The sequence below is a fragment of the Marinobacterium aestuarii genome, from assembly GCF_001651805.1.
GTDB classification, from domain to species: Bacteria; Pseudomonadota; Gammaproteobacteria; order Pseudomonadales; family Balneatricaceae; genus Marinobacterium_A; species Marinobacterium_A aestuarii.
In genome coordinates this window covers 2,533,077-2,763,762 of sequence record NZ_CP015839.1, presented here as the reverse complement: position 1 = coordinate 2,763,762, position 230,686 = coordinate 2,533,077, and the positions used below count along the sequence as shown (strand labels likewise).

The 230,686-nt window shown below is 57.1% G+C and carries 193 protein-coding genes, 10 tRNA genes and 5 pseudogenes (1 of these 208 running past the window's edge); 90 read left to right on the top strand and 118 right to left on the bottom strand.

The window, feature by feature from the left end:
- The first annotated feature begins 26 nt into the window (after positions 1-26).
- The 12 genes from A8C75_RS12095 (at position 27) to A8C75_RS23075 (ending at position 16,623) form a co-directional block, all read left to right on the top strand.
- Positions 27-2,243 carry a sensor histidine kinase gene (locus A8C75_RS12095; protein ID WP_067382561.1) on the top strand — a complete coding sequence of 739 codons (2,217 nt, stop codon included), beginning with the start codon at positions 27-29 and terminating at the stop codon, positions 2,241-2,243.
- Between the two features lie 213 nt (positions 2,244-2,456).
- Complete coding sequence (locus tag A8C75_RS12090; RefSeq protein WP_067382557.1) at positions 2,457-3,884, top strand: sigma-54-dependent transcriptional regulator; 1,428 nt, start codon at positions 2,457-2,459, stop codon at positions 3,882-3,884.
- A 462-nt stretch (positions 3,885-4,346) separates the two neighbouring features.
- On the top strand, positions 4,347-5,375 hold the full coding sequence (locus tag A8C75_RS12085; protein WP_120785195.1) for a TAXI family TRAP transporter solute-binding subunit: 1,029 nt from the start codon (positions 4,347-4,349) through the stop codon (positions 5,373-5,375).
- A gap of 160 nt (positions 5,376-5,535) precedes the next feature.
- A complete protein-coding gene (locus A8C75_RS12080) occupies positions 5,536-7,674 on the top strand; it encodes a TRAP transporter permease (protein ID WP_067382554.1) in 2,139 nt (712 codons plus the stop codon).
- A gap of 70 nt (positions 7,675-7,744) precedes the next feature.
- The gene (lhgO, locus tag A8C75_RS12075; RefSeq protein WP_067382551.1) at positions 7,745-8,950 is read left to right on the top strand and encodes an L-2-hydroxyglutarate oxidase; all 1,206 of its coding nucleotides are present in this window, start codon (positions 7,745-7,747) and stop codon (positions 8,948-8,950) included.
- Between the two features lie 123 nt (positions 8,951-9,073).
- A complete protein-coding gene (locus A8C75_RS12070) occupies positions 9,074-11,290 on the top strand; it encodes an acyl-CoA dehydrogenase (RefSeq protein WP_067382548.1) in 2,217 nt (738 codons plus the stop codon).
- Between the two features lie 1,572 nt (positions 11,291-12,862).
- Entirely contained in the window at positions 12,863-13,357 is a 495-nt protein-coding gene (locus tag A8C75_RS12065) for a hypothetical protein (protein WP_157890281.1), read from the top strand.
- An 81-nt stretch (positions 13,358-13,438) separates the two neighbouring features.
- Positions 13,439-13,972, top strand: a complete 534-nt coding sequence (locus A8C75_RS23630) for a hypothetical protein (protein WP_067382542.1) — start codon at positions 13,439-13,441, stop codon at positions 13,970-13,972.
- A 72-nt stretch (positions 13,973-14,044) separates the two neighbouring features.
- Complete coding sequence (locus A8C75_RS12055) at positions 14,045-14,674, top strand: VRR-NUC domain-containing protein (RefSeq protein WP_084784032.1); 630 nt, start codon at positions 14,045-14,047, stop codon at positions 14,672-14,674.
- A 17-nt stretch (positions 14,675-14,691) separates the two neighbouring features.
- Positions 14,692-15,147: a hypothetical protein gene (locus A8C75_RS23625; RefSeq protein ID WP_157890280.1), complete on the top strand. Its 456-nt coding sequence runs from the start codon at positions 14,692-14,694 to the stop codon at positions 15,145-15,147.
- Between the two features lie 70 nt (positions 15,148-15,217).
- Positions 15,218-15,571 (top strand): nuclear transport factor 2 family protein, encoded by a 354-nt coding sequence (locus A8C75_RS23080; RefSeq protein WP_084784031.1) that lies wholly within the window; start codon positions 15,218-15,220, stop codon positions 15,569-15,571.
- Positions 15,572-15,669: 98 nt separating this feature from the next.
- Positions 15,670-16,623, top strand: a complete 954-nt coding sequence (locus tag A8C75_RS23075) for a DUF2971 domain-containing protein (RefSeq protein ID WP_084784030.1) — start codon at positions 15,670-15,672, stop codon at positions 16,621-16,623.
- A gap of 606 nt (positions 16,624-17,229) precedes the next feature.
- Here the strand turns inward: A8C75_RS23075 and A8C75_RS23065 are convergent.
- A protein-coding gene (locus A8C75_RS23065; RefSeq protein WP_120785161.1) for an IS3 family transposase occupies positions 17,230-18,782 on the bottom strand; the annotation gives its coding sequence in 2 pieces (ribosomal slippage) (positions 17,230-18,320 and positions 18,320-18,782; 1,554 coding nt in all).
- A 74-nt stretch (positions 18,783-18,856) separates the two neighbouring features.
- Between A8C75_RS23065 and A8C75_RS12040 the strand changes: the two genes are divergently transcribed.
- The 5 genes from A8C75_RS12040 to A8C75_RS23785 all read left to right on the top strand — a co-directional run bounded on the left by A8C75_RS12040 (position 18,857) and on the right by A8C75_RS23785 (position 20,513).
- Positions 18,857-19,123 (top strand): VOC family protein, encoded by a 267-nt coding sequence (locus A8C75_RS12040; protein ID WP_227819902.1) that lies wholly within the window; start codon positions 18,857-18,859, stop codon positions 19,121-19,123.
- Positions 19,124-19,235: 112 nt separating this feature from the next.
- Positions 19,236-19,661, top strand: coding sequence for a hypothetical protein (locus tag A8C75_RS12035; protein ID WP_067382532.1), 426 nt, complete (start codon positions 19,236-19,238; stop codon positions 19,659-19,661).
- A 188-nt stretch (positions 19,662-19,849) separates the two neighbouring features.
- Complete coding sequence (locus A8C75_RS23060) at positions 19,850-19,981, top strand: type II toxin-antitoxin system Phd/YefM family antitoxin (protein WP_472387578.1); 132 nt, start codon at positions 19,850-19,852, stop codon at positions 19,979-19,981.
- Complete coding sequence (locus tag A8C75_RS12030; protein WP_067382529.1) at positions 19,978-20,241, top strand: Txe/YoeB family addiction module toxin; 264 nt, start codon at positions 19,978-19,980, stop codon at positions 20,239-20,241. Before A8C75_RS23060 ends, A8C75_RS12030 begins: the two co-directional genes overlap by 4 nt.
- Positions 20,242-20,342: 101 nt before the next feature.
- On the top strand, positions 20,343-20,513 hold the full coding sequence (locus A8C75_RS23785) for a hypothetical protein (protein ID WP_169822847.1): 171 nt from the start codon (positions 20,343-20,345) through the stop codon (positions 20,511-20,513).
- Between the two features lie 280 nt (positions 20,514-20,793).
- Here the strand turns inward: A8C75_RS23785 and metH are convergent, their stop codons facing one another.
- Positions 20,794-24,504, bottom strand: coding sequence for a methionine synthase (gene metH / locus A8C75_RS12025; protein WP_120785249.1), 3,711 nt, complete (start codon positions 24,502-24,504; stop codon positions 20,794-20,796).
- Positions 24,505-24,816: 312 nt separating this feature from the next.
- Here metH and panP point away from each other — a divergent pair, with 312 nt between their 5' ends.
- From panP to A8C75_RS12010, 3 genes are all read left to right on the top strand, one after another.
- On the top strand, positions 24,817-26,466 hold the full coding sequence (gene panP / locus A8C75_RS12020) for a pyridoxal-dependent aspartate 1-decarboxylase PanP (protein ID WP_067382523.1): 1,650 nt from the start codon (positions 24,817-24,819) through the stop codon (positions 26,464-26,466).
- 309 nt (positions 26,467-26,775) lie between these two features.
- A complete protein-coding gene (locus tag A8C75_RS12015; protein ID WP_067382520.1) occupies positions 26,776-28,671 on the top strand; it encodes a propionyl-CoA synthetase in 1,896 nt (631 codons plus the stop codon).
- A 263-nt stretch (positions 28,672-28,934) separates the two neighbouring features.
- Positions 28,935-31,295: an Ig-like domain-containing protein gene (locus A8C75_RS12010; RefSeq protein ID WP_084784029.1), complete on the top strand. Its 2,361-nt coding sequence runs from the start codon at positions 28,935-28,937 to the stop codon at positions 31,293-31,295.
- 117 nt (positions 31,296-31,412) lie between these two features.
- Here the strand turns inward: A8C75_RS12010 and A8C75_RS12005 are convergent, their stop codons facing one another.
- The 9 genes from A8C75_RS12005 to A8C75_RS11965 all read right to left on the bottom strand — a co-directional run bounded on the left by A8C75_RS12005 (position 31,413) and on the right by A8C75_RS11965 (position 41,773).
- Positions 31,413-32,264, bottom strand: a complete 852-nt coding sequence (locus A8C75_RS12005) for an SDR family NAD(P)-dependent oxidoreductase (protein ID WP_067382514.1) — start codon at positions 32,262-32,264, stop codon at positions 31,413-31,415.
- A 67-nt stretch (positions 32,265-32,331) separates the two neighbouring features.
- The gene (locus A8C75_RS12000) at positions 32,332-33,216 is read right to left on the bottom strand and encodes an AEC family transporter (RefSeq protein ID WP_067382511.1); all 885 of its coding nucleotides are present in this window, start codon (positions 33,214-33,216) and stop codon (positions 32,332-32,334) included.
- Positions 33,217-33,342: 126 nt separating this feature from the next.
- Positions 33,343-35,136: a BatD family protein gene (locus A8C75_RS11995; RefSeq protein ID WP_067382508.1), complete on the bottom strand. Its 1,794-nt coding sequence runs from the start codon at positions 35,134-35,136 to the stop codon at positions 33,343-33,345.
- Positions 35,130-37,142 (bottom strand): VWA domain-containing protein, encoded by a 2,013-nt coding sequence (locus tag A8C75_RS11990; RefSeq protein ID WP_067382505.1) that lies wholly within the window; start codon positions 37,140-37,142, stop codon positions 35,130-35,132. The genes A8C75_RS11995 and A8C75_RS11990 overlap by 7 nt, the downstream gene beginning before the upstream one ends.
- Positions 37,139-38,155 (bottom strand): vWA domain-containing protein, encoded by a 1,017-nt coding sequence (locus tag A8C75_RS11985; RefSeq protein ID WP_067382502.1) that lies wholly within the window; start codon positions 38,153-38,155, stop codon positions 37,139-37,141. The genes A8C75_RS11990 and A8C75_RS11985 overlap by 4 nt, the downstream gene beginning before the upstream one ends.
- A complete protein-coding gene (locus A8C75_RS11980; protein WP_084784028.1) occupies positions 38,149-38,676 on the bottom strand; it encodes a DUF4381 domain-containing protein in 528 nt (175 codons plus the stop codon). Before A8C75_RS11980 ends, A8C75_RS11985 begins: the two co-directional genes overlap by 7 nt.
- Positions 38,673-39,629 carry a DUF58 domain-containing protein gene (locus tag A8C75_RS11975; protein ID WP_067382499.1) on the bottom strand — a complete coding sequence of 319 codons (957 nt, stop codon included), beginning with the start codon at positions 39,627-39,629 and terminating at the stop codon, positions 38,673-38,675. The genes A8C75_RS11980 and A8C75_RS11975 overlap by 4 nt, the downstream gene beginning before the upstream one ends.
- 13 nt (positions 39,630-39,642) lie before the next feature.
- The gene (locus tag A8C75_RS11970; RefSeq protein ID WP_067382496.1) at positions 39,643-40,602 is read right to left on the bottom strand and encodes an AAA family ATPase; all 960 of its coding nucleotides are present in this window, start codon (positions 40,600-40,602) and stop codon (positions 39,643-39,645) included.
- Positions 40,603-40,846: 244 nt separating this feature from the next.
- On the bottom strand, positions 40,847-41,773 hold the full coding sequence (locus tag A8C75_RS11965; protein WP_067382493.1) for a LysR family transcriptional regulator: 927 nt from the start codon (positions 41,771-41,773) through the stop codon (positions 40,847-40,849).
- 141 nt (positions 41,774-41,914) lie between these two features.
- Here A8C75_RS11965 and A8C75_RS11960 point away from each other — a divergent pair, with 141 nt between their 5' ends.
- Both A8C75_RS11960 and A8C75_RS11955 read left to right on the top strand, forming a co-directional pair.
- Positions 41,915-43,366 (top strand): MFS transporter, encoded by a 1,452-nt coding sequence (locus A8C75_RS11960; RefSeq protein ID WP_084784026.1) that lies wholly within the window; start codon positions 41,915-41,917, stop codon positions 43,364-43,366.
- Between the two features lie 678 nt (positions 43,367-44,044).
- Entirely contained in the window at positions 44,045-44,653 is a 609-nt protein-coding gene (locus A8C75_RS11955; protein WP_067382490.1) for a sulfotransferase family protein, read from the top strand.
- Positions 44,654-44,767: 114 nt separating this feature from the next.
- Here A8C75_RS11955 and A8C75_RS11950 read toward each other — a convergent pair whose 3' ends face one another.
- Both A8C75_RS11950 and A8C75_RS11945 read right to left on the bottom strand, forming a co-directional pair.
- Positions 44,768-45,046 (bottom strand): MoaD/ThiS family protein, encoded by a 279-nt coding sequence (locus tag A8C75_RS11950; RefSeq protein ID WP_067382487.1) that lies wholly within the window; start codon positions 45,044-45,046, stop codon positions 44,768-44,770.
- Between the two features lie 5 nt (positions 45,047-45,051).
- A complete protein-coding gene (locus A8C75_RS11945; RefSeq protein ID WP_067382484.1) occupies positions 45,052-46,236 on the bottom strand; it encodes a WD40/YVTN/BNR-like repeat-containing protein in 1,185 nt (394 codons plus the stop codon).
- Positions 46,237-46,999: 763 nt separating this feature from the next.
- Here A8C75_RS11945 and A8C75_RS11940 point away from each other — a divergent pair.
- Together A8C75_RS11940 and A8C75_RS11935 are read left to right on the top strand one after the other, a co-directional pair.
- The gene (locus A8C75_RS11940) at positions 47,000-47,332 is read left to right on the top strand and encodes a YnfA family protein (protein WP_067382481.1); all 333 of its coding nucleotides are present in this window, start codon (positions 47,000-47,002) and stop codon (positions 47,330-47,332) included.
- A gap of 78 nt (positions 47,333-47,410) precedes the next feature.
- Entirely contained in the window at positions 47,411-48,211 is an 801-nt protein-coding gene (locus A8C75_RS11935) for a metallophosphoesterase (RefSeq protein ID WP_067382478.1), read from the top strand.
- A gap of 1,106 nt (positions 48,212-49,317) precedes the next feature.
- On the opposite strand, the gene A8C75_RS24275 is transcribed toward A8C75_RS11935, so the two are convergent.
- Together A8C75_RS24275 and A8C75_RS24100 are read right to left on the bottom strand one after the other, a co-directional pair.
- Positions 49,318-49,683: a tyrosine-type recombinase/integrase gene (locus A8C75_RS24275; protein ID WP_120785193.1), complete on the bottom strand. Its 366-nt coding sequence runs from the start codon at positions 49,681-49,683 to the stop codon at positions 49,318-49,320.
- Positions 49,596-50,309: a phage integrase N-terminal SAM-like domain-containing protein gene (locus A8C75_RS24100; RefSeq protein WP_157890279.1), complete on the bottom strand. Its 714-nt coding sequence runs from the start codon at positions 50,307-50,309 to the stop codon at positions 49,596-49,598. The genes A8C75_RS24275 and A8C75_RS24100 overlap by 88 nt, the downstream gene beginning before the upstream one ends.
- 794 nt (positions 50,310-51,103) lie before the next feature.
- Here A8C75_RS24100 and A8C75_RS23620 point away from each other — a divergent pair.
- The 4 genes from A8C75_RS23620 to A8C75_RS23360 all read left to right on the top strand — a co-directional run bounded on the left by A8C75_RS23620 (position 51,104) and on the right by A8C75_RS23360 (position 54,080).
- Positions 51,104-51,643, top strand: a complete 540-nt coding sequence (locus A8C75_RS23620; protein WP_157890278.1) for a hypothetical protein — start codon at positions 51,104-51,106, stop codon at positions 51,641-51,643.
- Between the two features lie 88 nt (positions 51,644-51,731).
- Entirely contained in the window at positions 51,732-52,385 is a 654-nt protein-coding gene (locus tag A8C75_RS11925; protein WP_067382475.1) for a hypothetical protein, read from the top strand.
- 106 nt (positions 52,386-52,491) lie between these two features.
- Positions 52,492-53,235 (top strand): hypothetical protein, encoded by a 744-nt coding sequence (locus A8C75_RS11920; RefSeq protein ID WP_067382472.1) that lies wholly within the window; start codon positions 52,492-52,494, stop codon positions 53,233-53,235.
- Between the two features lie 80 nt (positions 53,236-53,315).
- Entirely contained in the window at positions 53,316-54,080 is a 765-nt protein-coding gene (locus A8C75_RS23360) for a toll-Interleukin receptor (RefSeq protein WP_157890277.1), read from the top strand.
- 179 nt (positions 54,081-54,259) lie between these two features.
- On the opposite strand, the pseudogene A8C75_RS11915 reads toward A8C75_RS23360, so the two are convergent.
- Positions 54,260-55,018: pseudogene (locus tag A8C75_RS11915) on the bottom strand (IS5 family transposase); the annotation flags it as partial.
- Positions 55,019-55,261: 243 nt separating this feature from the next.
- Between A8C75_RS11915 and istA the strand changes: the two are divergent.
- Positions 55,262-56,803: an IS21 family transposase gene (istA, locus tag A8C75_RS11910; RefSeq protein WP_067382466.1), complete on the top strand. Its 1,542-nt coding sequence runs from the start codon at positions 55,262-55,264 to the stop codon at positions 56,801-56,803.
- A 26-nt stretch (positions 56,804-56,829) separates the two neighbouring features.
- On the top strand, positions 56,830-57,585 hold the full coding sequence (istB, locus tag A8C75_RS11905; protein ID WP_067382463.1) for an IS21-like element helper ATPase IstB: 756 nt from the start codon (positions 56,830-56,832) through the stop codon (positions 57,583-57,585).
- Between the two features lie 79 nt (positions 57,586-57,664).
- On the opposite strand, the pseudogene A8C75_RS11900 reads toward istB, so the two are convergent.
- Positions 57,665-57,952, bottom strand: a pseudogene (locus A8C75_RS11900) (transposase); the annotation flags it as partial.
- A gap of 701 nt (positions 57,953-58,653) precedes the next feature.
- Between A8C75_RS11900 and A8C75_RS23960 the strand changes: the two are divergent.
- Complete coding sequence (locus A8C75_RS23960; RefSeq protein WP_067382458.1) at positions 58,654-59,187, top strand: reverse transcriptase family protein; 534 nt, start codon at positions 58,654-58,656, stop codon at positions 59,185-59,187.
- 99 nt (positions 59,188-59,286) lie between these two features.
- Here A8C75_RS23960 and A8C75_RS11890 read toward each other — a convergent pair whose 3' ends face one another.
- The 5 genes from A8C75_RS11890 to A8C75_RS11870 form a co-directional block, all read right to left on the bottom strand.
- On the bottom strand, positions 59,287-60,069 hold the full coding sequence (locus A8C75_RS11890) for a GntR family transcriptional regulator (protein ID WP_067382453.1): 783 nt from the start codon (positions 60,067-60,069) through the stop codon (positions 59,287-59,289).
- A 60-nt stretch (positions 60,070-60,129) separates the two neighbouring features.
- Complete coding sequence (locus A8C75_RS11885; protein ID WP_067382447.1) at positions 60,130-61,284, bottom strand: ABC transporter ATP-binding protein; 1,155 nt, start codon at positions 61,282-61,284, stop codon at positions 60,130-60,132.
- A gap of 40 nt (positions 61,285-61,324) precedes the next feature.
- On the bottom strand, positions 61,325-62,173 hold the full coding sequence (locus A8C75_RS11880) for a carbohydrate ABC transporter permease (RefSeq protein WP_067382443.1): 849 nt from the start codon (positions 62,171-62,173) through the stop codon (positions 61,325-61,327).
- A gap of 12 nt (positions 62,174-62,185) precedes the next feature.
- Positions 62,186-63,118 (bottom strand): carbohydrate ABC transporter permease, encoded by a 933-nt coding sequence (locus A8C75_RS11875; protein WP_067382439.1) that lies wholly within the window; start codon positions 63,116-63,118, stop codon positions 62,186-62,188.
- 103 nt (positions 63,119-63,221) lie between these two features.
- Positions 63,222-64,496, bottom strand: a complete 1,275-nt coding sequence (locus A8C75_RS11870; RefSeq protein ID WP_067382437.1) for an ABC transporter substrate-binding protein — start codon at positions 64,494-64,496, stop codon at positions 63,222-63,224.
- Between the two features lie 378 nt (positions 64,497-64,874).
- Here A8C75_RS11870 and nagB point away from each other — a divergent pair, with 378 nt between their 5' ends.
- The 3 genes from nagB (at position 64,875) to nagA (ending at position 67,891) form a co-directional block, all read left to right on the top strand.
- Complete coding sequence (gene nagB / locus A8C75_RS11865; RefSeq protein WP_067382434.1) at positions 64,875-65,654, top strand: glucosamine-6-phosphate deaminase; 780 nt, start codon at positions 64,875-64,877, stop codon at positions 65,652-65,654.
- A 210-nt stretch (positions 65,655-65,864) separates the two neighbouring features.
- Positions 65,865-66,752, top strand: a complete 888-nt coding sequence (locus A8C75_RS11860) for a glucosamine kinase nucleotide-binding domain-containing protein (protein WP_067382431.1) — start codon at positions 65,865-65,867, stop codon at positions 66,750-66,752.
- Complete coding sequence (gene nagA / locus A8C75_RS11855) at positions 66,752-67,891, top strand: N-acetylglucosamine-6-phosphate deacetylase (protein ID WP_067382427.1); 1,140 nt, start codon at positions 66,752-66,754, stop codon at positions 67,889-67,891. The genes A8C75_RS11860 and nagA overlap by 1 nt, the downstream gene beginning before the upstream one ends.
- 280 nt (positions 67,892-68,171) lie before the next feature.
- On the opposite strand, the gene A8C75_RS11850 is transcribed toward nagA, so the two are convergent.
- Positions 68,172-68,411: a hypothetical protein gene (locus tag A8C75_RS11850; protein WP_067382424.1), complete on the bottom strand. Its 240-nt coding sequence runs from the start codon at positions 68,409-68,411 to the stop codon at positions 68,172-68,174.
- A gap of 478 nt (positions 68,412-68,889) precedes the next feature.
- On the opposite strand from A8C75_RS11850, the gene A8C75_RS11845 reads away from it, so the two are divergent.
- The 3 genes from A8C75_RS11845 to A8C75_RS11835 all read left to right on the top strand — a co-directional run bounded on the left by A8C75_RS11845 (position 68,890) and on the right by A8C75_RS11835 (position 71,594).
- Positions 68,890-69,267, top strand: a complete 378-nt coding sequence (locus A8C75_RS11845; protein ID WP_067382421.1) for a hypothetical protein — start codon at positions 68,890-68,892, stop codon at positions 69,265-69,267.
- 124 nt (positions 69,268-69,391) lie between these two features.
- The gene (locus A8C75_RS11840) at positions 69,392-70,465 is read left to right on the top strand and encodes an AraC family transcriptional regulator (protein ID WP_067387243.1); all 1,074 of its coding nucleotides are present in this window, start codon (positions 69,392-69,394) and stop codon (positions 70,463-70,465) included.
- 178 nt (positions 70,466-70,643) lie between these two features.
- Positions 70,644-71,594, top strand: a complete 951-nt coding sequence (locus A8C75_RS11835; protein WP_067382418.1) for a hypothetical protein — start codon at positions 70,644-70,646, stop codon at positions 71,592-71,594.
- Between the two features lie 41 nt (positions 71,595-71,635).
- Here the strand turns inward: A8C75_RS11835 and A8C75_RS23050 are convergent, their stop codons facing one another.
- Positions 71,636-71,755, bottom strand: coding sequence for a helix-turn-helix domain-containing protein (locus tag A8C75_RS23050; RefSeq protein ID WP_227819900.1), 120 nt, complete (start codon positions 71,753-71,755; stop codon positions 71,636-71,638).
- A gap of 8 nt (positions 71,756-71,763) precedes the next feature.
- Between A8C75_RS23050 and A8C75_RS23355 the strand changes: the two are divergent.
- The 3 genes and pseudogenes from A8C75_RS23355 to A8C75_RS11825 form a co-directional block, all read left to right on the top strand.
- Positions 71,764-71,891 (top strand): annotated as a pseudogene (locus tag A8C75_RS23355) (TRAP transporter large permease subunit); the annotation flags it as partial.
- A gap of 141 nt (positions 71,892-72,032) precedes the next feature.
- The gene (locus tag A8C75_RS11830; protein WP_067382414.1) at positions 72,033-72,644 is read left to right on the top strand and encodes a 3'-5' exonuclease; all 612 of its coding nucleotides are present in this window, start codon (positions 72,033-72,035) and stop codon (positions 72,642-72,644) included.
- Between the two features lie 272 nt (positions 72,645-72,916).
- Entirely contained in the window at positions 72,917-73,387 is a 471-nt protein-coding gene (locus tag A8C75_RS11825) for an aminoacyl-tRNA deacylase (protein ID WP_067382411.1), read from the top strand.
- Between the two features lie 60 nt (positions 73,388-73,447).
- Here A8C75_RS11825 and A8C75_RS11820 read toward each other — a convergent pair whose 3' ends face one another.
- The 3 genes from A8C75_RS11820 to A8C75_RS11810 form a co-directional block, all read right to left on the bottom strand.
- Positions 73,448-73,849, bottom strand: a complete 402-nt coding sequence (locus A8C75_RS11820) for a DoxX family protein (RefSeq protein ID WP_067382408.1) — start codon at positions 73,847-73,849, stop codon at positions 73,448-73,450.
- 173 nt (positions 73,850-74,022) lie between these two features.
- Entirely contained in the window at positions 74,023-74,475 is a 453-nt protein-coding gene (locus tag A8C75_RS11815) for an NUDIX hydrolase (protein ID WP_067382405.1), read from the bottom strand.
- Between the two features lie 90 nt (positions 74,476-74,565).
- On the bottom strand, positions 74,566-75,519 hold the full coding sequence (locus A8C75_RS11810) for a LysR family transcriptional regulator (RefSeq protein ID WP_084784025.1): 954 nt from the start codon (positions 75,517-75,519) through the stop codon (positions 74,566-74,568).
- A 120-nt stretch (positions 75,520-75,639) separates the two neighbouring features.
- Between A8C75_RS11810 and A8C75_RS11805 the strand changes: the two genes are divergently transcribed.
- Positions 75,640-76,620, top strand: a complete 981-nt coding sequence (locus A8C75_RS11805; RefSeq protein WP_067382399.1) for an aldo/keto reductase — start codon at positions 75,640-75,642, stop codon at positions 76,618-76,620.
- A gap of 47 nt (positions 76,621-76,667) precedes the next feature.
- Here the strand turns inward: A8C75_RS11805 and A8C75_RS11800 are convergent, their stop codons facing one another.
- Entirely contained in the window at positions 76,668-77,570 is a 903-nt protein-coding gene (locus A8C75_RS11800; RefSeq protein ID WP_067382396.1) for a choline sulfate utilization transcriptional regulator, read from the bottom strand.
- Between the two features lie 142 nt (positions 77,571-77,712).
- Here A8C75_RS11800 and betC point away from each other — a divergent pair, with 142 nt between their 5' ends.
- Together betC and choX are read left to right on the top strand one after the other, a co-directional pair.
- On the top strand, positions 77,713-79,233 hold the full coding sequence (gene betC / locus A8C75_RS11795) for a choline-sulfatase (protein WP_067382391.1): 1,521 nt from the start codon (positions 77,713-77,715) through the stop codon (positions 79,231-79,233).
- An 83-nt stretch (positions 79,234-79,316) separates the two neighbouring features.
- Positions 79,317-80,279 (top strand): choline ABC transporter substrate-binding protein, encoded by a 963-nt coding sequence (choX, locus tag A8C75_RS11790; RefSeq protein ID WP_084784024.1) that lies wholly within the window; start codon positions 79,317-79,319, stop codon positions 80,277-80,279.
- A gap of 303 nt (positions 80,280-80,582) precedes the next feature.
- On the opposite strand, the gene pyk is transcribed toward choX, so the two are convergent.
- Positions 80,583-82,031 (bottom strand): pyruvate kinase, encoded by a 1,449-nt coding sequence (pyk, locus tag A8C75_RS11785; protein ID WP_067382388.1) that lies wholly within the window; start codon positions 82,029-82,031, stop codon positions 80,583-80,585.
- Between the two features lie 16 nt (positions 82,032-82,047).
- On the bottom strand, positions 82,048-83,052 hold the full coding sequence (gene gap / locus A8C75_RS11780) for a type I glyceraldehyde-3-phosphate dehydrogenase (protein WP_067382384.1): 1,005 nt from the start codon (positions 83,050-83,052) through the stop codon (positions 82,048-82,050).
- A gap of 216 nt (positions 83,053-83,268) precedes the next feature.
- On the opposite strand from gap, the gene edd reads away from it, so the two are divergent.
- Genes edd through A8C75_RS11760 form a run of 4 tightly spaced genes read left to right on the top strand, consistent with a single transcriptional unit; the run spans position 83,269 to position 87,854 of the window.
- Complete coding sequence (edd, locus tag A8C75_RS11775) at positions 83,269-85,098, top strand: phosphogluconate dehydratase (RefSeq protein ID WP_067382381.1); 1,830 nt, start codon at positions 83,269-83,271, stop codon at positions 85,096-85,098.
- A complete protein-coding gene (locus tag A8C75_RS11770) occupies positions 85,095-86,057 on the top strand; it encodes a glucokinase (protein ID WP_067382378.1) in 963 nt (320 codons plus the stop codon). The genes edd and A8C75_RS11770 overlap by 4 nt, the downstream gene beginning before the upstream one ends.
- 45 nt (positions 86,058-86,102) lie before the next feature.
- The gene (locus A8C75_RS11765) at positions 86,103-86,972 is read left to right on the top strand and encodes a D-hexose-6-phosphate mutarotase (protein ID WP_067382375.1); all 870 of its coding nucleotides are present in this window, start codon (positions 86,103-86,105) and stop codon (positions 86,970-86,972) included.
- A gap of 3 nt (positions 86,973-86,975) precedes the next feature.
- On the top strand, positions 86,976-87,854 hold the full coding sequence (locus A8C75_RS11760) for an aldo/keto reductase (RefSeq protein WP_067382372.1): 879 nt from the start codon (positions 86,976-86,978) through the stop codon (positions 87,852-87,854).
- Between the two features lie 186 nt (positions 87,855-88,040).
- Here A8C75_RS11760 and A8C75_RS11755 read toward each other — a convergent pair whose 3' ends face one another.
- Both A8C75_RS11755 and A8C75_RS11750 read right to left on the bottom strand, forming a co-directional pair.
- The gene (locus tag A8C75_RS11755) at positions 88,041-88,742 is read right to left on the bottom strand and encodes a DUF3047 domain-containing protein (RefSeq protein WP_120785190.1); all 702 of its coding nucleotides are present in this window, start codon (positions 88,740-88,742) and stop codon (positions 88,041-88,043) included.
- A gap of 130 nt (positions 88,743-88,872) precedes the next feature.
- Positions 88,873-90,309 (bottom strand): hypothetical protein, encoded by a 1,437-nt coding sequence (locus tag A8C75_RS11750; protein WP_067382368.1) that lies wholly within the window; start codon positions 90,307-90,309, stop codon positions 88,873-88,875.
- Positions 90,310-90,675: 366 nt separating this feature from the next.
- Here A8C75_RS11750 and A8C75_RS11745 point away from each other — a divergent pair, with 366 nt between their 5' ends.
- Positions 90,676-91,110: a VOC family protein gene (locus A8C75_RS11745; protein ID WP_067382366.1), complete on the top strand. Its 435-nt coding sequence runs from the start codon at positions 90,676-90,678 to the stop codon at positions 91,108-91,110.
- Between the two features lie 157 nt (positions 91,111-91,267).
- Here A8C75_RS11745 and A8C75_RS11740 read toward each other — a convergent pair whose 3' ends face one another.
- A complete protein-coding gene (locus A8C75_RS11740; protein ID WP_067382363.1) occupies positions 91,268-91,726 on the bottom strand; it encodes a YHS domain-containing (seleno)protein in 459 nt (152 codons plus the stop codon).
- Positions 91,727-91,978: 252 nt separating this feature from the next.
- Here A8C75_RS11740 and A8C75_RS11735 point away from each other — a divergent pair, with 252 nt between their 5' ends.
- Both A8C75_RS11735 and A8C75_RS11730 read left to right on the top strand, forming a co-directional pair.
- The gene (locus A8C75_RS11735; RefSeq protein WP_120785189.1) at positions 91,979-93,268 is read left to right on the top strand and encodes a tyrosine-type recombinase/integrase; all 1,290 of its coding nucleotides are present in this window, start codon (positions 91,979-91,981) and stop codon (positions 93,266-93,268) included.
- A gap of 133 nt (positions 93,269-93,401) precedes the next feature.
- Entirely contained in the window at positions 93,402-93,902 is a 501-nt protein-coding gene (locus A8C75_RS11730) for a hypothetical protein (RefSeq protein WP_067382360.1), read from the top strand.
- 350 nt (positions 93,903-94,252) lie between these two features.
- Here the strand turns inward: A8C75_RS11730 and A8C75_RS11725 are convergent, their stop codons facing one another.
- From A8C75_RS11725 to A8C75_RS11640, 20 genes and pseudogenes are all read right to left on the bottom strand, one after another.
- Complete coding sequence (locus A8C75_RS11725) at positions 94,253-96,040, bottom strand: pentapeptide repeat-containing protein (RefSeq protein ID WP_067382357.1); 1,788 nt, start codon at positions 96,038-96,040, stop codon at positions 94,253-94,255.
- A gap of 182 nt (positions 96,041-96,222) precedes the next feature.
- A complete protein-coding gene (locus A8C75_RS23955) occupies positions 96,223-96,474 on the bottom strand; it encodes a cation:proton antiporter regulatory subunit (protein WP_257737054.1) in 252 nt (83 codons plus the stop codon).
- A 54-nt stretch (positions 96,475-96,528) separates the two neighbouring features.
- A pseudogene (locus A8C75_RS11720) lies at positions 96,529-97,407 on the bottom strand (ATP-grasp domain-containing protein); the annotation flags it as partial.
- Positions 97,408-99,007: 1,600 nt separating this feature from the next.
- Positions 99,008-99,181, bottom strand: coding sequence for a hypothetical protein (locus A8C75_RS23950; protein WP_227819898.1), 174 nt, complete (start codon positions 99,179-99,181; stop codon positions 99,008-99,010).
- A gap of 225 nt (positions 99,182-99,406) precedes the next feature.
- Complete coding sequence (locus tag A8C75_RS11715) at positions 99,407-99,949, bottom strand: HEPN domain-containing protein (RefSeq protein WP_067382351.1); 543 nt, start codon at positions 99,947-99,949, stop codon at positions 99,407-99,409.
- Positions 99,950-99,984: 35 nt separating this feature from the next.
- Positions 99,985-101,541, bottom strand: coding sequence for a VWA domain-containing protein (locus A8C75_RS11710; RefSeq protein ID WP_067382348.1), 1,557 nt, complete (start codon positions 101,539-101,541; stop codon positions 99,985-99,987).
- Positions 101,534-103,051: an AAA family ATPase gene (locus A8C75_RS11705; protein WP_120785188.1), complete on the bottom strand. Its 1,518-nt coding sequence runs from the start codon at positions 103,049-103,051 to the stop codon at positions 101,534-101,536. The genes A8C75_RS11710 and A8C75_RS11705 overlap by 8 nt, the downstream gene beginning before the upstream one ends.
- Positions 103,052-103,412: 361 nt before the next feature.
- Entirely contained in the window at positions 103,413-109,646 is a 6,234-nt protein-coding gene (locus A8C75_RS11700) for a DEAD/DEAH box helicase (protein WP_067382345.1), read from the bottom strand.
- Positions 109,646-112,978 (bottom strand): STY4851/ECs_5259 family protein, encoded by a 3,333-nt coding sequence (locus A8C75_RS11695; RefSeq protein WP_227819897.1) that lies wholly within the window; start codon positions 112,976-112,978, stop codon positions 109,646-109,648. The genes A8C75_RS11700 and A8C75_RS11695 overlap by 1 nt, the downstream gene beginning before the upstream one ends.
- Positions 112,979-113,180: 202 nt before the next feature.
- On the bottom strand, positions 113,181-114,911 hold the full coding sequence (locus A8C75_RS11690; RefSeq protein WP_067382339.1) for an EH signature domain-containing protein: 1,731 nt from the start codon (positions 114,909-114,911) through the stop codon (positions 113,181-113,183).
- 2 nt (positions 114,912-114,913) lie between these two features.
- Positions 114,914-115,567 carry an OmpA family protein gene (locus tag A8C75_RS11685; RefSeq protein WP_067382336.1) on the bottom strand — a complete coding sequence of 218 codons (654 nt, stop codon included), beginning with the start codon at positions 115,565-115,567 and terminating at the stop codon, positions 114,914-114,916.
- Positions 115,567-117,861: a MotA/TolQ/ExbB proton channel family protein gene (locus A8C75_RS11680; RefSeq protein ID WP_067382333.1), complete on the bottom strand. Its 2,295-nt coding sequence runs from the start codon at positions 117,859-117,861 to the stop codon at positions 115,567-115,569. Before A8C75_RS11680 ends, A8C75_RS11685 begins: the two co-directional genes overlap by 1 nt.
- 11 nt (positions 117,862-117,872) lie before the next feature.
- Positions 117,873-118,205 (bottom strand): hypothetical protein, encoded by a 333-nt coding sequence (locus A8C75_RS11675; RefSeq protein WP_084784022.1) that lies wholly within the window; start codon positions 118,203-118,205, stop codon positions 117,873-117,875.
- Between the two features lie 73 nt (positions 118,206-118,278).
- Complete coding sequence (locus A8C75_RS11670; RefSeq protein ID WP_067382330.1) at positions 118,279-119,463, bottom strand: restriction endonuclease subunit S; 1,185 nt, start codon at positions 119,461-119,463, stop codon at positions 118,279-118,281.
- The gene (locus A8C75_RS11665) at positions 119,463-121,004 is read right to left on the bottom strand and encodes a type I restriction-modification system subunit M (protein ID WP_067382327.1); all 1,542 of its coding nucleotides are present in this window, start codon (positions 121,002-121,004) and stop codon (positions 119,463-119,465) included. The genes A8C75_RS11670 and A8C75_RS11665 overlap by 1 nt, the downstream gene beginning before the upstream one ends.
- A gap of 15 nt (positions 121,005-121,019) precedes the next feature.
- A complete protein-coding gene (locus A8C75_RS11660; protein WP_067382324.1) occupies positions 121,020-121,313 on the bottom strand; it encodes a hypothetical protein in 294 nt (97 codons plus the stop codon).
- Between the two features lie 31 nt (positions 121,314-121,344).
- Complete coding sequence (locus A8C75_RS11655; RefSeq protein ID WP_067382321.1) at positions 121,345-124,797, bottom strand: DEAD/DEAH box helicase family protein; 3,453 nt, start codon at positions 124,795-124,797, stop codon at positions 121,345-121,347.
- 64 nt (positions 124,798-124,861) lie between these two features.
- Positions 124,862-126,364: a sigma-54 interaction domain-containing protein gene (locus tag A8C75_RS11650; RefSeq protein ID WP_067382318.1), complete on the bottom strand. Its 1,503-nt coding sequence runs from the start codon at positions 126,362-126,364 to the stop codon at positions 124,862-124,864.
- Between the two features lie 228 nt (positions 126,365-126,592).
- Positions 126,593-127,612, bottom strand: a complete 1,020-nt coding sequence (locus tag A8C75_RS11645; RefSeq protein ID WP_084784021.1) for a 5'-nucleotidase — start codon at positions 127,610-127,612, stop codon at positions 126,593-126,595.
- A gap of 96 nt (positions 127,613-127,708) precedes the next feature.
- Complete coding sequence (locus tag A8C75_RS11640; protein ID WP_157890275.1) at positions 127,709-128,809, bottom strand: hypothetical protein; 1,101 nt, start codon at positions 128,807-128,809, stop codon at positions 127,709-127,711.
- A gap of 141 nt (positions 128,810-128,950) precedes the next feature.
- Here A8C75_RS11640 and A8C75_RS11635 point away from each other — a divergent pair, with 141 nt between their 5' ends.
- The gene (locus tag A8C75_RS11635) at positions 128,951-130,738 is read left to right on the top strand and encodes a hypothetical protein (protein ID WP_157890274.1); all 1,788 of its coding nucleotides are present in this window, start codon (positions 128,951-128,953) and stop codon (positions 130,736-130,738) included.
- Positions 130,739-130,902: 164 nt separating this feature from the next.
- Here A8C75_RS11635 and A8C75_RS11630 read toward each other — a convergent pair whose 3' ends face one another.
- Complete coding sequence (locus A8C75_RS11630) at positions 130,903-131,535, bottom strand: hypothetical protein (RefSeq protein WP_157890273.1); 633 nt, start codon at positions 131,533-131,535, stop codon at positions 130,903-130,905.
- A 174-nt stretch (positions 131,536-131,709) separates the two neighbouring features.
- Between A8C75_RS11630 and A8C75_RS11625 the strand changes: the two genes are divergently transcribed.
- The 7 genes and pseudogenes from A8C75_RS11625 to umuC all read left to right on the top strand — a co-directional run bounded on the left by A8C75_RS11625 (position 131,710) and on the right by umuC (position 138,473).
- Positions 131,710-132,291 carry a TnsA endonuclease N-terminal domain-containing protein gene (locus A8C75_RS11625; protein ID WP_084784020.1) on the top strand — a complete coding sequence of 194 codons (582 nt, stop codon included), beginning with the start codon at positions 131,710-131,712 and terminating at the stop codon, positions 132,289-132,291.
- Entirely contained in the window at positions 132,288-134,240 is a 1,953-nt protein-coding gene (locus tag A8C75_RS11620; protein WP_067382300.1) for a Mu transposase C-terminal domain-containing protein, read from the top strand. The genes A8C75_RS11625 and A8C75_RS11620 overlap by 4 nt, the downstream gene beginning before the upstream one ends.
- Positions 134,233-135,165: a TniB family NTP-binding protein gene (locus A8C75_RS11615; RefSeq protein ID WP_067382297.1), complete on the top strand. Its 933-nt coding sequence runs from the start codon at positions 134,233-134,235 to the stop codon at positions 135,163-135,165. The genes A8C75_RS11620 and A8C75_RS11615 overlap by 8 nt, the downstream gene beginning before the upstream one ends.
- Positions 135,162-135,548: pseudogene (locus A8C75_RS24270) on the top strand (TniQ family protein); the annotation flags it as partial. The gene A8C75_RS11615 and the pseudogene A8C75_RS24270, both read left to right, overlap by 4 nt.
- Before the next feature lie 102 nt (positions 135,549-135,650).
- Positions 135,651-136,709, top strand: a complete 1,059-nt coding sequence (locus A8C75_RS23040; RefSeq protein WP_227820039.1) for a hypothetical protein — start codon at positions 135,651-135,653, stop codon at positions 136,707-136,709.
- Between the two features lie 58 nt (positions 136,710-136,767).
- Complete coding sequence (gene umuD, locus A8C75_RS11610; protein ID WP_067382294.1) at positions 136,768-137,193, top strand: translesion error-prone DNA polymerase V autoproteolytic subunit; 426 nt, start codon at positions 136,768-136,770, stop codon at positions 137,191-137,193.
- A gap of 11 nt (positions 137,194-137,204) precedes the next feature.
- A complete protein-coding gene (umuC, locus tag A8C75_RS11605) occupies positions 137,205-138,473 on the top strand; it encodes a translesion error-prone DNA polymerase V subunit UmuC (protein WP_067382288.1) in 1,269 nt (422 codons plus the stop codon).
- Between the two features lie 873 nt (positions 138,474-139,346).
- On the opposite strand, the gene tnpA is transcribed toward umuC, so the two are convergent.
- A complete protein-coding gene (tnpA, locus tag A8C75_RS11600; RefSeq protein ID WP_067387232.1) occupies positions 139,347-139,781 on the bottom strand; it encodes an IS200/IS605 family transposase in 435 nt (144 codons plus the stop codon).
- Between the two features lie 51 nt (positions 139,782-139,832).
- On the opposite strand from tnpA, the gene A8C75_RS11595 reads away from it, so the two are divergent.
- On the top strand, positions 139,833-140,492 hold the full coding sequence (locus tag A8C75_RS11595; protein WP_067382284.1) for a helix-turn-helix transcriptional regulator: 660 nt from the start codon (positions 139,833-139,835) through the stop codon (positions 140,490-140,492).
- Between the two features lie 396 nt (positions 140,493-140,888).
- Here the strand turns inward: A8C75_RS11595 and A8C75_RS23940 are convergent, their stop codons facing one another.
- The 7 genes from A8C75_RS23940 to A8C75_RS11565 form a co-directional block, all read right to left on the bottom strand.
- Positions 140,889-141,149 (bottom strand): hypothetical protein, encoded by a 261-nt coding sequence (locus A8C75_RS23940; protein WP_227819896.1) that lies wholly within the window; start codon positions 141,147-141,149, stop codon positions 140,889-140,891.
- 76 nt (positions 141,150-141,225) lie between these two features.
- Positions 141,226-141,741, bottom strand: a complete 516-nt coding sequence (locus tag A8C75_RS23935; protein WP_227819895.1) for a DEAD/DEAH box helicase — start codon at positions 141,739-141,741, stop codon at positions 141,226-141,228.
- Between the two features lie 21 nt (positions 141,742-141,762).
- The gene (locus tag A8C75_RS11585) at positions 141,763-142,134 is read right to left on the bottom strand and encodes a helix-turn-helix domain-containing protein (RefSeq protein ID WP_020681303.1); all 372 of its coding nucleotides are present in this window, start codon (positions 142,132-142,134) and stop codon (positions 141,763-141,765) included.
- An 18-nt stretch (positions 142,135-142,152) separates the two neighbouring features.
- The gene (locus A8C75_RS11580) at positions 142,153-142,356 is read right to left on the bottom strand and encodes a type II toxin-antitoxin system HigB family toxin (RefSeq protein ID WP_472387577.1); all 204 of its coding nucleotides are present in this window, start codon (positions 142,354-142,356) and stop codon (positions 142,153-142,155) included.
- Positions 142,357-142,692: 336 nt separating this feature from the next.
- On the bottom strand, positions 142,693-143,376 hold the full coding sequence (locus A8C75_RS11575; protein WP_067382278.1) for an RES family NAD+ phosphorylase: 684 nt from the start codon (positions 143,374-143,376) through the stop codon (positions 142,693-142,695).
- Between the two features lie 32 nt (positions 143,377-143,408).
- On the bottom strand, positions 143,409-143,795 hold the full coding sequence (locus A8C75_RS11570; RefSeq protein WP_067382276.1) for an antitoxin Xre-like helix-turn-helix domain-containing protein: 387 nt from the start codon (positions 143,793-143,795) through the stop codon (positions 143,409-143,411).
- A gap of 85 nt (positions 143,796-143,880) precedes the next feature.
- Positions 143,881-144,447 carry a gamma-glutamylcyclotransferase gene (locus A8C75_RS11565; protein ID WP_067382274.1) on the bottom strand — a complete coding sequence of 189 codons (567 nt, stop codon included), beginning with the start codon at positions 144,445-144,447 and terminating at the stop codon, positions 143,881-143,883.
- 116 nt (positions 144,448-144,563) lie between these two features.
- Here A8C75_RS11565 and A8C75_RS11560 point away from each other — a divergent pair, with 116 nt between their 5' ends.
- Positions 144,564-146,798 carry a dehydrogenase E1 component subunit alpha/beta gene (locus tag A8C75_RS11560; protein ID WP_067382272.1) on the top strand — a complete coding sequence of 745 codons (2,235 nt, stop codon included), beginning with the start codon at positions 144,564-144,566 and terminating at the stop codon, positions 146,796-146,798.
- 19 nt (positions 146,799-146,817) lie between these two features.
- Here the strand turns inward: A8C75_RS11560 and A8C75_RS11555 are convergent, their stop codons facing one another.
- Both A8C75_RS11555 and A8C75_RS11550 read right to left on the bottom strand, forming a co-directional pair.
- Positions 146,818-147,744: a histone deacetylase family protein gene (locus tag A8C75_RS11555; protein WP_067382270.1), complete on the bottom strand. Its 927-nt coding sequence runs from the start codon at positions 147,742-147,744 to the stop codon at positions 146,818-146,820.
- A 64-nt stretch (positions 147,745-147,808) separates the two neighbouring features.
- Positions 147,809-149,623 carry an adenylate/guanylate cyclase domain-containing protein gene (locus tag A8C75_RS11550; protein ID WP_067382267.1) on the bottom strand — a complete coding sequence of 605 codons (1,815 nt, stop codon included), beginning with the start codon at positions 149,621-149,623 and terminating at the stop codon, positions 147,809-147,811.
- A 209-nt stretch (positions 149,624-149,832) separates the two neighbouring features.
- Here A8C75_RS11550 and A8C75_RS11545 point away from each other — a divergent pair, with 209 nt between their 5' ends.
- Positions 149,833-151,149 (top strand): ABC transporter substrate-binding protein, encoded by a 1,317-nt coding sequence (locus tag A8C75_RS11545; RefSeq protein WP_067382264.1) that lies wholly within the window; start codon positions 149,833-149,835, stop codon positions 151,147-151,149.
- Positions 151,150-151,784: 635 nt separating this feature from the next.
- On the opposite strand, the gene A8C75_RS11540 is transcribed toward A8C75_RS11545, so the two are convergent.
- From A8C75_RS11540 to A8C75_RS11525, 3 genes are all read right to left on the bottom strand, one after another.
- On the bottom strand, positions 151,785-152,159 hold the full coding sequence (locus tag A8C75_RS11540) for a hypothetical protein (RefSeq protein ID WP_067382259.1): 375 nt from the start codon (positions 152,157-152,159) through the stop codon (positions 151,785-151,787).
- A gap of 291 nt (positions 152,160-152,450) precedes the next feature.
- Positions 152,451-152,993 carry a cupin domain-containing protein gene (locus A8C75_RS11530; RefSeq protein ID WP_067382239.1) on the bottom strand — a complete coding sequence of 181 codons (543 nt, stop codon included), beginning with the start codon at positions 152,991-152,993 and terminating at the stop codon, positions 152,451-152,453.
- A 137-nt stretch (positions 152,994-153,130) separates the two neighbouring features.
- Positions 153,131-153,910 carry a gamma-glutamyl-gamma-aminobutyrate hydrolase family protein gene (locus A8C75_RS11525; protein ID WP_067382224.1) on the bottom strand — a complete coding sequence of 260 codons (780 nt, stop codon included), beginning with the start codon at positions 153,908-153,910 and terminating at the stop codon, positions 153,131-153,133.
- 289 nt (positions 153,911-154,199) lie between these two features.
- On the opposite strand from A8C75_RS11525, the gene A8C75_RS11520 reads away from it, so the two are divergent.
- The 4 genes from A8C75_RS11520 (at position 154,200) to A8C75_RS11505 (ending at position 160,033) form a co-directional block, all read left to right on the top strand.
- Entirely contained in the window at positions 154,200-155,558 is a 1,359-nt protein-coding gene (locus A8C75_RS11520) for a glutamine synthetase family protein (RefSeq protein WP_067382221.1), read from the top strand.
- A 119-nt stretch (positions 155,559-155,677) separates the two neighbouring features.
- Entirely contained in the window at positions 155,678-157,099 is a 1,422-nt protein-coding gene (locus A8C75_RS11515) for an aldehyde dehydrogenase family protein (protein WP_067382219.1), read from the top strand.
- A gap of 76 nt (positions 157,100-157,175) precedes the next feature.
- Positions 157,176-158,648, top strand: coding sequence for a Na+/H+ antiporter NhaC family protein (locus tag A8C75_RS11510; protein ID WP_067382216.1), 1,473 nt, complete (start codon positions 157,176-157,178; stop codon positions 158,646-158,648).
- A 101-nt stretch (positions 158,649-158,749) separates the two neighbouring features.
- On the top strand, positions 158,750-160,033 hold the full coding sequence (locus A8C75_RS11505) for an NAD(P)/FAD-dependent oxidoreductase (RefSeq protein ID WP_067382213.1): 1,284 nt from the start codon (positions 158,750-158,752) through the stop codon (positions 160,031-160,033).
- Positions 160,034-160,294: 261 nt separating this feature from the next.
- Here A8C75_RS11505 and A8C75_RS11500 read toward each other — a convergent pair whose 3' ends face one another.
- The 8 genes from A8C75_RS11500 to A8C75_RS11465 form a co-directional block, all read right to left on the bottom strand.
- Positions 160,295-161,206, bottom strand: coding sequence for a hypothetical protein (locus A8C75_RS11500; RefSeq protein WP_067382210.1), 912 nt, complete (start codon positions 161,204-161,206; stop codon positions 160,295-160,297).
- A 193-nt stretch (positions 161,207-161,399) separates the two neighbouring features.
- Positions 161,400-163,916 carry a UvrD-helicase domain-containing protein gene (locus tag A8C75_RS11495; RefSeq protein WP_162272100.1) on the bottom strand — a complete coding sequence of 839 codons (2,517 nt, stop codon included), beginning with the start codon at positions 163,914-163,916 and terminating at the stop codon, positions 161,400-161,402.
- Between the two features lie 182 nt (positions 163,917-164,098).
- Entirely contained in the window at positions 164,099-164,512 is a 414-nt protein-coding gene (locus A8C75_RS11490) for a ketosteroid isomerase-related protein (protein ID WP_067382204.1), read from the bottom strand.
- Positions 164,513-164,724: 212 nt separating this feature from the next.
- The gene (locus A8C75_RS11485; RefSeq protein ID WP_157890271.1) at positions 164,725-165,003 is read right to left on the bottom strand and encodes a hypothetical protein; all 279 of its coding nucleotides are present in this window, start codon (positions 165,001-165,003) and stop codon (positions 164,725-164,727) included.
- A gap of 128 nt (positions 165,004-165,131) precedes the next feature.
- Positions 165,132-165,794: a response regulator gene (locus A8C75_RS11480; protein WP_067382198.1), complete on the bottom strand. Its 663-nt coding sequence runs from the start codon at positions 165,792-165,794 to the stop codon at positions 165,132-165,134.
- 37 nt (positions 165,795-165,831) lie between these two features.
- Entirely contained in the window at positions 165,832-166,305 is a 474-nt protein-coding gene (locus tag A8C75_RS11475; protein WP_067382196.1) for a response regulator, read from the bottom strand.
- An 83-nt stretch (positions 166,306-166,388) separates the two neighbouring features.
- A complete protein-coding gene (locus A8C75_RS11470) occupies positions 166,389-167,141 on the bottom strand; it encodes a DNA-binding protein (RefSeq protein ID WP_067382193.1) in 753 nt (250 codons plus the stop codon).
- A gap of 156 nt (positions 167,142-167,297) precedes the next feature.
- Positions 167,298-167,371, bottom strand: a tRNA-Cys gene (locus A8C75_RS11465).
- A gap of 205 nt (positions 167,372-167,576) precedes the next feature.
- Between A8C75_RS11465 and ada the strand changes: the two genes are divergently transcribed.
- Positions 167,577-168,647, top strand: coding sequence for a bifunctional DNA-binding transcriptional regulator/O6-methylguanine-DNA methyltransferase Ada (gene ada, locus A8C75_RS11460; RefSeq protein WP_067382190.1), 1,071 nt, complete (start codon positions 167,577-167,579; stop codon positions 168,645-168,647).
- Positions 168,647-169,600 carry a DNA-3-methyladenine glycosylase family protein gene (locus A8C75_RS11455; protein WP_067382187.1) on the top strand — a complete coding sequence of 318 codons (954 nt, stop codon included), beginning with the start codon at positions 168,647-168,649 and terminating at the stop codon, positions 169,598-169,600. Before ada ends, A8C75_RS11455 begins: the two co-directional genes overlap by 1 nt.
- On the opposite strand, the gene A8C75_RS11450 is transcribed toward A8C75_RS11455, so the two are convergent.
- The 7 genes from A8C75_RS11450 to A8C75_RS11420 form a co-directional block, all read right to left on the bottom strand.
- The gene (locus A8C75_RS11450; protein ID WP_067382184.1) at positions 169,597-170,019 is read right to left on the bottom strand and encodes a hypothetical protein; all 423 of its coding nucleotides are present in this window, start codon (positions 170,017-170,019) and stop codon (positions 169,597-169,599) included. The genes A8C75_RS11455 and A8C75_RS11450 overlap by 4 nt on opposite strands.
- Positions 170,020-170,475: 456 nt before the next feature.
- Positions 170,476-170,562, bottom strand: a tRNA-Leu gene (locus tag A8C75_RS11445).
- A gap of 6 nt (positions 170,563-170,568) precedes the next feature.
- Positions 170,569-170,642 (bottom strand) — tRNA-Cys (locus A8C75_RS11440).
- A gap of 55 nt (positions 170,643-170,697) precedes the next feature.
- Positions 170,698-170,773: transfer RNA gene (locus A8C75_RS11435), tRNA-Gly, on the bottom strand.
- An 86-nt stretch (positions 170,774-170,859) separates the two neighbouring features.
- A complete protein-coding gene (pgsA, locus tag A8C75_RS11430; protein ID WP_067387230.1) occupies positions 170,860-171,408 on the bottom strand; it encodes a CDP-diacylglycerol--glycerol-3-phosphate 3-phosphatidyltransferase in 549 nt (182 codons plus the stop codon).
- A gap of 36 nt (positions 171,409-171,444) precedes the next feature.
- The gene (gene uvrC / locus A8C75_RS11425) at positions 171,445-173,241 is read right to left on the bottom strand and encodes an excinuclease ABC subunit UvrC (protein ID WP_067387229.1); all 1,797 of its coding nucleotides are present in this window, start codon (positions 173,239-173,241) and stop codon (positions 171,445-171,447) included.
- A gap of 94 nt (positions 173,242-173,335) precedes the next feature.
- Complete coding sequence (locus tag A8C75_RS11420) at positions 173,336-173,653, bottom strand: excinuclease ABC subunit C (RefSeq protein ID WP_067295523.1); 318 nt, start codon at positions 173,651-173,653, stop codon at positions 173,336-173,338.
- A 54-nt stretch (positions 173,654-173,707) separates the two neighbouring features.
- On the opposite strand from A8C75_RS11420, the gene A8C75_RS11415 reads away from it, so the two are divergent.
- Positions 173,708-174,667, top strand: a complete 960-nt coding sequence (locus A8C75_RS11415; RefSeq protein WP_084784009.1) for a DUF1853 family protein — start codon at positions 173,708-173,710, stop codon at positions 174,665-174,667.
- Positions 174,668-174,942: 275 nt separating this feature from the next.
- Here A8C75_RS11415 and clpX read toward each other — a convergent pair whose 3' ends face one another.
- The 9 genes from clpX to A8C75_RS11370 form a co-directional block, all read right to left on the bottom strand.
- Complete coding sequence (gene clpX / locus A8C75_RS11410; protein ID WP_067382179.1) at positions 174,943-176,226, bottom strand: ATP-dependent Clp protease ATP-binding subunit ClpX; 1,284 nt, start codon at positions 176,224-176,226, stop codon at positions 174,943-174,945.
- Between the two features lie 99 nt (positions 176,227-176,325).
- Entirely contained in the window at positions 176,326-176,961 is a 636-nt protein-coding gene (gene clpP / locus A8C75_RS11405; protein WP_067382176.1) for an ATP-dependent Clp endopeptidase proteolytic subunit ClpP, read from the bottom strand.
- Between the two features lie 97 nt (positions 176,962-177,058).
- Positions 177,059-178,399, bottom strand: a complete 1,341-nt coding sequence (gene tig / locus A8C75_RS11400) for a trigger factor (RefSeq protein ID WP_067382173.1) — start codon at positions 178,397-178,399, stop codon at positions 177,059-177,061.
- 281 nt (positions 178,400-178,680) lie between these two features.
- Positions 178,681-178,756: transfer RNA gene (locus tag A8C75_RS11395), tRNA-His, on the bottom strand.
- Between the two features lie 105 nt (positions 178,757-178,861).
- Positions 178,862-178,937: transfer RNA gene (locus A8C75_RS11390), tRNA-His, on the bottom strand.
- A 134-nt stretch (positions 178,938-179,071) separates the two neighbouring features.
- Positions 179,072-179,147: transfer RNA gene (locus A8C75_RS11385), tRNA-His, on the bottom strand.
- A gap of 20 nt (positions 179,148-179,167) precedes the next feature.
- Positions 179,168-179,252, bottom strand: a tRNA-Leu gene (locus tag A8C75_RS11380).
- Positions 179,253-179,266: 14 nt separating this feature from the next.
- Positions 179,267-179,342: transfer RNA gene (locus tag A8C75_RS11375), tRNA-His, on the bottom strand.
- A gap of 45 nt (positions 179,343-179,387) precedes the next feature.
- Positions 179,388-179,464, bottom strand: a tRNA-Arg gene (locus A8C75_RS11370).
- Positions 179,465-179,786: 322 nt separating this feature from the next.
- On the opposite strand from A8C75_RS11370, the gene folD reads away from it, so the two are divergent.
- Complete coding sequence (gene folD / locus A8C75_RS11365) at positions 179,787-180,644, top strand: bifunctional methylenetetrahydrofolate dehydrogenase/methenyltetrahydrofolate cyclohydrolase FolD (protein WP_067382170.1); 858 nt, start codon at positions 179,787-179,789, stop codon at positions 180,642-180,644.
- 82 nt (positions 180,645-180,726) lie between these two features.
- Here the strand turns inward: folD and A8C75_RS24265 are convergent, their stop codons facing one another.
- From A8C75_RS24265 to A8C75_RS11335, 6 genes are all read right to left on the bottom strand, one after another.
- Positions 180,727-181,041, bottom strand: a complete 315-nt coding sequence (locus A8C75_RS24265; protein WP_418287457.1) for an ion channel — start codon at positions 181,039-181,041, stop codon at positions 180,727-180,729.
- 233 nt (positions 181,042-181,274) lie between these two features.
- Positions 181,275-181,919, bottom strand: coding sequence for a glycosyl transferase family 2 (locus tag A8C75_RS11355; protein ID WP_157890269.1), 645 nt, complete (start codon positions 181,917-181,919; stop codon positions 181,275-181,277).
- 64 nt (positions 181,920-181,983) lie between these two features.
- Complete coding sequence (locus A8C75_RS11350; protein ID WP_067382164.1) at positions 181,984-182,895, bottom strand: radical SAM protein; 912 nt, start codon at positions 182,893-182,895, stop codon at positions 181,984-181,986.
- Positions 182,895-183,542, bottom strand: coding sequence for a TIGR04282 family arsenosugar biosynthesis glycosyltransferase (locus A8C75_RS11345; RefSeq protein WP_067382161.1), 648 nt, complete (start codon positions 183,540-183,542; stop codon positions 182,895-182,897). Before A8C75_RS11345 ends, A8C75_RS11350 begins: the two co-directional genes overlap by 1 nt.
- A gap of 117 nt (positions 183,543-183,659) precedes the next feature.
- Entirely contained in the window at positions 183,660-185,045 is a 1,386-nt protein-coding gene (gene cysS, locus A8C75_RS11340; protein ID WP_067382158.1) for a cysteine--tRNA ligase, read from the bottom strand.
- Positions 185,046-185,167: 122 nt separating this feature from the next.
- Positions 185,168-186,037, bottom strand: a complete 870-nt coding sequence (locus A8C75_RS11335; RefSeq protein WP_067382155.1) for a hypothetical protein — start codon at positions 186,035-186,037, stop codon at positions 185,168-185,170.
- A 556-nt stretch (positions 186,038-186,593) separates the two neighbouring features.
- Between A8C75_RS11335 and A8C75_RS11330 the strand changes: the two genes are divergently transcribed.
- On the top strand, positions 186,594-187,655 hold the full coding sequence (locus A8C75_RS11330) for a M14 family zinc carboxypeptidase (protein ID WP_067382152.1): 1,062 nt from the start codon (positions 186,594-186,596) through the stop codon (positions 187,653-187,655).
- Positions 187,652-188,458: an alpha/beta fold hydrolase gene (locus tag A8C75_RS11325; RefSeq protein WP_084784005.1), complete on the top strand. Its 807-nt coding sequence runs from the start codon at positions 187,652-187,654 to the stop codon at positions 188,456-188,458. The genes A8C75_RS11330 and A8C75_RS11325 overlap by 4 nt, the downstream gene beginning before the upstream one ends.
- A 192-nt stretch (positions 188,459-188,650) precedes the next feature.
- On the opposite strand, the gene A8C75_RS11320 is transcribed toward A8C75_RS11325, so the two are convergent.
- Positions 188,651-190,333 (bottom strand): glutamine--tRNA ligase/YqeY domain fusion protein, encoded by a 1,683-nt coding sequence (locus A8C75_RS11320; RefSeq protein ID WP_067382146.1) that lies wholly within the window; start codon positions 190,331-190,333, stop codon positions 188,651-188,653.
- 331 nt (positions 190,334-190,664) lie between these two features.
- Between A8C75_RS11320 and A8C75_RS11315 the strand changes: the two genes are divergently transcribed.
- Together A8C75_RS11315 and A8C75_RS11310 are read left to right on the top strand one after the other, a co-directional pair.
- Positions 190,665-191,159 (top strand): peptidylprolyl isomerase, encoded by a 495-nt coding sequence (locus tag A8C75_RS11315; protein WP_067382143.1) that lies wholly within the window; start codon positions 190,665-190,667, stop codon positions 191,157-191,159.
- A 9-nt stretch (positions 191,160-191,168) separates the two neighbouring features.
- Positions 191,169-191,930, top strand: a complete 762-nt coding sequence (locus A8C75_RS11310; protein WP_067382140.1) for a UDP-2,3-diacylglucosamine diphosphatase — start codon at positions 191,169-191,171, stop codon at positions 191,928-191,930.
- A 150-nt stretch (positions 191,931-192,080) separates the two neighbouring features.
- Here the strand turns inward: A8C75_RS11310 and A8C75_RS11305 are convergent, their stop codons facing one another.
- From A8C75_RS11305 to A8C75_RS23035, 3 genes are all read right to left on the bottom strand, one after another.
- A complete protein-coding gene (locus tag A8C75_RS11305; protein WP_193788196.1) occupies positions 192,081-192,710 on the bottom strand; it encodes a MiaE family protein in 630 nt (209 codons plus the stop codon).
- A gap of 101 nt (positions 192,711-192,811) precedes the next feature.
- A complete protein-coding gene (locus tag A8C75_RS11300) occupies positions 192,812-193,006 on the bottom strand; it encodes a putative holin (protein ID WP_067382135.1) in 195 nt (64 codons plus the stop codon).
- Positions 193,007-193,042: 36 nt separating this feature from the next.
- A complete protein-coding gene (locus A8C75_RS23035) occupies positions 193,043-193,273 on the bottom strand; it encodes a Mor transcription activator family protein (RefSeq protein ID WP_157890267.1) in 231 nt (76 codons plus the stop codon).
- A gap of 561 nt (positions 193,274-193,834) precedes the next feature.
- Here A8C75_RS23035 and A8C75_RS11295 point away from each other — a divergent pair.
- The 3 genes from A8C75_RS11295 to A8C75_RS11285 all read left to right on the top strand — a co-directional run bounded on the left by A8C75_RS11295 (position 193,835) and on the right by A8C75_RS11285 (position 197,413).
- Positions 193,835-194,512: an SOS response-associated peptidase gene (locus tag A8C75_RS11295; RefSeq protein ID WP_067382133.1), complete on the top strand. Its 678-nt coding sequence runs from the start codon at positions 193,835-193,837 to the stop codon at positions 194,510-194,512.
- A gap of 267 nt (positions 194,513-194,779) precedes the next feature.
- Positions 194,780-196,135: an autotransporter outer membrane beta-barrel domain-containing protein gene (locus A8C75_RS11290; RefSeq protein WP_157890266.1), complete on the top strand. Its 1,356-nt coding sequence runs from the start codon at positions 194,780-194,782 to the stop codon at positions 196,133-196,135.
- 441 nt (positions 196,136-196,576) lie between these two features.
- Positions 196,577-197,413 carry a bifunctional allantoicase/(S)-ureidoglycine aminohydrolase gene (locus tag A8C75_RS11285; protein WP_067382130.1) on the top strand — a complete coding sequence of 279 codons (837 nt, stop codon included), beginning with the start codon at positions 196,577-196,579 and terminating at the stop codon, positions 197,411-197,413.
- 209 nt (positions 197,414-197,622) lie between these two features.
- Here the strand turns inward: A8C75_RS11285 and A8C75_RS11280 are convergent, their stop codons facing one another.
- The 4 genes from A8C75_RS11280 to A8C75_RS11265 form a co-directional block, all read right to left on the bottom strand.
- On the bottom strand, positions 197,623-198,702 hold the full coding sequence (locus A8C75_RS11280; protein ID WP_067382127.1) for a Fic family protein: 1,080 nt from the start codon (positions 198,700-198,702) through the stop codon (positions 197,623-197,625).
- A 243-nt stretch (positions 198,703-198,945) separates the two neighbouring features.
- Positions 198,946-200,430: an aldehyde dehydrogenase gene (locus tag A8C75_RS11275; protein ID WP_067382124.1), complete on the bottom strand. Its 1,485-nt coding sequence runs from the start codon at positions 200,428-200,430 to the stop codon at positions 198,946-198,948.
- 16 nt (positions 200,431-200,446) lie between these two features.
- Positions 200,447-202,051 carry an aspartate ammonia-lyase gene (gene aspA, locus A8C75_RS11270; protein ID WP_084783998.1) on the bottom strand — a complete coding sequence of 535 codons (1,605 nt, stop codon included), beginning with the start codon at positions 202,049-202,051 and terminating at the stop codon, positions 200,447-200,449.
- A 186-nt stretch (positions 202,052-202,237) separates the two neighbouring features.
- Positions 202,238-203,185: a LysR family transcriptional regulator gene (locus tag A8C75_RS11265; protein WP_067382121.1), complete on the bottom strand. Its 948-nt coding sequence runs from the start codon at positions 203,183-203,185 to the stop codon at positions 202,238-202,240.
- Positions 203,186-203,426: 241 nt separating this feature from the next.
- Here A8C75_RS11265 and A8C75_RS11260 point away from each other — a divergent pair, with 241 nt between their 5' ends.
- The 7 genes from A8C75_RS11260 to A8C75_RS11230 all read left to right on the top strand — a co-directional run bounded on the left by A8C75_RS11260 (position 203,427) and on the right by A8C75_RS11230 (position 211,908).
- A complete protein-coding gene (locus A8C75_RS11260) occupies positions 203,427-204,698 on the top strand; it encodes a flavin-containing monooxygenase (protein WP_067387223.1) in 1,272 nt (423 codons plus the stop codon).
- Positions 204,699-204,785: 87 nt separating this feature from the next.
- Positions 204,786-205,208 carry a RidA family protein gene (locus A8C75_RS11255; protein WP_067382118.1) on the top strand — a complete coding sequence of 141 codons (423 nt, stop codon included), beginning with the start codon at positions 204,786-204,788 and terminating at the stop codon, positions 205,206-205,208.
- Positions 205,205-205,876 (top strand): DUF1028 domain-containing protein, encoded by a 672-nt coding sequence (locus A8C75_RS11250; protein WP_067382115.1) that lies wholly within the window; start codon positions 205,205-205,207, stop codon positions 205,874-205,876. The genes A8C75_RS11255 and A8C75_RS11250 overlap by 4 nt, the downstream gene beginning before the upstream one ends.
- A gap of 198 nt (positions 205,877-206,074) precedes the next feature.
- Positions 206,075-207,253 carry an acetylornithine deacetylase gene (argE, locus tag A8C75_RS11245; RefSeq protein ID WP_227819892.1) on the top strand — a complete coding sequence of 393 codons (1,179 nt, stop codon included), beginning with the start codon at positions 206,075-206,077 and terminating at the stop codon, positions 207,251-207,253.
- A gap of 146 nt (positions 207,254-207,399) precedes the next feature.
- On the top strand, positions 207,400-208,827 hold the full coding sequence (locus A8C75_RS11240; protein WP_084783996.1) for an APC family permease: 1,428 nt from the start codon (positions 207,400-207,402) through the stop codon (positions 208,825-208,827).
- Between the two features lie 226 nt (positions 208,828-209,053).
- Complete coding sequence (locus tag A8C75_RS11235) at positions 209,054-210,448, top strand: aminotransferase (protein ID WP_067382112.1); 1,395 nt, start codon at positions 209,054-209,056, stop codon at positions 210,446-210,448.
- A 377-nt stretch (positions 210,449-210,825) separates the two neighbouring features.
- Positions 210,826-211,908 carry a type I restriction endonuclease gene (locus A8C75_RS11230; protein ID WP_067382109.1) on the top strand — a complete coding sequence of 361 codons (1,083 nt, stop codon included), beginning with the start codon at positions 210,826-210,828 and terminating at the stop codon, positions 211,906-211,908.
- Between the two features lie 68 nt (positions 211,909-211,976).
- On the opposite strand, the gene A8C75_RS11225 is transcribed toward A8C75_RS11230, so the two are convergent.
- Positions 211,977-212,831 carry a phosphotransferase family protein gene (locus tag A8C75_RS11225; RefSeq protein WP_157890265.1) on the bottom strand — a complete coding sequence of 285 codons (855 nt, stop codon included), beginning with the start codon at positions 212,829-212,831 and terminating at the stop codon, positions 211,977-211,979.
- Between the two features lie 168 nt (positions 212,832-212,999).
- Here A8C75_RS11225 and thiB point away from each other — a divergent pair, with 168 nt between their 5' ends.
- The 3 genes from thiB to A8C75_RS11210 are packed head-to-tail and all read left to right on the top strand — an operon-like array spanning position 213,000 to position 216,173.
- On the top strand, positions 213,000-213,983 hold the full coding sequence (gene thiB / locus A8C75_RS11220) for a thiamine ABC transporter substrate binding subunit (protein ID WP_067382104.1): 984 nt from the start codon (positions 213,000-213,002) through the stop codon (positions 213,981-213,983).
- Positions 213,984-213,991: 8 nt separating this feature from the next.
- Positions 213,992-215,560, top strand: a complete 1,569-nt coding sequence (locus tag A8C75_RS11215) for an ABC transporter permease subunit (protein WP_067382101.1) — start codon at positions 213,992-213,994, stop codon at positions 215,558-215,560.
- The gene (locus tag A8C75_RS11210; RefSeq protein WP_067382098.1) at positions 215,553-216,173 is read left to right on the top strand and encodes an ATP-binding cassette domain-containing protein; all 621 of its coding nucleotides are present in this window, start codon (positions 215,553-215,555) and stop codon (positions 216,171-216,173) included. The genes A8C75_RS11215 and A8C75_RS11210 overlap by 8 nt, the downstream gene beginning before the upstream one ends.
- Here the strand turns inward: A8C75_RS11210 and arfB are convergent.
- Entirely contained in the window at positions 216,170-216,583 is a 414-nt protein-coding gene (gene arfB, locus A8C75_RS11205; RefSeq protein ID WP_067382095.1) for an alternative ribosome rescue aminoacyl-tRNA hydrolase ArfB, read from the bottom strand. The genes A8C75_RS11210 and arfB overlap by 4 nt on opposite strands.
- 232 nt (positions 216,584-216,815) lie before the next feature.
- On the opposite strand from arfB, the gene A8C75_RS11200 reads away from it, so the two are divergent.
- Complete coding sequence (locus A8C75_RS11200; RefSeq protein WP_067387217.1) at positions 216,816-217,322, top strand: CHRD domain-containing protein; 507 nt, start codon at positions 216,816-216,818, stop codon at positions 217,320-217,322.
- A 192-nt stretch (positions 217,323-217,514) separates the two neighbouring features.
- Here A8C75_RS11200 and A8C75_RS23615 read toward each other — a convergent pair whose 3' ends face one another.
- The 3 genes from A8C75_RS23615 to A8C75_RS11185 all read right to left on the bottom strand — a co-directional run bounded on the left by A8C75_RS23615 (position 217,515) and on the right by A8C75_RS11185 (position 219,833).
- The gene (locus A8C75_RS23615; protein WP_067382091.1) at positions 217,515-217,955 is read right to left on the bottom strand and encodes an HAD-IC family P-type ATPase; all 441 of its coding nucleotides are present in this window, start codon (positions 217,953-217,955) and stop codon (positions 217,515-217,517) included.
- Between the two features lie 110 nt (positions 217,956-218,065).
- A complete protein-coding gene (locus A8C75_RS23340) occupies positions 218,066-218,698 on the bottom strand; it encodes a DUF502 domain-containing protein (protein WP_120785186.1) in 633 nt (210 codons plus the stop codon).
- Between the two features lie 73 nt (positions 218,699-218,771).
- On the bottom strand, positions 218,772-219,833 hold the full coding sequence (locus A8C75_RS11185) for a hypothetical protein (RefSeq protein WP_067382088.1): 1,062 nt from the start codon (positions 219,831-219,833) through the stop codon (positions 218,772-218,774).
- Positions 219,834-220,000: 167 nt separating this feature from the next.
- Here A8C75_RS11185 and A8C75_RS11180 point away from each other — a divergent pair, with 167 nt between their 5' ends.
- Positions 220,001-220,966, top strand: a complete 966-nt coding sequence (locus A8C75_RS11180) for a Gfo/Idh/MocA family protein (RefSeq protein WP_157890264.1) — start codon at positions 220,001-220,003, stop codon at positions 220,964-220,966.
- A gap of 64 nt (positions 220,967-221,030) precedes the next feature.
- Here A8C75_RS11180 and gloA2 read toward each other — a convergent pair whose 3' ends face one another.
- From gloA2 to A8C75_RS11165, 3 genes are read right to left on the bottom strand one after another with little or no spacing between them, the layout of a single operon-like run.
- Positions 221,031-221,480 (bottom strand): SMU1112c/YaeR family gloxylase I-like metalloprotein, encoded by a 450-nt coding sequence (gene gloA2, locus A8C75_RS11175; protein WP_193788195.1) that lies wholly within the window; start codon positions 221,478-221,480, stop codon positions 221,031-221,033.
- Positions 221,481-221,522: 42 nt separating this feature from the next.
- A complete protein-coding gene (locus A8C75_RS11170) occupies positions 221,523-222,272 on the bottom strand; it encodes a metal-dependent hydrolase (protein ID WP_084783992.1) in 750 nt (249 codons plus the stop codon).
- 57 nt (positions 222,273-222,329) lie between these two features.
- On the bottom strand, positions 222,330-222,677 hold the full coding sequence (locus A8C75_RS11165) for a DUF4144 family protein (RefSeq protein ID WP_067382082.1): 348 nt from the start codon (positions 222,675-222,677) through the stop codon (positions 222,330-222,332).
- A gap of 160 nt (positions 222,678-222,837) precedes the next feature.
- Here A8C75_RS11165 and fucP point away from each other — a divergent pair, with 160 nt between their 5' ends.
- Together fucP and A8C75_RS11155 are read left to right on the top strand one after the other, a co-directional pair.
- Positions 222,838-224,196 (top strand): L-fucose:H+ symporter permease, encoded by a 1,359-nt coding sequence (gene fucP, locus A8C75_RS11160; RefSeq protein WP_227819891.1) that lies wholly within the window; start codon positions 222,838-222,840, stop codon positions 224,194-224,196.
- 589 nt (positions 224,197-224,785) lie between these two features.
- The gene (locus tag A8C75_RS11155; RefSeq protein ID WP_084783990.1) at positions 224,786-225,397 is read left to right on the top strand and encodes a PRC-barrel domain-containing protein; all 612 of its coding nucleotides are present in this window, start codon (positions 224,786-224,788) and stop codon (positions 225,395-225,397) included.
- A 151-nt stretch (positions 225,398-225,548) separates the two neighbouring features.
- On the opposite strand, the gene mgrA is transcribed toward A8C75_RS11155, so the two are convergent.
- From mgrA to A8C75_RS11130, 5 genes are all read right to left on the bottom strand, one after another.
- Positions 225,549-226,577, bottom strand: coding sequence for an L-glyceraldehyde 3-phosphate reductase (gene mgrA, locus A8C75_RS11150; protein WP_067382075.1), 1,029 nt, complete (start codon positions 226,575-226,577; stop codon positions 225,549-225,551).
- Positions 226,578-226,964: 387 nt separating this feature from the next.
- Complete coding sequence (locus A8C75_RS11145; protein ID WP_067382071.1) at positions 226,965-228,083, bottom strand: ABC transporter ATP-binding protein; 1,119 nt, start codon at positions 228,081-228,083, stop codon at positions 226,965-226,967.
- Between the two features lie 21 nt (positions 228,084-228,104).
- A complete protein-coding gene (locus A8C75_RS11140; RefSeq protein WP_067382068.1) occupies positions 228,105-228,977 on the bottom strand; it encodes a carbohydrate ABC transporter permease in 873 nt (290 codons plus the stop codon).
- Positions 228,970-229,905, bottom strand: coding sequence for a carbohydrate ABC transporter permease (locus A8C75_RS11135; RefSeq protein WP_067382065.1), 936 nt, complete (start codon positions 229,903-229,905; stop codon positions 228,970-228,972). The genes A8C75_RS11140 and A8C75_RS11135 overlap by 8 nt, the downstream gene beginning before the upstream one ends.
- A gap of 68 nt (positions 229,906-229,973) precedes the next feature.
- A protein-coding gene (locus A8C75_RS11130) for an ABC transporter substrate-binding protein (protein ID WP_067382062.1) crosses the window boundary here: on the bottom strand, positions 229,974-230,686 show its 3' portion. 535 nt of this gene lie beyond the right edge of the window; the window shows 713 of its 1,248 coding nt (coding positions 536-1,248); its start codon lies beyond the right edge, outside the window; the stop codon is at positions 229,974-229,976.

Below are 230,686 nucleotides of genomic sequence, written 5' to 3'. Positions count from 1 at the left end.
CGCTGGCATTGGGTGACGGAGTACGTATGCAATTGACACTCAGCGCCCGCAGCAAACGCCGTCTGGTGTTCTGGCTCGCAGGGCTCACGCTCACGGCCGCGCTGGTTACCCTGGCGGCGGACCGGGCGCGTGACTGGACACTGCAGGCGCTGCAGCGCGGTGGCAGTGAAGTGTTGCTGAGCCGTATCGGCGAAATCCGCAGCTGGCTCGACAGTTACGACTATCTGCCGTTTCTGCTCACCCAAAACCGCGATGTGCGGGCACTGCTGCTGTACCCCAATCAGGAAATGGGGGTTAGGGTCAGCCGCTATCTGGAGCAGACCAGCCTGGTGGCCGGGTCCACCGCGCTCTTTATTCTGGATGGCAGCGGTCGTGCCGTGGCATACAGTCGCTGGCGTGATCAGCAGGATTTCTATCTGCGTTCCCATCGCTCAAGGGACTATTTCACCGATGCCCGAGAGGGGAACCAGGGGCGGCGTTTTCGGATAGATTCCGATCAACAGCAGCCGGCGTTTTACCTCTCGGCGCCTATCTATGACGAGCAGCGCTTTATCGGCGCCTCAGTGGTGCGCTTGAGTCTCGAGTTGTTGCAGGCAAGGCTGGGGGCAACAGTGCCCTGGATGCTCAGCAGCAGTGAGGGAATTGTCTTTGCGTCCTCGGAAAACGACTGGCTGCACCGCGCCTTCGGTGAGCTGTCCGGCGATGCGCGCCTGAGTCATCTGGACAACGGCACTGCGGTTCAGCTCTGGCCGTCCGGGTCTGGCGCTGAGTCCATGGCACAGTCGGTGCGACTGGACGATCTGGGCTGGACCCTTACCGTGCTGCAGGATACCGCAGTGGCACAGCGCAATATGCGTTCGGCCATGCTGGTAACCCTGGGTGGCTGCATTGCTTTTGGGTTGCTGCTGCTGTTTTTGCGTGAGCGGCGTCTCAAGCAGCGCTCGCAGCAGCAGGCGCAGCAGACGCTGGCCAGCAGCGAGCAACAGCAGCGCGATATTATCGACACGGCCCAGGTGGGGCTGATCACCGTGGACGAGCAGGGCCGCATGCTGTTTCTCAACGGCATGGCGCTGAAGCAATTTGGTCTGTCGGCATCCCTGGCACTGGCGCAGCCTCTGCGCCGATTACTGGCGCCGGCGGCGGAATTCGGTGTGCTGGAACGTGCCCTGGGGCGCCTTGGCAAGCGGGGCTTTGCATCACTGATTGGCCAGGAGGCCGTCGGGGTGCGCGGTGATGGCAGTGAATTCCCGCTGCTGTTCTCGATTCGTTCCATGCAGGGGGCGCGCAAGGTGGAAGAGGGGGCGCAGTATCTGGTGACGGTGATTGATATCTCCAGACGCAAACGGCTGGAGCAGGCGCTGCAGGAAGCCAACGAAACCCTTGAAGCCAAGGTGGTGGATCGCACCCTGGAGCTGCAAAACATGCAGCAGGAGCTGCTGCAGGCTGAAAAGCTGGCGGCGCTCGGGCGCATGGCCAGCGCCGTGGTGCATGAGCTGAATCAGCCGTTGACCGCCATGCGCACCTATGTGGCTATCTGTCGCAAAATGCTGCAGCAACCACAGATGCTGGATGAAAGCCTGGTTGAGGTGGATGGTCTGGTGGATCGCATGGCGGTGATTACCAGCCAGCTGAAAACCTTTGCCTATCGCAAACCCGAACGCATGGAGGCGGTGTCCCTGCTGAGCGCCATCGAACAGGCGCTGGCGCTGTTTCGTGGCCGCTTTGCCGAGGAGCAGGTGCAGGTCGATTTCAGCCCCGATATACCGGACGATCGCGTGGCCGGCGACAGCGCCAGGCTTGAGCAAGTGCTGGTGAATCTGATCAAGAATGGCTGCGATGCCATGCTGGACTCCCCTGAACCACGCCAACTGTCGCTGCGATTGTCCGCCGAGGATGGCTGGCTGGAACTGCAGGTCGCGGACCGTGGCACCGGTATCGCCGATGAAGCGCTCGGCAAACTGTTCGAACCCTTTTTTACCACCAAGCATATAGGCAGCGGCCTAGGGCTGGGTCTGTCCATAGTGCGCAGCATAGTACGGGATCTGGGGGGGAGATTAGCGCCGAGAATCCGTCCCAGGGCGGCGCCTGCTTTACCCTGCGTCTGCCGCAGTATAGGGACAGGGACGAGGTTCAAGGGGCGAGGTGAAAGGGGCAAGGGAGAAGAGCAGGTTCAAGGGGCAAGGTTCAAGGTTCAAGGGGCAAGGGAGAGAAGAGCACGCTGCCGATGTTGGAGAGCAGCGTAGCCTGAATGACCGCCATGGAGGGCGGAAATCCTGAAAACGCAGGAGCTGTTTTCAGGGGAGCCTGCGAATTCCGGGAAATGAGCCCCGGGCGAATTTCGAGGATATGCCTGCGAATTCCGGAAACCGGAGTAAAACCTGCGGCGTTCGAGCAGGCGATCTGAGTATGTGTCTACCTTTGTGGAGGCACATCGGTTTTTATACAGGATTTTTTTGATGCTTCAGCAGGGTACGGTTTTACTGGTTGATGACGAAATCATGGTGCGTAAAGCCACCGAGCAGTGGCTGCGTCTATCGGGCTTTGAGGTAATAAGCTGCAGCGCTGCAGAGGCTGCGCTGGTACAGCTGCAGCCGGGTTTTGCGGGCGTGCTCGTCACCGATGTGCGCATGCCGGGCATGGATGGCATGGCGCTGATGCAGGAGGCACTGGCGCGGGTGCCGGGTATGCCGGTGGTGCTGGTGACCGGTCATGGCGATATCGATATGGCGACCCAGGCCATGCGCGAGGGGGCCTACGACTTTATCGAAAAGCCCTTTGTTCCCGAACGCCTGGTGGCCACGGTGCAGCGTGCCTGTGACAAGCGTCGGCTGATGCTGGAAAACGACCGCCTGCAGCACAACCTGGCATCCCAGTCGGGTATAGATGCGCGCCTTATCGGCCTGTCGCCGGCCATTGCGCGGCTCAAGCAGGAAATCCTGCTGCTGGCCTCCATCGATACCAACGTCATCATCTACGGTGAAACCGGCACCGGCAAGGAGCTGGTGGCCCAGTGTCTGCATGAGTTCAGCAACAGGCGCAGCCATCATTTTGTACCCGTTAACTGCGGTGCCATTCCGGAATCCCTGATCGAGAGCGAACTCTTCGGCCATGAGGCGGGCGCTTTTACCGGGGCTATGAAAAAGCGCATCGGCAAGTTCGAATATGCCGACGGCGGTACCTTCTTTTTCGATGAAATCGAAAGCATGCCGCCGCATCTGCAAATCAAGCTGCTGCGCACCCTGCAGGAAGGGGTTATCGAGCGCCTGGGGGGGAACAGCCCCATCGCCGTTAACCTGCGCGTGGTTGCGGCCTCCAAGGCGGACCTGCGGGTGGAGGAAGGCTTTCGTGAAGACCTGTATTACCGCCTCAATGTCTCCCAGCTGCATATACCGGCGCTGCGTGATCGCGCGGACGATATACCGCTGCTGTTCGAATACTATGTCGAGCGCTGCGCCGCTCAGCACGAGCGCGACCCGCGCAGGATAACGGATCTGGAGCGTCGTACCCTGCTGAGCTACAGCTGGCCTGGCAATGTGCGTGAGCTGAAAAACATAGCGCTGCGCTTTGCGCTGGATGCGCGGGTGCAGCTGGCAGGCCTGCTGTTCCCGGCCATCACGCCGATGCAGGCGTCGCGGCCGGTGAACTCAAGCTCAGGCGTGCAGCAGGCCGGCAGCGGTGCGAATGGTCACCTGAGTACGCAGCCGCTTGGCGTGCAGGTCGGGGTCTTCGAGGCCGACGTTATCCGCCAGTCGCTGCAGCGCCATGGCGGTTCTATCAAGGCGGTGATGGACGAGCTGGATTTGCCACGGCGGACCCTGAATCAGAAGATGACGCGCTACGGCATCAACCGCAGCGATTATGTGCAGGGGGGCTGCGAAGACTGAGGGCTGCGCTGGCTGCTGTGTCTCTCTGCCTCTGTACCTGCTTGACGGCCCTGCGCTATTTTTAGTGGTTGCCCCGCGCATGGGGCAAGACGCACCTGCATATATCAAGCATAAATAAACGCGTTATAACTCGCTGATTTTCCTCTTGTCGTGGGAAGTCGGCGGTTTTTTGCCTATACCTGTTGTACCCGTGGCCAAACAGGCCGCTGCAGAGGGTTGTGGAGTGGCTTTTGTGCGCTTTTCGTTGGCCGTTGTTGGGTTTTTCGTTAGCAGTAGGCCATTTTTGGCCGACGATCGCCGCTCTGGATAAGCAAAAAACTGCCGATTGAGATTTATGTGAACTGATGTTTTCTGAAAAATCGTTTTATAACAAATAGTTAAAATATTTTTCAGTGTTGGTATCAGCTTTGCATTAAATAGTCCGGAACAGTTTTTCCTATAACGACAAGAGAAAACACCAATATGAGTCTGACAAAACGCACGCTTCTGAAAGGTTTTGGCATGGCGCTGGTTGCCAGCACCCTGGGCACTGTCGCGACCCTGGGTCAGGCGGCCGAGAACCGCTCCTATATCTTGGCAACGGCCTCCACCGGCGGTACTTACTACCCCGTGGGTGTGGCGCTCGCCACCCTGGCCAAGGTCAAGCTTGAGCCGTCCATCGGCATGGCCATGTCGGCGATCAACTCGGCCGGTTCCGGCGAGAACATCAAGCTGATGCGCGAAAATGAAGCTCAGTTTGCCATTCTGCAGGGCCTCTATGGCGCCTGGGCCTGGGAAGGTGAAGGTGATCTGAAGAATTCCGGCCCGCAAAAAGGCCTGCGTTCGGTCACCATGCTGTGGCAGAACGTTGAACAGTTCGTGGTGAAGAACGAATTTGCCCCCAAGGGCACCATCATGGATCTGAAAAACATGGAGGGTAACAAGTTCTCCATCGGGCCCAAGAACTCCGGTACCGAAGGCTCGGGTCTGACCATCATTGGCAACCTGGGGCTGGATGCGGACAAGATCGATATGGCCTACATGGGGTACGGACCTTCGGCGGATGCGCTGCAGAACGGCACCGTGGATGGCATGAACATTCCGTCCGGTGTACCGACCTCGGCCATTACCCGTGCCTTTGCCGCGCTGGGCAGTGATATCCGCATCCTGGATTTCACCGATGAGGAAATCACCAAGGCCAACGGTCGTTACAAGCTGTGGACGCGCTTCACCATTCCTGCCAATACCTATCCTGGCCAGACGCAGGATGTGCAGACCATGGCACAGCCCAACTTCCTGGCGGTGCGCGACGACATTCCCGAAGAAGATGTCTACCAGCTGACTAAAACCGTGTACGAGAACCTGGCGTTCCTGAACGGCATTCACAAGGCGACCAAGGACATGGCACTGGAAAAAGCCATCGCCGGCCTGCCGGTGCCGCTGCACCCCGGTGCTGCTCGCTACTACAAGGAAGTGGGCGTCGAAATCCCTGAGCACCTGATCGCCAACTAATGGCGGTCGCATCGAGCCTGGCAGCCTGTCGGGCTTGGCCGGTCCTGGATCCGCGTTAAGTTCGACAGGCTGCTAAACCCGGTGCGCTTACATGACCTCTGTCGCGGGCTCAGGCCTGCGGCAGACCCTCTTTTTTGTTGATAGCCCACGGATACTTCCTATGAGTACAGCAATCCCGGATACCGATCAGGAAACCGCGGACAAACTCAAGAGCCTCGAGCTGGCTCAGCGTCCTGCGGAGTCGTCAGTCGGCCGCGTCGTGTACTGGATCGGCGTACTCTTTTCGCTGACCCACATCTATTTCAATACCCTGGGTACCTGGTCCGAACTCTATGTGTCGGCAATCCATTTCGGCGGTTTTGCGCTGATCTGCGCCCTGATGGTACCTGGGTTTAAAAGTCAGACCCGCGCCGGTCAGCGTAGCGTGCTGCTGCTGGACATTCTGGTGGGGCTGGCGGCGATCGCCTGTGCGCTTTACCTGATCCGCTTTGAAGATGCCCTCTATGATCGCGGCGTTGAGTTTGTCACGCTCGACTGGGTGTTCTCACTGCTGGCGATCGGTATAGCGCTGGAAATGGCGCGTCGCACCACCGGCTGGTTTATTCCCAGCCTGATTGTGGTGGCGCTGACCTATGTATTCTGGTGGGGCCCCTTTATCGGCGGCATGTTTGGTTTTGCCGGTCTGAGTCTTGAAACCCTGCTGTACCGTTCCTATTTCGGTTCCGATGGCATGTTCGGCTCCATTGCCCGCATCTCATGGACCTTTGTCTTCATGTTCATTCTGTTCGGCGCCTTCCTGGTGCGCTCCGGCGCCGGCGATTTCATTATCGAGCTGTCGCGCTGCGCGGCCGGGCGCTTTGTCGGTGGCCCCGGTTTTGTTGCCGTGCTCGGTTCGGGCCTGATGGGCTCGGTATCCGGCTCATCTGTAGCCAATACGGTGTCCACCGGCGTTATCACCATTCCGCTGATGCGCCGTGCAGGTTTCCCTGCACGTTTTGCCGCAGGCGTTGAAGCCGCCGCATCCACCGGCGGGCAGCTGATGCCACCGGTGATGGGGGCGGGTGCCTTTATCATGGCGTCCTACACCCAGATTCCCTATGTCGACATTGTCGCCATGGCGGCTCTGCCGGCGCTGTTGTACTTCATGTCGGTGGGTTTCTATGTGCGCGTGGAAGCCATGCGCAGCCATGCCCAGTCCGTTGAGCTGGATACCCGCCCGCTGAAAGAAGTCATGAAAGAAGGCTGGCATTTCCTGCTGCCACTGGCTGTATTGGTGGGGCTGCTGATCTACGGCTTTACACCCACCTATGCCGCCGGTATCTCAATTATCTCGGTGGTGGTGGCATCCTGGCTGTCGAAGAACCCCATGGGCCCTACAGCGGTGTTTGATGCCCTGGCCCAGGGGGCACGCAACATGGCCACGACGGCCATGCTGCTGGTGGCTGTGGGTCTGGTGGTGAACGTGGTGGCCATGACCGGCATCGGCAATACCTTTTCGCTGATGATTTCCGACTGGGCCGGTGGCAGCCTGCTGATTACCATACTGCTGGTGGGTCTGGCGTCCCTGGTGCTGGGTATGGGCCTGCCGGTGACTGCGGCCTATATAGTGCTCGCGACCCTGTCGGCGCCGGCGCTCTATAACCTGATCGCTGAAACCAAGCTGATCGAGCTGATGGTCAGCGGTGGGCTGCCGGAAGCCGCACGCATGATCTTTATGCTGGTGGATCCGGAGAAGGTGGCGCTGCTGGCATCCCCCATGTCCGAGATCGATGCCAAGGCGCTGCTGGCGCTGGTACCGCCGGACTTTATGGGGCAGCTGATGACCCAGGCGGTGGATCCGGTGGTGCTGTCCATGGCGCTGCTGTCGGCCCACATGATTATCTTCTGGCTGTCGCAGGATTCCAACGTTACGCCGCCGGTGTGCCTTACGGCCTTTGCCGCGGCAGCGATTGCCAAGACGCCTCCCATGGCGACGGGCTTTACCGCCTGGAAGATCGCCAAGGGCCTCTATGTAGTGCCGCTGCTGTTTGGCTATACCAACCTGATTGGCGGCTCGGCGGAAGAAGTGATGCGGGTGTTCGTGTTCGCGCTCTTCGGTCTCTATGCCTTCGTGGGCTTTATGGAAGGGCACCTGGAGAGCAAGCTGAACCTACCCTTGCGGCTGATCTGCGGTGCGGCCGGTACGGCCATGCTCTGGCCCCACGACATGTGGTCGGTGGATCTGGCGGGCCTGGCGGTCTTTATCGCGCTCTTTATGTACAGCCGTCGCGGTATTGGCGCGGTCGCGACCGCTCGTTAAGACACTTAGCCGAACGATCAAGGCCGGGTTCATTGAACCCGGCCTTTTTTACCCAGACACAGGGCAATGCATGAACAATAACTATGATTTTATCGTCATCGGCGGCGGCATCCTCGGCATGTCTACCGCATGGCAGCTGCAGCAGGCCTATCCCGGCCAGTCGGTACTGGTACTCGAAAAGGAGCTTGGGCCGGCGCAGCATCAGACCGGGCATAACTCCGGTGTAATTCACGCCGGGGTTTACTACAAGCCTGGCAGCCTCAAGGCGCGCTTCTGTCGCGAGGGCAATATCGCCACCCGTGCCTTCTGTGATCAGTACGGCATCAAGTACGACAGCTGCGGCAAGCTGCTGGTGGCCACCAATGAGGCCGAATACCGCCGCATGCAGGCACTGATTACTCGATGTGAAGAGAACGGTATCGAGATCGAGGTGCTGTCCGAGACGCAGCTCAAAGCGCGCGAGCCCAACATCAGCGGCGTAGGAGCCATCCTTGTGCCCTCAACCGGCATTGTGAGCTTCACGGAGATCACCGTGCAGATGGGCAAACTGGTGGAAGCGGCCGGCGGCACGGTTAAATTTGCCACCGAAGTCACCGCCATTGATGAAAGCAGCGATGGCGTAGAGGTGAATACCAGCGGCGGTACTTTCAGGGGACGCTATCTGGTGGCCTGCGCCGGCCTTATGGCGGATCGCGTGGTGCGGCTGCTGGGGCTTGAACCGAGCTTCAAGATACTGCCGTTTCGCGGCGAGTATTTTTTGCTGCCCCCTGAACATAACCGCATCGTCAATCATCTGATCTACCCGATTCCGGACCCGGACCTGCCGTTTCTGGGGGTGCATCTGACCCGCATGATCGATGGCACTGTGACCGTGGGCCCCAATGCGGTGCTGGCGTTCAAGCGCGAAGGCTATCGCAAGACCGATATCAGCCTTAGGGATAGTCTGGAGATGCTGTGCTATTCGGGCCTGCGCCGGGTGTTGCTGAAAAACTTTCGCGCCAGCCTGTCCGAGTTCAGAAACTCCCTGTTCAAGCGCGGTTATCTGAAACTGGTGCAAAAATACTGCCCACAGCTGCGACTGGAAGATCTGACACCGTACCCCGCCGGCATCCGTGCCCAGGCCGTAACGCCCGATGGCGCTCTGGTGGACGACTTCCTGTTCGTCAACACCCAGCGCGCGCTGGTGGTATGTAACGCGCCGTCGCCGGCAGCCACTTCCGCGATACCCATAGGGGCCCACATCGTCACGCAGCTTAAGGGGCTGGTAGAGGCTTGAGCTGATAGCTGATAGCTGACAGCTGTAAGTTGTGATGCCGCTCCTGTATACCGTCAAAGCCCCCTGACTGCAGTGGAATGCGTCTATGCTTAGCTGAACATTTGGCAGCAGGGGAACGAGCTCATGCAGCAGACGCAAGGCGTTATCGGGCGCTGGCGCAGGCGTTATATCAGCGGGCCTGTGCTGCGACGCATCAAGGCGCTATTGCCACCCATTTCGGATACCGAACGCGAGGCACTGGAGGCGGGCGGGCTCTGGTGGGATGCACAGCTGTTGTCCGGCAAGCCCGACTGGGCGCAGTTGCTGGCCTCGGGTACGCCGCGCCTGAGTGACGAAGAGCAGGCCTTTCTGGATGGCCCGGTCACGCAGTTGTGCAGCCTGATCGATGACTGGGATCTTACGGTGCAGCAGCGGGCTGTGCCCCAGCCCATCTGGGACTTTCTGCGTCAGCAGCGTTTTTTCGGTATGATTCTGCCTAAGGAATTCGGTGGCCTGGGCTTTTCGGCCTCCGCCCATTCTGCGGTGGTGATGCGACTCTCGTCCCGCAGCATCGCCGTGGCCGTTACCGTGATGGTGCCCAACTCCCTGGGGCCCGGCGAACTGCTGCTGCACCACGGTACCGATGCACAAAAAGACTATTACCTGCCGCGCCTGGCCGATGGCCGGGAGATTCCCTGTTTTGCCCTTACCAGCCCTGAAGCCGGCTCTGATGCCGCCTCCATGACGGATCGGGGCATTGTCTGTTATGGCGACTACCAGGGCGAGCAGGTGCTGGGCATGCGCGTCAGCTGGGGCAAACGCTATATCACCCTGGGGCCGGTGGCGACCCTGATGGGTCTGGCCTTTAAACTCTATGATCCCGATCACCTGCTGGGGGATGTCGAATCCATTGGCATTACAGTCGCGCTGGTGCCCACCAATACCCCCGGCATCAATATTGGCGAGCGGCATTACCCTGCGCTCCAGGCCTTTCTTAATGGTCCCAACGAAGGCGAGGATGTCTTCATGCCCATGGACTGGGTGCTGGGGGGCCAGGACTGCGTCGGCCAGGGCTGGAAAATGCTGATGAGCGCGCTGGCTGCCGGGCGCAGCATATCGCTGCCATCCTTGAGCGTAGGTGCCGGCAAATTGGCGGCCCGCACCACCGGTGCCTATGCCCGTATTCGCTATCAGTTCGGCCTGCCGGTGGGACGCTTTGAAGGCGTGCAGGAAGCCTTGGGCCGCATGGCCAGCAGCCTGTACCTGATCGATGCGGCGCGCCTGGCCACGACTCAGGCGCTGGATCAGGGCAAGGTGCCAGCGGTGGTGTCCGCCATCCTCAAGGTGCAGGCCACCGCCCGCATGCGCGAGATCGTCAACGATGCCATGGATATTCACGGCGGCAAGGCCGTGTGCGACGGGCCGCGCAATTACCTGGGCAATATTTACCGGGCCATTCCGGTGGCCATTACGGTGGAGGGCGCCAATATTCTGACCCGCAGCCTGATCGTGTTTGGTCAGGGTGCGGTGCGCTGTCACCCCTATCTGCTGGATGAAATGGAGGCTGCGGCTGAGCCTGATGAAGCGGCGGCCGTTGCGGCCTTTGATCCGCTGTTGCTCAGGCACGCCGCTTTTGCCGCCAAGACACTGCTGCGCAGCGTCTTTCATGGCGCAACGTTTGGGTATCTGGCGGCAGCACCGCTGGATGCCGCCGAGCTGGCGCCGCACTACCGCAGGCTCAGTCGTTTTTCCGCAGCCCTCACCTGGGTAACGGAAGTGAGCCTGCTGACGCTGGGGGGCGATCTCAAGCGCCGCGAAATGCTGTCGGGCCGCCTGGGCGATGTACTGGGGGAGCTGTTCCTGCTTAGCTGTGCGCTCAAACGCTTTGAAGACGACGGCCGAGCCCGGGATGACCGCGTACTGCTGGATGCCTGCATGCAGCGTGGCCTGGTGCGCATCGAGCAATCGCTGCATGAGGTGATCGACAATTTTCCCTCCAGGCCAATCTCCTGGCTGCTGCGCCTGAGTGTATTTCCGCTTGGGCGCTGGGCATCAGGCCCATCGGATGCGTTAACCTCGGCCTGCGCCGAGCGTCTGCTGACACCGGGCCCGGTGCGTGACCGCCTTACCCTGGGGGTTTATCCCGGCAATCCGGGGGAGGGGGTGGATCTGGTGGAGCAGGCCTTTGTGCAGGTAGTGGCAACAGAACCCCTGCGGGTGCGGCTGCACCGGGCGGATATTGAGTCTATTGATGCGGCGCTGGAGCAGAAGCTGCTTACGCAGGAAGAGGCCGAGGCATTGCGCAGTGCTGATAAGGCTATTGCGGAGGCGGTGGCGGTGGATAGGTTTGCGGAGTTGTAGTGTCGTTACAGTTCACCCACATGGGTAACAGTTCAGTCCAATGACATGGGTAACATTTTACTGGAGATTTTTCCGATCTCAGCCTCGAAACTGCCGTAGTTACGGATGCTTCGAGGCGGTTGGATGGTTTGAATTTCGCCTGTTGGCGACATACTTTCTTTGCTCGTGCAAAGAAAGTATGCAAAGAAAGCACAGCCCCAATGAAGCCTTTGCGCTGCGCTCTGGCATCATTGTACGGGCGACGCTAACGGAACATCCTGTTCCTAATCGTCGGCTCGACAGTCCCTGTCTTCGCCCCTGCGGGCCTAATCGCACAATGACGCCAGTGCTCGCCGGCTTCATAAGGGGGGGATCGAAACCGTTCTGTTATCCCGGTGGTGCTGAATTACACCGTGCGGCGGTACGCTGCCATGATGAATCATGAATCATGAATCACGAATCACGAATCACGAATCACGGTTACTGTGCAGTTCACCCACATCGGTAACAGTTCTGCTCAATGACATGGGTAACATTTTACTGGAGATTTTTCCGATCTCAGCCTCGGAAATGCCGTGGTTACGGATGCTTCGAGGCGGTTTGATGGTTTGAATTTCGCCTGTTGGCGACATACTTTCTTTGCACGCGCAAAGAAAGTAACCAAAGAAAGGCGCCCCCAATGAAGCCTTCTTGCTGCGCTCTGACGCCATTGCGCGGGCGCAGCTAACGGCACATCCTGTGCCTAATCTGCGGCTCGACAGTCCCTGTCTTCGCCCCTGCGGGCCTGATCGCACAATAACGCCAGTGCTCGCCGGCTTCATAAGGGGGAATTGGAGCCGTTCTGATGTTTCGGTAGTGTGGATGGAATGGGACCTTGGACGTCGATCCGATAGTGCTGGACGGGCAGGGCTGTAGGCACAACGGTGAATCACCAATCACCAATCACCAATCACCAATCACCAATCACCAATCACCAATCACCAATCACCCACCAATCACCAACTGGTGCTGTTGCTTTTTTAACCTTTCAACTTTCTCCTTGAGCCTTGCTCCTGCTTTCGGCATCATGTTCAGGCACTCGAGGAAGCGGGTGCCTGATTTTGATCAAAAATAAAGCAAATCGTCAGCTGAGCAACGGAAGCCAGGCTGGGTGAATCCTTCCCCAATCTCAATCCCTCCGTTCTCCCTGGCTCTGCCTGTATTGCAGGCCTGTATTTCGTTATCGTTAGGGCGGTAGCGTGGTTTTTAGACACCTGCGCCGTTTTGGTGAGCGGGCGAGCAGTGCTCATTTCCAATGGGTTTCAAGCAGGATAAATGGCCCTGCAGGCCAGTATCCTGGCGTGTGGCTGAAAATTTACTGATACTTATTTGAAATCATGAAGTTACAAGGCATAGTCAAAAGTAGATATGAGGCTTGGTGATCGTTTTCTCGGATTCAGTGCGATTAAGCAGATGACCTGAACGGCTCATGCTACCTGGCTTTGCGCCCGTTTTTAACGAAAATTCATCAGGAAATACTGGCCTCAGGCAAGTCGGCCTCCGAGGCTACGATACAAATGTTAAGCTAATCAGGAAGCAAAACAAAACATGGTCATGGATTCAGAAATTGCAATCTCCATAATAGCCGGCGCATCTGCTATAGGAGGCGCATTTATATCATCCATATTTTCGTATTTTAAAGAGCTATCGAATAAGTCACATCACAGAAAAGTTCTACTTAGGGAAAAGTTTGAAGAAATGTCATATATGATAATTTCTGCTCAAGAATGGATTGGTAATGTCATAAATGCCAAAGATATATCTGAATTGAATACTATGCCACCAGTCGACTCGCGCAGAGCCGTAGTGTTGGCGCATATTTATTTTCCTAAAATGCGGGAGCCAACACAGAATCTTCTGAACGCTGCGGTTGAATTTCAGCACATGCTTATTGATAATCACGAATTTGTACACGGGAAAAGTGTTGGAGTACAGGCCGCTCATAAAAACGCCGCAGCGTACAAATCAGCAGCAGAAAGCTATTTTAATGCTATTGCTATGATTGATAAGGCGACAATTAAATATGCTAGTAGATACTCAAAAGCTTAACAAACGTAAGCACTTGACCCTAAAAAGCTACGCTTTTTCGGTCAAGTGTTACAAGCGTTATGCATCAAAGGGAGTGTAAACATGGCTAAGCACGAGGAGGAGCTTAAACTTGTCACCCAAAGAAGGGGAAAGTGGTCTCAGTCAGGAGTTCCTCATAAGGGATGGTCGTGTGAATATATAGAAGACCTTGGAAGTCCTAGCGAAGTATGCCATATGTGCGAGTCTCAGAATATTCGGTACGTTCACTATATGTCTCACCATGAATATCCTGAAGTTCTTGCGGTTGGGTGTGTTTGTGCGGGTCATATGGAAGATGACTTGAATGCGGCTAAAGAAAGGGATGTTCAAATGCATAGTCGCGCACGGAAACGTAAACAATGGCTGAGTCGTGTTTGGAAGGTATCCCAAAAGGGGTATGACTATATAAAGTCTGATGGCTATATTGTTACTGTATATCCAAAAGAAAAGTCTTGGGGTGCGACAATAGCGGCTGAGAAATTTGATTTCGTAAAGCATAGTTATCTATTCTATAAAACTCAGGAAAAGGCGAAATTGGCCGCATTTGACGTTATAACAAAACTACTGGCTCGGAAAAAAAACGAATACAAGCCTTAAAAATTATTTGAGGCTCTCATTGGGACGGCTTTTAACGCGACTTTATATACCAAGTAGGGAGAGGTAGGCTTAATGAAACGAATGTCTTTAGAGAAACAATGTGAAGAACTCTCCCTTCCGCTAGAAGAGATTCAGTTAGACTACAAAGGAAAGCCTGAGCCTGCTTTACTCAAGCATTTCGAGAACCTAGGTTACGTTGGCTCATTTATTGAGGGTTATACTTTTCTTACGGTTTTAAAAGCATTGATGCTAGATAAACTGGTCGAGCTAAATGCTTTTCATGATAGAAATGATGCTTGTACAAGATATCTTGAAGCTCAGCTTACCATTCATCAGGATAAACTGAGTGAGATTATTAATTCAATTCGCAGTACTTCTAAGAAAAAATACCTGAGTAACCTAAGAGATATATTCGAGCAATCGTTTATAAAAAGGGAATATCCTTGTCTTTCTTTTGAATGCTGCGAAGCTTTATTTGATGCTATCGAAACAGAAACTTTTATAGCAGTAGCAAAGAAATTTGCTGAAGATCCATACTCATATAGAAGTGGTTGGCCTGATTTGATAATCGTAAAAGGCAGAGAAGTTAGATTCATCGAAGTAAAAACGACAGATAAGTTTCACAAAAGCCAACTGCTAACGATTCCCACTTTCAAAGAAATTCTACCATATGATTTTAGCGTCTGCAGGGTGCGTAAATAACTGAATATAAAAAGTAAATGCAGTTGGCCGCTAAGGCGTCGGCTGATTTAAATGTTATACTTCGCTACTGGGCTTTCACGCTGGTCAGAAATGGAAATATTATTGCGATGATTAAAAAGTTACTAAAACCTATTATGGTTGTAGTTATATTTATTATATCTGTCTGGTGTTCTCTATGGTTAAAGTCATACGCAGATCTATCAGAGATTTCCTTTATGGGTTTAATTACTATTTCGTCCATATATAGCATTCTGCTGCCAAATCTAAACAAGCTAAAATCATTCTCTCTCGCTAGAGGTGAGGTAATACTACAAGAAGTTAAAGATAGTGAGGCAGCAGTGAAGGAACTTGCTCTTGCAACACTAAATTTGGTTGAAGCAAGTAATGATGGTTCTATAGTCGCAGAGGATTTCGACCAAGGTCGTTACAATCAATCTGTCGAAAGAATCAAATCTTTAACAAGCAAAGCATAACAAGGCTATGAAATTGACCTCAATAAGCTACGCTTCTTTCGGCAATTTATAACGGCGTTAGAGATCAACTATGGATATGAATCAAGCAAGGGAGTTTGCGGAAGAGTGGGTTGAATCATGGAACGCCCATGATTTAGATAAAATTCTTTCCCACTACGAAGGCGACTTTGAAATGTCTTCTCCAATGATCAGAAAGCATGAAAATGTCCATTCTGGGAAATTAAAGGGGAAAGCGGATATGTCATCGTATTGGGCAAGGGCCTTGGAACGAAGTCCAAATCTACACTTCACCCTTATAAACGTTTTACTTGGGGCAAATAGTGTGACCGTTATTTATGAAGGTGTTCGTGGCCTATCAGCTGAGGTATTCCATTTTTCTGAATCTGGTAAGGTTGAAGCAGCATATGCGCACTATAATCTCTAACAGAACGTTCAAAATCGTTCGCTGCGCTCACTGGGACCTCGCTTCGCTCGGCCCTTTAACGCAGCGTTATATTTTTACACCCTAGGTAGAGGCATCATTTGAAGCAGCTCTTTAAATACATGAGTAAGCCGCGAAACTTTTTCGAAGAGGGGTTTATTCGTCTTTCACAACCTAGCGCACTAAATGACCCTTTTGAGGCTGCTTTTTGCCGAAAAAGTTTGGATGAATTGGCTAGCCATTTTGATGATTCAACTTCTTGGGATCCAGAATTAGGGGAGTTGAAATTTTCGCAGTACGTCGATTTTAGAATGCACCATATAGGCGTTATAAGCTTTACCGAAAACAAAGAAAACCTTCTTATGTGGGCGCACTACGCAAATGAGCATAAGGGTATTGTCGCAGGTGTTGCACATTTCCCACAACACGGTTCAATTTTTGAAAAGTTATTTAGAGCTGACTCTTTGATAAACTCCGCTTGGGGTGAAGAATGGTCACAGTTTGATGGTGTACCGAAACCTGTTTCTTATAGAAAAGGGTTACGATATCGGAATGATAAATTTGACTATGACTATTCAAATATATCGGTTGAAGGCGCTGACAGGGTTCTTTACGAGGTATTTTTACAAAAGAGTGATGAGTGGATTTATGAACAAGAACATCGCGTTGTTCTTAGGTTAGAACAATCTGATAGGGTAATAATTCCCGATCTTAATGCCATCAGCAATGAACATATCAAGAATAGAATAGAGATTGCGTCATACTCAGTGGTAAATTCTGAGAATGGTTCATGTACTGTAAATCTTTATGAAATTACTGATGATGCCGAGAGAACATCTGTTGCAATGGCGCTGGCTAAGCTTAGCCAAAATCCCCAGGTTATATATCAGATGAAATTATCATCGAGTGCAATAAACAATTGTTTAATCGGCTTAAAATCAGAAACAACTAAAGCTGATGTTCAAGGTAGTCATGCGCTTTCTACTGGATATTTAGATATCTGGGAAGCCACAAAAAATATGGATTATTACAGCATTGAATTCAAACAAATATAACAAGGCTAGGCAACCTCGTTCGCTGCGCTCTCTGGACAGTCTTGTCGTCGCGCCTTTTGTGCAGGCCAGGGTCTTGCCTTTTGCCCCAGAATTTCGGATAGAAGCTCTATGTTTTCGTATGGAGCCTATAGTCTTTAATCGATACTGGGTAAGGCGCCAAAGGTGGCCAGGTCGCTACGATTAGAGTTCTCACCTGCGGCCTCGCCAGGGCGCAGGCACGATTCGATCTACGAGACCGGTGATGACAGGCGACTGTTCTTTGGTATGCTAGGCGCCGCCGGTGAGGGTCCAACGGTGTATGCCATGCCTACAGCCATAATTGGTTAATCATTGCCCTCTTTTCGCTGGCGCAGATGGGATTATAGAAGGGAAAAAGCAAGATCAGAGCCTGATAGCCTCTCTGAAAGCCTCTCATAACTAGCAAGGAACATAATGTAATGCTGAATCACGTCATGATTGGTTCAAATGATATCGAAAAATCGAAGCGGTTTTACAATGCCGTCCTCAGCGTGCTTGGTGCTGAAGCGCCGGTGGAGCACAAGAATGCCACTGGGCAGACTCGCCTGTTCGGTGTTTGTCAACGTAGTTGTCGCGCAGACCATTCTGTTATGCAGCCTTATTCTGAGTCGTTTCCTGCTTCTCCGGGTTGAGCATCACCATCCCAACCGGCTGCCAGTTACGCGTGTTGCCTGACCAGCGTTCCGGTCGTTCAGAACGGGCTTGCTGGTACAGCGCATCTCGCCGAGCCAACACTTCATGATCCTGTCCACGATGCCGTTCGGCCGGCGTGACGAAGCGGATGCGACTATGACGATGTTCGTGGTTGTACCAGCGTATGAAGTCTCTCACCCAGGCCCGTGCCTCATCTAGGCTGGTGAAGCCATTATGTGGCCACTGCGGGCAGTATTTCAGCGTTCTGAACAACGACTCCGAGAAGGCGTTGTCATTGCTGACCCGCGGTCGCCCACGCGACGGTGTGATCCCCAGGTCGTACATTTTGCTTAGCAGTGTGACGGACTTCATCGGCGCGCCGTTATCCGAGTGCAGTACCAGCGGCTGATGCAGGCACTGCTCGCTGAGCACGCTGCGTTGCAGCAGAGCTGCGGCCTTATCGCCGCATTCCTGTTCATGCACCTCCCAACCCACGCCCTTGCGACTGTAAAGGTCCTCGATCAGATACAGATAGTAATACTGGCCCCGCACCGGCGAGGGTAAATACGTGATGTCCCAAGACCAAAGCTGGTTCGGCCCGTTCGCAGCGTGCGTCGTGGGTGCCGGATGCCTTTTCGGGCGCTGAACGCGGCCCCGGCGATGCTGCTGATCGGCGGCATGCAGCACCCGATAAAAGCTGCTTTCAGATGCGAGATAACGGCCCTGATCGGCCAGCCGGGGCACGATCTGGCTCGGTGGAAGATGCGCGTATTCCGTGCTGTTGCAGAGCTGCAAGATCGTCTCGCGTTCAGCATCAGTCAGGGCATTCGCCGGCGTGGGCCGCGGCGTGGTCGTGCGACCATCGGCTTTCGGCGCGCCTTCCTGTGTCCAGCGTTGCAGCGAGCGCAGACTAATCGCCAGTTCCTTGCAGGCGACTTGTTTTCGGGCGCCGGCGGCCATGGCTTCAGCAATCCAAGCGACATAGTCCTGCCGGACCGACAGCGCCGTTAGCTGTCCTCGCTGTCGTCCCCCCAGTAGGCATTGAGCTTTTTTCGCAGCACCAGGATCGCGGCCGCCTCGGCCAGTGCCTTGTCCTTGCGTCTGAGTTCACGCTCCAGTTCGCGGATACGTTTCTTGTCGGCCTTGGCCTGTTCGCGATCGAGCTGACGTTGGGCCTTGGCCGTCTGCTGACCCGACAGACAGGCGTCACGCCACGCTTTGACCTGTTGGGGATACAACCCTTTACTGCGGCAGTATTCGCTCAGCTCGATTTCAGACAGCGCGGCGGTCTCAATCACCACCGCCAGCTTGGATTCAGCTGACCAGTTATCCGTTAACTTTTGATCTCCGGGCACCGCAGCACCTCCCGCTTTGGCCTGTTTTCGCCAAGCATACAGGGTTACATCGGAGATGCCTTCCTGGCGGGCGAGCTCGGCCACAGACATATTGTGGGGCGGCAAAAGCTTCTTCAGCAGCGCTTCTTTACGCTCGGGTGAATAACGTCGCATCGCATGACTCTTTCCGTCCCCGGTGCTTTGATTTAGGTGAAACTGATCAGGCGACAACTACCCTGACACCGGGGGTGTTCTACATCCATGATGGCTCCACCTTCAGCGTAAGCGAGCCGATTAATGGCGAACCGGTGACCACTGCAAATGGTTCAACCATAGGCTTTGTCTGCAATTCGCCTGAACAGCTCAAGGAGTTTCACGACGTCGCTGTGGCTAATGGCGGTATCACTGCGGAAGACCCGCCCGGTCCGCGTGAAAGCACGATGGGCGTGATACATCTGTGCTATTTCCTGGACCCTGATGGCCACAAGATCTGTGGCATCCACCGTCCAGACTAAGGGGGCGAATAGGGTCCCGAACGGGTTCAGGTTTTGTCTTTTCCCCTCGGGCTCTATGCTTTTTCATAAAACCTATACTCTTTAATCAATACCCGGTAAGGAGTTCAGGCATATGAAAGAAATACTCAGGCAGAACTCAAAGATTATTGGTGCATTGCTTGGGTTAGCCCAGGGAGTACCGCAAGGGCTTGATATTGAGAGCCAAAGTGTTTTATCTAGCCCCTTTCAAAACCAAGCGCTATTTGTCATTGCATTTGGCTTGTTTTCACCTCCGCTTATGGTTGCACTTAATTCAATGTCTAAAGGCGGCTTCGGTGCAGGGTTGATGAAAAAGGTTAACGATTATATAAATCTTTACGCGATGATAATTGTTGGCTGCTTGTCATTTGGCATTACTGGTTTAATCATGCTGGATAATGTAGGCATTAGCGATGGAAGGACCGTGGTTTGTTTGTTTTTTGTCGCCGGTGGCATCGGATTCTTTGCTGCATATTTTACTGACAAGCATCTCGGGAAGAAGGCTGAGAAAGATATTTAATAAACTTATCAATTTAGTTCGCTGTTGCACCTGTTTTGCCCAGCATGGATGTAGTGCGTTAGGTGACGCTTGATGCAGCTTGCAGGCTAAAAGTCCCGGTCGAGTAGGGTTTAACCAGTCACCTGTATCGGCTCAATGGCCGTTGAGGCCGAGTCCCACCAGCCAATTGTCATCGGAACAAGGCGGTTCTGATCTCGGAGGAAGACTGGGCTGCGGTTCAGGAAACGCTTTACCTGCTTTCGGTTCCAGGTATGCGTGAGTCTATTCGCGAGGGCATGGATACCCCTGTCGATGAGTGCGATGAGGAGTTGGACTGGTGACATGGAAGCTGGTTTTCACCAGGCAAGCCCAGAAGGATGCAAAGAAGCTGGCCTCCAGTGGCCTGAAACCAAAAGCCCAGGAGTTGCTGGCCCTGATCGCAGAAGATGCGTACTGCAAGCCGCCCCCGTTTGAAAAGCTTGCTGGTGATCTTGCCGGGGCCTGTTCGCGCCGAATCAATATTCAACGCCGTTTGGTGTGCCAGGTGCTCGAAGGCGAGCGGGTGGTTAAAGTTCTCCGCCTCTGGAGTCACTACGAATAATGCAGTCTTCGGTCAGCCGGTATTGAATAGTATCCATGGCCTAGCATTAATAATGTATTATCCACTGTTTAGTCAAAAAAATAGCTTGGCGGTAAAATCCTATGTCAAAGAAAGTAGTAAAGTTTGAATTCGAGAAAGATACCAAAAACAGTGTGCGCTTTAAGGAAGTTCCTGATGAAGGAGCGGCTCCGATCCTGGGTTCTGTGTATGTTCAGAAGTGGTTTGCTGGTAATAGCAAAACTATTGAAATAACCATTGAAAAAAAGGACTAGTTGCCAATAATTTTCTGGGCGTAGGGTGTTTTCAATTCGCAAAATACCCAAGCTCGTTCGCTGTCCGGGCACTCCTGTCGGTGAATGCGATGAAGAGCTGAACTGGTGGCGTGAAAGCTAGCTTTGAGTGCTCCTATCTCGCCCATACAAAAAAAGCCTCGGCATTGCTGCCGGGGCTTTTTTGTCTTTCAGCTTAAAGCTCAGAGCTTAAAGCTGACGGCTTAAAGCTATAATTCTTTCACCTTTCACCTTTCACCTTTCACCTTTTTACAGCCTTCAATCAATTCTCATCCGGTTCATACCCCAGGTTCGGTGACAGCCAGCGTTCGGCGACGGTCTGCTCCATGCCGGTTCTGTGGGCGTAGTCCGATACCTGGTCTTCACCGATCTTGGCTACGCCGAAGTACTGCGCCTGGGGGTGGCTGAAGTACCAGCCGCTGACCGCCGCCGTGGGCAGCATGGCGTAGGACTCGGTGATGATGATACCGGTGTTCTTTTCTACGTCCAGCAGCTCCCACATCAGGCCTTTCTCGGTGTGGTCAGGGCAAGCGGGGTAGCCCGGTGCCGGGCGTATGCCCTGGTATTTCTCGCGGATCAGGGCTTCGTTATCCAGCGCTTCGTCCGGCGCATAGCCCCAGAATTCCTGGCGCACGCGCTTGTGCAGGCGCTCGGCGAAGGCTTCGGCCAGACGGTCGGCCAGGGCCTTGACCATGATGCTGTTGTAGTCATCGTGATCGGCTTCATAGTGCGCCACCAGCTCATCGACACCAAAGCCGGTGCTCACGGCGAAGGCACCGTAGTAGTCCTTCTTGCCGCTGGATTTGGGCGCGACAAAGTCGGTCAGACACATATGCGCCTTGCCGGCGACCTTTTCGGTCTGCTGGCGCAGGTGGTGCAGTGTTGTCAGCACTTGGGTGCGGCTGTCATCGGTGTAGAGTTCGATATCGTCGTCACCGACGCTGTTGGCCGGGAAGAGGCCAAACACGGCCCGCGCCTGCAGGCGTTTCTCGTCCACCAGGCGCTTGAGCATGGCCTGGGCATCGCCGAACAGACGTGTGGCTTCTTCGCCCACCACGTCATCATTCAGAATGCGGGGGAAGCGGCCGGCCAGCTCCCAGGCCTGGAAGAAGGGCGTCCAGTCGATGTAATCCACCAGTTCCGTCAGGTCGTAGTCCTCGAACACCTGGATACCCAGCTGTTTGGGGACCGGCGGCGTGTAGGCGTCCCAGTCGATGGCAAACTTGTTGGCTCTTGCTGCGGGCAGGGAGACGCGGCGCTTGTCGTTCTGGCGGGCGGCGTGGCGCTCGCGAATGGCCTCGTACTCTTCCTGCACTTCCTTCACGTAGTCGGCCTTGCGGCTGTCAGACAGCAGGGCAGAGGCCACGCCCACGGCGCGGGAGGCGTTGGTGACATGTACCACCTGATCGCGCTTGTAGCCTTTCTCGATTTTCACCGCTGTATGGGCCTTGGAGGTGGTGGCGCCGCCGATCAGCAACGGAATGGAAAAGCCCTGGCGTTCCATTTCCTTGGCCACGTGTACCATCTCGTCGAGCGAAGGGGTGATCAGGCCGGACAGACCGATAAGGTCGGCGTTCTCGTCCCGCGCGGTTTGCAGGATTTTCTCGGAAGACACCATGACGCCAAGATCGATAATCTCGAAGTTGTTGCACTGCAGCACCACACCGACAATGTTCTTGCCGATGTCGTGCACGTCGCCCTTCACGGTCGCCATCACCACCTTGCCGGCGGAGCTGCTGACGTTATCCGCCTTGCTGGCCTCGATAAAGGGCATCAGATAGGCCACGGCCTTTTTCATCACGCGGGCGGATTTCACCACCTGGGGCAGGAACATCTTGCCGGCACCGAACAGATCGCCGACGATGCCCATGCCATCCATCAGCGGACCTTCGATGACTTCGATGGGCCTTTCATGATTCAGACGGGCTTCTTCAACGTCCTCATCAATAAATTCGGTGATGCCTTTTACCAGCGAATGGCTGAGGCGGCGATTCACATCCCAGGAGCGCCATTCGGCAGCTTCAGGCGCTTCGGCGGCGGCACCGTCACCGCGGTATTTCTCGGCGATGTCCAGCATGCGCTCAGTGCCGTCCTCGCGGCGATTGAGGACGACATCCTCCACGCGCTCGCGCAGCTCTTCTGGCAGGTCATCATAGATCGCCAGCTGACCGGCGTTGACGATACCCATGTCCATGCCTTGCTGGATGGCGTGGTACAGGAAGACGCAGTGAATGGCTTCGCGCACCGGGTTGTTGCCACGGAAGGAGAAAGACACGTTCGACACGCCGCCGGAAATCTTGGCGTGGGGCAGGTTCTGCTTGATCCAGCCGGTGGCCTCGATAAAGTCCACGGCGTAGTTGTTGTGTTCGTCGATGCCGGTGGCGATGGCGAAAATGTTGGGGTCGAAAATGATGTCTTCGGGGTCGAAGCCGACCTTGTCGACCAGAATGCGGTAGGAGCGCTCGCAGATTTCCGTCTTGCGCGCGAAGGTGTCGGCCTGGCCGTCTTCATCGAAGGCCATCACGATAACAGCGGCGCCGTAGCGGCGGACCAGACGGGCCTGGGCGATAAAGTTTTCTTCGCCTTCTTTCATCGAGATGGAGTTGACCACGCCCTTGCCCTGCAGGCACTTGAGGCCGGCTTCCAGCACTTCCCACTTGGAGGAGTCGATCATGATCGGCACGCGGGAAATATCCGGCTCCGAGGCGATCAGCTTGAGGAAGCGCTCCATGGCGGCCACCGCATCCAGCATGCCCTCATCCATGTTGATATCGATGATCTGGGCGCCGTTCTCCACCTGCTGGCGGGCCACGTCCAGGGCGGTTTCATAATCGCCTTCCTTGATCAGGCGCTTGAATACCGCGGAACCCGTGACGTTGGTACGTTCACCGACGTTGACGAACAGAGATTCGGCGCCGATGTTCATGGGCTCCAGACCTGCCAGGCGACATTCTGGCTTGATGTCCGGAATCACGCGGGGGTCTTCGTGTTCGACTGCCTCGCGGATGGCGCGAATGTGCTCAGGCGTGGTGCCGCAGCAGCCGCCCACCAGGTTAAGGAAGCCTGACTGAGCCCACTCGCCGATTTCCTCGGCCATTTCTTCAGGGGTTTCGTCGTATTCACCAAAGGCGTTGGGCAGGCCGGCGTTGGGGTGTACCGAGACGAAGGTGTCGGCGATACGGGAGAGTTCCTCCACGTACTGACGCAGTTCCTTGGGCCCCAGGGCGCAGTTCAGGCCCACGGAAATAGGCCGTGCATGACGCACGGAGTTCCAGAAGGCTTCGGTGGTCTGGCCCGACAGGGTGCGGCCCGAGGCATCGGTAATGGTGCCGGAGATCATCACCGGCAGGCGCACGCCGTTGTCATCGAAATATTTTTCCACCGCGAAGATTGCAGCTTTCGCATTCAGGGTATCGAAAATGGTTTCGATCAGAATGATATCGGCACCGCCCTGTACCAGGGCATCGGTAGACTCGATATAGGCATCCACCAGCTCATCGAAGCTGACATTGCGAAAGCCCGGATCATTGACATCCGGTGAGATGGAGCAGGTGCGGTTGGTCGGGCCCAGCACGCCTGCGACATAGCGCGGGCGGTGCGGTGTCTTCAACTGAATTTCGTCGCACAGCTTGCGGGCAAGGGCTGCACCGGCGCGGTTGATCTCGTAGCTGAGCGACTCCATGTCGTAGTCGGCCATGGCGATGGTGGTGGCGTTGAAGGTGTTGGTTTCCAGAATATCGGCGCCGGCCTCCAGGTAGCCGCGGTAGATATCGGCGATAAGGTCTGGCTGCGTCAGGGTCAGCAGGTCGTTGTTGCCCTTGACGTCCGTATGCCAGTCGGCAAAGCGGCTGCCGCGATAATCCTGCTCTTCAAGCTTGTACTGCTGGATCATGGTGCCCATGCCGCCATCAATGATCATGATGCGTTTTTTGAGCGTGTCCTGCAGTGTCTTGAAAGTGTTCACGTCTGTCACCTGTTCGGCCCCGATACTCTGTCGATCCATTACGAAGATCGCTATTGTAAATCAAAAGCTTGCCACTTTTCCTGAGGGCTGCTCATGCGCAGTTGAAAAAAACTGATATGAGGTCGCACGGGTGCAATTAAGAGTCGCTTGTGGCATGGCTTTGTTTCGGATTTCTTTCCTGGCGGCGAGTCGAGTATTATGTGCACCGCACAAAAGGCCGGGTACTTGCTCATCCGGCCCTTGGGCGCAGTTCGGAAACAGTGTGCAGGCGGTACGCGAGGACCGCAGCCGATCAGGTTTGGCAAAGGTAGCGAATAATCCATGAATAAGAATTCGAAGGCAGCCGCGGTCAGCATGGAAAACCTGTTGCGGATTTTCACGGTTCCCGAAGCCCCTGGCTCAACCCTGAGCCGGCTGGAGAACGATATTTCCGCCAACCTTGCCGGTTTTCTGCAGGATCATATCGTTGCAGAAGAGACGGACCTGGTCAAAATCGAGCGGGATTTCAGCGACAGCCTGATCCCCGAACAGCCGGTGTATGTTTCCGAGCAGGCACAGTTCCTGCTCGACAAGGTGGTGGCGCAGTCGGTGCATACCTCATCGCCCAGCTTTGTCGGCCACATGACCTCGGCCTTGCCGTATTTCATGATCCCGCTGTCCAAGATCATGATCGCGCTGAACCAGAACCTGGTTAAAACCGAAACCTCCAAGGCCTTTACGCCGCTGGAGCGTCAGGTGCTGGGCATGCTGCACCGTCTGGTGTACGAACAGCCGGATGAATTCTACGACCGCTGGCTGCATGACAGCCACCATCACCTGGGCGCCATTTGTTCCGGGGGCACCGTCGCCAACATCACCGCGCTCTGGGCGGCGCGCAACCGTGCCTTTGGGCCCGATGGCGACTTCCCCGGCATCACCCGCAGTGGTGTCTTCGCCGCCATGCGCCACTACGGCTGTGAAGGCATGGCGGTGCTGGTGTCCGAGCGCGGCCACTATTCGCTGTCCAAGGCGGCCGATGTGCTGGGGATAGGCCGTGATCAGATTGTGGCCGTGGAAACGGACGGCCAGAACCGGATTCGCCCGGATGCGCTGCGGGCCAAGCTCAAGCAGCTGCAGCAGCAGAATATCCGCCCCTTTGCGCTGGTCGGTGTGGCCGGTACCACCGAGACCGGCAATATAGATCCGCTGGACCAACTCGCCGATATCGCCGAAGAACATGGCATTCACTTCCATGTGGACGGTGCCTGGGGTGCACCCACGCTGTTTTCCGAGCGTTATCGCGGGCGTCTCAAGGGCATTGAGCGGGCAGACTCCGTGACCATCGATGCCCACAAGCAGCTGTATGTGCCCATGGGCGTTGGTCTGGTGTTGTTCCGCGATCCTTCGGCGCTGAGCAGTATCGAGCATCATGCCCAGTACATTATTCGCAAGGGCTCCAAGGACCTTGGCAGCGCGACCCTTGAGGGCTCGCGCCCGGGCATGGCGATGCTGGTGCATTCGGCGCTGAAGATTATCGGCCGCCGCGGCTATGCGATGCTGATCGACAATGGCATCGAGCTGGCACAGCGCTTTGCCGATCGCATCGAGTCGCTGGATGATTTCGAGCTGGTCTCGGCGCCTGAGCTGAACATCCTGACCTATCGCTGGGTGCCGGCCCAGGTGCAGGCGGCACTGCGGGATGCCGATGTCGCGCGCAGCATCGAGATCAATGAGGTGCTCAGCCGCATTACCCGCATCATTCAAAAGACCCAGCGTGAACTGGGCAAGGCCTTCGTCTCCCGGACCCGGCTGACGCCGGACCGCTACGCCCACCATGCCATCACTGTGTTTCGGGTGGTGCTGGCCAATCCGCTGACCACCGATGAAGTGCTGTGCTATGTGATCGACGAGCAGCGCGAGATTGTCAGCACCCTGGCTGACAGCGAAGATTTTGTCGAGCTTGCGCGCCTGACCTCTGCTTCCACTGACTGACACCCCCCTCTTTTTCATAAGCTAGTGTTCTGTTGCACCGCGTGTGGGCCCAGGCCTGCACGCTGTCGTGTTTTGGCGTCCTGTATTTTTCCCCGATAGAGATAAACTGTCGACACTTCGTCGCCTCTTTTTACTGTTTACTAGAGCGATTGCATGGGTCGAAGTACAGAAAATGCGCGGGTATAGCCTTTTGTCTAGGTTCTTAAAGCCGCGTTATTGATTAAGCTGTGAGCCAGGCTTGAGGATGATTGTCGACACTTCGGCATTTTCCTCTCACAGTGCAGGCTGATAACAATAAAGGGGTGCAGCATGACTTATCAGGCGGAGTACGCAAGATCCATCGAGGACCCGCAGGCGTTCTGGGGCGACAAGGCCGCAGCGCTCAAGTGGTTCAGGGTGCCGCAACAGATACTGTCCAGGGATGAAAACGGGGTGGAGCGCTGGTTTGCCGATGGCGAGCTGAATACCTGCTACCTGGCGCTGGACGTTCATATCGAGCAGGGACGGGGTGAGCAGGCGGCACTGATCTTCGACTCACCCGTCACCAGTACCCAGAAGCGCTACAGCTATACAGAGCTGCGTGATCAGGTGGCGCGTTTTGCCGGCGTACTCAGTGCCCAGGGGGTGGTCAAGGGTGATCGGGTGCTGATCTACATGCCGATGATCGCCGAAGCCGTGATCGCCATGCTGGCGGTGGCCCGCCTGGGCGCCGTGCATTCGGTGGTGTTTGGCGGCTTTGCTGCGCCTGAGCTCGCCGTGCGCATCGATGATGCCCGTCCGCGGGTGGTTGTGTCTGCATCCTGCGGCATCGAGATCGCCAAAGTCATTCCCTACAAACCGCTGCTGGATGATGCCCTGGCGCGGGCTGCCCATAAGCCCGACGCCTGCGTAGTGCTGCAGCGGCCCGAAGTCAAGGCCGAGCTGCTGCCGGGGCGGGACCTCGACTGGCAGGCCGCCATGGCGCAGGCGACGCCAGCGGACTGCGTGCCGGTCAAGGCCACGGATCCGCTCTATATCCTTTACACCTCCGGCACCACCGGCAGACCTAAGGGCGTGGTGCGGGACAATGGCGGTCATGCGGTGGCACTGAAGTACTCCATGCAGGCCATTTACAACATGAACCCCGGTGATGTCTTCTGGGCCGCCTCGGATGTCGGCTGGGTGGTGGGGCATTCCTATATTGTGTACGGCCCCTTGCTGGCCGGCTGCACCACCCTGGTGTACGAAGGCAAGCCGGTGCGTACCCCCGATGCCGGCGCCTTCTGGCGTGTCTGTGCCGAACATGGCGTCAAGGCGCTCTTTGCTGCGCCCACGGCGTTTCGGGCCATCAAGAAGGAAGATCCAGAGGGTCAGCTGTTGCAGCAGTATGATCTGTCGAAACTCCAAACCATCTTTATGGCCGGCGAGCGGCTGGACCCGCCGACCTATGAGTGGACGCGGGACATTAGCGGTAAACCGGTGGTGGATCACTGGTGGCAGACCGAATCGGGCTGGGCGATCTGCGCCAACCCTGTGGGTATCGAAATGCTGCCAGCCAAGCCCGGCTCCTCCACCGTGCCGGTACCGGGCTATAACGTGCAAATTCTGGGCCCTGGGGGAGATGAACTGCCGGCCGGCGAGCAGGGCATACTGGCGCTCAAGCTGCCGTTGCCGCCAGGCTGCCTGCCTACCATCTGGGGCGATTTCGAGCGCTTCAAGTCGGGTTATCTGTCGGATTTTCCGGGCTATTACTCGTCCGGGGATGGTGGCTACAAGGATGCAGACGGTTATGTGTTCATCATGGGTCGCACTGATGATGTGATAAACGTTGCGGGCCACCGTCTTTCCACCGGCGAGATGGAGGAGATCATCGCCGCCCATCCTGCGGTGGCAGAATGCGCCGTGATTGGCGTGCATGATGACCTCAAGGGGCAGCAGCCGGTGGGGCTGGTGCTGCTGAAAGACGGCGTAGAGCTGGATGAAGCCCGGCTTGAAGCGGAGCTGGTGGCCAGTGTGCGCCAGGTGATCGGCGCCGTTGCCTGCTTCAAGCGCGCGGTGGTGGTGCAGCGTCTGCCCAAAACCCGCTCCGGCAAAATTCTGCGCAAATTGCTGCGCCAGATCGCCGATGGTAATGAATACAGTATTCCATCCACCATCGATGATCCCGCCAGCCTGGCCGAGATCGAAGCCATTCTGAACCGCCGCGGACTGCTGGGCAAAAGCTGAGAAACGCTTTGATCAGCAAATGAGTCGCGCCGGTATCCAGTTTCAGTGGCGTGCTGGATGCTGTCGAATAGATAACACCGATGCGCAGTTGTAACACCGTTTTGAAACCGGGCCTGGCCCGGTTTTGTGTGTTTTTCTTACTGCAGGAGGCTTGGGGTTATACTTAGCAGCCGGATTGTTATTTGAGACACGGAGAATCCGGTTCGGTCTTTTGCAGAATGCACGGCTCCCAGGAAGGAGGTTGATGCGCAAGGAGTTACCATATGAAAATAAATAGAACAGCTCCCGTAACCGGAATACTGATTTCGGTTTTCGCCTGTGGGTCTCTGTTGGCCGCGCCCGGCAATCAGCCAGATGACACTGCAGGATTCCTGGCTCAGGGTGGCAACTTGCCGCCGGGCCGCCTTAAAACCCAGATCGATAAATTGCCGCCGGCGGCACAGCAGCGGGCGCTCGAGTGGCTCGAGCGCTTCGACATCCCGGCGCAGGACTTCGATTTTCTTCGGGTTGATCCACAGGGGGGCATCTTCTATGAAGATACCATCCTGCCCGACGCCGCCAGCGGCGATCCGGAGGCACCGGTCGGTGACCCACAAGCGGTGGCACCGCAAGATACCTTCCTGCTCCACAGCCGTCCCGGCGCCAGCAAGCAGGTGTTTCTCGATTTCGATGGCGCCCAGATCAGCGGCACCGCCTGGAACAGCGGTGGCAACAGCCTCTACGCCAAAGCCTTCGATACCGACGGCAACCCGAACAGCTTCAGTGACAGCGAGCGCAACAGCATCGCCGAAATCTGGCATCGGGTATCCGAGGACATGGCGCCCTTCGATATCGATGTCACCACCGAAGACCCCGGCAGTTTCGGCCCGACTACCGGCCATGTGCTGATCACCGATTCGACCGATGAAACCGGTGCTGCCATGCCGTCGCAGAATGCCGGCGGCGTTGCCTATGTCGGTGTCTGGGGCGAATCCTATTACAGCAGCTATCAACCAGCGCTGGTCTATGCCGATAACCTGGGCCCTGACTTTGCGCCTTACATTGCCGAGGCCGCCAGTCACGAGTTTGGGCATAACCTGGGGCTGAGCCATGACGGTACCTCGAGTGCCGGCTACTACACAGGGCATGGCCCGGGGTACGTGTCCTGGGCACCAATCATGGGGGTGGGGTACTACAGCAACGTCACCCAGTGGAGCCAGGGCGAATACGCCGATGCCAGCAACAGCCAGGATGATGTTGCGATTATCAGCGGCCAGCTCGAGTACCGGCCAGATGATCACGGCAACGGCATGACCGCGGCCACGCCACTGGCTGTCGACCCCAACGGCACCCTCTACGTGACCTTCCCGGAGATCGATCCGCATAATAGTGACCCGGCCAACAAGGGCGTGATTGAAACCCGCAACGATGTCGATGTCTTCTGGTTCGATAGCGCCGCGGGGCAGGTTACATTCAACGTGCTGCCGGCCTGGGAAGCGTTCTACCGCAGCAGCCTCAGGGGCGCGAACCTCGACATTCAGGCGAGCCTGTACGATGGCCAGGGCAACCTGGTGGCCAGCAGCGATCCGCTGAACGACACCATGGCGCAGCTCGATGAGTATCTGCCCGCCGGGCGTTACTACCTGCAGGTCGCGGGTGTCGGCAATGCCCTCAGCCCATACAGCGATTATGGCAGCCTGGGGATGTATTTCATTTCCGGTACCCTGCAGCCTGTCAGTGCCGATACGACGCCGCCAACGCCGAGCCCAGCGGGCTGGTGGGCATCCTTGCCGGCCGCGGTTAGCGCCAGTCGGATTGACATGGCCGCCAACGCGGCGACGGATGATTCGGGCGTGGTGCAGTACTGGTTCCAGTGTACGGCGGGCACCGGTAGCGGTTGCAGCAACAGCGGCTGGCAGGGCGGAACCCAGTACAGTGCTGCCGGTCTGACGCCGGGGGCGACCTACAGCTTCCAGGTCAAGGCACGGGATGGGGCCGGCAACGAGACTGGCTGGTCTGCAGGGGCCAGTGCCACCACCTTGGCCAACCAGGTGCCCGTTGCAGTCAACGATGGCACCCAGACCCCTGAAGATGTGGCGGTGTCCATTGCAGTGCTCGGCAACGATACCGATGGTGACGGCGATGCCCTCTCGATTGCCAGCTACGGGCAGGGCAGCAGCGGCGCGGTTTCCCAGGCGGGCAGCGCGCTGGTCTACACGCCGGCGGAAAATTTCAACGGCAGTGACAGCTTTTCCTATAGCGTCACCGACGGTAACGGCGGCTCCGCGAGCGCCAGGGTAACCGTCAGCGTCAATCCGGTGAACGATGCGCCTGTGGCACTCAGTGACAGCGCGGAAGTGGATCTCAACAGCAGTGTGGAAATCGATGTGCTGGCCAATGACGGTGATGTCGATGGCGATACGCTGAGCATCTCTGACTTCAGTCAGGGCAGCAAGGGCGCCGTTTCGTTGTCCGGTAACCGCCTGATCTATACGAGAGACAACAAGCGCGGTGGCGACAGCTTCACCTATACCCTTATCGACGGTAACGGCGGTTCCGCTACTACCAGCGTATCGATCAGCATAGGGTCTAGCGCTGGAGGAGATGGTGGCGGCGGCAAATGCCATCCCAAAAAGGGCTGCTGATCTCTATGTTTAGTCTCTATGTTTAGAGCCTGTTTTTAGAGCTTATGGCATAGCAGAAGACGGATATAAAAAAGGCAGCCCTGAGCTGCCTTTTTTATTGTTTGGGCTAATGTACGGCTAGCGATTTTCACGGTCGGCAACGGCGCGCAGGATCCAGTCCAGCGCCCGGGTCGACAGCAGGCGGCGCAGGGTGCCAAAGATATGCGTCGGCGTGGTGACGTAATAACGCGGCCGCGCCTGTTTGGCTTCCAGTGCGTGCAGTACCTTGAGCAGCACCGCTTCCGGGCGCAGCGTGAAAGGATCCTTCTTGCCACTGTTACCCTGGGCCGCCAGACGCTGCTCAACGGCGGCGTAGGTGGCGCTATGGGGGCTGTTGCTGCGGTCGATGTTCTGCTTGAATTTGGCGTAGGCGTTTTCACGAAAGTGGCTGATGACAGGCCCGGTTTCGATCAGTGATACCTGAATGCCACTGCCATGCAGCTCCTGACGCAGGGTGTCGCTGAGGCCTTCGAGGGCAAACTTGGACGCATTGTAAGCACCGCGGTATTTCAGCGTAATCAGACCCAGCACCGAACTGTGCTGAATGATGCGGCCGTGGCCCTGGCGGCGCATGGCGGGAAGCACCCGGCAGGCCAGTTCATGGGCGCCGAAGAGGTTGGTCTCAAACTGTTCGCGCAGCACCTGGCGGCTCAGGTCTTCCACGGCGCCGGGCTGGCCGAAACCCGCATTGTTGAACAGGGCATCGAGGCTGCCGCCGGTCTGCTCAAGCACCCAGCGCACGGCACTGTCGATGGAGTCTGAATCATCCACATCCAGCTGGCAGCTTTCCAGGCCCTGTTCCCGCAAGTGTTCCACGTCTTCTGGTTTGCGCGCCGTGGCAAAGACGCGATAGCCGCGCTGGCGCAATCCCAGTGCCACATGGTGGCCGATACCGCTGGAGCAGCCGGTGATCAATATGCTTTTTTCCATGGCCGCTTTGTCCTTTGTACGCGGTTACTGACTTGGCTGGCATGCTAACAGATTTTATCGGCTGAGCTTAAAGATAGAACGCTGACAGCAGCATGATGGCCAGCAACGACAGGGGCGTTGACAGCATGATGATCGCCGCCACCTGATCCTTGGGGCCCTGATACTGGGTGGTCATCATGTAGCTCAGTACGGCCACCGGCATGCAGGACTGAATCAGCAGGGTTTTCTGCAGTATCTCCGGCAGGGGGAGCAGTTGTATGGCAGCAAAGGCGGCGATGAAGCCGATGAGCACGCGGCCGGCACTCATGCAGCCGACCAGCTTCAGGTCGCTCAGCGTGCGGATGCTGATGGAGCCCAGAGAGCGCCCCAGCAACAGCAGCATGATAGGCACCGTAATGCCGGCCAGCATGTCGAGGGTATTGAGCAGCGGTACTGGTACCTGGGTGTCGGTGAGCAGCAGCACAATACCTACCAGCAGTGCCATGATGGAGCCATTGGTCAGGAGCGCACGGGGATTCAGGGTGCCCGACATCAGCCAGGCGCCGAAGGTGAAATTGCTCAGCCCCACGGTGGTGGAAATCAGCACTGCATAGGGCAGGGCGTCCGGGCCGAGCAGCGCAAAGACCACCGGAATGCCGAGGTTGCCGGTATTGGGATTCACCAGCACCGGCAGCAGAAACCGCATGGGTTGGCCGCAGATGCGCAGTGCCAGCGCGGCCAGCAGTGCCGCGATCACCAGCATGGCCCCGGCCGCCAGAATAATCTGCGACAGCGCGGCTATGTCGGCATCCATCTTCAGCAGTGAATTAAGCAGCAGACTCGGCAGACCTATGACCATAACCAGCTGGCCAAGGTCCGGGCTGTCCAGCAGCCGGGTACGTTTGCTCAGGATCCAGCCAAGGCTGGTACAGACCAGCACAGGCGTGAGGCTGGAAAAAAACTCGATCAGCATGGGCCTTGCCTCATAAATATTACGTGCAGAGCCGGGACTGGGCCTTGCTGCGGCTTTGTATGATAGCGCTATCAGTTTCTATGGCAAGGTAACAGCGTTACTGCAGGTCTGGGTGCTAAGGGCCCGCTATTGCGGATAGAGTTCGGCCAGGGCTGAGGGGGTTTGTGTTCGAGCACTGCTGCCATGAAGTGCCTTTAATCCCGCTAGCAGCCGTTCAGCATTGATCGTAGTCGTGGCTTTTGATGCTGTATCAGGCGCGATATCCGGTGCCTTGTTTGCTGCGTTTTCGGGTGCAAAAAGAGCGCGGTCGAGCGCCGCCAGTTCGGCTTGCAGGCTGGCATCGCCCAGCACTGCGATGCGCGCAAGACTCGGTGGCAGCTTACCGGTGAGCTGGCAGGCGTCTGCCCAGTCGAGGATTGCCTGGCGGATCTGTGCCGGATTGCCGTGCCGGCAGGCGTGCTGCAGTTGCCGTTCGGCAAGCTGTTGGTTGGGAGTGTCATTAGTGCTAACGGCGGGCAATGCTGGCATGACGGGGCGCTGGCGGGCGCGCCACCATGCCAGGGCCAGCAGGCCACTGAGACCGGCCCAGGCCAGATTGCTCCACAGCAGCCAGGGAGATGTATCTGCGCTGCCCACAATTCCGGCGTTAATGGGCGCTTGCAAGGGGCTTGTTTCGTTCGTGGGTGTGGCATTGGTCGCAGTGCTCTGTACCGGCACGGAGGCCTGAGCCGCGGGTGAGGGGCTGCCCTGGCGTGCTGGCAATACGGTGAGGGTAATGGGCTCACTGCGCGCTTCGCTAAACTCGCCGCTACGGCTGTTCCACCAGCGTATCCGGGTGCCCGGCAGGGTCAGGGTGCCGGCTTGGGTGGGCACCAGGCCGACGCGCTGGGTCCGGCTGATCTGTATGCCATCGGCGCCGACCTGCTGCTGATCATTCACCGGCTCCGGATACAGCCGCACGCCATCCAGCGCTGGCGGCGTCAGGCCCGGCAGGCGTGCAGGATCAGCGCCTTCGGCTTCCAGGCTCAGATTAAGGGTGACAGGCTCACCGGCGTAGACAGAGGTAGTGCCGGTTTCTAACCACTGTTTCAGCCTGAGACTGTCGGCGGCGAGCCAGTCAGCACCAGCACTGGCCGGTGGCGCTGTGACCTCGATCTGTTGGGCTTGGGTACGCAGGCGCACTGTCTGGCCGCGGTTGCGGTCGAACACGGAGCGCGAGGCGCCCTCGATGGCGGTGAGCATCTGGGCTGGCAGATCCAGGGTGCCGGGTTGCTGGGCAAACAGGGCATAGTTCTTCTCGTACACCAGATAGGGGCGGCCGTTGAGGCTGCGCTGATACTGGCGATCCTCCAGCTCTATGAGCCTGGCACCCTCGACGGTGAGCGGGGTGATCTGGAGTTCAGACAAGCCGACTGCGCTATTGAGTCTTAGCCGTATCCGCAGTTGCTGACCTGGATAGAGAGTTTCGGGTTGCAGGTCGCGCTCCAGAAAATAGTCAGCATCCTGGGTATTGGCACTGAGCTGGGGCTCGATCACTTGCACCAGTAGCGCCTCGCTGTGTGCCCCTTGCAATTCAAAGGCGGGAATCTGAATCTGGCCCAGCTGTTTGGGTGCCAGGCTGTATTGCCACAGGGTAAAGGCGCTGGTCTTGCCGTTGATGGAGCGCAGTTGGCGACTCTGGCTGCGGCCCAGCACTTCGAAGAAGGGCTCCAGGGCACTGATATCCGGCTCGGCGCGGGTGTCGCGGGAATCAAAGCGCAGGCTCAGGGTGAGGGTTTCATCCAGCGCCAACTGGGTGCGATCAACGCTGGCACTGAGGCTTTCGGCGTGCAGCAAGGCGCTGCTCAGCGCCAGCACCAGGCCGAAGCACAGGCTAATGAATGTGGTCACCGTGCGTGACAGCGGGGTGATGCTTACCATCGGCTTTCCTCAGGTGGTGTCCAGCGGCCCTGGCGATAGGCCTCCAGCTTTTGCTGATATTCATATTCAAACTTGCGCCTTAACAATCCGCCGGGATCATCCGGCAGCTGGCGCAGCCAGCGTTCAAGTTCCTGCGAGCGTTGGGGTGATGGCTCTGTGCCCGTCGCTACCTCGTTCTGGTCATCGCCCGGCGCTTGCTTGGCGTCTTTGTTGGCTTCGCTGCCGGTTGCCTTGTCGGCGTTTGCCTCCGGCTGATCGGTGCTGTTCTGGTCTTGCTTGGACGAGCCCTTGTCTGTCGGGTTATCTGCTTCTGATTCCGGCGTTGATTCAGAGCCGCCATCCTGCGTCTGGCTTTCGGCCTGCGGGTCGCTGTCACCTTGCTGCGACTCGTTGCCCGGCTGCTGGGCGCCACTCTGGTTATCTTGTTGTTCCTGGCCTTGCTGCGGATTCTGGCTCTGATCCTGATTGTCGTCCTGGTTCTGGTCGTCCTGGGAGCTTTGTTGTTGCTCCTGCTGCTGTTGCTTTTGAAGCAGCTGCTCCACCAAATCGCGATTGGCCTGAGCATCGGCCAGCTGCGGATTACGTTGCAGCGCCTGCTCATAGGCGTCGAGCGCTTCCTTGAGTTGACCGCCCTGGGCCAGGGCATTGCCGAGGTTATAGTGATTGGCGGCGCTGTCCTGCTGCGCTATAGCATCACGGAAACTGTCGCTGGCACCACTGAAATCGCCGCTGCGATAACGAGCGCTGCCTAGCCAGGCAGGGTCGCGGAAGTGACCTGCGGCCTGATCGAACTGCTGCGCCTGGAATTGGGCGGCACCTTGCTGATCCGCAGTGTTCCAGAGACCACGCCATAGATCGCGTGAAAGTTCGGCAATACCTGCGTCCGTTGCTTGCGCAGCGCCGGTGGTATTGGCCGTGGAATTCTCTGTTGAGTGAGACGTTTCGGCGGCAACTGCAGGCAGAGGCGCCAGGCTGGGGGTGATCAGGCAAACCAGCAGCAGGCTCAGCAGCCAACCGCGACGAAAGGCGAGGGCGGCCACCGGCAGCAAGAGCAACACCAGCCAGGGGCCGGCCTCACGCCATTGATCGAAGGACTGCCCCTGGGGTAGCTGCCCCTGCTGTGCACTGACGATGCGGGGCTGGGCAAACTGGGCCGAGAAGTCGTCGCGCTCGCTGGCGCTGCTGCTTAGTGCACGGTAGATGCCGCCACTGTCGCGGGCCAGTCGAATCAATGGCTGGGCGTCGAGTTTGGCCAGAATCATGCGCCCTGCGCTATCGCGGGCGAAGCTGCCATCATCACTAGGAATCGGCGCCCCCTCCGGGGTACCAACACCCAGTATCGACAGGCGCTGGCCGCTGGCCTGCAGCTGGGCTGCTACCGCATCGGCGGCCGCAGGAGTAACTCCGTCTGTAATCAGTAATAACTGACCATCGCCGTGGCCGCTTTCGTTGAGCAACGCAAGGGCCCGTTCCACTGCGGCTTCGACCTGGCTGCCGCGTATCGGCATGATGTCCGGTGACAGCGTGGGGGCCAGTGCCAGCAATGTCTGGCGGTCCTGGCTCAGGGGGCTGACCAGATGGGCATCGCCGGCGTAGACCACCAGTGCGGTGAGTCCTTCCTGGCGGGCGCGCAGCAGATCGATCATTCGCAGGCGTGCCTGCATCAGACGCGAGGGCTTTAGATCCTGGGCCAGCATTGAGGGCGAGAGGTCGAGAATCACCACCAGTGAGGCCTGGGGCTGGTACACCGGCTGCGGCAGCTGTTCCCAGCTAGGACCCGCCAGCGCAACGGTGGCTGTGAACCAGGCGGCGCCCAGAGCCAGCAATGGAGCACGGCGCTGCTGGCCGGGTTGCTGTTCCAGCAGCGGTTGCAACAGGCTGGCGGGGATCAGCCGTTGCCAGCCGCTGCCCAGGGTCTGCTGTTGCCACAACCGATAGCCAAGCAGAGCGAGGGGAACAAGTAACAGCAACCATAGCGGGCGCAGGAAGTGGAAGGCCTCGATCATGATTGTGCCTCACGCACACTGGCCGTTTTCGACTGCCGAAGGCGTTGCAGTGCCCACAGCAGCGAGAGTGCCAGTGCCAACCCCAGGGGCCAGTGAAACAGCGCCTGCTGGGGGCGTACCAGTTGTTCTTCCTGCTGGCTCGGTTCCAGCCGGTCGAGCTCGGCGTACACCTGGGCCAGCTGTTCGGGGTCCCTGGCGCGGAAGTATTGCCCGCCTGTAGTCTCGGCCACCTGGGTCAGCAGCCTTTCATCAAGATCGGCGGAGGGATTGACCCGTCGGGTGCCGAAGAAACTCTGCACCAGCATTTCATCGGCGCCTATGCCCAGGGTGTGAATGCGAATGCCCTCTTTGGCCGCCACCTGGGCGGCTTCCAGCGGTTGCACCTGGCCCGCGGTGTTGGCACCGTCGGTGAGCAGAATCAGTACCCGGCTTTGTTGCGCACGGTCGGTCAGGCGTTTGATCGCCAGGCCAATGGCATCGCCGATGGCGGTTTTCTCACCGGCAAAACCAATGCGCGATTCATCCAGTAGCTGTACCAGGGCCTGGCTGTCGAAGGTCAGGGGTACCTGTATATAGGCGCGGGTGCCAAACAGAATCAGCCCCAGGCGATCACCCTGACGCCGCTCCACGAACTGGGCCAGTACCTGCTTTACCACCGTCAGGCGATCGAGCAGCTGACCGTCCTGTGGCATGTCCTGGGTGCCCATGCTGCCGGAGATATCCACCGCCAGTAGCAGATCGCGACCACTGGGGGCGACCGGCAGAGGATCGCCGAGCCACTGTGGGCGTGCGGCGGACAGCAGCAGCGCCAGCCAGATCAGGCTCAACAGCGCCAGGCGTAGACGCAGGGAGCCTGGGATGCGGGCGGAGTTTGCGCCATCGCTGCGCTGCAACTGGTCGAAAAAGGGCACCTGCAGGGCCGCCTGCTGATGCCGCACTGGGCGGGCAAAACGGTAGATCAGCCAGGGCAGCGGGGCCAGCAACAGCAGCCAGGGCCAGTCGAGGCTCAGCATGACCACCTCCGTTTGTGTTTTCGGATCCAGTCGCGTGCCAACTGACCAACCGCATCAGGGTCGAACTCGATTGCGGCCTGGTAGGGGCCGCGCACCAGGGCGTCGCCGGCGCTGCCGTTAAAGGCATCCAGACCGCTGCTGTCAATCAGGCACTGGCGCCAGGCATTATCGGTCAACCCGGCCAGGGCCTGCTGCGGATAGGCGCTAAGGGCAGTGCGGCGCAGCAACTGGGCGACCAGGGTTAGATAGCGCTGGCGGTTGTCGTCCTGCTGCAGCTGCTGCCGGTAGGCGTTGAGCAGCTTGAGCGCGGCGCGTCTGTAAGCGTTGTGTTGCCAGCGTCGCCATAGCCACAGGCCGGCCCATACCAGCCCGCCCAGCAGCAGGGCTGCGAGCAGCCACCAGCCCGGCGCCGGTGGCCAGAAGCCAACCTCGGCCGGCAGCTGCAGATCGCGCAACTGTTCCAGCGACGGCGTGCCGTGTATGGGTGCAGCAGCGGGGCTGACCTGGGGCGTAGTGTTCATGCGCGCCCCCGTGCGCCGCTGCGCTGGCCGTAGAGTTGTTGCAGCAGGGTCAGCGGTGAGGTTTCGGTGCTGAGATGATGCAGCGGGATGGCCAGCCGGGTGCAGAGCGCGCGCAGGCGCTGATCTCGTTGGGCCAATTGTTCGCCCGCTTGGTTGAGATCGCGCACCGCAGCGCGCTGCTGGCCGTTGCCAATCCAGAGGTCATCGTTGTCAGGCAGCCCATACTCCAGCGGGTCGCTAATCAGAAACAGGGTCAGGTCGCTGTGGCGGGCTAGCTGGTAGAAACGCTGTTCGCTGGCGTCGTCCAGGTCGTGGAAGTCACTGGCGATATAGACGGCGGTGCCGGGGTGGCTGGTGTGCAGCAGTTTGTCGAGCAGCTGGCTCAGGGGCGCAGGTATTTCTGCGGGACAGGGCGTGGTCAGGCGATGGCTGAAGGCATCCAGTTGTTGCAGCAGCTCCAGCACGCTGTGGCGGCTGCGGCGCGGCCGTACATCGCGGTGTTCCTGATCGCCAAATACCAGTCCGCCGACGCGGTCGCGCCCGGCCAGAGCGATCCAGCCAAGGGTGCCGATCAGGGCGCTGGCCAGCACCGCCTTGTAGCAATGGCGGCTGCCGAAGAACATCGGCGAGCGCAGGTCGGCGGCCAGCAGCACCGGCCGTTCGCGCTCTTCGCGGTAGACCCGGGTGTGGGGCGCCTGGCGCCTGGCGGTGACACGCCAGTCGATGCTGCGGATATCATCACCGGCCTGATAGGCGCGCACCTGATCAAAATCGATGCCGCGCCCGCGCTGGTGAGTGCGCCATTCGCCAGCCAGGGTGCTGCTGCTGTGGCGTCGGGCACTGAGGCTCAGACGGGCGGCGAAGCGGTGCAGCGCCACCAGTTGATCGAGCCGGGTGTAGGCGCCCTCGAGTGGAAACTGATCGCTGGCGGTTATATCGGTTGGATGACTCATGCTGCAGCTCCGCTCAGGCCACCGGTACTCGCTCCAGCAAACGGGAAATGACCGCGTCGCTGCTCTGGCCGTTGGCTTCGGCCTCGAAACTGAGCAGCAGGCGGTGGCGCAATACATCGTGGGCGATTGCCTGGACATTGTCGGGGCTGACGTAATCCTGCCCCTGCAGCCAGGCATGGGCGCGGGCACAGCGTTCCAGCGCTATGGTGGCGCGCGGGCTGGCGCCATAGTCGATCCAGCGCGCCAGGTCAGGCGCATGCTGTTGCGGGTCACGGCTGGCCATCACCAGCTCGACCATGTAGTGCTCCACGGCTTCAGACAGGTGCAGACTCTGAGCCTCGGCGCGGGCGGCGAACAGACTTGCCTGAGTCAGGCGGGCGGGAGGCTCTGCCACCTCGGCGCTGATTTCCTGGCGCGCCAGCCGCAGTATCGCAAGCTCTGCTTCACGATCCGGGTAGCCCACGTTTACCTGCATCAGAAAGCGGTCGAGCTGAGCTTCGGGCAACGGGTAAGTGCCTTCCTGTTCGATGGGGTTCTGGGTTGCCATCACCAGGAACAGATCGGGCAGCGGATAGCTTTGCTGACCTATGCTGATTTGGCGTTCCGCCATGGCCTCCAGCAGTGCCGACTGTACCTTGGCCGGGGCACGGTTGATCTCATCCGCCAGCACCAGATTATGGAACAGCGGCCCCGGCTGGAATTCGAAGCTATGGGTCTCGGGTCTATAGATATCACTGCCGGTGATATCGGCGGGCAGCAGGTCGGGGGTGAACTGCACCCGGTGAAAGTCCGCTTGCAGCGCCAGAGAAAGTGTTTTGATGGCCTTGGTCTTGGCTAGCCCAGGTGCGCCCTCTACCAACAGGTGGCCATCGGCCAGCAGGGCGATCAGCAGCCGCTCAATCAGGCTATGCTGGCCGATGATCTGGGATTGCAGCCATTGTTGCAGGCTCTGAAACTGAAGAAGTGGTGTCATGGTCTTGGCGATTCCCTGCACAGCGCAATGGTAAGGCTCTATCTGGTGTTAAATCAGCAAATTTCAAGAGCTTGGGACTCTGTCGCACAGTCCTGGTTCCGTCGCTGAGAGGAGAAATTCAAGGGCAGACGGGTCATCGGCCTGTGGTGAACGCATGAACAAACCCAGGGCGCTATGACGATGGGGGGTAAGAATCAACCCGGTTGGTCAGGGGTCGTTTATTCAGCAGCTTTAATCAAGAACCTTAATCAAGAGCCCCATTCGTCGAAGGATTCGCAAGGTGTTGCGCGCAGGCCTCGCGGACGCATTCACGCAGCCAGCGATGGGCCGGGTCCGCATGCATGCGCGGGTGCCAGAGCAGTGACACCGTGATTTCTGGTGGCGGGAAGGGCAGCGCAAAGCTATGCATGTCTGCTCGCAAGGAGCGGGTGCTTGTGTCGGGCACTGTCGCAATCAGTTCCGAGCTGCGGGCCAGCGCGAGCGCCGCCGAAAAGCCGCCCACCATGGTCACGATTCTGCGTTCCAGCCCCAGTAATTCAAGGGCTTCATCCACAGGCCCCCGGTCGATACCCCGCCGTGAAACGGCGATATGGCTGCAGGCGGCATAACGGGCGGCGGTGAGCTTGCCTGTGCTGAGTGGGTGGCCCGCTTGTACGACACCGATAAAGCGATCCCGGTAGAGGCCCAGGGTACGGATCTCCGGGCCCAGAGCCTTGCCCACAACGCCCGTTTCCAAATCCACGGCCCCGTCGCGCAGCGGCGCACTCTCCCTGTCGGGTTTGGACACAAAGCGCAGCCGTACGCCTGGCGCCTGCGAGCTGACGCGGGCAATAAGGCTGGGCCCGAAGGTCTCGACAAAGCCTTCGCCGGTTCTCAGGGTGAATGTTCGCACCAGCTGTTTGAGATCGAGCGCCGCCTGGGGGCGCAGAACGGCCTCTGCCTCGTCAACCAGCTGGCTTACCTGAGCGCGCAGTTCCAGCGCCCGGGGGGTTGGTACGAGCCCGCGTCCGGCCCGGACCAGCAGCGGGTCTCCCGTTGCCTGGCGCAACCGCGCCAGTGCACGGCTCATGGCCGACGGGCTGAGCCCTAAGCGTTGTGCGGCGCGGACTACACTGCCTTCACAAAGCAGTGCATTAAGAGTGACAAGCAAATTGAAATCGGGGGTCTGCATGCGCCAACCATAGCACGGGCCCTGCGATCTGACATGGCGTTGGATGCACTTATTAAGTGTTAATGGTGCCTGTACCGCCCTATAAGGCGAGGGGATATATTGGTGGCAGGTGAATGTAGCAGCCAGAAGACGGAAAACCCCATGAAGCGAAACATCACAGATGCAGCCCCGGACCTGACTGAAACCCCTGAACAGACAGTGCAGGGCCGCTGGGCGCTCGCCAGTCTTGCGCTCTCGATGCTGCTGGCCTCCCTGGGCGTAAGCATCGCCAATATTGCCTTGCCCACCCTGGCCGAAGCATTTACCGCCTCATTCCAGCAGGTGCAATGGGTCATCATCGCCTATCTGCTTGCCATCACTGTCATGATCGTCAGTGTCGGGCGCCTGGGCGATATCCTGGGTCATCGTCGGGTGCTGCTGGCCGGTATCCTCCTGTTCACGCTGGCCTCAATCCTGTGCGGTGTTGCGCCCACACTCTGGCTGCTCATTGTTGCCCGAGCGCTGCAGGGCCTGGGTGCGGCCATTCTGATGGCGCTGACCCTAGCCCTTGTGCGCGAGATCACGCTCAAGGCCAGAACCGGCAGCGCCATGGGGCTGCTCGGCACTATGTCGGCCATTGGCACCGCGCTTGGGCCTTCGCTGGGCGGCTTCCTGCTTGCAGGCCCAGGCTGGCGTGCCATCTTTCTGATATTGGTGCCGCTGGGCATGCTGAATATCCTGTTGGCGTATCGTTACCTGCCGGCTTCCAGGCGCAAGGGCGAGCCAGGGCGCTCGGGCTTCGATGCGCTGGGTACGCTGCTGCTTGGTCTTACGCTTGGGGCCTATGCGCTGGCCGTGACGGTGGGGGGTGGTGATTTCGATGCGCTTAATCTGGCCCTGTTGCTGGCCGCGGCCCTGGGAGCTGGTCTCTTCGTGCTGGCGCAGGCGAGGGTGGCATGCCCCCTGATTCCGGTGGCGGCGCTGCGCAATCTGCTGTTGAGTGCAAGCCTTGCGCTTAATGCTCTGGTCGCAACTGTGATGATGGCAACTCTGGTGGTCGGGCCTTTTTACCTGTCGCGGGCGCTCGGGCTCAGTGACGTACTTGTGGGTCTGGTGATGTCGACCGGCCCCGTCATCTCCGCACTGAGCGGTGTCCCTGCCGGCCTTCTGGTCGACCGCTTGGGTGCACCTTTTATGGCCATAGCAGGGCTGGTCGCCATGGCGGCGGGTGCCTTTGCGCTATCCGGACTGCCAGCGATTTTCGGCGTTGCGGGCTATCTGGCTGCCATTGCCATTCTGACCCCCGGTTATCAGCTGTTTCAGGCCGCCAACAACACCGCCGTTATGCTGGATGTGAGTGCAGATCAGCGCGGCGTTATCTCCGGTCTGCTCAGCCTGTCGCGCAATGTCGGGCTTATCACCGGTGCCGCCGTTATGGGCGCGCTGTTCGCATTCGCCGCCATGACGACTGACATTACCACCGCCTCGGCGCAGGCCATTGCGGGTGGCATGCAGGTCACTTTCGTTGTTGCAGGCCTGCTGATGGTTGTGGCCCTGGGTATCGCGGCCATCAGTCGGATGCTGGTTAAGCGGGCTTCGGTGCCGGTGGCATGATATTTGGCTAGCGGCAGGGGGCATGGGTAGTCGCGGAATTCATCCGCGATGGCTTTGACAGGGTGCTAATGAGCCTGAAATTTGCACCATGTGGGGGGTATGACGAAGGAAAACAATTGTTGGGTCGCTACTGCCCGGTAGAGCGGTTCATGCATATGGGAAAGAGTTTAATGACATGGGTAACACTTTGTCAGATGTGGATGTTACCTGGGTCTTGAAGCTGCAGAGCTGGCGGAGGCTGCGAGGCGATTTGATGGTTTGTGTTGCGCCTTGCTGGCGCGTTACTTGCCAAGAAAGTAATCAAAGCTCTTCACCTTGAAGAATACGCCCCGATGAAGCCTTTGCGCTGCGCTCTGACATCATTGTGCGGGCGCCGGCCTTCAAGGTGGGGAGTTGGAACATCCTGTTCCTAATCTGCAGCTCGACAGTCCCTGTCTCGCCCCTACGGGCCTGATCGCACACTGACGCCAGTGCTCGCCGGCTTCAAAAGGGGGGATCGAAGCCGCTCTGATATCTCGGTGGTACTGAATTGTATCGTGCGGCAGTACGGTGCCATGATTAATCACGAATCACGAATCACGAATCACGAATCACGAATCACGAATCACGAATCACGAATCCAATTCGGGCGGCCGCCATCCACGGACGCTGACAGGGTTCTTCCACTAAGGTGTTTGAATGATGCTTAAAGTGATGGGTGCAGGTTTTGGGCGCACGGGCACGGACTCGATGCGCGAGGCGCTCGACATCCTTGGGGTTGGGCCTTGCCACCATATGTATGAGGTGAACGCGCACGAGGAGCAAAAATTGATGTGGCGTGCATTGGTGCAGGGTGTCCGGCCAGGGTGGGATCAGTTGTTCGCAGGGTATGGCTGCTGCGTTGACTGGCCATCGGCGTACTACTGGAGGGAACTGGCTGCGTTTTACCCGCAGGCCAAAGTCGTGCTGACGCACCGGACAGCCGAGAGTTGGTGGCAGAGCTTTGAGCAAACGATCCTGCGGGGTATCCAGATGAGCACGGAGCCGGAGTCACTTGGGCTTGCGCTGGTACGTGACAAGGTCTTCGGCGGCCGGCCTGGTGATCGTGATCATGCGATTGCGACCTACGAGGAAAACATCAAGGCCGTGAAGGCGACCATAGCGCCGGAGCGACTGCTCGTCCATAACCTGGGGGACGGTTGGGAGCCGCTCTGTACGTTCCTGCGTTTGCCCGTGCCTGCGCAGCCGTATCCGAACCGCAACAACACCAGGGATTTCCAGGATGCGGGTTTGAAAAGCAAGCCATAGGAGGCTGTCCGACGATACTCAACCTTCCCAGCTTGTAGGGGCGATCGAAAACGAAAACGCTGTATCCGGTGATCCAGCCGGTTGATCTGGTATGCAGTGGATCTGCCTGGGTTATTAACCGCCGGTCAGCGATTGGAAGATATAGACAGTCCCGCCATCAGCGACCTGATCCGACAGTGTCTTTCTATCGATGACGACAGTGTCGTTGACGCTGATCAAGACGTGTCGGCGCAGCGCGCCCCGTTCATCCAGTACGTAGTCGCAGAAGCCGGGGGCGATGTTGTCGATCGCCTGCACAACCTCGGCAACGGAGCCCGCCGGCACCTCGATCTCCAACTTCTCAAGCGCGGGGAAAAACCGGTACAGGTGCGGTGTCATCTCAACTCTGACCATGGCGGCTACCCAAAACGTACCGAATAGACCGGCGGAAAGTTGTGACCCAGGCAGTGCCAGGTTTCGCCGCGGTCTTCTGACAGGTAGACATTGCCGGTGGTGGTGCCGAAACAGAGACAGTCACCGGCTATATCCATGCCGTGCCTCAACACCAGATCGTAGGCGTGCTCCTGGGGCAGGCCGGTGCGGAAGGTCTGCCAGCTCTGGCCGCCATCCTGGGTGCGCGCCACGCACAGGCCGCCGTTGATCGCCATACGTGCCATATCCGCCTGCGCCGGGATTACCCAGGCCGTGCGCCCGTTCTGTGCATCCACCGCGACCGGGAAGCCGAAGTGCACCCCGCGTTCTGGAATACTGACCTTGTTCCAGGTCTGGGCGCCATCTTCACTGTAAAACACACCGCAGTGGTTCTGTTGCCAGAGATGATCCGGCTGGGCCGGGCAGCCGGCGATAAAGTGCGGATCGTGTCCCCAGTCGGCGTTGGGGTCGGGCATATAGTCATTCAACATGCCCCGGTTGCGCCCCGCCCAGCTACGGCCGCCATCGGTGGTTTCGAGCACGCCGGCGGAGGAGACGGCAACGTGGATGTGATCCGGGTCGCGTGGATCCACAACGATTGAATGGATACCCGGTTCGAACACGCCATAGTCGACGCTTGCCGGCGTGCCGCCCCAGCGGGTTTCGCTCGTCGCATCACCGCTGAACAGGTCGCCGCCGCGACTCTCGTGGTTCCAGAGCGGGCGGTTGAGCGTCCAGCTATCGCCGCCATCGTCACTGACAAAGAGACCGCCCGGGATGGTACCGGCGTATAGCCTGCCGGGTTGTTCGGCGGCGCCAAAGGCAATATTCCAGATCTTCAGCAGCGTGGCATCCCGGTATTCGGGTTGCCCGGCGGGGGCCTGTGGATCGAAATCCGGGGTTGGCAGGTATTGCACGATATGGCGTGCCCCCGGCGGGTATTTGAGCGCCACCAGGTCCTCCCAGGTGACGCCAGCATCACGGGAGCGCGACAGCTTGGGCCCCCAATGACCATGGTCCAGGGACGCCCACAGGGTACCGTCACGCGGATCGCAGGCGGCGTAACACACGGGAATACCCGCGTGCAGTATGGGGCGGGGCTGCCAGGTGGCATCCCGACGATCAAAAATCACCGTACCCTTGCGAGTACCGAGCAAGATGACGTCCGACATTGCATGGCCCTTCTGGAAATACCGGTGCAGTTAAATATAGAAGGTCTTCGCTAATCCAGGGGGCTGTTGGAGAATACTGGCCGCAGGGAGGGGCGGCTTAGGGTTATCGCTGGCCGCTAGCCGGATTTCCTGCTGCCGTTGGCGGTGCTCGCCGGGCGTGCGTCCTTGTCGTGGTTCTGAGGGGAGGGCAGTTCATCCACCTCGGTAACAGTTCAATTCAATAACGTGGGTAACACTTTGCTGGGGACTAATCCGGTATCAGCCTCGGAAACGCTGTGCTTACGGACGCCGCGAGGCCATCTGATAGTTTGAGTTTCGCCTGTTGGCGACATACTTTCTTTGCTCGCGCCAAAGAAAGTAACCAAGGCTTTTTGCCTTGAAGAATGCGCCCCAATCAGCCGGCCTACGGCTGCATTGTGCGCCGGCATGATGTTCCGGACGTCGCTCAGGGGGACATCCATGTCCCCAATCGACGGCTCGGCAGTCCCTGCCTTACCCCTTCAGGTCTGATCGGAACATAATCCCGGTGCTCGTCGGCTGCTGAGGGGAATCGAAGCCGCTCTGCTATCCCGGTGGTGCGAATTGCACCCTTGGCCGGTACGCAGTCATGACGAATCACCAATCACCAATCACCAATCACCAATGTCGCTTTATTCACCTTTCAGCTAGCCCCTTGTCCCTAACTTTCCTTCCAACCGGAGCCGGGAGTGGGCATGATGCCTTGGACACTCATGGAGTATCGATCACTAAGAGGTAGCGTCTATTGCCGGAACTAAAAACAGTCAGTCTTTTTTTCCTGACGGCCCTGGCCGAGATAGTTGGGTGTTACTTGCCGTATCTCTGGTTGCGTGAAGGTAAATCAATCTGGTTATTGGTGCCCGCTGTGCTGAGCCTGGCGGCGTTTGCCTGGTTGCTTTCGCTGCACCCGCAAGCTGCCGGTCGTGTTTATGCCGCCTATGGTGGCGTCTATGTTTGTATGGCCATTTTGTGGTTGTGGGCGGTTGATGGTATTCGGCCAACGGTCTGGGATTTTATGGGCTCGGGTGTGGCGCTTTTGGGGATGGCCATCATCATGTTTGCCCCGCGCGGTGCATAGCATGACCACAAACTTCCGTCCACCGACAGTCCAAGGCCTTGCCGGCGGAGCTTAACGTGATTATCCAAGAGCATATCTATGACTGACTCCCTGGCTATTGCGCTACACAGCGACCTTCACCTGGAACTGCAGGGCTGGCCCAAGGGCATGATGGCGGGCCATATACCGGGTACCAGGCAGTATCCGGATGTGGTTGTGCTGGCCGGTGACATTGCCAGCTTCCTGGAGGTCGGAGATTATCTGCAGGACCTGTCCGAGGGTTTTCCAGCCGCGCATGTTCTGTATGTTCCTGGCAACCACGAAGGCTACGGCATTGCCGATGTCCAGGCTGCGGAATCCGCATTGAAGTTAAGGTTCGTCAACCACCCACGCATTCATGTGCTGCAGATGGGCTCGGTCGTGATCGGAGACGTTCGTTTCCTGGGCTGCACCCTATGGAGCAGCTTCCTGGGCAATGGCTCTGGGCGTCAGGCTGATGCGCGTTTGCGGGCGCAGAAAACGATTGAAGACTTCCGTGTGATTGGCTACCAAAAGCGGGTGTTTACGGCTGATGATTGCCAGGCACTGAGTGAACAGCATCAGGCCTGGCTGGCGCAGGAGCTGGCGACCCCATTCAATGGCAAGACCGTGATTGTGACCCATTTTGCGCCCAGCATGTCGCTGGCCAACCGGCGTTTTGACCCCAGTGACCTGACACCCTATTTCAACCTGGACCTGGACCACCTGATTCACCAATTTGCGCCCGATCTCTGGTGTTATGGCCATACCCACGACAATTTCGATCTCGAGATAGGCGCAACACGGGTGCTTAGCAATCAGCGCGGTTACGGGAACGAGTGTGCCCACAGCTATAACGCGAATCTGCTGGTTTATATCTGAGGGGAAAGGCAGGTTATAAGCCGTAAGCCGTAAGCCGTAAGCCGTAAGCCGTAAGCCGTAAGCCGTAAGCCGTACGAGAGCGTGCTGGTGGTGGGGTGAGGTACTGGTTTGCGTAGGGTGCCAATGAGCCTGCGAATTGCACCAGTTGGTGGTATGCCACCTCTCGGTACAGTTCAACTACATAGGTAACAGTTCAATTCAATAACATGGGTAACACTTTGCTGGGCGCTGAGACTTCCTGGACCTTTGGTCTGCAGTGCTGGTGGACGCTTCGAGGCGGTTTGATGGTTTGTGTTGCGCCTTGCTGGCGCGTTACTTTCTTTGCATGCGCAAAGAAAGTAATCAAAGAAAGGCGCCCGGTACGGTTAACCCACATAGGTAACAGTTCAGTTCAATGACATGGGTAACACTTTCTGATCCTCGGTGAGGAGGGATAGCCTTCTAAATACTCAGCGGTACAACTGGCCACGGTGACTTTCTGATAATCCCTGTTACGACCTCCTGGTCGTGTTACTTTCTTTGCACGCGCAAAGAAAGTAACCAAAGAAACGCGCCCCAATGAAGCCTTTCCGCTGCGCTCTGACGCCATTGCGCGGGCGCAGCTAACGGCACATCCTGTGCCTAATCTGCGGCTCGACAGTCCCTGTCTTCGCCCCTGCGGGCCTGATCGCACAATAACGCCAGTGCTCGCCGGCTTCATAAGGGGGAATTGGAGCCGTTCTGATGTTTCGGTAGTGTGGATGGAATGGGACCTTGGACGTCGATCCGATAGTGCTGGACGGGCAGGGCTGTAGGCACAACGGTGAATCACCAATCACCAATCACCAATCACCAATCACCAACTGGTGCTGTCGCTTTTTTCACCTTTCACCTTTCACTTTTATCCTTGAGCCTTGCCCCTGCTTTCGGCATCATGTTCAGGCGCTCAAGGAAGTGGGTGCGTAAATTAGATCGTCAACATAGCAAATCGTCAGCTGAGCAACGGAAGCCAGGCTGGGTGAATCCTCTCCCCAATCTCAACTCCTCTGTTCTTGCTGGCCCCGCCTGTGATCGCAAGGGCATACCGTCGTCGGTGGGGCGGTAGCGTGGTTTTTTGGCCGTGTATTTCAGAGAGAAAGACTATCCAGTGGACTCGTTACACCCCGCTCATGCACGCCAATTACGTGGGTGTAAATCATGGTAGTGCTGATGTCGTTGTGCCCCATCAGCTCCTGAATATTGCGGATATCCGTACCGGAACGCAGCAAGTTGGTCGCGAATGAATGGCGAAACGTATGACAACTCGCCTTCTTGCGTATCCTGGCTTTCGCCAGCGCGCGGGCTACTGAGCGACGCACCTGTTGTTCACCGACATGATGACGCCGAACGACTTGGCTGCGTGGGTCTAGCGCACGATTCGGTGCTGGAAATACATACTGCCAAGCAGGGCTGGTCGCTGCGGCGGGATACTTTTTTGAAAGCGCATATGGCAATAAACCTCGCCAAAACCTTCGCTAAGATCTTGCTGGTGCAGTGTCAGGGCGAAATCGATCTGAAGCTGCAAGGGCGCGACCAGTGAACGTGGCAAAAGGGTACGTCGCCATTTATCGCCTTTGGTTTCGCGAATGAACAGGCACTGCTGGCCGAAATCGACATCCTGTACTCGTAATCGAACAGCCTCCATTACCCGGAGGCCTGATCCGTACATCAGGCTCGCCGCCAGTTTATGGTTGCCCTCCATGAATGAAAGGACTTGCATAGCTTCTTCATGGCTGAATACAGTCGGTAGTCGGCGTCCCTTGCTGGCCTTGTTAAACTGGAGCTGGCCAAGATCGCGCCCTAGAAATTGCCTGTACAGAAATACGACTGCATTGAGTGCTGTTTTTTGCGTATTAATGGCGACAGAACGGTCATTGGCCAGATGACTCAGCCAGGCATCAACCTCTGTCGTACCCATTGACTCTGGGTGGCGCTTATTGTGGTAGCGAATGAAGTCGCGAACCCATATGCAATAGGTCTTTTCCGTGCGATATGCCATTTGGCGGGCTCGGATAAAGGCCCGAAATCGATCCATGAACCGAACGGGCTGAGCAGGCAGTAGCCTTGGGATATCATCCATTGGCAGTTCCATAGAACCTTTAGCTGTATGTTTGTACAGTATTGTTCGGGATCATGGGTATCGCAAGCTGGACAAACGGCCTTGGAGGCCAGTATCTAGGTATGCGGCTAAATATGTACTAATATTTCTTTACGATCAAAAGGTTACGGACTGATGTGAAAATGTGGATATGAGGCTTGGTGATCATTTTGTCAGATTCAGTTCGATTGAACAGATGACCTGGAAGGCTGATGGTGTCTGGCTTTGAGCCCGTTTTTGACGAAAAATCATCAGGAAATACTAGCCTCGGGTAAATCGGCCTCCGAGGCTACGATACAAATGTTAGAGTTGAAAAGTTCGTGCGATGGGGGTTTTAGCCAATGTCGCTTTCAGCCAGCTTTACAACGTTTACAGTGTGCAATGAACTTGAGCGGTTTGGCGATCGAGTATGGCTTAAAGTGGCGAGTCCGCACTTCGTTGAAAGAGGTGCCGGTAGAAGCAACGAGGTTAGATACGAGTATCGCAGTTTCGTTCGTTACCGGAGAGCAAGGGGTCTAAGGGAAAAAAGTGTGTGCCTGGCAATCCTGTGGTACCGTTACTGGGGCAGCTTGGCATTGCCCAGCGGTGTTAACTCACACGCTTCAAGAAAGGGAGTTTCTGAAAATCATGTACGCATTTCAAGTCTACTCTAACAATGCCGTAAACTGGACGCAAAATACTACGCAGTTTTTTGCGCACTCGTTTCGCTCATTATTTTACAAAAAACCGCTCCGTATTTTCCGCCAGTTACGGCGGCGTTAAAACGTGAGGAAACTATGAGCTCCGAAAAGAAAGAGGCCATATCACTGGCAAGCATCATGTCTATCGCTTTTGCAGTAGTACTGAGCTTCGACACTTTGGTTTTTAATAAGGTTCCAATAATACTGATGCTTTGGGGCCTCGTGGCAGGTCTAGTAATCGGTCACCAAGAAGTACGATCTTTTTGGGTGAACTATAAGCTTGCTATATTACCCTCGCTAATTCTATGTATTTCTCCTCCGATAGCTGCATTGTTTAGAGCACTTCTCGCGGTCGCTGCTGGCGTTGTACCAAATGTCCAGTCATTTTTTGGTTATTCAATATTTAATCCTGGTTGGTTGCAATACAAGCCATTTTTAGTCTTAGCCGTAGTCGTATGTGCATACATAATCACCTCTATCATATTAACAGTAGGAAGCATGGCAAGTGGGCTTTTACTACGATATCTTTCATCTGCCTACGCAGCCGGTCCGGCAGCATTTGAGAGAGTAGAAAAAATTGCAAAGCGTGTAATATCAATACTAACCATACTGGGCATATTCGCTCTGTTGTCATAAAATTTTTAACAAGGCGCTGCTGACGGACAATTTTTTCGCTGCGCTCCAAAATAGCCGCAGAGCGCAACGTTAGCTGTCTGAGGTATCAATGAAACTCAAATGGAAAATTGGTATCGGAGTAGTGATGGTTCTTGTCGTTCTGTCATCTATGTCTTTATTTTATCTTACAGCTCGAATGGAACCGGCCGAAATGGCGCCGCCAGACCCTGAACCACCAAGCAACGTTGACGAGTTGCTAAATGAAATGGAATTTGGAGTGATTGCGTTCAACGCACCAACCGATATCAATATAGATGATTCCCCACAGATTCAGCTTATCTTGAGCCTTGCTGAGACTATAGAAAAACTGAAACAGTCTATTACTGAGGAAGGTGAAAAGGTGGGTGCCAGAATTAGAGTAAGTGACAGAATGGAAGCTCAACTTTCCGGTTATATGTTTCAAATCACTGCGATAACCCCCGAAATACAAGCGGTCTCTAAATTACAGCAAACAAAATGGAAATGGGAGATTCATCCAAAAGAAGAAGGAGAGCACAAATTGCACCTCACTTTGACAGCTCTTTTGGAGATTGACGGACGCAGCACCCCAAGAGCTATCAGAACCTTTGACAAAATTATCGAAGTAAATGTCACAACGACACAAAAGATCAGTCTCTTTTTCAAAAACAATTGGCAATGGCTATGGGCTGCCATTTTGGTTCCAATTGCAGGGTGGCTATGGAAACGAAGGAAAAACAGCTAACAATCACATCCAGCTGACAGAAAAAAGCGGCGCTCCTCGTCCCTCGTCGCTCTGCTTTTTGCTGCCGCTGATGTGAGGCGTTAGGCTCTCAAGGAGTACATACATCATGGATGCATCATTATTAGAGACGCTTGGCAAAGTTGCTGGGGTTGGCGGGATTTCGCTTGGTGTCGTCACCTTAATTTTTAGAGACGTAATACGGAAAAATATTTTCCCAAGTCTGACAAAAGTGCAGGCTTATAAGGTAATTCAGCAAATTGTGTGGTTAACATTTCTTGTTGCTGCTATCGGACTGGCTTCTTGGGTATATATTGAAACACGAACCGTTAAACCTGTAATCACCGAAGAAGCAAAGCCCAAGATCGGTCAATTTGCTCTTAACATGAGTAAATCCTCTTTTAGAGAAACTTTGTCTGCTAAATTTGCAGCCAGTGAGATTAAGCTTCCAACTTATGGTGTTGACCCAGCATTCTTTGGAGTAATCAACAATTTTAGGGCAATATTTTCTGTATCAATTGAAAATGTTAATGAAAGAGATTTGCTGGTAACAGATGTCATATATGACGTTAGCGAAATTGGCCAAGTGATGAGCGGCGGAGCAGGTCCATTAAACTCTAATCAAACTTACTTCCATGAAATTAAATATGAAGTAGGCCAACAGAAGAAACAGTTGGTCCCACCTTATCGTATTCCTGCTAAGTCAGTTGGAGCATTTGAATTAGAATTGTATTCCACTGACCCTCGGCCTGGCCTAACTTGGATTATGAACGTCACATTCGTCACTAATATGGGGGAAGTAAGTACAGATACATTTCAGTTGATTTTAACTGGAAAGAATACAGATGGTTAGCCTAACAAGTGCGTCAATAAGGACGCTCGCAAGCTCGCGCCTATTACGCAGGCGTTATAACTTATGGAGAGTGCATCAAATTGAAGACATTTTTAAGTTGGTCTGGAAATAAAAGTCACTCAGCTGCTTTAGCTTTTTCGGATTGGATACCATGTGTTATACAAGCAGTTGAGCCATGGGTATCTTCGAAGGATATTGACCGAGGTTCAATTTGGTTTAATGAGATCTTTGAGCAATTAAAAGATACTAATTTTGGTGTTGTTTTCGTTACAAAGGAAAATCAAGACAAACCTTGGCTTCTTTTTGAATCGGGAGCTTTGTCAAAAGGGTTGTCGGAAAATCGAATTTGTACGGTTTTAATAGATTTGGATGTTAGAGATATTGATGCTGGCTCACCTCTTAGACATTTAAATCATACCGTACTAGAAAAGGATAGCGTTCTTGCTTTAGTGAAAACTATTAATAAAAATATAAAGGAAAGTACAATTCAAGAAAAACACCTAGAGACATCATTTAATGCGCTTTGGCCAAGTTTAGATTCTAAGTTACAAGAAATACTGCTCAATGAGCCTGTTTCAGAGGAACCACGTCGAGATGATGCAGATGTTTTAAATGATATTCTAGATAATGTATTAAATATTAATAAAAAAATATCTCGACCCGGTTCGATGCGCCATGGTCATTACATATCCCCAAGTCACGCGAAAGCATTGGTCAAGAATTTAGTGAAAATGGCGCTAGATTACGGTGATATTGTCGAAGCTGTTGGCGATGTTATTCCTGATGGCTGGTTAAAGAAAGAGCTTGGATCTTACGGAATGTATGATGAAGATGATGAAAGTTAAGTTATAACAAACACGGGCACCTCGATTAACCGATGATTTTCGCTGAATTGAGCAACAGCTCTACGGCGACGACAAAAACAGGGTGATTTCCCCGGCAAATGAAGGTTTATTTCATCAGTTTGATGCCTATCCGTGGTTCGAATCACGCCTGCTGGGCGCCATTCGACCCACGGCGGCCATCAGAAAGCCTCGATTCGGGCTCGGCGTAAATACACCAACCGCTTCAGGTTGTAGCAGGTCGCCATCATCGTCATTTTTACGTTCGCCCGTGCCTGACCGATGGTGCGTATCAGCATGCCTCCCATCTGCTCGATGGCCCCGAACACATGCTCTACCCGGGCGCGGATCTTGGCGATGCGGTGGTTGCGCCGTTTCTGGCAGTCGGACAGTGGACGGTTACGCGCCCCTTTGCGTTGAATTTCAGGGCGATTGCCACGCTGCCTGAGATCCGCCTCCCGCGCCTGGCTGGCATAGCCGCGATCGGCGTAGACATTCTGGCTGGTGTTATAGGGGTCAAGTACCTGCTCGAAGTGGCGGCTGTCATGCACCGAGGCGGTGCTGGTCTCAATAGCGCGGATCACCTTATAGCGCTTGTCGACATTGATCGACAGCTTGTAACCGAAGTGACTCTTGCCATGCTTCTTGGTCCAGGTGGCATCCACATCCTTCTGGCGGCGCTGGGCCGGCTTCCAGTCGGCGGGCGTAGCCTGTTGCTCAATGATGTCTTTTTCATGACTGCGAATACGCTGTTTGGGCGCAGGGACCAGGGTCGCATCGATAATTTGACCGCCGCGCGCAATATAGCCCCGGCGCATCAGTTGATCCGCTACACCGTCAAACAGGGCTCTGGCGCCGGCTTCACCGATCCGGTTCTCAAATGTCCAGATCGTGGTGCGGTCCGGAATATTACTGATCTGCGTGAGTCCGCAAAAGCGCTGTGCATATTCCGACCCATCGTGAACAGCCATTCCGGCGGAACGTGAACACCCATTCTGGTTCAACGTGAACACCTGTTCCGGCCCAAGGTGAACATTTTTGCCGGATTTCCGGAATCGCCGTTCACGGCACCGGAATCACTGTTCATCTTCCCGGAATCAGTGTTCACGTTTGTCCGGAATATTTCTTAACGCGTTGATATTTAAACTTATTTGGTAACCTTTCCGCATTTTCAGGGAGAGGCTATGCCGGCTAAGAGGATCACAATGCGTAAAATCCGAGACGTTCTCCGCTTGCGGCTTGCCGCCGGGCTGTCGATCCGACAGATCAAGGACAGCACCAAAATCAGTGTCGGGGCCATCCAGAAGCTGCTGCACAAAGCCGATGAGCTCGGGCTTGCCTGGCCCTTGCCCGACGAGCTGGACGACAGCCAGTTGGCGCGGCTGTTCTATCCCAGTGCCGACACAGCTCCCTCGACCCGTTACCAGGTCCCCGACTGGTCTGCCCTCCATCAGGAACTCAAGCGCAAGGGCATGACCAAGCAGCTGCTGTGGGAGGAGTACACCCAGCAGTATCCCAACCGCTGTTACAGCTACTCCCAGTTCTGCGACCGTTACCGCCATTGGTGCGGTCAGCAGAAGCGGTCGATGCGCCAGACGCACCGGGCCGGCGAGAAGTGCTTCGTCGACTACTGCGGGCCGACGGTGCCCATCATCTGCGCCAGCACCGGCGAGGTGCACCAGGCGCAGGTGTTTGTGGCGGTGCTCGGGGCCTCCAACTACACCTATGCCGAAGCGACCCTGAGCCAGTCACTGCCGGACTGGCTGGGCAGTCATGTGCGGATGCTGGAGTACTTTGGCGGAGCCACCGAGATCGTGGTGCCCGACAACCTCCGCAGCGGTGTCAGCCGGGCCTGTCGCTACGACCCGGACCTGAACCCGAGTTACCAGCACTGGGCCGAGCATTACCAGGTCGCGGTGGTGCCGGCGCGCCCGTACCGGCCGAAAGACAAAGCCAAGGCCGAAGTTGGTGTGCAGATCGTCGAGCGCTGGATCCTGGCCCGCCTGCGCCACCACAGCTTCTTCTCGCTGGCCGAGGTCAACCAGTGTATCCGCGCCTTGCTGGAGGAGCTGAACCAGAAACCGTTCAAGCAACTGCCGGGCAATCGTCGGCAGGCCTTCGAACAGCTGGACCGGTCGGCGCTGCGGCCGCTACCCAGTCATCCCTACCGCTATGTGGCGATCAAGCCGGTCAAGGTCAACATCGACTACCACGTCCAGTACCAGCAACATCACTACTCGGTACCGCACCAATACGTGGGCGAGACCCTGGAACTGCATGCCAGCGACACCTTGATCACCCTGTACTTCCGGCAACGGCCGGTCGCCTCCCACCCGCGCAAGCACCGGCCCGGCACCACGACTGAGGCCAGTCACATGCCCAAACGCCACCAGAAACAGCAGCAGTGGACGCCCGGCCGACTCAAAAACTGGGCCAAGGACATGGGCCCCGAGGTGCTGGTCTGGGTGGCCGAGCAGCTGGCAGCCAAGGCCCATCCCGAGCAGGCCTACCGGGTCTGCCTGGGGCTGCTCAACCTCAGCCGGGACTATCCGGCCACACGGCTGGACGCCGCCTGCGGCATCGCCAACCGGGAAGGCCTGATCCGTCTGAAGCAGATCAAATCGATCCTGCACAGCAACCGTGACCGGGTGCCGGAGCCGGTCAACCTCCAGACCGAGCTGTCCCAGCAGCACGAAAACATCCGTGGCCCCCACAGCTTCCACTAACGCCTTCACGCACCCAAGGAAAAACCATGAGCACTCAGACTCTGGCGCAGCTGCGCCACCTCAAACTCGGCGGCATGGCCCGCGCCCTGCAAACCCAGCTGGAACAGGTCGGCACCTATGAGGGACTGCCGTTTATCGAGCGGCTCGGCCTGCTGGTCGAGCAGGAAAGCCTGAGCCGGGACCACCGCAAGCAGGAGCGCCTGGTACGGCAGGCACGCTTCAAGCTCAGCGCCACCGTGCAGGACATCGACTACCAGCATCCGCGTAACGTCAGTCAGGCCCAAGTCGCCCGGTTGGCGCAGGGGGACTGGATCGAGCGGGCCCAGAACCTGCTGATCACCGGACCCTGCGGCAGCGGCAAGACCTACCTGGCCTGTGCGTTGGGCCACAGCGCCTGCCTGCGGGGCTACAGTGTCCGCTATTACCGGCTCTCGCGCCTGCTGCTGGAACTGACTCAGGCCAAGGCGGACGGCAGCTACCACGCGCTTCTCAAGCAGCTGGCGAAGGTCCAGCTGCTACAGATCGACGACTGGGGACTGGAGCCACTGAAGCCGGCCCACCGCAACGATCTGATGGAGATCATGGACGACCGCCACGGTCAGACCTCGACGCTGGTGATCAGCCAGTTGCCGACCGATCAGTGGTACGCCAGCATCGGCGACAACACCCTGGCGGATGCTATCCTGGACCGGCTGATGCACAACGCGCACCGCCTTCAGTTGAAGGGCGAGTCGATGCGAAAAATCCTCGGGCAGTTGACCGAAGATGAACACCTGAGCTAATAATCCCAAGGCGTGATGCGTTGAGAAATCAGGTGTTCACGTTCGTCCGGAATCGGTGTTCATCTTCGCCGGAATACGCACGCTGGTAACTCATGCGGTCCAGCAGTTGGTATTCCATCTGCTCGTCGGACAGGTTGTATAGCCGTTTGAGTACCAGAATTCGCACCATCGTCTCCGTCGGGAAGGGAGGCCTGCCACCCTGCGAGCTGACCGGACGCGGCGCAACTTGATCAACGGCCGCCGCCAGGGCAGAAAAGTCGATGTGCAGATTGATCTCCGCCAGCGGATCGCCCAGGCGGTCGATCTTCTCCCGGTGCTGATCGGCGGCAAACAAATCGGTCTTGAGGGCGCTGCGTGGCTTCTTCATCGGTATCAGTCCGTGGCTGTATCAGACGCTGTGAATTTTACCCAAGGGTACAGCTGGTCGGCGAGGTTTTTCGAGGCGCCCACACATTAAGACGGAACTCCAACAGTTGGCTGAGTTTCGCTTCGCTACACATCTTAGCCAACTGTTTCCGTCCGCTTATGTGGGCGTTAGTGCGTCAAGCGAAGCTTGATGCATCTTGCAGGGTGAAAGTCCCTGTCGGGTAAGGTTTAACCAGCCACCCGTATCGAGTGTTGCGCCTGTGGCGGAGCAGTTTTTTTTTGAGGCTGCGAACAAGACAGGTGAAGCGTACACAGAGAATCATGTAGGCCACAGGGGATACCGTGTCCCTGAAGTGCTGGCATCGCTCCGATAATAAAGAAAGCTCTGGTTGACGAGGCTTGTAACGCAGTCGAAGTCCATGCAAAACAACCGTATCAGGTGAGGTTGTGGCGAACCAGCGGGGTTCTCAAGCCGTGGCATGCATGAAGAGATGGATCAGGAACTTGAGAGATCCACGCTTGCTCCCCAGGGACGGGGTAGGGAAGTAAAGCCTGATGGCGAAACCAACGATGGCAACGTGGAAGTCGGATCAGCTCATAGTAGTCCGAGGTCAGGAAAGCTGGCCACATGGCGAAGGGGCTGACAGTTATATCCGCTGTGCAACAGACACATAGGCCGGACAAAGTAGGGCTGGAACCACTATGACAACCGCATTGCACAGCATCGCATTTAAAGCACAGAGCCACCCTCGGCACAGGTTTCAGAATTTATACGGATTACTGAATTCTGATCTCCTGTATCAAAGCTGGGGGCAGCTAAACAAACAAGCGGCGGCCGGCATCGACGGCATAACCATGCCTGAATACCGGTCGAACTTGGTTGGAAATATCCAGCGTGTCAGTCGCCAGCTCCAGCAGAAATGCTACCGGGCATCGGCGATCAAACGCATCTTCATACCGAAGGCCAATGGCAAACGACCCGTTAGAAGCCGACGAGCACTGGACCTATTTTTCGATCAGGCCCGGCAGGGGCGAGGCATGGATGCCGAGCCGCCGATGCGGCATAGGGACGTGCCGTCAGCGGTGCCCGGAAAATTGGTCCAGCGCGTAGTGTTAAGGCTTCTTCGGGCGGCCTTCTTTTGCTTACTTTTCTTCGGCCGTTGGAAGAAAAGTGAGTCGCCCAGGAGGGCGAAACCAGGGCTATCCGACACCGGCAAAACTCCAACACCCCGATAACTTCGACAGAAATCAGTGTAACCCCGCACGAACCTTCGAATCTTCACCCAACCTTCAAATGCACAGATCGGCTTTGTCGAAACCGATGCCCTTTGGCTATTAAATGCTTTCCACCGGCACCCCATCCGGATTACGAATCTCCGCAACAAAATCATAGGCATCGCCTGGGAACCAGGAGCGGGTGAATTCCACTGGGGTATCGTCGGCCAGCAGGCCCAGGCGCTCGATATAGAGCACGGCGCTGTTGACGGGGATGCCGAGGTGGGCGGCGCGGGTTTCGTCGATGGAAATGGCGCGCAGGCGTTGCAGCGCCTTGACCGGGCGCAGGCCCAGTTCCGACATCACCTGATAGAGCGAATCCTTGATGGCGAAGGGGTTGTCGAGAAAGCGGCGCGGAATGGCGGCCATTTCCAGCCCCATGGGTTGATCGTCCACGGTGCGCAGGCGATGAAAGCGTACCACCTCGTCATCGGGACCCAGCTTCAGGGCGCGCTGTTCCTCTGCGCTGGCCAGGCCCAGGGAACGGTCGAGCCATTTGGAGCCCGGGTTGCGGCCGCGGTCGCGCATGACTTCGGAGAAGCTTTTGAGAAAGTTCAGCGGCTGTTCCACGCGATCGCTGACAAAGGTGCCCACGCCCTGGCGTTGCACCAGCAGGCCCTCGGTCACCAGGTCATCAATGGCGCGGCGCACCGTCACGCGGGATACCTTCATGCTGCTGGCGATTTCCCGCTCCGGCGGTATGGCCTCGCCGTATTGCAGCTGGCCGTTGTGGATGGCATCGCGGATGCGTTGCTGCAGTTGCAGGTACAAGGGCTTGGCGACCCGCGAGCTTTCCACGGGGGCGTCGAAGATGCTGTGAATGAGGCTGTCTGTCTTGTCCATGGCTGATCCTGTACCGCAACAATGCCCGCGCCTGTCTGCAGATAGGCGCGGGCGGATTCCTTAAAGTGTTTCCTGGCCCACGGCCTTGAGCTGTGCCAGCTGTGCGGTTGAATGCACATTGCCGGGCTTGAGCCTGCGCAGCGCACGGTCGTTGCTGTCGAACACGTGGGCATTGTGGGGGGCGAAGGATACCTCGATACGCTCGCAAGTGGTAACGGTGCTCTCGCCGCTGCCGCGTACGACCATCTCGGTGCCATCGCCCAGGGTCATGTAGATAAAGCTGGCCTCGCCCAGGCGCTCCACCAGGCTGACATCACCGCTGAGCAGGGTGCCGGCATCGCTGCGCTCTTCGATGTGTTCGGGTCGCACCCCCAGGGTGACGCTGTCGCCGATCTTGAGATCGCCGGCTTCAACACAGGCGCGGCTGCGACAGCCATTGCTGAGCTGAATTTCGATATGGTCGCTGCCAATGGCGGCGACCTTGCCATCGATAAAGTTCATCTTCGGTGAGCCGATAAAGCCGCCGACAAAACGGGTGCTCGGATGCTGGTAGAGCTCCAGCGGTGTGCCGCACTGTTCGACCCGGCCCTGGTTCATGACGACTATCTTGTCGCCCAGCGTCATGGCTTCGACCTGATCGTGGGTCACATAGATGATGGTGGCGCCGAGCTCCTGATGCAGTTTGCCGATCTCGACCCGGGTTTTTACGCGCAGCGCAGCATCGAGGTTCGACAGTGGCTCATCGAACAGGAATACATTGGGATCACGCACTATGGCGCGGCCAATGGCGACACGCTGGCGCTGACCACCGGAGAGCTCGCGGGGCAGGCGCTCCAGCAGGTGATCGATATGCAGTATCCTGGCGGCGTCGCGCACCTTGGCCTCGATAAAGGCCTTGTCCTTGCCGGCGATCTTGAGGCCGTAGGACATGTTCTTGAACACGCTCATGTGGGGGTAGAGCGCGTAGGACTGGAACACCATGGCGATGCCGCGCTGCGCCGGGGGCAGGCTGTTCACCTGCTGCTCGCCGATGCACAGCTCGCCGCTGCTGATATCCTCAAGGCCTGCAATCAGGCGCAGCAGGGTCGACTTGCCGCAGCCGGAGGCGCCCACCAGTACCACGAACTCGCCGTGCTTGATGTCCAGGTCGATACCGTGCAGAACCGGGGTCTCGCCGTAGCTTTTCTTGATGTTGCTCAGTTTGACGTCAGCCATGATTAACCTCGTTTATTCTTGTGTGTCTGTATTGCCCGACTCATTTCACAGCCCCGGAGGTGAGGCCGCGAATCAGCTGACGGGAGAAAATCACGTAGAGCACCAGTACCGGCACTATGGCGAGCGTCAGGGAGGACAGCACCGCGTTCCAGTCGGTCACGTACTGGCCGATAAACTGCTGCACGCCAAGGGTGATGGTCTGGGTGCTTTCACCGGGTGCCAGAATCAGCGGGAACCAGAGATCGTTCCAGATCGGGATCATGGTGAACACGGCCACCGTGGCCATGGCCGGGCGTATCAGCGGCAGGATAATGGTGAAGAAAATCTTGTACTCGCTGACATTGTCGCAGCGCGCCGCTTCCTTCAGCTCCTTGGGCACCTGGCGGATAAACTCCGACAGGATGAACACCGCCAGCGGCAGCCCCTGGGCGATGTACACCAGCACCAGGGCGGTGAGGGTGTTGACCAGGTCCAGGCTCGCCATCAGGTTGAGGATGCTCACTGTGCCCAGGCGAATGGGAATCATGATGCCCATGGCGATCAGCACCGCCAGGAAGAGGTTGCCGCGAAACTTGTACTCCGTCAGGGCCCAGGCCGCCATGGCGCCGAACAGCAGCACGAAGAACAGCGAGACCAGGGTCACGATCAGGCTGTTGCCGAAATAGAGGCCAAAGTCGGCGCGCCCCAGCACCTGCTCGAAGCCCTCCAGGCTGAACGAGTCCAGCGTCGGCAGGGCCAGCGGGTCCTTGAAGATGGCCTTGCGGCTCTTGAAGGCGTTGATGATGATCACCAGAATCGGGAAGAGCGCGATAACGGTGTAGGTCAGCAGAACCGCATGGGTCATGAGGGTCTTGCCGGTGTTGTGTTTGAGGCCGGGCAGGCTAAGCATGGTTGTGTCCCCTCAGAGCTGAAAACGTTTCATGCGGCGCTGAATAACGAACAGGTACAGCATCACACCCACCAGGATGATCAGGAACATCAGTGTTGCCACCGCAGCGCCCATGGTGATGCTGCCCGATTGCAGCTGGAAGCCAAAGAAGGTGCGGTAAAACAGCGTGCCCATGATATCGCTGGAGAAGTTGGGCCCCGCTAGGGCGCCCTTCACGGCGTAGACCAGCTCAAAGGCATTGAAGTTGGCCACAAAGGTCAGGATCGACACCATGCCAATGGTGGGCAGTATCAGTGGCAGCTTGATGTTCCAGAAGGTCTGCCAGGCGCTGGAGCCGTCGACCACGCTGGCATCGATCAGGTCATCCGGAATGCTCAGCATGGCGGCGTAGATCAGCATCATGGGGATGCCGACGAACTGCCATACCGAAATCAGCGCCAGCGTAATGAGCGAGCTGGATTCCTTGCCCAGCCAGGCATCGAAATACTGCCCCAGGCCGATGCTGTACAGAAAGCCTTCACTGATGCCCCAGATCGGGCTCAGCAGCAGCTGCCAGACGAAGCCGATAATCACCACCGACAGCATGGTGGGCATGAAGATCAGGGTGCGATAGGTATTGCTCAGGCGCAGTCGTGGCGAGCTGAGCAGGGCGGCCAGAAAGAGCCCAATGGGGTTTTGTACCAGCATGTGAATGATAAAGAATTTGGTGTTGTTCCAGAGCGCGTTCCAGAACGGCTCGGACCAGGCGGCATCCAGCAGCAGGGTCTGATAGTTGCTGATACCGGCGAAGAAACGCTGTCCGGTTGCGTCTTCCTGAAACAGGCCGAGCCAGAGGGTGTCGAGCAGCGGATAAACGCTGAAGGTCACGTAGATCAGCAGGCCCGGGGCCAGAAAGAACAGAATGTGCCACGGAAAGCGGCGCTGGATGGAACTGGGGTGAGACATGGTTCAGTACCCGCCTTGAGGATTCGCTTTTTGTCGATAGCCGGTCGCCAGGGTGCAGCCTGCTGTGCGGGACTCGCCGTTGCCGGCAAGCCCCGAGGCATCGTTACTGGTGCGGCTTGTACCACTGGGCCAAGCCGGCCTCGACCTGCTTGGCGGCATCCTCTGGGCTCAGGGTGCCGTTAAGCACCTGGGTGCTGACGTTCCAGAGCTCGTTCTCCATGCTGGGCGTACCGCGAGACAGGATCTGGTAGGAATTGCGGATGGTCTGTTCGCACCCCTGGCGCCAGCTGAGGAACTGCTGCGCCACCGGATCCTTGATCTCGATCTGGTGGTTGGACAGCGAGAAGAAGCCCGGCAGCTGGTTGGAATAGAGCTCGGCAAAGTCCTTGCTTGCCATCCAGCTCAGGAAGGTGCGGGCCGCGGCCTTGTTGGGGCTGGCTGCATTGATGCCCATGGCGATGTCGGTGTGATCGCTGATGTAGCAGCTATCCTGACCGTCCGGTACCGGGGGGGCGAAGGCGGCGAACTCGAAATCGGCCTGGTCGTTAAAGGTTGGAATATCCCAGGAACCGGCGGGATAGATAACGCCACGGCCCAGGGTAAACAGATTCTGGGAATCGGCATATTTCTGTGCCTCATAGCCGCGGCCCATGTAGGGGCCCCACTTGGCCATCTGCTCCCAAACCTGCACGTACTGCGGGTCGGTCAGCTTTTCGCTGCCATCAATAAGGCCGCGGCGTCCGGCTTCGCCTTTCCAGTAGTTGGGGCCGATATTCTGAAAGCCCATGGTGGCCGATTCCCACTGATCCGAGGTGCCCATAACCAGCGGTATATAGCGGCTCTCGTTCTTGATGGTGTCGAGTACCTTGAAAAATTCGCTTTCGGTTTTGGGCACTTCAAGGTTCAGCTCGGCGAACAGCTCCTTGTTATAGATGAAGCCGTGAATCACTGAGGCCATGGGCAGGCAGAAGGTGTCCTTGCCGTCATCGGTCACCCAGGCGCTGCGGGCAAATTCGGAGAAATTGTCCATGCCGGCAAGGCTGCTGAGATTCTCAAGGTTGCCCTTGGTATAGAGGCTGAGCGACACATCAAAGGGGCGGCAGGTGATCAGGTCACCGGCGGTGCCGCCCTGCAGCTTGGCCTGCAGCGCCGAGTTGTAGTCGCTCGGGGGCGTGGGGGAGAACACCAGTTCTATATCCGGGTGCTGCTGGTTGAAGGCCGGAATGATGATGTCGTTCCAGATCTTGCTGTCATCGTTGCGCCAGCTTTCGATCACCAGCTTTTCAGCCGACCAGGCACCGACCGAGCCGGTGGCCAGCATCAGACCAAGGGACAGGCTGCCAAGCCGTGTTGCGATACCTTTGACGGGCGTGCTCATTGTTATTGTTCTCCGGGTTTAGTGTTGCAGGATCGTCGCAATGGGGTGGTCAGTACCTCTACGGAGGTGCTGGCCACTCAGGTGATACCAATGTAGACCATAGGCAATGCCAATGGCAATACCACTGCGCAAAATAAATACTTGATCTGGTCATTTGGTGATCACTATCGGCCATTTAAGGTGATGACTGGTCTTTCTGGTTGCGCCTTTTAAAAATACTGGTATTGTTGTGGTATTGCTTTCGTTGCCGGCGATTGGTTATTGGTCATGGCAGGCACGAGGCGCACGTTGCTCCGCAAACAGGCAGCGTGCAACGCATCTCAACGAATAGCTCTAACAACAAAGCCAACAAGGGCCCTGCGGGGCTGGAGGAATGCTATGCAGGTAATCATTGCTGATTCAGCGCAGGAGGTGGCGCGTCTGGGGGCCGATCAGCTGAGTAGCTTGATGCGCACCAGGCCCAATGCGGTGCTGGGGCTTGCCACCGGTAATACACCCATAGCGCTCTATGCAGAGCTGGTGCGGCGCTACCGCAGCGGCAACCTGAGCTTTGCCGGCGCCCGTTCGTTCAATCTGGATGAGTACGTCGGCCTGGCGCCGGAGCATCCGCAGAGCTATCGCTATTTCATGAATCAGTACCTGTTCAGCCAGATCGATATTGCGCTGGAACATACCTGGGTGCCCGATGGCATGGCGGACCCGCAGACCGCCGGCGAGGCTTACGAAGCCCAGATAGCCGCGGCGGGCGGTATTGATCTGCAGGTGCTGGGTATAGGCCGCAATGGCCATATTGGCTTTAACGAGCCGAGTTCAAGCCTGGGCTCCGGCACCCGGATCAAGACCCTGGCGCCCCAGACTCTGGTGGATAACAGTCGCTTCTTTGGCGCCGATGAGTTTCAGCCCAGTCTGGCAATCACCATGGGCATAGGTACAATTCTGCGCTCACGCAAAACCCTGCTGCTGGCAACGGGGGACGCCAAGGCCGATGCCGTTAAGGCGATGGTGGAAGGCCCGGTCACGGCCAGCTGTCCTGCGTCTGCGTTGCAGCTGCACCCTTGCGCGGTAGTGATTGTGGATCGCGCTGCTGGCGGGCGACTGGAACACTGCGAGTATTACCAGCGTGTACGTGAAGAAACCGACCAGCTCAAAAGCCGCTAGCGGTATGTGCTGTACCCGCTGGCAGTGAGTGGTGAGTAGTGAGTGGTAAATAGTGATTAGTGATTAGTGATTAGTGAAAGGGAAAAGAGAAAAGAGAAAAGAGAAAAGAGAAAAGAGAAAAGAGAAAAGAGATTAAGGGCGGTATGGGCAGCAGCGCCCGGGTTGGATGCATCAACGGCTTTTAACGGATCAGAGGGCAAGGCAAAGAGCATGAACGATAACGCGGTTTACCTGCTCGGTGCAGACGGCGGCGGTACCTCCTGCCGGGTGCGCCTGAGCACTATAGAGGGCCAGATCCTGGGCGAAGGGCGTTCGGGCAGTGCCAATGTGCGCCTGGGCGTGGACAATGCCTATGCAGAGATCCTCAAGGCGACCGACGCTGCCCTCCATCAGGCCGGGCTCGACAGGTCCGTGCTGTCGCGCACCTATGCAGGCTTTGGTCTGGCGGGTGCCGTGGATGAAGCGCGCCGAGCCTCGGTGCGCGACTTCCCCCATCCTTTCGCCAGCGTGGCCATCGAAACCGATGCCCACACCGCCTGTCTGGGGGCCCACGGCGGTAAGCCCGGCGGCATACTGATTCTGGGCACGGGCTCCTGCGGGGTCTATCAGAATGCAGGCCAGTTCGACGTTATTGGCGGCTGGGGTTTCATGATCTCGGATCAGGGCAGCGGTGCCTGGCTGGGGCTGAACCTGGTGCGCCAGGCGATGCTGGCACTGGACGGTGTTATCGAGCAGACGCCGCTGAGTCAGGCCGTGCTGGCGCGCTTCGATAACAGCCACAGCCAGGTGCTGGACTGGTCCGAACAGGCGCGGCCACGGGACTACGGTGCCTTTGCACCCCTGGTACTGCAGTTTGCCGCGGAGCAGGATTCGCTGGCGCTGCGCCTGTTGCAGCAGTGCGGTGAAGATGCCGGCGAACTGCTGGCGCGATTGCAGCGCCTCGGCGCCCGGCGGGTCTGCCTGATGGGAGGCTTGAGTGAGCCACTGCGGCCCTGGTTGCCGGCGGCCTTGCTGCCGTTGCTCTGTGCGCCTGTTGGCGATGCGATGGATGGCGCCCTGTTGCTGGCCCTTGGCCTGTTAAATGTGAGGGAATCCTGATGCAGTATGCGTTAATCAATGGCCGCATCTTTGACGGCGAACAGATGCTTGAAGGCCGTGCTCTGTGGGTGCGAGACGGGCGTATCGAAGCGCTTGCAAGCCCCGAACAACTGCCCTCGGGCATCAGCACTGCCGATCTGGGTGGCCAGTTGCTGGCACCGGGTTTTATCGATACCCAGGTGAATGGCGGCGGCGGTGTGCTCTTTAACGACAGTCCGGATGTCGATGGTATTAGGGCCATCGGCCGTGCCCACAGGCGCTTTGGCACCACCGGCTTCCTGCCGACCCTGATCAGTGACAGGCGCGAAGTCATGACAGCTGCACTGGGTGCAACCCGGGAGGCGCTTGTCAGCGTGCCGGGTGTGCTGGGTATTCATCTGGAAGGACCTTTTCTGAATCTGCAGCGCAAGGGCATTCATCCCGCCAGCATGATTCGCTCGCCAGAAGACGATGCCCTGGCGCTGCTGAGCAGTTTGAACTGCGAAGGAGTCACGCTGGTGACGCTGGCGCCGGAGCAGGTGAGCCCCGGGTTTATTCAGCATCTGGTGGAGGCCGGTATTGTGGTTGCCGCAGGGCATACGCAGTCGAGCTATGCCCAGATGACCGAAGCGCTGAGCCTGGGGGTGAGCGGTTTTACCCATCTGTTCAATGCCATGACGCCACTCAGCAGTCGCGAGCCTGGCGTTGTAGGGGCGGCGCTGGATGATGCCAATAGCTGGTGTGGCCTGATTGTTGATAATCACCATGTGCATGCCGCAACACTGCGTATCGCCCTGCGGGCGAAAGCGGCGGGCAAGATGATGCTGGTCACCGATGCGGTTCAGACCGTAGGGGTAGGGGGGCGCGAATTCGAACTGCTGGGCCAGGCGATCCTGCGCGAAAACGGCCGCGTCTGCTCGCCTGAAGGGACGCTGGCGGGATCGGATCTGGACATGGCCACGGCGGTACGCAACAGCGTGAAGCTGCTGGGGCTGTCGCTGGAGGAGAGCCTTCGCATGGCGTCGCTTTATCCGGCCGAGTTCTTGCGCCTGGGGGACAGGTACGGCCGTATCCGCGAAGGCTACCAGGCGAATCTGGTACTGCTGAATGAACAGCTGGAAGTACAGCAGACCTGGATTGATGGCAGGGCCGAAAGTTAATGGAAAATGGATGGCAATGAGGTTGAGGCAAGGCGAAAACTGGGGCAAAGGTGGGCTTTAAATCATCTTAGGTTTAGCGTCTAAGCATTTGATATTAAAAAGTAATAGATTCCTTAAAATAGTTTATACCGTTATCTTATAATTTGTTTCTAGCCATTAAAGATAGTTACGCAGGGTAGGGAGCTGTCCGATCAGAGCCTGCTATACGCCTGTACAGACGCAACAGTGCAGGCCTGGCCTGGCTTTCGCTCTAGCTGCGGCAGGCCTATGACTGTGCCGTCTAATGGCGCTGCTTCAGTTGCTGAAAGTAGGCCTTGAGCTCAGTCTCTGTCGGTTGATGCTGAAATGCCAATTCGCCGTCGATCAGTATGTTGGGTGAGTGGCGAAGATTGTGCCGGCTGACCAGTTCGGGATGATCTTCCAGGTAATTAACCTGATAGCCAATACCCAGATCGCGGAATTCTCGTTCTATATTGGCCACTGTAAAGTCCGTTTTGGTGACGAGCAGTTGAACTCTCATGATGCTGTTCCCCCGGTTGTTAAGCTCTAAGCTGCTTCCTTGCAAAGTAGTGATACTGACCACGGACAAATCATGTCCGTACAGTTATAGAGCCCTGCGGCGCCTGAACGTGCACAAAAATTTAACTTATTAATCGGGCAAACAGGCAGGTTTCCTGCCTGTTTGCCCGCCTGGTGAATAATTAAAACGGTATCAATAGAGGTGAGTCCCGCCAGTCGGCCTGGGGTGGCCGGTCGCTCGGGCGTGGCGAGGGGCTGATAGAGGACCAATAGTCATGATGATTCTGCCCTTATCCCATCAAACTCCATGCTCGATTAGCGCAGGGGCCAGTGCTTCATTGGCTACACTTAAGCCACCTGTGCCCGTGGTTGCATGATGATCAATGCCAATGCTCGCCTTCGAGCGGCCGTGCTGCGGATAAACAGGACGCCCTGCAGGATTAAATTACACAGCTGAAATGCTTTGAGGGAGATTTTTTATGTATCTGAAATACGTCCGCATGCTTGTGTTGCTGGTCATTACCGCCCTGGTGGCGCCGGTGAGCCTGGCGGATTCGCCTGGAACCAAAACGATTGCGAATATTCTCTACAGCTTCAATCATTTTCCCGCCGAGGCCGCACAGAAATCGTTGCTAAGAATTGCACAGGATCCCGGCAGCAGTGAAGGGGAGAAGGTTGTCGCCCTGGCCCTGGCCAGAACGGAGCACAAGGTTAAAAGTGAAGATGCGGCCGCGCTGGAGCAGCTACTCGAAAGCGACAATGTCAGCGACCAGATACGTGCTCTGGCGCGCATACTGCTGCATCTCAATCACAAGCCTTCGGATGAGGATATGGCAACGATCAAGGTGATGCTCTGAACCATGTTGAATCCCGTTGCGGGCGCCGCTTAAACGGCGTTCTTTAGAAACACCCGGGGCTGTACCGGCGCCTGCTTCGCCTGTAATATTTTCAACCAGTTACAAGATTATGGTCACCTTGTTTATGTCAAAGTCTGACGCCGTTGCGATTGATTATGTTGATAGCTTGCTGGTTCATGCCGAACAAAAAGGCTATGACGTTAGCTCGTTGCTGCGCTCTATCGGGCTGTCCCGTGCCGATCTGGAAGGGCGGGAGGATTTTCCGGCCGAGCAGTTCGGGCAGCTCTATCAGCGCATGATGTGGCTGGTGCAGGATGAATCTTTTGGCATGCTCAGTGGCGGGCGCATGCCCAATGGCACCTTTCGCATGATGTGCTTCAGTATGATTACCTGCGCCACTCTGGGCGAGGCTGTACGCCGCTGCAGTCAGTTTTACGAGATCTGCAAGGGGCCTACGGTCAAGCCCCATATTGATATCGAGGGCAGCAACGCCGTGTTCCGCTACGTGGCGCTCAGCTCAATGCCCGCCGATACGGTCAAACGGCTGGTATCCAACGAAACCCCTGGGCTGATTCGCTCCTCGCTGTCAATCTGGCATCACTTTATGAGCTGGATGCTGGGGTATCGGCTGCCGTTGGCAAAGGTGGGTTTTACTTTCGCCGCCCAACCCAACCTCAATGATTACCAGAACCTGTTTCAATGTCCGCTGGAGTTTAACGCGCCGGAAAATTGCCTGGTGTTTTCGGCGCAGCAGCTCGACATGCCCATGATGCAAAATGCGGAAACCCTGCGCAGTTTCCTGCGCACGGCGCCTTATCAGTTAATGGTCATGGTGAACGGTGATCGCTCGGTCAGTGCCCAGGTGCGGGGTCTTATCGGGCGGGATTTCAGCCGGACACCGCCCACCATTATTGCGGCGGCGAGCGCGCTGAACATGTCCTCACGCACCCTGCGGCGCCAGCTCGAGCGCGAGGGCACTACCTACCAGGCGCTGAAGGATCAAAGCCGCTTCGCCGCGGCGCAGGAATACCTCAATTACCCCGATATCAGCGTCCAGGACGTCGCGTCTATGCTCGGCTTTACCGAGCCCAGTGCTTTTGTGCGCGCCTTTCGCAAATGGAGCGGCATGACACCGGCCGTCTATCGCCAGAGTCACCGCACAGAGGCCGGCGAGCCCAGCCCGGTTGCGGGCCTATAGCCCATTAAGTGCTCTCATACTTGATGCGTACTTCGACTTAAATAGCCTCCAACACTCTATCGCTGGGCGGGCGACGCTCATTTTCGGTAACAAGGGGGGAGAGCGGACACGGCTATACTGCAGGCCGGAGCCTGGGCTGCCGTATTGCAGCGCAACAGGCTCTGCACGCGGGGTCGCCATGCCATTTCTAAGGGTTCTGTTTGTACTGCTGATTCAGCTTTGGGTACCCCGGGCCGAGGCGGGCTCGCGCGTGGCGATCGTGGATCGTTTCTTTCCCGCATCAGGCCCTCTGGCGACGGTGCAGGAGCAGGAGATGCAGCGCTGGATGTACGGCATGCTGGATCTGGATGATGACCAGATCAAGGAGCCCTATTACCACGGCGACCTGGTGCGCCTGATTGCGGCCCATCCCCGGCTGACATTTTTCCTTTATCCCATCAGCAGTGACCGGCCACCACTGGACTCCATTGCGCTTAACCTGCGTGAAATAAGGGCCCGGCTGGGACGTCAGCCGGTGGATGCGGTGCTGTTGTCCTGGGAGTCATCCACCCTGATCAGTGCCTTCGAGGTGCCGCTGCACCGGTCCCGGGCCGGGCACTACCTGGCGCAGCTGGAGAAATGGAGTGAAACCGACGGCAGCTGGGCGCCAACCCTGGCGATTATCCGGGAGCTGGAAGCCCTGGTCGATGCCGGTGTCACAGTGGTAACCATTGCCGGCAATGGCGGTCGCGGTATGGTGAACACCTTTTCGTTTGCCCGCGGCGTGATCACTGTCGGTGCTATCGAGCCCGAACTGGCCCATTTCGTCAGCGACAATGCGCTGGTAGATAGGCGCGAACAGGCGGCGTACTTTGCCAGGCTTCTGAGCGCAGCAGACGGAGAACTGCTGGGGTATGACCTGAGCGGCGATCTGTGCGCGGACATTCCGCTGGCGAGGTTGAGCAGTTACAGTCAGGGCGCGCGCGATCTGCCCCTCAGACCCTGGCCTCCGCTGAAAGGCTCGTCCTTTGCCGCCCCGGCGGCGGTGAAGAAAATCCTGCTGGCAGGCTTAGACCCAGACTCCGACTCCGGCGTTAAGCGCTCTGGCGAATCGACCGGGGATCACTGTGGGCGCCATGCTGCACCCTGATGCTGCGCTCTGTAGCCTCAGTCAGCGTTGACTGATCGCGCTCAGCTGATTTTTTTCAGTTTGTCGTAGAGGTTGGCGCAGGATATGCCGAGTATTTTTGCCGCTTGAGTCTTGCTGCCGTGGCAGTAGGCCAGGGCAGCAACAATGGCGCTGGCCGGCATGGATGTGGTTTATCGCCTCAGCCGGCACCCTCGGCATCCTGATTCCGCCCAGCATCATGCTGGTGATCATGGCGGATCAGTTGGCGCTATCCGTGGGGGACCTGTTCATGGGGCGGTGGTTCCGGGTCTGATGCTCTGGCTGCCGGCCAATGCTTACGACTAACAGGGCGGTATATGGCAGCTGAGGTTGTCCGGCAATACAGGCCGCGCGACTCAGGCCCGGACCGGCGTTATAATGCGCGCCGGTCTGGGTTTAAGAAGTGAGTAGGCGGTACTGATGTTCAATGCTGACACTGTGGTGATACTGGATTTCGAGACCACGGGGCTGTCGCCCGACGGCGGGGATCGGGCCATCGAAATTGGTGCCGTGCGACTCGAAAACGGCCAGGTTACCGGGCGTTTCCAGGAGCTGATGAACCCTGGTCGGCGCGTTAGCGGCTTTATCGAAAGCTATACCGGCATCAGTAATGCCATGCTGGCCGAGGCCGCCGGCAACGCCGAGGTCATGGCGCGATTCGCCGATTTCATCGGCGATTTCAATCTGGTGGCGCACAATGCTTCTTTCGACAAGCGCTTTCTGGATGCGGAACTGGCCCGTATCGGCAGGCGTTACCCGGGGCAGTTTGCCTGCTCCATGCTGCTGGCCCGCAGGCTGTTTCAGGCAGCCCCCGACTACAAGCTGGGCACTTTGGTGCGTTATGCCAATATTCCTGTCGAGGGTGTATTTCACCGTGCCCTCTACGATTCCGAGATGACCGCCAAGCTCTGGCTGGCGATGCTGTCCGAGCTGTCGGGCCGCTGTCGTCTGGGCGAGATTCCGTTTGAACTGCTGTACAGGATCAGCAAAATGCCGAAAAAGTCCGTCCCTGGATTTGTAGCGACGCTCTGACCTCTCTGTACGGCCTGGTGTTGCGAGCCTGTTTTCCGTTCTGTGCCGATTGTCGCGTTTGCCAAGCCTCGGGGCGCCCTGCAGCGCGGACACCGGACGATACCCGTCTTGATCTTTTTCGTGATGCTTTTTGTCGCGGCGGCACCCACTGCCAGATTGGCTTTGATGGCTTAGAATTAACAGGCAGGCGGGGCTCTGGCCGCGGGAGCTGCGTCGCTGTCACCGTATTTCCACAACGGGAATGTCTGCGGCTTTCAACCGGAGATCAGGCCATGGCAATTGCAGCCAACGTAAAAAGCTATCTCGACGCTCAGGGTGTCCAGTACGAACTGATAGGTCACTATCTGACCGGGTCCAGTCATGAAAGCGCTGAAGCTGCCCATATTGATGAGGGGCATATTGCAAAGGCCGTCATTCTGACAGGACAGCAGGGCCCTGTGATGGCCGTTGTGCCGGGTGATACTTGGGTCAGTCTGTCGGCCGTGCAACGGATGCTGGATCGCGAGCTGGTGCTGGCGCAGGAAAATGAAACCGCCAGCCTGTTTGCGGACTGTGATCAAGGGGCGATACCCCCGCTGGGGCCGGCGTATGGCATCGAAACCCTGCTGGATAGTGCGCTGGAGAGTCTGGCGTTTCACTACTTTGAAAGCGGCGATCATCAAACCCTGTTAAAGGTCAGGGGGGAGGACTTTTTCAAGCTGCTTGGGGGTGCCCGCCGCGGTCATTTCTCCAGCGCGGACTGAGGTCTAGATGCTCCTGAGCACCTGTGCTGACAGAGCACGGGTGCTCGGGGAGCACCAGGTTCAGCGCCCGCCAAACAGCCGGTCCAGGCTCAGCGGCCCTGGGCCGGCAAAGGCCAGATACAGGAAGACGAAACTGTACATTGCCGCCAGTTCACCGCCGTTGAGCATCGGCCAGAAGCCCTGCGGGGCATGGACCATAAAGTAGGCCACAGCCATCATGCCACTGAGCAGGAAGGCGATCGGGCGACTGAACAGCCCTACCAGTAACAGGGCACCCCCAAAGAGCTCCAGCACGCCGGCCAGGCCTATCAGGGACATGATTTCCGTCGGATTGTTGGGCGGCGCCGGGAAGGCCAGCAGTTTTTGCCCGCCGTGCTGCATGAACAGAAAAGCGGACACTATTCGCACCAGGCTGAGAAGCCAGGGGGTAACGCGGGTGTTAAATGATTCTACGCCAGACATGGGGCTCTCCTTCAGGGACATCCTGTTGCTTGCCTTTGGTTTTAACGGGTGCAGGATCAAGCTGTTACACCGCTCAGTATAGATAACAGTCTCGAAGGGCAAGGCAAGCGAATGCCTGAAGCCGTTAGGTGGGGCTGCAGGCACGGTCTGCGCCTTATGTTGGGCGTTATGTTTTAGGTGACGCGGGCGTGGGAGAGCGCCAGATCCAGCACCGGCAGCACGCTGTCGGTCAGAGGGTAGTCACCGCGGCGCAGCTGCTCGATGGGAATCCAGCGGGCATCGGCGGCATCGTCCGCAGCGCGGGGCTCGCCTGCGCGCCAGTGGCAGTAAATCACCACCAGCAGGTAGTGGTAATCCAGGCTCGCGCCACTGCGGCCCATAACATCAAGTGCCGTGAGGATGCTGCCTGCGCTTGCCTGTACGCCGGTTTCTTCCTGGAGTTCGCGCAGCGCCGCCTGCTGCACGGTTTCGCCGGCCTGAATCTTGCCGCCGGGGAAGCTCCAGCAGCCGGCATTGGGGGCCTGGCCACGCTGCACCAGCAATGCACAGCCGTTTTGCAGCAGCACGGCGCTGGCGGCGGGAATGGGCCCTGGCTGTAACTCAGTGGCGCTGGCGTCAGTCGTCATGGAGGCTCGGTAGGCTTTGGCAATGCGGGGCTCGCAGTATAGCAGTCGGGCAGTGCCGGTTGCGCGTCGACCAGGCCTGCGTTGTTGCCACTAGTGGTCCTGTTGCCGTGGCAACCGAATGGGTTTTCGCAGTTCCTCGGTGAGAAAATCCACCAGCAATTCCACCCGCCGCAGGCGATAGCGGTGCTGCGGATACACCAGCGACAGAATCGCGGGTTTCAACACCCAGCCAGGCAGAAGCTGCACCAGAGTGCCGCGTTCAAGGGCGGCCTGCAGGTAGATGCGCGGCAGGATGGTGAAGGCCGTTCCCTGCAATGCCGCCTGTTTCATGACATGGCCATTACGACAGCGCAGACGGCTGTTTGCATGCCATTCGATACTGTCCTGCTGCGGGACCAGGGCATCACTGGAGCCTGAGTGGCTGAAATGGTAACGGGTCAAAGAACCCAGGGCTGCGGGCCGTTGCGACAGCCCGTCGGGGTGCAGCGGCATGCCATGGCGGGCAATAAAATCCGGGCTGGCGCAGACAATGGATTCAAGCTGCTGCAGCGGGCGGGCAATCAGGCTGGAATCCGGCAGCTCGCCCATGCGCACCACCAGATCGAACTGGTCGCTGATCAGATCCACCCGATGGCTGCTGAAATCCAGATCAATCGTAATCTGCGGATAGAGCGCCATAAAGCGCAGCAGTATCGGGCTGAGCCATTGTTCACCGAGGATACCGCCCACGGAGTTGATGCGAATGCTACCGCTTATCTGCTGTTGCTGTGTCTGGGCGTCATCCACCGCCAGGCGCAGCAGATCCAGCCCCTGGCGGCATTGCTGGTAAAAGGCGTCACCGACGTCGGTCAGGCTGATGCGCCTTGTTGTGCGCTGCAGCAGAGTAACGCCCAGTTCCTGCTCCAGCCTGCTGACGGCCTGGGACAGGCGCGATTTGGATGTATCCAGGGCATGGGCAGCAGCGGTGAAGCTGCCCGCCTGTGCCACGGCAACAAACTCGGTAATGCCGGCCTGCATGGCGTTGCTCCTGTTGGGCTTTTTCATAGGGTACTTATTGTATCCATATATTAAACAGTTCGTTAATTAATAGGGTATTTATTAACAATAGAACGGACCCTAAGCTAGGCCTCTGTTTGAGACAGGTTAATAAAGGGGTATAGCTACATGCATACACGGATCTTGGGCAAGACGGGGTTGCTGGTCAGCGAGGTAGGCCTGGGGTGCTGGCAACTGGGCGGGGATTTCGGGCCTGTGCCTGAGACCCGGGCGACGCAAATTCTGGATGCCGCCTGGGAGCAGGGCCTAAGCCTGTGGGACACCGCCGATGTCTATGGGGCCGGGGAGAGCGAGCAGCGCATCGGTGACTGGCGGGGCAGAACGGGCCATCCGGCCACGGTGATTACCAAGCTGGGGCGCGATGCAGCCCTCTATCCGTCGGGTTACACCAAGGCCGGTGTTCGCGCCAGTCTGCAGGCGTCAGCACGGCGCCTGGGTGTGGAGACTCTGACGCTGGCGCAGCTGCATTGCGTGCCCTTTGAGGTACTGCGCGATGGCGAGATCTTTAGCTGGCTGGATGAGCTGTGCAGCGAAGGCCTGATTCAGCATTATGGCGCCAGTGTTGAAACCCTGGAGGAGGGGCTGCACTGCCTGGCCCAGCCCAATCTTGCCAGCCTGCAGATCATCTTTAACCTGTTTCGCCAGGATGCCATCACCGAATTGCTGCCCGCCGCCCAAAAAGCCAATGTGGGTGTGATTGTGCGCCTGCCACTGGCCAGCGGCTTGCTGTCGGGGAAATTCGGGCTCGATCATCGCTTTGCCGAACAGGATCACCGCAATTTCAACCGCGATGGCCAGGCGTTCAATGTGGGTGAAACCTTCTCTGGTTTGCCATTTGAAACTGCCGTGACTCTGGTCGCAAGATTGCAAACCTATGTGCCGCAGAACATAACGCTGGCGCAGTTGGCACTGCGCTGGATACTGGATCAGCCGGCGGTATCGACGGTGATTGCCGGTGCCAGCAAGCCTGGGCAGGTGGCGGCGAATGGGGCGGCCAGTGCTTTGGCTCCACTGTCGCCCGAGCTGCATAAGCAGCTGTTTGCATTCTACCAGCGCGAGGTCAGAGCCCAGGTGCGTGGCCGTATCTGATCAAAAAAAATCGGCGATCTGGCGCCCGTTCCCTTGGTGACAGACGCTTAGTCTGGGCTGGCTTGAACCCGCAGCCAATCGGCGAAATGCTGCACTATGGGTGACAGTTTTCGCGCCCGGGGCAATATCAGGTAATAACCGTAGTGCGAGCTGACAGGCTCGTCCAGCAGCGATAGCAGCAGGCCGCTGTCGAGCATGGAGTCCACCAGCGGGCGCCAGCCGATGGCAACCCCCTGGCCGGCGATGGCGGCCTGCAGCAGCAGGGTGTAGTTGTTGAACACCAGATCAGGCTCGCGCGGCGTTTCTTGAATATCGAGCGCCGCAAACAGCCGTGACCAGTTAAACCAGCGTGCATTATGATCCGCTTCCAGTTGCAGCAAGGGCATCCGGGTCAGTGTTGGCCCGCTATGCTCCCAGCGTTCTCGCAGTGCCGGGCTGCAGACGGGCACCACCCGTTCATCGAATAACTGCACGCTGCGCCCGGGTGCTTCGCTGCCATCGCCGAAGTTGATGGCGATATCAATATCGGCCTGGTCCGGTGTGATCTGGTGCTGCGCGGTGATAACCCGGACTTCGGTGCCGGGGTGGAGGGCTCTGAAGTCTGCCAGGCGCGGTACCAGCCAGAAGGCCGCCAGGGCAAAGTCCGTGGCGACATTGATAATCTCCTTGGCCTGTTTCTGCTGTACCGCGGCAATGCCTTTGTGCAGGCGTTGCAGGCTCTCGCTCACGGCGTCAAACAGCAGCTCGCCGCCGGCGGTCAGACGCACGCCCCGGTGCAGGCGCTGGAACAGCTGCACTCCCAGGGCCTCTTCAAGCCGGCTGATATGCTGACTGATGGCCGACTGGGTGCTGTCGAGTTCCCGCGCCGCCGCGGTAAAGTTGTGCAGTCGTGCGGCGGCCTCGAAGGCCTGCAGGCTCGCAGTGGGCGGCAGAAAACCGGGCTTTGACATTAGTGTAACTAATCTCTTGTATTAGTTTTGACCCAGTTTACAGCAATGCTGCGGGCGCGCAGTATCTTCTCTAACACTTATATCGCGGCCTCTCTGTGCGGGGCCTGAGTATTCACAAGGGTTAGAGGAGTACCTAGTTGCCATGAGTAAAACCAAACCCAATATTCTGTTCATTATGGCCGACCAGCTGGCTGCATCGGCGTTGCCGGTATACGGTCACCCACTGGTGAAGACACCCAATCTCAGTGCGCTGGCCGAGCAGGGCGTGGTGTTCGATTCTGCCTATTGCAACAGCCCGCTCTGTGCACCGTCCCGTTTCGTACTGATGTCCGGCCGCCTGCCATCCAAAATCGGCGCCTACGACAACGCGGCCGAGCTGCCGGCCGATGTGCCGACCTTTGCCCATTATCTGCGCCATCTGGGCTATCGCACGGCGCTGTCGGGCAAGATGCATTTCTGCGGCCCGGATCAGCTTCACGGCTTTGAAGAGCGCCTGACCAGCGATATCTATCCGGCGGACTTTGGCTGGGCGGTGAACTGGGACGAATTTGAAGCCCGCCCGACCTGGTATCACAATATGTCGTCGGTGACCCAGGCCGGTCCCTGTGTGCGCACCAACCAGCTGGATTTTGACGATGAGGTGGTGTTTAACGCCCGCCGTTATCTGTATGACCATGCCCGCAGCAGCGATGATCGTCCGTTCTGCCTGACCGTCTCCATGACCCACCCCCACGACCCCTATGCGATTCCGCAGGAGTACTGGGACCGCTACGACAATGACGATATCGACCTGCCGGACGTCCATATAGCGCCTGAAGATCAGGACCCGCACTCGGCGCGCCTGCGTTTCGTTTACGAAATGGACAAGACCGAAATCACCGAGCAGCAGATTCGCAACGCACGCCGGGCCTATTACGGTGCCATCAGCTATGTCGACGATCAGATCGGCACTCTGCTGAAAACCCTGAAGGAAACCGGGCTGGATGAAAACACCATCATCGTGTTCTCCGGCGATCATGGCGACATGCTCGGTGAGCGTGGTCTCTGGTACAAGATGAGCTGGTTCGAAAATTCCGCCCGCGTACCGATGATCGTGCATGCGCCGGCCCATTTCGATGCCGCGCGCATCAGCGCCAGCGTCTCGACCCTCGATCTGCTGCCCACCTTTGTCGACATGGCCAGCAACGGCGAATTCAGCGGCTATGCCACCCCGATCGAGGGGCGCAGCCTGGTGCCTCATCTGCAGGGCGCCAAGGGGCATGATGAAGTAATCGGCGAGTATATGGCCGAGGGCACTATCGCCCCTGTGCTGATGATCAGGCGTGACAACTACAAGTTCATTTACTGCTCCACGGACCCGGCCCAGCTGTATGACCTAGACGCTGACCCGAAGGAACTGAACAATCTGGCGCAGGATGCCGTCCAGGCGGGTCTGGTGGCGGCGCTTATGCAGGAAGTCAGTGCGCGCTGGGATATGGATGCGCTGCATCAGGATGTGCTCTGGAGCCAGCGCCGCCGTCGCCTGGTGGCCGATGCGCTGAGCAAAGGCAAGGTCACGTCCTGGGATCATCAGCCTTTCGTCGATGCCAGTGTCCAGTACATGCGCAATACCATCGACCTGGATGATCTGGAGCGCCGCTCGCGCTTCCCCCATCTCGACTGAAGAACGGGATTGAGCCAGCTCACTAGAAGGTGGCCTGGTTTTTACGCTTGATTTTGAATACTCACAGACGCAGGGCAATAACAATGAATGTGAAATATGAAATGACCTTTAAACGCTGTGCGCTGGCCGGCGCCATGGCGCTTGGGCTGGCTGCAACGGCACAGGCTGCCGCAGCCGCCGAGGCCCCGCAGTGCGAGCAGGTTCGCCTGACCGATCCCGGCTGGACCGATATCAGCGTCACCAACGCACTCGCCGGCACAGTGCTCAGGGGGCTGGGCTACAGGCCCTCAGTGGATTTGCTGGCGGTCCCGATTGGTTTTGAAAGCCTGAAGAAAGGCGAGATCGATGTATTTCTGGGCAACTGGATGCCGGCGCAGCAGGGCTTTATCGACAAGTACGGCCCTGAGCTGGATCTGGTACGCAGCAATCTTGAAGGCGCAAAGTTCACCCTCGCGGTGCCGACCTATGTGTATGACAGCGGTATCACCACCTTTGCGGATCTTGGCAGCCGGGGCGATGATTTTCGCCAGCGCATCTATGGTATAGACCCGGGTGCGCCGGCCAATAGCCTGTTGCAGGGCATGATCGACAAGGGGGACTTTGGTCTTGAGGGCTGGAAACTGATTGAATCCGGCGAGCAGGCCATGCTGAGTCAGGTGAGCCGGGCGGTACGCAAGAATGAGTCCATTGTCTTTCTGGGTTGGGCGCCGCACCCGATGAATCTGCGGGTCGACATGCGCTACCTGGCAGGTGGCGATGAATACTTCGGCCCCAACTATGGCGGTGCCAGTATCCATACGGTTACGCGCAAGGGTTACAGCGCCGAATGTCCCAATGTGGGCACGCTGCTGAGCAATCTGGAATTCAGCCTGGACATGGAAAGCGCCATCATGGGTGCCATTCTGGAAGACGGCAAGAAGGCGGATCTGGCTGCGAGCGAATGGCTCAAGGCGAATCCTGAGGTGCTGGCAGGCTGGCTGGAAAACGTCACTACCCGTGACGGTCAGCCGGGACTGGCGGCAGTGCAAAACCATCTTGGGCTTTGATGCGGGCAGTATGAGGCAGGTAAAAGAGGAAGCGTAAATACAAAGCAAACGCGCGGGCATAAAAAAGCAGGCAACCGAGGGAATCCGTTCGGTGCCTGCCAAGACCGTTATCGATACATCATACCTGCAACCAATATGAGCCTGTGAGCCAACAGACGATAACGGGAGCCACTCCAAGAAGCCTGTCGGGTTTATCCGACCGTAGATCAGTGTTAAGCCCGGCAGACTGCAATGAGTGAGGTGCAGAAGCTGAGGCCAGGCCCCAGCTTCTGTGTAACTCCTGGAACTTTTAAAGCTTAAGGCTTAAGCAATAGCCTGACCCACCTTGACCACTTTCATGGTGTTGGTGCCACCCTGAGCGTTCATGTAATCACCCTTGGTGATGACAACCAGGTCACCGTCGACAACCACGCCGCGTTCGATCAGTTCGTTGATGGCGTTCTGATTGATCTGGCTCGGTTCCATGGCTTCGCTGTAGAAGGGAATGGTCTGGACGCCACGGTACAGCGATACCCGGTGCTGGGTATCTTCACGGCGCGACAGCGCAAAGATTGGCAGGGGCGAGCGAATGCGGGACATGAGCAGGGGAGTAAGGCCCGACTCGGTCATGCAGATGATCGCCTTGACGCCACGCAGGTGGTTGGCCGCATAGATGGCCGACAATGCGATGCTTTCGTCTATAGCTTCAAAATTTTCGTGGATGCGGTGCTTGGAGCGGTGCGTGATGGGGTGGCGTTCAGCCCCCATGCACACCCGCGACATGGCTTCCACGGTTTCCACCGGAAAGTCGCCGGCGGCGGTTTCGGCCGACAGCATGACTGCATCGGTGTAATCCATCACGGCATTGGCCACATCGGACACTTCGGCACGGGTCGGCATCGGGCTGTTGATCATCGACTCCATCATCTGGGTCGCGGTGATCACTACCTTGTTGAGGGCACGGGCACGGGCGATGATGTGCTTCTGCACCGCCACCAGTTCCGCATCACCAATTTCCACCGCCAGATCGCCACGGGCAACCATGACGGCTTCGGAGGCGCGAATAATGCCATCCAGAATGGCGTCGTCGGCGACGGTTTCAGCACGCTCGATCTTGGCGATCAGGCCGGCGTTGGAGCCGGCGGCGCGCAGCAGTACGCGGGCTTCTTCCATATCGGCCGCATCCCGGGGGAAAGACACGGCAACATAGTCGACGCCAATGGCGGCGGCTGTCTTGATGTCTTCGCGATCCTTGTCGGTCAGCGCCTTGGCAGACAAACCACCGCCCAGGCGGTTGATGCCCTTGTTGTTCGACAGGACGCCGCCCACCAGCACGATGGAATCGATGCGGGTATCGGATACCGCGGTTACCTTGAGCTCAACGCGGCCATCATCCAGCAACAGGACATCGTCGATGCGGGCATCGCGGATCAGGTCTTCAAAGTCGATGCCGACCTGATGTTCGTCGCCCGCATCCTTGTCCAGCGTCGAATCCAGCGCAAAGGCCTGGCCCTTGGTCAGGCTAACCTTGTGGTTCTTGAAGCGCGAGATGCGAATCTTCGGCCCCTGCAGGTCGCCCAGAATGGCAACGAAGCGACCCTGTTTGCGGCTGATTTCACGTACTAGGGTGGCACGGGCCTGGTGGTCTGCAGCTTCTCCGTGGGAGAAGTTCAGGCGCACCACATCGGTACCCGCGGCGATCAGTTTCTCAAGCATTTCCGGGCTGCTGGTAGCAGGTCCGAGCGTAGCGACGATCTTTGTTCGGCGTAACATTATTAATGCTGCTCCATTAGGCCGGGGCGTTAACCAGGGCAAGAGTGTTATCAAGCATGCGGTTCGAGAAGCCCCACTCGTTGTCGTACCAGGCCATGACCTTGACGAGACGGCCGGAGACTTTGGTCTGAGTGGCGTCGAAGGTCGACGACAGGGGGCAATGGTTGAAATCGACGGACACCAGCGGCAGGGTATTGAAGCCCAGTACCGGGGATTTTTCCGCCGCGGCCTGCAAGAGTGCGTTGACTTCGTCTACCGTGGTGGTGCGTTCGGCAATGAAGGCAAGATCGACCAGGGAAACGTTGATGGTCGGTACACGCACCGCCATGCCGTCGAACTTGCCAGCCAGTTCCGGCAGTACCAGACCTACCGCAGCCGCGGCGCCGGTTTTGGTCGGTATCATGGACTGGGTCGCAGAGCGGGCACGGTACAGATCGGTGTGGTAAACGTCCGACAGGTTCTGATCATTGGTGTAGGCATGAATCGTGGTCATCAGGCCGCTTTCGATGCCGATTTCGCGCTGCAGAACCTGCGCCACCGGTGCCAGGCAGTTAGTGGTGCAGGATGCGTTGGAAATAATCTCGTCGCTCTGGCGCAGAGTGCTATCGTTAACACCATAAACCACGGTGGCATCGACGCCGGTACCGGGCGCCGAGATGATGACTTTGCGTGCGCCGGCGCTCAGGTGAGCTGCCGCTTTTTCACGGCTGGTGAACAGACCTGTGCACTCGTACACAACATCAACGTCCAGGTGCGCCCAGGGCAGTTCCGCCGGGTTACGTAAAGAGGTGATGCTGATGCGGTCGTTGTTGACGGTCATGGACTCGCTATCATGGCTTACGCTGCCGTTGAAGCGGCCGTGCACGCTGTCGAACTGGAACAGGTGGGAATTGATAGCGGCATCGCCGAGGTCGTTGATAGCGACAACGTGGATGCGATCACGGTAATTGTTTTCGTAAAGTGCCCGCAGGACATTGCGGCCAATGCGCCCAAAACCATTAATAGCAACGCGTATTGTCATGTCAAAAACCTCTGCTACATCTATATGCTGTTTTAATTTTGTAAAACTTACGCTTTTGATGGAAATAAATCAAACATTAAAATAAAAAATTGGTAAACTTACCAAACTTAGTCGAATCATTGCCTTTATATGGCCGCAAGCTACCGACTCGGCGTCGCAGTTTGCATTTTATACGTAATATTCCGAGTACAAGAACACTTACCTCCAGGAGTTGCCATGCATTCCACCGTCGAGCAAGTCACCGCACGGATCATCGCCCGCAGCAAAGACAGCCGTGATGCCTACATCAGTCGCATGAAGGCGGCCGAGGAAAAGGGCGTACATCGCTCAGCCCTGTCCTGTGGCAACCAGGCCCATGGCTTTGCCGCTTGTGGCGCGAGCGACAAGCAGGCGCTGAAGATGACCAACGCTGTCAATGTTGGCATCGTTACCGCCTACAACGACATGCTGTCGGCGCACCAGCCCTATGAAGACTACCCCAACAAGATCCGTGCCGCGGTACGCGAACTGGGATCTGTCGCCCAGGTAGCGGGCGGTGTTCCGGCCATGTGCGACGGTGTCACCCAGGGCCAGCCCGGCATGGAGCTGAGCCTGTTCAGCCGTGATGTCATCGCCATGTCGACCGCCATCTCGCTGTCCCACAACATGTTCGATGCCGCACTCTATCTTGGCATCTGCGACAAGATAGTGCCGGGGCTGCTGATGGGCGCCCTGAGCTTTGGACATCTGCCGACCCTGCTGGTGCCGGCAGGCCCCATGCCCAGCGGCCTGCCCAACAAGGAAAAGGCCCGTATTCGTCAGCTCTATGCCGAGGGCAAGGTTGGTCGTGATGCGTTGCTCGACTGTGAGTCCAGCTCCTACCACAGCGCCGGCACCTGCACCTTTTACGGTACCGCCAATACCAACCAGCTGGTTGTCGAGCTGATGGGCCTGCACCTGCCGGGTTCGTCCTTCGTCAATCCGGGTACAGAGCTGCGCGATGCCCTGACCCGCGAATCCGCCCGTCAGGCGATACGCATTACCGAACAGAATGGCCGCTTTACGCCGCTGTACGAAGTGGTGAATGAAAAAACCATCGTCAACGGTCTGGTGGCACTGCTGGCCACCGGCGGCTCGACCAACCACACCATGCACATGATTGCCATCGCCCGCGCTGCCGGCATCATTATCAACTGGGACGACTTCTCCGACCTGTCCGATGTAGTGCCCTTGCTCGCGCGTATCTACCCCAACGGCGAAGCGGACATCAACCACTTCCAGGCCGCCGGCGGCACCTCCTTCCTGGTGCGCGAACTGCTGGCGGCGGGCTTTATGCACGAAGATGTCGTCACCATCATGGGCGAGGGCATGTCGCACTACACCCAGGAGCCTTTCCTGGAAGATGGCAAACTGGTGTGGCGCCAGGGCGCGACCGAGTCGCTGGATCCCGCCGTACTGCGTGGCGCGGCTGAGCCCTTCAGCGCCAACGGTGGTCTCAAGCTGCTCAAGGGCAACCTGGGCCGCGGTGTCATCAAAATCTCTGCGGTCGCCGCCGAGCATCAGGTGGTTGAAGCACCGGCGCTGGTGTTTGATGACCAGGAGCAGGTGGCAGACGCCTTCAAGCGCGGCGAGCTGGAAAAAGACTTTATCGCTGTCGTGCGCTACCAGGGCCCCAAAGCCATCGGCATGCCCGAGCTGCACAAGCTGACACCCTACCTGGGCACGCTGCAGGACCGAGGCTTCAAGGTGGCGCTGGTCACCGACGGCCGTATGTCCGGCGCTTCCGGCAAAGTGCCGGCCGCCATTCATGTCTGGCCGGAAGCCGCCAATGGTGGCCCGCTGGCGCGGGTGCGCAACGGTGATCGGGTGCGTCTGGATGCCCTTAACGGCAGCCTGGAACTGCTCATTGACGCCGCCGAATTTGCGGCCCGTGAAGCGGCGCCGGCCAGCGAAATGCTCGGTCATCATCAGGGCATGGGACGTGAACTTTTCGCACCGCTGCGCAAGCAGGTCAGTGGCGCTGAAGAGGGCGCCAGCATCTTCTTCCAAGAGGAGAGCCGTGCATGAGTGAGTATGCACTGGTTGGCGATATCGGCGGCACCAATGCGCGCCTGGCGCTGGTGAAGCCGGGCCACGTCGAGCTGGAGCATATACGCACGCTGCCCTGTGCGGAATTCGACAACCTGGATGCGGCCTGCAACGCCTATCTTGCCGATGCCGGCCTGAGTGGCGTCACGCGGGCCTGTCTGGCCTTTGCCTGCCCGGTGCAGGACGAGCAAATCCGCATGACCAACAATCACTGGGCCTTCAGTCGCTCAGCGATGCAGCACACCCTGGGGCTGGATCAGTTCCGGCTACTGAACGACTTCACCGCCATGGCACTGGGCATGCTGCATGTCCAGCCCCATGAGCTGGTTGCCATTGGCGGCGGCGAAAGTCTGGCCGGCAGTACGCGACTGGTGATTGGCCCCGGTACCGGGCTTGGCGTGTCAGCGCTGGTGCCGGCCGGGGATGAGTGGGTGCCGCTGTCGACCGAGGGTGGTCATGTCAGCTTCGCCCCGACAGATGAGCTTGAAATCGCCATCTGGCGCAGCCTCAGGGATCAGTTTGGGCGCGTATCGGTTGAGCGGATACTCTGCGGCCAGGGCCTGGTGAATCTGTACCAGGCCATCGCCCATTACCGCTCGCTGCCGGCCAGGCTGACGCGCCCGGCCGAGGTAACAGCGGCGGGATTGGCGGGCGACCCTCTGGCCGAAGAGGCGCTGGCGCGCTTCTGTCGCATTCTGGGCGAGCAGGCCGGCGACGCGGTGCTCACCGTTGGCGCTCGTGGCGGGGTTTACCTCTGCGGTGGTATTCTGCCGCGCATGCAGGAATTTCTACTCTCCAGCGCCTTTCGCGAAGGCTTTGAGGCCAAGGGCCGCTTTAACGGTTATATGACCAAGGTGCCGGTGTGGCTCTGTACCGCAGAGTACCCGGGCTTGCTGGGTGCCGCTGCCGGGCTCGATAATTCGCGGGTACAGGGTTAACACCGATATAACGCCGCTAAAGCACGCCAGGAATGAGGACATAAGATGAATCAGGAACTCACAGCTCTGCTGGAGGCTATGCCGGACGGCGTGCAGGATGCCAATCTGCAGGGCTTCTCGCTGCTGCTGATTCGCAAGCCCTGGGGTGAGCTGGTGCTGTCGCGCCAGGGCGCCCAGGTAGTGCATTTTCGCCCCAGTGGGCAGTCGCCCGTACTCTGGCTGAGCGACAGTCTGCTGCCGGCGCCGGCGCCGATTCGCGGCGGTATTCCGCTGTGCTGGCCCTGGTTTGCCGCCCATCCGGACGATGCTTCCAAACCCTTCCATGGCCTGGCGCGCACCGCACTCTGGGATATAAATCTGCAGCAGTGCAGCGATACCGGCGTCAGCCTGGCCCTGCAACCTGTGACCGCGCTGGAGTCTGGTCTGGTGCCGCGGGTGCTGGTTGAGGTCAGGGAGCGGGCGCTGCACGTCAGCATTGATACGCTTAACACAACCGATGGACCTATACTGCTGACCCAGGCGTTGCACAGCTATCTGGCAGTATCTGATGTGCATCAGGTGGAGCTTGAAGGCTTGCAGGGCTGCGAATACCGCGACAAGCTGCAACAGGGCGCGTGCGTTCTGCAGAGCGAACCGCTGTTTATCCGCGCCACCACGGATCGCATCTATAGTCATGATACGGTCACACAGGTGCAGGACACTGGCGCGCAGCGCAGCCTCAGGATTGGCAAGTTTGGCAGTGGCTCAACCGTGGTGTGGAATCCAGGTGCAGCGGCCGAGGCTATGGTCGATGTAGGGATGGCGCAGCAGGCGGCCTTTGTCTGTGTTGAGGCTGCGAATACCTACATTGATCCCGTTCAGCTGTTGCCTGGTCAGCACCACCGTATTGGGACCCTCATATCGATTGTGGAGTAGAGCATGGCAGAGTTGAACAGTGCGGTAGACACACCGCTGGTGCTGGGGATGATGCGTCTGCATGAGCGCAAGCCGCTGCACGATCCGGCGGCGCTGGCAGGCTGGATCGAGCGGCGTGTCGAGCAGGGGCTGCACTGGTTCGACCATGCCGACATCTATGGTGATGGCCGTTGCGAAACACTGTTTGGTGCGGCGCTTGCGCAGTCGGCAGAACTCAAGTCCAGGGTTCGCCTGATCAGCAAGGCGGACATTATCAAGGTGCCGCGAGACGAGTCACCCTGGAATGTTACCCATTACGACAGTTCACCTGACTACCTCGAAGCTTCGGTCAATGGCAGCCTGCGTCGCCTGGGGGTTGAGCGGCTGGATATGTTTCTGCTGCACCGTCCCGACCCGCTGATGGATGTCGGGCCTACGGCGCGGGCGCTGGAGCGCCTGCTGCAAACAGGCAAGGTCGGCCAGATTGGCGTCTCCAACTTCAACCCGCCACAGTGGCGCCTGTTACAGCAGGCCCTGGGCAGTCGCCTCAGTTGTAACCAGCTCGAATTGTCCCTGCGTGTAAGTGCGCCCCTGTTTAACGGCACCAGCGAAGCCATGCAGCACGACGGTTTGCAAATGCTGGCCTGGTCGCCGCTGGCTGGCGGTCGACTGGAGGAAGAAGGGCTTGGCGTGCTACTTAATGAACTGGCGGAGAAGGCAGGTTGTGGCCCGGTCGGGCTGGCCGCAGCCTGGTTGCGTCGCATTCCCGGCGTGCCTATCCCCGTGATCGGCAGTCTGAATGAAGACCGTATTGCCGATGCGCTGGCCGGATGTCGCTATGAAATGCAGCGCTCGGACTGGTTCGCATTGCTGGAAATGACGCGCGGGCAGCGCGTTCCCTGAGTCTCAGAGCGGGGCCTGTTCGGTTGTTTTCACCGACATCAAATATGCCAATTGACCTTCGATTGCTCGTGTAAGCTTTTGTTTTTATTTATTAATTCCTTCCCCCGTCTTGTTTTTCAAACCGCCATCAAGCGCGGTCGGGCACAGCGTCGCGCGGTGCTGCCTAATCCTAGCCACCTCTTACCTCTATTTAGAAACGGTCTCGGTCGATGACTCACTGAACCAGATATCGCCATACCAGGCCTTGGCCGACTGACCCGTATTGTCGGTGTCGGTCATGATAGCGACCGCCGCCACTGGGCCAGGCTCCTCTCCAAACAATCGACGGTAGTCGGCACGCACATCCCGAACCTCACTACGCCATTGTCCCGCCGGTGTCTCGGCGGATTGAACCGCAATCATGCGGGCATTGCCGGTATAGGCATTGGGCCACTCGCTGCCGGTTGCCTGATGGCTGGACCACACATAATTCAGTGCCCGGGTTTTCCAGAAAAAGACACCGCCAGAAAAGACCACATAGATACGTGCCGGGTAGTCATCGCCGGCCTTGGTGCGCTCATCGACCCCCTGTAACAGGTTGTCGACCTTCCAGGACCAGTGCAGCCAGGGTGTGGCATTGAGGTCTAGGTCGACCTTGCGAAACAACCCCGATGCGCTGCCCTGGCTGCGTGCCCCGAGCACAGTGCCGCGCTCATGGTCGGTTTCGAGCTGATAGTCGGTGGCGCCGGAGAACTCTTTTGCCTCCCAGTGCTTCAGCACGCCTTGGGAGAACTGTCCCACGTCCAGACGTTCGGCGGCGACGGTGACTGCGGCTGATACCAGCAGAGCAGCGACCAGTATCCGTGGCAGCAGGGGGGCTGATGGGTGATGTAGCAACAGGGTGATCATGGGTTATGGGACTCGTTAAACCAGTGAGGGTATCAGATAGGGGCCGTCGAATCGGGGTGGTTGAACCGACAGGGCAGCCCCCGGCAGTGTGGTAGCCAGGTTCTTAAATAGCTGCGCAAGGGCGGCGTGATTATCGCTCAGGGGCCCGTTCAAACAGTGAGGGTATCAGATCAGGGTCGTCGAAATGCCGACGGCCGACAAAGGCTACCGCATGGCGACCCCACTGGCGCATGGCGCCGGGGGAGCGAATTCCCATGGGCCAGAGGATAAAGCGCTCCGGCCTTTCGCTACCGGCCACCAGGCCGTGGTCACCGAAGAAACTATGGTGACCCTCGGCACTTGGCAGTGTAAGCAGGCTGGCATAGTCCGCGACGACAAGCGGGTGACCGCGATGGGTATCCTCCAGCGGATAGACGCGCTGGATGAAATGCCGTTGATGCTCAAGGCGCACCACCAGAGGCCCCGGTGGTGCGGGTTGCGGTACCAGTGGCGGTTCAAATCCAGTTTCCGGAAGGTCGGTGCGCAGTTGCAGTGACGCGGTAGGAAAAAAACTGTGGTAACAGCCACAATTGTGAATGCTGTCGTACAGCAGGGGCTGCAAATCGGGCCCCAGGGTAACGCGCCAGGTCAACCCATCGAAACGCCCGGCATAGATATCTTCGCCCGGGCGGGCCTGAAACCAGATGACATAATTCAGCTGCAGCAGCACCTCGTCGCCAAAACGGGTGTAGGACGGCTGTTGATACTGGGTCGCTGTGCCGGTATCGAAAGCAGGGCCTTCATCCCAGGCCGGGGTGCCGATGAGGTCGTTGGTATCCGCCACGTCCAGCTCCCAAACCGGGGAATACCGGGCAAACAACTGTCCCAGACGCTCAGGGGCAAGCCTGGGAATGCCCAGGTCATCGCGAGTCAATGCGTGCGGACTATCGGTTTGCACTGAGGTCTCTTCCCGGGCGCGCGGGGGCGAGGCGCTCCAGCGCCTCAGTTGTCCGGCAACGGTTAACTGGCTCAAGGGCTGGCCAAAGGTGTTCCTGGCGTCGTCGTGCCAGCGCCGGACGCGATGCAGCACCAGCGCAGCACTCAGCGGATAGAGCCCCGCGACGCGCCAGGCGCTGCGGTAGTCATCGGGTACCGAAGCACCCTTGCGTAAATGTTGGAGTTGCCCGGGATGGTGCAGCAAGCCTGCCACCAGACGGGTGCGACACTTATCAAGCCGCGCATTTAACAGTGCAGGCTTGATCTCTCGCCCGGCGCCTGCAAGGTTGGACAGCTCCGGCCGCCTGGCCTGTGCATCCAGCTGTGCCAGGTGTTGTATCCAGGTTTCGATTTGTGCAGGGGAGTCCAGCTGCGGGCCAAAGGATGCCAGAAAGCGATTGATGCGCAGATAGGGGAAGCCGCTAATCCGGGCCAGACCCTGATGGCGCACGCCGGCCTGATCGATATGGGCGTCTGTCTGTTCAAACAGCCACTGGCACTGCGCCAGTGGACCGGCATCGAGTCCGGGTGGGGGCGGAGCTGTTACCGGCACCAGAGTACAGCCACTGAGGGCCAGCAGTAACAGCAACATTGCCAGCGCCGGCGAGCGCCGCTGTGGCGCAAGACGCGGGAGGGCTTCAGCAGAAAACCCAGAGCAACCGAAGCCTGCAGAGCGGGTCACTGCGGTGGGTGTAATGGTTTTGGGAGTAAAGCATTTCACGGTTAAGCCCGATAGCCTGCTGGGTAAATTTTAGCTCCTTTGCGCGTCCGTCGTCTGTACGCCCGGACGCTCCATAGCGGGTCAGTAACTGGTGTTTAGGTGTCGTATTCTAGGCACTGGTATGAAACGGCCAGAACAACTATTGTATGTGGGCGAAAACTGGAACTCGCGCGACACGGATAGCTGATCTGAACCTGAGTACGAAAACAATAAATATCGCAGCCAGGCAGGACCAACATGAACAGACAGAGTTATATCAATCTGCCCGTGAAACATCTGGAACGGGCCGTCGACTTCTTTACCCACCTGGGGTTTGGCTTCAACCCCCAGTTCAGCGACGCGTCGGCGACCTGCATGGTGGTTTCGTCACAGATGAGCGTAATGCTGCTCAGTGAAGCGCGCTTTCAGGCCTTTTCCCCCAAAAATATCTGTGACAGTTCCACCTTTTCCGAGGTGCTGATTTGCCTCACCTGTGAAAGCCGTAACGAGGTGGACGACCTCGTAAAACGTGCATTGCAGGCGGGGGGCCGTACCTATAATGAACCCCAGGATCACGGCTTCATGTACGGTCACGGTTTTCAGGATCTGGATGGACACGTCTGGGAGCTGATCTATATGGCACAGGAACATATGCAGGACGCCCAGGTGGAGCTGCAGCAGCAGACCGGCTAGCGTCAGGCGCGCAGCTTCCAACCTCAAAGCAGCTCCGAGCCGCATCAGCGGCTCGGAGTCATTTCAGTGAGCCCGGCCCCATCAAGACGCCGGCCAGCAGAGGCGGGTGTAATCTTGCTACACCAGGTCTTCGCGGTACAAAATCCTGCAGGCAGTATCAGCGTATTTTGAGGGCGTCCCAGACGCTGTCGGCTTCAGTCTTGTAGCGCTGCCAGTTACCGCTGAGCCAGCGTTGGCGCCCGCGTTCGGCATAAAACAGAAACAGCTGATCACCGAAAAACTCCCATACAGTGCCATTGGTTGAAATCAGGCCTTCACCCAGACTCAGGGCGTTGGCGCAGTGACCGTTGTATTCAGGCCGGTAGCGCTCTGGATCAGCGGCAAAGCGGTCGGCCGACGCCTGGGAAGCAAAGCGCCAGAGGGCGCCTTTCCATTGCACCTCGAAGCGCTCTTCACCTGCGACCTGGCGGTGACTTTGCTGTGTGGCTTCGTCATGGTAAGCCACGGTATCGTGGCCGCCGATGGCAGTTGCATCCCAGCGGCTGGTGCTGACCGCCTCACTTGCTGGCACGCTGGCAGCGAAGAGTAACAATACGGCTGCAATGAGTTGGCGCATGATCGACCTGCCTGTTGTTATGGGCTCTGCTGTTATGGATTCTGTGGTGATGCACTGCTGACTATCGCCCCCTGGGCCTGTCCAATATATCAGCTCAGCCTGGCTTTATGTGCGAGCTGGCCCTTCGCCGTATCAGGCGCCAGGACCTGGTGGTTCTGAATGACGCGAAGTTCTTAGCAAGGTAATATCTTAGAACTATTATTTAACTATATGATTTAATAGTTTTCTTATCTGCTCTCTACGGAATTTTCGATGATCGAGATGCCGCCGGCCATGCCGCTGTTTGACGGGATTGCGCATGTGGAAGATGCCAACGCCCATGTAAATCAGTATCTGACCCGCGTGATGCTGGAGTCGGTGCCGGATGCGGGCTTCGTCTACGAGCTGGCGCTGGAGTGGTTGCTGGAGCAACGCCACAGCGAGAACAACTACAAAACCTACCGCAGCGAACTGACGACCTTCCTGCAGTGGTGTTTTGATGTGGCAAAGATCTCCCTGGCGGACCTGCGCCGTCAGCACATGAATCGCTATGTCGAGTACTGCATGCACCCGCCGGCCGAGTTGATTGCCTACCGTAACGTGGCGCAGTTTGTGGTGTCGAAAATTCTGGATGAGCGTGTACCCAACCCGCTGTGGCGGCCCTTCCTGGGCAAACGGGAGCAGGGCGAAGTCTTGCCCTATCGCATTACCGAGAAGGCCCTGAAAACCAAGCTGGCAATTCTGTCGTCCTTCTTTGGCTACCTGATCCAGGAAGAGTATACCGAGCGCAATCCGGCCCTGATGCTGATTAAAAATGGTCGCTACAAGGCGGGCCCGGCAAACTCGATGAGCGATGCCGAGGAAATGAAGGCCTTCACCGAACTGCAATGGTCTTACGTGATGGAAACTGCCGAACAGTTGGCCCATGCAGACCCTGAGCAGCATCAACGCACACGATTTCTGATCAGCCTGATGTATGCCTGCTACTTGCGCATATCTGAAGTCGCCGCGCGCCCAGGCTTTGCACCTGTAATGGGGCAGTTTCGCCGCGACAGCAAAACCTCGGTCTGGCTGTACTTCATACCCCACAGCAAGGGTGGCAAGAAACGCACGGTGGCGGTCTCCAGAAAACTGCTGAGCGCACTCAGGCATTACCGCCGCTACCTGGGGCTTGATGACCTGCCGTCACCCGCTGACAATACGCCGCTGTTCATTCGTCACCGGGCCGCGGGGCGAGGGCGGGATGTTGGCCTGCTGAACGCCAATCTGGGTATCCGCCAGCTGCGCGAGGAAATCAATCATGTGATTGAACTGGCCGCGGACAGGGCAGAGAAGGATGGCTTCTCCCAGGATGCCCGCGAGATGCGTACCATGACGCCCCACAGCATTCGCCACACCGGCATTTCCCACGATATCAATCTCAATGGCAGGCCTTTGTCCCACGTTCAGGCGGACGCCGGGCATGACAGTATTGAAACCACGTCGCAATATCTGCACACCAGCCGGGCCGAACGCCATGAATCGGCCGAGAACAAGTCGCTCAACCGGTTGCTGGGGGATTAGCAGTCGTCGATGCCATCGAAGAATTCGTTGTGCCAAAGCGGTAAAGTCACACAGCGGCACAGCACGGCAATCTCCTGCCTGGTGTATGGGCGCTGCATCGCCTGTATAGCCGAAAATACAAGGAGTTCGAAAAATGAAAACGATCTTCTGGGCCGTATCAGTGACGCTTGCCACTGTTGCGATAGTCGCCTCGTTGTACCTGAACACCATTCTCGGCCTGTTCGGGCTGGCGACAACATCTATTAACGCGCTTCAAGAGCTTCGCAGTTCAAAGCAGGTGGTTGAGCAAATGAAACAAAGGCACCAGGGGAAGAAGGTGTCGGCCTCAAAGAGGTTAGTGAAACGATCAACCAAACGCATTGGTAGCACACTATTGGCGGCCGCTACAGTCGGAACGGTTGCGGTAACCGCTGTCATGGTCGGTCTCGAAGTCGAAGATTATTGCGATGAGAAACAATCGCTGCATGAAGATGCATCGATTCTGTACGGCACCGGCAGTGCATTCGATAGTGAGCAATGCTTCGACGAAGGAAGGGAAGAGCTGGTCCGCCTGGTGCTCGATGCAAAAAATGCTTCCGTTGACAGGGTGTTAAGTACTTTCAGGGCCAAAGCGGATGATCGTTCTGACCCGTAATTCGTGATTCGCGAAATCGAAAGGCAATGCTGCCGTACCGATCGCTAATACGGAAAACAGCCTTGCGGCCTGCAAGCAGGAAAAGGATGGGCCCGAGATCCCCAAAAAGGATCTCGGCAGCTTTACGCGATACTATGAGTTGTTGCTTCGTGAAAGCGATGGCGGAAACGACGATAACCTTGATCTCTGCATTGAACTCTCTCTGGGCAGACAATCCAGCGTACGCTGATGCGACGGAAGCACACTAAAGGCTGACTGGGGTTCGCCCGCTGAGGTCAAACAGGACTTTCGCAACGCCAGCATACTTCAGCCAGCACCGCTGATTAGCTTGCAGCCCCGGAAAAAGGCGCTTATTCGGGCGCTATGGCTTCGAAGCGAGCGAGCCTTTCAAACGCCTTGCCTGGTGGTGGCCAGGGCAGGCCCTGGGCCTCCCGCCAATAGCGCCAACGGCCATAGAATGCTTCGCCCAAATTTTCGCGAGGCCAGTGCCTGGGCCAGTCCCAGCCGTCTGGCAGCGTGACCGAGCCATCGCCAAAGGCTGAGATTATCTGGTCAGGCACAAGGTTTGACATCTCTATACAATTCACAGAGCTGAAGGCCGCGCCGCTGAACGTTGCAGCTTTCACATCAGTGGATGCGAACTTTGCCCGGCTGATGTACGCCCCCGCCAGCTGTGCCGCGCGGAGATCCGCGCCCGCCAGTCCTGCCTCGAAGAGATCCGCCCCGTCCAGTTTTGCCGCCTGAAGGTTCGCCCTCATCAGCGCTGCCCCGCGGAGGTTCGTCCCCTCCAGCTCTGCCCAGGTGAGGGCCGCTCCCGTCAACTGTGCCGAGCGAAGATCCGCGCCCGCCAGTCGTGCCGCGCGGAGGTCTGCCCCGTTCAGCTTTGCGGCTCGTAGGTTCGCCCCCTCCAGCTCTGCCTCGAAGAGATGCGCCCCCTCAAGGTCTGCCTCCCGGAGGTTCGCGCCTTCCAGCTTTGCTCCGCTGAGTATCGCCCCCGTCAGCTGTGCTGCGTGCAGATCCGCTCCCTCCAGCTCAGCCCAACTCAGGTCCGCCCCGGCCAGTCGTGCCCTGCGCAGATCCGCCCCGACGAGCGATGCAAGGACCAACATGGCGTTTCTTAAGTCGGCTTTCCTGAGGTTTCTGGACTCGAGGGCGTTGATGGCAGCGCGGCGCTCGATACTCCACGCGTTGTCGAAATTTCTATCAAGTGTGTGCACGTAAGTTTTGCAATCGCCAGGCAACTCCCACTTAAAACACCATTTCTTGCGGGCATCGACCACATGGAGTGGCGTTGCAGTGTCCCACTCAACATAGGGCCCACAGACCTCCATTGACAACCCCTGTTGACGGCACCACTGGACGCGGAACTGGCTGCGGTGGACGTCGTATTCAAGGAAGCCAGGGGGGCGGAGCACGATTTCCACTTCCGTCAGATCGGCGGGCCAAAGTGTAAAGCTATCGCGGATAGCTGCCATCCATGCGGGCGCCACCCGATCGAACACGCTGATCGGCCAAACCTCCCTGCTATCCTCGGTAGCAATCCAGGAGATGGTACCGATTGGAAGTGCCAGGGCGGTGATCAATATGACCTCTACGAGATGCCAGCTGCCGCCACCATAGGCCCGGTGCAGTCGCAGATACGAAAAAGCCGAGAGAATGCTCTGAAAGAGGGCTGTAAGCGCGATTACCAGAGCTGTACCTATGACGAGTGTCGTGCGCTCGTCGTGCGCAGGGAAGGAGCGAAACCAGAAGACGATCAGCGTCGCGGGCCATGCCACGAAGACCAATGTGAAGACAACGATGTTTGAAAGCCAGCTGAGCGCACGGTCAGCTGTGCTGTCATCGGTTCGCAACCACAATCCGAAGTCGTTGATGAGCCAGGGCGCCACGTGCTCCGCCAGCGGCTTGCCATCAATCCTGGCGGCAGGCACTGAGAGCGCTTCCCAAAGCTTTAAAAGCTGGAAGTGGAAATAGACAAAGAGAGCGGTACCCAGAGCAGGTGCGAACAGGAAGAAGCTGGACGTGGGAATGGAGGCGTTGACGATTGGCAGCTGCGTATGTCGGCTATCGATAAAGAAGTCCGCGTCCTCGACCCCGAGAAGCGTGATTATGGCAAAGGCAAAGTAACCGAGCAGCATGAACCACGCAGGGCGTGCTGCGTGGGAGAGCTCATTGATGCGAGCAATAGCGGCCGCCCCTGTGTCGTTTCGCGGGGGCGTCGAGTTCGCTCTACGGCGACGTGATGCAATGTGCTGTTCGTGACGGCGCCGAAACGGGCTGGGCATCTGAGCATCCTGCCTTTTTCATAGGCCAAAGATGATTAGATGTCAGTATCCAGCGGCTTGACCTTCGGTTTTCTTTTGCGTCTGGTGTTTGCCGGCACAAGCGTTCGCATGGAATCCAGTTTACCGAAACAAAGCAGTTTGTCGCCTGGCTCCAGTACGCGGGAATATTTTGGATTCGGGATGGCCTTGGCATCCCGGTACAGCGTCAGTACGTTAATATCCTGCTCTAATAACCCCGAATCCGTAATGGTTTTTCCTATGAATTGAGACTCCGGCGGCACATATATTTCGGCGACACCGTAGCCACGGCTTACGGTCAGGCGCTGGCGGACATCGATTTCGGGGAAGTCTACCTGAGCGGCGATGTAATCAATGATAGCTCCGGCAATATCCAGCTGAGTGCAGCTTTCGATGCCTTCCAGGCCCGGCGAGGAGTTTACCTCCATAATCTGGGGGCCATCTTTGCCTTCGAGCATGTCAACGCCGGCCACCTGCAGCCCCAGGATCTGCGCTGCTTTAACGGCCGTATTTTTATACTCTTCGCTTAGCTCAACAGCTTCAGCCACGCCGCCTCTGTGTACGTTGCTTCGAAACTCCTGTCCTTGCGCCACACGACGCATAGCAGCGACCACCCGGTCACCGACAACCAGTGCGCGAATGTCTTTGCCTTTACTTTCGGCGACAAATTTTTGTACCAGCACGTTTTGTTTCTGGCTTTGCAGTAATTCAATAATCGCCTCAGCAGACTTGGTCGATTCGGCCAGCAGGACGCCAATACCCTGGGTGCCTTCAATGAGCTTGATAATAACCGGCGCATTACCCACACGCTCTATGGCGGGGAGGACATCCTTTTTATCGCGTACGAAGTTGGTTTTCGGAATGCCAAGGTGATGGCGACTCAAAATCTGCAAGCTTCTCAGCTTGTCCCGGGAGTTCAGAATGCCGTGCGCCGTGTTGGCGCAATAAACATCCATTTCCTGAAACTGGCGAACGACAGCCGTTCCATAGTAGGTGATAGAGGCACCAATGCGGGGCAATACCGCATCATAATGGCTAAGCTGCTGCTGTCGGTAATAGAGATCAGGAGAGCCACGATCAAGATCGATCGCAAATTTTAAGGTGTTAAGTACTTTTACCTGATGCCCACGGGACTCGGCAGCTTCTTTTAATCTGCGGGTGCTATAGGAGTTTGGTCCACAGGAGAGGATAGCGAGCTTCATAACATGGCCTAATCATTCACCTGATAGGGCCTTTAAGCATAGCAAACATCGATAAAATCGTGGCTGATGAGCAACAATCACGGCAAGCTTGGGGCTCAGGGCATTTTCGATGCCTGCAAGCAGGCGAGGGCGGGCCAAAATCTTCAAACAGGATATTGGAATCTTTACACGATACTACGAGTTCATGTGACAACTCATTGATTGTGAATATGAAAATCTGGAAAGGCTGAGTCTCTACGGGCGTCATTTGCGGCCGTTGTTACGGATGACGTTGATCTCAGCAGCGTCATCGACATGCTGATACAGTCAGCAAAATCCTAGTGCGGTGACCAAGGGCGGCAGGGCAAATTACCCACGATACGTATTCTGTATTTTTTGACTATACCTCGCCTTATACATGTAGCTATGCCGATAAACTACGTTATCGGCATAGCCATGCATCTATTTGTTTTTATTAGAGAAAGTAACCAGGGAGTACTCCCGTGCGCAGGGTCGTGAAGATTTCTATTTCATGGACCCAGCACCAGGTAGCCACTACTTATGATGGGCTCATTTGCCTGCAACAGGCTCCATACCTGAAGTCGCATCATTTCTGCTTGAGACATCATGGGGCTCCACTGGCTGGCAGTGCAGCTTCGAGCAAATGACTCCGACGCAGCAGAAAGGCCTGAGGATCTCCAATGCGGGTGCCTGGGCTCAGGTAATCGCTGCGAAAACGGCAAGTCGAATCCTGGGAGCTATATAGAACATCAGCGTGCCAGCTAGCAGCGCTGCCAGTGGCGACATCGTAACGCTAATCAGCGGAATGCCTTCGTGCGCTGAGCCGCGCTGAACGGGACTTGGTCCGCAAAGAAGTATTCTTGGCGACTCTCCGCACGGTGCCGAGCGAAGCTGTCGAGCTTCATCCTGACTGCTCGCAAATTCAGCTGGGCAGTCAGGATGCAGCGCTGACTGAGAAATGATGTAGCGCCATATCCGGAAACTGAAGTAAGCACTGACCTTACAAATTGAGCCTTATATATAACCAATATTAACTACGCATAATGTATATTATGTTAAATAGACTAACATACCGGTATCCTGCTCGGCCATTGCCTTGTGTAGTTTCCAGTACAGATCTGAATTAATTCAGCCCTACTGGAAACTTTCCGCATAGGCCGCAGGCCCCACCACATATAGGTTTCAGCTGATTCTAGCGTTACCGATTATCTTGCAGTTTCCAGTTCAAGGCTGAACTTCGCGGAAGATTTGGTGCGACCCTGTGGTGCAATCCACCAGGCAACAACTGTCGTAAATCAATGGATGTCGGCGTCGTTTTCGCCTGCCTTGTGTAACATCTGTGTTTTCGATTTTTTGCTTACAGCTCCAGTCACACGCAACCTCCCAAGCCGTGCGGAGAGTCGCGAAGATTGAAGTATTGAAGGCTCAGTGCCATATCGGGCAACGTAGCTGGCGAACCTTGCACTGAGTTGATGTTGCTAGCCACCAGGCCTTACCTTCGCAGCAAGTAGGCTTTCGCCAAGATCCTCACTCAAGCTAGCAGCCTGTCGGACTTACCACTGATCTACTGCGGAAAAGCCGACTTTGGTCATTTTTCGTCCTATTTTTTGTTAAATAGAACCACTAGTACCGGCGCGACACTGCCGCCCAGGCTCATGTCACCCAGAACAACCATCTGGCCCGAGGCGAATGCGACCAGACTGGCCAGCGCCATATGATTCAGGGGGCCTGAGTTTTGCAGTTCGACCACATGCAGATGGAAGTCGTGGTCCATCACTTTTGGCCAGTTTTCCGGATCCTTTGGTCACCTGTAGCTCCAGGCGGTACAGCCCAGGCATGCCTTTGTTGCTCAAACCAATGGTATGGATAAAGCCGGGCTTGCCAGGCCCTTCAGGAATCAGGGCACCACCGCCCTGCTCTTTTATGACGAAATACTCTACAGGCTATCTGAAGAGGCGTGAAATTGCTCATACGGTGTTTGAGCTGGGTCTTATGGTACTTAATCCGCCAATGCTTGGTCCGTAGCCTCGACAAGATCTTTGAAAAACCGGATGCATTTTTCCATATCATCCCGTTTGACGAGATGATTGCTTTGCTTGTCGGTTACGGAGCGATGGACGGCATCACCGCGCTTACTGATCCAGCTATTCAAGGTCGCACGCACCTTTTCTTGATCATAATTCAACCATGACCAATGTTCAGTCACATCGATATCAACAAAATTCTCAAATAGATGTTTTGTTTTTTGAGAGTTCGGGTTGTGAAAAAAGCGTAAATCTTCGTCAAGTTTTTTCTGGATATAGTTCCCAATATGGCTGCCCTTCAGAAACTTTAAGCGAATACTCATTTCCTCTGTTACACGATCCTCAACGTAAGTTTCCCACGCCGTCAGTGTCATTATTAGGGCTGCCCGCTTGAGTACTTCCGGGTCTCGTTCTGAGGGTCTGCTTTGCACACGATCATTGTTCAAAAAATCATAGTGACGCAGGATATCCTCCGCGTCTGAAATCGATACTGAAAATGTTTCCTTTGCCTTAGACATGCTGTCCCTATCCATACGTGGGTTTACTTAAAAAATCACTGACAGGCCAGGTTTAACCACTCACAGAAGTGGTGCAGAGGGTCACACATGCGCTCCATGGCGCCTCCTCCCTCTCCGATCAGAATACCTTGTACCGCCAAACCATGGCTTTTCTTGCGTCTTTTTATACGGTTCAATAGACTATTCGGGTAGCAGAATTCGCCATCACTCACCACTAGGATATCGGCATTTCGCCATTCCGATTGCTTGCACCGATCCAATGCCAGTTGAAGCGGGCCATTTACATCCGTGCCACCGCCAAAAGACATGCAGAGAAAGCTGATCAGGCGATTCAACCCGTTCTCGTCAGGCTTGAGTTCAAGCTCTTTAACTTCACCGCTGCTGCCAAACAGGTAGACATAACAGCCACGGCGTTCGCTGGCTGCCACGCTCAGAGTTTCGAGTACCAGTGCCTTGGCAATGGTTTCAGGCGTGCCCCGCATGGAGCCCGATGTATCGAGGCAGACGATCATAGGACCGCGTTCTTCGCTGCTGGATTTACCGGCCCGCTTCACCTCGACCTGCTCATCGACTTGAGCTTCGACAGTTTCCAGCTCCGTCCCCTCAACGGCATAGCTCAGCAGCGCATGCTCGGCTCGCTTGGCGTGCCAGAGCTTTTTCAATACAGGATGTCCGAACAGCGCAGCTTCTTGGGGCAACATACGGCTGACCGAGTCCGAGCGCGTGATACCTCGCGTTTCCATCGGGACGAATGGCGTTCTGACTTCCCGCTGCTCTTGCCGGGTACGCAGCATAGACTCCATGATTATCTCAATGATGGGTGGCGCTTCGCTGCTCTTCATTCTGCCCAGTGTTCTGATGACGTCCTGCAATTGCGGCAGTTGACTGAGAACCTTCTTGAGCCTGACCATATCCAGCCAGCCATGGCTCTGAAAAAAACCTCTGGAGAGATCGAAACCAAGCCGGACAACCATCCCCAGATCGACAAAGATCGCCTCCAGTTCAGACCAGATCACCAGTCGCTCCTGCCAGACTCCAGGCAACCATACTCCCAGACTTGAAGCTTCAATCCAGCTATCGTCAAATGCTCTTCGTGACAGACCCGCCAACTGATTTTGCGTCAACACGGGTTGTCGCTGGGCCGCCGCTCGCCGTTTTTGTGCCTTTCGCTCCTGCCCGAGTTGCTCAAGTGCCTCCTGCTGGTACTGTTGCAACAACACACTGTGCAGTCGGCGCTGTTCAACCGATTTATGTTCCAGCGCCTCCAGCAAGTCCCCCAACAGCGCATCGACAACCTCCGTGTTATCGCGGCAATACCGCAGCACTCCTTGGGACTCCAGCGACTGAAACAGTGCGGATTGCGCCGCAGGGGCAGGCCAGGGCAGCAACGCTGCCGGCGTTTCGCCCTTGAGCAGGGTCCGGCGCAACTGCACGACACCACTCACTCTCGGCTGCAATTCGCCAACGGGATGGGTCACCACCGTCGGCAGCAGAGACTCCGGCAGTTTATCGAGCAACACGTAGGCATCATCCAGATCAGATAGACGCAGTAGATCCGGTGGCGCAGAAGTGACAACCGGATATTCAGTCACTGAGCTCACCCTCAAGGGCTGAAGCCTCTACGCCCAGCGCCCCCTCATCGCTGTCTTCAAGCGGTAAAGACCTGAAGCCTTTAGTCACTTTCTCCGCGCGTGCCAGCAGCTTCTCGGTCTGTTCGATCGCGTTGCTCAAACTCTGGCTAAGCTCCGGCCAGATGGACTCATCAACCCAGAGGTGCTCAATCAGCGTTTGCTCCGCTGAACGGTTTTGCTGTTGCAGCTTTAATAGTGAAGCATGCAGTGCCTTCTTAAAGCCTTCGATTTGTTTGACACGACTATTAATATGGGCAAAAGAATATGCGACTGTTTGCATAACGGGGGCGTTGGCAACCGCCTCGTACAGCGCCTCATTGTCTCTGCCATACGAGTTCTGTTTGGTCGTTGTTTCATTCCCGCTAGAGTCCAGATACAGCGGCCGCCCCTTAGCATCTTTCTTCTGATCTTTACGAGAGTTAGATGTAGTAGTTCCACCTTTTTGATTGTAAAAAAGAGGTTTTCCATGCTCATCCGAGCTCTGAAACTTATTCTCCCAGTCGCTGGCTAATTTGTTTTCCCACGCCAATATTACTTCAGTTTGTCGCCTTGGCTGGTAATCGCCATCGATCGCTATGTTCTCTTTGTAAAAACCAAGCAAGCCATCGAGCTGCTCCGGTTTCTGCCACAGGCAGTGGGGCATAAGCCAGGCATCGAAAATACTGACTTCATTTTCTTTGTTCGTGAAAGCGGAAACCTTAAGCAAATTGATAATCTTGCGCCAGCGGCGATCCGAAACATAGATCTGCTGTTCGGCCAGATAACCACGAAAGGCTTCACAAAGTTTAAGCACTTCAGGACTGAGCCTGACTTTCTCTGCCAGTGCTCGAACCTCTTCGAGGTCCTCGATCCGCAGCCTCAGCTCCAACGCCGGATCACACACGTCACCCTCCAGTCGGAGCAGCTGTCTAAACGCCTCGTCCGACACTGGCTGCACAAAGCTTCTCAGCATAAATCGGTCGTAAAGCGCGTCCAGCTCCTCCCCTTCCGGCAGCTCATTACTGGCGGCAATGACCGAAATCAGCGGGACGTCGCTACGGCGGTTGCCGTTATCGAACTGGCGCTCGTTCAGCAGCGTCAGCAGGCTGTTCAGAATGGCGCTGTTAGCCTTGAAGATCTCATCGATAAAGGCGATTGACGCTTCCGGCAAGTAACCACTGGTCAATCGCTGGTACCTGTCCTGCTCAAGCGCCTGGATCGAGAGCGGCCCGAACAACTCCTCAGGGACGCTGAACCGCGTTAGCAGGCGCTCGAAGTAACCCGCCTCTACGAATACATTTTTCAAGCGCTTGGCAAGCTCGCTTTTGGCCGTGCCGGGGGGGCCCAACAGTAACACGTGCTCGCCGGCCAATGCCGCCAAGAGTATCAGTTTTGCGTGGGATTCACGCTCCAGAAGGCCGTTCTGCATCTCTTTTAAAAGCTGGGCGATCTTGTCCTTGCGATCAAGCGATTTAACGGGTGCCATATCCATATCGGTCGATATCCTTTCGTTAAGTTCTGGATGGTTAGGATCTTTCCGAGAGAAGGTGAATTTAACATGACCTCATACTCTCCCTGGTAGCAATCAATCAACTAGAGTTGATCGCGCAACACCTTGCAAACAGCTGCTCATAATTCGAACAGAAAATTTACTACAGGGGCATGAATTTGGCGGTCATGGATTGCATCCTCACGAAAACAAGATTAACACCCATACCGGTACAACCTTCATGCCAAACCCTAGAGCAACCATAACCAACTGTTTCATAAGCAGAATCATCATAAGCCGCAGTCTAGCTACGGCTAATGATGTAAAAAATATTATTATTTAGTAACTTCTGAGAAACGATCCTCTAAGACACTTCATAAAGTGCAATATCCGTCGGCCAGTCGCCCCCGTTGAGCATTTTTACGCCTTTCCAACGCTCAAGCATTTGGTTCGCCTGCCCCAGGCTATCGTCAGCGAAATTAAACCGCTTCAACCCATATGCAAGCGACGTACAGATCCAGTACCCCATGCCCTGGTCAAAAGCCAGCTTGAGGAGAGAGCCGGACTGAAGCTCCAGCGTCAGCACGCGCCGATGGCTGACCTCGCGGACCGAGTTATGAATGTAGACATCAGGAACCGTACCCAGTACGGCTGACAACCAATGTTTCAAAGCATCTTCCATGTCGTCCGGTTGAGGCCAGTCATTCCAGAGGTCAGCTGTACCGGAAGTACCGGAACCGGCAACCGTATCAACCCGCACCGTTTTCAGCTGATCACTCTTCAACACCTGCATGAATCCCGCGAGCAGCATCACCGTCCAAGGAGATCTGAGATAGCGATCTTCATAGCGAATCGACACAATGGGCTCACCTTCGAGACGGGCCAGGAACCCAGGGGCTTTTTCACTAAGCAGCTGCTTGAAGCGATTAGCCAGAGTTCTAACATCGCCATTGAGCTCCTTGATCACCTCAATCACGGTAGCGCTGTCGTAGGCGGCAAGCCAACCAGCGGTGTCTACCATTTCGAGAGGCCAGGATGGCAGCTGTTCCGTCGATATCCAGACGCTGGCGTCTTCAGTCATCAGCCAGTCCCCTCCAGGGGTTAATGCATCGCGGTTGTCGGTGAGCAAGGTCACATAACCGCCATCGCGCAGAGTCATCTGGATCGGCGACACCAGCCCGTGACTTACAGACTCCGTTGTGCTTTGGGCAACACGGATGCCGAACCGGGACAGCAGGGCCAGCTCTTCCTTGAGCGCTGTCGGCAGCTGCTGGCTATCGATAACGATGCTCACATCCAGACCATCGATCAGTTTGCAGGCTATCAGCTGTTTGCGGAAATCAGGATTCCCAAGGTCCCAGCTTTCCAAATCGCCCCCCACGCGCACGAGGAGACCGGTTGCTGATTTATTGATCCAGTGGCGAATGAATCGCTGGGGCTCGTATGGCCAGTACTTGGCCCCTTCAACAGCGCTGAACGGCTCAGGTAGCTGGAAGTGCTCGGCGAAGCGGGCCTCTTCGAGCCACTGCAAGGCCGCTTTCCGGTTCAGCTGTTCGAACTCCACTCGGCTGTCCTTGCTGGCCAGGCAGGACGAACAGACCGACTCACAATCCGCGGCACACTTCAGCTTTTCGATCGCAGACGCCACCACGGTGGTCATTTCATGCAACGCAGTCATAACGAAGCCGGCCCCGCCGGCCACATTGTCATAAACCTGCACCACGGAGCGCGTTTCCCCTGTGTCGAGATCCCTGTCCGGACGAACACCGAATCCCATCTCGCTGCTGGCGATACCCAGGTAGTCCGACACCGCATCCCGGAGCGCTACTGCCAAAGTGGTTGCGATGACGCGTCCGGTTTCGTCGTCGTCGATCCAGCCCCCGGTCAAGGGGTTTCTGAAAGTCCATTCGACGACATGGGTACGCGCCTGGTAGCCCAGGTAAAGATTGGACATAACCCGCTCGCCCGAGCAGTCCTTTTGCTTGCGACTGCCGCTGGCCCCGCCCACGGGGCGATGTCCCTGGTCCGGCCGCATTCCCATCGGCAGGTCGCCATTGACCAACATCGAATCGGCTCGGCCACAGCTCATGCAGACGGCAAACCCCGTCCCATGCTCTCCTCCGGAATGGACAACGGTTTGCCCGTCCTCACCAAACCGTACAAATCCGCATCTGCGGTCCGGAAGCGCCACCAGCGAGCCATCAACCTGCACCCGTGGCCTCTCGACGGGGATATATTTCTGGGATGACACGTCATTGCTGGTCGCTTCGTAGAAGTCGGTCACAAACCCCAGCGGCCGCAGAACCCGCTTGACTTTCGATGCAGGGATTTCGGATTCGCAGTGCGTGCAGCAAAGGTCATCGCCATGGGCGTAAGCATATTCCCGGTACCCCGAAGCACCACAGTTGGTGCACTGCCACGACAGGTCGAACTTCTGGACACCTCCAGAATCCCCCTCTTGGTAGGATTGCATCTTGATACCCGCCGCCCGGTACACGCGACCGTCGATGACGATCTGGGCGCCAGGCGCGTATTCGCGCACAGCAATATCCAACCCTCGCGAAGGTTGCTCCTTGTAGGTAAAGATATTGTCCTCACGGTCCTTGCTGGCCGGGTCGGTGCTACCTTTCTTGTTCTTGAAGTCCTCAACGTTGTAAGTGTTCAGCGTGACGACATTTGTGGGGAAGCCGTAACCTGGGAGGAAAGCCCGGGCTGCGAGGTCTTTGAGCAGGTACTCGGCCTCGTGGCGGCTCTTTTCGAGTTCGAGCGCCTTCTTATAGCTGGGGTCGGTCGCGGCACTCAACCGTTGATTGATCTGGCGGTATTCCTCCTGCCAGATTTCGGCCAGTTGCCGGATGGCCTGGGCACAAGTAGCGGCGAGTACCTCGATGCCGGCCATTTCGAGCGCCGTGCGCTTCACGATTCTCTTGACCCCGTCGGCGAACTGCCGGCTCTCGCTGCCGAGCCAGTCCGCGAATTGATCAACGACGGGATCGGCGGCGTTGAAGAACCACTGCACCGTCAAACGGGTCTGATCGCCGTCTGCCGAGGTCTGGTTTTTGAGGAAAGCCGACAGCAGGTACGAATTCACATGCCGCTGGACCAAAGGCGTTGCCGACAGAGTAATCACCGGTGCCGGAATCGCGGTTTCAAAGGCCCACTTGGGATTGGCGAATACCCGCGTATTGTGGGGATCGGATTTGCAGAGTGTATACGCGACCGACCTCGCTTCGCTGCGCCGCCCGGCGCGTCCGGCCCGCTGCAAATAGTTGGCCGGATGGGGCGGAACGTTGTTCATCACAACAGCCGATATACCGCCGATATCGACGCCCATCTCCATAGTCGTAGAACAGTTGAGGACATTCACCTTCCCCTGTTTGAACCACTGTTCGTAATTCTCGAGCCGCTTCGCCGACTGCTGTGCCGAATGCTCGGCCGTGCGGTAGTAGAACCCACCCTCAACGGTGCGATCCGAGATATCGCTCCACAGACTAACCTGGCGAAGCTCCTGAATATCTTGGCTTTGCGCCACCCGGCTTCGAATCGCCGCCAAAACGCCCTCTGGCTCCCCCTGTGGCGCGAGACTGGTGAAGTCCGGAAGCCGCACCGGCTGGCATTCGAGCCGGGTACGATCGATCTTGTTGGGAATATAAGGTGTAAGTCCCCTGAAGGTGGTATCCAGCAGGCGGTACGTCATCGGGCATACCCAGGCAGCCTGGGGCAGCGTGAATTTCAGTGCGCGCCGCTCGAGCGTATAGCCACCACTCTGACTTTGCAAAATATGCAGGCGGATCAACTCTTGCCAGGCGGCCTTGAGCCACTCGTTCATTTTATCGCGGCTTGTGGCATCGGCCGGATCGAGTCCACAGCCCTGTGCCAGCAGCTTCACGAGACGAGGCTGGACACCTTTCGCCGCCACCTGCGGCCAGAGCTTCACCCTGCTACTTGGGCTCAGATCGGTCCCAGGCGCAAACAGCTCCTTAGGTGCGAACTTGGCGCCCAGCCAGGCCCGCTCATTGTCATTCATGACGAAGAAGGTGTTTTCCCGGACGTAAAAATCGAGCGTGACTTTGAGAAAATCCCGCCAGTCGTGCAACGTCAGGGCTTCTCGCTCGTTACTCCCCCCGCGTTTCGGCGCGAGGGTTTCGCTCCAAAAACGGGGCAAGGTTTCAACCTTCTCCAGCCCCTGGTAACCCACCTGCACCAGCGCCAGGGTTTCGGTGCTGTTCTGATTTTTCGGGCGGCGGGCATATTCGCGCAGCAGCAGCAGACCCGCGAGGGCCAGGCTGTTGTCGTGACCGCCGAAGAACTCGGGATTGGCGTATTTGTTGTAATCCAGAATCGAGTGCTTGATGTCGTTGCCTGCGGCCAACTGAGACACCAGCTCATGCCACGACAGCCAGGCCTGTGTTTTGCCGGCCGATCCCTGTTGTTTTTGGCGGGCTTCCTCGCGACGTTGCCGAGCAAGATCAGTCATTCCCATCTGCTCAAGCTGTTCTGCATCTTTTAACAACGCTTCGACAGACTTTTCCGGTAATGTTGGAGCATTCTGGTTTTCAGCGGCCTGCCGGTTGCGCAGTATCTGGAACACCATCCCGCGCAGACGCGAACGCTCCGCTTCCTGTTGCATCCGCACCGCCATGCGCGCGGTACCCTGGCGGCTGTCGGTAAAGGTAATCAGCTTGCGACCACGCCCCGGCAAGCTTTCCGGGCTGGCTTCGCCAGATGGATCGGGACAGAACTCCAGCACGGTCGGCACCGCATTGCTGACATAAAAGGGTGCCCCAAGATAAGCCTTCCTGAGAAATCCAGCCGGGCGCTTGCCACGCTCACCGCATTGCACGCATGCGGACTCGTAGTCGACCGCCTGGCGCACGGTGATCACCGTAGGTGAACTCAGAGCACCCAGCTCCGCTTTCTCCGTGTCGAACGGCAAATCCAGGTATCCCTCCCCCAGCGACGGCGCAATCACCACCGGCTGCTTGCTGCGATGAACGCCCGTAGAGACCTCGGGGACTTCATCGTCAGCGCCCTCATCCTGCAACGAAAACTCGTCGCCCGCATAGGGACTGGCTTGCTTCAGGCAGCCACCGACATCCTCAGCCACGAGGTGCGGTGTTTTACAGTCCCCGCAAAATGCCAATTCGTACACCGGTGCATTACATTCGCAACGGGCGCGCTGAGAAACATAAACGTTGCCGAACGGCCATTGCTTCAAGTGTGCCGACTTGGCTGAGCATTTGGCATCGATACAGCTCCAGAGGCCGTGCAGCATCCGCTGATGGAAATGGCCTCTAAGTTTAAGAAACGGCGGCTCTTTCTCCGTGGGCTGGGTGTCGGTCATCAGGTCGATCCAGCCAAGCAATTCCTGCTGCCGGGACTCCGGATCCTGACTGTCGAGAAAAGACTCGACATCGGCCACCAGTTCATTCAGATCCAGCGGTTTCTGACTGCCGACAATCCTGTTGCGAATGAAGTACGCAAGACGGTGATTGCTGAGCGCGTCATAACGTGCGCCGGACACGGTGCGACCGCTGTCTATCTGCCGGATTTCGTCGAACGAGAGCCTATTGGTCGGCGAGTGATCGACAGTCGGCACTGTGCGTGAACCACCGATCACGATGACCTGGTCGTCCTTCACACCCGCCAGGGACGCCAGGTAGGACTGTAGCTTCTGCGCGGCGTCCTCTCCAGCAATGGTCGCCGACGTCGCGACAAAACGAATCTCGTGCGCCTCTTTTCCGAAAGCCTCGACAACCCGACGCAACAACAATGACAATTCAGCCGCTTGCGAACCGATGTAGGTATGCGCCTCATCAAGCACGATCCAGCGCAGAGAACGCTGTTCCCGGGAAATACGGATGATGGGCTCGTCAACCTGCCGCACCAGCATGTATTCCAGCATCGTGGCGTTGGTCATCAAGATTGGAGCAGGCTCCTCGCGCAGGCGCTCGCGGGACAGAATTTCGTTCGGGCGCAGGCCCTGCTCCTTTTTTACCTTGCTCTTGAGATTTTCCGTATTACCGTTGTAAAGGCAGAAGCGGATACTGTCTCCGAAGGGGGAAGTCCAGGCATCGAGACGTTCGCGCTGGGAATTGATCAGCGCGTTCAACGGGTAGAGGAATAGAGCCCTCACACCGACCAGTGCCCTGCCGGAGCACTCATATTCACTAACCAAGTCTTGAAGAATCGGCACCATGAAACACTCGGTTTTGCCTGAGCCCGTGCCGGTGGTAATCACCGCGGACTTGGGCCGCTCGGCGAGCAGAGCCTTCCAACTTGTCAGCTGATGCTTGTAAGGATATATCTGCGCGTCGAAACGGTAATTTTCGTTCGGCGCATCCGTCAACGCAGCGACCACCGACTCCGACAGCAGGCCCCCTTTAAGCTGAGCGAAGGTCACATCTCCCGCCTCCCAGCCGAACGTATGCTCGAAAACCGGAGGGGCGAAGAAGCAGCCAGCCTCACCCATCCTGTTGTGCATTTGCTCCGACAGGTGGGTTCTCAGCCCCTGGTCCTGAATTCCCAGAATGGACAGGGTCGCCTCGCGTGTGCGATTCAGCGACTGGTTGATCAGATCCTTGAAATAACCGCTCATCAGTGATTCCTTGAAGTTTTAAGCAATTCGGACAAAACAGCGGAGTAGACCGGCTCGTACCAGCCATTACGGTCGAAGTCGGTTAAAACACGGATACCGAAACGCAGCTCAGCATCGTCGTCCGTAAGTTCACTCAGGTCGGTACAGCCCGCCGTTATAAATGCGGACAACACCGGGATAATACAGACCGGAAGCATGAAGCCGGGCATAGGCAGGCTCAGCATCCAGGCGTAATCGTCCTGTCTCTTAAGCCAACGGATCAGCGACTCGTTAAGATTGACGGGCCACTGAGCATCTTCCTGCTGCAATCGCATCTGTTGCAGCCATACCGGAATAACAGCTTTTAAAGGCATTGAAGAGGTCTGCGCGGCACCTTTCCCCGAACCGATCGACGCCGCGAGATACCTGAAGGCCGGTACCTGGTTCGCGAGTAGCTCCATGCGATGCTCAGCCCTCTGCCTGATCTGCTCCGCCGGAATACCGAACTGGCTCGACAGGCTTTCTGCATAGATATCGACGGCCTTCATCCATTGTGAGACGGTAATCCTCTCCCAGATCACCGCCAGCTCCTGTACCAGACGAGTGGCGAAGTGGCTATCCATCTCAAGCCGGAAAACCGCCAGCGCCATAGCCCGGGGATGCCGCGCCAGATGCTTCCAGGCCTCAAGCGCCGAGAGTGGAATATGCTCATAACACTTTTTCAGCTCGGCGAGATAGAGCCAGCTGCTGTGCATGAAATTCCCGGCCATCTTTTCCAGCACGGCGTCAAACGGGTCGGGGCTGAGTCTGGGGTGAAAATAGCGTGCCGCCGACTGTAGCGTTGTCACCTCCTTATCTTCATCGAGCACCAGAGAGGCGGGATCCGGCACATAGATGACCGGGCGAAAGAAACGCTTCGAATCCGCCGCCGGATACAGCAGCCAGGGGCCGTCCTTCTGCAATCGTTCCGGCATTTCGAAGATGCCAGTGCAGATACTCTCCATAACGACCTGCGGCTGAAGCTCGACGGGACTGGTTTCCGGTGAATCAACCTGCATGGCTAGGACTGTTGCGGGCTTTGCGCCCAGATCCAGCGAATGACCATTTTGATCGGCCAGCTCGAAAAAGGTACGCAGAGGAGGGTTGGTGAACCGGATGGAGGCGTCATAACGCCGGATATAAAACTGCTTGAGCTGGCGCGAAGTTTCGACTCGGACGCGCACCAGAGCATCTTGCTCGGCGCTGCTGCTGAACAGGCTCTGGAGATCGTCGTAAAACGAGAACAGGCTGATCTGGACGGAAGCGTTCGCCGCGTCGTAGGTATAATGCCGGCGCAAAGCGCCACCTGATCCCATCAGTTCCAGAGACAGGTGAAAGGGTTGCCGGGCGCTCGGCGCCGGCGTCATGACCAGCGTCATACCCAAAATACGGCCGATGTTCAGGTGCTGCTCCTCGAACAGCTTCCCGTCCGGGCCGAGCAGGAGTGCGCCCTCCTCCGGATAAGGCAAGCGGATAACGACACCGTCCGCGTGTGTGTCCGGATCGCTGATTCTAAGCAATACGCGCTCGGGACGACGGTGACATTCATCTGGCACTAAAAAAACCGTCACAGCGCCAGGCTCCTTGCGAATGTCAGCGCGCAGAGAGTCATTCAGAACGGCAACATCGAGCACGTACGAGGACTTGATCAGGACGCGAGCCGGCGTCATTGAAGATGCGGACATCGCCGAAATGGAAAGATCCCGCGGCAACACCCCTACCTTGCGGCGAGCCACCACCTGGCGCTCCTCACCGAGAAGATCGACACGAAAGCTGCCGATGCCAGCGTGCCCGTTCAGCTGGCTGACGAGCCTGTTGTCAATTCTCAGCGCCTGCGGTTGTTTTTCGTCGCTAGCCGAGTTCCGCAATGCAAACCCTGGCCAGCCCAGCCAAGTCGCCACCGGCAGGGTATCGTAAGGCGATAATACCCCCAGCAATTCGACGCGCTCGGCGCCTGTCGAACATCCCGGCTCGATGATATAGCTGCTGCCCTGGTCGGTAATAACCGTATGCCCCTCAATGCGATACCAACGTCCTCCTTCCGAATCTGTGGTATCCAGCGAGACAGACGGGTTCTGTATCTGAAGGTGCGGCGGTATGCGCACCAGGACGCTTGAAGCCTCGCTACGCACCGACGCCGTACCGACCAAGCGGATGTCGTCATCATCTTCAACAAAGGTGGTCGGCAATTGATGCCAATCCACCTCGCTGGACTGAATGGTAACGCTGTGCAGCTTTTCTCCGGCACACCAGCAGGTCAACAGCAGCGGGTTTTCCGGCGATCGACGGCGGCACTGCAACGCCTGCGCCGGCAGCTTGATCTCCAGGGCGTCTCTCTCCAGGCGGCCGTAAGCGGCACCCAGTTTCAGAACAAGCTGTTCGCCTTCGTACAATGCCAGCTCGATACGGGTCGAACCCAGCTTCCGGCCATCCAGTTTCAACTGAAGGCTCGGCGCCAGGGTCACCTCAGCCAATAGCCGCCCCCGTTCAGGGCGGCCATCCAGCAGGTGCTCGCAGGTAAAATACCGGGCCATCGCCTCAGATCGTTTGCGTTCGGCCAGGCGCACGCCCGCATCGCGCAGCCACTCGTTCACTAGCGTATAGCCGTTGTCCTCCTCCAGCGGGAGTGGAAACTCAGCGCGCCACTGCGGGTAATGCAGATTCAGGTAGCCTGCGGGGTCGTCCTTGCCGCTGAGATCATGGGGTTCAGCCAGCATCATCAGCGTTTCGACGATACTGGCAAGCAACTGGCACTTTTCATCGGTCTGGAAGGACTGCGGAAAATAACCGCTGTACTCCCGAATCACCTGGACCAGATCACGCCCTTCGCTTCTGCACTGGTGATATCGCCTGAGTCCCGCTTTCACCGCGCGACCAAAACCGTGGCTGTCGTTCTGGATCAGCTTCCAGGGCAGGCCGCCCTCAGCGAACAGGGAACCCAGGTAGTCGGCGCCGTGCGTACGATACCTGACAGGCCGATTCCAGAACGCCAATCCCCGAGTGACGAGTTCTTTGTGGTCGTTATGGGAAAGGTCGATACCCAATGAGGTTTCAAACGACCGCCAAGACCAGTTCGCATCATAGTTCCGACGAAACTGCTCAGCGACATAAAGACAAAACCCGGCGCACCAATAATCCCGAAAAGCGGGGCTATGGCGTTCCTGCCGGCTCGCGGTCAAAAGAGTGCCCAACGTGCCAAGCTCATCGTCGGTTGTGCAGTATCTGAATAGCGGTATGTCTTTGGGACTACTTAATCCTCGAATGATTAGGAACTCGTTCGCCCATGCCCGAGAGTGGCTTACAATTCTTTGCATTTAGATCCCTCTTCTCCTGTGCCAGCGCACAGCAGCGCCTACCGGCAACAATCTATCCATTGGTTACACGTTTATTCAGACCGTTAGTCCATTGCAAGACTCAGGTTCATGAGTCCATACGATATGTCCTGCGCCTCAGAGCACTGCTTGCAAACTTGAGTCACGTGACCTCAGGAGCGATTAAAGCCTGAATATTCACTTATCAATCCATACCGAGCCATTGCCTCGCCTGGAGGTCGCCTAATTTAGCAGCTTTCTTTAGCCAAACCTCCCCGCGCATACGTAACTCTGGACTGGATCTGGCTTTGGTCAGGAAATACTTGGCCAGCATCGTCATCGCCGACCGATTGCCGAGTTTGGCTGCCGACTCTAACGATGCGGCCATTTTTTTGTAGTCCCCCATCCGTTCGAGCTGCCGCCCCAATAGCAGAAGCTCATGCGCCTTGGCCTCGTCACCATCCACCGAGTATTTTCCAAGCTCTCTTTCCCTAGCAAAAAAGGACTTGGCCCACTGTTCGACTTCCTGGGACCTCCGTTCAAGAATTATTTTTTCTGGTGTAGGCAAGCCCTTATTACGCTCATACGGCGATGCATGTGGAGGCAACCCCTTAAACCGTTTGATGTTATCATCGGGTTCAATTTTATAGCTCTTTCGCAACCAGGCTTCACACGCCCACTGCCAACATATAGCATGATCATGGACAGCATCTTGATGCGATTTACGTATCGTTAAAAGAGAAGGAAGCTTATCCTTTAAGAGTAAATTAATATTCCTTGAGTTCTTTTCAAAAACTCTAATTTCACTTGCTTCACCTCGTAACACTTCCAGCACAATAACCGATTCGAACTCGATAACAATAGCCTCGCTACCCTGCTCTTCTGATCGTTTTTCAAGCCAGCTTGCCGATTTATTAAACTTCATGATGTTGGCATAAGTATTACCCGGCACCAAAACACGAAGAGAAACAATTTGGCCCTCATAGTGCTGCCAGAACAGACTACGACTTTTTATCTGTTTCTGGGAGTGTTCATCAATACCAAGCGCTGAAGCCACATCATGACGACACAGAAAACTGACAAGCATCTTGAAGTACTGAAAGTCCGAGAGCGGAATCAACCTCCTGATCGCCGCATGTGAGGCACCGGAAAGGTCGAACCAGTAGCCATCATCATTACGAGGATGACAGCTCTCATCCAGCCACTTGAGGAAATAGGCATTCCCTTTAATTTCTTGCTCCCGCTTATTCAGCAGCACCTCGAGTATCTGAATGCCAACAGGCCGTTCACTTTCCCTGACCATGTACAGGCACCAGCCAGCATGGGATGCCAAATCAATGGTCTCGCAAACGTGCGGAATCTGGTTGACGGTCATCTGTTTCAGACGCGTGCACTTAGGTAACCTGTACCGAGTAAAGAATTCGTGCACGGACACATCCGCCTCGGCAACAAGCAATGCGATCTTAATAAAATCGACTGATCTTGATAACAAGACGATATCAAGCAGCTCTTTGCGCCAGCCGGTCAAGGAATCGCTTAACAGATGAATATGTTGCAACAAGAGTGCAGGGAAATACTGTCCGGAGCCATCGACAGTTAGTGCGGCTCTGAAAAGCGCCAGATGCGTGAGCGAGGTGTTCTCGGCAATCGCATCGTATATCCGCGCACTGCTGCGGGCGACATCGGCCTCGTTATGGCAGGCATCCCAGACCTGCTTGCTGTCGAAAAGGTGAATCCAGTCGAGAATCGATATCTCGCTCTTCAACCCGGATTCCAGCAACCGGATAATTTCGTCTACCGTCTTCGGCGGGAAGGCGGTCATGTTATCAACGGCAGTCCAAGGCTGTAACACAACATCCTTTGCCAGCCTCAACATTTTCCTGGGCTGCTTTACAGCAGGCGCCTTGAACTCAATGCCCAGGCTCAGAACGTCCATGCTCAAAGCCCCCGCTGTTCCATAAACCAGTGCAAAAAGCGATCGCTCTTGAACTGGAAACGGAAGATCACCTTTCGATCGCCGGGCCGATCTACCGACTGATCAGCATCCGCCTCGCCTCTTCCCGCAACTAGCATGCGGGCGCGAAACCTGCCTTTGCCCATAAAGGACAGTCGGGAAACGGCCTCGGAAACACTGTTCGCGCGGTTAAGGCTGAGGTTCATGTTGTAATCCCAGCTACCGGTCGAACTCGTATGGCCTTCGATCACCACGTGCTGGATTTCGTTAGCAACGTCGTCACTTGAAAAAATTGCGTTGCTATACGCCGGCACGAACAGTTCAAGGAAGTCATGACCGGCCGGCTTGAGCGCGGCGCTGTCGATATCGAACAGGACGGAGTCGAGGATACTGATATCGCCTGTCTGCGGGTCGACCTCGGCATTGATGCCTTTCTCGGACAAAGTTTTCTGCAACGATTGAATAATTACGATTCGACCGCTCTTGGCCTTTTCGGCCGCCTCTGTCAGCTGCAACAACGCCAGAATCAGCAGCAGCGCAAAGATCATCAGCAGCCCTGACATCAGGTCGCCAATCGACAACCAGGCGCCCGTTTCATCGATATCGGTCTCTGGATAACTCCACTCGTGCCGTTCCATCAGCTCACCTTCTCGTCGATAAGCTGCATTTCAATCTGCTGCATGGCTGTCACGAGCAGGTTGGCGGCGTCTGCGAGTTTTCCGTGAACCTGGGCCGCGGCTTCGTCGAAATTATCGAAGAAGCGTGTATGGCTGCTATTGGCTCGTTCGAAGTAACCGGTCATGGCTTCCGGCATCTGCTCGGTCATTTTATTGAAGCGGGCCGCGGCCTCCTCGTAGGAATATCGCAGCTTGCCGACCTGTGCACTAATAGCATTGGATGCATCTTCCAGCTGACTGAAAGCACCGGCCTTGTTCATTCCGATTGCCTCGACCAGCTCCTGCACCAGCGTGACGCCATCCTTGAGTTGGCTGTACTGCTGATCGATTGCGAGATATTGCTGCTTGCGTAGCGTGTTTTCCTCGACAAAGGCGGCGCGGAAGTCTTCCACTACACTCGCCAGCCCTGCACGCTGCTCACCCAGGGTTTTCTCCAGCAGGTTTGCCTGCAAGTCAAAAAACTCCGTCAGGTTCGCTTGGTATTCCAGCCGGAAGCGCTCCAGCTCCTGCTGCGCCACGGACGACATGGCCTTGACCTTGTCATCGATATTGCTCAAGCCATCCAGCAGATTTTGTTTGGCGTCACGCATCAGCGCACTGGACTCAAGGCCGATGTTTTTCAGACTTTCATTCTGCTCAGCGAAGGCCTGCGAGGCGCGTTGGGCACTTTGCTCAAATGCACTGCGCTGTGCGTCCATTCCTTCGATTGACTGATTCAATGCACGCTGTATCTCTTCGGCCACGCGGCTTAGCGCCCCCTCTGTGTCGTCCTTGAACTGGGCGAGGATAGTGCTCAACGATTCGGCGAACTGCGATAGCTTGGTCAACGTATCTTGCTGGAACTGGTTCAGCGACCGGGTTGTCGCGTCCAGCCCCTCCATCACCTTGCTCATTTCACCCGACAAGCGCTCCACGGAGGTTGTGGAACGCTCCACGACGTCGGCCATACGCCCTGCCGTTTGCACGAATTCACCGGACTGCTGGGCGAAGGGCTCGACCACCTCGCTGCGCAGGGTACCCACCAGCAACTCCACCACCTCCCTGGCGCTCTGTTCCTTTATTTCACGCAGGTCCTTGATACTCTCGCCAATCGACGCCAGATGAGGCGCGATGGAACGTTCAACACTCTGAGTAACCGCCTTGGATACCGACTCTGAGATCGTATCGGAATTGAACTTCTCGAACACGGCACCAACATCTCCTACAGCCTGAGCCAGCTGCTGGTTTGAATGCTCGATGACAGCGGCCATACGGCCGGTTGTTTGCACGAATTCAGCGGACTGCTGGGCGAAGGGTTCGACCACCTCGCTGCGCAGGGTACCCACCAGCAGCTCCACCACCTCCCTGGCGCTCTGTTCCTTTATTTCGCGCAGGTCCTTGATACTCTCGCTGATCGATGCCAAATGCGGCGCAATAGAGTGTTCGACACTTTGACTAACGGCCTTGGATACCGACGCGGAAATTGTATCTGAGTCGAACTTTTTAAACACATCTCCCATCTCACTCACAACCTTGACCAGCTGTTCATTCGATGCAGTAGTGGCATCGGCCGCCGCCAGCTGCTTCGCGATCAGTTCCTGCTGATTTGACGGGTCCAGTTTGTGCAACAGGGTAACCGGTGACACTGAAAGACAGAGCTCCTGAAACGCGCCGGACAGCGCGCGATGCCGCTTCTCCCGCGCTTTGCTCAAGCTCGCATGCCAGGCCATAAAAACAATGGATGCCGCCAGGCCGGCCAGCGACGTATAAAAGGCGGTTTTCATCCCATCTAGGAGGCTGGTCGCCGATTTCATCAACGCCTCAGAGCCACCGCCTGTGGATTGAAAATCCGCCAGACCCAACGATATGCCAAGGAAGGTTCCCAGAACCCCGATAGTGGTCAGCAACGCCGGCACAAACCGGTAAGGTGAGGTCGGCTGGTACGGAACGAGCGTTGCGGCGGGCACCGTCACCAGGTAGTGCGTATTGACCTTCGCCAGCTCGACGGATGGCTGAGTGTCGTCCGAGGCGCCTGAGCGCTCGACAGGCACGAAAAACTGGTGGATAAGGTTCGTCAGCATGCCGGAAAGTGCCTTCAAATCGATGTCACTTTGCCCGCTGCCGAGCAACGTTTTAAGTTCCTTCCATGCAACCAACGATCGCCGATAGCGCGATGAGAGCCTAAGCTCCGCATGCATAAAAAACAGCAGAACCGAAGCAATCGCGATGTAGAACAAAAGTGTGATATCGATTGCCGGAAGCCCAGGTACATTCATCTATAACATCCTTATTTTACTATTCCGGCCAGCTCGGCCGGTGAGAACAGTTCTTGTGCCAGGCGCACGGGCATATGCTCGGCATCGCTTCGAGTAACACCGTTCGGCAACTGGACTTGCGATTTCAGCCGAACACTGTAGAGCGGCTCACCATCCGTGTTATCCGTATCCGACCGCAGATATACGGCGTCAGGGCTGTCCCGAACCAACCTTGCCTGAAGCGATGACTTGCGCTCGCGCAGCATCAGCGCGATTGCAGAGTCTTCCCCCCACTGCTCCCGGGCGCGCTTCCAAGCTCGATTGATTGAGGTGATCTGATACACCAGTGCCACGTCATCCTTCATCGTAATTGGTCTCCCAGAGCCAAGCGGTGTGGACGCGGTTTCCGGTAAGGAAGGTTCGCAGGCAGTGGGCACTTCACAAATCACCTCGGAAGGCTTGCTGAGACAAAGAAGCAAACAGCGCCCCGCAAGCCATCTCATGACTCCGGTAGTTATCGAGTTTTTTCTTGTATATCTCCACCAAATCTACATACCTCCTCTGCTCCTCCATTGGAGGAACAATGATCGGTAACTCTTTCTGTCTCGTTATTCCGATGTACGCCCGTGTAGACTGCTTTCCTTCCTTCGCTAACAAACGCTGGAAATACTCCGTATCGAAATAACCCTTTAGATAATCTGGAAGTATATGAGACTCGTTGATCCGGTAATAAGTAGTTTGGGGGCTAAATATGTACACAGAGTGTGTTTCATCCAGCACTGCGGTTAAACCCAACGTGCCTTTGTGGGTTAACAATACGTCTCCTGGCAGTGCAAAGCCAACCCGGAGCTTGTTTCGCCACGCATCGCTGAGGTAATAACATTTATCGAATAGAATCTTTCCATCGCGAACGACATTTGCGGTAACAAAAGGTATACCTAACTGAGAAAAGTCCGCAACTTTAGGATGATCATTGCCATGATTTCCGTCTTGAACCTCGAGTATAAATCCTTCACGAAGGCACGCACCAGCCGACATTATTGACCACCCCTTCGGATTGGAGGCCGGATCGCCGAACATCTCCAGAAATACGCTGCGGAGGAGCTGGTCGGCGAGGTCGATGGCTTGCTGGCGCTTGCGGCGCAGGGCGTCAGCCTTGTCCAGAATGGCGGCGATACGCTGTTGCTCGGCCAGGGGCGGGAGAGGGACATTCAAACTGCGCAGAACATCCAAGGTTATACCCTTTACCGTAGCCCCTTTACCTTGCTTTTCTATAAACCGAGATTTAGATTCTAGAAACCGTAAAAGATAGCGCTTATCAAGTACCACTTCATCTTTAATTAGCAAAGCCTTTAAATCTTGGTTAATTGCCATATCAACGGCTGTCATAGCAACTTTGCCCAGAGCCATGCGCGTAGGGACAATAATACTATTGGCCGGAATCAAACTTGTTGCTGAGTTTTTAACCCCTAGCTCAGAAATATAATCCGCTGTGACTCTCAACTCTGAAGATTTAAAGTCTTTAACTGATGCCCAAGGTATATTTCCATTCCAATATTCAGGTACAGCTTTGCTAGGCGTACCTCCACCACGAATATCAACCAATTCGCTTAAAGCAACCATTACAGCATCCCCTCCAGCTCTTCCAGGTCCTGCTGAATCTCGGCCTCCAGAGCCTTCAGCCGTGCCAGGATAACCTTGGGCGCATCGTACTCCTCAGTCACATGCACCTGCTCGCGGTAGCGGTTCAGCGACAGGTCGTACTTGCTGGCTTCAATCTCGGCCTTGCTGACCCAGAAGCGCTGGGCGCTGCGGTCGTTCTGCGCGCTGTCGGCCGGTGTCATGCCCCTGGACTTGAACTGGCTGATCAGATCCGGCAGATCGTTGGCGTCTATTTTCTGGCGTTTGTCATCCAGCGAAAAGCCATCGGCCTGCACATCGTAGAACCAGACATGGTCGGTTTCGCCACCTTTGGTGAAGATCAGGATGGCGGTGGAGACGCCGGCGTAGGGCTTGAATGCGCCGCTGGGCAGGCTGATCACCGCTTCAAGCTGATTGTCTTCAATCAGGTGTTTGCGCAGTTGCTGGTGCGCCTTGGAGGAACCGAACAGCACGCCGTCGGGCACGATAGTAGCGCTGCGGCCACCGATCTTGAGCATGCGCAGGATCAGGGCCACGAACAGCAGCTCGGTCTTCTTGGTTTTCACTACCCGCAGCAGCGCCGGGTCTACATCTTCCTCATCCAGGCTGCCCTTGAACGGCGGGTTGGCGAGAATAAGATCGAAACCCTCCTTCGCCGCCTGAGGGAAGCGCTCGGAAAAGCGCTGACTGAGGGTATCCTGGTAATGCACATCGGGCTCGGCAACGCCGTGCATCACCAGGTTCATGGCGGCTATGCGCAGCATGGTGGCGTCGAAATCGAAACCGTGGAACATGTCGGTGTCCACATGGCGGCGGTGTTCATGCAGCAGATCGCCGGTGTATATTTTCTGTTCGACCTGCTCGCCCTTGTCGTTGATTACCGTTTCGGTAATCACCCCCTCGGGAGAGCTGTATTTTTCCAGCAGGTACTCGTAGCTGGCGGCCAGAAAACCCGCGGTACCGCAGGCGGGATCGGCGATGCGGTAGTGGGCTTCGGGCTCAAGCATTTCCACGATTGCGCGGATGATATGGCGCGGGGTGCGGAACTGACCGTTGATGCCGGCGGTCGTCAGCTTGGACAGCAGATACTCGTACAGGTCGCCTTTGACATCAGCGCTGTCGAGCGGCAGGTCGCTGACCATGTTCACCGCCTTGACCAGCAGATTGGGCTTCTGGATCATCAGCTGGGCGTCTTTCATGAATTCGGCGAACAGCGAGCCCTCCCCGGCCAGATCCTTGAAGTGCGGGAACACCTCATCCTTGACGACCTTGTACATCTGGTCGGCGGGCAGATGGCGAAAGCTCTCCCAGCGGATGTCCTGCTCATACTGGGTAAAACGCTTGCTGAATGACTTGCCGGTACGCTCAGCGCGCTTTTCGTCACGCCGCTCGTTCATGTCCAGCAGGCGTGCGTACATCAGAAAGGTAATCTGCTCGATCACCGTCAGTGGGTTGGCGATACCGCCGGTCCAGAACTCTTCCCACAGCTTGTCGATCTTGCTTTTCAGTGCGCCGGTAATCATTGCTTCGTATATCCGTTAATCATTCAGTGTCCAGTCTCGAATAGCTTGCTCGCCCAGGGTATAGAGTCCTGTACGACCGCCCTGGCTGACAGGCTCGATGGTGCGGGCCCGCACCTTGTAACCCTGGGTTGTCACCTTGCGGATCATCTCCTGTTCGTCGGTGACTTCAATGCTGTCTCGCTTGGTGTTGCCGCCCTTTGAAAGCCTAAAGGCTACCAGGCCTGTATCCTGGTTTTTCATACGACAGGGATACAGGATATCCCCCTCAATATGGTTGAGTTGCAGCCTGCGGCAAAGCGTATCACTCATGAACGGGTACTCCCCTGAATTGTGTTGAAAATCAGTTGCTAATGCCGTGTTCTGTGCGGGTCTTACGGGCTCCCAGATGGACTCCGAAGCGCTTGACCAGCGCCACCAGTGCGTTGGCCTGGCGCTGCTCGGGGAAGATACCATCGAGGCCTTCGTGATGCTCGGCAATGAACGGCTGCTCGTACAGATCGGCCACGTTGATGGAGCCGTACTTGCACAGATGGTTCTTGAGCAGGCCGATAAAGCGCTGCTGGCGGCTCGACAGACTGATGTGGTGTGCCTGCACAAAATCGGTAAAGGCCGCTTCTATAGCAATCGCATCCAGCCCGACGATGGTCCGCAGAATCTGATCCAGGGTGGCACTGGACTCTGGGAAAAACTCCTTCAGGGTACCCAGATCCAGATCGGGATTCTGGATGTGCACCAGGGCATTCAGCTGTGCCACCTCGGCCTCGCTAACCGGCTTGCCCTGGCGGATCTTGACCAGCACCGGGTCGGTTTCGAACAGAGGTGTGAGTGTGGCTTCCACCTGCTGGCGGAAAATCTGGTAATCGACATTAATAATTCGGGTTGGCCGATCACCGGTTTGGTACAGACCCTCGTCTTCCTTGATATCGATAACCGGCAGCGGCGCTGTTGGCGGATCTACTAATTTTTTATCACGCAGGTGGATAACACCGCGCAGGGCGAGACGCTTCTTCTCCAGCTGCTCGAACGTGACGGCCTGCCAGAAGGCATCCTGCTGGATGGTCCTGATCGTTTCTGCCTGGGCACGCACCGGATTGAGGTGCATGGAAAGCTGACTCACCTTGTCGAGCACCGGCTGTCTAACCACATCCAGCTGAGATGGATTGGTCAGGCGGATCAGCTGTAGTTCGGTGAGCTGCTGGTCCCAGCGCAGGGCCTCGGACTGTCCCTTGATATCGCGCCACTGCATCAGCGGCGACATCTCGGCACGCAAGAGCTGTCGGGTATCGGGGGCGAACTGCTGCAACGTTTTGACATCACCGAGCTGTGCCTTGAGCTGCCATTTATCGCGCACAGCGATGCAGCGGTCGTCCAGGGCGTTGATGTCTTCCTGAATCAGCGCAATGGTCTGCTGGAACAGCTCCATCTCCGCTTTCCTGAGCGCCGTTTCGGCCAGATCAAGGCGGCTATCGAACAGCTTTTCACTCAGGGATTTACTCGGGCGAGCTTCGTCGTCAGGCGGGTCCATTTCGAAGTAATCGAAGTTGCCCCAGTGATCGAAGATCAAAAAATGGGTCTTGTCCTGGCCAGGACCGTACAGGTTTTCACACAGACGGGTGCCCCGCCCCACCATCTGCCAGAACTTGACCTTGGATTTGATCGGCCGGGCGAATACCAAATTGACCACTGAGGGCACATCGATGCCGGTGTCGAGCATATCCACCGAAATGGCGATGGTAATCTCGTCGGCGGGCTTTTCTCCGGCGCCCTTGAAATCGTCGATCAGCTCTTCAGCACGCTCATACTTGGAGTGGATCACACGGCAGAAATTGCCACCGTGCTGGGGATACATCTCGCCAAAAAGCGAGGCCAGCAGTTCGGCGTGCTGAATGTTGCGAGCGAAGACAATGGTCTTGCCGGGTAGCTGACCGTCTGCATCACGCAGGCCGCGCTCCATCAGATTGCGCAGGATGGCGCGGTTGGTGTCCTTGTTGAACACCGCCTTGTCGATATCGGGGGCGTTAAAATCAAGGTCATTAGGGTCTAGACCTTGGTCTTCCAGTTCAGCGACCTGCTCGTCACTTAGTGCATGACCCTTGATCCCTTCACGCAGGAATTGGGTAGTGTGGGTGACGACACGAAACGGCACCAGGTTGCCATCGGCCACCGCCTGCTCCAGCGGATAACTGGCGGTAGGAAGCTTGTAATCACAGCCAAACAGCCGACAAGTGGAGCGGCTTACCATTTCCACCGGCGTGGCCGTGAGCCCCATCTGGCGGGCATCGAAGTATTTAAACAGGTCACCGTAGACGTTATAGACCGAGCGATGAGATTCGTCTGCGATGATCAGATCGAAGAAGCCGACATCGAACTGCTCGTAAATGCGCAGCATGCCTGGATAGGTGGCAATGTAGATGCGGGCATTATGCTGATCCTGCTTCTTGCTTCGTCCCACCACATAGAGTGGCTCTTTGACGAATTCGCTGTAAGCGTTTTTGGCCTGCTTGCGCAGCTCCTTTCGGTCGCACAGGAACAGCACCCGCTTCGCCCAGCCGGCATCCAGCAACCGCTTGGTGAGCGCAATGGATACACGGGTCTTGCCGGTGCCGGTGGCCTGCACCACCAGCGCCTTGCGATGGCCTTCGCTGAAGCGTTCGCTGACACGGGTGATCGACTCCATCTGGTACAAACGGCCGGCGATGGTGGTGTCGATAGGCGTGCTATTGAGGTTCTTTCGCTGTTTGCGCTGGCTGATCAGGTACTGGAGGCTGTCTTTGCTGTAATAGCCATAGAGCTTGCGGGGCACGGTGTCGAGCACATCGTCCCAGATCCAGACGTCGTAACCATTGGTATAGAAGATTACCGGGCGCTGACCGTGCTTCTTTTCAAGGGCATCGGCGTAGAGCTTGCCTTGCTGACGGCCTTTCTCGGCATTCTCGCGGGCGCGCTTTGCTTCCACTACGGCCAGTGGCTTGCCGTTATCATCCCACAGTACATAATCGCAGTAACCAATGCCCGTTTGAGTCGGCTGACCATCCACCTCGTGCTCAAGCGTGACTTGCTCGGTGCTGGCACCGTCGAGGCTCAGATCCCAACCGGCGTCGCGCAACTCGCTGTCAATCAGGCGACGGCGTGTCTCGGCCTCGTTAAGCACCAAAGTACTGGTAGCCTTGCTGCTTGCCGCGATAAAGGCTTGGGCTTTCACCTTGTCAAATTCGTTTTTCAGGCGGGCTGCTTGCTGCTGGGCCTCACGCTCAGCCTGTTTGGCGGTCTCCAGCTCTGCAAGCGCCTGTTTAAGCTGTGCAGACTGCGCTGCAAGCTGCTCCTGCAACGCTTTGGCCTTTTTCTTGAACTCCCCTTTGCTGCTGGACACACCAGGCATTTGTGGCACCTGAAAGTCCGGACAGGATTCCGGGCTGCCATCGGCCTGCGTCACGTATAGCCAGCAGCCAAGATGGTATGCCTCCTGTACCAACCATACGGCCGAATCAGCAGAAACATTGCCTTCATGCGCGGCCTTGTTGCCGTTAATACGTACAGCATGCAGCTTATCGAGAATCACACGGGGAACGACAGAGGTAAAACTGCCGTTATTCAGCCGATCCATGAAAGTGGCATTGGGCTCGACAGGCAATTTGAGATCGCGATAGATGGCTCCGACCAGCATCTCCACAAAGCAGCGCAGCTTGACTAGCGCGCTTTGCGGATCCAGATGGGCATAGGTCTCGGCGAATCCGCCAAGATTTGCCAGCTCCGGCCAGTGAGGTCTTAGGTGTTCAAAATTCATGGACTTCATGTCGCTCTGCCTGTGATAACGTCCTGTGTTACAGATATCGTGCCAGATTTGTATCAGGCGCGCTTTATTGTTCTTCCATCCCCAGTTGCTTCATCCAGTTTGTCAGCGTCTGATGATTACTGAGCCCCAGTAGTTTAGCCGCTTTTCCCTTCTGACCGGCAGTCACTCTAAAGGCCTCTTCAATGCAGTATCTTTTTGTTTTTTCTATGATTTTATTAATATCGATACCACCGGACACATCGACCCGCAGCGCACCTGTGTCATCGCCGTCGGGACGCCTGATCAGTGCCTTTTCCAGATGGATCGCATCCAGCATCTGATCATCGCTCCAGATAGACGCACGTACCAGCGTATTCCAAAGCTCCCGAATGTTGCCCGGCCAGCGCTGTGCTTTAATAAATTTAATTCCATTTTTGGAAATTTCTTTACTTACATACCCTGGTTGAGTTTGCGCTTCCTGGTTTAGATTCGCTAGCAACGCCTCAACCAGTAGTTCCATATCCTGTATACGTTCGCGCAGAGCTGGAATATGCAGCACACCCACAGCCAGGCGATAAAAGAGATCTTCACGGAACGAACCGTCTTCAACCATCGACAACAGGTCACGGTGAGTGGCCGCGATGACCCGGATATCCACCTTGCGGGGTTTGCTGTCACCTACCCGCGTAATCTCTTTCTGTTGCAAAGCACGAAGAAGCTTGGCCTGAGCTTCCAGCGGCAGCTCACCAATCTCATCCAGAAACAAAACCCCGCCATCAGCTTCCTCAAAGTATCCCTTGCGGTCTCCTGTCGCACCGGTAAAAGCCCCCTTCACATGGCCGAATAGCTGTGAATCGAGCAGGCTTTCGGGAATGGCACCGCAGTTGACTGCAATGAACGGCTTAGCATTACGAAGCGACGCCTGATGGAGCGCTTCGGCCATCACTTCCTTGCCTGTTCCGGTTTCACCCTGAATGATCACCGGAACATCTCGCACAGCCAGGCGCTTGGCAAGCTCGACACACTCCTGCATGGCCGGCGAAGCCGTCTGGATATGCTCGAAATGCGCATTTAAGCCGGGTGTAGCAGATGCGATTGAACCGAGGATTCCATCCTGCTGCTGTAGGTACTCCAGCGAAATATCGAAGGGCAAGTCAACGACCGACAGCCCCTGCTGTAGGGACGTTTGAACCAGTTTGGCGCCAAAGACCCCTTTGCCCAGCAAGAGCCAGGTTGCGATCATTGCTGGAGTTCCAGAGGTGAGATTCAAGGTTATTTTCCGCTCTGGAGAGGCGAGCCGACCCAGCTCCTCCCTTGCCACCGCATAGATACCTGGATAATCAATCGGACTTCGAAGCTCAGCACAGCGGATGAATACGCAAGCCGAGCGTCCCTCTTTCTTGAGCACCCGCTTGAGCCAGGCTTCATATCTGGGAACCTCATCGAACCAGTCGTTGACCAGGATACGTGCTTCGTCAAAAGGCCACCCAGTACCCAGAAGAATCGATGCGACAGGGCCGAGCTGATTCTTGGCTTCCGCATCAAGATCGTGCTTGCCAAGCCAGGTCAGCAGTATCTGCTTCTTCATATCACCATAAATCCATTTATGAATCTGTAACAAAATTTACCATTCGCGAAGGGATAAAGCATGTTGTCATGCCCCGATTATACTTAGCCGCATTTGTAACAATATCGGGCATGCCTCACATTCACTACTCGCAGGTGATAAATACCGCGATGCTAAAAACATCAGAGTATGGGCGAGATGGGTAAAAAGTGGTCAAGATGGCCGACCAAAATGGGGACACTTGCTACTTCAACCTCCTATAGACGTACTCTCGGTCTCATCTTTATCGCCAGTCGCATCCGTGTTTATCATTTTTAGATCCGACAGTAGTGAACTGCTGTGGTAGGGTACTTTTCCAGAAGGTACCAGCAGTGCGGCCTCATCCAGGTGCACATCCTGATCGTCGAAAAATACGTGTGGGCGAAAGGCTTTAAGTACCTTGGCCTTGCCGACACCACCTAAAAAGAAAGCTTCGTGCACATGTACCCCCCAGCTCCGAAGAGTTTTGATTACCCGCATTTCGGCCGGGCTATTGCGTGCGGTTACCAGAGCGATACGTACTGGAGACGTATCCACCGTTTGTGGCAGCCGTTCTTGCAACAGCGAAAGTTTGCGTAACAAGTGCGCATAAGGGCCATCGGCCAACGGTTCGTCCTGCATGGCATCCTCCTGATCGAGAAATGCCTGGAGCCCCTCGGTCTTGTAGACCAATTCACTGGCGTCGGAGAACAGTACCGCATCGCCATCAAAAGCGATGCGCACCTGCCCTTCCGGTATCGCTTGGCTATCGCCGGTGGGAGGCGGTTTGAGTACAGCAGCTGCGCAAACTCGCGAGTCAATCACCTTCTGCGCATCACTAACATTGGTCGTCAGGAAAAGGTCTACGTCGAAGGCTTCCAGATAATCCGTCACTGACTCACCGGCGGTGAAGGCGGAGCGGCTAATATTCAATTGCTGATGACGAATCGTATGCAGTATCCGCAGTCCTGTATCGGGGCTATTGCGTGACATGACCACAACTTCTACCAGCGGTGATCGATCCGGATCGCCGTATCGATTTAGCCCCAGCAATGCCTTGATCAGCGGGTGTCCTGTACCTGGCGCGAGCGGCTCGCTTTCGCGTTCGCGCATATGCTCCCGATAGACCGCTATGGCAGTGTTGGGTTCATTGACTTGCGCCTGTCTGAATAGCTGGTCCGACTCGCTCAGGTCGAACAGCGCGGTGGATGAGACTCCCACGACAAAGGTTTCACTAAGATCCAGCGACATACCCCCCCCCTTGATGTTATATGCGAGAATTAAATTTGGAGAAGTAACCCCCACCACAAACCAATCAATATGAAGGCTGACCTCAATGCTGTGTATTTACAGATGGAGATGGCCCGGTGCTTTTGGGCTGATGGGTAGACCTGTCATCAGATCCTTGTCAAAGGTAAACCTGTGCATCATCGGATTGTTAGTGCAGGCGCCATAAATCCAGCTATTTAGTAGTCCCTTCTGCTCGAGCAGTACGGAGTCACGCACACCGTATAGCTGAAAGCATACAGGGCAGTCGGCGGCCACCGTAACGACGCTGAGCGATCGCTCGACATTGGCCGGCCGGTCGTCTTCCGCCGGTATCTTGGTAATTTCGGAAATGCAGATGCTGCTGACAGGTAGCCGTATCGCATCCAAAAGTACAATTTTGCGTGTAAACAACCGCAACAGGTTTGTCGAGGGTGCATAGGTAAAAAGGTAGAGTGCTAAAAAACCAGCGAACAGAAACAGTGTCATGTTTGTATGCTGTTTCAGCAAAAACAGGTAAACGATCAGCCCAGGCAAAACCAGAAAGTACATCGCCATAAGGCTAGCCGCGAAGCGCATGCGATTTAGTTGGGTCCTAAACAGCGGATCCGCCACCCGCAGGTACCAAGGCGCTCGACTGATCTCATTCGTACGGTAGTAGATCAGGCCCGGATCCATAGTGGGCGCTTCGGGTTTACTCTTTTCGTTATGTTGCGTAGGGACCTCAGCAGCGGTGTCGGGGTATGTGGCCAAGGGCAGTGTGTTATCTTGCTGCGCACCGGATTGGGTGCCCTCCCCCTCGTTCTCAACTGTCAGCTGGTAGTAGCTCTGATTACCGTTCCCTTGACCGACGACACAGCTAAGAATGGGCTGTCGGGTGAGATTAAAGTCACGCAAAAGTGGTCTAAGGCGTGAACCTTTACTCTGGAGCTCTTGGCTCAGTTTTTCCAGACGGGCTCTATACGCCTTAGTCGTCAGCTTTTTATCTTCGTGCGTGTGCTTATCGCACGCAGCAAGGTCGCCGGACTGTAGCTTGTCGTGTGAACCCAGATACGACAGGCATTCACGGTAAAAGGCAGCGAGCGGCTCGTTGCCCTTACAAAATTCCTTTTCGATTGCTTCAAGACAGCGGCAAAGGTAGCGCACCTGGCGGCTTTTTACGTCTTCGTTTTCGTCCTGCATTGCTGCAAAGTCCCTTTCTGCGTTCCGGAAGTTCCGGAACGGCACGAACATCCAATTGATTTCGCTGATTATCCGCCGTGTACACCTCATCAACAAGAGGTGTCATTCATCAATTGAATACAGGATATGAGGCACAAGATCATGGACAACAACGAAGCATCATCTGAGATGATCAGCTCAATTGATCAGCGCTCCAACGGGCTGCGGGTTCCCTTTGGCCGCCGCGGGAATCGCCTTTACGGCCCTTCTGAAGTCATCCGCGGCAAATCGTGCGACTGTGTTTGTCCTGGCTGCGGTACGGCATTGGTGGCCAATAAGGGCGAGCGTAAGCGTGAATATTTTTCACATTGGCGAGGTGCTGAGTGTTCTGGTGGTTACGAGAGCGCCGTTCATCTGATGGCCAAGCAGGTTATCGAAGACACCAAGCAGGCGTTCTGTCCAAGTTTTTCTACGCGAATTGAAAAAGAAGCGTATCCAGGGCACTTGCTCTCAGAAGATGTCAACAGGGAATCGTCCCTTCTGGCATTTGATTCCGTGAAACTCGAGCAAACGGCCGAAGGCCTGCGGCCAGATATCGTTGCATGCCTGAAGGATGGCACCGAAATTTACATCGAGGTCCATGTGACTCATGCGGTATCGGATGACAAGCGGTCTCGTTTTGCCAACAAGAACATGTTCGAAATCCATCTTGCGCATCTTACCCTTGAGGACGTGCAGGATATGGAGCGATTTCGCCATGAGGTGCTGGAAGCCGCCCCCCGGGACTGGATCGCCTGCCAGCTCCATAACGACGAAATCGAAACGGCACGAGCATACTTGGACGCGCGCGTTCAACGTTACCGGGCCGAGCATCAGGCCCGACTTGACGAAGAAAGTCGTAAGCGGATGGAGCAAAAACACGAGGAAGCCCAAAAGCTAGCACGCAAACACCAGATCGCTGAGCGGCGGGAACAGTTGCGCCAGCAGTATCATGCCCCTCTTCAGGCACTGAGACGGATGGTGCAAGACGATGGTGCTGCCGTCCGTAATCAGTCGCTTCTGGAGGGCGCAGAATCGTCCACACCCGCAATTCTGGAGCGACTTAACGTAACTCCGTGGCCTCCCTGTTTGGATGTGCCTATTGAGGGGGACTGGATACTCAATGCTCACCGAACAATCTGGCAAGCCTACATCTATGAAAACTGTATCGTTTCTAAAGCTAAGAACACGACGCTGCACACAAACTTGATCAAGCAGCGCATCGTTCGCCAGTTTGGACTACTCGACTGGGCAGCGGCGCTCGTTAACTTGAAGTATCGATACAAACAACAAGGCAAAGCCCGTGGACAGTGGTATGGGCGCAAGGGCATCTGGTTCTTGGAAGACAAGGAAAACGCCATGATTCCGAGCCCCTACAGCATCGTGCACAAGTTCATGGAGTCTTTGGTGAAAGAAGGGCTTCTTGAGCAAGCACAGCCCGGTACAGGGCTGTTTGTCATCCGTGAAAACAACATTGCAGCATTACATGCTGCGCGCGCCAGAAAGGACGAAGAGCACCGTTTGGCACAGGAGGCAGCCGACCGGAAGGAGCAAGCAGCGCTCGAAGCTCATCGCGCTCAGGAACAGTCGCGGCTCGCGATTGCCCGTAAAATCAGAGAAGAGCGAATTCAGTCGCTTATTCAGGTCATTACAAGCCTGAAGCAATCTGGGCATGACAGCCTAATGCGTTGTGAGCATTGCGGCGATCACCGCCCATACCAGGACGGAAACTGCGCTGTCTGTGGCCATCCACGGCTGTGGGAAGTGCATCTTACTGAAAGTTACCTATCCACGCTGAACTACCGGCTTCGATGTGTACCAGGCATCGTTCTGGATACCCGTAGTACTCGCCAGATAACCAATGAAGGAGCGGAGCTTATGCCTCATTTTGACTGCCCTGATGCCAACTAACGCGGCGTTCAAGGCAAGTATTTGGTTAAGCCGTTGGAATGGACAAAACGGAGGGGGCCCGGTAGCTTATCGGCCTCCTCCCGGTTACCTTTCACACCCCTGGCCATAAATTTAGGCGGGGTGACCGTCGATGCTAACGTGCACACGAACACCGGGGGGCGTCGCTAGAGTAGCGTATCGAGTCCCGCGGAGGTGAGTGCGCGCCTTACCAACCGGCGATACTTATCACTTGTGCCCCCATGGCGTCGCGCCATTTCTTCAAACGACGTCCCATTCAGGTGGTAGCAAATGTAAAACAACTTGTGCTCATCAATACCTAACGCTTTCATTCGACCCTTTAGTGTAAAAATTTCTCTTGCAATCTCGAAATCAGGCTCTGTTATGTGCAAGATTTCAACGGCCACACGGGTCTCTGCTGTTAAATCGGAGTAGTTAGTCTCAGAGAAAGTAGAGTCTCCCATCATTTTGTTACCCCCTCGTGCCTCACTAAAATTCTTAGGTAAACGGCTGCGAATCCACGATTTATACTGAAAACCAACATGAGTCTTCAGCCACCGTAAGATGCGCGCATTGTGTATTCGGTCGATTTCAATCGGATCATCTGTGTCGATCACCGGGTGTAATACAAATTTACCCCTACTTACGGCCTCAAGTAATGCTAGCGCTGCGATTTGACAGATGTCTTCTTCCGTGACGTACCCTGGACTGTACATTTCGAATGCCTTGAGACGAAATATATACGCTGACCAATCCCTGAACCTTTTGGACGTAGCTACCTTACCGGTACGTTCTGTCAATTTCGAGTCACCTAGCATACACGCGATTACCAGTTCTTCTGGAAATTTTACTTTTTATTTTATTCTGAATTTTTTTGCAACAATTTTGTCCGGATAATCGAGTTTCGTCCTTTGTATTCTATATGTGGCGATTTGTTATCGCCGAAAAACAAAGGCATAGGAGCTTGCAACCTGATGAGAAATCTGTATAAAGCGTCACCTGTAAAGCCGACCATTACCTATACGTCTCGCAAAGCGGGATGCTCCATGTACCTAGAGAGCTACACTGAGCTTGCTAAATCAATTGAACTGGAAATGAATAATAATATTATTTATTTCAACTCGCAGCCACTGAGTATAGAATATCAAATCAATGGCAAGTCACGTCGTTATACGCCAGATTTTTTTGTTAAAGAAATTAATGTGGTTGCGTATTTCATTGAAGTAAAGAGTGATTTAAAAGAGTTGAGTGAGAAAGAAAAAAATAAGTTCAATATACTAGCAGAGCTTTTCAATAAAGCCGGGTTTAATTTGAAAGTTCAATTCATTTCATATAAGTCACAAGCTACAAAAAATGCAATTTTTCTATACCGTTATTTGGATAACGCTCCATTAAATCTAAATAATAATTTTAGATTCAAAGGAGACATAGCAAGTTATTTGAATGAATTTAAATATGATAATAATCTAGCTGATCTGTATTATAAAATGGCACGTGGGGAGGTTAAGTTCGATATTAATAAGCCTATTGATTTTACTACGGTAATTGAGCTATGAATAAGTTTTTATTCGAGCAGTCAAGTGGTAAGCCATGTCTATATCTCGGGGAGCCCGCAAAATTATTCTATACTGGGGATCAGTTTTTTTTAACGATGGATGACAGTTCAGCCGGTAAGGTATTTACACAGAAAATTTTTGATGAGGCATTCGAGAATGGCTATTTAGTATTTACGGACGGTAACCGTGATGCTTTTGTACAACCCTCAGTCTCTGAATCGATAATGATTCAAGCCGACTATTGGGGGAACTATATCTCGGAACTAGAAATGGAGGAAAAACGAGGTTCCATCTCTACTCGTCGTCGTGTTATCGATAAAGTTTCTGCAAAAATAAGGGACCTCAACCCTCCTTCTCCTTCGACCCTTTATGTTCGGTATAAGCGATATAAAGAGTCATCCATTGGTATTCTCGGGGCCATTACACCTAAAAATAGAAAATCACTGCTTCGTGCGTCCGCGCCAGTCGAGACGCTGTTTTACGAGATCATGGATGATTTCTATCTAAAGCCTAAAGGAGCTTTGACACTTAATGCTTGCTATGGGGAAATGCTAAAACGTTACAAGAAGTGCCAACTAGACCCAGATGACCCCCTATCATCTGTAAAGTGTGTGTCCAAAGCCCAATTTTATACTTGGGCGAACACTATGCTGCTGACACCAGACCAGCTGGCCAAAAAAATGAGCCAATCCGAACGTAATCGCGTACGTCGAAAAGCAATAAAAAACTTCAAGTTTGATCACATACTTGAACGAACAGAGGTGGATGCGGCACAGTTCAATATCGGTTTGCTGGACAATGATGGAAACTATTTGGGCGCGCCAATCGTCTATGCAGCAATCGACTGCTACTCACGTGCAATTTTAGGTTTTTATGTTCAGGTTGGTAAAGGCGAGAATGCCTCAGGTGTACTAAAACTGCTGCAACAATTCCTTGCTCCGAATAACTTGGACGGGATGAGCTGCTTAAATACCATGCCAATGTATGGCCTTCCGAGCATGCTCGTATCCGACGCTGGGCCTGCCTTTAATGCCCACCAAGTAAAAGCTTTCATGAAACACTTGAAAGTAGCACATATTGTAACCGAGGTGCGCCAGCCTTGGAAAAAGCCGTTTATCGAGCGATTCTTTGGTACTTGTCGTACTCAATTTCTATTTAGTCTTCTCGGATATGTTGGAAAACGCACAGACCAAAAAGAGCAGGATCTCACTATGCAGCAAAGTGCTGTAATGACATTGGAGGAGTTCACTACATTGCTGACCCAATACATTGTTGATGACTATCATCAGCGTCCGCATAGCGGCCTCAATAAACCTGGTTCAAAAGCATCCCGGACGCCCTACTCAGCCTGGTTAGAAGGTGCCAAAATGGCCCCGCCGGTAGTACCCGCGATTGCCGATCAGTTTCGACTTATTCGTGGCGAAGTTACCACGCGTAAGTTACAACGTGAGGGTGTACGAATTAATAATATTTGGTATCAAAGTAACGAGCTAGATAAGCTGGTGCTGGATTCTGGATTGGGCTATCCCCAGGAGGTCCTTGTACAAAGAGACACGGAAGATCTAGGTAGCATTACAGTGGTGTTGCCTAAGCTCGGGGCTAGACTGAATGTTCCTGCAAAGTCGGATTACGACGAGTTAAATGGCGTAAGCCTAGGCGAGTATAGAGCGCGTGAAGTTGCTCAATGGGTTGATCAAGATAACCAATCGTTCGGTACTCATCGATTTATTCAGGACTCGGAAGTCTATACCGCATCGCAGGGTCGGAAACGAAAGCGCAAGCCATCTGGGAACAATACAAAGCTCAATCTTGACAGCATCGACAGTCAAGCCGCCCACATTCAAGCATTCGTAGACGCCGTTGAACATACCCCTGCAAGCTTAACGCCGGACGTTTCAGATGGTTTAGATTTTGACGATGATTTAATAGACGGATTTGGCCATGTCTGACTTTTTGATCAATCCTAATCCTCGTCGTAAGTCTGCTGCGATCGAGTTTCTTGAAATCCGTATTTTACACACAAATTTTATTAAGGCAGTAAAAGCGATCAACAACATCCATGCAACACGTGGTTTTCAGCCACGGGGCATGATGTTGGTCGGTGAAACCGGTGTTGGCAAGACTTCAGCCATTCTGTTTTACATCAGCGAATACTGCCGCCTGAACGAAATCGGCAATGCTCCAGGGGAGCACCGCCTGCCAATCCTGCTGTTGCGTGTTACAGCAGAGTCTACAAAAAAAGATTTCTTACGAAAAATGTGTGAGCGGCTGGGGCATTATTCAAAGGGTCGAATCACAGAATCCGAGTACGAAACAAAGGCTGAAACCCTTTTGAATAGTCGTAATGTTGAGCTGGTTATTATCGATGAATTCCATCACCTAGCCGACCGTTATGCCAAAAAAAATGCACCAGCATTGGGTAACCTCATCAAAAATCTTATGGAAGAAACGGGCATTCCTTTTATCCTTGCAGGAACAATGCAGGCATTGTCGGTGTTAAACGGCCATCCGGAGCTTCAGCGTCGTTTTGCAGCCTCCACTGTAATTAGCAACCTTAGCCTGGCTACCGGCGAGGACATGCGGTATTGCCGCAGAGTTCTAGTGGAATGCGAAAAAGCCATATCCATCCCGACGATCACGTTATCGTCGCCTGAAATGGCTAATCGCTTCATGCTGGCGTCCAAAGGGCGTATAGCAAATATAATGTCCGTTATCGAGGCCGCTATCGGCGTGGCGGATGAAGTGAAAGGTTTAACACTTGCGGATCTTGCATGTGGTTTTGAGCAGCGTCGACCTAACCTTCGCGAACCCGCCTGCAACCCTTTCAGTGCCTCTCTTGACCAGGTGCGTCGCGAACTCGGGAAACGGTCATGACCTGGCCCGTTGTCTTTGCACCCGCGGCACAGGAAGCCCCACTAGGCTACCTTTGGCGTCTGGCTTCGGTCAATGGTTATAGTTCAGTCAAGCAAGCAGCCAAAGCCGCAGGGTGGCGCTTAAATAAAAGTGGGCGTTTATACCAAGGGAATCTGAAGTTGCTGTCAGGCCAGCTTGCAGCTATCACAGGGCTATCGGAAGAGATTTTTTCGGAACATTTTGCACCGCACTTACCCGACCATAGGATCGGGTTAGCTGAGAGGCAGTTTAGTCTACGAGATTGGCGCTCGAGCTCGCCGCGTATTTGCGTGCAATGCATACTCGCGTTCGGGTATATGCACAGTGCCTTTGAATACCTGTTAATGCGGGTATGTCCTATTCACCAGCAGGCTTTAATCGAAGCGTGTCCTCATTGCCGCGAGCCGCTGACGTGGCACTCGAGAGTATCGACTCATTGTGATGCCTGCAATCAGGCTTGGCCGCTCATGATTGAATCACAAGAAATTCCACCGTATCAAAAAATATGGATGTCCGCTGACGATCGAAATTCTTGGGAGCATGAGTTCGGCTGGGCACTACTACAAGCTGCCCGCCCGTTTGACATCGCGCATAATGGTGTAGAATATTTCGATAGCGACATACGTTTTTTGCCAGACTTATTGCGGCATGCGTGGATAATTAGCACCCCTTCTGGGCGCGCAGAATGGCAAGCTGAGAGGTCACTGCGCCTCGCTACATTGTCCGGTGTGTCTATAGACACAGCGAACGTATCTGTTGAACTTCCTGACCGGGTCAGTCCTCGCCCAAGCCTTTCGGATGACTCGTTGTTACCCCAATGGTTCAGAAAGCGGTATCCCGCCGAGCTGCGTAGCTGGCTTGTCGATGTAGAGTCCGCTGTGCGATTGTTGGGGCTAGAACACCTGACAAAATATAGCCCTACCGAGTCGCGTTGGCATTGGACATTCGCATTACGCTACCAAGCCAATGAACTGCTTGCGCGGATGGATATTGAGGCTACATGTCCGTCCCAACAGGCCCTTAAAAACCGGTATGACGTACGCTCCCTGAACCGGTGGGTAGAACACATTCCGACCCAGCCGAGGCACTTTAGGGGCGATTGGATTACCCCGGATGACAGCCGATTGACGGTACATGGAGCGGATCAAATTGATCTGGCCCTGGCAGTAAAGAACGGTGAACTAAGCGGGTATCGCCAGGTTCACAAAGGACTGAAGGTTATCGGCGTGCACAGGGCTGAGTTCAAGCAGTGGTTGAACCAGCATCTTCACCTAGTGTGTGAATCATCGGTCGAGCAAGCGGATTTAAGCAGGATGACAGGAATGCCTTACCATATTTCTAAAGCAACAGACTCGTTTGCCTCAATTTACACTGAAATTCGCCCCAGGGCCGGGATTCATGAAGACTTATTACTCCGGCCAAAGTGTCCTGGAATTTATCCTTACTCGCAGGGAGCGAATGATCGAGGACCTCAAAGTAGAACTACAGCTGCCAACTGCCGACTGAAATTTCGGGCTAATGAGTAGCTTAGGGTCATGAAATATCGCTATACTGTATAAATATACAGTATCCGGATGATTCATCATGACAGCAGTAGTTTTAGGGCGATTCCGTGAGTCGAGGGCGCTGAGAATTCCGTTTTTCAGTGAGCGGGTGGCGGCAGGCTTCCCCTCGCCTGCGCAAGACTACATCGAGCGGACACTGGATCTGAACGAACTCTGCATCAAGCGCCCAGCCGCCACGTTCTTCGTGCGGGCCCAGGGTGAGTCTATGATCGAGGCAGGTATCTTCAACGGAGACGTGCTTGTAGTGGATCGATCACTCAATGCTGTACATGGCGACATCGTCATAGCGTGCATCGATGGTGGCTTTACGGTCAAACGCCTGGTAACCCGCCCTTCGTTGCAATTGGAGGCGGCTAACCCCCGCTACAAACCAATCCAGCTGTCTGAGGAGTCCGAGGTCGAGATCTTCGGTGTAGTTACCAATGTCATTCACTCACTCAAGTGAGCAATTCCAGCGTGTTCGCTCTCGTAGACTGCAACAACTTCTACGCCTCATGTGAACGACTGTTTCGCCCTGACCTCAAGGGTCGCCCTATCGTGGTGCTCTCAAACAATGATGGCTGTGTCGTCGCGCGCTCTGCCGAGGCCAAAGCACTGGGTATCAAAATGGGCGTGCCGTTTTTCCAGCTACAAGAGCTTGTACAGCAGCATGGGATCAAGGCGTTCTCGTCCAACTATGCACTTTACGGCGATATGTCGGCGCGAATTATGAGTCTGCTTGAAGAGATGGCGCCCGAGATTGAGGTCTACTCAATTGATGAGGCGTTTCTGGATCTCACAGGCGTATCCGCCTGCACCTCACTTGAGGTATTCGGTCAGCAAGTCCGAAACGATGTGCGGCAATGCACAGGCATCCAAGTCTGTGTCGGCATAGCGCCCACCAAGACCCTCGCCAAACTCGCGAATCACGCAGCCAAACGCTACCCCAAGACTGGGGGTGTCGTTGACTTGATGGACCCAGCGCGCCAGCGCAAACTGTTGGCCATCATACCCGTCGACGAAGTCTGGGGCGTCGGTCGACGCTTGTCTGAACGGCTGAATGACATGAACATCCAGACAGCGCTGGACTTGGCCAAAGCTTGCCCAAAGGTACTTCGAAGACAGTTCAGTGTTGTGCTGGAGCGCACAGTAAGAGAACTCAACGGTATTTCGTGCCTTGAGCTCGACGCCGCATCATCGCCCAAGAAGCAAATTATCTGTAGCCGCTCATTTGGCCAGCGTGTCACCGAGTATGCTGACATGCATGCTGCTGTCTGCGGACACGTAGAGCGGGCATGCGAAAAACTGCGATCTCAAGGTTCTACTGCGAGAATGCTCAACGTCTTCATAAGAACGAGTCCGTTCAATCAACACGAGCCCTATTACTCAAACAACGCTAACGTCGGCTTGCCAGAGCCCTCGAGCGACACACGTGACTTCATCATGGCAGCTGTCCGCGCTCTCATGTCGGTCTGGAAGCCTGGCTTTAGATATATGAAGGCAGGTGTGATGTTGAGCGACTTCTATGAGCCAGGCATTTTCCAGCCATCGTTGCTGGAGGCTGTCTCCCCTCGGGTTACTTCCGACGCATTGATGGCGACGCTGGATCGGATTAATCAGAGCAGCCCTGGACGCATAAGATTTGCAGGCAAAGGAAAAGCAAGTAATTGGACGATGAAGCGACAGAATCTGTCACCCTGCTATACCACGCGCTGGAGCGAGCTTCCTGTTGCTTCTTTAACATAGTGATTAACCTACTGCGATAACTCGTCGTTATCTCTCTGAGTACAGTATGTCTCCGGCAAACCATCATGAGCCAGTACGGTGACCGCTCAATAGTGTCCACTTATATCTAAGTGGACACTTACTATGACTATCCCAAGCGTGACGGAAGTCCCCTTTCATCTTCCGCTCCACGAATACCTTCTTCCTCCTGCGATCGTGGGTGCCGTAAATGCGGATTCTCTAGCAATATTTCAGTCGGTGAATAACCAGACCTAAGATACAATAACGCACCGCCGTGTAGTACAAAATTCTGCCCCAGCCCACGTAACTCGTAGGTTGAGTTCAATGTTCTGACAGTCGGCAAATTAAACTCTGTAATTGGTGATGTACAGACCCAGTCACCTGTATCAAATCTACCTTTGAAGTCGGTTTCTACTATTCCCCATAAGATATGCCCTACAAGGGTTGCTTCGTGAATGTGGATTATACTCCAGTTAGTGACAATGCAATCTGCTGAACTTTCCATAAAATACCTCACGAGGGCTGGTAGGTGAAAAGTGCTATACCGTCAAGCTTTAAAAACAATCTCCGTAGACAACTTCAGCGCTCACCTTAAATGCTCTTGCGTTTGAAAGCAACGATTTGGTGCAATAATTTTTCTTCAGGATTTGCAATAACAAGACGGCCATTCATGACCAGAAAAGTATAAGTTACCGTCAATTAATTTAACTAAATTAATCTTATTAGCTAAGTAAATTATGGAATCAATTAATTATCAATATGATTTGATCACATTATTCATAATGCCTATAAAAATTAAGTTAAATGACCTCCGGCAAATCCGGAGGCTTATCAGGGGACACCCTCAAAGGGCTTTCAATTGCGCCCAAGGCGCTACATCATCCCCAGCTTCAGTTGTTCTCGATGTTCATCCGCTTTCTCCTGATTACGGATGTACTCGCGAACCATTTCTTCATCCAGGCCCACCGTCGAGACGAAGTAGCCCCTCGCCGAAAAGTTTTCGCCATTGAAGTTTCGCTGACGGCCTTTGAACTGCCTGGCAATAGCGATCGCACTTTTGCCTTTGAGGTAGCCAACCACGTTGGATACCGAATACTTGGGCAGAATGGTGATACACATGTGGATGTGATCCGGCATCAGGTGCCCCTCAACGATCTTCACGCCCTTGCGTCCTGCATGCTCATGGAAAATCTCTCCCATGTATCGGCGCAACTTCCCATAGATCACCTTTCGCCTCTTCTTCGGGATGAACACCACGTGGTGCTTACAATCCCAGCGCGTATGCGCCAAACTTTCATAGTCTCGCATGTTGTCCGTAGTGAGCGGGATCCGCTCTATACGCAGGATGAGTGCTTGCTGATGCGAACCCTCACGCCACACCTGCAACGAGCCTTCATGATTAATGTGCAGCTACTGGAGGCTCAGCTTACATCGAAGGTCGCGCTCGACTCACTTGAGCATATTGCCGCCGCAACAGTGCTGCTAACGATGAGCGGTCGGGTGGTGCAACATAATTCCCGGGCGGAGCAATACCTCCACTCTCTAGGAGGTTCGACTCGCCAAGCGGTACTGCGTCTGCCAGACCGACATGCCAACAGCCAAATGCATACGCTCATTGAAGCTATCAGCCAGGACAAATCACGAAAGCAAAGTGGGATCGTGCCCTTCATCGAGAAAGGCGTGCAGAAGACAGCCCTGTGCTTTCCATGGAAAAGTAATAATGAGCAGTACGATTGGCTAGGTTGTACCGCCTGCTCCATCGTCTTCATCCTCTCTCCGACCGAAGATGCGCCTCGGGTAGAAGTGCTGAAACAGATTTTTTGTCTAAGCAACGCAGAGGTGAAAGTGCTTCAGAGATTGATGGGTAGGATGCAAGTGAAAGAGACCGCTGGCTGCTTATTCGTCACCGAAGCCACGGTCCGATTTCATATCCGGAACCTCCTCCGAAAGACTAAAAGCAGGAACCAGACCGAGATGATCTCCAGGGTGTTAAATACTGTTAGTGTGAGGGTTGAATAAGATATGGTCTATCGCGCTCAAAGAAGTGGGCGATGCTGGGCAGGGGTTGGAAACTTTTACCTGAGATAGACCATCACTACCCTACTTTCCTTACCAGGCGGGACTTAGCTACGGCATCACACATGAACTGAATTTATTGACACGACCTATATAAAGGCTTATTTTTATGCTAATTGCTGATGAGCACTATCCATACATTCGCCAGCCCTCGTGGTTCCGCTATCGGTAAAATTCAGCTTGAACTGGAAACCTGCGGTGAAATTCAGGCTTGAACTGGAAAGAGCTCTTGTCCGAGTTTAGTCACTCTTCTCTAAGTCAATGTTTCCTAATGTGTGGTAATTCAGTTCTGAACTGGAAATGACACTTGTGTCGATTCCAGTTTCAAACGGAACTCGTTCAGCCAAAACCTTCACCGACGTACTTGCCCGTGGCGACGACCACTTGGGCCGAGGCCAGCTGCTCGTTTGCACTCTTGCGTTCTGTGGCGCGCATTGCGCCCCTCAACACCAGAACCCTGAGCTCTCGAGACGCCAGGAGCTGCGCCAACGCTTCGGCATGTTCACGCCGCTCGGTCAGCAACAGCGGATGGCGCCCGCGTTCTACTGCGGTGACGACATCTTCGGCTATGGCTGCATTACGTTCTTCGTTTGTCGCCAACCACCGATAGACCGATGCGATATGCGGGCGCTCATCAGATTGCCTCAGCTCGACCGGAGGCTGATCATAGTGTTGGTTAACAAACACTGTTTGCTGGAATTTTGACCCCTGCTCCACTTTGACTTTGTGGCGTATGGGACCGGCGACCATGAACATGATCTTCTGATGGCCATCCTGCCTGTCCGGTGTCGCGGTGAGACCTGCTATGTACTGCCCGGACTTCGTTGAGCAGCATTTCATATCGTGGTGCGGAGATATGGTGGCACTCGTCGATTATGACCTGACCATACCGCTGAACGTATTCGGAGATGGTGTTGTCCTTCCTGTCGATCAGGCTCTGGTAGGTCGCAATGTCGATTTCTTGGGTCGGCTGCTTCTTACCGCCACCGATGATTCCAACATTTACACCGGTAGTGAATGACTGGATGCGTTCTTTCCATTGGTCCAGTAGCTGACGGCTATGGGTCAGAATCAGGGTGTTTACGCGACGGTTGGGAAATAGCCGTTGCTTCTCGGCTTCGAGCTCGGCCAGCCGCTTGTCTATGGCTGTCAGTTCTTCCTGTGTGGCCGTAGGACTATCGAATGCAGGCATGGAGAAAGCTGGCTCTTTACATTATGCATGGGTCTGGCGAGGCGGCTTGATCAATGACTCGGCTGGAATGCCGAGCTCCTGATGGAGTTTCCAGATCATTTTCAGTGTCAGTGAACGCTTGTGATTGAGGACCTCATACACACGGTTGCGCTTGCCGATCATCGGTTCCAGATCTTTCGCTGTGAGGCCTTTCTGTTCCATCTCGAACTTGATGGCTTCCACAGGGTCGGGAAGATTTAGGGGGTAATGCTTGCTTTCGTAAGCCTCGACCAGCGTGACCAGGACGTCGAGCTTTTCGCCTTCAGGCGTGCCTGGCTCCGCCATCATCAGCATTTCGATTTCTTTCAGTGCCGCACGGTAGTCGGCATCAGTGCGGATCGGTTTGATGTCCATCTTCCGTTACCTCTGGCGTTATATCGTCTCGACGTCGATCTGGTCATACTGAGCATGGGTGCCGACAAAGCGGATGTAGACCACGCGATAGGCATAGTTGATCCAGACCACCAACCGGTACTTATTCCCGGCTATGTTGAACACCACCCTGCCATCCTTGAGTATGCTGGCATTTCGGAAGTCCTGCTTGACCTCGGCGGGCGAGCTCCAGTCAGCTTTCAGTGTGTGCCTGTTTGATTGTCTCCAGCATCAGCCGACACGCTATCGGCGCCAGCACCCCAGCTATTAAATTGACAACCCTACTTCCTGTCCATAATCTTTGCCTATAGGCACAACGAATACCCGCAGTGTCAAATCAAATTAGCGGACAAGTACCGATCTGCTGAAGAAGGTCTTTTCCAGCGCCTTGTAAAAGCCTGACAGGTGTCTGGCTGAGACTGAGGCTGTTTCTAGGCGATCAGGCGCCCTGCTTTCAGTGTGTTTAGCTTGATATGTATTGTCAGATAGTTCTTCCATCTAGATGTTTTTTAACAACTGGATGGAATTTTATCTGGCGCCTCAGGCCACAGCTTCGACCTTCAATACGGCGGTAATGGCCTGGGCATGACCGCTCCAGACGTAGCGGTAATGACTGCCCTGTACAGGGATGCTCAGGGCGCTGGGCTTGAAGGCCGCAAGGCATTCTCCGCCAGTGTCCCGCACGCTGGAATAATACAGGCCGGGGCTTTCCTGCTCGCGCAGCTGGCCAGCAAAACGCTGCGAAGGCCGGTAATCGTCCGGCTGGTGCAGCTCCCAATACCCCTGGCCACGTATGTCGTGTAGCGGCTGTACCACCTTGCCAACATATTCCCGCAATGTGAGCTCGGTATCGGGCTCCTGTGTGGCCCGCAGAAAGGCTTCGCGATGATAGCGGGTTTCAGCGATGGCGGTTTGCAGGGTTCTGGCTGCGTAGTAAACGCCATAATGCCCGTCCGTGAATCGGCTCTCAACGCCAATATGGGTAAAGGCCGCCATAACGGGTGTGGAGCCCGGGCCCGATATCCGGTCTGATGTTGCAACCAGGCGCAGGTCGCCGGCTTCATCGCGCAGACGGTCATTAGTCAGGGCTTCCACGGCATAGAGGATCTCAAGATCCTCGGGATCGGCCACGGTTTCAAACAGACTGATGGGCGGGAAATGGCTCGGCACCAAACGGTGCGCCTTGTCCCAGTCAAGGTCGATCAGTGCCGGCATGGTATGCATGGATCAGGGCCTGTAAGGATTGAATAGACGATTTAGCCCCGGGCGTGATCCAGATAGCGGCGCACATCAGCAAGATTGATCAGGCTGCCCTTGAGCATCACCCCGAGCGCCGAGTCGCCACCAAAGTAGGCGTTAGCTTTGCCTGGCCAGGCGTTGGCCTGATCTTCGGTGGGAAACAGGATGCGCAGCGCCTTGTAGATCCCCATGACATAGGAAATCCGTTCCAGCGTATCGCGCGGCAATACGGGCCCCTCGCCTTTGCGCCATTTGTAGAACGTAGAGCGCGCAGGCTCCCCTAGCAGAACCTGCTCCTGTTCGCGGCTGAGGTGCCATGCCGAGGCGATATTGAAGAATACCTTGAGGGATACCTGTGATACCCGCTTGGGATCCTGCTGCCTCAGTTCTACGATCTGCTTCATGTTTATGGCTCTCCCAACCACGACCTAGTGCCTTAGTTTAGTCCCTGTGCGGATTAATTTCTATTATGATCTCTGTAGAAACTTCCTATTTCAGCGCCTGACGCAAGTGGATTTCAATTTCGAATACGTGAGCGTCATGGTCTCCCAGGCTGCGAAGCGATTCCGCCAAGTGCAGCAGGTAATCCGCATTGGGCCCACTGGGGCCGGCGGCGGTGGCAATCTGCAGGGCGATCTCGCGTTCATTAGCCGGACCAAGAAAGGCGCTGTTGTCCGGTGTGGCTATGTATACCAGGCCCTGCGTCTGATTGCCGTCGTGGAAGGTCATATCGGTGCTAAAACGCAGATAACCATTTTTTTCACGAAAATCCAGCTGCTCAAACACCTGGGGCGATACCAGATAAGCCACGCCTTGGCAGCGGGCTTGCGGGGTTTCGATCAGAGTCACGACACGCCCGGGCGCCTCTAGGGTGCCGCGATGATCGTGGGATCCCTGCCAGAAACGGCGAGACCAGCCGGTGATCGAGGCGCTGCGCCGTTCAAGGAAGGGAAAGTCCGCCTTGAAAATCAGCGAACCGTAACCAAACAGCCATACGGCATCCTGGTCGTCAAAGCGAAAGCGGGTGCGGTTTACTTCAAGGGTATTGGCCGACATCGTTGCAGGGTACCGACTGAAACAAAAAAGCATACCCCAGCAACGCAGCCTGTTGCCAGTCGGCTAATCCCGCGGACCTCGACCATACTCTGGAGAATCTTCAGGGAGCCGTGGTGATGCAGAACCGAGCCGAGATCGTCGATCAAGCTTTTGTACAAAGGGTCAGCAGTGGTGATCTGCCCCCCTCATTGAATCGGATCGGCCTGGAGGAAGCAGGCCTTACAGAGTCGCTGTTGTTGCAGCTGTTCGAGAGTCAGGTACTGAGTCGGCAGCTGGATCTGTGTTCGCGCAAACTGCAGGCCCGTGGTGAGTCTTTCTATACCATTGGCAGCGCCGGTCACGAGGGCAACGCGGCCATAGCCGCGGCCTTTAGGCACGATGACATGGCATTTTTGCATTACCGTGATGCGGCTTTTTTACTGCAGCGTGCCCGCCAGGTCGGCGCCACAGATCCGGCCTGGGACATGCTGCTGTCCTTTGCAGCGTCCAGTGAGGATCCAATTTCCGGCGGACGGCACAAGGTACTGGGCAGCAAAACGCTGTTTGTACCGCCACAGACCAGTACCATCGCGTCCCATCTGCCCAAGGCGCTGGGCACAGCAGCCAGCATTGCATTGGCACGACAGCTGAAGCATCCAGGCGCCCTGCCCGCCGATAGCGTGGTGCTCTGCTCCTTTGGGGATGCGTCTGCCAACCACAGTACGGCGCTGGGCGCGATTAACAGCGCCTGCTGGACGCGTTACCAGAAGCACCCACTGCCGTTGGTGTTCGTCTGTGAGGACAACGGCATAGGCATCTCGACCCCCACGCCCCAGGGCTGGATCGCCGCCAGTTTCGGCCAGCGCCCGGGGCTGCATTACCTGAGCTGCGACGGCCTTGATTTGCTTGATACCTACCGCTGCGCCCGCCAGGCGGAACAGCTGGCGCGTCGGCAGCAGCCCGTATTTCTGCATATGCGCTGCGTGCGCCTGCTCGGCCATGCCGGCTCTGATGCCCAGAGCGCCTACCTCAGTACAGCGCAGATCGAACAAAGCGAAGCCCAGGATCCGTTACTGCACTCGGCCAGACGGCTGATTGAGCTTGGTGTGCTGCGCGCCGATCAAATTGTTTCGCTTTACCAGAGAACCGCAACAGAGGTTGAAGACAAGGCCGAGCGTGCCATTGGGCGGCCAAAACTGGCTAGCGCTGCTGAGGTGATGGTGTCGATCGTGCCGCCGCGCCGTGCCCTGCCTGCGCGGGCTGCGCTGGATTCAGCCGCGCTTGATGTGCTCTTTGCGAAGGACAAAACACTAATGACCCAGCCTCAGCCCATGGCGCGCCTGCTGAACTGGGCGCTGGCAGAGCTGATGGCCACGCACAGCGAAATATTGCTGATGGGTGAAGACATTGGTCCCAAGGGCGGCGTTTACAATGTGACCGGCAAGTTGTGGGAGAAATTCGGCAAGCATCGGGTGATCAATACACTATTGGATGAGCAAAGCATTCTCGGGCTGGCACTGGGCGTTGCCCATAATGGCTTTATTCCTATACCCGAAATCCAGTTCCTGGCCTATGTGCACAATGCCGAGGATCAGATCCGGGGCGAGGCTGCGAGTCTCAGTTTTTTCTCCAATGGCCAGTACACGAATCCGATGGTGATTCGCATTGCCGGGCTCGGCTATCAGAAAGGCTTTGGCGGTCACTTTCACAATGACAACAGCCTTAATGTGTTTCGCGATATACCGGGTCTGATACTGGCGTGCCCCGGCAATGGCCGCGATGCCGTGGAAATGCTGCGCGAATGCGTGCGCCTGGCGCGGGAAGAACAGCGAGTGGTGGTGTTTATCGAACCCATTGCACTCTATATGGCGCGGGATCTGCATGCGCCGGGCGACGGCCACTGGAGTTTCAACTATGTGCCCGCTGCCCGCAGCACGCCAATTCCGCTGGGTAAAGTTGGGCTGGAGGGTGACGGCCGGCAACTGGCCATTATCAGCTACGGCAATGGCTATTACCTCAGCCGCCAGGCCGCGAGGGATCTTGCTGCCGAACATGGCATTGAGCTGCGCCTTATAGACCTGCGCTGGCTGCAGCCCCTGCCCGGCGATGCCATTGCGGATGCGGTGCGTGACTGTGAAGCGATACTGATTGTGGATGAATGTCGGCGTAGCGGATCCATCAGTGAAGCCCTGATGACATTGCTGGTCGAAAATCTGGATGTCGCGCCGCGCCTCAAGCGTCTTTGCGCCCAAGACAGTTTTATCGCGCTAGGGCCTGCAGCTACCGCCACCTTGCCGAGCCGAAGCAGTATTTGCCAGGCCGCGCTGGAGCTTTTAGGAGATGAAAATAGCAGGCGATCATCGCCCTGCTAACGAGACAGCTCTAAGCAGGCTAGCGTGCTTCAAGCAACGCCTGCACATGGGCGGCGGCGCTTCGGCCCAGCGCCTTGAGGTTATAGCCACCTTCCAGCACCGACAGTATGCGCCCGCCCGCATAGCGACTGGCCGCCTCCCCGATCAGCCCGGTGATCCAGTGAAAGTCCGCGTCGGTCAATTGCAGCTGCCCCAGCGGGTCGTCACGGTGGGCATCAAAGCCCGCGGAAATAAAGATCATATCCGGACGGTGCTCTGCCAGCGCCGGCAGCCAGGCCTGTTCGATGGCGTGGCGAAAGGCGCTGCTTGCGGTGCCCGCCGCCAGCGGCGTATGGACGATATTGGGGCGGCGAATGTCCTGATAGCGAAACGGATAAAATGGGTACTGAAAACTTGAGCACACCAGTACTTCCGGCCTGTCCTTGAAGATATCCACGGTGCCATTGCCATGGTGAACATCGAAATCCAGCACCGCGACCCGTTCTATATCGCTTTGATTCAGCGCCCATTCCACCCCCAGCGCGACATTGTTAAACAGGCAGAAACCCATGGCGCTGGCCTGCTCGGCGTGATGTCCTGGCGGGCGCACGGCGCAAAAAGCATTCTGGCAGGCACCGCTGAGAATCTGCTGGGTACCCAGCAGTACTGCACCAGCTGCCAGGCGTGCCGCACGCAGACTGTGGGGATTCAGCGCCGTATCCGGATCGGCGTAGTTGTGCCCCTGCTGTGGGTGCAGCGCCTCGAGTTCGCGAATGTAGTTGCGCGGGTGCGCAAGCGCCAGCTGATCATGGCTGGCGGCGTCGGGCCTGAGGCATTCGAGCCGATCGAGCAGTCCGCTGACGCCCAGCTCTGCGCTAATGGCCTGCAATCGCTGCGGGCTCTCGGGATGGCCTGCGCCCATCTCGTGCAGCTCGCAATCGATGTGGCTGATGTAAGCGGTCGTCATATAAATTCCTTTTATTATATAAAGTTAAATCATATTTCTAGAAAAAATTCAGGTTTAAAAGGTCTCAGTCGATGCCGGCGGTGCTAGGTTCGCGGTGCTTGCGACCGCGCAGCATATAGGTATGCATCCGGCCCTTGCCCTTGATGCTGATCAGGCCGCGGTCTTCGAACAGATAGTCATGCCGCAGGTGTTGCCAGGTATTTTCGGTGACCTGAATGCAACCTTCAACGCCCTGGGATTCCATGCGCGAGGCGATATTGACCGCATCGCCCCAGATGTCGTAGATGAATTTTCGGGTCCCTATAACCCCGGCCACCACGGGCCCGGTGTTAATACCGATGCGCATATGCAGGTCGCTCTGGTGTCGACGGTTAAATCCCTCGATGGCATCCAGCATGTCCAGCGCCATTTCGGCGATGACCCGGGCGTGGTCCTTGCGCTCTATTGGCAGGCCCGCACCCACCATATAGGCATCGCCGATGGTCTTTATTTTCTCCAGTCCGCGCAGCTCGCTCAAACGGTCGAATTCGGAAAATATCTCGTTCAACAGGCTAACCAGCTCCACCGCCGGCAGGTTGGCCGACATAGGTGTGAAATTGACGATATCGGCGAACAGGATAGTAACCTCGGCGAAGCTGTCAGCAATGGTGCCCTCGCCCTGTTTCAGCCGTGCAGCAATAGGGGCCGGCAGAATATTCAGCAGCAGGTGTTCTGATTTTTCCTGCTCGGCGGCAAGGTCTGCCAAAGTGCCCTCCAGCCGGTCGATCATGGTATTGAAGTTCTGCGCCAGAACGCCGGTTTCGTCTTCCGTCAGCACCGGCGCACGTACATGCAGATCCCCTGCGGCGATCTGCCGGGTGGTGGCATTCACCGCCAGAATGGGGCGCGCAATCTGCCGGGCGATGAAATAGGTGCCCAGCAACAGCAGGGCCACGGCCAGCAGTCCGAGCAGCAGCATCAGCCAGCCCAGGCGTGTGGCCGGTTGCAGCGCTTCGCTGACGCGGATTTCCGTCAGCAGGGCCAGGCCCAGATCCGGCAGCCAGCGATAGCTGCCAATGACCGCCTGGCCGGCGTAGTTCAGATAGAGCCCGGCGCCGCTTTGGCCCTGTATCGCCCTGTCGATACCCAGGCTGTGGGCACCATCGGGATAGGCTTGTGCACCGAAGCGTGCCATCGACAGAAAGCGATGGCCGGTATCCACCAGGTAGGACTCGCCTGTTTGCCCCAAGCCACTGCGCTGACTGACGATATCGACCAGCACCGGCACCCGAACCTGGGCGGCAAGAACGCCCAGCGGCTCGCCATTGCGCCCGGTCAGCGGTGTGGCGACGGTGAGTGTCGGCAGCAAGGTATCCGGCGCCTGATACACCGGCTGGATAAAGGTGTGGTCGCGGCCCTCGACAAAGAACGGGGCGCTGCTGTGAGCTTCACCTTCCTGCTCGGAGTTGGTCGAGAAGAAAATCCTGCCCTCGTCCTGGCTCAGCAGCATGAGCCCGATCAGGTCAGTCGCAGCGGCGGAACCGTAATCGAGGAAGGTGGATCGAAACAGCGTATCGGCCATGGCCATATAGGTCGGCTGATATTGCGGGCTACGCACTGGCAACCCGCGCAGCTCACTGATGGCATCGCGCAGCGCGTCTACAGCGGCGATCTTGCGCACTATATCGGCCTGATCGGTCATAAAGGCATAGATTTCCCGCTCCTGCTGCTCGGCAATGAGCTCAAACCGGTCAATAGCCATGCGCTGTAAAAGTCCGGCCGATAACATATAGGACAGCACCGCCAGGGCGATGACCACGGGCAGCGATACCAGCAGTATGCCGGCAGTCATTCGCGCCTTGAGGCTGTGCCGCAGTATGGCTGTGCCAGTGAGTCGCATGCACGAGTGTCCGGTTATCATCGGTCCATGGGGTGGCGCTCAACGCTAAGGCCGGAGTGCCCTGCCTCAAGGTTAGCGGCTTTTGGTGCTCTGCGGTGACAATCTATGCCCTGGACGTCCATCTTCTGGCCTTTTCCTTCAAGGGTGTCTGAGCGAGTTGGCTGAACTAGTCTGATAACAGGGATTAGATACTTCGTCGGGGGACGCCCATGCCACAGCCAGGTCACAACTATCGCCGAATCGGTGGCGTTACGCGGCGGCGCTTGCTGCAAGGTTCAGTGCTGGGCGTTGGCGCTCTGCTGGGCTGGCAGGCCCAGGCCCAGGACATGGCTGGAATCGACACCTTGTCGATAGGTTTTTGCGGCCCGTTCAATGGGCCGGCGCAGGATACCGGGCTGGAGATTAGCCGTGGCGTGCTGATGGCATTGATGGATGCCAGAGCCGATGGCGAGATTCCGCTGCAGCTGGCCGGGCAGCGCTATGACATTCATCCGGTCTGGGTGGATACGGCCTCGGATCCGGCAACGGCCGTGCAGGCTCTAAAGCGCGCGCTGGACGAGGATCAGCTGAGCCTGCTGGTGGGTGGCTGGCATTCCGATGTGGCCTTGGCGCTGATGGAAGCCGAAGCCCCCCTCGGAATCCTGCATCTTGGGCATCTGGGGGAAGCCCAGGCAATTTCTGATCGGCTGAACCAGGGTTACGCCAAATACCGAGGCTGGTTCAAGGGCTGGCCCGCGCCTGGGCTGCTGGCGGCCCGTTACGGCGAACCACTGCAGTATCTGCGCGATCAGGGGCTCTGGCGGCCGGCGAACAATCGGGCGGCCATCATGGCCGAGAACAGTGCCTATGGTCGTGGCTGGGCGGACGCCCTGCGCACCAGCTTGCAGTCGGTGGGCTTTAGCGTCGGGGCGCCGGATCTCAGCGCCCTTGATCAGGATGACTTTGCGCCGCTGCTGGCCCGTTATCGCGAAGAGGACATTTCCCTGGTGGCGATGACCACCACCGGTATTCAGGCCGGGGCGCGCTTTGTTCGCCAGTTCCGCGAGCAGCAGTTGAATGCGCTGCTGCTGGGCCACGGATTGCGCTGGACGCGGGACTGGTACGCCTACACCGGCAGCAGCTCGGACTACGTGGTTTCGATGGATTCAGCCATGCCGATTGCGCTCTGGCAACAGTGGTGGGTACGCCGTTACCACAGCCTGTTTGGCGACATGCCCAGCATCGCCGCCGCAGGGCTGCATTACGACTACACCCGCATGGCTATCCGCATGCTCAATGCCACCTCCAGCCTGGCGCTGGATGATCTGACGCGCACCCTCTATCGCAACCCCTACCGCGGTGTCTGGAATCGCTACCAGTTTTCCAACAGGCCGCATCCGCGCGCCCTGTCGCCGAACGAAGTCATTACCGGCAGCTTTATGGAAGGTTTTTTCTTTCCGCTGGCGCAGTTGCACAACGGCGAGGCGCATATCGTCTGGCCACCGCGCTACGCCGATCAGCGTTTTATGATGCCGGCACGCAGTTAGCATTCTTTTAAGATTCCTTGAGTGAAGTCTTAACAACACCGTTTGAGTGTCAGGCGTAGGCTGAAACGGTCGAACCTGAAGTTGAGCACTTGGCATGAAACACCTGTTACTGATGTCTGCACTGACGCTGCATAGCGTCATTTCGGCGGCGGCGCCGCCGGCATCGATGCCCCCGACCCCGTAGCACCGGGGCGGCCTATTCCGACAGCCTATATTTCCCTCGAACCACTGCCGCCGACCGACGATGCGGTCATGGCCTGGGGCGAGGTTCAGCTGGATCGCGGAGACTCTGATGAAAATGACGAAAACTAGCCACCGGAGGCGCGGCATATTTGCAGCGGCTAGCGACAATAAGCCGCGGCGCAGAGTCTGGAAAGCGCCCGCCTTCTGGAAAAAGCTCTGGCCGGGGCGAAACGCCGGCTCTGCGACCTTGACGCCAGCAGCCAGAGCCACTGCGCGCAAAAAACCAGGCCTGCGTCGTCAGAAATGGTGGTCGCGGTTCTTGTTGCCCTGGAGGTTGCTACGTCGCCAATCAGTGGAGGATCAAACGTGCTGTAACGGCAGCCTCTTGAGCGCAGTGAGCCTGGGCGGCGCGCAGACGCTTGGCGAGACTCGCGTTGCAAGGGCCCATGGCGCTACGCCTGATCCGCGCTGGCAGCAGGCGGGTTGATACCGCCTTGCATCATTGGCGCCGCGCATGGATTCATCGGCACAAGTACCAGGGGGCGCTGCAGCAGCAGGCGAAAGCGCCCTCGCCCCGTTTTCTCGATGCGCAGGAAAGGGCTGCGCTCTTGCAGGCGTCGGTTAAGCAAAATCAGCCGTGCTTCCAGATTGTCGCTGATTTCCGGCAGACCCAGGCGGGTATCAAGGCGCAGCTCACGGTTACTGAAATCGACACGCCCTCTTTCGCTGTAATCATTCAGAATGCGCCAGAGCACGGCACCGGCCACACCCTTGATCAGGTAGTCGCCATCGATAAACACGCTGTGATCCCGGTCATGGTATTCCACCCGCAGGAGGTCGGGTGATGCCTCGCTTCGAGGTCATAACTGAAGCGGCATTCCTGCTGGCTTTCGGTATAGAGCACACCGATCAGCCCGCGTATGCCGGGCAAAGGGATGGCCATTTGGCTGGAGGGCTCGTTCAGGCCGGGCAGGTTAATGACTTGCTCCAGCGCATCTACTGTAGGAGGCCGGTGTGTGACAGGCGCATGCTGGTGAATGGCACAGGGGCACTGCAAGAAGTCCCTGCCGTGGGCGGACGGCAGGGCTGCTTTTCGGCGCAAGGCATCAGGAAAAGCGTTAGAAGGTCGGCGGTGTATGGGCGCTGACGATACGGCAGGTTTTCTTGCTGCGATTGCGAAAACGATGGGGGATCTGGGTGGAGAACGAGTAGCTGTCGCCGGCATCCAGCCGATGCACTTCGCCGCCGATGGTGACCTCGATAGAGCCTTCTATCACGGTGCCGGCCTCTTCACCCTCATGGGACATCATCTCGGTACCCGTATCGGCGCCGGGCTCATAGCTTTCGATGAGCAGCGCCAGGCCCGACTTGTTCTCGACACTGCCCACCAGGCGCAGTTCTATGCCATCGCTGCCGATATCTATGAGTTCGTCCGGGCGGTACACCACCTTGTCGTGGGCATTCAGATCCACGGTAAAGAATTCGCTGACGGACATTGGAATGCCGTCGAGAATCTTTTTCAGTGAACTGACCGATGGGCTGACGCGGTTCTGCTCGATCATCGAAATCGTGCTGTTGGTCAGGCCCACCCGCTTGGCCAGTTCGCGCTGAGAAAAGCCGTAGATCTGACGAATTTTCTTGAGTCGGTCACCTACATCCACACTTGAGACTCCCATCCTGATAAATATATTGATCGCAGCTTGATTTACCGCATCAGGTCGGCCGCATCATACCATGTCGCCGACGGATAAAAAGTGGCTGCAGGTGGCGGCCAAAGAGCCCTGACACCTGCTTGCTTTCAGGTGTTTCGTGTCGCCGCCCGGGCCCGGCAGGCGTTGCCAAAAGTCTCGAAAATGGCCCGGTAGAACGGATGCTGTGCCATTTGCCACTCCGGGTGCCACTGCACCGCCAGCAAAAAGCCCGCGTTACTGTCATCCAGGCTAAAGGCTTCTACCAGTCCATCCGGTGCCAGAGCTTCGACACGCAGCCCCGGTGCCAGGCGTTGCACGCCCTGCCCATGCAACGAATTCACCTGTTGAGTGCGCGCATCGCTCATCAAGCGGGCCAACTGGCCGCCGGGCTGGAGCTCAACTGGGTGAGAAATCCCATACTGCTGTTGCAGCGGCTGCTTCTTGTCTTCGCGGTGATCCTGCAGCCCCGCAACCTCCTGCACGGCCTGATGCAGGCTGCCACCCAGTGCCACATTGATTTCCTGAAAGCCGCGGCAGATGCCGAGCACCGGCACCTGCTGCTCTATTGCGGCGCGGATCAGCGTCAGGGTGGTGGCGTCACGCAGTGGATCGGTGAGCATGTCTTCCTGCTGCTGTGCAGCACCATAGTGCCTGGGCTCGACATTGGAATGGCTGCCGGTCAGCAGGATGCCGTCCAGCTGCGACAGCAGGTCAACGCTGTCTTCCCCCAGGGCAGGCAGGAGCAGTACCGAGACATCGGCGCCGCTGCGGGCGGCCTGAATATACTTGTCACCCACCATGTGAAAGCGATGTGCACCCTGCAAGCGGGTGCAACAGGCAATTCCGACGAGGGGGCGTGGTGTTGGCGAGGCGGATTGAGGCGTCATGGTATTTCTCGATTGATCTTTATATTCATCATTCAGGCATGAGTTATAGCCTGTGCTTTACGCTGAATGAAGCGATTTTGCTACATTGAAGAAAATAAGGGAACATAAATACCTATATGTGGGTATTTTGGCGGCTTTATTGATCAATAAATTGATCAATCACCCTTGACCGACAGATTTCTAAATCGCTAAACTGATCGATATAACAAACACATAAAAGCGTTTGTTGTGGCCGCCTCCGGCCATCCCACGCCCCAGGCGTGATTCCAAGAAAACCAAGGACAAGACCATGTCTTCCCACAGTCAGCACACCGAAGCCGCTATTTTTCTGCAACAGAATCCGGACATGGAGGCCATTGACCTCCTGATCCCCGATCTTAATGGCGTCATCCGGGGCAAGCGGATTGAACGCGAAGGTCTGGAAAAAGTGTACGAGGATGGCGTGAACATGCCGGCATCCCTGTTTTCCCTCGATATCACCGGCAATACCGTTGAAAGCTGCGGCCTGGGGCTGGAAATTGGCGAGCCCGACCGGGTTTGCAGGCCTGAACCTGGCACCCTGAAACTGGCGCCCTGGCAGCGCCGCCCGATGGCCCAGTTGATGATGCATATGTTCGAAGAAGATGGTTCGCCCTTCTTCGGCGACCCGCGTCATGTTCTGGCCCGGGTGTTGAAAAAATTTGACGCCCTGGGCCTGACTCCAGTGGTGGCGGTCGAACTTGAGTTTTACCTTATCGATCAGGAAAGAGACGAAGCCGGTCGCCCGCAGCCGCCGCTATCTCCGCGCAGTGGCAAGCGTGACGAGCACACGCAGGTGTATTCGATGACCAACCTGGATGACTACGCCAATCTGCTGGAAGACATCGCCGAGTACACCGCAGCCCAGGATATTCCTGCCGATACCGCAGTGGCGGAAAACGCCCCGGGCCAGTTCGAAATCAACCTCAAGCATCAGGACGATGCCCTGGTGGCCTGTGATAACGCTCTGCTGCTCAAGCGGGTGATCAAGTCTGTGGCCGAACAGCATGGCATGGAAGCCTCATTTATGGCCAAGCCCTACAGCGAAGAAGCCGGCAATGGCATGCACATCCATATCAGCCTGCTGGATGCCCAGGGCAACAACGTCTTTGCCAAGCATCAGCAGATGCTGGAACATGGCGTTGGCGGTCTTTTGCAGATGATGCCGGCGTCCATGGCGCTGTTCTGCCCCAACGTCAATTCCTACCGCCGCCTGCAGCCGGGCTACTACGTGCCCATCGCACCCAACTGGGGTTACGATAACCGTACCGTGGCGGTACGCATTCCGGCGGGTACGGAGGCTGCTACCCGCATCGAGCACCGTGTCTCGGGTGCCGATGCCAACCCCTATCTGGTGATGAGCGCCCTGCTTGCCGGTGTACACCACGGCCTGCAACAGGAATGCAAACCCGGCCCTGATACCGAGGGCAACGCCTTCGCCGATGAAACCATTGGCCTGCCGATCCGCATGCCCGATGCGCTGGAACTGTTTCGCCAAAGCGAGGTGCTGCGCAACTATCTGGGCAGCGACTTTGTCGATCTGTATGACAGCTGCAAGTCCGATGAACTGAGCCAGTTTGAGCGCCATGTCAGCGAACTCGAAACCCAGTGGTATCTGTCGACCCTGTGATCTTGTGATGGTCAGTCCGGGGGCCTGTTGCCGCATGCGTGATGCATGGGGCAGGCCCGCAGCCTGGCGTGAAGCTCGCACATCAACTCTCTAGTTAACTTTATAATCAAGGTCTTAGGATGGATACGTTAACTGAAATCTATATCGATGGCTGCTGGGTTGCTGCCGGCGGTGCCGTGCGGGAGCTGATTAATCCCGCCAGTGGCGCTGTGCATGCCAGGGTCACCGACGCCAGCGCCGCGGATGTCGATCGGGCCGTACTGGCAGCAAGGCGCGCCTTCCCTGCCTGGGCGGCGACGCCTTCTGCCGAACGCGCCGCCTGCATCGAGCGTATCTGTGCAGGTCTTGAAGCGCGCAGTGAAGAACTGGCCTGCACCATTAGCCGGGAGATGGGCATGCCGCTGCATCTGTCGCGGGACTGGCAGGTCGCAGGCCCCATCGCTGGCATGCGTTCCTTTGCGCCCCGCGCGGCGCTGATGGATGAAGTGCGCCGCGAAGGGCACTCCATGATCGTGCGCGAAGCCATCGGTGTCTGTGCCTTTATCACACCCTGGAACGTGCCGCTGCACCAGCTGGTGGGCAAGGTGGCGCCGGCGCTGGCCGCCGGTTGCACCATGGTGCTGAAACCTGCCGAGACGACACCGCTGCACGCGCTGATATTTGCCCAGGTTGCCCAGGCGGCAGGCCTGCCCGCCGGTGTCTTCAATCTGGTGACTGGTGACGGCCCAGGCGTGGGCGAGCCGCTGTGCACCCATGCGCAGGTGGATATGGTGTCCTTCACCGGCTCCACCCGGGCGGGTGTTCGTATCGCCCAGATGGCGGCACCGGATGTGAAGCGTGTGTGTCAGGAACTGGGTGGCAAGTCAGCGCTGATTATCACTGAAGATGCGGATCTGGCGGCCGCGATACGCTTTGGCGTGCGCGATGTCATGGTCAACTCTGGCCAGATTTGCTGTGCCCTCAGCCGCATGCTGGTGCCGCGCAGTCATTACGCCGAAGCCGTGGCGATCGCCCAGGCTGAAGTTGAGGCCATCCAGGTGGGTGACCCACAATCCAGCGACAGTTTTATGGGCCCCATGAGTTCAGCCGCGCACCAGGCCCGGGTGCTGGATGCCATCCGCAAGGGCGTGAATGAAGGTGCCCGCCTGGTGAGTGGTGGTACCGAGCCGCCCGAGGGACTGGAGCAGGGTTGCTATGTGCGCCCTACGCTACTGGCCGATGTCACCGCCGACATGAGCGTGGCGCGGGAGGAAATCTTTGGCCCGGTGCTGTGCATGCTGGCCTTTGAGGATGAAGCGGACGCCATTCGTCTGGCCAATGACACGCCCTACGGACTTGCCGCTGCAGTCTGGGCCGGAGATGCGGTACAGGCGCAGCAGATCGCCCGTCACCTGCGGGCAGGCCAGGTCAGTGTCAACGGTGCCGGCTGGAACTACAGCGCGCCCTTTGGTGGCTACAAGCAGTCGGGCAATGGCCGCGAATGGAGCAATGAGGGCCTGCACGAGTTCATCGAGATCAAGTCGATTCAGCTGCCCGAATAACCGGATCCCTGGTCGCCAGAAGTTTGCCGATGGCCAGGGATACCCGAAAATTCCAAGAATAAAGAGAGCATAACTCATGACCACTTCTGTCCTGAGCGTACCCCGTAGAATCCGCTGGAAACCCGTCGCAGGTTTTGCCCTGCTGGCCATGGGCGTGGCCTATGTGTCGAACCAGATGCCCGCCGATGATAATTTTGGCGCCCTGAGTCTATTGCCCTCGGTGCTTATTCTGCTCACCGCCATCATTACACGCCGGCCACTGGAAGCTATCCTGACCGGCGTTATCGCCGGCCTGCTGTTGCTGGAGCCTGCCGACCTTGTTACAGGTCTGGCAGATCTGTCACTCAACGTGATGATGAACGAAACCATCGCCTGGATCATTCTGGTGTGCGGCATGATGGGCGGCCTGATCAATCTGCTGGAGCGTGGCGGCAGTGTGCTCAGCTTCAGCAATCTTCTGACCGGGCGTCTTAAAAATTCGCGTCAGACACTGCTGTGTACCGCAGGGCTGGGCGTGCTGGTGTTTATTGACGACTACCTGAATTCGCTCGCGGTATCCGCGACCATGAAGAATCTGACCGACCGCTATCGCATTTCTCGCGAAAAGCTGGCCTACGTGGTGGACTCCACCGCCGCGCCGGTCTGCATACTGGTGCCCGTATCCACCTGGGCGGTCTACTTTGCAGCCCTGCTGGAGGAAAACCAGGCGGTGGCGGCAGGCGGCGGCATGTCTCTCTACATCCAGGCCATCCCCTATATGGCCTATGGCTGGGCGGCGCTGCTGATCGTAGGGCTGGTCGTACTCGGCTGGATCGGTGATATAGGCCCCATGAAGGCCGCGGAAAAACGCGCCCGTGCCGGCCAGCCAATTCCCGAGGATGCCCCTGTCACCGTGCTTGATACATCCAGCCTGCCCCGCACGACGCCACTGACAGGCCTGCTTAACTTTCTGCTGCCCATGGCGGTGCTGGTTGGCGCCAGCCTCTACTACGAAATTGATCTGCTCAAGGGAGCGCTGGTGGCCTCGGTGTTCACGCTGGTGCTGTACTTTGTGCAGGGACTGATGCGTTGCGAGCAGCTGGTGGAGGCCATGCTCGATGGCTTCAAGGTCATGCTCTACCCCATCGCTGTGGTTGCCGCCGGCTTTATGGTCAAGGAGGTCAATGATCAGCTGGGCATGACGCCCTACATCATCGATGCCGTCACCCCCTGGCTGTCACCGACCTTGCTGCCGGCCATCGTGTTTGCACTGATGGCTGCGGTGGTGTTCGCCACCGGCTCCAGCTGGGGCGTGTTCGTAGTATCGCTGCCGATCGTGATCCCCATGGCGCAATCCCTGGATGTCTCAATGCCGCTGACCGTTGGCGCCCTGCTGTCGGCGTCCGCCTTTGGCAGTCATGCGTGCTTTTTCAGTGACTCCACCGTGCTTTCATCCCAGGGCTCGGGGTGCACAACCATGGGCCATGCCATTACACAGCTACCCTATGCGCTGATGGGCGGCGCTCTGACACTGCTGGGCTTCCTGCTGCTGGGGTACATGATGGCCTGAGCGTTTAAGGCCCGGCAAGAACCCCGGTATAGCCACAGCCCCAAACCATATTCAAATTTGTACTGAGGCCCGCCAGACCTCTGCGGGTAACGAGAACCAAGATGACAACACAACAGCATACTGCGTCCTACTATGCCGCCTCCGCCAATGATACCCGGCAGCGGCCGTCACTTGCGGGTGATGCCACGGCGGATATCTGCGTTATTGGTGCCGGCTTCACCGGCCTGTCCAGTGCGCTGCACCTGGCCGAGCAGGGATTCAGCGTTATAGTGCTGGAAGCCAGCCGTATCGGATTTGGCGCCTCCGGCCGCAATGGCGGCCAGATCGTGCACAGCTACAGCCGTGACATGGACTTTATCGAACAGCATTATGGCCAGGACACCGCCAACGCCATGGGTGCCATGGCGTTCGAAGGCGGCCGCATTATCCGCGATTTCGTCAAGCGCTACAGCATCCAGTGCGATCTCAAGGACGGCGGCATCTTCGCGGCCTGCACCAGCGCCCAGCTGGATGAAATGGCCAGCAAGAAGCGGCTGTGGGAAAAACATGGCCATGAGCAGCTCGAAATGCTCGATGCCAGCAGTATTCGCCAGCACATCGGCTCGGACCGCTACACCGGCGGCCTGCTGGATAAAAGCGGCGGGCATTTTCATCCGCTGAATCTGGTGCTCGGCGAAGCCGCTGCGCTGGAGTCTCTTGGCGGTGTGATCTATGAAGACTCGAAGGTTGTGCGTGTCGAACAGGGCGCGCAGGTGCGGCTGCACACCGAACACGGCTGTGTTAGCGCAGCCCATGTTGTGGTTGCCGGCAATGCCTACCTCGGTGGCCTGATTCCGCAACTGGCGCAAAAATCCATGCCCTGTGGCAGCCAGGTACTGGCCACCGAACCCCTGAGCCAGGCGGTACAGCAGGCGCTGCTGCCGCAGGATCAGTGCGTTGAAGACTGTAATTATCTGCTGGATTACTACCGTCTGAGCGGTGATGGCCGGCTTATTTATGGTGGTGGCGTGACTTATGGTGCGCGCGAACCCGGCAAGATAGAGCAGCTGATTCGCCCCAATATGGTCAAGACGTTCCCAGAGCTCGCCGGCGTCAAGGTGGATTTCGCCTGGACCGGCAATTTCCTGCTGACCCTGATGCGGCTGCCGCAGTTTGGCCGCATTGGCAACAATATCTATTATGCCCAGGGCTATAGCGGCCACGGCATTGCCAGCTCGCACCTGGCGGGGCGGCTGATTTGTGATGCCATTAGAGGCCAGTCTGAACGCTTTGATGTCTTTGCCGGCCTGCCGCAGTACAGCTTCCCCGGCGGGCGCTTGCTGCGCGTGCCACTTACCGCCATGGGCGCCTGGTACTACAGCCTGCGGGATCGACTCGGCGTCTAGCAGCCTGTCGACTTAACACTGATCTACTGCGGAAAAGCAGCCTCATTTTGGTAAAGAGGGGACATTTTTGTATGCTCTTTGAGAGAACCACTATTCACAAGCTACATCCCTGTAGCTTGCCCGGTGGGCAGCTTACGCTGTGTAAATCGGCTATCCTGCCGATTTATCGCCTCAAAAGAGCTCAAAAACTAACTCAAATCGGTCTTTCCCTCGCTACGACCGGCCAAGCCCGACAGGCTGCTAGGCATTTCGGCAAGGGTTTTAATGCTGCGCGCAGGCGGGTTCCAGGGTGCTGAGCATGCTGTCCCACTCATCCAGATCCAGATCCTGCACGCCGTCTTTGCGAAAGCGATCCTGCGCCTTGAGCCAGTTGTTGATACAGGCCTGCTTGGTGCCCTGCTGGGCACTCATAAAGGCGCCGGGATCAATGCGCACGCCCAGCACATCCAGCGTATCGGTTTTGAAATTGTAGGATTTGATAATGCCGCCGGCACAGGCGCCGGCGTCATTGGCGACATCAAGATAGGGTTTCCAGTCCATAAAGGGGGGCTGGGGCTTCTTGTTACTGGCCTGCGGCTCGTTCTGGTTCGCGGCGTGCTGCTGCATAAACAGGCGCCACTCGTTGAGTCTGGTCGGGTTCAGCAGACGAAAGGGTGTGGCCGCCGACAGAAAAATCAACCGATCAGACCCCACCTCAGACACGCGCAGCGCACCGTCGTTGCAGCGATCCCCCCCCGGCACATAGAGCAGCGGTTTTACTACCCTGTTGCCCTGTGGCTGCAGCAACAACCAGATGGAACTGCGCAGGTTGCCAAAGCCATTGGCCGCAGTGACCTCGAACAAGGTCCATTTGTCGTCGCCGGTCTTGCTGGGCCAGTGCCCTGCAACGGCATAGGCGATAAAGCCGCGGCCGTAGCCCTCTTCGGTAATGCGTTGTGCGGTATAGGTCAGATCGGCGGCATCCTGCCCGGGAAAGATAAACACCGGGTGCTCTCCAGGCATGCCATCACAGGTAACGGGGCTGAAAGGACTCTCGCTGGTAAGGCCAGATAGCAGCTGATCGAAGCACAGCGGGTGAATGGCCGCCCCGGGCGGAAATACTCGCTCTTCCGCGCTCAGGGGCGGTGTCGACAACAGGCCCATAAGCGCGAGCCCTGCGAAAAACAATCGCATCGCTCACCTCCTCCGACCCTCTGCGCAAGTTGCACGCCGACCAGCCAGTTATTCAGGGTTTCAGCTATCCGTCTGGATACAGCATTTCCTAAGTGTTGTCGCTAAGACAGTCGCTGACCAGAATTTGCACCGTCTTTCTGATCATGTTGAACGTGACTTTGTTGCACAAAATACCCGTCTGACCGGCTGCGCTTTAATGAGCCGGCTCGAATTCATGCTGCTCGATCGGGTACTGATCGGCGATGAGCTCTGTGACAAAGCAGGATGGCCGCGTGCTGTTGTAGACAAGATATACCCGGTGACGAGCGCGGGTCAGCGCGACATAAAACAGGCGTCGCTCTTCGGCATGGGGGTAAGTTTCGCCACCTGGCAGCAGGGCATCCTGTACTGGATGCAGGCGACGTTCCGCCGGAAACCCGTACTTGCCGCTCTCCAGCCCGAGGATGATCGCATAATCGGCTTCGCGTCCCTTGGCGGCATGCAGCGTGCGACTCTGCAGTTGCAGCTGACCAAAACGCCGCTGCAAGAATGCAAGGCGTGCGCTGTCGGGCAGGCTAAAGCGATTGCGCGCCATAATCATCACAGTGCAGCTGGCGCCTCCCGCTGCGGCGAAACGCTGGCTGATCACTTCCAGAGCGCGCTCGAGTACCCCAGCATCCTTGGCGGGCTCGCGGCTGCGGTGGGCCAGCAGTGAGACGGCGGGCGTCTCAACCTGAGTCTGGCTATGCAATTGCTTGGGCAGCTGGGCGGGGTTGCGCAGCACAAAGCGCGATGCCAGCTCGCCGATGCTGCTGTTAAAGCGAAATGTCTGATCCAGCGCACTAATGGAGGCCGGGCCAAAGAAGCCGGCAAAATCGGTGGTCAGCCCTACGTCGCTGCCGGTGAAACGATAGATCGACTGCCAGTCATCACCTACAGCAAAGAGCGCGGCGCCCGGCACGGCATCACGCAGGGCCCGAATCAGACGGGCGCGCAGGGCCGAGATGTCCTGAAACTCATCCACCAGAATATGCTGCCAGGGCGAAGCAAAGCGGCCCTGCTCCACATATTCCAGCGCCTTTGCGATCATGTCGTCGAAATCGATCTCGTCATGGGCGGCAAGCTCCGCCCTGTAGGCGCTGTGCAGCGGTTGCAACAGCCTCAGCGCCTGTTCCAGCTGTTGCGACCCGGGACTTGCATCTATCCGGGCGCGCAGCTCGACCGCATCCGGTTGCAGGGTTCTGTAGCTGCGCAGCATCTGGGTCAGCAGGTCGCACAGTGGCTGCAGCTGAGCGCCGTCCTGCAGACGCGCCAGTATTTGCGGGTCAGTTTTGGGCTGTGCCACAACGCCCCGCTCGCTCAGCTGGCGGGCCAGGTCATCGATCAGACTGCCATCCTGTTGCTGGTGAAACTGCAGTTCGATACGGCGCTGACCATTGGCGGTATCTGCGTGGCGCAGCGCATCAAGTGCCCGCTGGTAGGCCGCAGGCTCAATCCAGGCGGGGCTGTCCTCATCCCGATCAAGCAACAGCAGGTCGATGCAGATATCCTGAGCCGGCAGATAAAAGTCGGGCACAAGCAGCATGGGCTGGATCGTGCCTTGCGCTGTTGCAGGTGTTTGCGGCGGCGCCAGGGAGTAGATCCCGGCCGGGCGGTAACGATAGTTAATCCCCTGGCTCCAGAGCCAGTCGGCAATCACGCCGGCGGCGCTACTCTGTATCTCCTCGCCTGCAGCATCATCTACTGAGTCTGAAAGCGTGCACACGCCATTGCTGCGCACAAAACGCTGATGTTCATTCTGCGTGGCGAAGTCGAAGGGACTGTCCGCCGGGAAGCGAAAGCGCAGCAGATAAGCGATTAGCTCGCGGCGGTATTCAGGCGTCTCCAGCAGTGCTTCAAACTGACTGGCAACCCAGCTGCCCAGCTTGGCGTCATCTTCAGCGAACGGACTGATACGTGGCCGGCGACCTTCTACCGCGGTGATAATGCGCTGACCCAGTGCATGGAAAGTGGTGGCATCGAGCTTGATACCAAGACGTTGCTGCAGGCGCTGCTGCATTTCATCGGCGGCCTGGCGACCAAAGGCCAGCAGCAGAATGTCCTGAGGTTCAGCCTGGTCACTGGCAATCAGATAGGCGGCGCGACCGATCAGGGTGCTGGTTTTGCCACTGCCAGCGCCGGCCAGCACCAGGTTGTTGTCATCCAGTGTGATGCAGGCACGCTGCTGGCTGGGCGTCAGTGGCAGGCGTTCTATTTGATCAAACAGTGTGCGGTGGCGCGTCTGCTGACGGCTAAGGTAATGCTCGCGGTAACGCTGCAACAGCTGCGGGTCGCCGCTGGCGATGCGCCCCAGGCGCTGGTAACGCAGATCAGGTCGGGCCGGCGCCTGTACCAGGGCGGCATCTCTGTGCTGCAGCAGTGCCGCGGCCTGAGCCTGCAGTTGCGACCAGGTTGAGCTGCGCACATAGCCCTGTCGTACGGCTGTTTCGATGCGTTGCAGCTGCACGGCGAAATCGGGCTCGTGCTGCTGGTGCAGGTACTGGCTGAATGCGCGCCAGAAATGGCGGTGCCAGCGGCCTATCCAGCGTAACGCCGGCTTGCCTTCGAGCGCCAGCCGGTGAAATGCCGCGCCTGTATGAACGTGCTGTGCCCTCGCCAGATCCTGCCAGGGGATGAGCTCGTCGGGGGCATCCCTGAAACCGATCAGCAACCCCTCAGGCCCGGCGCTCAAGGTTGTCCAGTGGCAAGCGAGCCTGCGTGCAAATAACCTGGCAGGCAATGGCGCAGTAATGGTAGCGATCAAGCGGACGCAAGGCTCCCTGTAGTCGGCGTCCGCTGCGTGCGTCGCCCATGGCAGCCACAGGTTATAGGGTCTTGGCCGCATGAACGCAAGGCTCTGTGCGTTACAAAATGCTAAACCGCCCCGCCCACCTGTTCGAGCCAGTCATTGAGGTTGTAGTAATTGCTGATGCGCGCCACCCTGGAGTCGCGCAATTCAAAGAAGGCGCCGGCGGGCAAACGGTATTGCTGACCCCTGGCGGGTGGCAGGCCCTCATCGTTGTCGAGGTAGCGCCCCAGCACAACAAATTCAGCGGCAGCACGCTGGCCATCCGCGCTGACCATGACCTCGATATCAATGAGCTGTTCTTCGTAGCACTGATTCATGCGCAGCATAAAGGCCGCAAAAGCCTCCTTGCCGACTTCCCGCCCACCCTGGTTGATGTCGTGGATCACATCATCGGTGAGCAGATCCAGAAAGGCCGGCATGTCGCCTGCGTTGAAGGTCTGGTAATACTGTTTAACAAGCGTAAAGGCTGCGTCTCTCATGGGGATTCCACGGGTTCCATTCGGCATAGATGCGAAGAGTTGCGGTGACGAATTCATAATCAAATTTGCTTGATATGGCGTTCGTGCTGCTTATTACAGCAGGCAAGTACAGGCGGACACACTAACACGCGAAGAAGTGACGATTACTGTGCCTGGGCGACACTTAAATGCCCGCCTGCGCAAGGTAAGCGCAGGTCAGGCGTGCAAGCAGGTTACATGCAGGTAGGCGGGGGGCGGTTATCGTAGCTGCTGACAAGAAAAGGATGTACCTGTACCAGCTCACCGGAGATATCGGACTGCACCACAAAAACCTGATGTCCCGGCGCCAGCTCGAGCTTTGCCAGCACCTCATACTGGGAGGCGGATTTAAGCTGCTGCTCGCCACAGTCGTCCAGATCCGCTTCAAGGCGGATCAGGTCACCGACACTGATTTCATGCCAGATAAAACTGGTTTCGAGCAGCAGCTCGCTGGAACTTTCCATTTGTCGCATGGCAACTCCTTGCCGGGAAGTACAGTCACAGTATGGACCCGAGTGCTTCGCCCTGCGCAACTGTTATCCAGGGCGCTGGCACGGAGATCACTAATGGAGGGGTGCTACTGTGAGTATTGGACAGCATCCTAGGGGTCGATCAGGCCGTGGCGCATGGCCAGATGCACTATCTCGCCATTGGCTTTGAGATCAAGCTTGCGTTTGATGTTGGAACGATGGGCATGGATGGTTTTGGGGCTGAGAAACACCGCCTCCGCGATCTGTGCGACCGAATGCCCGTCCGCGAGCATGACGAAAATCTGCAACTCGCGGGAGCTCAGCTGATTTACCGGAGAGCTGTCCGTCGCCGAGTCGTCCAGCTGATCCTGGATCGATGGCGAAAAGTAGCGCTCGCCTGAATGCACCTTTACCACAGCTTCGATCAGCTCGGCCGGCGCGCAGCGCTTGGTCAGGTACCCCTTTACGCCGGCGCCAATTACCTGGCTGGGGTAAGGTCTGGTTTCACAGCTGGACAGTACCAGCACACGGGCACGGGAGTCCTGCGCCAGAATGCGCCTGATCGCCTCCATGCCACCGCTGATGGATGAGCTCTCCGGTGCGCCTGCCTGGCTTGGCATGGTGAGATCCAGCACCACTATATCGGGCTTTTCTGCACGGAATTGCTCAAATGCCTCATGACCGCTACTGGCACTGGCAATGATTCGAATACGCTCATCAGACTCCAGAATACGCTGGAAACCGTCCCGAACAACCGGATGGTCGTCGGCAAGCAGTACACGGATAGGGCCCATACATTTCCTTAAAATTCAAAAATTTAACTACGTATACCTAAGGTAATACATCGTTAATCAGGGTGCCTGCGTCAGGCGTCAATGCCTCAGCACCCCGGTAAGCTCCATAGGTCTCTATATCCAGTGCGCAGGCCGAAGCGATGGCTTCGGGCTTGATCTGGGCTGGCAGAGCCACCAGTTCATCGCTGTAGCCGATCAGCTGTATGCCCTCTTTCTGACAGTGCCGCAATACCTTTTCCAGGGCCCGTATGACCGTGATCTGACGGTCGTTCAGGCGATCCGGCACCGGTACCTGATCGCCGCGTCGCCGACTGGTAACCTGGCGTATTGCATAGCCGTCGGTGTCGAGCAATTGCAGCGTCACGCCGGACAGTTTTTCCTGTACCAGCGCCTGTTTAGCGCTATTAAACAATATTTCCGTGCCGCAGCATACGGCATCCTCGGCGCCGCAGCGCTGCAGTGCATCCACGATGGTGGCGTAACTGGCATTATCTTCGAGTGTTATATCCATTTTTATACCCAGACAGCAGGATCAGAAATGAATCAGTGGGTGTACGCCCCCAGGGCGCAATCCCCTTTTAATGTACCTGGCTTTTAGCCCCGAGCCAGGGTACTGCTTTCGCGGCGTGCCAGTTCAAGCTCGAGCTGATGGATCCGCTCCAGAAAGCCGCGTTCCTGCTCCTGCAGCTGTCGGCGCAGCCGGGCATTTTCCTGCGCCAGGCTGTCATTGCTGCTGTGCAGGCGCTTGCCGTCCTCTTCCTGAATGCGCAGGCGAACGCGCAAATCCAGCAACTGTTCAGTATCGGCGTTGCCTGCGCTACGCTCAAGCAGCAGCGCCTGCTGCTTGAGCTGACGCCCCTGCTCTTCATTGTCGGAGCCAAGTCGAATCAATCGTTCTTCCTGGCGCAGGCGTTCAGACTGGCTGGCGTCCAGCTGCATTGCGAGCTGTTCGTTGCGTTCCAGCACGCGGGCATTCTGCTCCTGCAGCTGACGCAGATCCGAAGTGACGGCCAGATCATCCTGGCGCGCCCGCTCCAGGCTTTCACGATACTGCTGCTCAAGCTGCGTACTCTGCTCAAGAAAGCGCTGTTCGGCGTAGGCCAGTGCCTGATCCCAGAGTTTGCCGGCGCTCAGCAGTACCGCTTCCGGCACTTCGGGGTGCTGGTTGCGCCGCGTAATGCGCTCGCCCAGTGTTTTCCACCAGTCCCCCAGGGCCTTGTTGATCGTCGTCAGACTGCCGCTGCCGATCAGCTCGCGTACATTCTGCTGTGTCGGCCGCAGACCCTGCTCCAGCAGCTGATCCGCTGCCAGGAACACTTTCTGGCGTGTGTCGGAACCTGTTTTCATATTATTAATACACAATACGTATTGTAATTCAGGCGTATCAATCGCAGTCGGCGCACCCTGGCCGCGCAATAGAGCCAATGAAAACAGCAGGATAACCTAAAGCAGCGACACCGTCGCCGGGAGATGACAAAAAGAGGGAGTGGAAAGCGGGAATAATGGAGGCTGGAGTCGGAATCGAACCGGCGTACACGGAGTTGCAGTCCGCTGCATGACCACTCTGCCATCCAGCCTCAAGGCGCTGCATAATACAGCAATGCATTTCGGGGTCAACAGCGCGGCCGAAAAATACCGCTAAGGTTCATTCGGTCTTGCCCTTTCTCTTTGGCCTGCCCGCGCTGTCTTGAATACAGCAGCAAGAGTCGGAGTGACCTCTGCGCCTCACGCCGCTACAGTGGCAGTTGAGAATAATCTGGCGACTAAGACGGGAATGACAGCGTGACGAGCCCAGAGCAGCAAGCAGAGACAACCTGTGCAGATCCGCGCTGGCACTCGGTATTGAACCGCGATGCCAGCGCCGACGGTCTTTTTGTCTACGGCGTCATCACCACCGGCATCTACTGTCGACCGAGCTGCCCGTCCCGTACCGCCCGACCTGAAAATGTCCGCTTTCATGCGGACTCCAGCGCGGCAGAGCGCGCAGGCTTCAGACCCTGCAAACGCTGCCATCCAGATCAGGCCTCAGCACAGGAACGCCAGCGCAATACCATAGCCACACTCTGTCGCATGATCGAAACCGCACCACAGCTGCCGACCCTGGAAGAGCTGGCTGCCTGTGCGGGCCTTAGCAGCCATCATCTGCACCGCCTGTTCAAACAATTTACCGGCCTTACACCACGCCAGTATGCCAAGGCGCACCAGGCCCGGCGTCTGCGTGCAGCACTTGATCAGAGCACAACCATCACCGACGCCTTCAATACTGCCGGCTACGGCTCCAGCGGTCGGTTTTACGAAGAATCCACTCAGGTACTCGGTATGACACCCAGCCGTTATCGCGCCGGCGGCGACGACGCCCGCATTCAATTCGCCGTGGGTGATTGCTCCCTGGGCGCCATTCTGGTGGCCCAGAGCGAACTTGGCATCTGCGCCATTTTGCTGGGGGACGACCCCAATGCCCTGCTGCAGGACCTGCAGCGTCGTTTTGCCAGGGCTCAGCTGGTGCCGGGTGATTCTGGATATATGCAACTTGTCGGGCTTGTGGCGGCTTTTGTAGACAACCCCGTCCGGGGTATGGATCTGCCACTGGATATTCGCGGCACCGTTTTCCAGCAACGTGTCTGGCTGGCGCTGCGCGATATACCACCGGGCGAAACGCTGAGCTATGCGCAATTGGCCCAACGCATAGGTTCACCCCGTGCCGTGCGTGCGGTTGCCGGCGCCTGTGCCGCCAACGCCATAGCGGTCGCGATTCCCTGTCATCGGGTGGTGCGCAGTGATGGGGGCCTCTCCGGCTATCGCTGGGGCATCGAGCGCAAGCGTGCATTGCTGGACCGCGAGCGTGACACTTGATGCCTTCCCCCTTCCCCGCTGTTGCCGGCACACTCCTGCACTGTCGCATTGAACTGCCGGCGAACTATCGCCTGGCAGATTTTCTGGCGTTTCATCGACGTGACTCACAGGACGTGGCTGAACGCGTGACCTCAGATAGCCTGACCAAGGGGTTACGCTGGGAAAACTCCGCCGCCTGTCTGCATATTCGATTCAAAGACAAAGCCGCCGAAGTGCAACTCGATATTGACGGCGGTGGCAATCCTGCCGTTTCCGAGTCACCGCTATCCACAACCCTGCTTGAGCACAGGGCACGGCTGATGCTGGGCCTGACGCAGCCAGTGGAAGAATTTGAGCAGCAGTATCGTGGGCATTGCCAGCTTGGCGCGCTAATCCGCAGCGTGCCAGGCTTGCGCATACCCCTGGCGGCAAGCCCGTTTGAAGCTCTGAGCTGGGCTATTATCGGGCAGCAAATCAGCGTACAGGCGGCCGTCAGTATCCGACGTCGACTGATACAGGCGGCGGGCCAGCAGCACTCAAGTGGTCTCTGGTGCTACCCCGATGCCCGGCAAACAAGTAACCTGAGTGATGCAGGCCTGGGTGCTGCAGGACTATCTGCGGCCAAGGTGCGCACATTCAGGGCGCTGTGCGAGGCGCTTGAGTCGGGCCTGCTGCAACTGGATGCCAAAGGCTGCAATGCCGAGCAACTGGGCGCGCAGTTGCTGCAGATCAAGGGTATAGGCCCCTGGACCGTAAATTATGCGCTGATGCGCGGCTTTGGCTGGCCAGATGGATCGCTGCATGGCGACGTGGCGGTGCGGCGTAGCCTGCAGGCGCTGCTGGCGATGGCTGACAAGCCTACAGAAAGGCAGACGCAGGACTGGCTGGCGGACTTTAGCCCCTGGCGAGCGCTGGTGGCCGCCCATCTTTGGGCCCTCGATGCCAGAGTCGCCACGGACCTGGCAGGCCGTTAGCGCTGCACCAGGCAGTAATCCGTAGTTTCGCGATGCTCATGCCAATTGGCTTCAAATCCGTGGCGGACCTCATGGGTGATGCAGTCCGGATAGCGATCGCGCAGTATCTGGATATAGCAGACACCGTTATTGCAATTGGCGAGACCCAGCGCATCGGGGCGCTCATCGATAGCGTCAACTAGGCGGATATGTACAAAAACTTCATCCCGCTGCGCCACGATCGGTGTTGAACTGCAGCCTGCGACAAGCGCACAGCTGAGCCATGCACAATGGAACAGCAGAGCACCGGCACAGGGGCTGGTATTGGTTTTTTTGCGGCCAATGATATCGGAGGGCGTGGAAGGTGTGTTGCGTGCTGCTGCATGTAAAGCGATGCGCGGGGTTGTGCGCGCTAACGCAGGAGAAAGTGGTTGCATCATGCCAAAAACCTCGGCGTGGGGTTGTGCAACTCCCTGTGTGCGCAGCCAAATGCGTAACCTGTTGTTACTTATTCAGGCTGCAGGTGCCACTTCCCGCAACGGTGTCGAGGCGTTGATGGCCGATTCCTCGGCGTGTAGGCATCATGTGCAAAGTGACATTGTAGCCAAATTGCGACTATTTATACATTATGAACAGATGCATAGTAGTCGAGATCGACCAGATATGGGGTGCACGGGATGAGGCTGAATAAAAAATTGTTCAGGGGCCTAACGAAAGATCGGCGGCAATGCGCTGAGGAATGTCTGGAATCGAATTAACTGCGAATCGAAAAGATCGGATGAATAACGGGAATGTATCTTTTGCCGCGCGAAGATGCAGACGTGGTGAAAGATAGCGGTATAAAATGAAGCTGAAGTTTGGTTGCTAAGCACTAACGCTGAAGGGTGCATGGATACTGGTGCCCGGGACCGGAATCGAACCGGTACGCCCTTTCAGGCGAGGGATTTTAAGTCCCTTGTGTCTACCAATTTCACCACCCGGGCGAAAAATGGAGGCTGGAGTCGGAATCGAACCGGCGTACACGGAGTTGCAGTCCGCTGCATGACCACTCTGCCATCCAGCCTCGGATAGCGTCTTACAGGGCTCTTTGACATCTGAAGGGATCAGAATGTAAAGATTGGAGCGGGAAACGAGACTCGAACTCGCGACCCCGACCTTGGCAAGGTCGTGCTCTACCAACTGAGCTATTCCCGCCTGCTCTGTAAGTGGTGCGTATTATAGAGACCTGCGTTCTTGTGTCAACACCGAAACATAAAATATTGTTCTTAAAGATTAAACACTTACAGATCTTCGCCCAGCAGGGGCCAGGCAGCCTTCAGGTAGAGCACCATTGACCAGAAAGTAAGCAGACTGGCACCATAAAGTGCCGCCACGCCAATCCAGGAGAAGCTGGTGTAAGGCGTAAAGGCAACCAGCAGCAGGATGGAGACCATCTGCAGCGTGGTTTTGACCTTGCCAAGGCCAGACACAGAAACACTGGCGCGCTCGCCCAGTTCCGCCATCCATTCCCGCAGCGCGGAAATAACGATTTCACGCCCGATGATCACCGCCGCGGGGATGGTGATCCAGACCTCGCTAAAGGTCTCGACCAGCACAACCAGCGCCACAGCCACCATCAGCTTGTCGGCCACAGGATCCAGAAAGGCACCAAAGGGAGACGACTGATCCAGCTTGCGGGCAAGATAACCGTCAAACCAGTCGGTCAGGGCAGCGACACCAAAAATTGCAGCGGCAGTCATAGGCGCCCAGGCCTGAGGCAGATAATAAAAGAACACGAATACCGGTATCAGCAGGATCCGCAGCAGGGTCAAAATGTTTGGAATTTTCATGGAAAACAGCATACCTGCCAGTGGCTCTCCGGGGAGTCATGGATCTGGATGAAGTGCGAAATAGATATCTTCCGCGAGTTTGCGGCTTATGGTAGAGACTTTTGCAATTTCTTCAATACTCGCCCGCTCTATCTCCTGCAATCCCCCGAAATGACGCAGCAATTCGCGTCGCCGTTTCGGGCCTATGCCGTCAATAGTCTCCAGGCGCGAGGTTTTGCGCGCCTTGCCGCGTCTGGCGCGGTGCCCTGTAATGGCAAATCGGTGCGCCTCATCCCGTATATGCTGAATGAGGTGCAGCGCCAGGGCATCGCCTGACAGGGTGATTTCTTCACCGCTTTCAGCCAACACCAGGGTTTCGAGCCCTGCCCTGCGGCTCGGCCCCTTGGCGACACCGACAATCAGCACTTCGGTGATCTGCAGTTCTTCGAGTACGGCGCGGGCCTGGCCGACCTGCCCCTTGCCACCGTCAATCAGCAAAATATCCGGCAACTTGCCCTCACCTTTTTTCAGGCGTGTATAGCGCCGCAAAAGGGCCTGATGCATGGCGGCGTAGTCGTCGCCGGGGGTAATGTCGCTGATATTGAAGTGGCGATAGTCTGTTTTAAGCGGACCATTGTGGTCAAACACCACGCAGGAGGCCACCGTCGCCTCGCCGGAGCTGTGGCTGATATCGAAGCACTCGAGCCGCTGTGGAATGCCGTCCAGCTTGAGCGCCTCCTGCAGCGCAAGGAAGCGGTTGTACATGTTTTGCTTGCTCGCCAGATGGCTACTCAGTTGCTGCTCGGCATTGGTCTGGGCCAGCCTCTGCCAGCCTGCCTTGTCACCGCGCACGCTGTGCTGCAGCACGACCTTGCGGCCACGACGCTGGGTCAGCGCCTCCTGCAGGGCCTCGTGGTCCGTCAGCGCCAGTGGCAAGATGACCTGATCGGGAATTTCACGGCTGGCGCCCAGATACCACTGCGCCACGAAGGCCGACAGCACATCGGCTTCGGTATCCTCAATCGATATCCGTGGGTGAAACATCTTGCTGCCGATAATGCGGCCGCCGCGGACATAGAGCATATGGATGCCAACGCCGCCGGGTTGGAGCGCGCAACCAATAACATCGGCCTGGCCCTCGAAGCCGCTGACGTATTGCTGTTCCTGTACCTGCTGCAGATTGCCGAGCTGATCACGCAGCAGCACCGCCTGCTCGAAATTCAGAGCTGCCGCCGCCGCTTCCATCTGACTGGCGAGTTCCTGCATCACCGCATTGCTCTTGCCCTCAAGAAACATGCTGGCATGACGCAGGTCGTCAGCGTAGTCCGCTTCACTGATCAGCCCAACGCAGGGACCGCTGCAGCGCTGAATCTGGTACTGCAGACAGGGACGACTGCGGTTGCGAAAGAAGCTGTCTTCACAGGGACGGATGCGAAACAGCTTCTGCAGCAAGTTCAGGCTTTCACGCACCGCCGTACCGCTGGGAAAGGGCCCGAAGTAACTGCCCTTGGCGCGCCTTGCACCGCGGTGAAAGCGAACCGCGGGATATTCATCCTGATCGGATATGAAGATATAGGGGTAGGATTTATCGTCCCGCAGCAGAATATTGTAGGGCGGGCGCTGCTCCTTGATCAGGTTTTGTTCCAGCAGCAGGGCTTCGGTTTCACTGTTGGTGACCGTCACCTCTACATGCTGGATACGCGCAACCAGGGCGGCAGTCTTGGGCGCCAGGCCCTTGCTGCGAAAGTAGCTGCTAACCCTTTTTTTCAGGTTCTTTGCCTTGCCGACATAGAGAATGTCGCCATTGAGGGCATACATCTGATAAACGCCGGGCCTGGACGTCAGGCGCGCCAGAAAAGCCTTGGCATCAAAGCCGGCCGGCTTTGCCTGGTCGTCACCAGCGACGGGGGCTGACTCAACAACTTCCGGGACCTGCTGCACAGCGGGCTCAGTCGGCGGTGCTGGCATGCGCAGCCTTGTTGGCAGCCATATGCAGATGAACCGCTTCCTTATGAAGCTGCTGCAGCTGCTCGCGGGTGTCGTCGCTGATGCCCGCGCCGCGGGACAGGGACACTTCTAGGAAAACACCGATCTCAGCGAAATGGTACAGTCGTGTATCGAAGCTTTTGCCACGCTTGAGCTTGCTCAGGGATAGCTGGGCACCGCTGACCAGGATGTAGTTGATGTCGGTATCGGACACCATCGGACGGCGATCCCGCGCACTGATCGGCATGGTTTTGTCGGAGCGTTTCTGTACAAACGTCATGGTGCGGACCTTTTGCAGCGCATTACGGCGCAGAATGAGAATTGCGAAGCATGAATGGGAGCTACTTTAAGTGAGTTTATTCTTCTTGTGAACCTGCCAGCGATAAGCAACACGCAACAAAGGCTGCAAATACAGTTATTAAGCGAAGCCTGTGACCAGCGTCGCGATTATCTGTGGGCCCGCTCGGCGCCCTCCCTGATGCGCTCGGCGGCGCCTTCGCTCTACAGCCTGCTAACAGCCCCAGAGTCTTTGACAGCACTGCCTGGTACTTCCTCGCGCCGCCGTCTGGGCCTGTATTATGAAGACCTTGTTGCAACCTTGCTCAACGATGCCCTGGCACCAGAGCCAGTACACCGCAATCTACAGTGCGTGCAGGGCGGCATTACCGCCGGTGAGTTCGATTTTCTCTATCGCAGTGCAGGCCAGTGGTTTCATCTTGAAACGGCGGTGAAGTTCTACCTCTGTTGCGGGGATGGCAGCGCGCTCAGCGACTTTGTCGGCCCCGGTCGGCGAGACCGACTGGATATCAAGTGGCAGCGCCTGCAGCAGCATCAGCTTGCCCTCGCCGCCCATCCGACAGGCAAAGCCGCGCTGGATCGACTGGGCATTGAGTCTCCACAGCCTCAGCTGCTGATGCCAGGCTATCTGTTTTACCGGGCCGGAGGACATGCGGTGAGCAGCTTGTTGCACGCTGATATCAGCGCTGAACACCTGCGTGGCTGGTGGTTACCCATCGGCGAGCTGGAGCGTCTGCGCAGCGGTGCAGAGCATCGCTATGCCGTTTTACCTAAACTTGGCTGGCTGGCCCCTGCCAGGCGCGCAGACTCAAGCGTGATGGACTGGGATGGCCTGCGTACGCACCTGCTGCAACACCCAGGGCCTACCCTGGTGGCCCAGCTGTCTCGCCTTGTCCTGCAAGGCTCGCCCTGCTGGGGTGAAACAGGCCGTGGCTTCGTGATGCCGGATGACTGGGATCATCAGTCTCTAGCGCCCAGAACGCCGCCAGCAGACTGAATCAGTACTGCCCGCTTTCGCCTCGCCCCTCCCTTTAAGAAAACAAAAAACCAGAACGAAAAAAGGACGCCGTAGCGTCCTTTTGTATGACAGAGCCTGGCAGCCTGTCGGGCTTAACCGGTCGTAGCGAGGGAAAGAGCGATTTGAGTTATGATTTTGAGCTCTTTTGAGGCAAATAGTGGTTCTATTTAACAAGAAAGAGTACACAAAATAATCAAATTCGGCTTTTCCGCAGTAGATCAGTGTTAAGTCCGACAGGCTGTTAGCTCTGATGATCAGTCTTCGGAGGCAGCCTTGGCCTTCTCCGGTGTTTCGTAGATCAGCAGCGGCTCGGACTCGCCCTCGATGACACCTTCGTCAATCACGACCTTGGTGACATTTTCCATCGACGGCAGCTGGTACATGGTCTCCAGCAATACCGCTTCAAGAATGGAGCGCAGACCACGGGCGCCAGTGCGACGGTCCAGTGCCTTGCGGGCAACGGCGCGCAGTGCTTCCTTGCGGAAATCGACCTCTGCACCTTCCATTTCGAACAGCGCCGCGTACTGCTTGGTCAGGCTGTTCTTGGGTTCGGTGAGAATGGTAATCAGCGCTTCTTCATCCAGCTCAGCCAGCACGGCAATCATGGGCAGACGTCCGACAAACTCGGGAATCAGACCAAATTTCACCAGATCCTCTGCCTCGACACCGGCCAGAATCTTGCTCATGGACTTGCCATCTTCCTTACCCTTCACGCTGGCACTAAAGCCAATCGAGCTCTTTTCAGAACGGGCGCGGATGATCTGCTCCATGCCGGCAAAGGCGCCGCCACAGATAAACAGGATGTTGGAGGTATCAACCTGCAGGAATTCCTGCTGCGGATGCTTGCGACCACCCTGGGGCGGAACCGATGCAACTGTACCTTCGATCAGTTTCAGCAGCGCCTGCTGTACGCCCTCACCCGACACATCGCGGGTAATGGACGGGTTGTCAGACTTGCGTGAAATTTTGTCGATTTCATCGATATACACAATACCCAGCTGCGCCTTTTCGACGTCGTAGTCGCATTTCTGCAGCAGCTTCTGGATGATGTTTTCGACGTCTTCTCCGACGTAGCCCGCCTCAGTCAGCGTGGTGGCATCGGCGATGGTGAAGGGGACGTTAAGCATGCGCGCGAGCGTCTGGGCCAGCAGCGTTTTACCGCTACCCGTGGGGCCGATCAGAAGAATGTTGCTCTTGCCAAGCTCCACACCCTGCTCGCGACGCTCCTTGAAGCGCAAACGCTTGTAATGGTTGTACACGGCAACGGACAGAACCTTCTTGGCCTGCTCCTGACCGATAACATACTCATCCAGCGTCTTCTTGATCTCAGCGGGAATCGGCAGGCGATCGCTCTGCTCCTGACTCTCGATTTCCTGGATCTCTTCTCGAATGATGTCGTTGCACAGATCGACACATTCATCGCAGATAAATACGGAAGGGCCGGCAATGAGCTTGCGCACTTCGTCCTGGCTTTTGCCACAGAACGAACAGAACAGCTTGCTGCCTTCTCCGCCTTTACCTTTAATCTCGTCGGACATTCGACTACCTCAACAGTGCGATCGCGTAAGCCTTATTGATAATGGCATCGCCGGGCAATTTCAACCCGGCATGCCAATTATAATACGGTTCTTACGTGATCAGCCTTCGATTACGCGGCGATCCAGTACTTCATCAATGAGGCCGTATGCCTTGGCCGCATGGGGATCCATGAAGTTGTCACGATCGGTATCACGTGCAAGTGTTTCCAGATCCTGGCCGGTGTGGTGCGCCAGAATTTCGTTCAGTTTCTGGCGGATCGACAGAATTTCACGGGTGTGAATCTCAATGTCGGTCGCCTGACCCTGATAGCCGCCCAGCGGCTGGTGAATCATCACGCGGGAGTTAGGCAGCGCAAAACGCTTGCCTTTGGCGCCGCCGGCCAGCAGGAATGCACCCATGCTCGCCGCCTGACCGATACACATGGTGCTGACATCCGGCTTGATGAAGCGCATGGTATCGTAGATCGCCAGACCCGCAGTCACCGAGCCACCGGGCGAGTTGATGTAAAGGTGAATATCCTTTTCCGGGTTTTCTGCTTCAAGGAACAGTAGCTGGGCAACAATCAGGTTAGCCATGTGGTCTTCGACCTGGCCGACCATGAAAATCACGCGTTCCTTCAGCAGCCGCGAGTAGATATCGTAGGCCCTTTCTCCGCGCGCAGTCTGCTCGACCACCATCGGTACCAGACTGGAGCTAATTCCGGCTCCCGCCTGTCCTGTATAGATATCTGACATGCAAATCTCTCCTTAGCCTTATAAGCGAAAAAAACGACAGTCAGCCTGAGCCAACTGTCGTTTTTCCATGACTCGTTAGAGCGTCGCTGCAGCAGCCTTATTCAGCTGCGGCTTCTTCCGCCACTTCAGCTTCTGGCTGAGCTGGCTTGATCGCGTCTTCGTAGCTGACTTCAACTTCTTCGACTGTAGCAGATGCGAGCAGCTGTTCAACCACCTGATCTTCCATCGCCAGGCTCTGGATCTGGTTCAGCATTTCCTTGTTGCTGTAGTACCAGTCGATAACCTGCTGCGGCTCCTGATACGTCTGAGCCTGCTCTTCAACCATGGCGCGAACGCGGTCTTCATCGACCTTCAGTTCGTTGGCCTTGATGACTTCCTGTACCAGCAGACCGATCGCAACGCGGCGCTTGGCCTGTTCTTCGAACAGTTCCTTGGGCAGCATGTTGGGGTCGAGGTTGGCGTTGCCGCCACCGAACTGCTGTACCGCCTGCTTGCGCAGATTGTCGATCTCGCTATCAACCAGCGGGCTCGGTACGTCAATGGCGTTAAGCTTGATCAGTTTGCCGAAAAGCTGCTCTTTGAGCTTCATTTTCAGCGCCTGCTTCAGCTCGCGCTCCATGTTGTTGCGAACTTCAACCTGGAACTCTTCCAGCGTCTTGCCTTCCAGACCGAACTTGACGAAGAATTCTTCGTTCAGCTCCGGCAGTGAAGAGGCAGATACGTTCTGAACCTTGACCTTGAACAGGGCTACTTTGCCCTGCAGGTTTTCGGACTGGTAATCCGCCGGGAAGGTTACGTTCAGTTCCTTGTCGTCGCCTGCAACGGCGCCAACCAGGCCGGTTTCGAAACCCGGAATCATGGTGTTGGAGCCCAGCACCAGGTCCATGCCTTCGCCTTTGCCGCCATCGAAAGCTTCGCCATCGATAAAGCCTTCAAAGTCGATCTTGACGCGATCGCCATCTTCAGCTGCGCGCTCAACCAGAGCCCACTCAGCCTGCTGCTTGCGCAGGGTGTCGATCATTTTTTCAAGATCGGCATCGGTAACGCTGGCATTCAGTTTCTTGATTTCTGCCGCGGCGAAGTCAGCCAGGGTGATTTCCGGATAAACTTCAAAGGTCGCGGTGAATTCAAAATCTTCACCCGCCTTGTCTTTCTTGAACTCGATATTCGGGCCGCCGGCGGGCTGCAACTTTTCCTGCTGCGCCGCTTCGTAGAAGCTCTGCTGGACCACTTCACCCAGGACTTCCTGGCGAATTCCGGCACCGTAGCGCTTCTGAACTATTTTGACCGGCACCTTGCCCGGACGAAAGCCATCGATACGCACGCGACGCGCAGTATCCTGCACACGGGTGGCTACATCATTATCGATACGCTCGGCCGGAACAGTGATCGTCATCTGACGCTCGAGGCCCGAAGTCGCTTCAACAGAAACTTGCATGGAATTCCTCACAAAACTTGCAGCATTTTTTAATCGCGATCTGCGGACGAATCCGTCCCCAAAAACACCCGCTTGGCGGTAAACTCGCTTTCCGACCTGGCACGGATGCCGCAGAACCTAAATTCTAAAGCGCGAAATTCTGTGCCAGTTACCCCGAATAGTCAAGCGGAATACTATTAAAGGCAGCAGAGTTCGCCACTAGGAAAGGATCATAAAGGAATTTCGCCTTCAATCAAGAAAAACGAATTAAAACAGAAAGATACAGAGAAAATAGCGAGAAATGGGGTGGACGATGGGGCTTGAACCCACGACCACCGGAATCACAATCCGGGGCTCTACCAACTGAGCTACGCCCACCACAGCGTTACAAGCAGGGCAACCTTGAAGCAGACTGGCGTCTGTTCGTTACACCGCAGGTTTTACAAAGCACTAGCATCATCGTCCCGACACTGGGTGCGGGAATGGGGTGGACGATGGGGCTTGAACCCACGACCACCGGAATCACAATCCGGGGCTCTACCAACTGAGCTACGCCCACCACTGCGATGAAGCCTGCCTGAGCTTTAGTGACCAATTCGAAAAACTGACCCCTGCAGACCAAGCCTTGAAACGGTTTGCCTGTGAATCTTGCAATTCATTGAAGCGCTGAACATCCATGCCTGTTACAAGGAATGGGGTGGACGATGGGGCTTGAACCCACGACCACCGGAATCACAATCCGGGGCTCTACCAACTGAGCTACGCCCACCACAGCGTTTCAGACAAACATGGTGCGGACGGGGAGACTCGAACTCCCACACCTTTCGGCACCAGAACCTAAATCTGGCGTGTCTACCAATTTCACCACGTCCGCACAGCTATCAGGAATGGGGTGGACGATGGGGCTTGAACCCACGACCACCGGAATCACAATCCGGGGCTCTACCAACTGAGCTACGCCCACCACTGCCTGACTTTTAACACTTTACCGGATAAGCAACTTACCTAATGGTACGCCCGGCAGGAATCGAACCCGCAACCTACGGCTTAGAAGGCCGTTGCTCTATCCGATTGAGCTACGGGCGCATTGCTCCCGCCTTTAAACAGCTGCTGCAACCGAGACTGCGGCGACCTGCCTAAAGGAGCGGCATATACTACGGCCGACACTTTTGGACGTCAACTAAAAATATGGATTTTTTTCAGTAAAATCATACTGGTTACAGAATAGCCATGAATTTGCGGCGATTGCTGCAAACAGGCAATTGCCAGAGCCTGCCCGGCACGCAAAAGCGGCCCAAGGTAACAGTCACGGTTCATTTAGCGAAATCGCCACTTGGCCGCACACCTGTAACCATGAGAAAATCCGCGCCAGTTAACTACTACCCGCCTCGAGGAATACAGCCCAACGATGACTGCAAACATAATTGACGGCAAACGGATTGCAGCCCAAGTGCGCGAAAAAGTGGCTCAGGGTGTAAAGAAGCGCGTGGAAACGGGCAAGCGAGCCCCCTGCCTCGCCGTGGTTCTGGTGGGGGTTGATCCCGCGTCCCACGTGTATGTGCGCAACAAGAAAAATGCCTGCCAGGACGTTGGTATCCAGTCGCTATCCTACGATCTGCCCGCCACCGCCTTGCAGCAGGAGCTGCTGGAGCTGGTCGATAGCCTGAACGCAAACAGCGAGGTCGATGGCATTCTGGTTCAGCTGCCGCTGCCCAAGCAGCTCGATGCCAATGTAATCCTGGAGCGTATTCGACCGGACAAGGATGTTGACGGCTTCCACCCCTTTAACCTTGGACGCCTGGCTCAGCGCCTGCCCGCCCTGCGCCCCTGCACACCCAAGGGGGTCATGCATCTGCTGGAGTCCACGGGTATCGAGTTTCATGGCAAGGAAGCGGTGGTCGTGGGTGCATCCAACATTGTTGGTCGCCCCATGGGGCTGGAGCTGCTGCTGGCCGGTTGCACCGTGACCACGACACATCGCTTTACGCACAACCTGGCAGAGCATCTCGGCCGCGCCGATGTTGTGGTGGTCGGCGTTGGCAAACCGGGCCTGGTGAAAGGCGAATGGATCAAGCCCGGCGCTGTGGTTATTGATGTCGGTATTAACCGCTTGGATGACGGCCGCCTGGTGGGTGATATCGAATATGAAACGGCTGCCGAGCGCGCTGGCTGGATCACTCCGGTGCCCGGCGGTGTGGGCCCGATGACGGTGGCCTGCCTGATGGAAAATACCCTGGAAGCGGCCAATAACCTCGACCTGGCGTAAGCCACTGGGGACTCGCTCACCTGCCCTGCTGCCTGGCGCTTACGGCCAAGCAGTTACAGGGCAGGCGATAGGCGACTTAACACTACCCCAACTCTCCACAAGCAAACCCAGATATTTCTCGCAAGCACCGATTTTCAGGCCCCTTGCGCAAGGCTAACGTGTTTTCCAGTATCACTGCATTTCCACGAACAGAAAAGATGCCGTCCAGGTGATGAGTACCAGCCCTGCAAGAGACTCGATTCCGAGTCAGAAATCTCAGCAGGAATCTCAGGTAACCGACAGGCTGAATGTCACCACAGCCGAGCGAGGTAAAGGTCGTAAAGGAAAAGTACACGCAATCGAGCAGACTGCCGTCGAAATTGCCCTTTAACCGCCCCCAACCGCTGATGCCCTGCATAAAGTAGTAGGCAATGGCAAAGATCCACACCTCTATTAAATGAGCAACCAGGGCGCCGCCAACGCCCAGCACTATTCTGAACCTGTGCCCAACCAGTACGACCACTGCACTGCAGTACAAGGCTAGAAATAGCATGCCTCTCCCTGCGCGATGATAGGACTAGGCCCCTGTAGATATCCCACCTGACGGATAGCCGTTACCGGCATCTTACCCACGACTGGCCTTTCTATCTGCTACTTGCCAAGCCGCGCACGCAGCTTGCGCTGACCAGACAGTAAACACAAATACTGTGGTAATGCCTGTCGGATCCAGCGCCATTGATACAGCAGGGTCAGATGCCACCAACCCTGCTGATGGTACTTGCGGGCACTGGTACAGAGCTCTGCATCCAGGCCATTCAGTTTTAATCCCATCTGCCGCGCGCGCCACACCAGCAGGTGATCTTCACCGTAGGATGCCTTCTCACAATAGCCGTCCAGCGCCCGAAAGTTCGTGGCCGACAGGCATAGCCCCTGATCCCCAAAGGGAATGCCCAGCCAGGCCGAACGCAGGTTGGCGCCTTTGGCATTGAGTGTCATGGGCCCTGCCCCATCGCTCGCGAATGCAAGCCGAAAATAATGCAGCGCATCAGACTTTGAAGCCAGCCCCTGCTCAAGCGCATGAATCATCTCGCGCGTCAGGACAGAATCGAGATGCAAAAACCACAGTGCCCGCCCCCGTGCTAACTGGGCCGCGGTGTTCATTTGGATGGCACGGCCTTTAACGGAGATAACGGTATAAATTCTTTTATTCAAAGGCAGTGCAATATCATCTCTGGATTCACAAAGAGCACATATAACCTCCCAGCTCGGAGGTAACAGATCCAGCGTCTCGATCAACCTGAAGGGCCCTGTCTCGCCTGGCCCGATCGGGATAATTACGCTAACCGGCGGAGTGCCTACTTCAGATTTCACTGCAGGAGGAGCCATAGCGGAAACATGAAAAACAACGATGATGCTTCATGCTGACCTGCTGCTCCATAGCTTCATGCAGGGTGAGGCCCAGGTCGTACTCGGGATCATCATCCACCAGGGTGCAGGCATAGACCCGCATGCGGTTATTTTGCTTGAGCACCATCTTGCTGAAGGCACACATGAAATTGCGCCGACTTGCCTCACTCTGGAACTGGGTCATGCAGTGCGTCGTAACGCCCGGCACATCGGCGTGACTACCCGGGGGGAGAAAGTCGGGAAAGGCCACCTGGGTGAGATCGGCCGGCAAGCCCTGCTCTACCAGCAAGGCGGCGTACTGAGCGGCAACGCTTGGGGTATCCTCATCCACCTTCATGTGGCGGGCTATGGATACATGAAAGCCTCTGGCGTGCAGCAGGCGCAGACCTTCAAAGGCACGATCGAAATTGCCCTCACCCCTGCCCTCATCATGTTCGCCCCGGTCGATTGAATCGATACTGACACGAAAGCTCACCGGATGAGCGGAGTCACGCAGTACATCCAGCTGATCAATGCGCTTGTGCAGGGCATCGGTGCCATTGGTCAGCACCAGGCAGGGCGCGACCTCGCTCGCCCGTTGCAGTATGCGTATCAGATCCTTCGCCAGAAAAGGCTCGCCGCCGGTGAAGGAAAACTGCTCCACGCCCATTGCGGCAGCTTCGTCGATAAAGGGCTCGGCGTCTACCAGCTTCAGCAGCTGCAGGCGATTATCCCCGGGCTTTGAACCTTCAAGACAGAACGGGCAGCTCAGATTGCAGGCCGTACCGGTGTGAAACCACAATTCACGCAGCGCATGGGGGCGAATGTAGCCGCGGGGCTGACCTTCGGGAGTGCTATACCAGTCGCGACTGCGAATAGGTTCCATCAAACAAGTTCCTGTATAAGTTTACGTAGCGCCTGTTGCGGCGCGCGTGGATCATCGACAAGAGATGCGCGCAGCCGGCGCAGGTCTGCAACCAGATCGACATCATCACAGGGCGTCACCCAGCCGACCGAAAGCCCTGCCTGCTCGCAGCACTGCACCAGCGCCTGACCCAGCTCCGGCGTACTCCAGGGCAGTGCATCGAGATCCGGCCAGGCCACTGCGGCCGCCATCAGTGTGACGCCGCCGTCGGTGGCCCCAGACAGCACTATGTCGTGCTGAGCAAGCTTTTCGGCCGCCGCCAGCAATTGATCGGGGGTCTGCTCTGGCATATCCGAGCCGATGATAATCAGCCGCTCATGTCCTGCTGCACGTAACTGGCGTTCCACGTGATTGATACGCTGACCGAGATTGTCTCCCTGCTGGGCAATCACCGTATCAAGCCAGGGGTGTTCAGCTTGATAGCTGTCGCAATCGGCGGCATCGGCGCAGGCAATCACGCTGCGACCGGGCCAGCTGGCGAGCTGGGCCAGCGCGCACTGGTGCAGCATATCCGCGATACGAAAGGCGCCCTGTTGGCCGAGGACCCGCGCCAGGCGTTGCTTGCCAATGCCGAGGCGCGGGCGCTTGCAGAAGAGTATGAGAGTCATGCCCACGAGGGTAAGAAACCTGAGTGAATTAAAACTGAATATGGCGTCCAGGACACCCGGATAGCGATGTAAAAAAGGCGGCCTTGGCCGCCTTAATCACTCATTGCAACAGGGATATCAGCCCTCGCGGTACCAGCTGGTACCGGAGCGATCATCCTTGAGGATGACACCCTGGGCCGCGAGGTCATCACGAATCTTGTCCGAAAGTGCAAAATCGCGATTGCTGCGGGCATCCTTGCGCTGCAGAATCAGGGCCTCAATCTGCTCGGCACTCAGCTCGCCCGCTCGGTCTTCACCTTTGAGAAATACATCCGGGCTCTGTTGCAAAAGCCCTATAATGCCGCCCAGACGCTTGAGCTGCGCCGCCAGCTTGCCGGCCTCCAGGCTGCCTTCGCGCACCGCGCGGTTCAGCTCGCTGACCAGCTCAAACAGCACCGCCAGTGCCTTGGGTGTATTGAAGTCATCATCCATGGCGGCAAAGAAACGGGCTTCGAAGTCATTGTCCGGCTCAGCGTCGGCACATTCCACCGAGCCCAGCGCCTGGTAGAAACGCTCCAGCGCGCTGCGGGCTTCTTTCAGGCTGTCTTCGCTGTAGTCGATGTAGCTGCGATAATGCACGCTGGCCAGGAAGTAGCGCACCACTTCAGCGTCATACTTTTCAAGCACGTCACGAATGGTGAAGAAGTTGCCCAGCGACTTGGACATTTTTTCGCTGTTAACCCGTACCGGGCCTGCATGCATCCAGGTGTTGACGTACTGCACGCCGTTGGCGGCTTCCGACTGGGCAATCTCGTTTTCATGATGCGGGAACGGCAGATCAGGGCCGCCACCGTGAATGTCGAAGGTATCGCCCAGGCAGCACTTGGACATGGCCGAGCACTCGATATGCCAACCCGGGCGACCTGGCCCCCAGGGCGACTCCCAGCTAACCTCGCCGGGCTTGGCCGCTTTCCAGAGCACGAAATCCAGCGGGCTTTCCTTGGCTTCCTCAACATTGACCCGGCTGCCGGAGCGCAATTCATCGATGTTCTGACGTGTCAGCTTGCCGTAGCCTTCAAATTTCTCGACCCGATAATAGACATCGCCATTGCTGGCCGCATAGGCAAAGCCCTTTTCGATCAGGGTCTGCACCAGCGCGAGGATATCATCTATATGGGCGGTGGCACGGGGCTCCATATCCGGACGCAGCACCGACAGACGGATTTCGTCTTCGTGCATGGCCTCGATCATGCGACTGGTCAGAGTCTCGGGCGTTTCGCCGTTTTCGGCCGCACGCTTGATGATCTTGTCGTCCACATCGGTGATGTTGCGCACATAGGTCAGATCCCAACCCCGGGCGCGCAGGTACCGGGTAATGACATCGAAGGACACCATGACGCGGGCATGGCCGATATGACAGAAGTCATAGACCGTGATGCCGCAGACATACATGCGAATTTTGCCCGCGTCGATCGGCTCGAAGGGCACTTTATCCTTGCTCAGAGTGTTATAGATTTGCAGCATCAAACCAGCTTTTGAGTCAGATTCGGGATTCCGCCAACGGTTCAAGAGCCCTGAGGCCTGCCCCGCAGCACGTATGGGCGCCATTATAAATCAATTGATTGCGCAATGGTGCGCCGGATTTGCTACCAGAGTGCAGGGTCGTCCGGGTCCGCCACAGGCGCCTGTGGCACGCCTTGGGAATCGAGGCGAATTTCACCCAGCTGTGCGTCCGACAAGGGGCTGCGCTCGGCACTGAGTACAAGCCTGCTGGGGCCATCCCAGCTGATAGCCTCCCACTGAGCATAGGTACTTAGCCTGTAGCGCTGCGCCCCGCTCCAGTCCGGTGCCAGCTTTTGACCGCTATTCCCGTTATTAGATAACGGTATAAACCAGATAAAGCTGTGACCAAAGAAGCGTTCGCGGCTGTAGCCCAGCAATACCAGGCGCCTGGATACCGGATCATAGTCCGCCGCCGTGATCAGCCCGTTGACCGGATAGCTGCGAAGCGGAAACACCGCCTGTTCTCGTGCCCGCCTGTCTAACCGATACAGCTCTGTATGCCCATCCCCGCGGTTCTTGCTGAACAGCCAGAGCTCGTCTTCAACCACCGTGACGGCCTCGCAATCAAAGTTATGATCGCCCGATGCCTTCACTTCAAGCCGCTGACCGTAGCGAAAACGGCTGACGTCATACTCGACTCGGCTGCCATCCGGTGCGCTGAGCGCATCGAGCGCAATCCGATAGAGCTGCAGCGCTTCACGGCGGCCCCGGTTATTGCCGCAATCGGCGATATACAAAGTGTCAGCATCCACCGCCAGGGATTCCCAGTCGATATTGCGCGCCCCCGCCAGATAAAGCGTCTTGGCGATATCGCGACCATCGCGTGAGAGCTGATAGATAGCGGCATCATCGCCACTGTCGTTGAGCGTCCAGAGGCGACCTTCTATCTGCGCCAGCCCAGAGGTTTCAAGCACGGCAGCGGGCAGCAGCGCCAGACGCTGCACTTCGGCCACGGCTGATGCCTTCGCAGGCCTTTGCTGTTCTGCGGGCGTCCCAGGGGCACTCGGCACTGTGGCCGCACCCTTCACTTTGGGGGACGGCACCTGAGTTGAAGGAGCCTGAACGGACTGCACCTGAACGGGCGCCTGAGGCGACATGTCAGGTTGCTGTCCCACAGTGACTGCCGCTGCCTGCGTCGTTTTCTCAGATCCCGTCCCTGCCTCGCCGGGTGCCGCCCCGTCCAGCGTGGAGCAGCCCGCCGCGAGCAGCAGTACTGCCATCACAGCCACCGAGCGCACCAATGTCGCCCCGCTTCCCACACGCCCTTCTATCGCACCCACCACTACCGATTGCACCCTGCTCAAAACCACTGTGTGAACCCTTTGTGACGCTGCTAACGCCCGCGAGCATAGCAGCTAAACTGCACGCCTATAAACAGGGCATCCCCTGGTTGCCCTGTTGCACGAACAGGGCCTTTATTACCCGGACACCCATGACACCGCTGAATCTGTTCCGCATCGTATTTTCTGCCCTGGCGCACTGCCTGGCACACCCCAGACTGATCAACGGATGAACGCCAGACAGGATACTCAGCGCCCACTGCCGGAACTGGATGAACTGCAACGGCTGATCGCGCGTGGCGGCAGCCAGCTCGATGTCTCGCTGCTGACAGAGGTGACCGACGGCGCCGGGCGCTATCCGCTCTATGCGCTAAAACTCGGCAACCCGGACCCACAGGCGCCGGTATTACTGCTGTGCGGCGGCATTCACGGCGTGGAGCGCATCGGTACCCAGCTGCTGCTGACTCAGCTCGATGCGCTGCTGTCGCGACTGCCCTGGGATCAGGGGCTGCAGCAGGATCTTGAACATATCCGTCTGGTGTTTTGCCCGCTGCTGAACCCCGCTGGCATGGCACGGGGATCACGTTCCAATGGCAAGGGTGTCGACCTGATGCGCAATGCCCCGCACAATGCCGAAGAACCGGGGGCCTGGCTGCTGTCGGGCCACCGCATCGGCGCCTGGCTGCCCTGGTATCGCGGTGCGCTTAACGAGCCCATGCAAGCGGAGTCTGCCGCGCTCTGTGCGCTGGTGAACCGCGAAATCGGCGGCGCGCCCTTTTGCCTGTCGCTGGATTGCCACTCCGGTTTTGGCATGCGCGACCGGCTCTGGTTTCCCTATGCCGGCAGCACGCGCCCGCTGGAGCAACTCGGCGAATTACAGGCCCTGATGGAACTCTACGAAAGCGCCAATCCGCACCATCGCTACCTGCTCGAACCCCAGTGTCACCAGTACCGCACCCACGGTGACCTCTGGGACCATCTGTATTATCAACACCTGCTGCGCCACACAGACAGCACGGGCCAGAAACCTGTCTTCCTGCCATTAACCCTGGAGCTGGGCTCCTGGCTCTGGGTACGCAAGAACCTGCGTCAGCTCAGCAGCTTCAACGGGCTCTTCAATCCCCTGGTGCCACACCGGCAACGGCGTATCCTGCGCCATCACAACTCCCTGTTCGATTTCATGATCCGGGCGGTGCGTTCCTGGCAGCAGTGGCTGCCCGAAGGACACGCCCGCGATATCCAGCAGCAGCGCGCATTGCAACGCTGGTACAAAGACATCGAGCGCCCATGAGCCAGACGCTGACAGAATTCACCCCGCGCTCAAGGCTCAACCCCGAAGCCCAACAGGAGCCAAGTGATGCGATGGCGCTGCCCTGCTGGGTACTGTTGCGCGGACTGACCCGGGAGCAGCGCCACTGGGGCGACTTTGGCCAGCGCCTGGCGGATCATTTGCAGGCACGGGTGCTGTGCCCCGACCTGCCCGGCAACGGCCAGCTGTATCGGCGGCAAAGCCCATTACACCTGAGTGACCTGGTCGAACATCTGCGCCTTGAGCTGCGTCTTCTGCACGCTCATGCACCCCTGCGGCTGCTTGGCCTGTCGATGGGCGCCATGGTTGCCACTGAATGGGGGCTGCACTACCCGCAAGAGATTGCCAGTCTGGTGCTGATTAACGGCAGTCTGGGTGACCTGAGTCCGCCCTGGCAGCGCCTGCGCCCAGGCGCATTGCCCTGTATCGCCCGCGCGCTGCTGCTCGATACCGCCGGGCGCGAGGCGTTGATCTACCGCCTCAGTTGTCGCCGCCACGCGGATACAACGCTCGCCCAGTGGCTCAGTTATGCCCGGGAGTACCCGGTGAGCCGCAGCAATGTCTTGCGCCAGTTTCGGGCGGCGAGTTGCTATCGCAGCGGCGGGCGCCTGCCTGCAGCCAAGGCGCTCATCCTCTGTTCTCGCAACGATGCCCTGGTTAACCCCGCCTGCAGCGCCGCCATCGCCAATCACTGGCGGGCGCCGCTTGGCATCCATCCGAGCGCCGGCCACGACCTGCCCCACGACGATCCCGACTGGGTGCTGGCACAGATAGCGCGCTGGTAAAGCACTGCCAGAACCTCTGTTGCTAGAGCACTCAAACCCTGAACACAAAAACGCCTGACCCCGCTGCCGGGATCAGGCGTTTTATCGTGCTTTAAAGCGTGCTTACTTGCCCTGAATCTTCACCCCGTCCGTTCGACGAAGAGCGCGCAGCGTGACAGTACAGTTAAGCACCAGGCGGCTTTCGTCGCGTGCTTACTTGCCCTGAATTTTCACCCAGGAGTCGCGCAGTGTTACGGTACGGTTAAGCACCAGGCGACTTTCGTCGGAGTCTTTGTCGACCGAGAAATACCCCAGACGCTCAAACTGATAGTGGGCTTCTGCCACCGCGTGTTTGAGGCCGATTTCTACGCGGCTGTCGGTCAGTATTTCCAGCGACCCAGGATTAAGATGGGTCTGGAAATCCACCGCCTTGTCGGCTTCGGGATTCGCTTCGGTGAACAAACGATCATACAGGCGCACTTCGCATGGCACTGAATGATCGGCATTGACCCAGTGAATCACGCCATTGGGCTTGTAGCCCGTGGGGTTTTCACCCTTGGTGGCCGGATCATAGCTGCAGATCAGCTCAACCAGATTGCCCGCGGCATCCTTGATCACTTCATTACAGGTGATCACGTAAGCGCCGCGCAGGCGCACGGCATCGCCCGGTGCCAGGCGCTTCCACTTGCGCGGTTTCTCTTCTTCGAAGTCTTCCTGTTCGATCAGCAGGTTGCGACCAAAGGACACCTTGCGCAGCCCCATGGACTCATCTTTCGGATGAGCCGGCAATTCGAACCACTCTTCCTCGCCTTCGGCGAAGTTGCTTACCGTCACCTTGAGCGGGCGCGTTACGCACATGGCGCGCGGTGCATTGGCATCAAGATCATCCCGCACGGCGGATTCCAGCATGCCCATGTCGACCACACCGTTGGAGCGGGTGACGCCGATCATGTCGCAGAAATTGCGAATGGAGGCCGGGGTAAAACCGCGACGACGCAGGCCGGAAATCGTCGGCATGCGGGGATCGTCCCAACCGGATACGTGCTGTTCGTCGACCAGCAGCTTGAGCTTGCGCTTGCTGGTGATGGTGTAGTTCAGGTTCAGGCGGGCAAATTCATACTGGCGCGGCTGGGCCGGCACCGGCAGATTGGCAATGAACCAGTCGTACAGCGGACGGTGATCTTCGAATTCCAGCGTACAGATGGAGTGCGTCACCCCTTCCAGCGCATCGGACTGGCCGTGGGCAAAGTCGTAGGACGGGTAGATGCACCATTTGTCGCCGGTCTGGTGATGGTGCGCCTTGCGGATACGGTAGATTACCGGATCACGCAGGTTCATGTTCGGCGCCGCCATATCGATTTTGACGCGCAGAGCACAGTCGCCTTCGTCGAACTCGCCATTACGCATGCGCTCAAACAGCTCAAGGTTTTCCGCAACACTGCGCTCACGGTACGGGCTGTTCTTGCCAGGCTCGGTGAGATTGCCGCGGAACTCGCGCATTTCGTGGGCGCTCAGGCTGTCGACATAAGCCTTGCCGTTGGCGATCAGGTACAGCGCCCACTGGTACAGCTGTTCGAAATAGTCCGAGGTGTAACGGATATCGCCGTCCCACTTGAAGCCCAGCCAGCGTACATCTTCAGCGATGGCGTCGATGTATTCCTGGCTCTCTTTTTCGGGGTTGGTATCGTCAAAACGCAGGTTGCACAGGCCCTGATACTTGGCAGCAGTGCCAAAATTCAGACAGATCGACTTGGCGTGACCGATATGCAGATAACCGTTAGGCTCTGGCGGGAAGCGTGTCACGACCTGACCACCGGCGACCTTCTCGTCTGCGATGTCGCTCTCGATGATCTGATGGATAAAATTTGTAGGCTTGACGTGTTCTTGCTTGCTCATAGTCGGCTTGGTGTCCAGTCTGTCCTGACGGCATGAAAAGTCGCAGCATTATAAACGTATCGGGCCGCTGATCACACTAACGCGCAGCGATACAGGCCCCTAGGAGGCTGTCCGATAATGCAGGCCGTAGCGAGAGCTCTCTGGTTTAAGCTGGTTTTTGGGATGTTTTAAGACGAATAGTGGTTCTATTTAACGAAAAACAGCATAAAAAAAAGCCAAACTCAGGCAGTTCGCTGTAGGTGAGTATTGTCGGAAAGCCTCCTTGGGTATAATGCCGGATTATTCAAGATCCCCCCGATCACGTAAAATAGAACCCCCAGGAAGTAAAGCAATGATTATTCTTTCGACCAACCACGGCGACATCTCCATCGAACTCGACTACGACAAGGCGCCCAAGACCGCTGCCAACTTCGAACAGTACGTGCGCGATGGCTTCTACGACGGCGTGATCTTCCACCGCGTCATCGATGGCTTCATGCTGCAGGGCGGCGGTTTCACTCCCGGCATGAAACAAAAGGAAACCCGCGGCAACATCGAGAACGAAGCCAACAACGGCCTGAAAAACCTCACCGGCACCCTGTCCATGGCCCGCACCATGGATCCGCACTCCGCCTCTGCCCAGTTCTTTATCAACGTAAAGGACAACAGCTTCCTGGATCACACCGCTGAAACCACCCAGGGCTGGGGCTACGCTGTCTTCGCCAAGGTTGTCGATGGCATGGACGTGGTCAACAAGATCAAGGGTGTTAAGACCACGTCCCGCGGCGGTCATCAGGACGTGCCGGCTGAAGACGTGATCATCGAATCTGCCCGCATCACCGAGTAAGAGCACCCCATGACGCTGCTGTTTGTCGCCGATCTGCACCTGCGCCCCGAGCGCCCGGACCTGAGCCAGGCCTTCCTGGCATTTTTGCAACAGGACGCAGCGGGCTGTGATGCCCTCTACCTGCTGGGCGACATCTTTGAAGCCTGGATAGGGGACGATGCGCCCATGCCCGGGCTGGATGCAATCTACGACGAACTGGCAGCGTTATCGGCCCGCGGTACCGCGCTCTACTTTCAGCACGGTAACCGCGACTTTCTGGTGGGGCAGGCGTTTCTGGATACCTTAGGGGCCCGCGCCCTGCCCGATCAGCAGCTTATCAGCGTGCCCGGTGGCCAGGCGTTGCTCATGCATGGCGATCAGCTCTGTACCGACGACACCGAATACCAGGCCTTTCGCGTCCAGGTACGCAATCCCGCTTGGCAGCAACAGCTCCTGTCTCAAACCGTAGAGGAGCGCCTGGCGATCGCCCGACAGCTACGCGCGGCCAGCAAAGCGAGAGGCGCGGAGAAATCCGCCGACATCATGGATGTAAATCCACAGGCGGTCTCAAAAGCGCTGACCGAGGCTGGCGTCAGCCTGCTGATCCATGGCCATACCCACCGCCCCGCCATCCACCAGCATCAGATCATCTCCAATGATGGTGAGCACTCAGGAACCCGTATCGTACTGGGTGACTGGGACAGCCGCGGCTGGTATCTGCAGATCGACAACGACGGCTATCAACTGATCGATTTTCCGATTAAGGAAGCAGCCGTAAGCCGTAAGCCGTAAGCCGTAAGCCGTAAGCCGTAAATAGTTTGTAGCCTGATGAGCCTGCGAATTCCGGGAAACAGGGTAAAACTGCGGCGTTCGAGCAGGCAATCTAATTGCGTGTCCACTTGCGTATAGTCAAATTAGGCTGCGGCATGCTCAAGAAGAGCGCTAAATCCCGATGCTCGTATCGCAGCTCGCCGACGGTACACCGCTGTGAAAGCGGAATTCATCATCGCTCGACAGAATCAGCTCATTCTCGATGCCGCGGAAAAAGGCAACTCGCTCATTAATCGGCTCACCGGCCGCATCTTCGGCCAGCGTCAGGTAATCCTGATAGTGGCGTCCTTCGGATTTCAGCAATGAGCGGTAGAACTTCGCCAGCTCCGCATCCAGCAAGGGACCGATCTTGGCAAAGCGCTCACAGGAACGCGCCTCTATAAAGGCCCCCACGATGAGCACATCGATCAGCCGTTGCGGCTCATGGTTGCGCACCGCCGCCCGCATGCCACCGGCATAACGCGCCGACTGCATATGCTGATACGTAATACCACGGGACTCGATTATCGCCAGCACCTGCTCGAAGTGAATCAGCTCTTCACGCGCCAGGCGCGACATCTTGTTCAGCAGCTCCATGCGATCCACGTAGCGGAACATCAGCGTCATGGCGGTGGATGCCGCTTTCTTCTCGCAGTGCGCATGATCTATCAGCAGCAGCGCCTGATTCTGCAATGCCACCTCAACCCAGGCATCCGGGGTCTCGCAGCCAAGAAAGGTTTTGATTTCGTCGAGGATGTCCATAACTTCACCGCCACTAAAAACGGCGGGCATTATACAGCGGGGAGATGGAAAAGCCTAAAAAAGGGGCAAGGTGAAAGGTGAAAGGTGAAAGGTGAAAGATTTTAGGCATGTCCTCTGGGCACTATCCGACCGGGACGGCCGGCGCGGTCGATCCAGTAGCCCAGCCAGGCGACCAGGCTCAGCTTGTCGATCGTTACCGGCAGCTGCTGCGGGGCCAGCAGGAATATCAGCCCTGTGAGCAGCAACACAATGAAGGTAAAAACGGTAAGGCGCGGCATGTTCAGCCATAGCATCATTTTCCCTTGATTGCTGCCTAGGTGCCCAGTTTAGTCCTAAAACAACGCTGGCTGCACCTTCTTCATATGCAGGCTGCGCTGCTCTTTGATGATGCGGTACACATGTTGGGTGCTGATCTTGTAGCGGCTCGCCAACTCATCCGGCAAGATGCCGCGATCGTGCCGGTCGCGGAACAGCTCCACATCACGCACCGCCTCCCTGATGCGGTCCCCTTTTGGGATATAGACATGCCGGCCGCCGCATCGCGCTCCACGCCGGCCTGGCACAGCCCGATCCAGATGGCGTGCATCACATCGGTCACTCGGCCCTTGGCGCGGGGGCTGTAGTAACCCCGGCGGGTTCGCGGCGAGGCGCCGTTCCTACAAAAACCGAAACTGCGCCAGGGCGGCCTTGCAGTTGTCTTTTTGCGGGTGTTTCATGTCGGTTCAAACCTCGGTTAACACGTTACGTTACATTTTTAGGACTTTATCCTAAGGGCAGATCAGCGCCTGGCTGCTTTACTGCATCTCAGACGCTAATAGCGTCCCAATGGAATGCAGGCAGGCTTAGGATGGCCCGAAACATTCCACGCCGCGCCCCGCTTGAACCTCCAGGGCGCGGCGCCTTGGCTCACCAACCCCTGATATCCATATCCCCTTTTGCTCACCCCTTGCCTGGCCGGGAGCGGATGTATCCCAACGCCTTCAATGCTGAGTCCACTTGCCCTGACATGAGCCGTGCCTGCGCTGCGAGCTGCGCGGCCAGTACCGTCCGGTTGATGACGTACGAGTGGTTTCGCTCTCCTTTGCTATCTTCTGATAGCCAGAAAATTTCTTGGGCTTTGAAAAATGTGCGGACGCTACAACCTGATTGACGATCCCTTCACTCAGGGGTTGCTGGATGAGCTGGGCATCAGCCTGCGCATCCAGACGCGCTATAACCTGGCGCCGACGGAGCAGGTGCCGGTGATACGGCAGGTTGAAGAGAAGAACATACTGCAAGATATGCGCTGGTGGCTGATTCCGCACTGGGCTCAGATACCCGACACACGTTATTCGATGTTCAACGCCAAGGCCGAAACGCTGGCCACCAGCAAGGCTTTTAGCGGCCCGCTCAAGCACCAGCGCTGCATCATACCAGCGTCATCCTTCATCGAGTGGCGCACAGAAGAGGGCCACAAGCAGCCCTATTCCATCCAGCCGATTGACGGAGTCTTTGCCTTTGCAGGCCTTTGGGATCAATGGGGGCATGGCCGCGAAACGATCCTCAGCTGTACCCTGGTCACCACAGCGGCGGCGCCGGGCATGGAGCAGATACACCCGCGCCAGCCGGTGATGCTGCCGCCCGACCTGTGGGCGCGCTGGCTGGACCCGGTCATCGATGGACACCGCCTGATGCCGCTGTTGTCCCCCAGCCTCCCCTGCGCAGTGCAAGTCGTGCCCATTGATCCTGTGATTAATAACAGTCGCCACAAACAGGCGCCCCTCCTTATCGGGCCTGCGTTGTTTCAACTGGATGCCAATTAAGTGTGAGCACAGCAGAGCTGACTCCGTTGCATACTAATATGACGTACCTCGCACTATCCGCTGCTGTTGAACAACGCTCAGCACTTTGGCTCGTCTGCGGCTGGATTATTACAGTCATGCCCTGGCAGAAATATCCACTCGCCGCATTCAATAAAACTCAACGTATATACAGGCCTCTCAAATATCTAATTAACATTAGATGAACAGCCCATAAATAGGTGATATAAAGCGAGCTGGTATATCTTATTGTCGGACAAGGAGTCCCAATTGAACGCCACCAAACTTAAACCATTATCTGTTGCTATCGGTTTTACGCTCTCGCTTAGCGCCCTAACAGCCCATGCAATCCCGGCACCAGCACCTGAAACCACCGTAGAATACGGCGGTTATCAGTATAATTTGACCACTGCCTACACATCGTATACAGCCGATTCAGCGTTGCTGGAATCGCAGCCCTGGTGGGGCGATACTGTGCTGGCTAACGCCCTGATGGACCTGGTGCGTTACGATTTGGGGGATTACTATGGAACTTATCCGGCTTCAGCCGGAGTTAGTGCGTTGATGGGGTATGGACTGGTCTCTGGTTCCGTATCCATATCCTACTGGGACGGAAGCCTCATAGATTGCCCATCAGGTTGTCCGGGTATTGGCGGCTATTACGCTTACATCATCGGCACTCAATCACCCCTCTTTTCACTGCTGGATGTGCAAGCCAGCCTGTTGTCGACAGGCGCGGGCATTCAGGCGGCATTTACAGGCTCTGCACTGGTTATAAACGGCGCCCACAGTCGCCCCATGGCCCGCCGTGTTCCCATCGGCCAGAAAACTTTCTGGGTCGCCGGAGACTGGGGCAAGGATGACCACAACAGCCGCGATGGCGATGTTGCCATGGCCGAGTTTGGCGTTGGCTACAACTATGGTCCGGTACAGGCCAATCTATCTCTTGGCAAAACATGGGCAAATCAGAACCTGATTCAGGGTGGCGAACTCGATATTGATGGCAAGTACCTGATGCTGGAAGGCATCTTCCCTGTTGCGGAAGACCGTGGAATTTATGCGACTCTGGGCGCCTATCGTCAATGGGCAGAGGCTGATATTCGCCGTGGCTACCTCAATATGGGCTCCGTGGAATATTCATCCGCCAGCCCTGACTCGCGGGCATGGGGCCTGAGGGCACGTATCGATTGGGAAGATGCCTTTGCAGCCAACAGCATCCACTTCAGTCCCTACGTAGACCTGACCTATAGCAAAAGCAAACTCGATGGCTACACCGAAACCGGCGGCAGCTTCCCCGCACAGTTTGATAACCGCGCAGAAGGCGTGACTGAGTTGCGTGCGGGCATTAACTCAGCCATGGCACTGGGCGCATCCGGTTTTGACTTTATCGCCAATATCGAAGCGGCGCACCGGTTCGATGATAAAGCAGGCGGCACTTCGGGTGAGGTTGTTGGCTCTTTCTCATTTGATCTGGCCGGCGAGAAATACGATCAGAACTGGCTCAAGGCGGGCGTTGGGGTTGAAGGTCAATTCGCCAGTGGCAAAGCCTCTGTCATGCTCAACGGCACAACAGAAGGTGCAGCACCCAGCTCCTGGGTAGCCGCTTCATACCAAATGGCATTCTAAACCTGTAAAGAATCGTCGCCACTGAAAGCCGGCCTTGATGCCGGCTTTTTTGCATCCCATAGACACGACATTGATTATGCCAGGCCTATTTTCGAACGAGCACCTGCAAGGTACAGCGCCCGCATTCATGCTGCACTTTGCAGGCGAAGCCCTAAAACGGACTTCGCTCTTTATGTGTGCCCATGAGACTCCCGGGAGCGTGCCGAATAATTATTCGAGAATCGAATAAGACTCATCAAAATATTTAATTTGTGAATACTACTGTTGGTTCTATACAGTATGAACACCGACTCATTCCAGCGAGCGGCGCCCAGGCGTTCACTTTACACGCCTTAGCCACTTGCCCGAATCTCGGCCCCCTTACCCGGCTCCTCCAGTGAAGGCATATAGAGTTCAGGACAGGGCGACCGCGGATCAAGACCACCAACCAAAGAGGCATTCATGTCTAAAACCAGCTATTACGCCCCGCAGGGCGGGCATCCAAGCCAGCACGAACTGCTGACCGACCGCGCGATGTTCACCGAAGCCTACGCCGTTATTCCCAAGGGGGTCATGCGGGACATCGTCACCAGCCACTTGCCCTTCTGGGACAACACCCGGCTGTGGGTACTGGCGCGACCGCTGTCCGGTTTCGCCGAAACCTTCTCCCAGTACATTGTCGAAGTCAGCCCCGGCGGCGGTAGCGACAAGCCGGAGCAGGATCCGAACGCAGAAGCCGTTCTCTTCGTGGTCGAGGGGGAAGTCGAGCTGACGCTGCAAGGCACCCTGCATCGCCTGCAGCCGGGCGGTTATGCCTTCATCCCGCCGGGAGCCGACTGGCGTCTTCGCAACAACAGCGATCAGGCGGTACGCTTTCACTGGATTCGCAAGGACTACCAGGCGGTCGAAGGCGTGCCCTACCCCGAAGCCTTCGTCACCAACGAACAGGATATCGAGCCAATCCCGATGCCCGACACCGACGGTCGCTGGGTCACCTCCCGCTTCGTCGACATGAGCGACATGCGCCATGACATGCATGTCAATATCGTCACCTTCGAGCCGGGCTGCGTTATCCCCTTTGCCGAAACCCATGTCATGGAGCACGGCCTCTATGTGCTCGAAGGCAAGGCGGTCTATCGCCTGAACCAGGACTGGGTCGAGGTCGAGGCCGGGGACTTCATGTGGCTGCGCGCCTTCTGCCCCCAGGCCTGTTACGCCGGTGGCCCGGGCCGCTTCCGCTACCTGCTGTACAAAGACGTCAACCGCCACATGAACCTGCGCCTCAACGCGCCACGCTAAACGGTTCTATTCCCAAGCCCCGCCCGCACCGCCGGCGGGGCTTTTTGGATGCGGCGTTTAGGCGGGAAAGTACGCAGCCTATACTGAGTTCCCGTGCAGCCCGTACCCAGGCAAGGTCGGGCTGGGGCATTGCCTGCCAGCCCCCATCAGCACCGGCTCTCTTCAACTTCGAGGAAACCAGCCTTCCACCCCAAAACATCAATTTTTAATCAGGCACGCTCGATCAGTAACGCACAAAGGGGCTGGTTGATGTAGGAGTTTGCACGCCCAACCTTCTCCTTGCGCAAAAAGTTATGCTCAACCAATTGTTCCAGATATTTGGTCGCAGTAATGCGTGACACCGCCAAATCATCCATCACAAATTCGATCTTGGTATAGGGATGATTAAACAGATTATTCAGTAATTCCTGCCGATAGATTTTGGGCAGTTCATCGCGCATACGGTGCTTGTAGTGACGCATCAACTGCTTCATTTCTGTGATGAGCGCAATAGTCGCCTGCGCTGTGTCGACAATGCCATCAAGCATGTAGAGCAACCACGGCTCCCACTGCCCGGACTCCCTGACATGCTGCAGTTGCTGGTAGTAATCGGCTTTGTGTCGAATGATAAAACGGCTTAAATAAAGCACCGGGAGATTAAGCAGGTCTTTCGCAACAAGATACAGAATATTGAGGATTCGCCCGGTACGACCATTGCCATCATAAAACGGATGAATACTTTCGAATTGATGATGAATGATGGCCATTTTCACCAGCGGGTCGGCATCGCAAAGCGCGTCGTCGTTTATGTATTCCACCAGGTTCGCCATCAGCGCCTCGATTTGGTCCCCATTCTGCGGCGGGGTGTTGACGATCTCACCGGTGCGGGCGTTTTTAAGCTCAGTACCGGGCAAACGCCTCAGGCCAGCGCGGTTTTTTTCCAAATGCTGCTGTATCGTCAGGATGTCATTCAGCCGGATGAGTTTTTGCTGACGTACGGTTTGAAAGCCCTGCTTTAGCGCAAAGGCATAGTCTTGCACCTCTTTCGCCGCGGCATGGGTGACGGTTTCCGCAAACAGGCTGGCCTTGTAGATTTCATCGTGAGTCGTAACGATGTTTTCGATTTCGGAGCTGTCTTTTGCTTCCTGCAAGCTCAGCGTATTGATCAGGATCGCCTCATTCGGAATACTGGCAGCCACCCCCTTGAGCTCGGCGAGGAAGCGATGCGCCTGCGCCGTCTTCTTGAGCACTGCACGGGTTTCCAGCGCAGCAATGTTCGCAAGAGGCAGATTCGGTATCCGAGTGACCATTCGCTGTTCCAATCCATTGTTCAGAGTTCTTCATTAACTATACATAGGCCGAAGAACATGTATATATTTTTCAGAAAACTATACATATAGTTCGATACGCATATAAATTTATCGGATTTCTATACAGCACAAAGGCCAGAGAGCGTCTGAACAGACACCCTGCTGGCCTTGATAATCCGGTTCCTTGAAACATGCACCCCAAACCGGCCGCTGGAAAACCACCGGCTCAGGGCGCTCCAGCATTTACCCCAGCTTGATCCAGGTGGTTTTCAACTGGGTGAACTTGTCCAGCGCGTGCAGTGACAGGTCGCGCCCGAAGCCGGACTGTTTGTAACCGCCAAAGGGCGTGCTGAAGTCCAGCGCATCCGTGGTGTTCACCGATACCGTACCGGCCCGCAGCTTGCGGGCGACACGGTGGGCACGGTTGAGGTTCGTGGTCCAGACCGAGGCGGCCAGGCCATAGATGGAATCATTGGCAATCTGCAGCGCCTGGGCTTCATCATCAAAGACGATCACGGCGGCCACCGGTCCGAACACTTCATCCCGGGCAATGGACATATCCGCTGTCACGCCATCAAAGATGGTCGGGGCCACCTGGTTGCTGCCAGTATCACCGCTGCCACCGGTGAGCAGCCGGGCCCCCTCCTGCTGCGCCCTGTCGATATGCTGGCGCACGCCGCTGGCGTGATTGCTGTCGATCAGCGCGCCCACACGGGTATCAGTGTCCAGCGGGTCACCGACTTTCAGCGCGCGCGCCCTGGCGACAAACTTCTCAACAAAGGCAGCATGGATACTGCGCTCCACCAGGATGCGCGAATTGGCCGAGCAGACTTCACCCTGGTTGAAGAAGATACCATTGGCGGCATTTTCCACCGCCGCATCCAGGTCACAGTCGGCAAAGATCAGGTTCGGGCTCTTGCCGCCGGTTTCCGGCCACACCTGTTTCATATTGGATTGCGCCGCGTAGCCCATAAACAGCTTGCCCACGGCGGTGGAGCCGGTAAAGGCCAGGCAGTCCACATCCATGTGCAGCCCCAGCGCCTTGCCCACCACTTCGCCGAGCCCGGTGACCACGTTGAGCACGCCATCGGGCAGGCCCGCTTCCTTAGCCAGTTCCGCCAGGCGCAGTGCCGTGAGCGGCGACTGTTCCGCCGGTTTCAGCACCACCGAGTTGCCGCTGATCAGCGCCGGCGCCAGCTTCCAGGCGGCGATATCCAGAGGGAAATTCCAGGGCACCACCGCTGCCACCACGCCCACGGGTTCGCGGGTGATGGTGGCGATGTTGTTGCCATCGGTCGGGGCCACTTCGCCGTAGAGCTTGTCGGCGGCCTCGGCATACCACTCGAAACAGCCGGCCGCACCCTGGATGTCGATATTCAGCGCTTCCTGCACCGGCTTGCCGACATTAAGGGTTTCCAGCAGCGCCAGCTCGTCGGCGTTGTCCCGAATCAGTGCCGCCAGGCGCTTGATCACCGTCTTGCGCTGCGCCGGCGAGGCATCGGACCAGACGCCCGCCTCGAAACTGCGCCGTGCCACCCGTACCGCGGTATCCACATCAGCGCTGCTGCAGGCACTCATCTGCGCCAGCAGCGCACCGGTAGCCGGGTTGCGGGTCTCATAGGTCTGACCATCGCTGGCGGGCACGAAACGGCCATCGATCCAGGCCTGGGTGCGCAATTCGGTGCTGGCCTGCAGGCCAAGCCAGTAATCCTTGTTCTTGTCCGTCATGGGGTTCTCCTTGGAGTCAGGCAACGGTTGTCATTTGGCTGGTTTTTTTCAGGCGCCGCGGCTGGGTCATGTTTTCCGCGCTGAGGATGTCATCCAGTTCCAGCTCGGTTAACAGGCCTTCAGCCAGCACGATGTCGCGCACGCTCTGGCCGCTTTGAACCGCCTGCTTGGCGATACGGCTGGCGTTCTCATAGCCCAGGCAGGGGTTCAGGGCCGTGATAATGCCGATACTGTTGTTTACCATGTCGCGGCAGCGCTCGCGGTTGGCACTGATACCGCTGATACACTTGTCCGCCAGGGTACGGATGGCGCGGATCTGCAGCTGCAGCGACTGCAGAACATTGAAGGCAATCACCGGCTCCATCACGTTCAGCTGCAACTGGCCGGCCTCCGCCGCCATGGTGACCGTAATGTCATTGCCGATCACCTGGTAGGCCACCTGGTTCACCATTTCCGGGATCACCGGGTTCACCTTTCCCGGCATGATGGAACTGCCCGGCTGCATGGGCGGCAGATTGATTTCCTGCAAGCCGGCCCGGGGCCCGCTGGAAAGCAGGCGCAGGTCATTACACACCTTGGACAGCTTGATGGCGTTGCGTTTCAACACGCTGGAAAAGGTAACAAAGGCTCCCATGTCCGAGGTGGCCTCGATCAGGTTGCGCGCCGGCACCAGCGACCTGCCGGAAATACGGCACAGCTCCTCGATCACCAGGCTGGAGTATTCCGGGTCTGTGTTGATGCCGGTACCGATGGCGGTGGCGCCCATGTTGATCTCGCGAAAGTACTCCACCACATCGCGCATTTCCTCGATATCTTCCTTCAGGGTGGCGTACCAGCCGCCAAACTCCTGCCCCAAGGTAATGGGCACGGCATCCTGCAACTGGGTGCGACCCATCTTGATCACATCGGAAAACTCCACCGACTTGTGCTTGAGCTCGTAGCACAGGTCCCCCAGCGCCTGGGTATAGCCTTCGTAACTGAGCAGAATGCACAGGCGGATGGCGCTGGGGTACACATCGTTGGTGGACTGGGACAGGTTGACGTGATTGTTGGGGTGCAGGTACTGGTACTCGCCCCGGGCATGGCCCATGAGCTCCAGCGCCCGGTTGGCGATCACTTCGTTGGCATTCATGTTGGTTGAGGTACCGGCGCCGCCCTGGATCACGTCCACTACGAAATGCTCGTGCCAGCGCCCGGCGATGATCTCATCACAGGCCTGGCAGATCGCTTCGCTGCGCGGCCCATCCAGCTGTCCCAGCCGGCGATTGGCCAGGGCGGCGGCCTTTTTCACCATCGCCAGGGCGATCACGAGCTTGGGAAAGTGCTCCAGCCTGATACCGGTAACTTCAAAGTTCTCCACCGCGCGCAGGGTCTGGACACCGTAATAGGCACTGTGGGGCACATCCCGCTCGCCCAGCAGGTCTTTTTCCCGCCGTATCAGCGGGGGTTGCTGGCGATCGCTGCAGGACGGCGTTGCCCGCTCGGGGGCCGGGGGACGGGCTGAAGACCCGGATGCATTTTTGCCACCTGACAGGGCGTCAGGCAGGGCGCTGTCCGGGGCTTCACCGGCCTGAGCCGAGGGCGCTGCGTTTTTGTTCGGCTTCTTGTTGTTGGCGTTCATGGGCTACTCCGATGCAGTCTCGACATCGCTGGCTGGTCTTGGGATGGAAACTCAAACAAGGCGTTCGATGTTTCACCCCACCAGCGTAAAAAGCGCACCAGCATTTGTAAAATATCTTAATTGTTTCATTTGCATTTGTATTTGCTATGCAGAGACATCCAACGCCTCAACCGGGCACCCAGGCTTTCAGTCGATCAGCAACCGGTAAAAGCGCTTGTCCTCAAACACACTGCTCGACAAGTCCCGCACCTGTTCCTCCAGCTGCTTGATAAAGGCGCCCGCCGCGGGCGTGAGGCGAAACTGCGACAGCCGCGCCACGCCCATGCGCAGAGGGCGCAGTTTCTCCGTCAGCGGTATGGCCACCAGCTCAGTACCGTCAAACGCCAGATTACAGGCCATGGGGCTGTTGAACAGTGTATAGCCAAAACCGTTACCCACCAGGCCGCGCACCATGCCAAGGGACTCGGCCGGGTAGGCAAAGTTGGGCTCCAGCTCCAGGCTCAGAAACAGCGAATAAAAATACTCCCGGCTCATGGGCCAGTCGAGCAGCACCATGGGCAGCGGCGCCAGTTCCGCCAGCGAAACTTCCCTGCGGTCCGCCAGGGGGTGGTCCCGCCCCACCACCGCATAGGGCGGAAACTCCATCAGCGGCTCGAACTCGATATCCGCCGGAATCTGCATGTCATAGGTCAGGGCAAGCTCGTAGCGGCCATCGTGCAGGCTCTGAATAATGTCCTTCTGGTGCTTCTCGTCGCAGTGCACCTTCACCGCCGGATAGGCATCGACAAAGCGCTTGATCAGCCCGGGCACCAGTATGGGTGTAAAGGTCGGGAAACCGACGATGCGCAGGGAACCGGCCACATCACTGCCCAGGGTGCTGGCGTAGTGTACCAACCCGTCGGCTTCGGCCAGCAGCTGTTTGGCCTTGCGCAGGAACTGGCGGCCGGAGGGCGTCAGGGACAGCCCCTGGGCATGGTGACGCACGAACAGCTGCAGGTCGGTGACATCTTCCAGATGCAGGATCGCCGAGGAAATGGAGGGCTGAGACACATGCAGCGCCTCGGCGGCCTTGGTGACACTGCTCATCTCGCCGGCGACGACAAAATAGCGCAGGTGTTTGAGGGTAAATCGCATCGAGGCTCTCCTGTTTTTGTCTGTGCTGCTTGCGATACCTATCCAATACTCACCGGCGTGCTGCTGATGGTGGTGCTGTCAGTACCCTGAAGCGGCGTTTTTGCCACTGTATCAAAAAAACAAATCCCACTGTTAGGTTAATAATATTTTAACAATGCAAGACCACGACATAGTCTGTTCCCAACAACGAAGGCAAGGCATGACCGGCCTGACACAAACCGCCATCCAGAAGGACACAGACATGACTACAGAAAAAATAGAAATAGACACGCTTGTTGTCGGCGCAGGTCAAGCCGGCGTCGCCATGAGTGAACACCTGAGCGCACTTGGCGTTCCCCACCTGGTACTGGAGCGCAACCGCATCGCGGAAAAATGGCGCACCGGCCGCTGGGACTCCCTGGTCGCCAACGGCCCCGTCTGGCATGACCGCTTCCCCGGCATGGAATTCGACGAACTGGATCCCGATGCCTTTGCCTCCAAGGAGCGCGTTGCCGACTACTTCGAAGCCTACGCGAAAAAATTCAATGCGCCTGTGCGTACCGGCGTGGAAGTCAGGTCGGTGAATCGCAACGAGGACCGTCCGGGCTTCACCATCGAAACCTCCGAGGGCGTCATCGAAGCCAACCGCGTGGTGGCCGCCACCGGGCCTTTCCAGCGCCCGGTGATCCCGCCGATCGCGCCCACGGATAGCAGCGTCCAGCAGATGCATTCCGCCGAGTACCGCAACCCCGCACAACTGCCAGAGGGCGCGGTACTGGTGGTGGGCGCAGGCTCTTCCGGTGTGCAGATTGCAGACGAACTGCAGCGCGCCGGCAAGCAGGTCTACCTCTCCGTGGGCGCCCATGACCGTCCGCCGCGGGCCTACCGCAACCGGGATTTTTGCTGGTGGCTCGGCGTGCTGGGCGAGTGGGATGCCGAAATCATGCAGCCTGGCAAAGAGCACGTCACCATTGCCGTAAGCGGTGCCCACGGCGGCCAGACCATCGACTTCCGGGCGCTGGCGCACCAGGGCATGAAGCTCGTGGGGCTGACCAAGGGCTTCACTGACGGTGTGGCAACTTTCGAGTCCAACCTGGCCGAGAACCTCGCCCGGGGTGATGAAAGCTACCTGGCGCTGCTGGATGCGGCCGACGCCTATATCGCGCGCAACGGCCTCGACCTGCCCGAAGAGCCCGAGGCCCGCAACCGCCTGCCGGACCCTGAGTGCGTCAGCAACCCGATTCTGCAGCTGGACCTGGCCGAGGCCGGCGTCACCTCGATCATCTGGGCCACCGGCTTTGCGGTGGACTACAACTGGCTCAAGGTCAACGCCTTCGATGCCAGCGGCAAACCACAGCACCAGCGCGGCGTATCAACGGAGCCCGGCATCTATTTCGTGGGATTGCCCTGGCTGTCACGCCGCGGTTCCAGCTTTATCTGGGGCGTCTGGCACGATGCAAAACACATTGCGGGCCATATCGCTACTCAACGCCAGTACCTCGACTATCGCGATGCCGAGCAACGCCAGTCGTAACAACTGTCGTAACAACAATCCCGGGGCAGACTCAATTGCCTGCACCGGTGCTTGCCCTTTATTACACACAATCGCTGGAGCAGGTTAATGCCGACCCATACACGTATTCGCATGTTCAACACCAAAGTTACCTACCCCAACCAGACGCTGGACAACGATCTTTGTCAGGCGGTTCGGGCCGGTAATACCGTTTATGTCCGCGGCCAGGTAGGTACCGACTTCGAAGGCCGGCTCGTTGGCCTGGGCGATCCGCGCGCCCAGTCCGAGCAGGCCATGAAAAACGTCAAGCAGTTGCTCGAAGAAGCCGGCTCCGACATGTCCCATATCGTCAAGACCACTACCTACATCACCGACCCGCGCTTTCGCGAGCCCGTGTACCGCGAAGTGGGCAAATGGCTCAAGGGTGTGTTTCCCATCTCCACCGGGCTGGTGGTTGCAGGTCTGGCCCAGCCGGAGTGGCTGATGGAAATTGACGTCATCGCTGTCATTCCCGACGCGGAGGCACCATGACCTTTTCCGTTGCAGGCTACTGCCCTGATACCGGCATGCTCGGCTGTGCCATTACCTCGTCCAGCATTTGCGTCACCAGCCGCTGCGCCTGGGTCGCCAGCGGCACCGGTGTTGCCCTGACCCAGAACGTCACCAACCCGGCGCTGGGCTCCCTGGGCCTGGAACTGCTGCGCGAGGGCCTCTCGCCGGAAGAGATTCTCAAGGCCCAGGCCCAGGCGGATACCGACATCGAGTGGCGCCAGCTGGGTGTACTCAATGCACGGGGTGACACTGCGACCTTCAGCGGCGCCCGGGCACTGGGAATCCACGCCACGGCCCAGGGCCAGCACTGCCTGGCCATGGGTAACCTGCTGGCCAACGACGCCGTCCCCCAGGCCATGGTCAGGACCTTTGAAAGCAGCCGCGGCCACCTGGCGGAGCGCCTGCTACAGGCACTGGAAGCGGGCCTGGCGGCGGGCGGCGAGATGGGCCCGGTGTACTCCGCGGGCCTAAAAGTCAGTGCCGAACCCAGCTGGCCGGTGGTGGACCTGCGCGCCGACTGGCACGGGACGCCCATTGCCGAGCTGCGTACCCTCTGGACGCTCTACGAGCCCCAGATGCAGGCGTACATCACCCGCGCCAGCAACCCGTCGGATGCGGAGTCCTTCGGCGTGCCCGGCGACGAGTAAACGGCGTTAGCACAGGCCCCGCCTGCACAGTGGCGGGGGCCTGTGTTCGCATACAGCGGCTGTACAACCCGGCGGCATATGCGCCGCCATGAATTAAGTTTTTTGATACTAAACAAAGATTAAAAATATTTTAAGAATCCAGAGCCATCCCCTAGTCTGGATTCAACATCGCCGACCCGCCAGGCGCCCGGAGACTGCATGAACGACCTGATGAATGATGCCGCCACAGTGCACATTTTGCGAAAGCTGATCAGCTTCGATACCACCAGCGCCCACTCGAACCTGGCACTGCTGGCCTGGGTACAGGATTACCTGCGCAGTCATGGCGTAGAGAGCCAGCTGATCCACAACGACGACAACACCAAGGCCAACCTCTACGCGACCCTGGGTCCTGCCGACAAGGCCGGTGTCATGCTGTCCGGCCATACCGATACGGTCCCGGTCACCGGCCAGAACTGGACCCGCCCCCCCCATGAACTCAGCGATGAAGACGGCCGCTTTTACGGTCGCGGTACCGCCGACATGAAGGGCTTTATCGCCGTGGCACTGGCCGCCGTACCCGCCATGCAGGCTGCCCGGCTGCAAACGCCCATCCACCTGGCCCTGTCTTATGACGAAGAAATCGGCTGCGTGGGCGTGCGCCGCATGATCCACATGCTGGCACAGCAGCCGGTCAAGCCGGCGCTGTGCATCATCGGCGAACCGACAGGCCTGCAGGTGGTTAACAAGCACAAGGGCAAGCTTGCCGCGCGCGTGACCGTGCAGGGCAAGGCCTGTCATTCCGGCATGGCGCCCCAGGGGGTCAATGCGGTGAACTATGCCGCCCGCCTGATCGGCTGGCTGGAGCAGCAGGCCCAGCTACGCCAGCAGCAGGGCCCCTTCGAAGAGGGCTACGACATCCCCTTCAGTACCGTTCATACCGGCACCGTTCAGGGTGGCCAGGCATTGAACATAGTCCCGCAGCACTGCAGTTTCCTGTTCGAGATGCGCAACATCGCCGCCGAGGATCCCCACGACCTGCTGGCCCAGCTGCGCACCGAAGCCGGCAACCTTGAACGCGAAATGCGCCGGGTCGATGACAGCTGCCGTATCGATATCGACATCACTACCGAATACCCCGGTCTCAGCACGGCCGAGGACGGCGAGGCAATCACCTTCGTGCGCCAGCTGACCAACCAGGCCGATGCGCCCCTTGGCAATATCAACTTCGGCACCGAAGGCGGGCTTTTCAGCCAGGCACTGCAGGTGCCCACGGTGGTATGCGGCCCCGGCAGCATGGATCAAGGGCACAAACCCGATGAATACATCGAGCTTTCGCAACTGCAGCAATGCCAAACCTTCATGCAGCGCCTGATAGAGCGCCTCAGCCTTCAGTAATTCAGCCCAGGGAGCAGACACCTGCGTTACAGCAATGCCGTCATGGCAGCGGTGCTATGCCGGCAACGGCACCGGGGCAACAACAGGGCCCCAATTTGACAGTCGACCCGTGAACCGACAACTATAAAAACCAACAGGAGCTAAATATGTCCGATCAAACAGGCTTTGTTGCCGCCGAGCATTCGCTCAGCGCCGCAACTGAAAAAACAGGCTTCAAACGCATACTCGGCCTTGGATCCCTGCTCGCCGTGGCGGTGGGCCTCGTGGTTTCCCAGGGCGTGATGGTGCTAATGCTGCAAGGCGCGGGCATTGCGGGCCTGGGCTTCATCATTCCCCTGGCGCTGGGCTATATACTGGCGCTGACCTACGTCTATTCCTTCTCCGAGCTTTCGCTGATGATTCCCCGGGCCGGCAGCCTCAGTAGCTATACCGAGGTGGCGATCGGCCAGTTCCCCGCCATCCTGGCGGTGTTCTCGGGCTACGTGGTGGTGGCCATGTTTGCGCTGTCCGCCGAGCTGCTGCTGGTGGATTTCATTCTGGAAAAGATCTATCCCGGCGTCTTTCCACCGATGAGCGTGGGCTTTGGGCTGCTGGCCATCTTCACGGTGCTGAACCTGATGGGCATTGACCTCTTTGCCAAACTGCAGTCTGTGCTCGCCTTCGTGATGGTGCTGGTGCTGTTGATGCTGGGCCTGAGCGCCGTATTCGGCATCGCCACTCCCCATACCGACGGTATCAGCCTGACCGCCGACTGGAACCCCATGGGCGCCGGCGTTATCACCCTGGTGGCCCTGGCGATCTGGGGCTACGTGGGCGCCGAGTTCGTCTGCCCGCTGGTAGAGGAGTCGAAAAATCCCGGGCGCGACATTCCCCGCTCGATGCTGCTGGGCGTAACCATTATTTTCGTGACCATCAGCATCTATTGCCTGGGAGCGCTGTTCTACATTCCCGCCGATGAGCTGGCCGCGTCGCCGCTGCCCCATTACGACTACGCCAAGGCGGTGTTCGGCGATGTCGGCCTGACCTTCCTGGCCATTGCCGCCGTAACCGCCACCTGCAGCACCCTGAACACCTCGCTGGCGGCCATTCCCCGCATGCTCTTTGGCATGGCCCAGAATGGCCAGGCGTTTCCGCAGCTGAAAAAACTCACACCGGGCACAAACACCCCCTGGGTTGCGGTCCTCTTCGTGGCCGCCGTCACCGGGCTACCCATGATCATCATGGGCGACAATCCCGATGCCATCGGCCTGCTGCTGATCTCCGCCGCCATCGCCTGGCTGCTGGCCTACATCATTACCCACGTCAACGTGATTGCCCTGCGTCGCCGCTATCCGGACCTGGAGCGCCCCTACAAAACGCCCTTCTACCCGCTGCCCCAGATCGTCGGTATCGGCGGCATGGTCTACGCCATCTATTACGCCTCGCCGGCGCCGGAGCTCAGCGGCCAGATATTCGGTGCTGCGGGCATGGTGCTGGGACTGGTATCGGTAATAGCCGTGGTCTGGATCAAGCTGGTAATGAAGAAACCCCTGTTCAAGCCCGAACCAATCGAGAAGGCGCTCAAGGCCGAGTAACCCGGTCAGCCCGCCCTATCGGCCGTCCTCCAAGCCGCCGCCCACACTGGGCCGCGGCTTTTTTCGTATAGGCGCTGCGCGCACACAACCGGTATGCCCCGGTCGACAATGGAAAGGATTTACAAATACAGACTAACGAAAAAACATATTTTACCAATACTAAGGATCCCTTTAATCTGGACAGGTATCTCAGCAGCAAGAATTAGAACCAGGAGCGATGTTGAAAATGTCCGAACAACAGAAGATCGACATGCAAACCGTGTGGCAACAGGATAAAGACCACTACATTCACCCATGGACCGATTTTTCCACGTTCAAGGAAACGGGATCCATGGTCCTGGCGGACAGTGACAATGTGCATGTCAAGGATGGCGACGGCCGTGAATACCTGGATGGCATCGGCGGCCTCTGGTGCGTCAACATCGGTTATGCCCGCGAAGAAATGGCCGAAGCCATTGCGGACCAGATCCGCCAGATTCCCTACTACTCCAGCTTTGGCCACCACACCACCGTGCCCGCAGCGAAGCTGGCCGCAAAACTGGCAGAACTGGCCCCCGGCAACCTGAACCATGTGTTCTACGGCTGCGGCGGCTCCGTTGCCAATGACACCGCCGTGCGCATCATTCACTTCTACTTCAACCAGCTGGGTCAGAAGACCAAGAAGAAGATCATCTCGCGCATCGATGGATATCACGGCAGCACCTACATGGCGATGTCCATCACCGGGGTGAAGTTCGACCATATCGGTTTCGATATCGATGAGCAGCTGGTGCACCACATTTCCTGCCCCAACCCGTACCGCCGCCCTGAAGGCCAGAGCCTGGAAGATTTCTGTGACGAGAAGGTACAGGAGCTGGAAGACAAGATTCTCGAGCTGGGTGCCGACAACGTCGCCGCCTTCTTCGCCGAGCCCATCATGGGGGCCGGCGGCGTTATCGTACAGCCCGATGGCTACCACAAGAAAATCCTCGCGGTATGCCGCAAGTACGGCGTGCTCTATGTATCCGACGAAGTTGTAACCGCCTTTGGCCGCCTGGGGCACATGTTCGCCTCCGAAGATGAGTTCGGCATCGTGCCGGACATCATCACCTGCGCCAAGGGCCTGACATCGGGCTACCTGCCCCTGGGTGCGACCATCCTGTCGTCGGACATTTACGACGTCATCAGCAAGCCCCAGGCCGACGGTGCCATTTTCACCCACGGTTACACCTACTCGGGCCATCCGGTAAGCTGTGCGGCCGGCGTAAAGAATATCGAAATCATGGAGCGTGAAAACCTCTGCGGCCATGTGCAGGAAATGGGCGCCTATTTTGAGCAGCAACTTAAAACGCTGAGCGATCTGCAGATCGTCGGTGATGTACGCGGGCGCAAGTTCATGATGTGCATCGAGAACGTGGCGAACAAGGACACCAAGGAACTGATCAGCCCCGAGGCCAAGGTCGGCAACCGTATCGCCGATCACTGCCAGGCCCGCGGCCTGATCGTGCGTCCGCTGGCCCACATGAACGTGCTGTCACCGCCGCTGACACTGACCCGCGAGCATGTCGACTTCATGGTCGCCACCCTGCGGGAAAGCATCGAAGTGACCACCGCCGAGCTCAAGGCCGAGGGCTACCTCTAAGTTCCAGCCCTTGATACCAGCAACAAAAAAGCCCGGGCAACCTTAAGCGCCCGGGCGTTGCTGGCAACCACCCTGTTTCACATCCCTGCATCACCCTGCCGTTACAGGCAACGCAGCCCCGGCGACATCGCCGCACTGTTTCGCAGCGCTTCAGTCAATTGAGGAACAAAACGAAGTACTTTACGAAAGTATCCCGCATTTCACATGCCAGAAACTGATGACTGCATCGGCAAACTAACCCGTTCGCACGGCCATCCTTGCGCAATCCACAGTGATCCATCAAGCTGCAGTGGTTTGGCCTGCGCTCTATGCGGTTGCATGGCAGTGCCAATTCTTCATCAGGATGATTCAAATGCCGCGGGCACAGGGAGTAAAGCATGGAAATAGGCAATTCTTTGGCGACACTTGCCAACAAAATCAAGCAGCTGGGCAGCATGATCGAAACAGAGGAGGCAACCAAAAACGCCTTTGTGATGCCCTTTCTGAATAACGTACTTGGCTATGACGTATTTGACCCTTCCGAAGTGATACCGGAGTTCACTGCGGATACCGGTACCAAGAAGGGAGAAAAAGTAGACTATGCGCTTTTGAAAGATGGAGTCATCCAGATCCTGATCGAGTGCAAAAAGTACAACGAACCTCTTTCACTCAAACATGCATCTCAGCTATACCGCTACTTCTCCGTCACCAATGCCAGAATCGCAGTACTCACTAACGGCGTCGTCTACCAGTTCTTTACGGATCTAGAAGCACCAAACAAGATGGACGAAAAACCATTTCTTGAACTTGATTTGTCCAATATTGATGAGCATGTCATTCCCGAAGTTGCAAAACTCACCAAGGCAGACTTCGATGTGGACTCGGTGATCAATGCGGCCGGAGAACTCAAGTATTTATATCAAATAAAGAAGGTTATCGGCCAACAAATCGCAGCACCCGACGACGACTTTGTACGTTTCTTTGCTTCCAGAGTTTACGACGGAGTTATCACTCAAAAAGTTCGGGAACAGTTTTCAGAACTGACGGTTAAGGCGCTCAGGCAGTTCTTAAATGACAAAATAAACGACCGTCTGAAAACGGCTCTAGCCAGCGGCTCGGACACTCCCCAGGTACGGGACTCACACGCACAAGAGCCGCGTGATGCAGACATTGAGGCTGCTGAGGACAACAAGGTTGTTACGACTGTTGAAGAGCTGGAGGGCTACCACATTATACGAGCGATACTGCGAGAAGTGATTGAAGTCGAACGCATAGTCCCCCGAGACACCCAAAGCTACTTCGGAGTGCTGCTCGACGACAATAACCGTAAACCCCTGTGCAGACTTCACTTCAATAGAACACAGAAATATCTGGGGCTCTTTGATGAAGATAAAAAAGAGACTCGGCACCCGATCGAGCGCCTTGATGATATCTTTAAGTTCGCTGCAGACTTGAAAAACACGGTGGCTTTGTACGACTAAACCATGTGCCCGTAAAACGATCCCCCTCGCTAAAAGCGACTATAAGTGAGGGGGTAAACGACTAGTATCTAGTCTTCCGCCGTCAATTCTGGCTGTTTGAACAGCCGCAGGGTATCGCGCATCAGATCCGCCATCTTGCGGTCGGTGCCCGCCAGGCCACGGGCCCAGTACCAGAGGCATTCCAGCGCTTCGCACAGCCAGCGGGCCCGCATCAGACCGTCCGCCAGCTGTGTTGCATCGATAGTCGCAAACGCCGGCAGCGCAGCGATATCCTCCGCCTTCATGCCGCAGCGCTGTATCAGGGCGGCGGCATCGAACCAGGCACAGCCAAGGGCCGCATATTCCCAGTCCACCACCACCAGCGTGTCTTCGTTCAGGCACAGATTGCCGGGGTGCAGATCATGATGCGTCAGTACCCGCGGTATTTCGGGCAGCAATGCCAGTTCCCGTGCTGCGCGGACCACCAGCTGCTGCAGGGCGCGTTCCATCGGCAGGCCGACAAGCTGAGCGCCGTAGCCTGCGAGCAGAGCGTCGTAATCCATTGCCATGCTCTTTTCCTGGCCCTCTACGTCCAATTCAAGCGCCTGCCAGGCGGCCACGGCATCACGCAGTTGAGCGCGCTGCGCTCTGGTCAATTCACTTACAGGGCTCTCGCCATGCCAGCGGGTCAGCAGCCAGCCATGATCATCTGCTGCACTGGGCTGCACGGCGCAGTGCAGCACCCAGGGTGCCCAGGGTTGCCCCTGCAGCTGTGCCAGCACATCGGCTTCGCGTCTGCGATCAACGCCCGGCACCTGCTCGGGCGCCGCATTCACCCGCAGCACCAGCGAGTCGGCGACCGAACTATAGAGTCGGTTGCTGCTGCCACCGGCCATGGGCTGCCACTGTGGCGATACCGAGGCCAGCTCAGGGTGCTGTTGCATATATAGGTGAATCGCAGACTGAACGGCGGACTGTACGGCGGAAAAGGGCGCTGCTTGCATGACTGAAACTACCGGCTGCGTTAGAATCCGGGCCCATTACAGACCCACGGTCGGCGCAGTGTACCTGCCACGATGCCCGACGTCTGCCACCGGCATTGAAGGATCAGCATGAAAACACTTATCGGCCTGTGCTCAGCACTGGCGCTCGGAATCAGTCAGGTCAGCCAGGCTGCGGATCTGCGCGTCTATACCTATGACTCCTTCGTCTCCGAATGGGGCCCGGGCCCGCAGCTGGAGCAGGCCTTTGAAGCACACTGCGGCTGTGATCTGGAGTACCTGGCGGTGGAAGATGGCGTCAGCATCCTCAATCGGCTGCGTGTCGAAGGAAAAAACAACAAGGCCGATGTCATTCTGGGTATTGATGATGGCTTGAGTGTCGACACCCGCGCCACCGGCCTTATTGAGCCCCACGGCCTCGAGATTGGCCCGCTGCGCCAGGAGCTGGCCTGGCAGGACGACAGCTTCGTGCCCTTTGATTTTGGCTACTTTGCCTTTATCTATGACAGCAGCAAGATCAGCCAGCCAGTAACCTCCCTGCGGGCGCTGATCGACTCCGATGCCAGCGTGATCTACCAGGACCCGCGCACCAGCACCCCGGGCCAGGGCCTGATGATGTGGGTCAAATCGGTCTACGGCGATGAGGCACCTGAAGCCTGGCAGCAGTTATCCAGCCATACAGTCACTGTGACCAAAGGCTGGTGGGAAGCCTATAGCCTGTTTCTGACAGGCGATGCCGACTATGTACTCAGTTACAACACCTCGCCGGCCTACCATGTGGTGGCTGAAAACAAGACGCAGTACCGCGCAGCCCCGTTCAGCGAAGGCCACGTGGCACAGATTGAGCTTGCTGCCATCACTAGCACCAGCCAGAACAAAGACCTGGGACGCGAGTTTCTGCAGTTTCTAGTATCGCCCCAAGCCCAGACCATTATCCCCGTGACCAACTGGATGCTACCGGTGATAGACGACGTTGAACTGCCACCGGTATTCGGCGAGCTGATCAGCCCCCAGCGCATTGGTTTTAGCGCCGACGAAGCCGGTGCCTCGCGCCAGCAATGGCTGCGTGAGTGGCGTAGCAGCGCCGCACAGTAGCCGCCGCTATGCGTGTTGCCGGTCTGCTGGCCCTGGGATTCAGCCTGACTTTCACCGTACTGGCGTTCTATGGCCTGATCGGATTTGACGGCTCTGGGACTAAGAGCGGTCTGGATACCCGCCTGCTGTCAGACGGCTATTTTCACAGCGTCGTCTGGTTTTCCATCAAACAGGCGGCCCTGAGCGCTCTGCTGGCGCTCATTCTCGCCTGGCCCGTGGCACGGGCGCTCTATTACAGCCCAGGGCTCTGGTTGCGCCGGAGCTTTCTGAGCCTGTGTGTGCTCAGCTTCGTGATGCCGACACTTATCCTGATTACCGGGCTGGTCGCGCTGCTCGGCCGCCAGGGTCTGATAAGCCCCTGGCTTGGGCCCGACTGGAACCTCTATGGTCTGCCCGGCATCCTGATCGCCCATGTTTATCTGAACCTGCCCTTTGCCATACGAGTACAGCTCTTGCAGCTGCAGCATATTCCCGACAGCAGCTGGAAGCTGGCAGCACAACTCAAGCTTGGAACCTGGCAACGCCTGCGTCTGATCGAATGGCCGGCCCTGCGCGCCGGCATGCTGCAGCTGTTCGGCTTTGTGTTCGTACTCTGCTTTAACAGCTTTGCCGTAGTATTGGCACTCGGTGGCGGCCCCCGTGCCACCACCCTGGAAGTGGCGATCTATCAGTCCCTCAAGTACGACTTCAATATCCCCGAAGCCCTGACACTGGCCTGGACGCAACTGCTTATTGCCGGCAGTCTTTTCCTGTTACTGAACCGCCTCGGTAGCAGCCAGTGGCTGGGCGTTGACAGTACCCGGCAGCACTGGACACCCAAACCCGGTGCTGCCATGCAGCGCCTGCATCGGCTTGTATACGCGACTGCCGCACTGGCGCTGCTGTTGCCGCTGCTGGCCCTGGTGCCAGGCTTACTGCAGGTGGATCTGGCACGCTTTGACTGGCTTGCCATAGCCAGGCCCGCTCTCACGACCCTGCTCATCGCAGCGATTGCCGGCAGTGGCGCCCTGTTGCTGGCCTACGCCACACTGTTACCCTCGCGTTTTGCCCGCACTGAAGGCCGCAGCACGCTGGCGCTACTGTACGACTGGCTCAGTACCCACGCCCTGGTGGCACCGGCCATGGTGGTGTCGGTCGGGCTCTACATTCTGCTGCTGCCACGCATTGACCTGGATCACTGGGGCATGCTGTTTGTGGTATTGCTCAATATGGTGTTGATCGTGCCCTACGCCGTACAGCAACTGCGCCCCCGGCTGCTGCAGTTCGACCATCAATATGAACGTCTGGTGCGCTCGCTGAAATTGGGATTCCGGCAGCGCCTGTGCATTGAGTGGCCCTATATGCGCCGCGCCTGCATCACCAGTTTTGCGCTGATGCTGCTGCTTGCCATGGGGGATGTAGCCATCTTTTCGATCTTCGGCACCAGCGACTGGACCACCCTGCCCTGGCTGATTTATGGCTACGCCGGCACCTACCGCATGGGCGAGGCTTCGGTCGCCTCCCTTCTGTTGCTGCTGATCTGTGCACTGGTGGTCTGGCTGTTTCAGCACTTCGAGAAAGGACAACAGGATGCTTGATATAGAGGATCTGCAGGTTCTGCGTGATCAGCAGCCGCTGCGTTATTCACTGCAGGTTCAACGCGGCGAGATACTGGCGATCCAGGGGCGCAGTGGTGTCGGCAAAACCACCCTGCTGGACTGCATCGCAGGCTTTGCATCGGCCCGTTGCGGCCGGCTCGACTGGCAGGGCCAATCACTGCTGGGGCTGGGTGCTGCACAGCGACCGGTCAGCATGCTGTTTCAGGATCACAATCTGTTCGAGCACCTGAGTGTTGCCGACAATCTGCGCCTGGGCCTCAGCCCTGCACTGGCCCAACAGGCACTACAGGACGCCCTCGATACGCTGGAGGTCGCCGGCCTGCTGGGGCGCCGCCCCACCGAGCTGTCCGGCGGCCAGCGCCAGCGCATTGCGCTGGTACGCACCCTGCTGCGACCCGAACCCATAGTGCTGCTGGATGAACCCTTCGCCGAGCTCGACCCCCACAGTCGTCAGCGCGCCACCGACTGGACAAGACGCACCGCCAAAGCGGCACAGAAGACGGTCTTGATGGTCACGCACCAGCAAGAGGATGTGCAGCAGCTGGCCGACCGGGCCATCCTGCTACAGGGCACAGGGTCAATTCACCGCTAATGATCGACCTTTCCGCGCAGCGACTTGGTCTTGCCCTGGCGGGTTTTGCTGTCGAGCCTGCGCACCTTGGAGCCCTTGGTTGGCTTGGTGGGGCGGCGGCTTTTCTGGACCACCATGGCGCCGAGAATCAGATCCCGCAGGCGGTTGAGCGCATCCTCGCGGTTACGCTCCTGGGTACGGTGCTGCTGGGCCTTGAGCACCACCACACCCTCCTTGGTGATACGTGAATCTTTCAGTTCCAGCAGCCTTTCCTTGTAGCCTTCCGGCAATGATGACGCCCGTATATCAAAGCGCAGATGCACCGCGCTGGAGACCTTGTTGACGTTCTGCCCACCGGCCCCCTGAGCCCGTATGGCATTCAGCTCGATTTCGTCGTCGGGTATGGACACATGGTTGGTGAGTTTCAGCATGGAGAGGGCTTAATTCCGGCGTTGACGATAATGCTGACACCATACCGATTGACCGCCGTACTGTCAGCCTCGGCAGCGCTCTGGCGCCTGTGCAAAAATTAAATTGCACTTTATTCACGCTTTTTCGCATTTTGATACATCCAAAACCGGCACAGCGGCGTAATGCTAGTCAGGGAGGCCAACGATGGACGACAGCCACCCGGTCATTTTCAGGATCTATAAGGAACTCAGCATGAAACTGCAAAATAATTACATCGCCGCCGGTATTCGCACCAGCCTGTTCGGCCTGCTGATCGCCAGCGCCCCCCTGGCCTTCGCCGGTCACACCAACACCCTGCTGACCGCGACCCTCTCGGGGGACCAGGAAATTGGCGCCATGGGTGCAAGTGATGGCAAGGGACACGCCATGGTGTTTGGCGTTGATGGCGACGAAATGACCCTGTGTTATGCACTCCAGGTTTCGGGCATTGAATTGGTTCCAGTGGGTTCCGGCATGGCGGCCCATATCCATCATGGCAAGAAAGGCAGCAACGGCCCCGTGGTCGCAGCCTTGGCAGGACCGGAAGACGGTGATGCCGCCGACTGCGTCAGCGAGTACGAGAAAGGCAAGTTCCCGACCCACGAAGCCGGCATGGTCAAGCGCATCCTGGCCAACCCCGGCGATTTCTACATTAATGTGCATAACCCGTCCCACCCGGGCGGAGCCATTCGCGGCCAGCTGCAACACGCCGGCATGTAACCGGCGGCGTGGGCAGCACCCAATTGGGGACGCCTTACACCTCCCTGGCAGGCTGTTGACAGACAGTTTGCCTCGCTATTAACCTGGCGATGAAACAGCTCGCCAGTCGGATTTGCGCCAACGCCGCCAACAGTATGCCCACCCGCAGGTCCGATAATGGCAAAGGCCGGGTGCGAAAGATGTCATTGCAGACTACAGGTAAATAACCAGCAACTGCGGCCCAAAGGTCAGCACCACCGCTACCCGCATCGGCAGGTTACTCAACAAGCCAATTTTCCACAGTGACGCCTTTTCGCTGCGTACCGCCAGCGCATTGAGCAGCTGTGCCAGGGTCAGGGGTATCGGCAGTCCCAAAAAGGGTGCCAGAAACAGGGTCAGAACTTCGCCGGCATTGGAGGTCATGCTGTACTGGATAAGCTTGCGGATATTGTCAAAGATTCTGCGGCCCTCGCGCACCGCACTGACAATGGTGGCGAAGTTATCATCCAGCAGCACCCTATCCGCGGCCTCAGGCGTCACATCGGTGCCTGTAAGGCCCATGGCAATCCCAGCCCGTTTAAGCGCTGGCGCATCATTGATGCAATCACCGGTCATGGCCACAAACTCGCCCAGGGCCTGCAGCGCCTTGACCATGCGTATCTTCTGCGCAGGGGCTCACCCGTGCATAGACCCGCAACCCGGCGACCTGCCCGGCCAGCACCTCGTCGGACAGCTCGGCCAGCATGGCACCGGTCATTCGAGCACTATTGCCTGCGGGAGTTGCCGGCCCTCACCGGATCCTCGGTCACCCTGACCCCTGTGACTCCCGCGGTCAATGTAAAACGCATCGCCTCTTCCATGCTCATGTCGAGCGGACGAACCGCGGTGCGCGGCATCAGCACCGCATAGCCGCCGATCATGTAACTCAGCGGCAGGTAGACGAGGATATTGTCATCTTCGCGAAACCCCGGCGGTAACCGCTCGGGCCGCGCCTGGGTGACAAAGCCGATCACCCGCATGCCGGTTTCACCGATGGAAACCGAGACCACCTGTTCGAATTCCCTGTGATCGTCCGGAGAAAAGTAATTGAAAAAATCGCGGATAGCCCGGTAAATCGACTTGACCAGAGGCATATGGAACAGCAGATCTTCCGCCATTGAAAACAGGCGTTGTACCAGATAGGCGTGCATGAGTAACCCGATGACAAACATCAGCAGCAACCCGACCAGCAGCCCCATGCCTGGTACATAAAGGCTGGACGGAATCACCAGACGAATCAGGCTACCCAGGGCAACTTCGACCGACACCACCAGCCAATACACCAGATAAAGCGTGAGGGCGATGGGCAATATCGTCACCAGACCCGTGAGCACGTTTCTGCTGATAAACTTCAACATCCTTTTATCCCTCTTGTCAGGCCCGGCGGGAACGGAGAACACCCCGTTTAAAATGCCTCCTAAGCATAGTCGGTCAGATTTTTACCAGCAGCGCCACTCCCTGGCGGTATCCCAGGCCGCCGTTTCCGTGCACCAGGCCAATATGTTCATCCCCCTGCTGCAGGCGATGATGCATGCTGATAAGGCCGTTCAGTGCAGGGTTATTCCAGGCGCCGCGCGCCAGATTCATGCCACCGGTAATAGTTACACTGTGGCGGGCAAGGAAGTCCGGCATCTCATCCAGCACATCAATCAGGCCACTGACCTGCAAAAACGCCATGGGCACCACGGGAAAGCAGGTATAGGTTTCCAGCAGTGCATCCCCTGCGCGAAAGCGCTGAGCGAAGTTGATGTCGGCCATGGTGCAGCACTCGACGTAGGCGCTGCGCAGATGATTGTAACCGGCAATCTCGTCGATATGATCACGGCCATCCCCCGCCAGACGGCGCAGCCCCACACCCCTGATTTCGATACGCTCGCTCTGCGGTACCTTCAGCGCGTTCACCAGCGCCTCGCTGCAGATCAGCAGACGGCCGCTGAAGTCCACCATAGGGTTGGCACAATCCACGCCGCGAAACAGCGCGGTGACCGGTTCAAACCAGGCAGCCCCCGGCAACTCTGGCGTGTTGCCATCACCACCATGCCGGTCCAGATAGGTCGTGCTGTAGTTCTCGAACAGGCACTGGGCGAGCTCGCGAAAGCGTTCGGCATCCAGATTCTGGCGCGCCAGATAGTTCTCGGCCAGATCCGTGTAGGCCTGGGTCAACGGATAATCAGTACCATAGACGGCCATCAGCCGGTGCCGTTCCTCGCGGCTGTAGCCACTCTTGATCAGGTCTTCGCCGCGGATAAGCACCGCCTGCACACCCTCGCCGATCAATGCATGGGCGCGGGCCAGGGCTTCGATGGGCGCACAACCGCTGCGAAAATGATCCTCGGGTTCCGGGCTGTGCCAGTCGGTACTCAGGGGCTCAATCACCAGTTCATGGATATCCAGGCCCTGGGCGCGAATGCGGGCTTCCAGATCCAGACAATGCTGTTGCGACCCCAGCGAATCCAGGGTGCGTACGGCGGCGATAATCAGGGCTCGGGTCATGCGGTTCTCCCCTTGAAAACGAGCACCGAGCATAACACCCATTACGCTTACGTCAACTTCATACTAAAAGCCCCTGCCACCCTGGCTAACAGGCTGTTAAGCCTTGACTTGATGGCGACCCAGGTGGAAAGTCCTCGCAGCCTACATCAGTCAGGGAGTACTAATCAGTGATTCGATTCGGAATTATGGGCAGTGCCAAGATCGCCCGTACCCAGATAGCACCGGCCATTCTGGAAGCCGGCTATCCCATTCAGGCGGTGGCATCACGTTCGCTGAACCAGGCCCAGGCCTTCGCCCAGAGCGTCGGTGCGCCCAGCAGCTACGACAGCTACGAGGCACTGCTGGCCGATAATCAGGTGGATGCGGTCTATATTCCACTCCCCAATCACCTGCATGTGCCCTGGGCCATCAAGGCCATGGCCGCAGGCAAGCATGTCCTGTGTGAAAAGCCCATTGCGCTGAATAGCGCCGACCTGCAGCCGCTACTCGACGCTGCGGCCAACTTCGACGGTACCCTGATGGAAGCCTTTATGGTGTGCCATCACGCTCAGTGGAGCGCCATCCACCAGCGCATTCTGCCCGCCATCGGCGACCTGCGGGCGCTGCATGCCGTATTCAGCTATGGCCTGAGCGACGAAACCAATGTACGCAACGTGCCCGAATGGGGCGGCGGCGGGCTGCTGGATATCGGCTGCTATGCGGTTCTGGCCGGGCGCTGGTGCTTCGGTGCCGAGCCTGTGGGCGTACAGAGCAGCATCGATCTTGATCCGCAGTTTGGTATTGATCGTCAGACCAGTGCTCTGCTGGACTATGGCCAGGGCCGTACCCTGAGCCTGACCGTCTGCACCCAGGGCGCGCGCTATCAGCGCCTGCTGATGCTGGGTAGCAAGGGCTGGGCAGAACTGGAGATTCCCTTCAATGCACCCAACGAAGGCGTGCGCATTCGCCTGGCGCCTGAAGGCGGGATCGGAGCTGGCGAGGTGATCGAGATTGCACCGCAGAACCAGTACGCCAGCATGGTCAGCGCCTTTGCCCAGCAGATCGAATCCGGCAAGGCCTGGAACAATCTGGAGCAATCTGCGGCAGTCATAGCGGTGCTGGATCAGATTCGCGCCAACGCCCGCAAGGGTTAACTCAAAGAGTGTTTGCCGGGGCGCATAGCCCCGGCATTCCCAGTATCCTCGCGATTCCCGCCGCTCAGACGCCAGCCGTCACTTGGTACAGTTCCAGCGGCAGCGCATCCGGATCACTGAAGAAGGTGAAGCGCTGGCCGCTGTATTCATCCACCCGGATGGGTTCCACCGCCACCTGGTGAGACTCAAGGTAGGCCACCGCAGCTTCGATATCCGCCACGGCAAAGGCCAGATGACGCAGGCCCTGGGCTTCGGGGTAACTGGGCCTTGGTGGCGCATCCGTGAAGGAAAACAACTCGATGCGTGCGCCGCAGGGCAATCGCAAATCCAGCTTGTAGGAGTCCCGCGCGGCTCGGTAGTTTTCATCGATGACCTCAAGCCCCAGCAGATCAACATAGAAGCGGCGTGAGCGGGCATAATCCTGGCTGATGATCGCCACATGGTGAATACCCATCAGGCCAATAGACGCCTGGTCTGTTTTCTTATTGAGGCCTGCCACCCGAGTCTCTGTCATGCATCTATCCTGTTTTTTGAAATTCCGACAACAACCAGGGCATCAGGCCGCGCGCAGTCCCTGCCACCCTCGACGCAGCCAGGCCATCAACTCCTGCAAGCTCTGCACATCCATCGCCGGCACCGCCAGGCCCGGCAACGCAAGATCCAGTCCCTGCAGCCAGGTGCTGGCCCCAGGACTCAACCAGAAACCGCCCAGGCTGCACAGCAGCATCAGCAGCGACAGGCCGGGTTGTTGCCAGTCGGTGAGTTTCAGTGCCGTGCCAAAAGAGCGCTTAATGCGCATACCGGATAAATCCACGCTGTAGATTTCATCCAGCAACAGATGCACAGTGGCGCCCATGACCACAAAACCGCCGATGCCCCAGGCCAGTCGTACGTCCAGCGCAAACAGATGGTACGACAGCAAGACGGCGATAACGCCAAACAGCAGATTGGCCAGCAGGCTGTGCAGCAGGCCACGGTGAACGGTAATGCGGGCAAACATCCATAACAGCACAAAACGCACCAGCAAATAGCTAACAGCGGACAACAGCACAACCTGCCAGACCGGCAGCGTCGTCATCCAGTAAAACGCCAGCAAAGCCGCCACCAGGGCACCGAAGAGCCGAAAGACGATGCGCAGCGCCAGGGATTCATCGGAATCAATATCCGGCAGCAAGCCCCCCAGGGTACCCGCCAACCAATAGCAAAATGCCTCTGAAGGCGTCGCCATGCCGCTAGCCAGCGCCGCGATACCCAGCCCGCCGCTGATGACGGTGGCCACGAGTGTATGGGTTTTAAAGTCAGCCATGATGTCCTGTATGAATACTTTGAGTCAGGCAAAGTGTGTTACAGGAATCATTTTTTATCAATCAGTTAAGTGCGCTACAAGATGTATCGCTTCACTAAAATCCCGGGCCCCTAGCTTGCCGGCACAGCAATTGTTCTGCAGCGCCGCATGGCCGCGCACCAGCGCCAGCACCTGGGGCAGCGACAACAGCTCATCGCTGCGCTCTACCTTTACCACAGCGCCTGCGCAGCACAGCCAGTAGACGCGTCCCTGGCTGTCGATCAGCCGATCACCGGGTTGAACGCCGCGGTAAAAATGAGCTTCCAGCGCACATCTGGCCCAATCCTCCGGGCTTGCGATAAAGCTCAACTCAGCATCGTCCTGATGCTGCACCAGCGCGGGAAAAAGAATGTTATCTGTTGTCATGGCGTGCCTCCCTGAATGCCAGAGCGCTCATAGTAGCAGGCCGGCTGAAATCTGCCTGCTGCTGACGCGGCTATCGTGCCCTGATGACACAGCAGCCAGATTACAAAAATTACAAAGTAGCCCCGTGCCGTTCATTTCAGGTTGATCTTGCCGTGGCCCAATGTCGGCTGAAACCCAACTGCCGTCCTGCGGACGCTTTAGTGACAAGGCGCTTATGAACAAGAAAACACCGCTGGTCTTTCGGGACATGATTCTGCCCTTTATTCTGCTCACCACCTGCTTCGCCGCCTGGGGCGTGGCCGCCAACATGACGGATCCGCTGGTCAAGGTGTTCAGCAAGATCTTCACCATGAGCTCGCTTCAATCCGCCCTGGTGCAATTCGCCTACTACGGTGCCTACTTCTGCCTGGCACTGCCAGCGGCCTTTATCAACCGGCGCTTTTCCTACAAGACAGGGGTTCTGACCGGGCTGGGGTTCGCAGCACTCGGCGCCTTCATGTTCTACCCCGCCAGCCAGTCGATGGCCTATGGCTATTTTCTTGCTGCCCTTTTTATCCTGGCAGCAGGGCTGTCGATACTCGAAACCTCCGCCAACCCCTTTGTCATTGCCATGGGGCCGGTCGAGAATGCGACCCGGCGGCTGAACCTTGCCCAGGCGTTTAACCCTGTGGGTTGCAACATAGGAGTCTTTCTGGGGGCTGCGCTGATCCTGACCCAGCTCAATCCGGCCACAGCGCAGGAACGCGCGCTCATGTCAGCCGCAGAGCTTCAGGCCGTTCAGACAACGGAACTCAACGCCGTCATGCTGCCCTATGTCGGCATGGCCTGCGTACTGGTACTGATCTGGATAGCCGTGGCCATGCTGCGTATTCGCCCGGCCCGTGAAAAGGTGGTCGCCCATAGCCGTGAGGTGCATTTTCGCGCGACCCTGGGACGCCTGCTGGCTAACCGTCATTACCGTTTCGGCGTGATTGCACAGTTTTTCAATGTCGGCGCCCAGACCTGCGTCTGGACCTTTACCATCCAGTACGTCATGGATGCACTGTCGGTGGATGAAGTACGCGGCGGCGATTTCCTGCAATACAGCCTGATTCTGTTTCTGCTCGCCCGCTTTGCCATGACCTGGCTGATGGGCTATGTCCGCGCCAGCGCCCTGCTCGCAGGCCTGTCGGTACTGGCCGCTGCACTCTGTCTGTTTATGATCATGAGCCCTAATATTTACGGCGTTTGGGCGCTGGTAGCCATTTCCGGCTGCCTGTCACTGATGTTCCCCACCATTTACGGCGTCGCCCTTGAAGGCCTGGGCGAGGACACCAAGTTTGGTGCCGCAGGCTTGGTGATGGCCATTCTTGGCGGTGCCATTCTGCCACTGGCCCAGGGCGCTATTATCGATAGCTACGGCAGCGCGCTGTCTTTTATCGTACCGGCGCTGTGCTTCCTGGTGGTTGGCCGCTACGGCCTGTTCGATATCAAAAATGCCGAGCGCAGCATCGGTCTGCTGGCCCCCGCAACGCGCTAAGTTGCACTATTGCGAAAGCTCTCACCCATGACAACACCCGGCCTAAACGGTCGGGTTTTTTGTATCCAGCCGTGGATCCATGCCCGCCATTGCGTATCGATCAACCTCAGTCTCTGTAAAAAACGTCGCCGATGAGAGCCAATAAACCTTCTGTATTGCCCAAACGACTGAAAAATAACGCTTTTCGAGTGTCGCGATCTGACTACAAAGCTGAGGCCGCAGCACAATAACTAGGGCGGCAAACTAAGCAGCCCTTAAACACCTTTAAAATTAATAACTTGCATAATTTCACAACCTATTCCCGTCAATAGGCAGGGTCCTGCCTAAGCCAAACACCCGGACGATAATCAACATGGCGATACCCGACTGAGGGCTATCTTCTTTCTGGGTTAGCCGTTAAAAACTTAAAAAACACACCAATATATCGTTTAAATACTCGCACTTATACTCATAACTGAGGGCAACAGATCACCCCTGCCTCGAAGCTCTGGCATGAAATCAGCATGATACCGAGAGCGACAACACTGGGACTTTGCGACACCTGGCGCCACAAGCCCCATGAACTCAAGCCACACGGCAGGAGGCATTTATGAAAAATCCATGCACTCACAGGCTACTGGTTGCCACCATCACGGCCCTGATCGCGTTACCCGTGCCAGCGGCACAAACACCAGAATCCCCGGCCACCAATCCACCCGCTAGCCTGGAGGTACCCGCCGACCCGACGGCAACAACGATCCCCATGCCGGAGTCGGATGCAGAGCGCACCGAAATGCCACAAATGGGGGACAAGGATCCGCTCACCACAACCACCGAAAACACCATCTTCGCACTTTCACCCGATCAGCTAACAAATATGACGGTGGTTGATCCGCTGGGTAACGAAGTCGGCAAGATCAAGCAGGTTGTGCGCAGTCGGCACAATGAAACCATCGAGGCAGTGATTGCGTCCGGTGGCCTGCTCGGTTTTGGCGCCAAGGAAATAGCAGTCCCCATCGATACACTTGAACTTTCAGATCAGCACTACCTGGAAATTCATGCCTCCAGCGAAGAACTAAAGGCCCGTGAGGACTACATCCCGCAAGCCTATGTAGCACTCGAACCATCTGACAAGCCCATCAGTGAATTCGAAGCTGTTGAACCCGTACCGGCAGATCCAGCCATGGACGCAAGCCCCCCAAAGCGCATGGCGCCCGAGTAATTCAACAATCAACTAGCGCGATCTCAAGCACCACCAAGAATGCAGCAGTACACAGCAATCCTAAACGCAAAATGCGGGGCTCCAAGGCCCCGCATTTTGCGTTTACATCAGCGGCTAGCACCCGTACGCAACTGCGTATGAGACCAGCGGTTTAGTCGTTAGACGACTTGGCCCACAGGTTGATGCCGCCCTCGGTAGCAAAGCGATCAATGTCAGCCAGTTCTTCAGCGCTGAAATCGGGCTTTGCAAGTGCTGCAACACTGTCGATCACCTGCTGCGGCCGACTGGCACCGATCAGGGCTGAAGTCACACGGTCATTGCGCAGCACCCAGGCGATCGCCATCTGCGCCAGAGTCTGGCCACGACGCCCGGCTATCGCGTTGAGGCCACGAATACGCGCCAGATTGTCATCAGACAGCAGGCCTGGATTCAGGGAGCTACCCTGGTTGGCACGGCTGTCGGACGGCACCCCGTTGAGGTACTTGTCGGTCAGCATGCCCTGGGCCAGGGGTGAAAAGACAATGGCGCCCGCCCCCAGATCATCGAGCGTATCCAGCAGGCTGTCGTCTTCGATCCAGCGATTGAGCATCGAGTAGCTCGGCTGGTGAATCAGGCAGGGCGTCCCCAGCTCTCGCAGTATCGCCGCCGCTTCCCGGGTGCGGGCCGCGCTGTAGGACGATATACCGGCGTAGAGCGCCTTGCCCTGACGCACGGCGCTGTCGAGCGCACCCATGGTTTCTTCCAGCGGCGTTTCGGGGTCGAAGCGGTGCGAATAGAAAATATCAACGTAATCCACCCCCAAACGACCCAGGCTCTGATCCAGGCTCGACAACAGCGACTTGCGGCTGCCGAACTCACCATAAGGCCCCGGCCACATGCGATAGCCCGCCTTGGTGGAGATAACCATCTCGTCGCGATAACCGGCAAAATCGGTTTTCAGCAACTGTCCGAAAAAAGTTTCGGCTGACCCCGGGGGCGGACCATAGTTGTTGGCCAGATCAAAATGGGTGATGCCCAGATCAAAGGCCGTGCAACAGATATCCCGCGCCCGGTCCATTGGCGCATTCTCGCCAAAGTTCTGCCAGAGGCCGAGGGAGAGCGCGGGCAACTTGAGGCCACTGCGCCCGGTGCGGTTGTACTTCATCTGCGCATAGCGCTCGCTGGATGGCGTGTAACTCATCGGTCTCTATCCCTTTGATGCTTCACTTCGACAGCCTATTGAGGCTCATACATGCCGCCCTGTGTCACCACCAGTGCTTCAAGCTAAAACGACAAGCCCATGCAACAGGCGGATGTTAGCGGTAACCAAGCGATTAAACAGGCTCTGCCTACCAGACACAAGTGCGCAGCACAAAGGAGACTGCCCGACAATACTTAGCCTACTGCGAACCACCTGAGTTTGGCTGTTTTTTGTGCTGTTTTTCGTAGAATAGAACCACTATTCGCCTTAAAACACCGCAAAAAATCAACTCAAGTCAGCCGGCTCTCGCTACGGCCTGTATTCTCGGACAGCCTCCCAGGGCTGCGCACTCTTCTGAACTTATGTTCAACCTGTACCACGCCGTGATTAGGCGCGGTCGATACGTTCTTCAGTGGTTGGATCGAAGAACACCACCTTGCTCATGTCGAACATCAGCGGCACCACCTGGCCCACAGGCGTGCTGTAGCCGGGGTTAATGCGGCAGTTAATTTCAACGCCATTGACCTCGGACACCAGCATGGTATCGGCGCCGGTGGGCTCGGTCACCAGCACCTTCATTGGTACATGCTGCACCATGGCATCGTCGGCCTTGTGGGGCACCGGATCGGTAACCATTTCAGGCCGCAGACCCAGGATCACCTGCTTGCCGACATAGGCACTGAGGCGCTCAGGGTTGGGTACCGGCAGCCAGGACGGATTACCCTCCCCGTCGGTGATCTCGACGCCCAGACCCCGGTCACTGGCCACCAGGGTGCAGGGAACAAAATTCATCGCCGGCGAGCCCATAAAGCCTGCCACAAACTGATTTTCCGGGTTGTCGTAGATTTCCTGCGGCGTGCCGAGTTGCAGCAGCTCACCGCCACGCATAACCGCAATGCGATCCGCCAGGGTCATGGCTTCGATCTGGTCGTGGGTCACGTACACAATGGTGGTGCCCAGGCGCTGGTGCAGCTTCTTGATCTCGGTGCGCATTTCAACGCGCAGCTTGGCATCAAGGTTCGACAGTGGCTCATCGAACAGATAGAGCTTGGGGCGACGCGCCAGGGCACGGCCCATGGCGACACGCTGACGCTGTCCGCCGGACAGCTGGCCGGGCTTGCGATCCAGCAGCGGCTCGATCTGCAGCAGGCTGGCCACGCGCTGTACTTCCTTCTCGCGCTCAAGCTTGGGCACCTTGCGGATCTCCAGGCCAAAGGCGATGTTTTCACGCACCGACATATTGGGATAGAGCGCGTAGGACTGGAACACCATCGCAATATCCCTATCCTTGGGCGCGGCCTCGGTAATGTCGGCATCACCGATCAGGATGCGACCACCTGAAACATCTTCCAGACCCGCAATGCTGTTCATCAGGGTGGACTTGCCGCAACCTGAGGGCCCCACCAGGATCAGAAACTCGCCCTTTTCGATCGCAATGTTGATGCCCTTGAGCACCTGCGTCTGACCGTATGCCTTGGTAACGTTATCAATGGTTAAACTCGCCATGGGAATAAACCTCTTATTGTTTCAGCCTTTTACGGCGCCGGCGGTCAGACCGCGTACAAAGTATTTGCCTGCCAGTACATACACCAGCAGGGTTGGCAACGCAGCCATCAGGGCCGCCGCCATATCCACGTTATATTCCTTGCCACCAAAGCTGGTATTGACCAGGTTGTTCAGCGCCACGGTTACCGGCTGCGTATCAGAGCCGGAGAACACCACACCAAACAGGAAGTCGTTCCAGATCTGGGTGAACTGCCAGATTACGCAGACGACAATAATAGGCGTCGACAGCGGCAGCACCACACGGCGGAAGATAAAGAAAAATCCGGCGCCATCAAGGCGCGCCGCCGCGATCAGTTCCTTCGGCAGCCCCACATAGAAGTTGCGGAAAAACAGGGTCGTAAAGGCCACACCGTAGGTCACATGCACCGCCACCAGCCCGGTAGTGGTATTGGCCAGCCCGAGGGTCGCCAACATGCGTGCCATGGGCAGCAGTATGACCTGAAACGGAATAAAGCAGCCCACCAGCATGGCGCCGAACAGCAGCTCGCTGCCACGGAACTTCCACAACGACAGCACATAGCCGTTAAGGGCGCCGATCAGGGTGGAAATCAGTACCGCCGGTATTACGATCTTGAAAGAGTTGACGAAAAACGGCGCTATGCCCTCACAGGTGCTGCCGGTGCAGGCGCCACTCCAGGCCTTGCCCCAGGCATCAAAGTTGATGCTGCCGGGCAGAGACAACAGGGTACCGCTGCGAATTTCTTCCACATCCTTAAGCGAGGTCAGCAGCATGACCCACAGGGGCAGCAGATAAACCAGTGCGGCCACCGTTAGAATCCCGTAGAGACCGTAACGCAGCAGCTGTTGCGTCAGTGTTTGCTGAGGCTTAACCATTTTTCTTGCTCCTCAGTTCGGAATACAGATAAGGCACCAGTATGGCGAGCACACCGCCGAGCATCAGCATGGCGCTGGCCGCACCCAGGCCCATCTGGCCTCGGGTGAAAGCGTGCTGGTACATGAAGGTCGCCGGCAGATCCGAGGAATAGCCAGGGCCACCGCCTGTGAGTGCAGCCACCAGGTCAAAGCTCTTGATGGCAATATGGGACAGAATCACAAAGGCACTGAAGAACACCGGTTTCAGGCAGGGCAAAATAATGCGCCTGTAGATCATGGGCATGCTGGCGCCATCGAGCTGGGCCGCCTTGACCATCTCCTGATCCACACCGCGCAGGCCGGCCAGGAAGAGTGCCATTACAAAGCCAGACGACTGCCAAACGGCCGCTATCACCAGGCAGTAGATCACCATGTCGGGATTCACCAGCCAGTCGAAGGTAAAGCTTTCAAAACCCCAGTCGCGAATGGTTTTCTGTAATCCCAGACCCGGATTGAGCAGCCATTTCCAGGCAGTACCGGTAACGATGAATGAAATCGCCATGGGATAAAGGTAAATGGTACGCAGCACACCTTCGGCGCGGATCTTCTGGTCCAGCAGTATGGCCATAAGCACACCCAGCACCAGACAGATCAGAATAAAGAGACCACCAAAGATGATCAGGTTTTCAACCGCGACGCCCCAGCGGTCATTTTCCAGCAGCTTGCTGTACTGGGCGGTGCCGATGAACTTCCATACCGGCAGGATGCGCGAGCTGGTGAGAGACAGCAGCCCGGTCCAGATCATGTAGCCATACACGGCTACCAGGGTAACGATAACGGTCGGTGCCAACACCAGCTTGGGCAACTGGGCCGCCAACCTGTCCTGCAGTCGAAGCGTAACGGGTCGCACCGTCCCGGTTTCGGGCAGTGAGAGGGATTTGGGATTCATAAGGGGTACCGGTAGAGAGTGGCTCAATGCGGCCACCGATCCCAAGCAGGATCGGCGGCCGCCACCTGTCACAGACTGGCGTTTACAGCGCGGGCCAGTTTCTCGGCCGCCTGTTCAGCGGTGATATCACTGGCGTTGAAGTAGTTGGTCACAACATCATAGATAGCGCCCTGTACGCGGGAGCTGGTGGACATGCCGTGGGCCATGCTCGGCACCAGGGTGCCCTTCTCGGCGCTGAGGGTGAAGTCATCCATGGATGCCAGTGCGCAGGCATCAAAGGGCGTAGGGTCCATACCCTGACGCGCAGGAATGGAGCCCTTGTTCAGGTTGAAGGTTTCCTGGAACTTGGGATCCATGACCATGGCGGCCAGATCTTTCTGCGCCTGGGCGCGGCTGTCATCGGACTGGGTAAACATCGCCAGGCTGTCGATGTTGAAGGTAAACATGCCGGCGGTGCCAGGTGCGGCTACGCAGACATAATCGGTGCCCGGTTTCTTGCCGGCAGCGGTGAATTCGCCCTTGGCCCAGTCACCCATGATCTGCATGGCCGCCTGACCATTGATCACCATGGAGGTGGCCACGTTCCAGTCACGACCGCTGGAATCAGCATCTATAAGGTCACGCAACTGTTTGAAAGTAGTGAGGACCTTAACCATGGTTGGGCCCTTCAGGGTCGCTTCGTCATGTTCCACGAAGGCCTTGCGGTAGAAGTCTGCACCTTCCGCCAGAGCAATGGCTTCAAAGGTGGTCGCGTCCTGCCAGGCCTGGCCACCGTGGGCCA

What these genes read in the sequence shown, in the direction of transcription:
- A8C75_RS12095 (WP_067382561.1), top strand. Translation starts at nt 27, where the DNA reads ATGCAATTGACACTCAGCGCCCGCAGCAAACGCCGTCTGGTGTTCTGG.
- A8C75_RS12090 (WP_067382557.1), top strand. Translation starts at nt 2,457, where the DNA reads ATGCTTCAGCAGGGTACGGTTTTACTGGTTGATGACGAAATCATGGTG.
- A8C75_RS12085 (WP_120785195.1), top strand. Translation starts at nt 4,347, where the DNA reads ATGAGTCTGACAAAACGCACGCTTCTGAAAGGTTTTGGCATGGCGCTG.
- A8C75_RS12080 (WP_067382554.1), top strand. Translation starts at nt 5,536, where the DNA reads ATGAGTACAGCAATCCCGGATACCGATCAGGAAACCGCGGACAAACTC.
- lhgO (WP_067382551.1), top strand. Translation starts at nt 7,745, where the DNA reads ATGAACAATAACTATGATTTTATCGTCATCGGCGGCGGCATCCTCGGC.
- A8C75_RS12070 (WP_067382548.1), top strand. Translation starts at nt 9,074, where the DNA reads ATGCAGCAGACGCAAGGCGTTATCGGGCGCTGGCGCAGGCGTTATATC.
- A8C75_RS12065 (WP_157890281.1), top strand. Translation starts at nt 12,863, where the DNA reads ATGGATTCAGAAATTGCAATCTCCATAATAGCCGGCGCATCTGCTATA.
- A8C75_RS23630 (WP_067382542.1), top strand. Translation starts at nt 13,439, where the DNA reads ATGGCTAAGCACGAGGAGGAGCTTAAACTTGTCACCCAAAGAAGGGGA.
- A8C75_RS12055 (WP_084784032.1), top strand. Translation starts at nt 14,045, where the DNA reads ATGAAACGAATGTCTTTAGAGAAACAATGTGAAGAACTCTCCCTTCCG.
- A8C75_RS23625 (WP_157890280.1), top strand. Translation starts at nt 14,692, where the DNA reads ATGCAGTTGGCCGCTAAGGCGTCGGCTGATTTAAATGTTATACTTCGC.
- A8C75_RS23080 (WP_084784031.1), top strand. Translation starts at nt 15,218, where the DNA reads ATGGATATGAATCAAGCAAGGGAGTTTGCGGAAGAGTGGGTTGAATCA.
- A8C75_RS12035 (WP_067382532.1), top strand. Translation starts at nt 19,236, where the DNA reads ATGAAAGAAATACTCAGGCAGAACTCAAAGATTATTGGTGCATTGCTT.
- A8C75_RS23785 (WP_169822847.1), top strand. Translation starts at nt 20,343, where the DNA reads ATGTCAAAGAAAGTAGTAAAGTTTGAATTCGAGAAAGATACCAAAAAC.
- panP (WP_067382523.1), top strand. Translation starts at nt 24,817, where the DNA reads ATGAATAAGAATTCGAAGGCAGCCGCGGTCAGCATGGAAAACCTGTTG.
- A8C75_RS12015 (WP_067382520.1), top strand. Translation starts at nt 26,776, where the DNA reads ATGACTTATCAGGCGGAGTACGCAAGATCCATCGAGGACCCGCAGGCG.
- A8C75_RS12010 (WP_084784029.1), top strand. Translation starts at nt 28,935, where the DNA reads ATGAAAATAAATAGAACAGCTCCCGTAACCGGAATACTGATTTCGGTT.
- A8C75_RS12005 (WP_067382514.1), bottom strand. Translation starts at nt 32,264, where the DNA reads ATGGAAAAAAGCATATTGATCACCGGCTGCTCCAGCGGTATCGGCCAC.
- A8C75_RS12000 (WP_067382511.1), bottom strand. Translation starts at nt 33,216, where the DNA reads ATGCTGATCGAGTTTTTTTCCAGCCTCACGCCTGTGCTGGTCTGTACC.
- A8C75_RS11995 (WP_067382508.1), bottom strand. Translation starts at nt 35,136, where the DNA reads ATGGTAAGCATCACCCCGCTGTCACGCACGGTGACCACATTCATTAGC.
- A8C75_RS11990 (WP_067382505.1), bottom strand. Translation starts at nt 37,142, where the DNA reads ATGATCGAGGCCTTCCACTTCCTGCGCCCGCTATGGTTGCTGTTACTT.
- A8C75_RS11985 (WP_067382502.1), bottom strand. Translation starts at nt 38,155, where the DNA reads ATGCTGAGCCTCGACTGGCCCTGGCTGCTGTTGCTGGCCCCGCTGCCC.
- A8C75_RS11980 (WP_084784028.1), bottom strand. Translation starts at nt 38,676, where the DNA reads ATGAACACTACGCCCCAGGTCAGCCCCGCTGCTGCACCCATACACGGC.
- A8C75_RS11975 (WP_067382499.1), bottom strand. Translation starts at nt 39,629, where the DNA reads ATGAGTCATCCAACCGATATAACCGCCAGCGATCAGTTTCCACTCGAG.
- A8C75_RS11970 (WP_067382496.1), bottom strand. Translation starts at nt 40,602, where the DNA reads ATGACACCACTTCTTCAGTTTCAGAGCCTGCAACAATGGCTGCAATCC.
- A8C75_RS11965 (WP_067382493.1), bottom strand. Translation starts at nt 41,773, where the DNA reads ATGCAGACCCCCGATTTCAATTTGCTTGTCACTCTTAATGCACTGCTT.
- A8C75_RS11960 (WP_084784026.1), top strand. Translation starts at nt 41,915, where the DNA reads ATGAAGCGAAACATCACAGATGCAGCCCCGGACCTGACTGAAACCCCT.
- A8C75_RS11955 (WP_067382490.1), top strand. Translation starts at nt 44,045, where the DNA reads ATGATGCTTAAAGTGATGGGTGCAGGTTTTGGGCGCACGGGCACGGAC.
- A8C75_RS11950 (WP_067382487.1), bottom strand. Translation starts at nt 45,046, where the DNA reads ATGGTCAGAGTTGAGATGACACCGCACCTGTACCGGTTTTTCCCCGCG.
- A8C75_RS11945 (WP_067382484.1), bottom strand. Translation starts at nt 46,236, where the DNA reads ATGTCGGACGTCATCTTGCTCGGTACTCGCAAGGGTACGGTGATTTTT.
- A8C75_RS11935 (WP_067382478.1), top strand. Translation starts at nt 47,411, where the DNA reads ATGACTGACTCCCTGGCTATTGCGCTACACAGCGACCTTCACCTGGAA.
- A8C75_RS24100 (WP_157890279.1), bottom strand. Translation starts at nt 50,309, where the DNA reads ATGGATGATATCCCAAGGCTACTGCCTGCTCAGCCCGTTCGGTTCATG.
- A8C75_RS23620 (WP_157890278.1), top strand. Translation starts at nt 51,104, where the DNA reads ATGAGCTCCGAAAAGAAAGAGGCCATATCACTGGCAAGCATCATGTCT.
- A8C75_RS11925 (WP_067382475.1), top strand. Translation starts at nt 51,732, where the DNA reads ATGAAACTCAAATGGAAAATTGGTATCGGAGTAGTGATGGTTCTTGTC.
- A8C75_RS11920 (WP_067382472.1), top strand. Translation starts at nt 52,492, where the DNA reads ATGGATGCATCATTATTAGAGACGCTTGGCAAAGTTGCTGGGGTTGGC.
- istA (WP_067382466.1), top strand. Translation starts at nt 55,262, where the DNA reads ATGCCGGCTAAGAGGATCACAATGCGTAAAATCCGAGACGTTCTCCGC.
- istB (WP_067382463.1), top strand. Translation starts at nt 56,830, where the DNA reads ATGAGCACTCAGACTCTGGCGCAGCTGCGCCACCTCAAACTCGGCGGC.
- A8C75_RS23960 (WP_067382458.1), top strand. Translation starts at nt 58,654, where the DNA reads ATGACAACCGCATTGCACAGCATCGCATTTAAAGCACAGAGCCACCCT.
- A8C75_RS11890 (WP_067382453.1), bottom strand. Translation starts at nt 60,069, where the DNA reads ATGGACAAGACAGACAGCCTCATTCACAGCATCTTCGACGCCCCCGTG.
- A8C75_RS11885 (WP_067382447.1), bottom strand. Translation starts at nt 61,284, where the DNA reads ATGGCTGACGTCAAACTGAGCAACATCAAGAAAAGCTACGGCGAGACC.
- A8C75_RS11880 (WP_067382443.1), bottom strand. Translation starts at nt 62,173, where the DNA reads ATGCTTAGCCTGCCCGGCCTCAAACACAACACCGGCAAGACCCTCATG.
- A8C75_RS11875 (WP_067382439.1), bottom strand. Translation starts at nt 63,118, where the DNA reads ATGTCTCACCCCAGTTCCATCCAGCGCCGCTTTCCGTGGCACATTCTG.
- A8C75_RS11870 (WP_067382437.1), bottom strand. Translation starts at nt 64,496, where the DNA reads ATGAGCACGCCCGTCAAAGGTATCGCAACACGGCTTGGCAGCCTGTCC.
- nagB (WP_067382434.1), top strand. Translation starts at nt 64,875, where the DNA reads ATGCAGGTAATCATTGCTGATTCAGCGCAGGAGGTGGCGCGTCTGGGG.
- A8C75_RS11860 (WP_067382431.1), top strand. Translation starts at nt 65,865, where the DNA reads ATGAACGATAACGCGGTTTACCTGCTCGGTGCAGACGGCGGCGGTACC.
- nagA (WP_067382427.1), top strand. Translation starts at nt 66,752, where the DNA reads ATGCAGTATGCGTTAATCAATGGCCGCATCTTTGACGGCGAACAGATG.
- A8C75_RS11850 (WP_067382424.1), bottom strand. Translation starts at nt 68,411, where the DNA reads ATGAGAGTTCAACTGCTCGTCACCAAAACGGACTTTACAGTGGCCAAT.
- A8C75_RS11845 (WP_067382421.1), top strand. Translation starts at nt 68,890, where the DNA reads ATGTATCTGAAATACGTCCGCATGCTTGTGTTGCTGGTCATTACCGCC.
- A8C75_RS11840 (WP_067387243.1), top strand. Translation starts at nt 69,392, where the DNA reads ATGTCAAAGTCTGACGCCGTTGCGATTGATTATGTTGATAGCTTGCTG.
- A8C75_RS11835 (WP_067382418.1), top strand. Translation starts at nt 70,644, where the DNA reads ATGCCATTTCTAAGGGTTCTGTTTGTACTGCTGATTCAGCTTTGGGTA.
- A8C75_RS23050 (WP_227819900.1), bottom strand. Translation starts at nt 71,755, where the DNA reads ATGCCGGCCAGCGCCATTGTTGCTGCCCTGGCCTACTGCCACGGCAGC.
- A8C75_RS11830 (WP_067382414.1), top strand. Translation starts at nt 72,033, where the DNA reads ATGTTCAATGCTGACACTGTGGTGATACTGGATTTCGAGACCACGGGG.
- A8C75_RS11825 (WP_067382411.1), top strand. Translation starts at nt 72,917, where the DNA reads ATGGCAATTGCAGCCAACGTAAAAAGCTATCTCGACGCTCAGGGTGTC.
- A8C75_RS11820 (WP_067382408.1), bottom strand. Translation starts at nt 73,849, where the DNA reads ATGTCTGGCGTAGAATCATTTAACACCCGCGTTACCCCCTGGCTTCTC.
- A8C75_RS11815 (WP_067382405.1), bottom strand. Translation starts at nt 74,475, where the DNA reads ATGACGACTGACGCCAGCGCCACTGAGTTACAGCCAGGGCCCATTCCC.
- A8C75_RS11810 (WP_084784025.1), bottom strand. Translation starts at nt 75,519, where the DNA reads ATGAAAAAGCCCAACAGGAGCAACGCCATGCAGGCCGGCATTACCGAG.
- A8C75_RS11805 (WP_067382399.1), top strand. Translation starts at nt 75,640, where the DNA reads ATGCATACACGGATCTTGGGCAAGACGGGGTTGCTGGTCAGCGAGGTA.
- A8C75_RS11800 (WP_067382396.1), bottom strand. Translation starts at nt 77,570, where the DNA reads ATGTCAAAGCCCGGTTTTCTGCCGCCCACTGCGAGCCTGCAGGCCTTC.
- betC (WP_067382391.1), top strand. Translation starts at nt 77,713, where the DNA reads ATGAGTAAAACCAAACCCAATATTCTGTTCATTATGGCCGACCAGCTG.
- choX (WP_084784024.1), top strand. Translation starts at nt 79,317, where the DNA reads ATGAATGTGAAATATGAAATGACCTTTAAACGCTGTGCGCTGGCCGGC.
- pyk (WP_067382388.1), bottom strand. Translation starts at nt 82,031, where the DNA reads ATGTTACGCCGAACAAAGATCGTCGCTACGCTCGGACCTGCTACCAGC.
- gap (WP_067382384.1), bottom strand. Translation starts at nt 83,052, where the DNA reads ATGACAATACGCGTTGCTATTAATGGTTTTGGGCGCATTGGCCGCAAT.
- edd (WP_067382381.1), top strand. Translation starts at nt 83,269, where the DNA reads ATGCATTCCACCGTCGAGCAAGTCACCGCACGGATCATCGCCCGCAGC.
- A8C75_RS11770 (WP_067382378.1), top strand. Translation starts at nt 85,095, where the DNA reads ATGAGTGAGTATGCACTGGTTGGCGATATCGGCGGCACCAATGCGCGC.
- A8C75_RS11765 (WP_067382375.1), top strand. Translation starts at nt 86,103, where the DNA reads ATGAATCAGGAACTCACAGCTCTGCTGGAGGCTATGCCGGACGGCGTG.
- A8C75_RS11760 (WP_067382372.1), top strand. Translation starts at nt 86,976, where the DNA reads ATGGCAGAGTTGAACAGTGCGGTAGACACACCGCTGGTGCTGGGGATG.
- A8C75_RS11755 (WP_120785190.1), bottom strand. Translation starts at nt 88,742, where the DNA reads ATGATCACCCTGTTGCTACATCACCCATCAGCCCCCCTGCTGCCACGG.
- A8C75_RS11750 (WP_067382368.1), bottom strand. Translation starts at nt 90,309, where the DNA reads ATGTTGCTGTTACTGCTGGCCCTCAGTGGCTGTACTCTGGTGCCGGTA.
- A8C75_RS11745 (WP_067382366.1), top strand. Translation starts at nt 90,676, where the DNA reads ATGAACAGACAGAGTTATATCAATCTGCCCGTGAAACATCTGGAACGG.
- A8C75_RS11740 (WP_067382363.1), bottom strand. Translation starts at nt 91,726, where the DNA reads ATGCGCCAACTCATTGCAGCCGTATTGTTACTCTTCGCTGCCAGCGTG.
- A8C75_RS11735 (WP_120785189.1), top strand. Translation starts at nt 91,979, where the DNA reads ATGATCGAGATGCCGCCGGCCATGCCGCTGTTTGACGGGATTGCGCAT.
- A8C75_RS11730 (WP_067382360.1), top strand. Translation starts at nt 93,402, where the DNA reads ATGAAAACGATCTTCTGGGCCGTATCAGTGACGCTTGCCACTGTTGCG.
- A8C75_RS11725 (WP_067382357.1), bottom strand. Translation starts at nt 96,040, where the DNA reads ATGCTGCTCGGTTACTTTGCCTTTGCCATAATCACGCTTCTCGGGGTC.
- A8C75_RS23950 (WP_227819898.1), bottom strand. Translation starts at nt 99,181, where the DNA reads ATGGACCACGACTTCCATCTGCATGTGGTCGAACTGCAAAACTCAGGC.
- A8C75_RS11715 (WP_067382351.1), bottom strand. Translation starts at nt 99,949, where the DNA reads ATGTCTAAGGCAAAGGAAACATTTTCAGTATCGATTTCAGACGCGGAG.
- A8C75_RS11705 (WP_120785188.1), bottom strand. Translation starts at nt 103,051, where the DNA reads ATGGATATGGCACCCGTTAAATCGCTTGATCGCAAGGACAAGATCGCC.
- A8C75_RS11700 (WP_067382345.1), bottom strand. Translation starts at nt 109,646, where the DNA reads ATGAGCGGTTATTTCAAGGATCTGATCAACCAGTCGCTGAATCGCACA.
- A8C75_RS11695 (WP_227819897.1), bottom strand. Translation starts at nt 112,978, where the DNA reads ATGCAAAGAATTGTAAGCCACTCTCGGGCATGGGCGAACGAGTTCCTA.
- A8C75_RS11690 (WP_067382339.1), bottom strand. Translation starts at nt 114,911, where the DNA reads ATGGACGTTCTGAGCCTGGGCATTGAGTTCAAGGCGCCTGCTGTAAAG.
- A8C75_RS11685 (WP_067382336.1), bottom strand. Translation starts at nt 115,567, where the DNA reads ATGGAACGGCACGAGTGGAGTTATCCAGAGACCGATATCGATGAAACG.
- A8C75_RS11680 (WP_067382333.1), bottom strand. Translation starts at nt 117,861, where the DNA reads ATGAATGTACCTGGGCTTCCGGCAATCGATATCACACTTTTGTTCTAC.
- A8C75_RS11675 (WP_084784022.1), bottom strand. Translation starts at nt 118,205, where the DNA reads ATGAAGGATGACGTGGCACTGGTGTATCAGATCACCTCAATCAATCGA.
- A8C75_RS11670 (WP_067382330.1), bottom strand. Translation starts at nt 119,463, where the DNA reads ATGGTTGCTTTAAGCGAATTGGTTGATATTCGTGGTGGAGGTACGCCT.
- A8C75_RS11665 (WP_067382327.1), bottom strand. Translation starts at nt 121,004, where the DNA reads ATGATTACCGGCGCACTGAAAAGCAAGATCGACAAGCTGTGGGAAGAG.
- A8C75_RS11660 (WP_067382324.1), bottom strand. Translation starts at nt 121,313, where the DNA reads ATGAGTGATACGCTTTGCCGCAGGCTGCAACTCAACCATATTGAGGGG.
- A8C75_RS11655 (WP_067382321.1), bottom strand. Translation starts at nt 124,797, where the DNA reads ATGAAGTCCATGAATTTTGAACACCTAAGACCTCACTGGCCGGAGCTG.
- A8C75_RS11650 (WP_067382318.1), bottom strand. Translation starts at nt 126,364, where the DNA reads ATGAAGAAGCAGATACTGCTGACCTGGCTTGGCAAGCACGATCTTGAT.
- A8C75_RS11645 (WP_084784021.1), bottom strand. Translation starts at nt 127,612, where the DNA reads ATGTCGCTGGATCTTAGTGAAACCTTTGTCGTGGGAGTCTCATCCACC.
- A8C75_RS11640 (WP_157890275.1), bottom strand. Translation starts at nt 128,809, where the DNA reads ATGCAGGACGAAAACGAAGACGTAAAAAGCCGCCAGGTGCGCTACCTT.
- A8C75_RS11635 (WP_157890274.1), top strand. Translation starts at nt 128,951, where the DNA reads ATGGACAACAACGAAGCATCATCTGAGATGATCAGCTCAATTGATCAG.
- A8C75_RS11625 (WP_084784020.1), top strand. Translation starts at nt 131,710, where the DNA reads ATGAGAAATCTGTATAAAGCGTCACCTGTAAAGCCGACCATTACCTAT.
- A8C75_RS11620 (WP_067382300.1), top strand. Translation starts at nt 132,288, where the DNA reads ATGAATAAGTTTTTATTCGAGCAGTCAAGTGGTAAGCCATGTCTATAT.
- A8C75_RS11615 (WP_067382297.1), top strand. Translation starts at nt 134,233, where the DNA reads ATGTCTGACTTTTTGATCAATCCTAATCCTCGTCGTAAGTCTGCTGCG.
- A8C75_RS23040 (WP_227820039.1), top strand. Translation starts at nt 135,651, where the DNA reads ATGATTGAATCACAAGAAATTCCACCGTATCAAAAAATATGGATGTCC.
- umuD (WP_067382294.1), top strand. Translation starts at nt 136,768, where the DNA reads ATGACAGCAGTAGTTTTAGGGCGATTCCGTGAGTCGAGGGCGCTGAGA.
- tnpA (WP_067387232.1), bottom strand. Translation starts at nt 139,781, where the DNA reads ATGCGAGACTATGAAAGTTTGGCGCATACGCGCTGGGATTGTAAGCAC.
- A8C75_RS11595 (WP_067382284.1), top strand. Translation starts at nt 139,833, where the DNA reads ATGCGAACCCTCACGCCACACCTGCAACGAGCCTTCATGATTAATGTG.
- A8C75_RS23935 (WP_227819895.1), bottom strand. Translation starts at nt 141,741, where the DNA reads ATGCCTGCATTCGATAGTCCTACGGCCACACAGGAAGAACTGACAGCC.
- A8C75_RS11585 (WP_020681303.1), bottom strand. Translation starts at nt 142,134, where the DNA reads ATGGACATCAAACCGATCCGCACTGATGCCGACTACCGTGCGGCACTG.
- A8C75_RS11575 (WP_067382278.1), bottom strand. Translation starts at nt 143,376, where the DNA reads ATGCATACCATGCCGGCACTGATCGACCTTGACTGGGACAAGGCGCAC.
- A8C75_RS11570 (WP_067382276.1), bottom strand. Translation starts at nt 143,795, where the DNA reads ATGAAGCAGATCGTAGAACTGAGGCAGCAGGATCCCAAGCGGGTATCA.
- A8C75_RS11565 (WP_067382274.1), bottom strand. Translation starts at nt 144,447, where the DNA reads ATGTCGGCCAATACCCTTGAAGTAAACCGCACCCGCTTTCGCTTTGAC.
- A8C75_RS11560 (WP_067382272.1), top strand. Translation starts at nt 144,564, where the DNA reads ATGCAGAACCGAGCCGAGATCGTCGATCAAGCTTTTGTACAAAGGGTC.
- A8C75_RS11555 (WP_067382270.1), bottom strand. Translation starts at nt 147,744, where the DNA reads ATGACGACCGCTTACATCAGCCACATCGATTGCGAGCTGCACGAGATG.
- A8C75_RS11550 (WP_067382267.1), bottom strand. Translation starts at nt 149,623, where the DNA reads ATGCGACTCACTGGCACAGCCATACTGCGGCACAGCCTCAAGGCGCGA.
- A8C75_RS11545 (WP_067382264.1), top strand. Translation starts at nt 149,833, where the DNA reads ATGCCACAGCCAGGTCACAACTATCGCCGAATCGGTGGCGTTACGCGG.
- A8C75_RS11525 (WP_067382224.1), bottom strand. Translation starts at nt 153,910, where the DNA reads ATGACGCCTCAATCCGCCTCGCCAACACCACGCCCCCTCGTCGGAATT.
- A8C75_RS11520 (WP_067382221.1), top strand. Translation starts at nt 154,200, where the DNA reads ATGTCTTCCCACAGTCAGCACACCGAAGCCGCTATTTTTCTGCAACAG.
- A8C75_RS11515 (WP_067382219.1), top strand. Translation starts at nt 155,678, where the DNA reads ATGGATACGTTAACTGAAATCTATATCGATGGCTGCTGGGTTGCTGCC.
- A8C75_RS11510 (WP_067382216.1), top strand. Translation starts at nt 157,176, where the DNA reads ATGACCACTTCTGTCCTGAGCGTACCCCGTAGAATCCGCTGGAAACCC.
- A8C75_RS11505 (WP_067382213.1), top strand. Translation starts at nt 158,750, where the DNA reads ATGACAACACAACAGCATACTGCGTCCTACTATGCCGCCTCCGCCAAT.
- A8C75_RS11500 (WP_067382210.1), bottom strand. Translation starts at nt 161,206, where the DNA reads ATGCGATTGTTTTTCGCAGGGCTCGCGCTTATGGGCCTGTTGTCGACA.
- A8C75_RS11490 (WP_067382204.1), bottom strand. Translation starts at nt 164,512, where the DNA reads ATGAGAGACGCAGCCTTTACGCTTGTTAAACAGTATTACCAGACCTTC.
- A8C75_RS11485 (WP_157890271.1), bottom strand. Translation starts at nt 165,003, where the DNA reads ATGCGACAAATGGAAAGTTCCAGCGAGCTGCTGCTCGAAACCAGTTTT.
- A8C75_RS11480 (WP_067382198.1), bottom strand. Translation starts at nt 165,794, where the DNA reads ATGGGCCCTATCCGTGTACTGCTTGCCGACGACCATCCGGTTGTTCGG.
- A8C75_RS11475 (WP_067382196.1), bottom strand. Translation starts at nt 166,305, where the DNA reads ATGGATATAACACTCGAAGATAATGCCAGTTACGCCACCATCGTGGAT.
- A8C75_RS11470 (WP_067382193.1), bottom strand. Translation starts at nt 167,141, where the DNA reads ATGAAAACAGGTTCCGACACACGCCAGAAAGTGTTCCTGGCAGCGGAT.
- A8C75_RS11455 (WP_067382187.1), top strand. Translation starts at nt 168,647, where the DNA reads ATGCCTTCCCCCTTCCCCGCTGTTGCCGGCACACTCCTGCACTGTCGC.
- A8C75_RS11450 (WP_067382184.1), bottom strand. Translation starts at nt 170,019, where the DNA reads ATGATGCAACCACTTTCTCCTGCGTTAGCGCGCACAACCCCGCGCATC.
- pgsA (WP_067387230.1), bottom strand. Translation starts at nt 171,408, where the DNA reads ATGAAAATTCCAAACATTTTGACCCTGCTGCGGATCCTGCTGATACCG.
- A8C75_RS11420 (WP_067295523.1), bottom strand. Translation starts at nt 173,653, where the DNA reads ATGACGTTTGTACAGAAACGCTCCGACAAAACCATGCCGATCAGTGCG.
- A8C75_RS11415 (WP_084784009.1), top strand. Translation starts at nt 173,708, where the DNA reads ATGGGAGCTACTTTAAGTGAGTTTATTCTTCTTGTGAACCTGCCAGCG.
- clpX (WP_067382179.1), bottom strand. Translation starts at nt 176,226, where the DNA reads ATGTCCGACGAGATTAAAGGTAAAGGCGGAGAAGGCAGCAAGCTGTTC.
- clpP (WP_067382176.1), bottom strand. Translation starts at nt 176,961, where the DNA reads ATGTCAGATATCTATACAGGACAGGCGGGAGCCGGAATTAGCTCCAGT.
- tig (WP_067382173.1), bottom strand. Translation starts at nt 178,399, where the DNA reads ATGCAAGTTTCTGTTGAAGCGACTTCGGGCCTCGAGCGTCAGATGACG.
- folD (WP_067382170.1), top strand. Translation starts at nt 179,787, where the DNA reads ATGACTGCAAACATAATTGACGGCAAACGGATTGCAGCCCAAGTGCGC.
- A8C75_RS24265 (WP_418287457.1), bottom strand. Translation starts at nt 181,041, where the DNA reads ATGCAGGGCATCAGCGGTTGGGGGCGGTTAAAGGGCAATTTCGACGGC.
- A8C75_RS11350 (WP_067382164.1), bottom strand. Translation starts at nt 182,895, where the DNA reads ATGGAACCTATTCGCAGTCGCGACTGGTATAGCACTCCCGAAGGTCAG.
- A8C75_RS11345 (WP_067382161.1), bottom strand. Translation starts at nt 183,542, where the DNA reads ATGACTCTCATACTCTTCTGCAAGCGCCCGCGCCTCGGCATTGGCAAG.
- cysS (WP_067382158.1), bottom strand. Translation starts at nt 185,045, where the DNA reads ATGCTGCAAATCTATAACACTCTGAGCAAGGATAAAGTGCCCTTCGAG.
- A8C75_RS11330 (WP_067382152.1), top strand. Translation starts at nt 186,594, where the DNA reads ATGAACGCCAGACAGGATACTCAGCGCCCACTGCCGGAACTGGATGAA.
- A8C75_RS11325 (WP_084784005.1), top strand. Translation starts at nt 187,652, where the DNA reads ATGAGCCAGACGCTGACAGAATTCACCCCGCGCTCAAGGCTCAACCCC.
- A8C75_RS11320 (WP_067382146.1), bottom strand. Translation starts at nt 190,333, where the DNA reads ATGAGCAAGCAAGAACACGTCAAGCCTACAAATTTTATCCATCAGATC.
- A8C75_RS11315 (WP_067382143.1), top strand. Translation starts at nt 190,665, where the DNA reads ATGATTATTCTTTCGACCAACCACGGCGACATCTCCATCGAACTCGAC.
- A8C75_RS11310 (WP_067382140.1), top strand. Translation starts at nt 191,169, where the DNA reads ATGACGCTGCTGTTTGTCGCCGATCTGCACCTGCGCCCCGAGCGCCCG.
- A8C75_RS11305 (WP_193788196.1), bottom strand. Translation starts at nt 192,710, where the DNA reads ATGGACATCCTCGACGAAATCAAAACCTTTCTTGGCTGCGAGACCCCG.
- A8C75_RS11300 (WP_067382135.1), bottom strand. Translation starts at nt 193,006, where the DNA reads ATGATGCTATGGCTGAACATGCCGCGCCTTACCGTTTTTACCTTCATT.
- A8C75_RS11295 (WP_067382133.1), top strand. Translation starts at nt 193,835, where the DNA reads ATGTGCGGACGCTACAACCTGATTGACGATCCCTTCACTCAGGGGTTG.
- A8C75_RS11285 (WP_067382130.1), top strand. Translation starts at nt 196,577, where the DNA reads ATGTCTAAAACCAGCTATTACGCCCCGCAGGGCGGGCATCCAAGCCAG.
- A8C75_RS11280 (WP_067382127.1), bottom strand. Translation starts at nt 198,702, where the DNA reads ATGGTCACTCGGATACCGAATCTGCCTCTTGCGAACATTGCTGCGCTG.
- A8C75_RS11275 (WP_067382124.1), bottom strand. Translation starts at nt 200,430, where the DNA reads ATGACGGACAAGAACAAGGATTACTGGCTTGGCCTGCAGGCCAGCACC.
- aspA (WP_084783998.1), bottom strand. Translation starts at nt 202,051, where the DNA reads ATGAACGCCAACAACAAGAAGCCGAACAAAAACGCAGCGCCCTCGGCT.
- A8C75_RS11265 (WP_067382121.1), bottom strand. Translation starts at nt 203,185, where the DNA reads ATGCGATTTACCCTCAAACACCTGCGCTATTTTGTCGTCGCCGGCGAG.
- A8C75_RS11260 (WP_067387223.1), top strand. Translation starts at nt 203,427, where the DNA reads ATGACTACAGAAAAAATAGAAATAGACACGCTTGTTGTCGGCGCAGGT.
- A8C75_RS11255 (WP_067382118.1), top strand. Translation starts at nt 204,786, where the DNA reads ATGCCGACCCATACACGTATTCGCATGTTCAACACCAAAGTTACCTAC.
- A8C75_RS11250 (WP_067382115.1), top strand. Translation starts at nt 205,205, where the DNA reads ATGACCTTTTCCGTTGCAGGCTACTGCCCTGATACCGGCATGCTCGGC.
- argE (WP_227819892.1), top strand. Translation starts at nt 206,075, where the DNA reads ATGAACGACCTGATGAATGATGCCGCCACAGTGCACATTTTGCGAAAG.
- A8C75_RS11240 (WP_084783996.1), top strand. Translation starts at nt 207,400, where the DNA reads ATGTCCGATCAAACAGGCTTTGTTGCCGCCGAGCATTCGCTCAGCGCC.
- A8C75_RS11235 (WP_067382112.1), top strand. Translation starts at nt 209,054, where the DNA reads ATGTCCGAACAACAGAAGATCGACATGCAAACCGTGTGGCAACAGGAT.
- A8C75_RS11230 (WP_067382109.1), top strand. Translation starts at nt 210,826, where the DNA reads ATGGAAATAGGCAATTCTTTGGCGACACTTGCCAACAAAATCAAGCAG.
- A8C75_RS11225 (WP_157890265.1), bottom strand. Translation starts at nt 212,831, where the DNA reads ATGCAACAGCACCCTGAGCTGGCCTCGGTATCGCCACAGTGGCAGCCC.
- thiB (WP_067382104.1), top strand. Translation starts at nt 213,000, where the DNA reads ATGAAAACACTTATCGGCCTGTGCTCAGCACTGGCGCTCGGAATCAGT.
- A8C75_RS11215 (WP_067382101.1), top strand. Translation starts at nt 213,992, where the DNA reads ATGCGTGTTGCCGGTCTGCTGGCCCTGGGATTCAGCCTGACTTTCACC.
- A8C75_RS11210 (WP_067382098.1), top strand. Translation starts at nt 215,553, where the DNA reads ATGCTTGATATAGAGGATCTGCAGGTTCTGCGTGATCAGCAGCCGCTG.
- arfB (WP_067382095.1), bottom strand. Translation starts at nt 216,583, where the DNA reads ATGCTGAAACTCACCAACCATGTGTCCATACCCGACGACGAAATCGAG.
- A8C75_RS11200 (WP_067387217.1), top strand. Translation starts at nt 216,816, where the DNA reads ATGAAACTGCAAAATAATTACATCGCCGCCGGTATTCGCACCAGCCTG.
- A8C75_RS23615 (WP_067382091.1), bottom strand. Translation starts at nt 217,955, where the DNA reads ATGGTCAAGGCGCTGCAGGCCCTGGGCGAGTTTGTGGCCATGACCGGT.
- A8C75_RS23340 (WP_120785186.1), bottom strand. Translation starts at nt 218,698, where the DNA reads ATGTTGAAGTTTATCAGCAGAAACGTGCTCACGGGTCTGGTGACGATA.
- A8C75_RS11185 (WP_067382088.1), bottom strand. Translation starts at nt 219,833, where the DNA reads ATGACCCGAGCCCTGATTATCGCCGCCGTACGCACCCTGGATTCGCTG.
- gloA2 (WP_193788195.1), bottom strand. Translation starts at nt 221,480, where the DNA reads ATGACAGAGACTCGGGTGGCAGGCCTCAATAAGAAAACAGACCAGGCG.
- A8C75_RS11170 (WP_084783992.1), bottom strand. Translation starts at nt 222,272, where the DNA reads ATGGCTGACTTTAAAACCCATACACTCGTGGCCACCGTCATCAGCGGC.
- A8C75_RS11165 (WP_067382082.1), bottom strand. Translation starts at nt 222,677, where the DNA reads ATGACAACAGATAACATTCTTTTTCCCGCGCTGGTGCAGCATCAGGAC.
- fucP (WP_227819891.1), top strand. Translation starts at nt 222,838, where the DNA reads ATGTCGGCTGAAACCCAACTGCCGTCCTGCGGACGCTTTAGTGACAAG.
- A8C75_RS11155 (WP_084783990.1), top strand. Translation starts at nt 224,786, where the DNA reads ATGAAAAATCCATGCACTCACAGGCTACTGGTTGCCACCATCACGGCC.
- mgrA (WP_067382075.1), bottom strand. Translation starts at nt 226,577, where the DNA reads ATGAGTTACACGCCATCCAGCGAGCGCTATGCGCAGATGAAGTACAAC.
- A8C75_RS11145 (WP_067382071.1), bottom strand. Translation starts at nt 228,083, where the DNA reads ATGGCGAGTTTAACCATTGATAACGTTACCAAGGCATACGGTCAGACG.
- A8C75_RS11140 (WP_067382068.1), bottom strand. Translation starts at nt 228,977, where the DNA reads ATGGTTAAGCCTCAGCAAACACTGACGCAACAGCTGCTGCGTTACGGT.
- A8C75_RS11135 (WP_067382065.1), bottom strand. Translation starts at nt 229,905, where the DNA reads ATGAATCCCAAATCCCTCTCACTGCCCGAAACCGGGACGGTGCGACCC.